This window comes from Paenarthrobacter sp. OM7, from assembly GCF_029873575.1.
Lineage (GTDB): Bacteria > Actinomycetota > Actinomycetes > Actinomycetales > Micrococcaceae > Arthrobacter.
In genome coordinates, this window is record NZ_CP123579.1 from 850,185 (window position 1) to 1,080,870 (window position 230,686).

The window sequence follows — 230,686 nt, forward strand, 5'->3', positions numbered from 1 at the left end:
CCGGGGCGCTGATGATGTCCTTGCCGCAGCCGTCCTGGCCCGTGAAGCTGGATTGATTGACCTTTTCGGGGCCAAGCCTCACGCCAAGATTGGGTTTGCCCCGCTGCTGGAAACCGTGGAAGAACTGCGCGCTTCTGCCGAGATCGTGGACCAGTTGCTGTCCGATCCGTCATACCGGGAACTTGTCCGTCTCCGCGGCGATGTCCAGGAGGTCATGCTGGGCTACTCCGATTCCAACAAGGAATCCGGTGTGATGACCAGCCAATGGGAAATCCACAAGACCCAGCGCAAACTGCGCGATGTTGCGGCCAAACATGGTGTGCGAGTCCGTTTGTTCCATGGCCGCGGTGGTTCCGTGGGCCGCGGCGGCGGACCAACATACGACGCCATCATGGCGCAGCCCAACGGCGTCCTGGAAGGTGAGATCAAGTTCACCGAGCAAGGTGAGGTCATTTCGGACAAGTACTCCCTGCCCGAACTGGCACGCGAAAATCTTGAGTTGTCCCTTGCAGCGGTGATGCAGGGCTCGGCCCTGCACCGGACTCCGCGTACTTCGGAGGACGAGCGCGAGCGCTACGCGAACGTCATGGAAACCATCTCCGACGCAGCATTCGACCGCTACCGCGCACTGATCGACGATCCCGAGTTGCCGGCCTACTTCCTTGCCTCCACCCCGGTAGAGCAGTTGGGTTCGCTGAACATCGGATCACGCCCGTCCAAGCGTCCGGATTCCGGCGCGGGCCTTGGAGGTCTCAGGGCCATCCCATGGGTCTTCGGTTGGACCCAGTCCCGGCAGATCGTTCCCGGTTGGTTCGGTGTGGGTTCAGGCCTGAAGGCGGCCCGCGAGGCAGGCAACACCGACCAGCTCCTGGAGATGATGGACCGATGGCACTTCTTCCGCTCCGTCATCTCCAACGTGGAGATGACGCTGGCAAAGACTGACATGGAAATTGCCGGTCACTACGTTTCGTCGCTGGTACCGGAGGAACTTCACCGCCTGTTCCACATGATTCGTGACGAATACGAGCTCACCGTGGCCGAAATTGAGCGGCTTACAGGCGAGATCGAGCTCCTCGATGCCCAGCCCACGCTCAAGCGCTCGCTGGAGATCCGCGACCAGTACCTGGATCCGATCAGCTACCTTCAGGTGGAGCTGCTCCGCCGCGTGCGCGAAGAGTCCGTGTCCGGAACCGAGATCGACGAGCGCCTGCAGCGGGCCATGCTCATCACGGTCAACGGTGTAGCCGCGGGCCTGCGCAACACCGGCTAACAAACGCTCACTCACGTCCCTCGGTGTTTCGAGGATCCCTCTCTCACCTTATGAGAGAGGGATCTGCCCAAGGGTGCGGGATGTGAGAGAGGGATCCGCTCAAGGGCGCGGGATGTGAGAGAGGGATCCGCTCAAGGGCGCGGGATGTGGGAGAGCGTTAGGGTGGTGGGATGCCGTCGTTCCAAACCAAGTTGAAGATCACTGGCCTCAAACCGGGGAATGCGCCTGAGTCAGTGATGGCCGCAGCCGTGGAAGCCTTGGAAACCCGCCACCACGTGGAGTCGAACCAGCTGGATATCGTGGGCGGCGTACCCCAGATCAGCCTGCGCTTCACGGTGGTCGACCGCGATTATTTAGGTGAGAACGACGAAGCCCGGACGTCGGCAGCCATGATGCGTGACGCCGTCGAACGCGTGGCCATCACGGGCAGCCTTTACGTATTGCGCCGCAGCCGCGGACGCTGGTCACCGGTCTAACGACGCTGGTCACCGGTCTAAATCGGGGAAGTTACTCGGGCTGGGGTACGTCGCCGGGCTTATCGGCGTTGTACGGTTCGTCAACGGGTGAGCTGCTGCCGCGGCGACGCGTGACGATCAGTCCCACCATCACGCCGATCACCAGGCCTACGGCCACGCCGATGAGTGAACTGGCCCAAAACGGCAGCTTGGTGGTTGAGCCGGTGAAGTAGCCGAGGCCCACTTGCCAGACCGCCCAGAGGACCGCACCCAGGCCGGCGCAGAGGCTGAAACCGCGGACGGAAACGTTGGCAATGCCCGCCGCCGAGGATGTAGCAAGCCGGCCTCCGGGGATGAAGCGTGCGCCGATGATGGCGCCGTAAGTGGAGGAGCGTCCGGCTTTGGCGATGGCCTCGTGGATTCCGCGGTGTAGCCGACGGCCCCACGACCACCGGTCCAGGACATGGCTGATGCGCCGTTTGAAGAGGATAAAAACCGCCATGTCGCCGAGCCAGGATGCCAAGGCGGCGAGGAACAAGATCAGCCAGAAGTTGGCGTGGCCGTCGGCGGCGAGGGCACCGCCGGTGATCACCACCATTTCCGAGGGGATGGGCGGGAAGATGGCGTCGCCCAGCACAATGGGGACGATCCACAGGTAAATCGCGGATCCCCACGTCTCAGGGGCGGTGATGTCCATGGGCACAAGGTACCGCACTTGCCGCATCCGCCGCTCCGGCGCGAGACTGACGCCATGCGAATCGACATTTTGAAGGGGGACATCACCAGTCGCCCGGTGGACGCGATTGTCAATGCCGCCAACTCGTCTCTGCTCGGTGGAGGGGGAGTGGACGGGGCCATCCACAGGGCCGCCGGCCCGGAACTCCTCGCCGCGTGTCGCGAGGTGAGGCGGACGTCGTTGCCGGACGGGCTGCCGGTGGGCTGTGCCGTCGCGACCCCCGGGTTCCGGCTTCCCGCCCAGTGGGTGGTGCATACGGTGGGTCCCAACCGGCATGCGGGGCAGACGGATCCGGCGCTGCTCGCCTCGTGTTTCCACGAAAGCCTGAAAGTCGCGGCCGGTCTGGGTGCCAGGACGGTCGCCTTTCCCGCGATCAGCGCCGGAATTTACGGATGGGACGCCCGTCAGGTTGCCGGGGTAGCGCTCGACGCCGTGAGGTCGTTTTCGTCGTCATCTTCCGGCGGCGTGGCTGCGGACAACCTGCTTGAGGTGGTGGAGTTCGTGCTGTTTTCAGAGGATACGACGGCGGTCTTCCGGGCGGTGTTTGGTTCCTCACCGGGGCCGGACTCCTGACGTTTGCGGCGCTGAACCACGAAATAGAGAGCCGCGACGAGCGCCAACGACGGCAGGCCGAAGATCAACGTCATATTGAAGGCCGAGGTGCCCAGCGTACTGATGCCGATGGAGAGCATGAGCACTGCGCCAAGAATGGTGCCCGCTGGGTAGAAACGGGTCTTGTAGGAGAGCTCCGTTCCGCTGCGCTTCATACTGCGGCGGAAGAACCAGTGGGTGATGAAAATCATGAACCAGGTGAACATGGCACCGAACATGGAAATGGCCATCATGAAGGTGAAGGCTGTCTCCGGGAACATCGCGTAGACCACCGTGGCAACGGCGATTCCGGCCGTGGACAGGACCAGTGCATTCACGGGGGCGCCGTTGGAGCGCAGCTTTCCGAACATGGCCGGGGCGTCCCCGCTGCGGGAGAGGCTGAAGATCATGCGGGTGGAGATGTAGAGCTGGCTGTTCATGGCGGAGAGCGCGGCAATGATCACCACAAAAGTCAGCAGGCTGTCGGCGAAAGGGATGCCCAGGTTTTGCATGACAGTGACGAAGGGGCTGCCGCCGGCAAGGATCTGGCTGACCGGTGCGATCGCAAGGATGAGCGCCAGGGTGACGATGTAGAACAGGAGCAGCCTTGCGATGGTGGTGCGGAAAGCCTTCTTTACTGCTGTTGCGGGGTCCTTTGCTTCACCTGCCGCGATGGCGATCATTTCGATGCTGAGGTAGCTGAAGATGGACACGATCACGGCGAACCAGGTGCCGGACAGGCCATTGGGGAAGAAGCCGCCTTCGGCGGTGTAGTTGTGGAAACCAGTGCCCTCCGTACGGGCGCCGAACACGATGTAGGCGCCAAGCACAATGAAGGCGATGATCGCGAAGACCTTGATGCTGGAGAACCAATACTCCAGGGTCCCGAATACCTTCACGTTCATGGTGTTCACGCCGATCAGCACTGCGGAGAAGAAGATGACCCATAGCACTGATGGAACGTCCGGGAACCACAGCTTCATGTATTCGCCAACGGCCGTTACTTCAGTTCCCACAGCCAGCACAATGCAGGACCAATACATGTACTTGACCAGGAACCCGGCCAGCGGGCTCACGTAGTGCTCGGCAAAGGCACCGAACGAGCCTGACGTGGGGTGTGCCACCGTCATCTCGGACAAACTGCCCATGAGCAGCAGTGCGATCAGCCCTCCAATGGCGTAGCTGATGATCACGCTGGGACCGGCAAGGCCGATGGCAAACTTGCTCCCCAGGAACAGTCCTGTGCCGATAGCACCGCCCAGCGCGATCATGGTCATCTGGCGGGAGGTGAGCTGCCGTTTAAGCCCACCTTCACGTGCCTGGATCTTGTCGAAACTGCCCATCGCGACCTCCTCGTCGATTCTGCAAATCGCTCCAAGATAGAATCCAGCTCAAGGCAGAACAAGGATTTCGAAGCATCACGAGAATATTGGAGGTGTGTTCGTGTCGGATTCACCCACAACGCGTACATGGGGAGCGGTTCCGAACCGGGTTCGGCTCGACGAAACCGACCGGCTGATCCTCAAAGAACTCATGGCCGACGCCAGGATCCCCAACAACGTGCTCGCCTCGAAGGCGGGCATCGCGCCCTCCACGTGCCTCGGACGGGTCCGGGCACTGCGGGACGCCGGGATCATCCGGGGTTTCCACGCTTCGGTGGACCTGGAAGCGCTGGGGTTCCTGGTCTACGCGCTGATCTCAGTGCGCGTGAATCCGCAGGCAAGGAACAAGATGCTGGCCATCGGCCAACGGTTGAGGGCGCTGCCGAACGTCCAGAGCGTCTTCCTGCTGGCCGGGGACCAGGACTTCCTCATGCATGTGGCCTGCGGGACGCCCAAGGAACTCCGGGACTTCATTGCGGTTCACCTGGCCTCGGATCCGGCTATCGCGAACACTCAAACAAACCTGGTCTTCGACCACCTGACGCCGGGGGACTGACGCAGCCGCCGGGGTCCTGCACCGGGCCGCGCGGAACAAGTGCCGGAAAGACCCGCGCCAGGTGCTCAAGCGTGGGCTTCGCTGAGCTCCAGCTGGCTCCGGTATTCCACGGGTTGTTTGGTGATGGGGTCAACGAACCGGATGCCGCGGGCCAGGAGCTGGAGCGGCTTGCTGTAATCGTCCGGGGCCTTGTCCAGCAGGTCCGGGTAGAAGGCATCGTTGACGATGCCCAGGCCCAACGACGCCATGTGGGCGCGAAGTTGGTGCGTTTTTCCGGTGTGGGGTTCCAAGCGGTACAGCGCGCGTCGGTGAGTACCGGCGTCGAACGTTGTTGTTTGTTCGATCCGCGTTTCGGCGTTCGGTTCGCCGTCGATGACTTCGGCGAGCAGATAGCTGCGGGACTTGGTCATGCGGTTGCGGACCACCGTGGGGAACTCGACGGCGGGATAGCCTGCGGCGGGCGTCGCGGCAGAGACGCACTCGTATTCCTTCTGGACCTGGCGCTTCTCGAAGAGCACCTGGTACTTTCCCCGGGTGTCCGGGTTGGTGGACAGCAGGAGGAGGCCGGCGGTCATGCGGTCAAGGCGGTGCATGGGGATGAGGTCCGGGAGGTTCAGGAGGTTCCGGAGCCGGACCAGAGCGGATTCCTGGATGTAGGTCCCGCCGGGAGTGGTGGGGAGGAAGTGTGGCTTATCCACCACCAGGATGTGTTCGTCCTGATGCAGGATGTTGATATCCACCGGCAGCCGTGTCTCCGGCGGCAAGGTCCGGTAGTACCAAATGAAGGTGTGGTCCTCCAGTTTGGTGTTCCGGTCCAGCGGCACGCCGCCCTCGCCTACGATTTCGCCGGCATCGAAACGGTCCTCAATGCCTTGGGGGTCGATATGTCCCCAACGATGCATCATGTAGTCCATGGCGGTGGTCCACGGCCCCTCGTCCGGGAGGCGGAGGCGGGTCGCATTCACGCCGTCGCGCACGGGGAGGGGGGATTGCATCACCGGACAATTCTACCGGCTGCGTTGTGGGGCCCGCTCTGCGTACTTTGGCCGCGCTGAAGCGTGCAGAGCGGGTCTCACAACCAGCCCACAACCGACGAGAAAAAAGTTCTTGACAATAAAAGTTGTCGGTAAGCATACTTGAAGCATGTTGGACATCGAAGTGATCGAGGACCCCGCCGCGGCGGAAGCGTCGCTGGACCCGATCCGCACCCGCATCCTCCGCGAGCTCGCCGAGCCCGCGTCCGCCACGCAGCTGGCGCTCAAGGTCGGCCTGCCGCGGCAGAAGGTGAACTACCACCTGAAAGCGCTCGAACGGCACGGATTGGTGGAACTGGTGGAGGAGCGTCGAAAGGGCAATGTCACCGAACGTGTGGTGCGTGCGACGGCGGCCTCCTACCTGATCTCGCCCGTCGCCTTGGCATCTGTGGCGCCGGACCCTCGACGTTTTGCGGACCGCTTCTCCGCGTTTTGGCTTCTCTCCCTTGCCTCGCGCACCGTGCAGGAAATGGGCAAGCTCATCTCCGGCGCCGCCGTGGCGAAGAAGAAGCTGGCCAGTTTCGCGATCGACGGCGAGATCACCTTCCGCTCTGCGGCGGAACGCGCAGCGTTCGCCGAAGAGCTCGGCGTGGCGGTGACCCAACTGGTGGATAAGTACCACGACGGCGGTGCTGCCGCGGAGGCGGGCGGGGCACGCAAGCACCGGCTCGTCGTCGTGCTTCACCCCGCGCTGAAGACGCAACACGAGCCCCCAGCAGATCCAATAGCAGAAAAGGACCAAGGCAATGACTGACAACCGGAGATTCGACATCGTGGCGGATACTGAACTGCCCGGCACCCCCGAGCGGGTATGGAATGCTGTCACGGCGGACACGGCCGCTTGGATGTTCCCCACGGATCAGTGGCCCGACGTGAAGACCACCGAGGAGTTTCCCACGCACTTGGTGTCCCGGATGGATGGCCCGGACGGCTGGTTCAACCAGTTGGAGCACGTCTTGGAGCCGCTCGACGGTGGCCGTGCCAAGCTGCATTACGTCCACAGCGGCATCTTCGCCGATAACTGGGACGAGCAGTACGACGGCGCCAGCAAGCATACGGAGTTCTACCTCCACACGTTGGGCCAGTACCTGCAGTACTTCGATGGCAAGCCCGTAGTGTTCACCGACATCCAGGCGCCCGCTTCTTCACAGACCCCCGAAGGGTTTGTGCAGCTGAAGAAGGCCTTGGGTGTGGAGGATGTTGATGCCGGCTCGCGATTCGACCTGAACGTGGACGGCGTGGGGCAGCTGAGCGGCGAAGTGGATTTCTCCAATGAGAACTTCCTGGGACTGCGGACCGGCGACACCCTTTACCGCTTTTTTGGCCGGAATGCTTTCGGCGCTCCCGTTGGCATGACCGTGCACGACTTCAGCGGCTCCGGCGACTCGGAGCTCACGGCGAAGGCCTGGGGCGGATTCCTGCAGAAGGTCTACTCGTAGGCGGACCGGGTTAGGCGGCCCAGGCCCGTGCCACGGATTCCAGGGCCGCCTCGTAGATTCCAGCCCAGTCCGTTGCGGGGTCATTCATTTGAGCCAGCTCGAGGCTGACCAGCCCGTGGACCTGACCCCAAATGGCCATGGCCACCATGGTGGGATCGTCGCTTCGGAGCCTGCCGGCTGACTGGGCAGCCACCACCGCCTCCACCAAGGGGAGCATTGAATCCGAGGCGACGTCCGGCGTCGGGCTGCAGTCAACGTAGCCGGCCAACGCGCCACCGAACATGAGCCGGTACAACGCCGGATGTTCCAAGGCCCACACTCGGTAGGCGCGCCCAAGCTCCAGCAGTCCGCCCTTGGCGGCCTCCTTTTGGGACTGGCCGAAGGACCGAAAACCGTCGTCGACGGCGGCCGTCAGCAGCTGCGCCTTTCCGCCGAACAGCGAGTAGATGGCCGTGGTGGAGGTCTCTGCCGCCGCTGCGACGTCCCGAAGGGTGACGCGGGCAGGACCTTCGCGGTCCACAAGGTCTGCAGTGACCGCCAGGAGACGCTGCTGGACGTGCTGATCATGAACGACGGGTCTTGCCATGCCCTCAAGTCTTTCATAACATTGTTCCATAACAGCGTTATGAAACTGGCAACCAGGACCGCATCCAGGAAGGCTTCACATGGCACAGGAGATTTTCCCCGGCCGCTTCACGGCGGACATCGAGCGCGACACCGTGACCGTTTTCCTCATCGGGATGCGCGCCAACCGGTGGTGGAAGATGGGCCGTGTGGCGAAGGTTGCCTCGGCCATGCCCGCCATGATGCGGCACCTCGCAGAAAACCCCGAGGCTGGACTGCTCGGCAATGAGCAGTGGTTCGGGCGGACCACCATGCTGCTCAGCTACTGGGAAAGCCCCGGGCATCTTCGCGCATTTGCTGCCGACAAGGATTCGCCGCATCTGGGTCCGTGGCGGAAATTCATGAAGGAAATTGCGGGCAGCGGCGACGTCGGTGTGTGGCACGAAACGTACCAGGTTCCGGCGTCGGGCATTGAAGTGGTTTACAACGGGATGCCACTGTTCGGATTAGCCAAGGCAACCTCGCATGTCCCAGTGGGACCCGGCAGCAACACGGCGAAGCAGCGCATGGGCGGGACCCGGAGTACTGCGGCTTAGGCAACCGCGACGACGGCGGGTCGCCCGGCCTTGAGGGTACGGCGCAGGTGGGGGGCGGCGTCGAGCTTGTCCTGGGCGGTGCGGAGCGCACCGACGGCAGACTCCAACTGCGCGGGCGGCAAGGTGTAGGGCACGCGCAGGTAGTGCTCGAACGCTCCGCCCACTCCAAAGCGCGGACCGGCGGCCAAGCGGAGCCCGAAGTCAGGTGCGAGCACCGTCAGCGCCGTGCTGCACGGCGAGGGAAGCCGGCACCAGGCGGTGAGTCCGCCCTGTGGTCGCTCCACCTCCCACGATGGCAAGTGCTCGGCCAGTAAGTCCAACAGCGATTCCCTGTTGCGCCGGAGTTCCTCCAGCCGGGCGTCCAATGGCTCCGAGAAGGACCTGATCAGGCGCGCAGCCGCCAACTGTTCCACCACAGGACCCCCCAAATCCATGACGGTCCTCGTCGCAACAAAACGGGTGATCATCGCTTCATCGGCCCGGATCCATCCGGTCCTGAGGCCTGCCCAATGCGATTTGCTCAGCGACCCAATGGAAACCACCGAGGGGCTGAAGGACGACATCGGAGCCGTACGGACGCCGTCGAGGTTCAAACCCCGCAACGTCTCATCCACCACCAGCACCGTCCCGGACGCAGTTGCAGCGCGCACCAACCGCCGCCGCTGCAGATCCGACATGATGCGTCCTGTTGGATTGTGGAAGTCCGGCACGAGGTAGGCCATGGCGGGCCGCTGCTGGTTCATCGTGGACACCATCGCGTCGATGTCCCAGGCAGGAGATGTACTCGACTCTATGACGGGTAACGCCACCGGCAGCGGTTTGCAGCCGGCGGAGCGGATGGCGTCCAGCGCGTTGGGATAGGTGGGGTGTTCCACCAGGACCCGGTCCTGTTTACCGGCGAGCGTCCGCAGCACGATGTTGAGGGCATGCTGGGCGCCGGAGGTGACCAGGATCTGGCCAGCTGTGGTGGGCACGCCCTCGGCGGTATATTTTTCCGCGATGGCTTCACGCAGGGCGGGTACGCCGACGGAGTCGTACCCAAAGCCCGGCAAGAGTGCCGGCAGCTCGGTCAGTGCCTCCGCGAATGCCCGATGCACCACTTCTCCGGCGGCGGGCAGCGATGCATAGGCGAGGTCCAGCAGCCCCTCCGGAACGGCAAGCCCGGGCGCGCTGACGGGCACCGTGCGGTGCGGGATGCAGGTCCTGCCGCGGCTGCCCTGCCCGGCAGTGAGGAAACCCTGCTCGCGCAGGCTCGCATAGGCGGCGGTGACAGTGGTGCGACTGAGGCCAAGCGTCTGGGCGAGTGCCCGTTCGCTGGGCAGCGCGACGTCCAGTGGGATGCGCCCGTCCATCACCAGCAACCGCACGACGTCGGCCAACTCGCGGTAGGCAGGCAGGGCGCCGGAGTTCCAAGAGCCCAGCAGGCGGACGAGTGCAATGGGATTCAGTGAGCCGGACATAAGACCAGTATTCCAAACTGGCTATGGAATACAAGGCCAGTTCTCTTGGATGATTGACATCATGATGACCCGAAGAATCACACAACTCCTGATCGGCCTCGCGATGTATGGCATCTCCTTGGCCATGTTCATCCGGGCCGGCCTTGGCTTGGACCCCTGGGACGTGTTCCACCAAGGCGTGTCCCAGAAGACCGGTTTCAGCATTGGCGTTGTGGTCATCGCGGTCAGCTTCCTTGTCCTGCTCCTCTGGATTCCGCTGCGGCAAATGCCGGGGATCGGAACCATCGCCAACGCGGTGCTCGTGGGACTTTTTGCCGACCTTGGACTGTGGCTGATCCCCGGGTTCTCCCACCTTGGAGGCCAGATCGCCATGCTTGCCGGAGCCGTGATCCTCAACGGTATTGCTTCCGCCTGCTACATCGGTGCCCGGCTCGGTCCCGGTGCCCGCGATGGCCTCATGACAGGCCTGGTTCGCCGCACCGGATGGTCCGTCAGGCTGGTGCGCACCGGCATCGAAGTGGTGGTCCTTGCCGTGGGTTTCCTGCTGGGAGGCTCAGTAGGAGTGGGAACCGTGGTCTATGCCTTGGCGATTGGCCCGATCGTGCAAGTGCTGCTGCCCAAATTTATGGTTCCGGAACGGGCCAAGGCAACGGACGGCACGGCTTCGAGCCCGGCAACGGAACCCGCAGAAGCCGTGCCGACAGCGCCAGCCGCCTAAGCCCCGCCGCTTGACCGGCGGACTTTAGCGGCACACACCCAGATCCTCGCCGTACCGCAACCAGTCCGGCAGGTCCTGCGTCAGGGCATCGCGGATGGCGGGTGTTCCAGCGCTCCGCCAATCGACGTCGTCGTTAATTTCGATTTCGTACTTCTTCCACTCGAACCAGTTGATCATTTTCAATTGCGGAAACTGTTGGTGGGTTTCGGGGGAGAAGACCTGGCGCCACCAGGCCCGTTTGACGTCCAGCTCTGACGCTCCACCGCGCGCCGGCGTGAAGATCGCAGCCGTCTCCGGTATCCCTACCGGCTTCTGATGGTCCACTCCGTAGACCTGGTAGAAGTCCGGGACGGCACTGTCATCGCCTGCGGTTCCGTTGTAGGTGCCGGTAAGCATGGCCAGGAATTTGCCCGGTTCGGAGATGTCGTTGTTGCCCCAGGGCCGTTGGTTGCCCCAGTGATACAGCGACACGCCCACCCAATCCACGGCGTCGTCCCCGGGGTAATAGGGGGCGTACGTGTCATCGTTCATGGTGAGCGTACCGTCGTGGTCAGTGTCCAGGGTGGCGAAGTCCGGGGTGCCCGGTCTGGCGGCGAACTGGCCTCCCGTAAACGGGTAGCCGCCGCCGTAGTTCGGTGCCCACATCATGGACGTACCCGGCGCCTGGGTATGCACGGCTGCTGCCACCTTTCGGAAAACCTCCACGTAGCGCAGCGGCTGCTGGCCCCAGGAATACCAGGAACCGTTCATCTCATGCGCAAAGCGCACGACGACGGGCGTTCCCTGATCGTTGATGGCCCGTAAGTCGGTGGCCAACGTGGCGATTACTTCGTCGCTCATGGTCGCCAAGCCACCGTGTGGTTCCAGCGTCAGGAGGAGGACGCCGCCTGTGGGACGGACCTGGGTGACGGCGTTGGTGGTGTGGGACCACGTTTCGTCGTCGTATGGGATGTCCGAAAACTGGACCACCACCGCCGGATCATGCCCGAGATTGGCCTGGTGTTCTGCAAGGGTTTCAGAGTTCCAGTCCAGGTTGACGCCCAGCAACACCCCGTCCTTGGGCACGATGGTGGAAGCATCCACGGCCCTGCAGAGGGAGAGCGCCTGCACCACAGGCACCACCTCCTTGGACGCGAAACCCAGCCCAGTGGCGGCGAGGGCCGTCACCACCAAAGGGATGAGCAGGCTGGCCCGCCGGCGCTTGCGATTCGGGTGGCCGCTAAAGGTGGGAGGTGCCGGGGCCACCGTCATCCCCATCCCAGGGTGCGGCGCGGACGCGCGAAGAGCCCACGCCAGCGTGACTGCGGCGCGAGGTGACGTGCCCCCACCAGGTTCGTACCGCCGTCGAGCGCTTCCTGGCGGGTGGCGTAGATACGGGCTACCTGCCCCAGATGGGCTTGGAGCAGTGTTTGGTCGAGGGCGGAGGATGTGCCGAAAAGACGTAGATCGCCGCCGCGGGCGCGGAGCACGTGCAGTACTTCAAGCAGGCCAACGACGCCGGACGCGCCGACAGCTGTCACGTCGGCAACGTTCAGCAGGACCACTATGGGGCCGTCGGCCGCGGCTTCTGCGGAGAGGTGGCGAACATCCAGGACGCTCAAAGCGTCCAAAGGGCCCGCGATGGTCAGATCGATTGATGTCAACAAGGTGGGGATGGAATTCGGGGCATGGGAAAGAACGGACATGGGGCGCTCCTGGCTGGGGGTTGGAACGGCTCTATTCAGGTTTGTTGTCAGGGATGTGTTGGGCGTGAACCTTGAGTGGATTCGAGGACGCGGTTGAGCTCATGCGGGGTGGGAACCGGGCCCGCCAGATCCTCGCCGGGACCGCGGTACCGTGCGGCCCCGATCACCACGCTCAAAAGTGCCAGGTCCAAAGCAACCCAGGCCAACGTGATGAGCGTGGGATACAGCGGAGCTTCCCCGGTGGTTACGCGGGCGAGGCCAATGACCGCGGAAATAGCCAGCAACGCCATGGCCGCTACCTGCAGCCTGACGTGCTGGAAACCGCGTCCCGTGGCCTGTTTGCTCTTGGCTGTGACGGAGAAGGTGAGGTGCCTGCCGAGAAAAACGGCAGCTGCTCCTGAGCAAGTGGCAGCGATCCAGGTGGGAAAGAGCGCGAAAGACCATTGCTGGCCACGCCACAGACCCTTCGCGCCATTGCCCGCTACCTGGAACAGAACCTGGCACGAAATGAAGAAGGGAAGGAACAGGCAGAAGAACACCACAGGGCTGGCCGTCAACGGATAGGTGCCGGCCCACAGGAAAACCACCGGCGCTGCGATATAGCTCAGGGCGGCAAACCCGTTGAGGTAGCTTGTCATGGTGCCCAGATACATCAGGCGCTGGGCCACCGTGAGGCCACGAAGCAACAGCGGGTTGTCGTTGAAGAACACCTGCATGGTTCCGGCTGCCCAGCGATGACGCTGGGAGAGCATGGTGGACACATCCTCAGGCGCCAGGCCGTGGACCAGGACCTCGTGGTGGTAAACGCTGCCCCACCCCATCGCGTGAAGGTGCATGGCGGTGGCCATATCCTCGGTAATGGTGGTGGTGTCCATGGGGTGGATGGCCAGTGCTTGGTCTGTGTGTGCCACATCCACCGACTCCAGGATGGCGTCGAGTTCGGGAACCACATCATCCATGGCATCAGGTACTGACAATGCGGCCGCATGGAAAGCTACGCGAAGCTCGAAGGTGATCTCCGCCAAGACATCGCCCCTGCGGAGCTGGCGCTCCGCACGCGCCATCGCTTCCAGGGCCTGTTCGACCACCGGCATTGCCGCGGGATGGCGCCTGCCGAGTTCACCCAGGAGATCCTGCAGTCTTGAGCGTCCCTTACGCAGGGAACTCCACGTCTGTTCCGTTGCTGTGCGTGTGTATCGGGTCAGGCCCAGGGCCATGAGGGCTTCCCGGCGCAGGACAGCATTCGAGCCGCAGAAGAACGCCGCGTCCCAGCCATCCTTGCCTTGCTGGATGGGTCCGTAGAACAGTTCCGCCTGGCTGCCCAGGGGATCCCGGTCTGTGACGTTCCAAAAGTGCTGCGGGGTCTGGACGAAGGCCACCTCTTCAGCATCGAAATAGCCCAGGACGCGGTCCAGGAAACGGGGTTCCGGGACCTGATCGGCGTCCAGGATGGCCACGAACTCGCCCGTGGTCAAGGACAGGGCGTTGTTGACGTTGCCCGCTTTTGCGAAGCGCTGCCTGCCATCCCATTCGGGTCCGCGGGTGATGTACCCGACGCCTATCTGCCCGGCTGCCTTCGCGAATTCGGTGCGGTTGCCATCGTCCAGGATCCATGTTTGGTGCGGGTACTCCATGTCCCTGGCGGCGATGGCCGTTTTGAGGACCAGGTCGAGTGGTTCGTTGTAGGTGGCGATGAACACGTCTACCGTCCTGCCCGGAAGGGCCGGCGGGGGAGGCGGCCGTCGTCGGGCGTTCCACATGGTGACCGCGTACAGAGCGGATTCGCCCAGACTGTAAGTCTCGGCCACCACGAGTGGCAGCGAAATCCACCATGCGTCCCACGCGACCGTGCCGGACCATCGCCAACTGATGTAGATCAATCCAAAGGAAACCACCAGAACTGCAAGAATCCTTACAAGTATTTGTCTGTAAATGCCCATTTTTAGCCTCCGGTAACTGCTGGGGAAAAGGCCAAGGCGCGCAGCATGCCCGAACACCCTCGAAGTGAAGGTTGGGAGGACACGGCTGACGCGCCTGGAGCATGCATCGTCGATGCTCAGAGGAAGGAATTCGGCTGCGAACGGAATTTCCCTATGCCATCTGGAGTGACATCATTTTCGTCACCCAAATGGTTCCTCATTCCACTTTCCCCCGCTTCTATTTCATCGCTGTTACGAAAAAGAAAAGTAAAGTCGCGGTGATTATTTCCAGGCCGTGACGTTTTGTGTGTCGTCCTGAAAAGGCTTGCGCGCGGGTTGCCGCACCGTCAGAGTGGCAACCATGAAGCGAAGACTCATGCCCCTGACGATGCTCGTCGCCGGCCTGACCCTCGCAGCTGCTGTCATAGCTCCGGAGCCGTCCGCAATGGCCGCCGCGGGCATGCCGGCCCCGGGTGCGCTGGTGTGGAGTGACGAGTTCAACGGCCCTGCCGGAACCGCGCCGGACCCCGGAAAATGGTCCTACGACACTGGAGGATCCGGCTGGGGCAACGGCGAACTTCAGTACTACACATCCAGCCCCAGGAATGCCGCAGCAGACGGCAGGGGAAACATGGCCATCACGGCACGCAAGGAGAATCCTGCCGGCTACCAGTGCCACTACGGCTCATGCCAATACACGTCCGCACGCCTCCTCACCGCCGGAAAATTCAGCCGGACGCAAGGTCGGTTCGAAGCCAGGCTCAAATTACCTCAAGGGCAAGGTATGTGGCCCGCATTCTGGATGCTGGGCAACAACGTCTTCACCGACGGTTGGCCAGCCAGCGGGGAACTGGACGTCATGGAAAATGTCGGCAAGGAACCTGGAACCGTGTGGGGAAGCATCCACGGCCCTGGCTACTCGGGCGCGAACTCGTCCAACGCCAGCTACACCGTAACCAACGGCAAAGCACTGGGCGACGCGTTCCATACATTCACTGTGGACTGGGGGCCCGAATCCATCACGTGGTACATCGACGGCACTCCCTACTCACGGAAAACCAAAGCCACAACTCCGGGCCCTTGGGTCTTCGATCACAACTTCTTCCTCCTGCTGAACCTGGCCGTCGGCGGCTACTGGCCGGGAGCTCCGGACGCAGGCACAGCGTTTCCGCAGTCCCTCCTGGTCGATTACGTCCGGGTCTATGAACTCGCTGCCCCTCCGTCACCACCTGCAAGCGCGGCCGGAACCCGGATCCAGGGCTACGCGGGCAAGTGCATCGACGTCGCCGGGAGGCAAGCCGTGGACGGTGCTCAACTCCAGCTATGGGACTGCGACACAGCAGCCTCGGAGCAGTGGACTTTCGCCGCCGACGGCACCATCCGCTCACTGGGCAAATGCATGGACGTCGCCTGGGGATCCACATCCAACGGCGCACGCATTCAACTCACCGGGTGCAACGGCAACGCGGCGCAGAAGTTCGTCCTGAACAACGCCGGGGACCTGGTTAATCCACAGGCCAATAAGTGTGTTGACGTCGCCGATTGGAGTCCATCCAACGGTGCACGGCTGCAATTATGGGATTGCGCCGGGTCCGCCAACCAGAAGTGGTGGCGGATGGCGTAGGAAAGCGTCCGACGGCGGCGCGCGGCTTTACGGGGTCCGTTCGACTATTGCTGGGGCGGCTGGGGAGCTTCCTGGAGTAGTCGGCCGGAGCCGTGGGTGTGCGTCGTCGTCGCGGCGGATGGTGGGTCGCCCGGCCGGGCAGGTTGTTCCGGGCCCGGCTGGGCGGGCTACGGCTGGGTTGGTTCTTCGGTGGAGTGTTTGCCGTTTCCGCGTTACGGAGCCGGCTGGCACCTCGGGCAGAAGTAGATGTCCCGTTCCTCGGTTCCATCCGGGCCGGCCAACAGGCCACGCCGAACCGTGGCGCCACAGCGCCTGCACGGTTGGCGTTCCCTGCCGTAGACCCAATACCCGGGCCTCAAGGCGCGTGGGCCCAGAGTGGTCCGGCGGCCTGGACCAAGGTTTTCGCCGAGGAGACGCTTGGCGTCGTTCACCGTCTTGGCGAGGTCCGGGACCTCTCCCACAGGGAGGGCGGGGTGGATGCCGGAGAGGTAGCAGGCTTCGCAGCGGTAGATGTTGCCGATGCCTGCCAGTTTCCGCTGGTCCAACAGCGCGAAACCCACGGTGACGTCCGGCTCGGCCCGCAGCCTCCGCAGAGCCTCGTCCTCGTTCCAATCAGGGCCGAGCAGGTCCGGTCCCAGATGTCCAACTATCTTGTCTTCCTCGGCGGTGGGCACCACTTCCAGGATGCCCAGCGAGAACCCCACTGCGTCAGCCGTGGCTGTGCGGAGCACACACCGTGCCGTATGGCCGGGCTTGGTCCATCGACCACCCGGCGGATAGATCATCCAGTTCCCCTCCATTTTCAGGTGGGAGTGGATGGTCAGGGCACGCGGCCTTTTGCTGGCGCCGGGTGCCTCGTCCACGGGGCCGGTGAGGCGCATCAAGAGGTGTTTGCCCCGGGGGACCACCTCGGTCATGGTCCAGCCTGCGAGGTTCAGGGTGGCGAAGCGTGGCACACGGAAGTCGGAGGCCGTGATGGTTTGTCCGGCCAAGGCCTCGTTCAGCCGCGACGCAGCGCGCCAAATGGAATCACCCTCAGGCACGGATCCGGAGTCCCTTCGGAGTGGAGTAGGCGCCGGCTGCTGCCAGGGCAACGGCAATGGGGGTTTCGAGGAGGTCGTGGCCGTTGACCTTCTCCATGAAGAGCTTGTCCACGGCGCCGCGGCGCACCACATCCACCAAAGCCTGGGCCGCAAGTGTCAGCACGGCCTCGTCTTGGTTGAACGTGAGCAGCGTTTTGCCGCCGCGTTCCACGTAAAGGACCAACTCGCCGTCGACCATCACCACCAGCGCTCCGGCCTTCCGACCGGGACGGTGCCCGGACCCGGCGTCGACTGACAAAGCAGGCCACGGAAGGGCCGCGCCGTACGGATTGGCCGGATCCGTTGCGGCCAAGGCCAAAGCCGACGGTTCTGCCTTGGAAATGCGGGCATCCTCTGTGAAGGACCTCAGCCGGTCCACCGTTGCCGGGACTGCGAACTGGGCAGCACCCAAATGCTCGATAAAGTACCCGCGGCGGCACCGGCCTGCCTCCTCCAACCGGGCAAGCACTTTGTACATGAGCCCGAAGCCGCCAATGATGTTCTCCGCCATGACCGAACCTCTGGTGACCACGCCGTACCTGTCCAACAGCAGTTCGGCCGTGCCGCGGGCATGGATGGTGGGATCCAATTCCGGGGCAGGCAGGGCCGACCAGCGGCCCACAGCAGACGGCGGTGCAGCAGCAATTCCGCCTGAAACCGATCCGTAGCGGCCACCAGTAAGCCCGGGCGAGCCCAGCAGACCTGACCCATGGGAGCGGCCCAGCCTGCTGAGGCGGGGAGCCCGCGCCCTTGGCGCCTTGGCCACCTGCCGGTGTGCGGTTTTGCCGCCGGCGATCATGGCGCGCACCGGGGCAAAAGTATCTCCTGTCACCCTGCCGGCCCAGACCAGGTCCCACAGCGCGGAGACCACGGCGTCGTCACTCAACACTGCGTCCATGCCGCCGGCCACGTCCGTGAGTTGCCGGAAGAAGTAGCCGCCGCCCGCACTGAAGTGCTCCAAAAGCCGCTGCTGTGCGTCGCCAGGTTCGAACTCGGGGGACGGGCTGAGGGTCAGCTCAGCGGAATCAGCCACGTGGAGGCTGATCCAGCCGTCATTTCCGGGCAGCGAGCCCGCCCCGGACCAGAGGAGTTCGCCCGCGGCCATCAGTTCGTCCAGCATGGCGGGTTTGTAGTCTGCCACCCGGCTCGCCAGCACCAAAGGCTCCCAGGCTGAGGCGGGGATTGGTACGCCGGACAGCTGGTCCACGGCCGTGATGATGCCGTCCAGTCCGCGCAACGCCTGGCTCCGCGACTTGCCCGGTGGGGTGACGTTTTGCCAAGCCGGCAGGAACCGCCCGTAAGCGGCGGTGTCCACGGGCTCCACTTCGGCGCGGAGGGCAGCAAGGGAACGGCGACGCAGCTTGCGCAGGACTTCGGCATCGCACCACTCGCTGGACGGCGGGGCGTCCAGGGTCATGAGCTCGCGATCCACAGCTTCCGCCGTGGGCTGGGGTTCGGCCACAGCATGCGGACGGAACTCTCCCTCCACCACCCGGCCGTCCCCGGCCAAGCGTTTCAGGGCCGTGTTGACCACCGCTACACCGAGTCCCAACCTTGTGGCTGCTTCCGACGCCGTGAACGGTCCGTGTGTGCGTGCATACCGGGAGACGAGGTCACCCAAAGGATCATTGACCGGCTCAATGAACGCCAAAGGAACACCCATCGGCAAGGGAACGCCGATTGCGTCGCGGAGTCTTGCGGAATCCTCCACCGCAGCGAAGCGTTCGACGCCGCCGATGGTCACCTTAAGCGCACGGTTGGCTTTCTGCAGGGCAGCGAGGTGGGATCCGGCGTCGGTGACGGTGCCCGGTGGCGCGGCCGGCGGAGCTTCCTCCAGGTGTTCGGCGCCGTCCGGATGATCTGTGCCGTCCGGATGATCTGCGCTGATAAGCTGCTCCAGCGTTCCATCCTGCTGCACTGTTCCAGCTGGCTCCACGCCTTGAAGCCGTTCCGCCACTTCTTCAACGCTGAGCGGACCCAACAACCGCAGCAGGTCAGCCACGCCCTCCATCCCACGCACGCGCCTGTCAGGGGCCAGCCGCTGCAGTTCCCTTTCCGTGGAGTCGATAACTGCCGCATCCAGGAGCTCGCGCAGTTCCACACGCCCCAGGAGTTCGTTGAGGAGAGTGGAGTCCAACGCCAGGGCAGCGGCCCGGCGTTCCGCCAAGGGGGAGTCGCCCTCGTACAGGAACTGGGCCACATAGCCGAAGAGCAGCGACTTGGCGAAGGGGGACGGCTGCTGCGTGGTGGTCTCCACGATCCTGAGTTCACGACGCTCCACAGAGGCCGCAATGTCTTTGAGAGCGGGCAGATCGTAAACATCCTGCAAGCATTCGCGCACCGTTTCGAGCACGATAGGGAACGAAGGATACTTCCGGGCGACGTCCAGCAACTGGGCCGAGCGTTGCCGTTGCTGCCACAGCGGCTGGCGCTTGGCCGGGTTTTGGCGGGGCAACAGGAGCGCCCTGGCGGCACACTCGCGGAACCGTGAGGCGAAAAGTGCACTGCCGCCCACTTCTGCAGTGACGATCTGCTCCAGTTCCTCCGGGTCAAACAGGAACAGCTCAGCGCCGGGCGGCTCATCTTCCATCATGGGCACGCGCAGGACGATGCCGTCGTCGGCCGCCATCGCGGAACCGTCCAGTCCGTAACGCTGCTGCAGCCGTTGGCCCACGGCCAGCGCCCATGGCGCATGGACGGGCATGCCAAAGGGGCTGTGGAGGACTACCCGCCAGTCGCCGAGCTCGTCATGGAAGCGTTCGACCACCAAGGTTCGGTCACTGGGGACGATCTCCGTGGCTTCCTTCTGTTCCCTGAGGTACTGAAGCAGGTTGCTTGCCGCGAAGGCGTCCAAACCGCTGGCTTGGCAGCGTTCCATGGCGGGAGCCTCGTCAGCGGCGGAGAGTTCGCGGATGAAAGCGCCGAGCGCCCGGCCGAGGTCAACGGGGCGGCCGAGGGAGTCACCCTTCCAGAAGGGGAGCTTGCCGGGTTGGCCGAAGGCCGGGGAGACCAGGACGCGGTCATGGGTGATGTCCTCGATTTTCCAACTGGTAGCGCCCAGTGCGAAGACGTCGCCCACCCGTGACTCGTACACCATCTCTTCATCGAGTTCACCAACGCGGCGGCCGCCCTTGGCCGCGCGGGCCGAGGCAGTTGGTTCGCTCCCGTCCGCGCTGCCCGGCGAGGCTGAGCCCTCAACTTCTGTGCCGATGATGTACACGCCGAACAGTCCACGGTCCGGGATGGTGCCACCGGAGGTCACTGCAAGACGCTGGGCCCCCGGCCTGCCCTCGATGGTTCCGGCATGCCGGTCCCAGATGATGCGCGGCCGGAGTTCGGCGAATTCGTCCGATGGATAGCGTCCCGCCAACAGGTCCAGTGTGGCCTCGAACGCGGACCGCGGGAGGCTGGCGAACGGTGCTGACCGGCGCACAGTGCTGAACCAGTCTTCGACGTCGATGCTCCCCAAGGCAGTCGCCGCCACCGTCTGCTGGGCCAGGATGTCCAAGGGATTCGTGGGGATGCTCAAGCGTTCAATTTGCCCGCTCAGCATGCGTTCCACGGTGACACTCGTGTGCAGGAGATCCGCCCGGTGTTTCGGGAACAGCACGCCCTCGGAAATCTCGCCCACCTGGTGGCCCGCACGCCCCACACGCTGTAGGCCACTGGCCACAGACGGCGGAGACTCCACCTGGATGACCAAGTCCACAGCACCCATATCGATGCCGAGTTCCAGTGAGGAGGTTGCCACCACACACCGGAGCCTGCCGGACTTGAGGTCGTCCTCGATCATGGCCCGCTGGTCCTTGGAGACCGAGCCGTGGTGGGCCCGGGCCAGGACAGGATCGGCGCCGGTGGTGCTGCCGGCCTGCGCCATCATGTGGGCCGGGGTGGCTGTGGATGCCGGTACTCCGGCGTCCGATGCCGGGGCGGCCCACTCGCTGCCGCCTACAGCCATCAATTGCCGTTCAGCGTAGATTTCGTTGAGCCGGGCCGTCAGACGCTCGGAAAGGCGCCGCGAATTTGCGAAGACAATAGTGGATTGCTTGGACAGGACAAGATCAACAATCTGTTCCTCCACATGGGGCCAGATGGACGCCTGGGGCTGCAACCCGGAGGCCGGCCCGGAATCGAATGCTCCCGCGGCACCTTGGAGGTCCGACATGTCCTCCACAGGCACGGTGACTGTGAGGTTCCAGTTTTTCTTGGATGGTGGAGCTACGATTTCCACTGGAGCCTGGCCCGCCAGAAACTGCGCCACCAATTCACGCGGCTGCACGGTGGCCGAGAGCCCGATCCTCTGCGCCGGCTTGGGAAGCAAGGCATCCAGGCGCTCCAAGGAAACGGCCAGGTGGGCCCCGCGTTTGGTACCCGCAACGGCGTGCACTTCGTCGATGATGATGGTGTCCACTTCACTGAGAGTCTCCCGGGCACGGGAGGTCAGCATGAGGAACAGGGATTCGGGCGTGGTGATCAGGATGTCCGGCGGGTTGGTCAGCAGCGTTCGGCGATCTGCCGCCGTCGTATCTCCTGAACGGACGCCGACTGTCACAAGCGGTGCAGGCAGCCCTAATCGCTTGGCCGTCTGGGTGATGCCTATCAGTGGCGCACGGAGGTTCCGCTCTACGTCCACCCCGAGTGCCTTGAGCGGGGAGATATACAGGACGCGGGTTTTGGTCTTGGGACGTTTGGCGCGGCCCTTGCCGTTGGCGGGGACAGCCTCCAGCCCTGGGAGGGTGTCCGAGGGTGTGGAATGCAACCGATCCAAGGCCCAAAGGAACGCTGCGAGGGTTTTGCCGGAACCAGTGGGTGCCACCACCAGCGCATGCGAGCCTGACGAGATCGCGTTCCACGCGCCGTCCTGCGCTGGCGTGGGCTCGGAAAAAGCGCCGAGGAACCATTCTCTGGTTGCCTGGCTGAAACGGCTGATGGCGCCATCCGACGCCTGCGGCTCCTGCATCCCTCCATCATGCCCCACGGCCCCGACAGAATAAGCCGGGAGCCGTGGAGTCAACGTCAGACTGCTTGGAACGCGGTGATGGTCAGGAGTTTGATGCCGGCATTGCTGCAGGCGTCGTGGGGCTCTGCGACGAACAGCGATGCTGTGTCGTTTGGCGGGTAGATCCGGAAGCCGGCGGCAGGGACCTTGGTGCAGTCGCCGTAGTTGCCGGCCTGCGTGTAGCGGATTTCAGCCCACGCAGACTTGCCCGGGGCCAGTTCGATCTTGGTGACCGGAGTGGTGGTCTCGCGGGTTGCCGGTTCGCCGATCGGTTCGCCGCTGGCATCGGCTGTCAGTGAGACGCCGGCGAAGCCTTCGAGGACACAGGGGGTTGTGCCGGAGTTCGTCAGGATCAGCTTTTCGTAGATGCTGCCTGCTGCTCCGCCGCCGGTTGAATCGGTAGCCGCCGTCAGCGACGCCGCTTTGCACAGGGTGGCGTCTGCTGGCGCGGCGGACGTGGCGGTCGGCGATGGGGAGGGCGTCGTCGTGGCCGTCGCCGATGGTGAGCTGGGTGTCGACGAGGCCGACGGAGTTGAAGAAGTGGGCGGGGCACTGCTGGTTCCCGCCGGGCTGGGGCTTGGCCCGCAAGCCGCCAGGAGCAGCAATGAAGCGGCTGCCGTCGTCGTGACAAGTCCGGTTTTGATGCGCTGAGTCCACATGGGCACCAGCCTTGCCCCGGCCGTGACGCGAGTCAATTGAGCCACGGCACAGTGTGCGGATTGGCGCCCGGATCGTGATCTTCCGGGCGCCAATCCACGACGACTACTTGGCGGAGTCAGCCTTGGCCGCTGCGGGCTTGGCAGCGCGGCTACGGAAGAACGCCGCACCGCCCAGGCCCAAACCCGCGATACCGGCGATCAGGCCGGCCCAGCTGCGTGCTTGCGAGCCGTCATCGGAGGTCACCGCGGCGGCCTGCTCGGTGGAGACGGCGGTTGCCGCGTGGTGGTCACCTTCCGCGGCAGCAGGGGTGATGGTCACCGACGGCGCAGGAGCTTTGAGTTCGTGCTCGTCCTGTCCCTCCTTGGCGATCTCCGACCAGTCAGTCTGGCCCTGCTCGCAGGTCTGCAAGGTGGGGAAGTAGATGGTCTTGCCAGCCGCGTCCGGCAGTTTGACCGACAGGACCAGAGCGTCACGGAGGTGCGGGTCCAGCGGAGCTTTGGCTGTGTACACGATCTGGCTGGTGCGCTTGGTGATGGTGGTGCCATCGTCCAGCTTCTTGGGCTCTGCGAGGGTCTCCGTGACCTTCTCCACGGTCCAGTTCGGGTTGACCGTGGGCTGGGCGTCGTTCAGCTCCTCGGGGAGTGAAATGGCTACCTTGGTGGTGCCGAACGTGTCGCAACCGTGCGGGATGCCGAAGGTAACCAGGGCGTATGAGTTGGCAGCGGTCTTGTTCGGGTCTGCGGAAACGTGGGCTGACGCTCCGGCCAGACCGGCCATCATCAGGGCGGCGGTTCCACCGGCGACGGCGGTAGCGGAAAGGGTGCGACGGAGGGCGGACTTGTTCATGGGAATGCCTTTCAGATGCGCTGGCTGAACCGGCGCAGGGGTACGGGTTTGGGGCCCGTCACCATGCAAAGGCTTTGCGTGTGCGGCGCATTGTCGCGTCGCGTTGGTGCCGGGCGGAACTAGGGAAGTACGACGACGGCGGGCGGGCCGCGTCGGCTGTCTTGCCTGAGGTTCCGCCAGGGGCGGGGGATGAAGACGTCGGGTGCGCCAACCGTGACAGGGGAGGCGCCGGCGTCGGGCCTGAACACCAAGGTGGGAAGGTTGAGCAGGGGACGAAGCCAGGCAGCCAGCTTCCACATCGCGTCCTCGCCCTTGGCCAGGACGACGGCGGAAGCGAGGGTCGCCAGGATGTGACCCACCAGCATCAGTGCGCCGAAAGCCGTCCCGAGCTCGTGGGTGTGGGTCGCCGCGATATCCATCCCGGGGTCCAGGGATTCACCGCCCAGGTGGTGGTTTGCCGCCGGACCCGTGGCTGTGATGGGCCCCAGGGCCGTGAAGGCCTCGTGAAGCACCAATTGTCCCGCGCCTAAGAGGCCCGCCATGGAGACGAGGTTCAGCTTGAAACGGGTAGCCAGTGTTGCCACCAGAGCCGTCAGCACCACGAGCGCCAACAGGACCGGGGCCGTGGGAAGCGTCCCGCCGCCCACAATGTGGGCACCTGCTGCGAGGAGAACCACCACAAGGGAGACGGCGCCCGACCGCAGAGCATGGAAGGGAGCCCGGGTCCGCGATGTGCGCACGTGGTCCTCCCTGATCTCATTTGTTGCTTGATTGTCGGCGTCTTGATTCTATCGGGAGTTCGGCGCCGGCCTGGCCTCGGATGGGTGGCTATGTGGATAGGTGCGCCGAGGGGCGGGATCCCGGCACTTTGGCAGCGACGAAAGAGGTGAGAGCTAACCCCTCGCCCGCCGGACGAAGGTTGCTTGTGGGGGCTGAGGCACTTTCGCTGCGGAAGTGGAACGACGACGGCGGAGTTCCAGTTTGAGGCTTTCCTCGCCGCGTGCCATGGCCCAGTGATGGTTGGCCGAGAATGCGGGTTTGAGAAGCCAGCTCAGCCAACGGAGCAGTGGCTTGGCTGCGCTGACCCGCCAGTCGTAGGTGATGACCACTTCCGGGCCGTCGGTTTCGAACGTCCAGCGGCCTGTTCCGTTGAGGTCGCCTTGTGCTGTGAGGGCGAAGCCGTCGAGGGTCACCGGTTCAGTGACGGTCAGCCGCCAACGCAGGGTGTACGGGAGCCAGCCCTTGGTGTGGAGGTCGAAGCTGGCGCCAACGCCGTCAGGTCCGCCGTCGGCGACGGGAGTGACCGTGAGATAGACGGACGGCCACCATTGCTTGAGCGCCGCGGCATCACCGAGGATGTCCACCACTTCCTCGCGGGATCCCGCCACACGCCACACAGTAACGAACTCGTAGTCACTGCTTTTGCTGGTTCTTTTGGTGGTCCCGGCCATTGTTGCCTCCGAGGTCCGTGCTGGTTCCGAGGGTGTCTGGTGGCATCCGTGATTAATCTACTCTTGGCATCGTCGAAGGGTTAGCTCTCGCCCCTTTGACAGCGTGAAAGGGTTGAGAACCCGCCCCTTGCCGGTCGCGAAAGGGGTGAGATCCCGCCCCTCGGCGGAAGCGAAGACAAAGCTACTCGCCCGAGTTCTCCCGGGATGTGATGCCAAAGGGGGCAGACTTGAGTTCGGTGAAGTTTCCCACGCTGGCCCGGACCGTGCATTGCGGCGTGATTTGCAGGGCAGTGACGGTGAGTCCTGAGCTGTCCACTGCCAACGCCCCGCCACAACCGTCGGCGAACCGCACTCCCTTTTCACCGCCGGTGACTGCGTCGAGCATCTGCGATGGCTTACCCGAGGCCGGGCTGACGTAGAGGGGATTGAGTTCATCGGCGCCGCCTGCCCACACCGGAACCAGCGTGATTTTCAGGGGACTGGGCGTGACAACGCGGGCAGGGGTGCGGACCTCTACGCCCTTGAGGCGTTGCACCGGGTACGCGGTGCCTTTGACGGCAGGGTTTTGCGTGGCAGCCGTGGTTGCAGCCGATGAGCTGCGAAGCCAGGCATCCATTGCCTTCTGGTCCGCGGGCTGCACAGGTACCTTGGCGGTCAGTTGTACAGATCCTCCGGCGGGAATCTCTACCCCGGACAGCTTCCAGCCGCATTCAACATCCAGGCCGGTGATGGAAGCCTGGTTACGGCTCACCGTGCCACCATCCCACGTCACAGCCGGGCATGCTTCGCCGTCGTCAAGTCCGGGGATGACCTCCAGGAACTCACCGGACAAGGGCGCTTTCTGCGCCGAGTAGGACACCGTTAAACGGACCTGGCCGGACGAAGGCTCGTACGCTGCGCTCCGCGAAATGGCGAGGCCTGTCGGAAGGGCAGGGTCCTGAAGTTGCGCTGACAGCTGCTGTCCGGGAGGCGGGGGTGCTGCCTGCTGGGTGGTGGGGGACAGGAGAATAAAACCCACCACCATGGCCACGATCAGGAAGACCGCGCTGGCGGCCAGAAGCAGCGCCTTGCGTGTCCGCCAAAACGGGGTCGAGTCTTTTTCCTCTGCCTTTTCCTCCGCTTGGGGAAGGACCTCGCGGCGCGGCATGGGGCGGGCAATAGTAGCGCTGCCGGCCTGCCCAAGGTCCGGAGCCTCAACATCGACGCCGGCGGGTGGGGCCGCTGCAAAGGCTGCGAGTTCGTCATCGGTAAAGGCGCCGCGGACGACGGTAGCGGGACGTTCGACGTCGTCGAACTCTTCGGGCGCTGTCCCCCGGAGGAGAGCGGGCTTGCCCGCAAGACCGGGCACCAGGCGTCGGAGGGTCGACGCAGCCTCAGCGGCCGTTGGGCGTTGGGTGGGGTCTTTGGACAACAGCCGATCCAGGACGCTCCACAAAGCATCATCCACCGGAATACGGGGCGGTCGCGAAGAGACATGGCGGTACGCAACGGTGAAGTCCGTCCCCGGACCCGCGAACGGCGTGCGGCCGGCAAGGAGTTCGTAGAGCAGGACTCCCGTGGAATAGACATCTCCGGCGGGCCCGGACCGCCCTTGGCTGATGAGTTCGGGAGGCATGTACTGCGGAGTGCCGATCAGGCCTGTCGTCTGGCGGATTTTCTCGCCCACGACGTCGGAAATGCCAAAGTCGGACACACGCACGTCGCCGCTTTCACACTCGGACCACGGGCGGGCCAGGAGCACATTGTCCGGCTTGATGTCGCGGTGCGTCACGCCCCGCGAGTGGGCGAACGCGAGGGCATCGAAGATTTCGGCGGCAACTTTCACTGCTTCTTCGGAGGGCATCGGGCCAGCGTCCTTGACGACGTCGCGCAGCGAGCCGCCCGCGATGTAGTCCATGACGATGGCCAACCGTTCACCCTCAACCACCATGTCCCGTACTGTGACGATGCTGGAATCCTGCAGACCGAGCAGCACGGAGCGCTCGCGGACGAACCGCTCTACCAAGGAAGGGTCATCGGCATGCTCCGGTCGCAGGACTTTGGCCGCCAGGGTGCGGCCGTCGGTGGACGTGACCGTCCAGACTTCGCCCACAGCCCCTGAGCCCACGCGCTCCCCAAAGCGGTAGGACGCGCCCAACGCCTGACCCGTTTGTGCCAATTGCATGTCCGTACTCTCCAAAGCTGTCGATCTGATATCCGGGCCGTTCCGCGGACCCCTGCAAAGTATCTGCTGTTGGTTTAGCTCCCGGGACTCAGGGACTGGATCAGCGACATTTGCCCGCCCACACCGAGGTATCCGCGTCCGGCAGTGAGCGCCACGGGTGCCTTCCGCGGAAGCGTGGCACCCAGCAGCTCGCCGTCGTAATTGACGTCGGGCTGGAGCACCACGCCCAGACGGGATTTTCGGATGGCCTTGGTCCAGTGACTGTACAGCCCACGGAGGTCAGCGGCCCGCCCTGAGGCAATAATGCAGAGCCCAGGCAGCCCGGAGGCTACGATCCCCGCAATGGACTGATCGGTGTCCTCAAAGCGTTCGGCGTCATCGATCAAGAGGAACACCGGGCCGCGCTCGATCCGCAGCGAAGCCAACAACGCAGGTACTTCGTCGGTGCCTACGGCTATCCGGTCCAGATCGGCGTTGGCCAAAGGGGAGCGGCGGTCGCAGATGCCCCAGACCTGGGCCGGGCCCCGGGAGGTGGATACGCCACGGACAGCCTCGGCCAGAGCCAGCAGCACGGTGGATTTACCAGAACGGGCCGGCCCGGCAATCAGGGCGTGCTCGCCCTCATAAATTTCCAGGAAAGCCGGTGAGAGGTCTGTTTCGCGGATTCCCACGGGGATGTGCCACGGCTCGGTCTCGAGTTGTGGCTTCACGCCGAGATCCGCCATAGTGACGTTGGTGGGCAAGCTCCTGATCGCTGTGGTCTTGGCAGGCGCATCTCCCCAGCCTTGGCGGACACGGTCCACAGCGGCTTCCAAGCCGATGCCGGGAGTAGCAACGTGCATCTGCAGGGAGGTCCGCGGATCCACGCAACGTCCGGGGAGGGCGGCCGGGACATGTTTTGCCCGCACCCCGAGCGACGAGTAGTCGTAGGTGTCGGCAAGCCGGAAGAGCCACTTCTGCAGCGTTACTTCATTCATCACGGAAGGAACTGCTTTGGCACGGGTCGTGGTCACGGCGAAGGAGAGCCCCAGGGCCGGCCCGTCGGCATAGGCCCGGTACAGCAGGCCCAGGAGTTGCTGCCCCTCAAAGTCCTGGAATTCATCGCGCAGCGACGCCAGGCCGTCGAGAAGGACCACCGTGCGGCGATGCGTACCTGGTGCTGCCCTGCGACTTTCCAATTCGGTGTTCAGATGCCGCAGGAAACGCGCTTGCTGCTCCTTGGCGCCGGCACCGGTTCCCACATAGGCCACCGTGTGGGGCAGGCGTTTGAGCATCTCCAGGTCGCCGGAACCCATGTCCAGAATCATCAGGTCCAAGTCGGCGGGATCTGTATTCTTCGCAAGGGTCAGCGCGATGGTCGCCAGGGTGGTGCTTGTACCGGAGCCCGCTACACCCATCAGCATCAGGTTGCCCATGGACATGTCCCATCCGGCGGCAGACTGGCGCTGCAAGTCAGGCTCGTCCAACAGGGTCACGAGGACGGTGGACCCCTTTACGCTTCCGACCGATGGACGGTCGGCTGTAGAGGTCTCCTCGGGAGATCCCTCCGCCAGGAATCCTTCCAGCTCCACCCGCTCGCCCAGCGCCTCCGGCCAGACCTGCCGCGGAGGGGCGTATCCGGCTTCGGCATTGGCTTCCACCACGGCGTCGATAAGGAGATCCAGATCGTTTTCGTCCATCGCAGCGGACCGTGGAAGTACGGGCGCGGGGGCGGGGACACCGAACTGCCGGATGTCGCGAACATCGACGGCGGGGCCGCCGTCGAGCTGTGCCTGTCCGGTGACCAGCGCGGTCTGGACGGGCGTGATGTCGTCTTGGCCGAGTTTCACAAAGGCGCGGCCCATCTGGGCCCTGCCGATCGCTGAGGCGGCTGGGACGCCAATAACGTTGTTGGAGTCGTCGCGGCTCTGGACGCGCAGCGCCACCCGAAGGTTGGTGTTCGCGAGGATGTCGTCGCTCACCACCCCAGCCGGACGCTGCGTAGCCAGGATCATGTGCACTCCCAAGGTGCGGCCCACGGCGCCAATGCTGACGAGGGCTGTCAGGACATCCGGGAAATCCTTGGCCAGCATGGCGAACTCATCGACCACCAGCAGGAGGCGCGGCATCGGCTCGGCGGGGTTCGTGGCCAAGTAGGCATTGAGGTTGTCGATTCCCTCGCCTGCCTCTGCGAAAACCCGCTGGCGGCGCTCCATCTCTGCTTCCAGGGCGATCAGGGCCCTGTCAGCCAGTTGTTCGTCCAGGTTGGAGATGGTTCCGATGGTGTGCGGGAGGCGCTCACAGGCCTTGAAGGCTGCCCCTCCCTTGAAGTCCACCAGAATGAAGTTCAATCGGGTGGGATCGTTGCGGGCGGCGAGGCCAGCTACCAGGGAGCGCAGGAATTCGGACTTTCCGGAGCCGGTGGTGCCGCCCACCAGCCCGTGCGGTCCGTCCTTGACGAGGTCCAGGGTCAGGGGTCCGTTTTCGCCGGTACCTATTGGCGTGGAAACGCCGGTGGGGGCCTGCCACATCCGGCGGATCGTGGCCGCGTCGGGGCGTTCGTAGCCCAGAAGCCCGGGCATCCGTACCAAAGAGGGCAAGGAGGCCCCGGGAACGCTGAGTTCGGGATCATCGAAGTGTGCCAAGCGTGTGGCGCAGCGCAGGGCTTCTTCCTGGTCGAGACCTGCCAGGATGACGTCCTCCACGCGGGTCAGGTCCTCCGGCTGGTCCACGGTGGCTGCAGCATCCGTCCCAACCCTGATAATGGTGGTGCAGGACGCCGGCAGTTGTTCCTCGGACGTCGCTATGACGATGCCAGCCACGCGGGGAGGCCGCTGCTGCGGGTTGACGTGGCCACCGGGAACGGAACGCCCCATGCCGAGCAAGGCGCGGGCAGGGGCGTCCCTGCCCTCTGTCAGTACGTCGGAATCCAAGACCACCATGAGCGCTGGGGTGGGCAATTCCTCCACTGAATCCTTCAGCATGCGCAGCATGGCCAGGCTGGTCTCACGATGCGCGGACATCCAGCGATCGCCCGTGCTGCTGCCGGTTTGGCGTGTGTGGGGGAGCCAGGACGCCCATTCCCATTCATCGGCCCGGCCGGCGTCGCAGAAAACGCCGATCGTCAGATCGGCAGGACCAACGTGCACCGCGGCCTGGGCAACCAGTGAACGGGCCAACGCCAGGGCTCCTTCCCGTGAGCCAACAATGCCAACGACGCCGGCGTCGGTCAGGTCCACCAGAACAGGGGCTGCCAGGAGACGGGCTGCGGTGAGGGTTTCCTTGACTTTTTCGTCCGGGCGCGAGCCCGCAGCGCGGTCAACTTCGGGCTTCCACGGGACGTCACCTGTGCCCGCGTGCAGGACCAGGAAGTCGTCGGAGTCAGCACGGCGCTGCCACAGTGACGTCGCCGGAAGTGACGGACGGCGGACCACCGTAGCGGGATCGGGGACCATCTTGTGCCGGCGGGCGGTTTCCACCTCTGCGGCTGTGCGGATCTGTTGCTCAAACTCTTTGAGGGCTCCGTCGAAGCGCTCTGCCTCTTCCTTGAGGCCCCGGGCATGGCGACGCTTTTGCTCGAACCACATGCCCACCGCCATCACCGGACTGAGCATGGCGAACATCGCGAAGCGCATGTCCCTCAGGATCATCACCATCGCAACGGCCATGACCAGCGGTGCCAGCACTGTGATGTAACTGAACTTGTTGGCTGGCGGAACGTCCTTGCGGCTCGGCGGGACCAACGGATCCCCGGCGGGTGCGCGGCCGGGGCGCGGTGGCCTGTTAAAGGGAGCAGTGGCTGCCGGGGTCAGGTTGTGCAGGCTGCCGGGGGCGGGAGCGGGGGTCTCATCCAAGGTGGGGCGGAGGAGAAGGACCGTGCCACCTGCCGTGATGGTGGCCGTTTGTGTGACCAAAACCCCGTCCTCGCCCACAGGCTCCCCGTTGACCAAGGTGCCGTTGGTGGAACCGCCATCCACCACCCGGAGCCCCTCCTCTTCGCGGCGAAGACGGAAGTGATCCCACGAGGCACTTTCGGTGGGGAGACTGAGGTCGGCATGGGGCGACCTGCCGACCAGCATGTCACGCCCCTGCGGAACATCCACCACACCACCCGTACGTTGCCCGCCGGCCAACGTCAGGCTCCAACCACGGACACGGTGCGGCGCGGGCCACGGTGCGCGTGAGATGCGGCTGCCCTCCAACAGAATCAGTTCGGAGAGCGGCGTGGCACCCCGGACCTCTGTCTCATTGACAAACACCGGCTCATCAGGCGAAACCCTGGGTCCGCCGGCAGCTTCCACTAAGTCGGACAGCGTGGTGGCGGGCGCAGCATGGGCAACCTCGCACTCGAAACGACGATCGTCCAGGTCGATCAGCACACGCAACGGGCGCTCCTCCTGTAGTGGAACTGTTCCCCTCAGGCGTGGGGACAGAAAGGGTTGTTAAGGGCTGGCTGGTGCCGGTACCCAGACGAGCCGTGGAGCGTTCTCGTCTGCCGGACGAAGACCGAGGTCCTGAGGTGACGCGAAGACGGGGATCGCTTCGGCAGTCAGTGCTTGGGATTGCGAGAAGTCCAGCGGCGGTCCGGCGAGGCCTTCCCCGGCGCCGAAGGACAGGGTGCGCAGCGACGCTGCGACCTTCGACGGTTCCTTGCTGCCGGCCAGTGCAGCCGCGCGGACCAGGGCCACCACGGCGTCATGGCTTCGGGCGTCCGCGGCCCAGGCATCCGCCGAGAACGGGGTATCGTCTGTCAGGTTCTTGATCTCCGGGTTCCCGTTAGCCAATCTAATGCCGGAGAGGAACGCGGACATGCCCCGCCCTTGGGCGTCCTGCTGAAGTGCGATTGCATCGCCGGTCGCCGGGGCGACGCTGACAAGTTGTCCTGAAGCGGTGCCGTCAAGCTCCGCGAGCGAGGACGCGAACGCGGGGGTGATGGCGCCGTCGGGAAGTACCAGCGGAACGGACACGTCGCGTGACTGGAGGGCTTGGACCAGCCGGGCCAGGCGCTGCGGGGTTGCCGCCGACACCACAACAGCGTCTGCGGGGTTGGCAATCCGTGTGCCTTCAGCATCAGCCGGCGCGTCCTTGGCCGGAGGTCGAAGCTGGTCGCCCGTACGGATGGCTGCTTCCTGGGCCAAGCCGGACACGTCGGAGAAGCCCTCCAGCGTCAGTGTGTCAGCGGGAGTGACGGATGCCGGGACCTGGCCGCCGTCGCTGACCAGCAGCACCCGGCTCTTGCCGGCAAGTGCGGTCCCCAGAGCGGCTTGGACAGAGGCTGACGTTGGTCCAGTGGTCCACGTCGTTTGGGTCGGTTCCGACGCCTCGCTGTAGGGCAAGATGACCGGGAGGCCCCGCTCCTCAGCGGCCTTCGCTGCTGCACGGGCTTGCGGACCTGTGCTGGCAACGAGAACGCCGGACACACCCTGCTCGGCAAGCGCGCCGACTGCGGCACGGGCGCCGTCTTCGGTGCCTTGGTCGTTCTGGGTGGGGAGGGTGACTGTCGCGCCGCCTTGGGCGAAACGCTGTGCCGCCACCACGGCACCCTGTGCTGCGCGGTTGTATTCGGTTCCGGGCTCACCGGACTGGCCGAATGTCATGACGACGCCGATCGAAAAGTCCGCCGGCAGGCCGTCAGCCTTGAGGGCAACAGGAACTGTGGCAGCCACAGGATCGGGCCGGGGAGCTTCCGTGGGGCGGTTCAGTGCCATGGTCAGGACCACAGCAGCAGCAATCACGACGGCGGCTCCCGCAGCGATCAGTAAGAAGAGACGGTTGCGGGGGTTCACGCGTTGCCGCCGATCTTCAGTGTGTACAGCGTCTGTGACGTCGCACCTGCAGGGACCTCGAGTTGGAACGGTGGCAGTTCATCCACTGCAGTGAGCGAGGCCTTGAACTGGGCCTGGCGCAGGAGAAGTCCTGCAACGTCGCGGGAGCGTATGTTGGCGTAGCCTTCAGCATTCTGGGAGGCCAGGGCCAGTTGGAAGTCCGCTGTGTCTGCTTTTGCCGCGCTGGTGGCCATGGAGCCGAGCAGACCCGAGCCGTTGACCGTGCGGTCACCGAGATCCAGCATCACTTTATTGAGGCTGGAGGCGAGAAGGGCGCTGGCACCCTCGACGTCGCGGGTGGAGCCGGACGTGCTGGACGCAATGTTCTCCAGCGAGGACTGAGTGCTCTTGGACAGGGCGGCTGTGAGGTCACCGCTTTGACCGAGGAGTTCGTCGCGCTGTTTGTTGACCGTGCCCTCGGCGTCCTTCACAACGTCGTCTGAGGTGGACTTCAGCCCGGAAATGGACCGGTTGAAGGCTGTGGTCACGGATTCAGAGCTGGCATCGCCGATGTCGGCAACCTGGCGTACTTGTTCGCCGACGGTTTTGTAGACCTCGGCGGCGGTTTCGGCCGAAACGTCGCGGAGTGACTCTTTGATCTTGTCGCCGAGCATGTCCTGCTGCTCTTTCAACTTCGCGAGTGCGGTCGTCACTGTGCCGGAGGAGTCAATCGCGTCAGCCAGTGCAGTATCGAGCGCCTCAAGTCCCTTTTTGGTGCCATTGGCGTTTCCTGTTGCGGCGCCGTCGAGCGTCTTGACGCCCGTCTTGATCGCTTCGAGCTTGGTGTCGGCGTCGTCGAACGTCGCTTCCAAGGCGGTGAACGCCTGGCCAATTGCCTGGTCGGCGGCAGTCGTGTCAGTGGCTGCAAGAACCTCGTCCCAAGCGGCTGACTGACCTTCGAGCCGCACGTCCAGTGGCTCCTTGAAGCCCGGCGGCGGATTCAGCGCGGGTGTGGGGTTGCCGTCCTCATCAGTCGGTTTGCACGGCACTGAGGTCAAATAGGAACGCAGCCGCTCAACATCCTTTGCGGACAGCTTGCCCTTGCCGGGGATGAGGCTGTCATCGGACAGCTTGCACAGCTCGTCCGCCACCTTCTGGTTCTGCTGCAGCATGGAGCCGTTCAGCCAGGTTCCCTGACCGAGTTCGCCCTTGGCATCCTTGGCATTGGTGGCGATGGCGAGCAGTTTCTGCCGGAGGGCGTCAACGCTGGTCTGGGCTGCCGTGGCTGCTTTCCGCGTCGCGGCTGCAGAGTCGGCGGCGGACTTGATGGCCGTATCCAGTGCAGCCAGTGCCTTGCTGTAATCCTCGGACGTTCCAGAGCCGTCAAGCATCGCACCGAGGTCGGTGCGCACTTTTTCAAGTGCGACGGCGGAAGTTGCCTGGTCTTTGATCGCGCCTTCGATGACCTGCGGCTGGAGACCGGAGACGAGCTCGTCGCCCTTTTGCACCAGGCCCAGAAGCGCTCCGGTAACTGTCACAGCCGAACCATAAAGGGAGCAGGTCATGGAACCCTGCTCAGCGCATTCCGCTGGCGTGGGGTTTTCCGGTCCCATGGTGGCTTTGAGGGCGCCGGCAACGGTGTCCCGGCAACTCGCGCTGACCTTAGCGTAGGCGTCCAGCTGTGAGGACATGGTGAGAACGCTGGAGTAAACGGTGGCTGCCGGCGCGGCCTTGGCCACCTCGGCGGTGCAGCCGTCACCGGTGATGGGGGTGACCGGCGGTGTCGCGGAAGTGTCGCCCAGCATGGCGTCCACGGCGGAGACCGTCAGTTTCAACTGCGACATGGTGGTGGACTGGGTGGCAGTTGTTGAAGACTCCAAATCAGAGCCGAGAACCTGCAGCTGCTGCTTCAGGTCAGACATCGTCGCGGCAAGGGCCTGGGAGTTGTCCCGCAGTTCACCGGCCGTCTTTGCGCCGAGAGTCTGCGAGGTTGCCTGCAGGTTCCTGCGGACATCGGTGATGGTGGATCCGGCCTTCGCCAGGACCGTGTTGACATCAGATACGAGCGAAATGGTGCGGCGTTGCAGCTCCATCTCCGAACCGGTTCCGGATGAGAAGGCGCTGGCGAGCACACCGTTGGCACTTAGGTCTGTATTGAGGCCAGGCTGGACTGCGACGTCGAATTCGGGAACCTGGAAGTCCTTCACGTCGGCGGCGAGGCGCAACGTGGTGCTGGCGCCGGAACGCGGGGGAGCCAGGACAGTGGCCCACTGGACAACGGTGGCGCCGTCTTCGGTGCTGCTCAGGACTCCGTTGGTACCGGTAGTGCCGTCGGCTGAGCCGGGTGTTACGTCGTCCGCCCGGATGCCCGGGAGCTTGGTGGACGCTGCGATTGTCAGCGGAGCGCCTACCAGAGCGGTGTCAGAGCGGGCCTGGCCGGCGGCGTCGTACTGGATGGTCTGTGGTCTGACGGTGAGGTTCTCAAGCGTCAGGTTGATCTCTACCGGGCCGGTGTGGCCTTTCAACTCGGCGAGGTCGGAACCCGATTTCTCGCCGGCACGGTACTGGAGGCTCACGCGCACCGGGAGTTCGCCCACTACCTGGGCGGTGTCATAGGTGGTGTTTTCCGCCGAAGAGTCACCCGCAGCGGACACGGAGATGGTGGTGCCTTCGATCTTCTGCACTCCGGCGGCGGGGGACAGGCCTACACGGACGCTCTGCAGGAGTTTGACCGGGTTGGACACCGGCTCTGGCTCGGGAGTCTGGGTGCACGAAGTGGTCGCGATCAGTCCCAGCGCTATCAGGGCGATGCCCAGAGAACGGCCCGAGGGGATACGCCGCCCCGGTTTGTACTGGTTAAAACTAGCCTGCCTGGGCATGGATCGTCCCCCTCTTTCCGTTCACGGTGCCTTGAGTATCATAAGGTTGCGCTCCCGAATGGACTAATCCCACCGTGCGGGGCACCGCCCGCAGTTCACGAACGAATCATGTTTTTCGAACTTTGTTTGTCTGTTTGTTGGATTTATTCGGTGGTGTTGGTAGTTTGTGGGTGTTTGGTTGCCTGGGTTTTTTGGCTTGGGTGTTGCGATTGTTCTTATTGGGAGGAAAGTTCTATGTCGCGTGTGTTGTCTACTGAGCAAGCCAAGGCTGCTATTGGTCAGGTGCAGTCGATTATTACTGGTGGGTTTACGGATCAGATTTCGGCGTTGGATGCGCAGGGTCGTGTGTTGTCGGATCCGAATGTGTGGGATGGGCCGTTGGCTGCTGAGTTCCGTGGTTCGACGTGGCCGGAGACGAAGGCTGCGTTGGATAAGGCCAAGGAAGAGCTGGAGCAGTTGCGCGGTCAGTTGCAGAAGATTTCGCAGGATATTTTCTCTGCTGGTGGCGGGGCCTGATTTTGTAGTGGGTTTGGTGTGAGGGCCGGGTGATCGTGCCGCTTTAGTGCGGTGTGGTTGCCCGGCCGTTCCGCTGTGGTCTGGTGGCGCCGGGTTTGTTGGTTGTGGTGCCGGGTTTTGTGGGTTGTTGGGTTTTGTTCGCGTTCTTGTTCTGTTGGGGGCTGTGGTTGTGACCGAGTTCGTTGAGATGCCGTTGTTGCCGGATTCCGATGCTGGCCATGGTGGCCGGTTTGTGTATGGGGTTGCCGAGTCGGTGAAGGGTGCTTTTGAGTCCGCAGCGTCGCGGGTCCAGGAGCATTCGGGCTCGCGGACGCCGTTGGTGACCTCGGCGGGGGAGGATTTCCGGGGGCATTTTTCGGAGGTGTTCGCGGCGAACGCGGCTACGGCGTCCCGGGACGCGGAGTCCCTGGCCGCGGCGTTACGGACGGTGGCCGGGTATGTGGGGACCATGATTTCCGAGGCGCGGGACGAGGATGACCGGCGCCGGGAGAACAACGAGTGGGTGCGGCGGCATAACAACCGCAACTGGCTCGAAGAGGGCTGGGACAACCTTTGGGGTGAGGAGGCCCGTCCGAATATGGAGCCCGGCAGTGCGCCGTCGTTCCCTTCGGAGTCTCCGGCGTCGGGGCGGCGGGAGACCCCGGGCCCGGGTGGCGGGTACGGGGGCGGGACGTCCTCGGCCCGTCCGGAGTCGTTGCGGAGTTTCGCTGCGGGTTCCCGTGGCCTGGATGACGGGATCGCGTCGGTGCCGGGGTCCTTGGAGTCGGAGTTGTCTTCGTTCGCGGACCGGTGCGGGTGGGGCCGGATCGACGCCGCTGGTGTGGTGACGGCGTTCCGGGAGTATTTGCGGTTGAACGAGGCGGACGCGGCGTGGGCGGTGGTGGTCGCGGACGCGTTCGCTGCCGCCGGCAGCGAGGGCGCGGTCTCGACCCTCTCGGACGCGGCGGTGAACGAGGCACTGGCCGCGGCCGGGGTCTCGGCGAACCGGACGGGCCTGGTCATTGACCCGCCCACCGCGGCCGGGGCGATGCCCTCGTCCGGGTATGCGAATGATCCGGTGAACACGGCCACGGGTAACTTCATTGAACCCGAAACAGATCTTGGGTTCGCCGGGGCCAGCTCGGACCTGGTTCTCACCCGGATGTATAACTCCCTCGGTTCCGGCCTGGACACTGTTGGGGTGTTTGGTCCTGGGTGGGCCTCGGTCCTGGACCAGCACCTGGTCCTGACCGATGAGGGCTGCCGCTGGGTGCTGGCTGACGGCCGGGCGGTGGACTTCCCCCGCGAGGGTGCAGGCTGGGCCCGTGCGGTCGGGGAGAATTACTGGCTCACCCGCGAAGATGCCGGCACACCGTGGTTGGCGGAGCTGTCCTCGGTCCCTACAGGTGTCTCCGAGGTGTTGGTCGTGACCGATAACCAGGGCGGTTGGTGGGCTTACACGATCGCCGGGGTGTGGCTCGGGACCGGGGCGGGGTCCGGCCGGACCATCTCCGCCCACCGCCACACACCGGCTGCGCCGGATGCGGAGAGTTCGGTCGATGGCGGCGTGCCGGGGGTGGTTGACCGGTTGGTGCATGTCCGGGGCCGGTTCGTGGAGATCGACTACGTCGGTGGTGTTGTCGCGGTGGTTCGTTCATCGGATGGGCGGCGGGTTGAGTATGGTTACGACGCCACGGGCCGGTTGGTCACGGTGGGCACGGAGGCCGGCACGAGGGTGTATCGGTGGAACGAGCAGGGTCTGATCGCCTCGGTGGTTTCTGCTGCGGGTGTGGTGGAGGCCGAGAACAGCTATGACGAGGCCGGCCGTGTGGTTTGGCAGGTCACACAGCATGGGCGGCGGACGAGGTTCGCGTATTTACCGGGCCGGGTCACGGTGGTCTCCGATGAGGACGGGTCCCGGTCCAATTCCTGGGTCGCTGATTCCAAGGGCCGGCTGGTGGGGGTGTTGGACGCGGAGGACCGGCGCCAGTCCATGTCCTATGACGGACACGGGAACTTGGTGTCTTTGACTGAGCGTGACGGCGCGGTCACGGTCCACGGTTACGACACCCGCGGCCGGAAGATCCGCACCGTCACCCCCGAAGGCGCGGACCTGACCTACGGGTGGGACGAACACGACCGTCTGAGGACCTTGGTCACCGCATCCGGTGCCGTCGTGGCCTATGAGTACGCCGATGACCTGTCCCGGGACCCGTCCGTGATCGTGGACCCGCTGGGCGGCCGGACCGGGCTTCGGTGGCGGGACGGACTCCTGACCCAGGTCACCGACCCTGCCGGGGTGGTGATCGGTTTTGAGTACGACACGTTCGGAGACCTCATCGGAACGTCCAACGCGGCCGGTGACACTGCGAGGATCGTGCGGGACCGGGCGGGTCGTCCGGTGACGGCGTTGACCCCGTCGGGGGCTGAGACCCGGTTCAGTTACGACGATGCCGGGGTACTGGTGCGTCGGGTGGACCCGGACGGGGCGGTGTGGGCGTTCGAGCACGACACTGCGGGCCGGACCACCGCAATGATCGCCCCCGATGGGGGCCGGACCGTGTTCGAGTACGCCCCCAACGGGGAACTGGCCCGCACCACCGACCCGCTCGGCCGGGTCGTGGAACGGGTGTTTGATGAGCTCGGGAACCTCACCGCCGCGGTGCTGCCGGACGGGGCGAAGTGGGGGTTCACCCACGACAACCTCTCCCGGCTCATCGCAGTCACGGACCCGGGCGGGCATGACTGGGTGCGGGAGTACGACACGGTCGGTGCCCTCACCGCCGTCGTTGATCCGACCGGTGTCCGGACCGGAGCGGTCACGGACCGGTCCAACGGGACGGCGTCCCTGACCGATGCGTTCGCCACGAATACTTACAGTTTTGATGAGTACGGCCGCCCCACGAAAATCGAATCTGTCGACGGGTCCGCGGAGCTGGTGTCTTACGACGGTGCGGGGAACCCGGTTGAATTGGTCGATGGTGAGGGCGGGTTGACGGTCCTGGGCCGCGATGCCGCGGGGAAGATCACCTCGATCACCTCCCCCACAGGGGCGGTGACCCGGTTCGAGTACGACCACTGCGGCCGACCCTTCCGCAGTGTTGACCCGGTCGGGGCGGTCACGGAACTGTCCTACAACCCGGACCAGCGCCTCACCGCGAGGAGACTGCCGACCGGGGAGGTCGAAACCTTCGCCTACGACGCCTGTGGGCGGTTGACCGCGAGGCATACGCCGGGGGAGGGGACGGCCCGGTACGGGTATGACAAGGTCGGGCGGCTGAGCTTCTCCCAGGATTCCTGGTACGGGACCCGCCGCTTTGAATACAACCTTGCCGGGGAGTTAGTGTCCACGACGAACGGGGTGGGGGGCAGGACCGGGTTCGAGTACGACACCCGCGGCCGCCTCACTAAGATCACCGACCCTTTGGGTGGGGTGACCACCCGGACGTATACGGCCACGGACAAGGTCGATAGTGTGACGGACCCGCTCGGCAGGGCCACCACGGCGACGTATGATCCGGCGGGCCGGCAGTTGTCGCAAACGGACCCTGACGGGCGCACGACCACCTGGACCTACGACGCTGCCGGCCGGGAAGCGACCACCGCGGTGGACGGGACACTGCTTGCCGCCATCGAACGCGACCTGGCGGGCCGACGGGTGGTCATCACGGACCACACGGGTGGGGCGGGGTATGCGGTGGAGCACGAACTGTGCTTTGACCGCCGCGGCCTCCTCACCCGAAAGTCCAACGGGAACGGGACGCAGGCGCTGGGGTGGGAGTACGACGGTGACGGGAACCGGATCGGGTTCACCGACCCCACCGGGACCACCACCCGCTACACCCGCGACCCCGCCGGGCGGGTTGTGAAGGTCTCGAACCCGTTGCTCGGGGACGCCACCTTCACCCACGACCCCTCCGGGCGCATCGTTTCGGCGACCGCCGGGAACTACACCCAGGAATGGGTCTACCGGGACGGGGACCTTGCAGAACACATCCGAACCACCACCGATGACCCAGGAACAGCTGATGTGACCCTGATTGGCCGGGAGGACGGCGGCAGGATCACTGGCCTGTCCCGGGGCGGGGTCACCACCCGGTACGGGTACGACACCGCCGGGCAACTGACCTCCGCCACCACCACCACCACAGAAACAGGAACCACCGCGAAGGTGGTGGGGTGGGAGTACGACGCCGGTGGGCGGCTTCTCCGCGAAACCACCCCCACCGGGGCCCGAACGTTTGAGTACGACGCCGCAGGCCAGCTCCTAACTGTGATGGAACCTGACGGTGCGGTCACCGAGTACGTGTATGACGGGTTGGGCCGACGGGTCAGGGTGATCGGGGCGGACGGGTCCTGGACCGAATATGCCTGGGGCCCCATCGGCTACCTCACCGGAACCATCGAGAAGGACCGGGACGGGGCCGAGGTGTCCCGGCACCGGCTCCACGTCGACGCGCTCGGTGAACTTGCCACCGTGGACGGGACATCGTTGTGGTGGGACACCGCCGCGCCCGTGCCGACCCTGGCCGGTGCCAACACCACGCAGGTGTTGTCCTTGCCCGGTGGGGTCACCGGCATCGGAGACGCGTGGACCGCGCCCGGGTGGCGTACCGCCCGCCCCACCGACCAACACGACCCCTGGGCCGTCCTCGGCACCCCCACCACCCCACACCCCACCACAACAACCAACGCAGGTGCAGGAGTAAGCTCCGCTGGTGGGTTGGCTAGTGTGTTGCCTGCCGGTATCGCGCTGACGGCAGGTGGCGGGATCGACGTCGCCGGGCTCGAATGGCTCGGCCGGCGCGCCTATGACCCGGCCACCCGGGGGTTCCTCTCCACCGACCCGCTCGCTCCGGTCCTGGGCGCGGGCTGGGACGGGAACCCCTATTCCTACGCCGGGAACAACCCCCTGAACACCACTGACCCCACTGGCTTGCGGCCCCTGACCGACGCTGACCTGAAAGCCTACGACGGCTCCTCCCGCGGCGCGTTCGCCGCAGCCGGGGACTGGTGGAAAGACAACTGGGAGTACGTCGCTGCCGGGGCCGCGATCGCCGTGGGTGTGGGGCTGATGTTCACCGGTGTTGGAGGACCAGTTGGAATGGCCCTCGTCGGAGCGGCTGCGGGCGCGCTGACATCGGGCGGAGCTTCAGTGATCGTGCAGAAGGCTTCTTCTGGAAAAGTCGACATGGGAAAGGTATGGCAGGATGCCGCCATTGGCGCTGTCGGCGGTGGGTTTGGCGGGGCCGCGGGCGGTCTGCTGGCACGTGCTGCGAACGCGACTCGAGTGGCGACATCCATGGGCTCAACGTCGTCTCTCGTGACGAGGGCAAACACAGTGCTGGGAAGCACGACCGTTCGGAGCACCTTGTCAGCCGGTGTGGGCGGGTCGGGTAGCAACGTCGTGGCTTATGCCCTTGACGATAAAGAAGATCAGACGATCGGAGGGTACCTCGCCACGGCCGGAACCGGATTCTTGACCGGCGCTGGGGGATCCTGGGTTGTCGGCAAGGCGGGAGCCGCATGGGCTGATGACGTGGCTGCGCGCTTGCCCAATTGGACAGGCCCAATCTCCAGAGGCTCTCACAGCGGCGCACCCTACAATTGGGGTTCGGTCGTGACTGAGCAGGTGGTCAATCGGATCGGTGGTGGAATTGTGGGTGCAGTCAACACAGAGCTGCAGCCGGGTACTGCTACCACGGATGACCTCGTAAATGGAGCCGTTCAAGGATTTGCCAACGGTGCAACAGGCCCACTGAGCGGACGTCGTTCAAGTGGTTGGTGAGGAACAGGAAAATGGATGTCGAAGAACAATATCGATGCTTCAGAACAGCAGAACCCCAACCGCAGATCTAAGCGGTTCTGGAAGCTTACGGGAGTCCTTATCCTGGTAGCTGGTTTATTCGTTCTGCTTATTCCCACTTGGGATTCGATTGCAGTTGAAAGCATTCGTTGCAAGGTAGTTTCTGCATCGCCGAATACGAATTCAGGGGGCTCCAGAGGCTCCGCCTCGAGCGCTGGCGTTTTAGTCGAAACGTCGAACTGCGGAACGATTTCCATATCGCAAGGTATAACTTTTGAAAATCAACAGGAAATTTCTTCTTCTTTCGAAATTGGCAAAGATTATGAGTTTGATATTGGCTGGTTCTCTCGTGTTGTCATGAAGGACCTTAGGAGCGGCATTCCGTCGGCTCACGACTATCGATTGGTGCGCTGACCTCGGCCGCGGGGGGAGTTGTTGGCTGTGCGCTGGGCAAGAAAATTTCCGAAGCAACTGAAATTTGAGGAAGTGCTTTGGCTTGCTGCTAGCGCTGGAGCTTAGCTCACGTCTCCGTGGGGGCCCAGCGGCTCGATTTCTCTGTCTAGGGTGATAAGAAAAGAAACCAGAAGCAACAGCCTGCATCCTGACGGGCGCACGACCACGTGGACCTACGACACTGCGGGCCGGGAAGCGACCACCGCGGTGGACGGTGCATTGATCGCCGCCATCGAACGCGACCCAACCCGTCGCCGGGTGGTCATCACGGACCACTGCCGGGCAACTGGTCTCCGCCACCACCACCACCACAGAAACAGGAACCACCGCGAAGGTGGTGGGGTGGGAGTACGACGCCGGTGGGCGGCTTCTCCGCGAAACCACCCCCACCGGGGCCCGAACGTTTGAGTACGACGCCGCAGGCCAGCTCCTAACTGTGATGGAACCTGACGGTGCGGTCACCGAGTACGTGTATGACGGGTTGGGCCGACGGGTCAGGGTGATCGGGGCGGACGGGTCCTGGACCGAATATGCCTGGGGCCCCATCGGCTACCTCACCGGAACCATCGAGAAGGACCGGGACGGGGCCGAGGTGTCCCGGCACCGGCTCCACGTCGACGCGCTCGGTGAACTCACCACCGTGGACGGGGCGACGTTGTGGTGGGACACCGCCGCACCCGTGCCGACCCTGGCCGGGATCAACACCACCCAGGTGTTGTCCTTGCCCGGCGGGGTCACCGGCACAGGCGCGGCGTGGACCGCGCCGGGGTGGCGTACCGCCCGCCCCACCGACCAACACGACCCCTGGGCCGTCCTCGGAACCCCCACCACCCCCACCCCCGGGCAGTCCCACAACAAACGGTGCCGGGCTGGCTGGTGCCGGTGCTGGTGCGGGTTTGGGTGCCGGTGGTGTGTTGCCAGCCGGTATCGCCCTGACCGCTGGTGGCGGGATCGACATCGCCGGACTCGAATGGCTCGGCAAACGCGCCTACGACCCGGCTACCCGGGGCTTCCTTTCCACCGACCCTCTCGCCCCTGTCCTGGGCGCGGGCTGGGACGGGAACCCCTACTCCTACGCCGGGAACAACCCACTCAACACTTCTGACCCCACCGGCCTGCGGCCGCTCACCGACGCCGACCTGAAAGCCTACGACGGCTCCTCCCGCGGCGCCATCGCCGCAGCAGGCGACTGGCTCGGAGACAACTGGGAATACGTCGTCGGAGGGGCCGCTGTGGTCGGCGGGGCCGTGCTGATGTTCGTCCCCGGCGGCCAAGTCGCGGGCATGGGACTGATGAGCTTCGGCGTCGACGTAGTCATCCAAAAAGCAACCACCGGCCAAGTCAACTGGGGCCAAGCAGCCATCTCCGGCGGCCTCGGCATAATCGGCGGCGGAGTCGGGGTTGCCATTACTAAAACTGCTTCGCATATTGTTGGGAAAGTGGTGGCACAGCAGGCTGCGCGAAGCATGGCTTCAAACGCGACTTCGACACTGACCCGTGGGACAGGAAATGCCGCCGTCATCGCGCGGAGATTCGGTGCAGGTGTGATGAAAGACATGGTCGGGAGCGGGGCGTCAGGCAGTGTAGTTGGGGCGATAGATTACCTCCGCGAGCGCGTTCAGAAAGGAGGTCCTTGGACGGCCCAAGGACTGTTAGGGAGCGTTGCCGGAGGCGCCGCCACAAACGTTATCAGCGGGGCCCTTGGCCCTGCAGCGGGCCATGCTGCCACCAAGAGCCTCCAGTATGGTTCGACCCTTGGCATCAATATCGGCGCTGGATTCGCAGGCGAAATGGTGAAGAGTGGTGTGAACGGGGAAGCCTTCGACCCGCTAAAGTCCGGAGTGTCATCTGTGATGGCGGGTACAGGGTCTTCCACTCTGGCATCGCTGCGTGGCAAAATTCCGCAGGGTTACGGGGATCTTATCGGACCAAATACACCTTCCCCGATAAAGTACTTCAACTGGGGCAATGTGTTCACTGAGGCTGCTAATGGAGGGATAGGAACCGGTGCAAACTTTTACACGGATGAGATGTGGCCAAAATAGATGAAGAAGAATGAATCAGGTAATAAAACCCTAAGTGTCCGGGCCATTCCGGAGTGGTATTATTGGACTGGGGTTGTGGTTCCGGGAATTCTTGTGCTGATCCTGTGCGTCAACAGAACGGAAGAGTTCGGAATATCTGTATGGGTTGCTAACTTTATTGTTCTTATCCTCTGTGCCATAGCTGTTGGTTGCGTAACATATTGGAAATCAAATATTGCCGCCGCGCTATCGTTTGGTGCCGCGATCGTCTTAGGAAGTTTAGCCTTCGCTGGGCTTTCCCATGTCATTCCGGTGGCTGCGTTGACTGGGGGCGCATTATGGACGGGGTGCCCTCTGGGATTATTGATTGGACTGACATTGACTGCTGGTGAACGACGATAGGTGGGCGCTCGGACAAGGGGCTGGACGGAGGTTGCAATGGATGATGGTCCTGGTGGACAGGACATGCTTTCGGGAAATAGCTCACTGCTTGGCCCTACGTTTCTGGCCAAGCTACGGCGTCATCGGTGGAGTGCTGGTTTCCGGCATCAACCAGGACGCGGCCTGCCGCTGTGCGGTCACTAGTGATTGCACCTGGTAGGGCTGGGCGCGTTGTGAGGTGTGAGCTGTGCTTTGACCGGAGTAGCTGGGGACGCAAGTCTTAGGCTTGTTGGTATCGACGTTTAATGAGCTGGGAGGGGCCGTGGTGAATGATCCGGTAGATCCCAAATTGAGGAGCGATGTTCCGCAGCGGGAATTAGTAAGTGAAATTGCCTGGAAGTCGAAAAAGACATGCGTCTATATAGACGTAATTTGTATTGTCGGCTTTATTGTTTGCCTTGGTGTTTCGATATTTGTCGTTGTGAATGTTCCCATTGATACCGGGATCATCTATTATGGGAAGCATATACCAATACCTTTTGCTCTTGCTCTACCTGTCGTTGGTCTTTTCCTATTTTGGGCAACGGAACGAGTGTTTAGTGAGAATCGCCCTCGTGAAAAAGCGCGCAAACTGCGCTATATTTCCGGACCAGCAACAATCTTTGTGCTCATTTCCTTTCAGGTGATGTTGGCCATAACAATCCTGCGCGAGGCTGGCAATTTTACATAAACAAGCGCGACAGAACGCGGTAGTCATCGTTGATGGTGGTTGTGAGTGAACGTCACGCCTGACGTGCGCGCCAAGACGCCAACCGACTTCGGTTGGCAAGGCCCGGCAGGCTAGCAGTCAACCGGAAGTCAGCAAATTTCCCATGTCAGTGGTCCAGACAGTCATTTCTAACTCCATGCCTATTGGCCCTCCTTCTCGGTGACTTGGGCGTGGGCCGCTTCTACTTCGGCAAATTTGGCACGGGTATCGCCAAACTGCTGACCCGGCACGCGGCGTATTTAGGTGATAGTAGCTCCGGCGCGTCGGTGAAAGCGGCACGGTTCGTGTCGCCGTCGTAATTCGACCACAGAGCCCGGACCCGGAGCCGGCCGGTATTGCCCTGACCGCTGGTGCCGGGATCGACATCGTCGGACTCAAATGGCTCGGCAAGCGCGCTTACGACCCGGTCACCCGGGGATTCCTCTCCACCGACCCCCTCGCCCCCGTCCTTGGCGCGGGCTGGGACGGCAACCCCTACTCCTACGCCGGAAACAACCCCCTCAACACCACCGACCCCACCGGCCTGCGTCCCCTGACCGATGCTGACCTGAAAGCCTACGACGGCTCCTCCCGGGGCGCCCTCGCAGCGACCGGGGACTGGCTCGGAGACAACTGGGAGTATTTGGCTGGTGGTGCGATGGTGATTGCTGGTGGTGTGTTGATGGCTACCGGTGTTGGTGGGCCGGTTGGTTTGGCCTTGATCGGTGCGGGTGCTGACACGATCATCCAGAAAGCAACCACCGGTTCGGTCAATTGGGGGCAGGTGGCCTTGACGGGTGCCGTTGGCGTGGTTGCAGGGCCGTTGGCTGGGAAGGTCAGCAGCGTTGTGACGGCAGGGCTCGGTCGGGCTGGTACGGCAGTGAGTACGCAGTTGCTTCCTGCGATGGGCCGTGCGGGCTCCGTGGTTGCGTCGGGTGCGGCCAGGGCAGGATCTGCTGTGTCGGCTGTGGGTTCGCGTGTTGGGACTGCGGTCACTGCGGGGGTGTCCCGTGTCAGTGCCGGTGCGGGGAGTTACTTGTCGCAGTTGTCGGCCCAGCAGATGGGCCGGGCGGCACTGACGAATGGGATATCGGGGGGACTAGGCAACACAGGCATGTACCTTGTACAGCGATCACCGAACGAGTGGAAACCCGAGGGCGTCCTCGGAGCTGCAGGTGGCGGTATCGTCAGCGGAGCCATTGGCTCCCAAGCGGGCTATTTAGCCCAACCGCTGACAGGTCGGTTCTCGTCATTCGTTCAATACGGTGTCGGCGCGGGAGGATCACTCGCTGGTGGCTCCGTTGATCATGCGATTCGTGGTGAGGGCTACGGAGCCGCGGAGATGGTCTATGACGGACTGGGCGGGGGGCTGCTTACACGCTTCCCAGGGGCCGCGGAACTGAGTCCCAATCCAGGCTGGATGACTCACAGCATGGCAGCCTACGGCGGAGCGCATGCCGGGGCTATCGTTGAAAGCGTGAAATTTGTGGGCAATGAAGTTGTAAAGCAAGGAACAGGGGCGCCACTGTGGTAGATGATGAGAATGGTGCAAAGGGGAATTCGGAGGCAAAGGATGATTTCACGGATGAAGATCTGCGATTGGGAAGGAAAGCCTGTAGATATATAGACATACTTTGCGTGATTGTCGCATTGCTTTGTGTAGGTATTGCAGTGTTTGTTTTCACTCACGTCCCTTGGGATACGCGAATGCCCTACGACGAAAGGTTTGATCGCTCTGGCAATGGGATTCCAATGCAGATGGCCATGCTCATTGTGTTTCTTGTGCTCTTCCTCTTTTGGCGGTCCGGTAGAAAGCCCGATGCGCACCGGATGCGAAAGGGATCTCGCGTCGGGACCTACATTCTAGGAACAGCCATGATCATGGCATGTCTTGCTGGCCAGTGGGTTATGGGTCAGTCCATCCTTACTGCAGGCGGTTACTTCGGAACTTAGTATTTCTTTCCGTTCTGTGGTGGCGTGAATTTTCCGGTCTTGGGTGGAGACGACATCTCGTTGAGGTCGCTTTCCGGGTTTGGCATGGGGCGCGCTGCTGAGTCTGCCTCTACTGCTACGCCGGGAACAATCCCCTCAACACTCCTGACCCGACCGGGTTGCGGGCCCCTGAACGACGCGGACCTGAAAGCAACGACGGCTCATCCCGTGGCGGCCTCGCCGCAGCAGGATGAGTGCTGAAGTATTGAAGGAGCGAGGGGTTTGAGCACAAATGTCGTTGTTGACGAGTTGTGGAAGTGAACGAAGATGATCTCGAAGCAAAGGGTGTATGCGCCAACTAAACGAGTCGCTCCGGAATGGTATTACTGGACCGGGAGCGTTATACCGGGAATTCTCATGCTGGTTCTGTGCGTCAATAGGACTGAAGAGTACGGAATATCCGTTTGGATTGCTAACGCTATTGTCCTTGTTGCTACTGCCCTTGGCATTGGATGTGTGACGTATTGGAAATCCAACTTCGCCGCCACGTTATCGTTTGGTGCCACCATCATCCTAGGCAGCTTAGCCTTCGCAGTTCTTTCCAATGTTATCCCGGTGATTGGCTTGACGGGCGGTGCGCTGTGGACGGGATGCCCTCTCGGCCCATTGATTGGCTTGACGCTGACTGCCGGTGAACATCGTTAGCTTTTAGCTGGTGACTGTGTTTGTGTTCAGTGCACCAGATGGCTTGAGCTGCCAAAAAGGGAGGTTTCGCGGGAAGGTCTAATTCGTGAGGTTTCCACTTCTGATCAGTGGTTATTCGTTCTGCTCATTCAAGTTATCTTCTACGGAAGAGATTATCGGGCGCAGAACGTTTGCGTTCGGAAGATAGTTGTTTGTTGGTTTCTATAGATATTTCTGGGAAGGACATGAAGACAGATGGATATGAAGACTGTTGATCCTGCAGGCGGAGGCGTTGCGGAGGTTAAAGGTTCGGGTGAGCTGGCTGGTCCTCTATATGGAGCGTCGTTTGGTAAGTCGGTGAAGCGGTTCTTTGCCAAGTATGCGAAGTTCGCTGATCGCGCCTCGCGGAGTGAGTTCTGGTGGAGTCAGCTTTTCGTTTTCCTGGTGATGGTGGTCCCATACCTCGTGATGACTGTCGGGTTCGTGGCCAGTACTCCTGGGCTCAACAGAACCCTAATGTGCAATCCATGGGTTTCGATCCGGCCACCGGTAAAGAAGTGTTCTATGAGGCCGCTCCTGGTATCGTGAATGCCCCGACTGGAAGCCTCATGGTGGTAGGTTTCATTCTCGTCGTTGTTCTGGGGCTGGCCATTGTGGTGCCTCAGCTGTCGTTGCTTTGGCGGCGTTTGCATGATGCAAATCTTGCGGGTCCGCTTGCGTTCGTTGGGCTTGTTCCGATGGTCGGCGGACTGGCTGTTTTGATTTTGGCGCTTATGCCGTCCAAGGAGGAAGGTCGGCGCTTCGACCCCCGCTGACGGGCGACGGCAGTTCGCAGGGTTACACTGGCGATCGCTCGACGGAACCTACTGGATGGTGCTGGATTAAGTGCATCTGGCTGTTCCGCAAATTGCACCGGAACGCATCGGTCTGGCGCCGTTCACGCAGTGATGAGCCCAGTAAGCATGCTGGAACTAGTACTTAATAGCTGCAAGCAATGAATTGACGAAACCCGAGAGGGAGTATGAGGACTCCTGCTACCTGCCAGAGCCTCTGAAACTTCCGCCTGGGAGCCTTGCCTTCAGAAGGTCTATTTCTATTGGACATCGTCTTCCTGTCACACCGATGTCGAACTCGAACACACTGCCTTTCATGAAAGACGACGCAATCTTCTCTTTATTTTGGAAAGTTACTCCTTGGGACACCGAAATGCTTCCGCAATTAGAAGTCTGCACTAAAACACCGGCAGTAGATGCTGACCCCCTCGATCCGCCTGAACTAGTACGCGGCTCAGCCGAAACCACCTCGCATCGGATACTTTCTACGGCAATGGAGTCCCATACCCGAGCCTGCTGCGCTGATCCTTCAGCAGATTCGCCAGGAAGCCCGCCGGCGAGGGTGGGGCACATACATGCACGGCGATCCTAGCCCGTCGGATGGGAAATTAGCGGAGGGTGCTCACATTCAAATCAGGCCCCCACACATGGTCATTACGGTTAACGTCTCGGAAACGCGCGGGACTGGTTCCGAAAGGCAGAAATACTATGTTCGAACAGACCCGAAGACTCCTGCGTGGATGCGCGACAGGCAGAACACTTTTGTTCCCACGGGTCAGCTTGAAGTCAGTTGGGGTGGTTCCATGGGCGCGCCACTTTCCCTGCCGCGGTTCTTTCGTGAAGCAGAAGCTGAATCCACATTCGCCCTAAGGCGTAGGGAAGAAGACCTGCGGCTGGCTCGCTTGGCTGACGATCACATGCCCGAGCTCCGCAGAATAGTCGGACGCTCCATACTTGTGCAGAGGCAGCTTGCTGAATTCGAGAAGCGCTTCGAGGTATGGAAGCAGGTCACTGAAAGACGCGCGTTCCTGTCTCGTCTGCAAGAGGCCAGCGAAGGCTTAACTGGTGACGACTTCCAGGCGCACAGTGCATGGATAGCAGCCTCCAAGGCACACGTGGACACCTTGGAGAGTGAAGTTCTGAGAGCGGCACCTTCGCTAGACGCTACGACAGAAGATGTCTACGCGTACATAGGCTTGCGGGGCTAGTTCTTGCCAGTTGAAAGGTACTCCAGGTCTGATTCCATGTCCTCGTACGGGCTGCGCACAACCACGGCGCCGCGGTCCTCCTCGTTGAGTTCAGCCATCATCTTCTGGAAACCCTCAGGGTCAAACTTCGCCATGCCCATGAGGGTACGCGGAGGGGCGGACAAAGTTTGATGATCACAACTCCCGCCTAGGCCCAGGAGGCCAAATGAGTTCCACCGTTCATCAACAACTGTTCAAGGTGCTGGCGCTGTGCATCGTCATGTCTCCGCTCGCAGCTACTGGTTGCGCAGGGCCCGGTGGAGCTGCGGAGGCCGGCGCTCCCTCTTCGGCAACATCGACCCCTACGCCTACGCCGACTCCCACGGCGTCCGCCGAACAGTTCGCGAGCATCATCACCGAACGTGAAGAGGCCTGGCGTGAGTACGAAGACAACATTGTTGCCTGCGCCTTGGCGTCGATAGGGGACACCGCCATTGATTTCGCCAAGCGGACTACCTGCGGGTACTCCGTGAGCACGGTGGCGTTGACTGCGAAGCAAGCGGCTGTTCAGGTCCGAAGGCTTCCTACCCCGCCTGCTGAGTTGCAAAGCCTGGTCGCCCGGACGCTTACCAGCTTGGATGTCCTGGGCCAAGAATCCTGCACCGATCGCCTGCGAAGACAAACGAAGCGAAGCCTGCGATGCCGCAATTACCCAGGCCAACGGGGAAATCAGGCCGCTCATCACCGTTCTTGACGCTTGGAAGCCGTACACGCGCTAATCGATAGCGGCCCGAAGCGACGGGCAACTCCGAAGGTATTACACCCAGGAGGCCCACCTGGCCAGACCGTCAGCTTTCCGTGCAGCCGATCTTCCAGCGGAATTTCTTTCCGGGTCGGGAACACACCGAGTATTTCCGCCGAGGCTTATCTCATATTTACCGGTAGTGAGTCCCAAGACGAATTTCTCGGGCTAAGACTACAGTTGTTTTGACGAAGTTCTCGCCTCCGTACCGGCATACTTCACGGCATCACCCGGAAAACCGGCCTTTTTGGAACGGAGAACCTGCACCGCGGAATCGGCTCTGATCAGAGAGAAACGTGCTGTAACAGCTCTACTTTGCGGTCGACGAGGTGCTGGGGTTGGCAGGGAGGCCGAAATTTTCGGGATACAGCTCTTTGTAGATTGCGGTTTGGTCCCCGGCAACGCAGACGCTGTCCATCTCCAGACTGGAGCCTTTTACATTTGCGGTGAAGGAGATTCGGTGTCCGTCGTTCCCGGCAGCGTTGAGGTCGATGAGCCCTGGATCCCGTGGTTCGGTTTGCGTAGTGAAACCCTTGGATTCCCAGAACGCCTTGACCAGCTCCACAGACGCTTCCAAATCGAGGGGCTCCATAGTTTGGCTCAGGACGCTGTAGTTCACGCCGTCTTTGCCGTCGCTGGTGCTGCAGCTCATGTTTCGGAGACCTTCGTCCTTCCACTTCTGGGGTCCGATAGCTTTTTGGGTTTCCGTTTTGAAGGCGTGGAGGTCCGCGAGGGCCTGTTTAAGTTCTTCGACCTGGGCTTTGACGGTTGCGGGGTCGCTGGGATTGCTTGAGCCGGTCATGGTGTTCTCCGGGGTAGGGGGCGTGCAGGCACTCAGTGCAATGCTCGCGCAAAACAACGCGACAATTATGCGGCGCGCCTTTAGACGGTTCTTGGGTTCATGGGGCATGCGGTTCACTCTTCCTGAGTTGTTCACCGGCCCGCAAATCCGGCCGGTGGCGATACTGGTCGTGCGCCTGGCAGGATACGGTCTCCGTTGCCGGTTGTTGTCAGGGCCGCCTCGTACAGAGCGGTGGTGTCCTTGTTTAGATACCCGTAGCCGTTGCCGCCATTTTCATGTACCAGTGTGTTGTGTTCTGTGGTGCCGTGATATTGGGTCCCGTCGATCGTGGCCTCTTCTGAGGAGAACACTTTCGCGCCGAAGGATTCCAGGCGCGGATCCTGGCGCAGGAAGCGGCCCATTTGGGCCAGTCCATCGCCTGCGGCGTGGGTGGCGTAGACCTGGCCGGCTGGGACGTGGAGGTCTCCGGTGTTTCGGATCTCTTTTTCTATGCCCGCGGAGCCGAGCATCGTGAAGGAGGCGACGCGCAAATCCGCAGCAGCAAGAGCGTTGGACGTCACGGTGGTGCCGTAGGAATGGGCCAGTACGTTCAGGGTTTCCGGGGTCCTGTTGCCCAAACCCTCTCTGACGGCGTTGAACCCCTGAAGGTCTGCGACGAACCGGTCGGCACCGGCCCGGGCGGCATCGCCGCTGTTCACGGTCGGAACAGTGGGAGGCTCGTAGTTGATCCATGCCACCACCGCAAAGGACTTGCCCGGGTCGTTTCGGCTTTGTCGCTTCTGGAGGTTCGCGGCGTTTGTTGCCCAGTCGTTGAAGCCGCTTTGCGGTGTGATGAGCATGCCGGACACTGCGTAGGTAACGTTGTCGGCCGTATCGGGGTTGCCCGCAGAGACCTGTGCCTTCGGTGGGCCGTGGGTGAGGTCGAAACCGAGCAGGGCAGCTTCGCCTGAGGCTCCCGCGTTGACGAGGGCTTGACCGATACCGTCAAGGGCTTTCTGCTGCGTTTGCAGCTGTATCCAGTGCGGGTTTTGAATGGACCGCCCTGTGCTGGTGAACAAGGACTCCGGCGTCCTGGCGAGTTCGGCGTTGATGCGCTCCTGCTCGGTAAAGAGACGTATCCGGTTGGCTTCATTCCGGGCAGTGGCGGTGACTCCGTTCAGGTTCCCGATAACCCCGGGGAGGGCTTCGATCAGGAGCTTCTGACTAGCACCGGGTTTAATTGTTCTGCCGGCGACGGTCTGGCCAAGACCGGCCCACCACTTGGCTATCACCACGGGGTCAAGCCCCGGTTGGCTGAGGAGCCCCTGAAGCCGGTCCTTGTTCGCAGGGGCGGCGAGCCAGGCTTTCAATTGATCGGCGTTCAGGGCCCCGACGTCATTCAAACCGACTTGCCCGGCTGGCGCGTACTGTATGAGGGCGCTGTTGAGCATGGTGTCAACCATGGAACCGCTGCCGGCTGTTTCGAATGCCGCGGCGATCTGCTCAAGCCAAGCCGCGTCAGCGGCGTTCTGCATCAGAAGCTGCTCGAAACCGGACACAACTGTGACAATGCCCATGTTCACCCAGGAACACGATGCGGTGAATCCGCTCCACGCGCTCCGGACTCTCCCCAGCTCCGCGTCCAGGATGTTCGAGGAGGCGCGGGACTGGGCTACAAATTCCCGCAGCTTTCCAGGATCAGCCGAGCTGGTTGCGCCCCCCGCTCCGCCGGCGAACCGGGCCCGGTCCCTCGCCGAGAACACCGCTGAAATCGTCGGTGCAGCGACCGGCCATTCCATGGGCATCGGATCGCTCGCCACGCTCTGGAAAGTCTGAAAGTGTTGTTCACGGATATCGGCGCGTTGCCGCCAGGCGGTGAGTTTCTTTAGCCGAGACTTCTCCTCCTGCGCTTTGAGCTTTGCTTGCCGGACGTCCTCCGCCAACGCTGCGAGAACCCCGGCAAGCCTGGCGCGGTCATCAGCCCTGATGGCACAAGCCTGGGTGAATAGCTGCGCGTATCCGCCTTTGAAGTCCTCCACAGCATGATCCATGGTCCCGTCCAGGAACTCACCCTCGCCACGCAGAACCTGATCCGCTGAATCAGCAGCACTGATCACAGCGTCGGCAGCGCCATCATTAAAGACAATCCCGACGTCCGCGCCGTCACCAAAGTTAAAACTCATGCCCGTCCCCCATAAAGCGAACAATAAATCCAACGATTAGCATAACCCATGTAGCCGGCCAAAGGACTCCACAGCTGCAGGACTTTAGAATGGATGAATGCCCGATGAAATGAATAAGCGCCGGTTCCTGACGATTGAGCAGGTCGCGGAGGAACTCGCAACCAGTGAGGTGCAGATCCGTTCCATGCTCAAGTCAGGCCAACTCAAGGGGACAAGCGCGTCCTACCGGAAGCCCCTCGCAGCAAACCTGACTGCATCCTCCATGGTGTGCCACATGATAGTTCCATCGACCGGTCGATTAAGCGGCTTCGTGAAGTAACTCGGATCCGGTCCATCATCCTTTACAAGTACGCCGATCTCTTCCGAACCCTCATCCCAGACTCTGCGGATCATCCACTCATTAAGGTTGCGATCTTGGTTGGTGACCTCGTACGTGTACTGGCCGATCTTGAGGCGCAAATACACAATTTCGTCTTCCCTGCTCATGGCATATCCCTTCAACCTAGACTCAGTTTCAGACGCTCTAGATCACGCAGTTTCACAGTCGGGTGTGGGCAGAATGTGGGCAGACGGCTAGCCCGAACACAGCAAAAGGCCCTGCTTCCCTTATAAACAAAGGGAAGCAGGGCCTTTCTCATTGGCGGTGACGGTGGGATTTGAACCCACGTTGGCTTTTACACCAAACAACATTTCGAGTGTTGCACCTTCGGCCGCTCGGACACGTCACCAACTGAAATAGGCTACCCGAGATTGGCCCGGTTCCCCAAAACGAGCCCCTCTGGACCCTGCCCAATAAGCAGGTGGCGCACCCTTCAATCCACGCCAACTTCCGTCCACAGCTCCGCACCGATAGATTCGTAAGCATCATGACGATTTCTCAGGAACACGAACGGAAACAAGAGCACGAAGCCCACGCCTACTGGGTCACTGAGACGGGCGATGGTGAGCTGCGCCCGGAAGACCTGCCAGCAAGGCAAGAAGGAGAAGCCCTCGTCAGGACCCTGTACTCAGGTGTCAGCCGAGGCACGGAGCGTGTGGTCCACGAAGGTCGGGTCCCGGAACGCGTTGCTGACCTGATGCAGGCCCCGCACCAGGAAGGTGACTTCCCAGGCCCGGTGAAGTACGGCTATTTGAGTGTGGGGACGGTAGAGCAAGGACCGGAAGAGTGGGTAGGAAAAACCGTCTTCAGCCTTCATCCCCATCAGGACTTCTACATCGTTCCCACAAGCCAGCTCACGGCCATCCCCGAGGATGTCCCTGCCCGTCGCGCGGTGCTCACGGGCATCGTGGAAGTCGCCATCAATGCCCTCTGGGAAGCCGGACCGAGGCTGGGTGACCGTGTCGCCGTCGTCGGTGGTGGCCTTGTGGGCGGCGTTTTGACGACGCTCCTGCGGAAGTACCCGCTCGGTCGCCTGCAGCTGGTGGATGCGGACCCGGAGAAGCGCAACCTCGCCGAAAAGCTCAGCATCGAATTCGCCGAGCCTGAAGACGCCAAAAACGATAACGACATCGTCTTCCACTGCTCCGCGTCCAACGACGGACTCAAGCTGAGCCTGCAACTGGCCGGCGACGACTCCGACGTCATCGAACTCTCCTGGTTCGCGGACAAGGAAGTCACCCTCCCACTCGGCGAGGACTTCCACGCGCGCAGGCTGAACATCCGCTCCAGCCAGGTCGGCGCCGTTGCCCTTCCAAGAAGGCACCGGCGAACCAACGCCCTGCGCCTGCAGGAAGCGGTGAACCAGCTCAAAGACCCGCTGTTCGACACGTTCCTGAGCAGCGAATGCCAGTTCCAGAACCTGCCCACCACACTCGTTAAATTGTTCGAACGGCCCGGCGGTTTCTGCCACGTGGTCGCCTATCCCACCCCGGAGGATTAGTACATGTTCAGCCTGACCGTCCGACGCCACTTCATGATCGCCCACAGCCTTCCCCGCGAAGCGTTCGGCCCAGCGCAGGGCCTCCACGGGGCTACGTTCGTTGCCGAAGTCAGCTTCCGGCGTCCGGACCTCAACGACGACGCGATCGTTCTGGACATTGGCGCCGCGGGCGGCATCCTGGAGGAAATCCTGGCGGACCTGAACTACAAGAACCTCGACGAGCACCCGGCGTTCAAGGGAAAGCTCTCCACCACCGAGGCACTGGCCAAGCACATCGCCGACGCCATGGCCACCCGGATCCAGGACACAGAAGACGGCCCGGCGCTCAGTGGCATCGACGTCGTCCTCCGCGAAAACCCCGATGCTTGGGCCGGCTACTCGCTGGAGCTCCCGGTCAAGTAAGTGCACATCCGCTTCATGGTCCCGGGGAACGTCCGGCACGGCTCCGGCGGGAACAAGTACAACGCCAAGCTCGCCGAGCATCTGACCGCCTTGGGCGCGGACGTCGAGACTGTAATCGTCGACGGCGATTGGCCGGTTGGGAGCCCGGCGGACCGGCAGCGGTTCGGTGACATGCTCGACGGCGGCGCAACGGTGATTGCCGATGGGCTGGTAGCGAGTGGGTCGCCGGACGAGATCGCAGGCGCCGTGGGTAAAGGAACCAGTGTGTGGATCCTGTCCCATATGGCGTTGGCGGATCACCATGACCTTGAGGCCAAGGCGCTGGCTGCCGCGACGGGGATCATCTGCCCGAGTGCCCACGCCGCTGATGAGCTTGAGACGAAGCACGGGACGCAGGATATAGTCATCGCCACGCCCGGGGCCGACAAAGCAGACCCCGCCAAGGGGTCGCAGCCACGGCACATCGTAGCCGTGGCCGCACTGCTGCCCAACAAGAGCCAAACACTCTTGGTAGAGGCCCTCAGCCAGATAACGGATCTGCCGTGGACGGTCGCCCTCATAGGCTCGGAGGACGCAGACCCGATGTACGCAGCTGAGGTGAGGGCCGCCGTCGAGCATTACGGGCTCCACAACCGCATCAGCGTTACCGGCGAGCTGACCGGCAACGCCTTCGATGAGGAGTGGCACAAAGCTGACCTCAGCGTCCTTCTTTCCCGATCAGAATCCTTCGGCATGGTGGTCACGGAATCGTTGGCCCATGGCGTCCCGGTGATTGTCCGGCAGGGGACCGGGGCAGTCGAAGCGCTCGGTGGCACAGGAGCGGGCGCAGCGCTGGACCTCAGCGACCCCAACAACCTGACAAGGACTCTCAGGAACTGGCTCACCGACCCCGCCCTGCAGCAGCGCTGGCGCAACAACGCCCTCCAAGCCCGCCAGCATCTACAAGGCTGGGACACCACGGCAGCCACTGTCCTCAGCGCGCTGGGGACTAAACCACAAAGTTTGCTGTAGCACTAGTCGAGCAGGCGGAGGGATCGAACGGGGGATCCCACTTCAGGTCGGCCGTCGACTTTGCCAGTGGTGTGGAGGACCCGTGAGGTACACCGTCACTTCCAAGGTCTTGGTCCCGCCGACGATCCAGAGCGGGTTGTCGGCCACAGCGGCGTAGCGCTTGGTGTTGCTGCCCGGTGTGTAGACGCACGATTCCTGCCCCGGACAGTTGACGGTGTACTCCAAGGTTTCCCACGGCGCGTCAAGCCGGGAAAAATCGATACTCACGTCAGTGCGCCGAAGCATCGAATCGCATGCCTGTTGTCCGCATGCCGTCATAGTTCCTGCGACCACCACAGCAGCAAGACAAAAAGCTCCCCACGACTTTTCGAGCATGTGTCAGTCTAAGCTCACCTGTCGGCCGCGCGGGCAAAACGGCCAGCTCAGCCCGATCCGTACGGGCGGGTAATCGCCTCAAGGAAGTGCCCGTCCGGATCGGAAAAGTAGATGCCGCGGCCGCCGTCGTTGTGGTTGATCTGTTGTGCACGAGCACGGGAAGGGTCGGCCCAATAAGGAATGTGTTCGGCAGTGATCCGGAGGAAGATTTGGTCAAACTCCTCTTCGCTGACCAGGAAGGCGTAGTGCTGGGGCGCTATCTCCCCGGACGCCTCCAGGAAGTCCAACGTGACGCCATTGTCCAACAACACCGTGACGAAGGACCACATGGGTTGCGGCTTCGGAAGGCCGAAGATGCGCGCCAGAAAGTCGGCTGAGGCGTGCTTATCCGTTGCGTAGACGATGGTGTGGTTGAAAGAGACTGGCATTTCTACTCCTGCAAAGAAGAGGATCAGGCCGGGTAGTTACTCCCGCCGGGCACGCGATGAGAGGCGAAGAACTCCTTCAGCAGGGCCGCGCATTCTTCCTCCCGCACACCGGCGTAGACCTCCACCCAATGATTGAGACGACGCTCGCGGAGAATATCGAACACGGATCCCACCGCTCCCGCCTTCTCGTCCCACGCGCCAAACACGACGCGCGGAATCCGGGCCAGGACAATAGCCCCGGCGCACATGGCACATGGCTCCAACGTGACCACCAGCGTGCAGTCCTCAAGCCGCCAACCGTCACCGTCCGAGCCCGCCTCCGCCGCGCGCTGGCGCAGCGAAGCAGCCGCTTGGCGGATCGCAACCACCTCCGCGTGGGCCGTCGGGTCCCCGTGCGCTTCCCGTTCGTTGCGTCCGGAACCCAGCACGCCGCCGTCGGGCCCCAACACCACGGCGCCGATCGGTACGTCGTCCGTTTTCAGCGCCAACCGGGCCTCGTCCAGGGCAAGACCCATCCAGGCCATATGGTCTGCGTGATACGGCTCGGTGGCGCTCATGTCTCAATGATAGTTTTGGGGGATGCGCACACTCGTCGTGGACCACCCGCTGGTCGCTCACAAGCTCACCGTTCTGCGGGATAAGAACACCCCTTCACCGGTCTTCCGGCAGCTCACTGAAGAACTCGTCACCCTCCTGGCCTATGAGGCCACCCGCGAGGTCAAGACGCAGCCAGTGGAGATCGAGACCCCTGTCACCAAGACCATCGGCACGGCTTTCACCAAGCCCACGCCGCTGGTGGTTCCCATCCTGCGTGCAGGCCTTGGCATGCTCGAGGGCATGACCAAACTGGTCCCCACCGCTGAGGTTGGCTTCCTGGGCATGGCCCGCGACGAAGAAACCCTGGACATCATCACCTACGCCGAGCGCCTCCCCGAGGACCTCACCGGCCGCCAGATCTTTGTCCTGGACCCCATGCTTGCTACCGGCGGCACCCTGCGCGAAGCCATCAAGTTCCTCTTCAAGCGCGGCGCCTCTGACGTCACGTGCATCTGCCTCCTGGCTGCCCCTGAAGGCCTGGCGAAGCTGGAAGAGGAACTCGCGGACGCCAATGTGAACATTGTCCTCGCATCGATTGACGAGAAGCTCAACGAGAAGTCGTACATCGTGCCCGGTTTGGGTGACGCCGGCGACCGCCTCTACGGCGTGGCCGGCTAAAGGTAGACCCCTACCGGTTTCCGCCGTGCCCCGTTAGCCTGTGGCGCATGGACTGGAAACTTGAACTGGTATTTGTCCCTGTCTCCGACGTCGATCGCGCGAAGGACTTCTACGTCAACAAGGTTGGTTTCAACGCCGATTTCGATGAGCGTCCCATGGACGGCATCCGCTTCGTGCAACTGACACCTCCGGGTTCGGCGTGTTCCATCGCCATCGGTGAAGGTCTCACCGACGCCCCTCCGGGTTCTGCGCCCAACCTGCAAGTGGTGGTGGCGGACATCAACAAGGCCCACGAGCACCTCAAAGCCAACGGCGTGGAGGTCAGCGATGTCGACGTCCAGGACTGGGGTCACTTTGTGTACTTCGCTGACCCTGACGGCAATCAGTGGGCGGTGCAGTACCTTCCGCAGCGGCCGAATGGCTAAGTCATACTTCAGCACTACCCCATGAGCGTGCGGCAGGATGGAACCATGAGCCATCCTGCCGCACCCGTGCTGACCGTCCGCGCCGTCCTCTTCGACATGGACGGCACGCTGGTGGATTCGACGGCGGTGGTCGAGCAGGTCTGGCTTGAATTCGCCGAGCGCTACGGCCTGGACTACAACGAAATCCTCCGCACCTCCCACGGCGTCCAAGCCGGCGATACCGTGCGCCGCTATGCGCCCCCCGGCGCTGATTTCGAAGCTTTGACCGCTGAACTTGGCGAGATGGAACGCTCCCGGACCGATGGCGTGATCGCGCTTCCCGGTGCCGAAGCCCTGCTGGCCGGCCTTCCCGATGATGCCATCGCCTTGGTCACCTCAGCAGACCGCATCCTTGCTGATATCCGCATGCAGGCGGCCGGGCTCACCATGCCGTCCACCGCCGTCACCGCGGAGTCCGTCACCCGGGGCAAGCCGCACCCGGAGGGCTACCTCGAGGCGGCCGCCCTGCTGGGAGTCGACCCGGCCGACGTCGTGGTTTTTGAAGACGCGCCTGCCGGGATCGCTGCTGCGCGCGCCGCCGGGATGCGGACCGTGGTAGTAGGCGACGCCGGTCATCTTGAAGACGGCATGTGGCGCATCCCGGACTACTCGGCCGTGACGGTCACCGCAGTGAAGGACGACGACGGCGGGCACCTCCTCACGCTGACCCTTTAATACCGCCGGGTTAAAGACTGTTCCAAGAGAGATGATCCGGGCGTAGGCTGTGCGCATGTCTGCGATGCCGGAGGCGTACGGTGCTGCACTGGAGCGGGCCATGGTCCACGCCGGTGATTGGCTTGCGTCGGTCCCCACACGTTCAGTCCGCCCGTCCTCCGATGCCGATCAGGTGGCCAAGAGCATCCTGCCGCGTCTGCCTGACGAAGCCACCGATGCCGCTGAGGTAGTTGATGAGCTCGCCGCGCTGGCTGAACCGGGCCTCATGGCGATCCAGTCCGGACGGTTCTTTGGGTGGGTCATGGGCGGAACCCTGCCCGCGGCCATGGCCGCAGACTGGCTTGTTTCGGCGTGGGACCAGAACACCGGGCTTCGATTCGCCACACCGGCGGCAGCCGCCGTTGAGGAATCGGCCGCCGCGTGGCTGCTGGAGCTTCTCCACCTTCCTGCAAGTGCCGACGTTGGATTCACTACTGGTGCCACCACCGCGAACTTCGTGGGACTTGCGGCCGGGCGCCAACACTTGATGGACGAGGCAGGCTGGGACCTGGAGGCTCTTGGGCTGACCGGCGCCCCGCGCATCACCACCTTTGCAGGCCGGGAGCGCCACGCCGCAGTGGATTTGGCGTTGCGGTATCTCGGCTTGGGGGCGTGCGTCCCTGTAGACGCCGACGACGAAGGACGAATTTTCCCCGACGCGCTTGCCGAGGCCATGGATCAGCAGCCCGGACCGTCGCTGGTCTGCCTTCAAGCGGGCAACCTGCATTCCGGCGCCTTTGATCCCATGGAGGAAGCCATAGCCGTGGCCCACGATCGCGGAGCCTGGGTGCACGTGGATGGCGCTTTTGGTTTATGGGCCGCTGTCAGCCCGACGCTGCGGGCCCGCCTGGCCGGAGTGGAAGAAGCAGATTCCTGGGCCACGGATGCCCATAAGACCCTGAATGTTCCTTACGACTGTGGCTTGGCAATCGTCGCGAGGCCGGAAGCCTTGAGGCGTGCTTTCAGTGTTCACACGAGTTACCTCATTGCCACGGATGCCGGTCCGGGAGATCCTTTCGAGAAAGTGCCTGAGATGTCCCGCCGTGCCCGGGGCATCCCTGTGTGGGCGGCGCTGAGGCAACTGGGCCGTAACGGGGTGATCTCCATGGTGGAGCGGCTCGCTGCAAACGCCCGCGCGTTGGCCGAGGGGCTCGCCGCGATCCCGGGCGTCGAGGTGCTCAACGACGTCGTGTTCACGCAGGTATCGGTGAGCTTCGGCAGTGATGACCGCACACACCGTGTCACGCAACGGCTGATGGCCGAGGGCGCGGTGTGGATGTCCGGGTCCTCCTGGCGTGGCCGTGAAATCCTCAGGATTTCGGTGAGTAACTGGACCACGGATGCAGGGGATGTTGCTGCGTCCATCGCGGCGGTGCGCAGCGCGTTGGAAGCCGAACCGGAGTCTGTGTAACGCGAAAACCGCGCCGGTTCCCGCCATCCGCTCCAGTCTGTACTGGTGCGGGCGGCGGCAACCGGCGCGGTAATCAAGCAGTCTGGCTTAGTACCAGTTGTTGGCCAAGTGGAAGCCCAGGGCGGCCGACGGGGATCCGTAGCGTTCCTTGATGTAGTTCAAGCCCCACTTGATTTGGGTCTGGTAGTTGGTCTGCCAATCAGCGCCCGCGGTTGCCATCTTGCTAGCCGGCAGCGACTGGACAATGCCGTAAGCACCGCTGGAAGCGTTGGTGGCGGTCGTCCTCCAGTTGGATTCCTTCTCCCACAGGGTGTTCAGCGCAGTCATTTCGCTGGCGCTCCAGCCGTAGTTGCCAAGGATGCTGGCAGCGTAGGCTTTGGCAGCGGCGGGATCGTCCACGGCCTTGGGGGCGGCAGCAGCAGCTGCAGCTTCGGCAGCGGCGGCGGCAGCAGCGGCGTCGGCGGCCTGCTTGGCTGCAGCATCAGCGGCGGCCTTTTCAGCGGCGGCCTGGTCGGCAGCGGCCTTCTCGGCGGCGGCCTTTTCAGCGGCGGCCTGGTCCGCCGCGGCCTTCTCGGCTGCGGCCTTTTCGGCTGCGGCTTTGTCCACGGCTGCCCTGTCAGCGGCGCCCTTTGCAGCGGCTGCATCCAAGGAAGCGGAGATTTCAGCTGTCTTGTTGTTGCTGACCTGGGCATTCGCCTGGGTCTCTGCAACGCGGCTTACCTCGGGAAGGGTCAGGGCGGCGTTGGCAGCAGTACCGAGCGATGCAACGCCCAGCGCAGCAGCTACAACACCGGCAACAACCGACATGCGGTGGCCGGACTTGCCCTGGCGGGCAGCGTTCTTGAGGACAGCCTGCGACTTGGTCAACGGTGCGTTGTGCTCATCGCGGTGACGCGCGGAAGGGCGCGTCTGATCATTAAATTCAGACATGTGTGTTTACCTCTCAGCGCCTGCGGAGTTAGCTGTCGGGTTCGGATGAGGTCATCCGGCCGCGCATCACGCTGCGGCTTCACCCCAAGGGTCCGGCATAAATGCCTGGTCCCGGAGACTCTGGGTCCCCCGTCTCTGCCTCGGAGTAAGTACGGACTCCGGGAAGTGGCAGAGCTCGGCGCATCCCGGATGTGGGCCAGTTGGGGCGACCCACCCTTTCGACGGTACAGGAGGAATTCGTAGAAGTCACATTTAGGTAACAGAGATCACGACGACGGTGAGTCGCCTTGCTGGGTTCGTAACTTCTGTTCGGTGGCGACGGCAGGGAATCGAAGGGTGAATTCCGTGCGCCCTGGACGGGACGCCACGTGCACGCTGCCGCCGTGAGCTTCCACGATGGATTCAACGATCGACAGACCCAGCCCGGACGTGCCCTCGGACCCCGATCTCGCAGCGTCGGCGCGGGCAAAACGGGAGAAGATCCGGCCCTGGAAATCCTCTGGAATGCCGGGCCCGTTGTCCGTTACGGTCACCACTGGGCTGCCGTCCGCGGAGAGCATCACGCTGGTGACCACCGTGGTGCCGGCATCGGTGTGTTTACGGGCGTTGGAGAGAAGATTGGCCAGGACCTGGTGCAGTTGCGTAACGTCGCCGCGGACCGTGACGGGTTCATCCGGGAGTTGGAGTTGCCAAATCTGGTCCGGTGCCATGATTTTCTCGTCGCTGACAGTTTCAATCACCAACTGGGTGAGGTCCACGTCCGTGATCTTGAGCGCCTGGCCTTCGTCCAGCCTGGCAAGCAGCAGCAGATCCTCCACCAGGGTGGTCATCCGTTCGGACTGGCTCCGGACGCGTGCCAGCGACTTTCGGCCGTCATCGGTGAAGTTCTCGGTCATGCTCAACAGTTCGGTGTAACCGCGGATGGCCGTAAGCGGCGTTCGAAGTTCGTGCGACGCGTCCGCGACGAACTGGCGCACCTTGGTTTCGCTTTCCTGGCGGGCTTCCAAAGCACTGGAGACGTTGTTCAGCATCTGGTTGAGGGCATGGCCAACGCTGCCGACTTCGGTTCCGGGATGGGCGGCCGACGGCGGGACCCGCACCGCAAGTGCCACCTCACCGGCGTCGAGAGGGAGGCGGGAAACTTTGGTGGCTACCTCGGAGAGCTGCTCCAATGGACGCATGGTCCGCCGGATGATTACCGTTCCCGCGAGGCCGATCACAGCCAGTCCGCCGAGCGACACCAGAACCATGGTCCACACCAGCGAGGCCTCGGCGCTTTGCTTGTCCGCGAGAGGCAGTCCCGTCACGATCACGTCGCCGGCAGTTTCGACGGCCACGAGCCGGTAATCCCCATAGGAGAGCGATCGGTCCACAGGCCGGTTGTCCCGGGGCAACGACAGCAGAATCTGTTTGTCGTCCGCCGTGAGTTCGGCCCGCTTGCCGGAGGCCTCAATAACGCCTGGATTGATCACGGTTGTTCCATCGATCCGTGCGTTCAGCGTTCCAGCGGCCTGGCCGCGCGCTTCCAGCGGGTCCGGCCTTCCGGAGGGGGAGGACGGAAAGTTCGACGGCGGCCTGCCGAAGCTGGTCGCGCGGCTTGACGCCTGCTCCAACTGCCGGTCGAGCTGCTTGTTGAACACCATGTCCATGGAGGCGTAGCTGACCACTCCCACGGCAGCGCAAATGGCGACCAGCAAGGCCATGGCGACCAGGACCAGTCGGGTACGCAGGTGCCACGCGGAGGGGCTGAGCCAACTGCGGTGTGACTTTTTGGCCACTCCTGAAAGGGTGCTCAACGCCTAGTCCGCAGGCTTGATGACATAGCCGGCGCCGCGGATGGTGTGGATCATCGGAGGGTGGTTTGCTTCGATCTTCTTGCGCAGGTAGGAAATGTAGAGCTCCACGATGTTGGCTTGTCCACCGAAGTCGTAGTCCCACACACGGTCCAAGATCTGTGCTTTGCTGACCACTCGTTTAGGGTTCTCCATGAGGTAGCGCAAAAGCTCAAACTGGGTGGCGGTAAGCGGAATGTCCTCGCCGGCCCGGGTGACTTCACGGGTGTCCACGTTCAGGGTAAGGTCACCCACCACCAGTTCGGCAGTGTCCATGGCGGCCACGCCGGAACGCTGGACCAGGCGGTGCAGTCGCAGGAGGACTTCCTCCATGCTGAAGGGTTTGGTGACATAGTCGTCGCCGCCGGCAGCCAGCCCGACGATGCGGTCCTGCACGGCGTCCTTGGCTGTGAGGAAAAGCGCGGGAACTTCCGGGGCAAACGCACGGATGCGGTTGAGGACTTCCACACCGTCGAATCCGGGAAGCATGACGTCCAGTACGAGGACATCGGGCCGGAATTCTTTGGAAAGCTTCACGGCCCCAGGGCCGTCGCCGGCAACAGCAACTGACCACCCGGCCATTCGAAGCCCCATGCTCATGAGCTCAGCGAGGCTGGGCTCGTCATCCACCACCAGGGCACGGATAGGGGAGCCGTCCGGGTGGGAGAGTTGGGGAAGGTTGTTGGTCATGGAGTGCGAGGAGGCCATGGGACAACTCTCCGATCTGCTGGTTAGCCCGCGCTTTGCCGGTCCTGTGAGAACGCTGTGAAGTCAACACTAGCGACGTGGAAGTGCGGTGACACGTGTCCGGCCCCGGCCGACGCTCTCTCACGTCCCGTTGGTTTCCGGCCGACGCTCTCTCACGTCCCGTTTGTTTCCGGCCGACGCTCTCTCACGTCCCGTTTGTTTCCGGCCGACGCTCTCTCACGTCCGAGAGTGAGGCGTTTTGCGGGGACACGGGGTCGAAAATGCGGGGATTTTCGTTTCCGCGATTGGACAACAGGTGTTTCAGATCGTGAGATTCCGCGGAGGCAGGGTTCGCGTGGAGGCAGATGCGCCAAATGCCCCCTGAAGCGAAGGAAATTCGGCAGGGCACCAAAAAAGGCAGTCGCGGCAGAATTGAAAGACGTTCATTTAAGGTCAGAACTGAATTGTGATTTGCGACACAAAAGACCTCTGCGTCTCAAAATGTGGACGGTTCGGCGCTTTGTTACTTGCGTGTTGCCATTGTTACGTTGCACACTTCCAATGTGAACAAGAACTCAACAGCACCTGCAGCCGCAGCAACCTGGTCCAGCACACCCGCTGGCCATGATGACCGCTGTTGTCGAATGCAAGCCTAACTTTCCACCCCAAGAAGTTTCAGGCATTCGCCCCCTAGCCCAGCGTTGGGCGCCCCTCCCCAAACTCATTGCGGGGACAACCAGCATTCGAAGCCGCGATGACGGCTATTCACTTTTGAGGTAAGCACTCCATGTCAGTTGCATCTGGATACGTCCACATCTCCGTCCGTAACGCCAACAAGGCCGCGTCGAACGCGGGGCTCCGCCCCGGCTTTGGCAACCGCCCCGGCTACGCCCCCGCCCAGCAGGGCGCAGGCCAGCAGGCTCCCGGTTACGTTCCGCAGGGTTACAACCCCAACTCCTATGGCCAGTTGCGCGCCGTACCTACCGCCGAGCCGGCACCCATGACTGCGCCCACTCCGGTGATTGCCCAGTCCGACAGGCTCCGCCCCGTTGCCAACGACAATGTGGCCCGCGGCTTTGTGCTCTACATGGGCATTGACGAGGAAACAGCAGCGGCAGCCGGCACCTCCATTGCCAAGCTGGCCCAGGAAATCCGGGCCTATGCGCAGTCCCTCGTGACCGGCGCTGAGAGCTACGCTGCCGTCGCAGTCGCCCCAGCCGGGGCACCCGGGTCCGCACTCGACGTCGTGCGTTCCACGTTCGGGGACCCCACCGTCGCCGCACGCCAGCGCACCGAAGCTGCCCGTCCGACGCCCCAGCAGGAATCGCGCCCCTCCGGCGTGCTGATCGACCTCGCCCGCCGCGAAGTGCACCTCGACGGCGAGTCACTGAACCTGACATTCAAGGAATTCGAGCTCCTCAACTACCTCGTCGAGAACGGCACTCGCACCGTGGGTCGCGACGAACTCCTTGAGGGTCTGTGGCGCAACGCCGAAGAGGTGCCCAACGAGCGCACCATCGACGTCCACATCCGCCGCCTCCGCTCCAAGCTCGGCCGCCTCGCCAACACCGTCCGCACGGTCCGCGGCCAGGGCTACCGCTTCTACGAGCACCCCGAAGTTATTGTCTGGGCCGCTCCGGAATACTCGATCTAAGTAGCACCGCAGCCGAAAGGCGGCAACATCCCTCTGCGCCGGCGCTCGTTCCTCCCCACGGCCGCCCTCACCTCGCAAGCCCACGGACCGGCGTGCGTGGGGTCCTGACCCACTTTGATCTGCCAACAGCCCTTGAGCAACCGCACCAGGTTGACCACGGGCTGTTGATCTCCCAAAGAAGGTCAGGAAGGCCCGGGGGAGGGAGTCTGCAGCGGATAGGGTTGGTTCATGAGCGACCACCACATCAAGCGCCTCGTGATCATGCGGCATGCCAAGGCTGATTGGCCCATGGGTGTGCCTGATCATGAGCGTCCCCTCGAAGAGCGTGGGCATCGGGAAGCGCCGCTCGCGGGCAAATGGTTGCTCAAGCAGGGCGTGGTGCCGGATTTCATCCTGTGCTCGTCCGCGCTGAGGACCCGCCAGACCTGCACCTGGGTCTGCGATGAGCTGGGTGACAAAGCGCCGACCCCTAAACTCGAGGACGGCCTGTACGCCGCCTCCGCGAACCGCATGTTGACGGTCATCAATCATGTTCCTGACACGGTGACCACGCTGATGGTCATCTCACACATGCCCGGCGTCCAGGATCTGGCCATGCACTTGGCTTCGCGTGATTCGGACCACGACGCGTACATGGATGCCGCTACCCGATACCCAACGAGTGCGTTGACGGTACTGGAGACGGAGAAGTCCTGGGCTGAGCTGGACGGGCAGGACGCGCGGCTGACGCACTTCAGCGTGCCCCGCGCATAATCTGCTATTGCGAGTTACTTGGGTCTCCGTGGGCTAACTGCGGCATGCACATGCAACGAATCTCGAAAACGGGCAGGCCCGCCGCTTCGTCTCCGTGCCCTGTTGCGATCAGATACTCGCCGTCGAACATGTATACCGGCAATTGCGGTGCCATGTATTCGTTGTAACGGCTGGGGTACACCCATTGCCCGCGGATATCGAACGCCGGCAGTGCGTAGGGATCGCGCCGGTTGTGGGCACTCGGATACAGTCCGTCGTCGATCATGATGTAACTCACCAGGCCATAGGTGTGATGGTGGTTCATGTCCGTTGGAAAGAGGATTGCTTCCACAGTTGGGCCCCTTCAAAAAGTTTTGACGATCGCGCTCCGGACGGCACGGAAGGCTAGGTAAGGTTAGCCTAAGCTAACAGAGAGCCAAGCGTCGAATGTTCCCCTGTGTGACGTTGATCGCACCCGCTTAGCCTTAGGGCAGGGGCAACCCACCCGAAACCTCGCGCAGTATGTGAACGGCCTGGCGAATGGTGGGGCTGGCGGTCATCGTTTTCCTGTACACAACCCCAACTGAACGTTGCTGGACGGGATTCATGACGGGGATGGCAACGACTCCCAGTGGGAGTAGTGGCCTTCCCAGGCGTGGTACCAGCGCCACGGCTACCCCTTGCTCCACCATGGCGATGTGCGTGGAAAAGTCCGGATCGTAAACGCGGATGTCGGGAACCCGCCCCAGCCCGGCGAAGATCTGCAGCAGGGCCTCGTTGCAGATAGCCCCCGCCGGGGTGCTGATCCAGGTCTCGTTCAGCAAGTCTTCACGCTCGACGGCGGTGCGGGACGCGAGAGGGTGGGTGCTGTTAACAAGGACATCGGCTTGGTCAACGCAGAGATCCTCGTGGACCAGGTTCTCCGGGATCACCAGGGGTACGGAGTTCCAGTTGTGGACCACTGCCAGTTCCGCCTCGCCGGATGCCACCCGCTGCACGGCTTCGCGCGGGTCTTCAGCCAGCACCGTGATCTTCACGGCGGGGTGGGTGGCCGCCATGCGCCCGAGCATGGGTCCCACCAACCCCCGGCATGCGGTGGAGAAGGCCACCAATCTCAGCAGGCCCGACGGCTTGGCGGGATCAGCGAGCAGCGTTGCCTGAAGCTCCTCGAGTTCACCCATGATCCGGCGGCCATAGCCGGCCAATGCCAGCCCACGCTCGGTGAGGAGCACGCCGCGGCCATTGCGCTCCAGGACCACAACACCGGTCTGTTTTTCCAGTTTTTTGATCTGCTGTGACACCGCGGAGGGGCTGAACCCCATGACGTCGGATGCTGCCACTACCGAGCCATGCTGTTCCACGGCTACAAGCGCCCTCAGGGCTGAGATATCGATCATGAAGCAAATCTACGCGGTTAGATACAGAATTCAACGCTGGTGCTTCACGCTAAAGCGAGGCAGAGTGTACTTGTGAACCTTCGCCACGCTGCCCTTGCCGTCTTGGTCGCCGTCTTATGGGGTATCAACTTCGTCGCCATTGACCTCGGCCTGCACACGAACGGCAGGGAAGTCCCTCCGCTGCTCTTCGTGGCAATGCGCTTCCTTCTCGTCGTTTTTCCGTTCATCCTGTTCATCCGAAAGCCGGACGTGGGCTGGAAGGCGATAGTCGGCGTCGGACTCTTCATGAGTGCCGGTCAATTCGGCCTCTTGTACCTGGGCATGGCACTCGGGATGCCGGCGGGCTTGGCCTCGCTGGTCCTCCAAGCGCAGGTCCTGTTGACCATCCTGCTGGCATCGAAGTTCCTGGGGGAGAAGCCCAGCCGGCGTCAGATGGCCGGAGTGGTGCTGGGCATCGCAGGCCTGGGCGTGGTGGCACTGGGGCGCAGCGCTGTGGCGCCGGTCCTTCCCCTCATGATCGTTTTGGCCGCGGCGTTGTCCTGGGCTGTTGGCAACGTGGTGGCCCGGCACTCCAAAGCCGCTTCCGGGTTGGGACTGGTGGTGTGGTCCGGCGCAGTGGTCCCTGTTCCGTTGGCGGGGTTGTCGTTGGTAGTCGACGGGCCTGGCACCGTGTGGGCAACGCTCACGGACCTGCAACCGGCGACCATCCTCAGTGCGATTTACACGGCGGTGTTTGCTTCCCTGATCGGGTATGGCATCTGGAACCGGTTGTTGTCGCTGTACCCGAGTTCCGACGTCGTGCCCTTTACGCTGTTGGTCCCGGTGGTGGGGATGACGGCGGCGTGGCTGGTCTTGAATGAAATTCCCACCCTTACCGAAATCATGGGTGGGCTGATCCTGCTGCTGGGCGTGGCCACGGCAGTGCTCGGGAATGGACGAAAAATCCGGCCCGAAGTGACCATTGCGGGGCCCGCTCTGCGGCTATAAATCCCGCGGAGTCATGCAGAGCGTGCCTCGCAACGGCGGAATCAGCGCAGCGTGAAGATCGTCCGGTGCCAGTCCTTCTTGATGACGCCGTCCAGCTCCACCATCACGTGCTTCACCTGGGTGTATTCCTCGAAGGAGTACGCAGACATGTCCTTTCCGAATCCGGACTGCTTGAAACCGCCATGGGGCATCTCGGAAATGATCGGGATGTGGTCGTTGACCCAGACGCAGCCTGCCTTGATCTCGCGGGTGGCGCGCATGGCTCGTTGGAGGTTGTTGGTCCAGGCTGACGCTGCGAGTCCGTAGACGGTGTCGTTGGCGAGATGGATCGCTTCGTCATCGGTGTCGAAGGGAAGAACCACCAGGACCGGGCCGAAGACCTCGTCCTTGACAATCTCCGAGTCAGGCGCCGCATCCACCACCAACGTGGGGCGGTAAAAGGCGCCGTCGGCAAGGCCCTTGCCCGTGGGAGCGTAGCCCCCGGCCACCACTTTGCTGTAGCCCCGGGCCCGCTCCACCATCCCCGCCACGTGGTCCCGTTGCTTGAAGGAGACCAGCGGGCCAAGGTCCGCGTCGGGATCCCCGGGTGCACCAAGAACGATCCCCTCGAAGTGCTCGGCGACCTTTGCCACGAACTCGTCATAAACACTGCGGTGCACAATGGCGCGGGTTGCTGCGGTGCAGTCCTGACCCGTGTTGATGAGGGAGCCGGCCACGGCGCCATGCACTGCGGCGTCCAAGGTGGCGTCGTCGAACACCACAAAAGGTGCTTTTCCGCCCAGTTCAAGGTGCACGCGCTTGGCGTTGACGGCAGCAGCTTCCAAGACCGTGCGGCCAATGGCGGTGGAGCCTGTAAAGGACACCATGTCCACGTCCGGGTGCTGCATGAGGGCGGCCCCTACAGAGGCTCCGTCACCCACCACCACGTTCACCACGCCGTCGGGCAGTCCGGCATCCGTGAGCGCCTGCGCGAACATGAGGGATGTCAGTGGTGTGATCTCGGCAGGCTTGAGGAGAATGGTGTTGCCGGCGGCGATCGCGGGCAGTATCTTCCACGCCGCCATCTGCAGAGGGTAGTTCCACGGCGCAATGGACCCCACCACGCCAATCGCCTCGCGGCGGATGGAGGAGGTGTGCTGGGGCGAGTACTCAGCTGTGGCTTTGCCTTCGAGATGGCGTGAGGCTCCTGCGAAGAAGTCGATGTTGTCGACGGTGCCGGGGACGTCGAATTCGCGGGTCAACCGCAACGGTTTGCCCGTCTGTGAACTTTCCACCCGGGAGAACTCCGCGGCCCGTTCCTCCATAATCCGGGCGAACTTTTGCAAAATCCCGGCTCGTTCTCCTGCGGTAGTCCGGGACCACGCCGGGAAGGCTGAACGGGCTGCAGCCACCGCGGCCTCGAGGTCCGCCACCGAGGCGAGGCTGACGGTTTCCACCACCTCCGAAGTCGCCGGGTTGATGACGTCCAGGGTGTTTCCCGAGGTGCCGGACAGGAGTTTTCCGTTAATGAACTGATGCATGGGGTGCCGTGCTTTCCCTGCCGGGCGTCGGTGTCCGGGCAGTGATGAAGGAACGACGCCGGGTGGCGGCGTGCGTGCGGTGAAGGTGGGTTGGGTGCGTGGCAGGCTGTCAGGCCTGCGGCGCCTGCGCGCTTTCGCGTTCGGCGCTGTCCAGGATGGCTGCGAGACCGGCTTGGAAAGCTTTCAGTGAGTCGAGGGTTTGCAGTGCAGCGTGGTGCTTTTCAAGGAGCGGGTGCCCGGTGATTCGGGTGAAGACCCTGGGGTTGAGCCAGGGATCGTGGCCCTCGGAGTCCGGGAGCCGTTGGATTTCCACCGCAATGCCGGCGCCGAGGGCAAGGGTGTAGCTTTCCAAGGCGGCGTAGTAGTGCACCACGCGGTCCTCTTCGAGCCCGGCGTCGGTGAGGCATTGGAGGACGAACTCGATTGCCGTCAATTCACCGGGGCCGTAAGTGTCCGTGGCGAAGGACTCGCTGCCCAGGGAGGGGTGCTGCATGAAGACCCGGAGGAGTTCATCGAGGTACGTCTCCAGCCGGGTGCGCCAGTCCTGGTCGCGTGCCGAGGCCAGCGTTCGATCCACGGACATCATGAACAACTTGTCCAGCGCTGCCCTGACGATTGCGTCCCGGTTCCGGAAGTGGCGGTAGACGGCGGTGGCGTCTACTTCAAGTTCCTGCCCCAGTCGTCGGACGGTCAGCCGCTCACTGGGTTCCTGGCTGGAAATCCGGAGGACGGCGTCAATGATGGTAGCTGGGTCCAAGCGCGTGCGGCGGTCCGTTGACTGTGCTGGCTGCACCATCTGTTGTCCGCCTTCCATGCGATCCCCGGTTGATTATCAACCTACATGATCCATGGCCACCTCCTTTCGAGGACAAGTCAAAGTCTTTGTCAGCACTGATGTCAACACTGTTGACATTAATGTGACCCGGCTCATAGTCTGTCTCGCAGAGTTGAATTTCCCACGAAAGGACTCGATCGTGCACGCAGAGATTTTGTTGGAGAACGGATGGGTTTACACCGGCAATGACGCCGGACCCGTCCAAGCCAGCGTGGCAATAGGCGAGGGCAGGGTGATCGCCGTCGGCGGTGCTGAAGACCTCGAGGCAACGGCGACGCCGGTCACCCGCCGTGTGGACCTGGAAGGGCAACTGGTGGTTCCCGGATTCCAGGACGCCCACATCCACCCCATCTTCGCAGGGATAGAGCTGCTCCAGTGCGACCTGACGGAGGTGGCCAGCGCAGAAGAAGCTGTAGAAACAGTGGCCCGCTACGCCGCGGACAACCCGGACCAACCGTGGATCGTGGGCGCAGGATGGTCCATGGACCTGTTCCACGGGGGCACCCCTGGCCGGGAGTTGCTTGATGCCGTGGTCCCGGACCGGCCCGTGTACCTCGTCAACAGGGACCACCACGGAGCTTGGGCCAACACTGCGGCGTTCAAAGCCGCCGGGATCACCAAGGACACACCTGATCCGGACGGTGGTCGGCTGGAACGCGAAGAGGACGGCACACCGGCAGGCACCGTCCACGAAGGTGCCATGGACCTCTTCAACGCGGTAAAGCCGGCAGTGCCTTACGAGTTGGCGTACCAAGGGTTGCTCGCATCCCAGAAATTGCTGCTCGCCCAAGGCATCACTGCCTGGCAGGACGCCTGGGTCCCCATCCCGGAGGGCGGACATGCCGATCACCTGGAGGTCTACCAGGACGCAGCGAAGGCAGGGGACCTCAAAGTCAGGGTCACGGCATGCCAGTGGTGGGACAGGACCGCCGGTATGTCCCAGCTGGAAGCAATCGTGGAACGCCGGAACACGGTGGCCGCAGCATTCGACCCCCTGCAGCTCAACGCCAACACGGTCAAAGTCATGGTGGACGGCGTGGCCGAGAACTACACGGCCGCCATGCACCACGTCTACCTGGACCACCACGGCCACCACACGGACAACCGCGGGATCGAGTTCTTCGAGCCAGAGCAGTTGAAGGAGTTTGTCACCGCCATAGATGCCGAGGGTATGCAGGTTCACTTCCATGCCCTTGGCGACCGCGCTGTCACGGATGCCCTGGACGCGCTGGAGGCAGCCCGGAACAGCAACGGCGCCAACGATCACCGGCACCACCTCGCCCACTTGCAGGTGGTCCGCGGCCAGGACATTCCCCGTTTCCCTGAGCTCAATGCGGCCGCCAACGTACAGGCACTGTGGGCCTGCCACGAGGAACAGATGGACACCCTGACGCTCCCGTTCCTTGAACCGGGCGCCGAGGACAGACACTATCCCTTCGGTGAGCTGGCTTCTGCGGGTGCCCGATTGGTGGCGGGCAGCGATTGGCCGGTCTCCACTGCCGACCCCATTGCGGCCATCCATGTGGCAGTGAACCGCACAGCCCCGGGAGAAAACCTCCCCCCGCTCGGCCCGGCATCACAAAAGCTCAGCCTCAAACAGATCGTGGACGCCTACACCCACGGCACTGCTTGGATCAACCACCTGGACGCCGCAACGGGGACTGTGGAACCGGGGAAACTCGCCGACCTCGCGGTCCTGGATGTCAATCTTTTCGAGCTTCCTGTGGAGGAACTGCACCGGGGAGTGGTGACGCAGACGTGGATTGGGGGCGAGTGCGTCTATGACCGGGCGGCAGCCCAAAGCCCGGTCGCGGAAACAGCCCGCGGCCAGCAGCCGGCGGTGATGCAGTGAGGCCGCCAACAGCGGGTGGCACCATGCGCCGCAAACAGCGGACGACGCCGTCGCGCATCACCGCGGTGATGGTGGCCGGCGTCGTGCTCGGCCTGTTCCTGGGCGGCTGCGGCGCGCAGCCCGCCAGCGTGACCGGCTCCGCGGGCGGTGCCAAGTACACCCTGGCCGACTCCACAGAAGCGCCCACCAAGGAGATCGACAACTTCAGCTGGGCCATGTACGCGGAGCCGTTCTCCCTGGACTACGCCTACGCCTTCGACTACCCGGACAATACCGTCCTTTCCAACGTGTGCGAATCGCTCTTCCGATGGAACGCTGACCTCTCGACCTCGCCCGGCCTGGCCACGGGAGTGGAGAATCCTGATCCCCTGACGTGGATTTACACCATCCGCCAAGGGGTGAAGTTCCACGACGGCACCGAGATGACGGCGGATGACGTCGTCGCTTCCCTGAGCCGCCACCTCGACCCGGAGGTGGGCTCGTTCTGGGCGTCGTCCTACCAAAACGTGGAGTCCATCGAGAAGACCGGCGACTACGAAGTCACGGTCACCACCACGCGTCCGGACTACGTGTTCAACTCTTCCCTGGTGGGCGCCCCGGGTGTGGTGGAGTCCGCAGCAACCCTTGAGGAAGCAGGCAAGGACTACGGCAACTCAAAAGCGGGAGTGAACTGCACGGGGCCGTTCCAGTTCGATCAGTGGGAAGCGGGGGAGAGTATCACCCTCAAACGCTTCGACGACTACTGGGATCCGGACCTGAAAGCCAAATCGAAGCAGGTCACGTTCACCATGCTCCCGGACGCCACCTCCCGCATCAACGCCTTCCAAACGGGCGAAATCGACGGCGGCTTCGCGATCCCGTCCAATGCGATCGACATCCTCAAAGCCAACAAGGACGCCGGGTCCCTGTACTTCGGCAATGACACCTCCGTACAGAGCATGGTCTTCACCAACCTGGCCGGGACCTTCCAGGACGTCCGGGTGCGCAAGGCACTCATGATGGCCATCAACCGGGACGCACTGATCAAGGCCGCGGAGCAGGGCTACGCCAAGAACACGGATGCACTGACCACCAGGAGCGTGTGGAAGGACGTCCCGGCTGCCACAGCTGATGAGGCCTTTGATGGGCTCCTCTCCACGCCCTATGACCTGGAAGAGGCAAAGAAGCTGGTGAAGGAAGCCGGGGCCGAAGGCAGCAAGTTCGTCTTTGCCACCGCCTCCCTGAATGCCGCGTTCGACATCACGGCACGGGCCATCGCGTCCGCAGCCAAGGAGATCGGCTTGGAACCGGAAATCCAGACCATGTCCAACGACAAATACACCACCTTGTTCTCGGACCCGGAGGCCCGCAAGAATGTGGACCTGCTGGTGACGTCTTGGTACCTCTCCAGCACCGAGCCCTTGGAAATGTACAGCGTGCTGCGGACCGGCGACTTCAGCAATTACGGCGGCTGGAGCAACGCGGAATTCGATGACCTGGTGAACTCCGCCTACAGCGTGCAGGACCCGGAGGCCCGCGGCAAACTCACCGGCCAGGCCGCAAAGCTGGCCAGCGAGGAAGTGGTCTGGGGACCGCTCTACGAAACCGTCACCTCCATGTGGCTCGGCAAACGCATCACCGGTGCGGACCCGTCCATCAACTACATGTACTACCCGTGGGCAGCCCAGATAGGAGGTCGCTGATATGACCGCTACAGAACAAGTCCAGGCTGCCAACACGCCGGGCGCTCCCAGCCACAAGCGGGACAAACGCAGGGCGATCCGCCCGGCGGTCTACATCGTGAAGAAGCTGCTTGCCCTGGTGCTGACGTTGTTCGTTGCCTCCGTGGCCGTGTTCTTCTCCCGTTTCCTGGTCCCCGGAGACCCTGCCCGCTTCCTGCTCCGGGGACGCAGCCCCAAACCCGAGGCACTGGAAGAGATCACCCGGCAGTTCGGCTTGGATAAGCCGGCCTGGGAACAGTACCTGAACTGGCTCGGCGGCATCCTGCACGGGGACTGGGGCCGCTCACTGACCTACCGCCAGGACGTCTCCGACGTCTTGCTCGGCCGGCTGCCCACCACCCTGCAACTCGTCGCCTTGGCCGCGGTGTTCATTACTGTCCTCGGCTTGTTTGCCGGGATCGTCGCCAGCCTTAACAAGGGTTTCAGCGACCGCTTCATCCTCATCACGCTCACTGCGGCCGGGGCTGTTCCTCCGTTCGTTGCGGCCATTGCCCTGGTAGCGCTCTTCTCCGTGGGGCTGGGCTGGTTCCCCTCCTTTGGAAGCGGCGACGGCGGATGGGACCGGATCTGGCATCTCACCCTCCCGGCGCTCGCGTTGGGCATCACCTACATCGCCATGGTTGCCAGGGTGACGCGGTCCTCCATGAACGAGCAATTGCTCCGCGAACACGTGGAGGTGGCCACCAGCCGTGGACTCACCCGTGGGTCCGTGGTGGCACGCCATGTGCTGCGCAACGCCTTGGGGCCCATCCTGACCGTGAGCGGCGTGCTCGTGGCCGGACTCCTGGTCTCCAGCGCCATCATCGAGCGGACCTTCGGCCTCTCCGGCATCGGGCAACTCCTGGTGCAGTCCATCGACAGGCTCGACTTCGGTGTTGTCCAAGCGATCGTCATGGTGGTGGTTGCAGCGTTCGTCCTGGTCAACACCGTGGTGGATCTCGTCCAACCCCTCATTGATCCGCGGATCGCGGCCGGAACGGAGTCCCGATGACGTTAGCCATCCAGCTGCCACAGGCGGGGCTTCGCCGTTACGGCAGCCTCTTGTCACCCATGGCGTGGGGCGCGCTTGCCGTTGCCGCCGCCGTCGTACTTCTTTCCCTGTTCGCCCCGGTCCTGGCGCCGTACGACCCGGACTATGTAGACCTCAACAACGTTTTGGCCGGTCCCAGCGGGCAGCATCTGCTGGGTACGGATGCCTTGGGCCGCGATCTCCTCAGCCGGCTCATGCATGGTGGTCGGACGTCGCTGCTGGGGCCCACCATCGTGGTGATCGGATCCACTGTCCTCGGATTGCTGCTTGGCTTGGTGGCTGGCTGGTCGGAGGGCTGGCTGGGCAAGGTTTTGGGCCGCCTTTTCGATCTCCTCTTTGCTTTTCCCGCGCTGCTCATGGCCATGCTTGCCATCGCCCTGTTCGGTAAGGGGCTCTTGGCGCCCATCCTGGCCATGACCATTGCGTACGTTCCGTACGTGGCCCGGCTCGCGCAGTCATTGGTGGTGGCCGAACGCAGCAGGCCGTACGTCCAGGCGTACAGGGTGCTCGGTTTCCGGACACCCTGGGTGGTGCTGGGACGGGTTCTCCCCAACCTCATTCCCACTGTTGGCGCTCAATCGACCCTGAATTTCGGCTATGTGCTGGCAGACCTCGCGGCGCTCTCCTTTATTGGGCTTGGGGTCCAACCGCCCACCAGCGACTGGGGCGCCATGATCGAGGAATCCCGCGGCGCCCTGCTGGGCGGCTATCTCCTGCCTGCCTTCTGGCCCGCTGTGGTGGTGGTCCTGGTGGTGGTGGCCGTCAACGTCATCGGCGAGGAAATCTCAGACCGCATCGGAGGAAAACTTTCATGAGCCAGCTCTTGCAGATTGAAAACTTTACGCTTGGGTTTCCGGGCAGGCCGCCGCTGCTGGACAGCGTTTCCCTGCACGTGAACGACGGCGAAGCGGTCGCCTTGGTGGGGGAGTCCGGCTCAGGCAAGTCCCTGACCACCCGTGCCGCGCTGGGGTTGTTTCCCGGTGGTGCACAGTCCTCCGGCGTCGTGTCCGTGAAGGGCCTCGACACCCTGACGGCCAGCAAGCAGCGGCTCATGGAGCTGCGCCGCGGACATGCGTCGATGATCTTCCAGGACCCCCGGGCAGGCATCAACCCGGTCCGGACCGTGGGGGACTTCCTCACTGAAACACTCGTGCGGTTTGACGGCCTGAGCCGCGCCGAGGCCATAGAACGCGCAGTGAAACAACTGGAGCAAGTGGGGCTTCGGCGGGCCAAGGAACTCATGGACCAGCACCCGCACCAACTTTCCGGCGGCATGCTCCAGCGCGTCATGATTGCTGCGGCCCTCCTGAACTCGCCGGACCTGTTGCTGTGCGACGAGCCCACCACCGCCCTGGATGTCACCACCCAGGCCGGGATTGTGCGGCTCCTGCGCGAAGAACAACAGTCCCGCGGGATGGGCATGCTGTTCATCACGCATGATCTCAACCTGGCTGCGGGCCTGTGTGAGCGCGTCTATGTTCTCCGTCGCGGGGAAGTGGTGGAACACGGACCAACCCAGGCTGTTTTCCTGACGCCCCAGCAGGACTACACACGGCAGTTGGTGGAGGCGACTCCTGTCATAGAGGTGGGGTCTGGCTCCGCCTTGGCTGCGCCTCCCGGGCATGAGCCGGCAGGGTCTCCTTTGCTGGAGGTCACCGGGTTGTCCAAGAGCTACCACCTGCCCGGCGGAGAAGTCATCAGCGCCTTGGAAAACGCCCATTTCAGCTTGCCTGAGGGCGGGTCCTTGGGCATCGTGGGCGAGTCCGGTTCCGGGAAGTCCACGCTCGCCAGGCTGGTGCTGGGGCTTGAAACCGCCACAGCAGGCGAACTCACCCTTCGCGGAGTCATCAGGCCACACCGGCCCCTGAAGGCATCCGAAAGGAAAGTGTTGGCCAAGGAAGTACAGATTGTTTTCCAGGATCCGTACCTGTCCTTGGATCCCCGGATCGCTGTTGGCAATGCTGTTGCCGATGTTTTCCGGCTGCACCAAAAGCAGGGACGCAAGGAAGCCAAGGACAGTGCACGCGACCTCCTGGCAAGGGTGGGGATCGGGTCCGAACGGTTCGACGCCAAGCCCCGGGCCCTCTCTGGCGGACAGCGTCAACGTGTCGCCTTGGCCAAGGCCCTTGCCGCACGACCCCGCCTGTTGGTACTGGACGAGGCCACCAGTGCGTTGGACGTCTCCGTCCAGGCCCAGGTGCTCGAACTCGTGGAGGAACTGCGTGACCAGCTTGGACTGACCATCCTGTTCGTCACCCACGACCTGGCCGTGGTGTCACGCCTCTGTTCTGAGCTCATCGTGATGCATCAGGGACGGATCGTGGAGCAGGGGCTCACGGCACGAATCCTTGAGGACCCTGGAGATGAGTACACGCGGAACCTCATCGCCTCCCGTCCCCGGCCCTTGTGGGACGTCCAACCGGTCATTGCCTGACCGGATAAGAACATCACCATTGAAACAGGAGAACCTCCCGTGAAGACCACCGTTTTCGAACGGAATGTCCCGCAGACCGCCGTCGTATCCCACGCGCTGGAAGGTGCCGCCCATCGGCCCTTCTGGATCGACGACCTGAAGGACTCAGCTACTCATTACCCACAGCTCGACGGCGATGCTGCCGCCGACCTCGTGATCATCGGCGGCGGATACACCGGCCTGTGGACAGCACTTCGCGCCAAGGAACGTGACCCTGGCCGGACGGTGATCCTGCTGGAAGCAGAACACGTTGCCTGGGCGGCGTCCGGCCGTAATGGCGGCTTCTGCGAGGCGAGCCTCACCCACGGCCACGAGAACGGCAAGAACCGTTGGCCCGGCGAGTTGGAGATCCTGGACCGTCTGGGCATGGAGAACCTGGACCGCATGCAGGAAGCCGTGGAGAAATACGGCATGGACTGCGACTGGGAGCGGACCGGTGAGCTCAACGTTGCCGTCGAACCCCATCAGGTGGCGTGGCTCCAGGGGGACGACAGCCCCGGCAGTGTCTTCCTGGACCAGGAGGCCATCCGGGCAGAGGTCAATTCCCCTACGTACTTGGCGGGACGTTGGCACAAGGACTCCGTGGCGATGGTCCACCCGTACAAACTCGGCCTTGAACTGGCGAGGGTGGCAGCGGAGTTGGGCGTGGTGATCCACGAAGGAACGCGTGTGCGTGAACTCAAGGACCATGATTCCGGCGTCACCGTGGTCACGGAAAGAGGCAACGTAGAGGCCGGGTACGTGGTCCTTGGCACCAACGTGTTTCCGTCCCTGCTCAAGCGGAACCAGCTCATGACTGTTCCGGTGTACGACTATGCGCTCATGACCGAACCCCTGACGGCAGAACAGCTGGAGTCCATCGGGTGGAGCAAACGCCAGGGAATTGGCGATGTTGCCAACCAGTTCCACTACTACCGCATCACCAAGGACCACAGGATTCTTTTTGGAGGGTACGATGCTCTCTACTTCTGGGGCCGTCGCGTGGACCAGCGGCACGAATACCAGCCGGAGACCTGGGAGAGGATCGCCTCCCACTTCTTCACGACGTTCCCGCAGTTGGAGGGACTGAAGTTCACGCACAAGTGGGCCGGTCCCATCGACTCGAGCACGCAGTTCTGCGCGTTCTTCGGTACAGCGCGGAAAGGGCGCGTTGCGTACGCGGCTGGTTTCACGGGGCTGGGAGTGGGGGCCACAGCCTTCGCGGCGGACGTCCTCCTGGACCTGCTGGCCGGCCTCGACACCGAGCGCACCCGGGTGGAGATGGTTAGGAAACGGCCGCTTCCCTTCCCTCCCGAGCCGCTGGCCTCCCTGGGCATCAACCTGACCCGCTGGTCCATGGACAGGGCCGACCACAACCAAGGGAAAAGGAACCTCATTCTCAAAGCGCTCGACGCCGTCGGGCTGGGTTTCGACTCCTGACCCTCCCAACTAAGTAACAGCACATGTCGTAATGAGTGCCCATTGCCACATGTGCTGTTACCTACTTGGGGACGTTAGCGCTTGGGGGCCGGCTTGCGTTGGGCGGACGCGCTCGACGCCGGTCGCTTGGCAGGCGTCGTTGGCGTCCGGGGTGCGGGACGCTTCACGGCCGGGGTTTTCGTGGCGCCGGAAGTACGCGGTGCTGATTGAACCGGTCGCTTGGCCGGTGTCCCTGCGCGCGTCGCGGGTTTGCGCGGCGCGGGGGTGCGCTTTGCCGCCGTCGAAGGTCTTTCGGCAGAGGCAGCGGCACGCGAACCAAACGACGGCACCACCGCGCCGAGGAACAGCACAGCCAGTGTCCCGACCCCGGCCGCGGCAGCCAGGTAGAAGTAGATGTCGGAGTCCTGGGTGCTCCCGGCACTGCCCAAGGCGTTGGCATCCTGGTTGAAGGCGATACCCCACATCCTCAGGAACGCGATGCCGCAACCAATGAACAGGCTGGTGCCCGCCGCGCCAAGGAGGACCACGAAGTAGCGGCGGCGGTTGAAAACCTGGACGAGGGACGCCAAATAGCAGACCAGCACGGCGCCCAGGAACAGGTACAGCACCAGCTCTTCCAAGACCACCGCGGCCAGTACCAACAGCCCGAGCGACACAAAGGCTGCCACTACCGCAAGCTTTCCACTGTTCCCCATGTGACGCATGAGGTTAATCATCGCCGACCAAGTGGCCACGCCACGCCGTCGTACATTGCAGTTGAATACCGTTGTGAGGCCCGCTCGGACAGCGCTACTTGATGACGTACCCGTGCATGATGGTCATCACGGCGTCGACGCTCTGCTCGCGGGTCCGTTCAGGGTTGTACGTCTGACGGTCCAGTCCCACCACGAAGATCGCTCCGAAGATCGCTGCCTCCAGTGAACCCCGGGCAATGGACTCGTTGACCTTGTACCCGGACGCAACGCTTTCCACGGCCGAACCAATCACGGCCAGGAGCTCAGCCCGGAGTTCTGCGAAAACGGCGCTCCACTCGCCGGGCGTGCGCCAGTTTTCACTGACCCACAGGCGGGCGAAGGAGGGGTAGTCGTCCATGAATTCCATGGCTTGGCCCACCATGTTGTTCATGGATTCCAAGGGGTCGCTGGCCTGTCCGCGAACGTCCTGGAGCCGGACCAGCATGATGTCCACACCGTGCCGAAGCAGCTGGGCAATCAGGTCCGACTTACTGCCGAAGTTGTAATAGACGGTCCCCTTGGAGACACCAGCCGCCGCCGCGATCTCGTCCACTGTGACCCCCGCGGCGCCGCGCTCGCCGATCAATTCCATGGAGGCCTCGAACAGGCGCTGCTTGGTGGCGTTGGTGCGGCCGGGGCGGAGTTTCTTCTCTGCAGGACCGGTGGGGACGGGCTCGGTGGTGCTCATACTGCGATCTCCGGCTTCAGCGTCTTGAGGGTCCACACCTTGTGCTTGCGGACGGCGAGCGTGGACAACGCCATTCCCAGCAAAGTGTATCCAAGCAGGCCCAGGACAGTGGGCCAGATCATGCTGAGCTCACCTCCGTAGATCAAGTGCCGCATGCCGGTCACCACGTAGCCCATGGGCAGGACCTCGTGCACCACGTGCAGCGGCATGGGGGTGGTTTGCCACGGGAACGTTCCTCCCGAGGACACCAGCTGCAGGACCAACAGGATCAGCACCACGAACTTGCCGGGTGTCCCCATCAGCGCCACGATGCCCTGGATGATCGCGCTGAAGGCCATCACTGCGGCCAGCATGAACAGCCACATGCCGATGGGGTGTGCGGGGTTCAATCCCAGGCCAAGGTTCACCACGAGAGTGAGGATGGTGGCCTGCAGCACCGAGACCACGAAGAACGGCAGCCAGCCTCCGACGGCGATTTTCCAGGCGGGGGCGTTCGACGCCAGGGCCCGCTGGGTGATGGGCCGCATGGCTTGGACCAGCATAAACACGCCGATCCACAGTGCCAGGGTCAGGAAGAAGGGTGCCAGTCCGGCTCCGTAAGAGCCTGCCTTCGCCTGCGAGACGTTGTCCACAGCCACGGGATCAGCAATCACCTTGGACACGCTGCTCTTCTGCTCATCGTTCGGGTTGGGGATATCTCCCGCCCCCTTGGAGAGCTCGGTGGCAAGGGTGTGTGAACCATCGGCTGCGGTCACTGCGCCGCTGGCAAGCTGGCCTGCGCCGTCGTCCAGTTGGCGGGCACCGTCGTCGAGCTTGGCCGCGCCGTCCAAAGCGGTCTGCTGTCCGGCGGCCAGTGTGGCTGCGCCGGTGTTCAGCTGTCCGGCACCTGCGGCGGCTTTCGAAATCGCGTCGGTGAGTGTTGGCGTGGCGCCGGCGAGTTTGGCAGCTCCGGCGCTCACGGCAGCAGAGCCGTCCGAGAGTTGCTGGATCTTGGCGGCGTCGCCGGAAATCTTGGCCTTCGCGTCCGTCACGGGGCTCGATGCCGCGGCGGCGTCGAAGTCCGCCAGGACCTTGGCGGCCTGCTCCTGCGTCAGCACACCGGCCGCGACCAGCCGCGCGTTGGACTCGACCACCCGGTTCCGGAGGCCTTTGTCTGCCGCTTCAAGCTGCCCGACGACGTCCTGGACCTTGGCGTTCAGCTCGGCGTTTCCGGCGGCTACTTGGGCGGCGCCGTCGGCGAGTTTCCTGGAGTCCGCAGGCAGCGTCGCCGTCTTGTTCTTCAGCTCCGTGAGGCCTGAGCTCAGCTGGCTGGCCCCGGTGTTGAGCTGGACAGCACCGTCCCGCAGTTTGGTTTGACCGGCCACGAGTTGGTCGGCGCCGGCCACCAGTTCGGTGGTGCCGCCATGGAGGGTTGTGGCGCCGTCGCTCAGCTTCGTCACGCCCGTGGCCAGTTCCGAGGCTCCGTCCGCGGCTTTGACGATGGAGGCATGGATGGTTCCGAAGCCTGTGAGGAGCTGGTTTGCCGTTTCCTCACCCACCTCCTTGGCCACTGTGGAGTGAACCGCCGTGGTGAGCTTGTCCACGATGGTGCTCAAAAGGTAGTTGTTGGCGTCGTTGGTGGTGACGTGCAGCATGGCCTGGTTGGCGGCGTCGAAGCTGCCGGGCGAGACCAGGTTGGCGGAGAAGTCCTTGGGGATGCGCAGCGCGAAGGCGTACTCACCCGTACGGACACCGGCGTCTGCATCCTCGGCGCTGGAGACCGGCTTCCAGTTAAAGACGTGTCCCTCCACCAAGCTGTCGGCCACTTTCCGGCCGGCCTGCAGTTCGGTGCCGTCCGACGACGTTGCTCCCGTGTCCTCCACTACCAGCGCGGCGTCGATCTGGTTCAGGTTGCCGTACGGATCCCAGTTCGCATAGAGGTACACGGCGCCGTACAGCAACGGGACCATCGTCAGGGCGAGGATGGTCAGCTTGGGCAGGAGCCCGCCGGTCATGCGCTTGAGTTCGGAGCGGGCGAGCCGCAGAACAGTCACTTTGCAGTCCTTTGGAGGTTTTCGGATTCGGGGTCGACGGCCACCTGGGGCGCCGCTGGAGTTTCGAGTGTTTCCGGCTCTTCAGCCACCGGCTCGGCAGCATGTTTGGCTTTAGGCTCGACGGCGGCCGCTGGCTTGGTTTCGGAGTGCGGGCCCTCAGCCTCCGGTTCGGGTGGATGCATCACGGAGTTGCCGATCACCGCGGCGGCTCCGGTCCAGTTCTCCGGGAGGGCACCGACGACGGCGACCACGGCAAGCGGCCGCCCGGCGTCGGACGCCAAAGCCTGAAGCCTGGGCAACCACGCTGCGGGATCTGCGCTGTGGCGGTCGGGGGAGTCCACCACGAGGAGGTCCGTGGCCGGATCTGCGAGGGCGAGTGCGGTCAGGAGTTCGAGCCGGCGGGTGGCGGGAATTTGTTCGATCCAGAGTCCCGCGATGTCCTCGAAGCTGTTGACCTTCAGCCACGGCTTGCTCAGCAATGCGCCGCGGTAGCGGCGGGGGATGAGGGAGAGGTCTTCGGTGACGAGGTCACGGACGCTGAGGTGCTGCTCGGGTTCGTTGACGCCGGGGGAGTCTACCAGGGCGCTGGCGAGCCGGATCTTTTTGGTTTTAGTGGTGGTGTCCCAGCTGAGGACGCCGTTGCTGGGCTTCATGCGGCCGCTCAGGGCCAACGCCAAAGCGGTTCGCTGGTCCTGGCCCTCTCCGGCAACGAGCAGAAGTTCGCCGCGGCGGACCTGAAGTGACGTTGCCGGCAGGAGATCGTCCCGGCGGCCGTTGATCTGGAGTTGCTGTACGGACAGCACAATGAAGCCTTTCGCAGAAATGGTGTCTGCTGAAAGTCTAACTAAACTGACTGGTCAGTTCAAATAGAGATTTAGAGTCCGTACTTTTCCAGTAGCCGCAGCCATACTTCGCTGATGGTCGGATATGAAGGAACGGCGTGCCAGAGGCGGTCCAACTTCACCTCGCCCACGATCGCGATGGTGGCTGAGTGCAGGAGTTCTGCAACGCCGGGGCCCACGAAGGTGGCGCCGATGATCACCTGCCGATCCTCATCCACCACGATCTGGGCCCAGCCCTTGTAGTCGGGGGAGTGCAGTTGGGAACCGGACACGTTGATGGGGAGTTCCACGCCAGTGACGTTCCTTCCCTGCAAGAGGGCCTGCTCCAGGCTGGGCCCCACGGAGGCAACCTCGGGGTCGGTGAACACCACGCTCGGCACGGCATGATCGTTGGCAGTATGGGCCCACGGGCTCCACGGTTTCGGTGTGCCCTGGAGCTTGCCGTTGGCCCTTGCCACGATCGCGTCACCGGTAGCACGGGCCTCGTACTTGCCCTGGTGGGTCAAAAGGACCTTGCCCGCGGCATCCCCCGCGGCATACAGCCAGAGTCCGCTGGTGCCATCGCTGGCCGGGCCCTCAACCAGGCCGCTGGCATCGGTCGTGACGCGGAGCGGCTTGCCGTTCCGGGGCTCGACGCCAACATTCTCCAAGCCCAGATTGGCCAGTGCGGGGTGCCTGCCTGAGGCCACCAACAGTTTGTCAGCGGTGACAGTTTTGCCGTCGAACGCGACTGTCACTGTGCCGTCGTCGTTCTTCTGTGTTCTCTCCACATCGGTGTGGACGTGAACGGTGACGCCGTCGGCGCGGAGTCCGGCCATCACCAGGGTGGCCGCCTCTTCCGGATAGCTGCTCAACAAACGACCGCGGGCAATCAGGGTCACGTCCGAGCCGAGCCGGGCGAATGCCTGCGCCATCTCCACGCCCGCTACGCCGCCCCCGAGCACGGTAAAGCGCCTGGGAATTTCCTTCGCTGCCGTGGCTCCGCGGGTGGTCCAGAACGGGACATCTTTCAAGCCCTCAATGTCCGGGATGGTGGGGGTGGAGCCGGTCGCGACCACCACGGCATGGTGTGCCTTGAGCGCGTAACTGTTACCGTCGAGGCCATCCACCTGGACCTCGCGCGGGCCCGTGATGCGGCCGCGGCCACGGATGAGCTCGATGCCCGCGCTGTCCAGCCACTCCACCTGGCTGCCGTCCTGCCAGTTGTTGGTGAACCAATCCCTGTTCTTCAGCGCAGCTTGGGCGTCAACCACTCCAGTAACAGCCTCGCTCGCGCCGGGCACCACCTGGGCAGCGTGGAGCACGTTCCCGGGACGAAGAAGTGCCTTGGAAGGGATGCAGGCCCAATAGGAGCACTCGCCGCCCACCAACTCGCTCTCGATAATCACCGCCGTAAGGCCGCCGCGAACCACCCGGTCCGCCACGTTTTCCCCTACGGCGCCCGCGCCGATCACGATTACATCGAATTCCCGGGAGGTCTCGGCAGTCATGGGAGAAGCCTACAACCGGCACCTGTGCGTTGTGAGGCCCGCTCTGCGCGCCAGCGCCGGATTTTGGGGCGCACAAAGGGCCCCGCAAGTCGGCTCCACTGTCCATATTTCGAGATGCACATCTCATATTGTGGGATTGGTGGCTAGGCTGCTTCGCATGGGAGAAGATTTGAGGCCTTTTGTCGATTGGGACTGGTGCGCGGAGAACGCCGGAAAATTCGTTCTTGCCGATACCCGCTGGTATCTGGACGGATCCTCCGGGAAGGACGCCTATGACAGCGGCCATCTTCCTGGTGCTGTGTTCATGGACCTTGACCAATGGTTGTCCGGGCCGGCGTCTCCTGAAGCCGGGAGGAACCCGTTGCCCGACCCCAACGTGTTTGCCGAAGGCATGCGGCGTGCAGGGATCAACGACTCGGACACGGTGATCGCCTACGACGACGCCGGCGGAGTCATCGCGGCCAGACTCGTGTGGATGCTCCGGTCGACAGGACACAACGCAGCGATACTGAACGGCGGCATGGCCGCTTACCAAGGCGAACTCACCACGCAGGCACCTTCACCACGGATGGGGGACTTTTCGGCCCAGGCCTGGCCAGCGCATCTACTGGCGGATATCTCCGAGGCCTCGTCTGCCACGTACCTGAGAGTGGATGCGAGGAACCGTGACCGCTTCGATGGACTCCGGGATCCCGTGGATCCCCGTCCCGGACACATACCCGGTGCCGTGAATGTTCCGTGCCGCGGGAACCTCGACTCCACGGGACACTTGATCCCGGAACTGCAGGTTCGCGCGAACTTCGAGCTTGCCGGCGTTCTGTCCGCAGAGGGCGTGGTCTCCTACTGCGGCTCTGGAGTAACGGCCTGCCATAACCTGCTGGCCATGGAGCATGTGGGTATGGGCCATGGGAGGCTGTTCGTCGGCGGGTGGTCCCAGTACTCCCGTGCGCAGGAGATGCCAGAGGCGACGCTGTCACCGGGGTTGTGAGGCCTGCTTTGCGGGCCCGGCGCGGATTTTGAGGTGCGGAGCGGGCCTCGCAACGCTGCGAATCACGCGTGCATTGCGCCCTTGAACCAGCCCGTGATGGTGGCCGGGTGCGTGATGGCGGTGCCCACCACCGCGGCGAACGCCCCGGCGTCAAGGGCTTGCCGTGCGTGCGCAGGGGTATGGATGCGCCCCTCTGCGATGAGTGGCTTGCCCAGTTGGGCGGACGCGATCTGCTCCAGGAGCTCCAGGTCCGGGCCGTCAGTCTTGGGGCGCTCGCCGGTGTAGCCGGACAATGTAGTGCCGATCAGGTCAGCACCCGCCTCGACGGCGGCAACAGCGTCGTCGAAGGAACCGCAATCAGCCATGACCAGTGCGTGTGATTCCGCGTGGAGACCAGCCACCGTTTCGCCCAGGGAAAGCCCATCCGGGCGGGCCCTCCGCGTTCCGTCAATCGCCACAACGTGCGCACCGGCATTCGCTACCGCCAAGGCGTGGCGCAGCGTGGGTGTGATGAAGACGCCATCGTGGCCGTCTTTCCACAGGCCAATGACAGGAACCTCGACGGCGGCGCGCGTGAACTGCACGTCGGCCAACCCTTGGACGCGGATCGCCGCAGCGCCTCCGCTGACAGCCGAGGCCGCCACCTGGGCGGTGGTCCGGGGATCGCGCATGGGCTCGCCGGGGTAGGCCTGGCACGAGACGATCAGTTGTGAGCGGAGGGCCTCGAGGCCTTCGGTGGTGAGAATCATGGGATCTCCCTTGACTTAGGGCCTGGTAGGACGAGTTTCGCGGCGCCAACAATCGCCGCCGTGTTGCCAAGTGTTGCCCGGAGGACAGGGATGGCAGCCAAGGGAGCCAGGAGTTCTTCCCGGAGTGCCGTTTCCATGGGCTTCCACCACAGTTCACCGGCATCGGCAAGGCCGCCGGAGATCACCACGGTTTCAGGATCAAGGATGTTGATAAGGCCGCCCACTGCCTGTCCAGCAGCGGCTGCGCCAATGTCGACAGCACGCAAAGCCGCGGCGCGGCTGTCCGCAGAGCCTGCGGCAGCACCGCCGTCGTGGGCTTCAGCAGCGGCCAGCGCAAACACGCCCCGCGCGTCCAATGCCTCCCGTGCAGAACCGCCACAGCGAAGAAACGCCTCAAAAAGAGCGGGCCCGGAAGCCACAGCCTCAACGTGCCCGGAACCACCGCACACGCACGGCAGTGGAACACCGTCGGAGTAGGCATAGGGAGAAGCGAAATGCCCCACATGCCCACCCACAAAACGGTGACCCACTACAGGAACGCCGTTCAGGACAAAACTCCCGCCAACTCCTGTTCCGAACGCCACCATGAGTGAACTCGATGACCCGGCGGCGGCGCCAAGCCAAGCTTCTCCGAGCGCGTGTGCGTGGACGTCGTTGACGGCGCGGACGGCCGGGGCAGGAAGCGAAAGACGCGCGGCAAGCCCCGAAACAAGCGCAGTCCCGGCCCAACCATGAATCGCATCGGTCGCGGAGACCACCACCCCTGAAGACGCGTCTATCACACCGGCGGAGCCGATGCCGACGCCGGAAACCGACATGCCGGCGTCGGCAGCGCGCTCCACCAAGCCCGCGATCAGCGCAGCGGTGGCGTCCAAAATTGCTTCGCCACCGGCCCGGTTCAACGTAGGAATGGTCTCCGACATCAACACGTCGCCGGAAGGCGTGACAACTCCGGCGGCGGTTTTGGTGCCGCCGAGGTCAACGCCGATCACGTGGTTCATGGAAGGGGTCATCGAAGCTTAGACCAGCCCGTTCCGCTCCAGGATTGAACGAATGAGAGCAGTCTCGGAGTCATCCAAGGAAAGCATCGGCGAGCTCATGGTGTTGGATTCGATGACGCCCATCACCTGCAGTGCGGTCTTGAAGGCGCCCAGGCCCGCAGCACCACCGGAAACGCGGCCGTTGGGGGCGTAGACGATCTCGAAGACGTCGGCCAGGCGGTCCTGCTCCCTTGCCGCGAGAGCCCAGTCACCGGCCTGGGCGGCGTCGAACAGGCGGCGGTAGCCGGCCGGATCAACGTTGCCGAGGCCCGGAACAACACCCTGCGCGCCGCCGAGGAGAGCGCCGTCCACCACAACTTCGTGACCCGTGAAGATGTCGAAGTTGGGGATGTCCTTGGCCGCGAGGAGGAGTTGGCGGAAGGAGACGTCGTCGCCGGAAGAGTCTTTGACGCCGGCAATGACGCCGTCGCGGCCGAGCCGGACCAGCAGGTCGGTGGGCAGCTTGAAGTGCGTGCGGACAGGAACGTCGTAGGCGAAGATCGGCTTTTCGATGGCCGCGTGGATGCTGCGGAAGTGCGTTTCGGTCTCCGCGGCGTTGCCGATTGCGTAGTACATGGAGGTGACCACGATCGCGTCAGCGCCGAGGTCAACCACCTTGCGGGCTTCCTCGATGACGCGGGTGGTGGTCTGCTCGTTGGCACCCACGATCAGCGGGACCGCCCCGGCATTGGCGTCGGCGATGGTGGAGACCACCAGCTCACGCTCGTCGTTGGTCAGATAGGGGACTTCGCCGGAGGAGCCCAGGACGAAAAGGCCGGACACACCGCCGTCGATCAGGTGCTTGGTGACGTTCTTCAGCGACGCGGTGTCGATGCTGCCGTCTGCGTGGCGGGGGGTGATGACCGGGGGGATGACGCCCTGGAATTGAGTGGACACAGAATTCTCCGTTGTTTGTAGCTTGTGAAAGGAAAAACTAGATGTGGAGCAGGCTCGGCGCGGCACCCAGCAGCTTCTTGGTGTAGTCGTTGCTCGGGTTGTCGAAGACCTGGCTGGCTGTGCCTTGCTCGACGATTTTGCCGAAGTACATGACGCAGATCCGGTCCGAGACGTAGCGGACGGTCTGGATGTCGTGCGAGATGAACACCATGCCGAGGTTGAGCTGCTTCTTCAGGTCGGACAGCAGGTTCAGGACCTGCGCCCGGACGGAAACGTCCAGGGCCGACGTCGGCTCGTCCGCCACGATGATGTCCGGGTCCAAGGCCAGCGCCCGGGCAATCGCCACGCGCTGGCGTTGACCTCCGGAAACTTGCGACGGCGTCACTTCGGCTGCCGATTGCGGCAAGCCCACCAGCGCCAACAGTTCCTTGACCTTGGCAGCACGGGATGACGCGTTGCCGATGCCATGGATCTGCAGGGGATCCGTCAGGATGTCCAGGATGGTCATGCGCGGGTTCAGTGCCGTTGCCGGGTCCTGGAAGACCACGGAGACCGAACGGCCGAATTCCTTGCGCATGGCCGCGTTCCGCTTGATGGCCGGCTTTCCGTGGAAAAGGACCTTGCCCGACGTCGGCGGTTGAAGTCCCACAAGCACTGACGCGAGTGTGGACTTGCCGCAGCCGGACTCACCAACGATGCCCACGGTTTCGCCGCGGCTGATGGTGAAGTCCACGCCGTCCACCGCTTTGACGATGTTCGGACGGAACAGGCCACCAGTCCGTGCGTGGTGATAGACCTTGACGTCCTTGAGCTCAATGACCGGTTTTGATTCTTGGTGAATTGATTGGCTCATTTCGCGTCCTCCTTCAAATGGCTCGCCCAGTAGTGGTCGGCGTCACCGCCGTTGACGGAGTCAACCGAAGAAACCGTGGTGAGGACCAGCTTCTGGTGGGGATCGGCGTCGGGCCTCAGTGAGCGGGCCGCGAAGCGGTCTCCCGTGGCAAAGTCCCGAGGGGACGGCACCGTGCCCGGAATCTGGTGGAGACGGACGGCGTCGGCCTCAATGGAGAGGACAGCACCCAGCAGGCCACGGGTGTACTCATGCTTGGGATTCTGCAGGAGCTCGGAGGCCTGTGCGGACTCCACCACCTGGCCCGCGTACATCACCGTGATGCGGTGCGCCAGGGAAGCAACCAAGGCGAGGTCGTGGCTGACGAACACCATCGCGAAGCCGAGCTGTTCGCGGAGCTCGTTGAGGAGGTCCACCACCTGTTTCTGGACAGTGACGTCAAGGGCGGTGGTGGGCTCGTCGGCTACAACGATCTTCGGTGAACGCGACAACGCCATGGCGATCAGCACGCGTTGGCGCTGGCCGCCGGAGAGCTCGTGCGGGTAGCTGGCGAGGGTCCGGACGGGATCCAGTTTCACCATCTCCAAGAGCTCGGTGGGAGTCTTGCGGCCGCCGCGCTTGGTGAGCTGTTCCAGCTGGTCCTTGATCTTCATGGACGGGTTCAGCGAGCTCAGCGCGTCCTGGTAGACCATGGCGATCTGCTCGCCGCGAAGGCCTTCGTACGCTTTGGGGTTGCTGTGTTCGGTGGTGGAGTCCAGGAGTTCCTTGCCATCGAAGGTGATGGACCCGGTGACTTGGGCGGTCTTGGGCAGGAGCCCCATCACAGCAAGTGAGGTGATGGACTTGCCACAACCGGATTCGCCTACCAAGCCCATGGTCTCACCTTCGCGGACCGTGAAAGAGACGTTGTCCACGATTGCGATGTCGCCGAAGCGGCTTGGGAAACGGATGGACAGGTTCTTCACTTCGAGGACATTGCGGGCTCCTGGGGAGACCTGCGGGAGCCGGTCGGTGCGCTTCGCCTCGATGGCTGCCAGGAGCTCCAGTTCGCGGTCCAGGAGGAGGTGCGGGTTGGCGGCTGCCAGCCTCACGTCGGTGAGGACGGCCGCAGTCTCGACACCGGAGGTGACGGTGTCGCTGGAAGCCGCACGAACGCCGTCGAGCTCGTGTTGCTCAACCACGGACGGCTGGGCCACCGAGGTTGCTACCTCAGCGTCGACAGCAACGGCGGCTGAAGCACCGTCGTCGTCCTTCACCACCGGCGCGCGCCGAAGCTTCGGGTTCACCATGGCGTCGGTAAGGCCCTCAGCCAGGATGTTCAGGGACAACACGGTCAGCAGGATGGTCAGACCCGCGAAGGTGGTAGCCCACCAACCGCCGGAGAGGACCAGGTTGCGGCCATAGGAAATCACATTTCCCCAGGACGGCGCGGGATCCTGGACGCCGGCCCCCAGGAAGGAAAGCGAGGCTTCCAGGATGATGGCGTCAGCCACCATGACCGTTGCGAACACCAGCACTGGAGCCGCGGTGTTGCGGACGATGTGCTTGACCAGGATGTAGAAACGTCCGGCGCCGATCACGCGTTCAGCACGGACGTAGTCTTCGCCGTACTGTGCCAGCACGTTGGCGCGGACTACGCGGGCAAGCTGCGGTGTGTAGATGATGGCGATGGCAATGATGATGGTGGGGACCGAGTTGCCGAACGCGGCCAGCAACACAGCTGCGAGAGCGATACCCGGGAACGCCATGAGGATGTCCATGAGCCGCATGATGATCTCGTTGACGGATTTGCTGGAGGTCGCGGCGAAGGAACCAAGGAGCGCTCCGGCAAGGATGGCCAACGCAACCGCCCCGAGGCCGATCATCAGCGAGGACTGTGCGCCGAAGAGGAGGCGCGAGAAGATGTCGCGGCCCAGGCGGTCGGTGCCGAAGAAGTGCTCGGCGCCGGGCGGGGTGGCCGGGATGAAGGTCTCCAGTGGATCGTGCGGGGCGATGACCGGCGCGAAAATGGCGGCGAGGACAATCACGATGAGGAAGAGCAGGGCGATACGCGAGCCCCAGGGCAGGGCCTTGAAACGAATGCCCGGGGCACTTAGCCGTTCTGCGAGCTTGCTGCGCATGAGCTATACCGTCCTGATTCGGGGGTTGATGAGCAGGTAGAGAAGGTCCACCACGATGTTCACCAAGACAAAGGTGACCGAGATGGTGAGCACCACGCCCTGGACCAGGTTGACGTCCAGGTTGGTGATGCCGTTGAGGATCAGTTGGCCCATGCCGGGCAGGGCGAAAATCATTTCAATCACGACGGCGCCGCCCAGCAAGTAGCCGACGCGAAGTCCCAGCACGGTCACCGGGGTGACGAGCGCGTTGCGGAGGACGTTCTTGGAGACGACCTCGCGGTAAGGGACCCCGTTGCCGATGGCGGTGCGGACGTAATCGCGGTCCAGTTCTTCCACCATTGAGGTACGGACCACGCGGATCAGCGACGCAGACACCGGGATGCCGAGCGCCAAGGCCGGGAGGGCCATGGAGTTGAGCCAACCGCCGAAGCCGGATTCCGGCGTCGCGATTCCGCCCGAGGGGAACATGGGGTTGGCGCCGAGCGCGAACCACTGGATGAGCAGGATGCCCAGCCAGAAGGACGGCGTGGCGATCGCGGCGATGGAGAAGACGCGGACCAACTGGTCCTGCCACTTGTCGCGATACAGGGCGCCGAGGATGCCGAACGCGAGCGAGAGCACAATCGCGATAAGGACACCTAGGAAGGTCAGCTGCAGCGTCAGGGGAAACGCTGAGCCGATCATGGACGCCACCGACTTTGCCGGTGGGGTGGTGACGCCGAGGTCGAACTGCAGGAGCTTGCCGAGGAATCGGAAGTACTGCAGGACCAGGGGGTCGTTCAGGCCATTGTCCTGGCGGTACTGCTGCTTGGCTTCTTCGCTGGCGCCGTCGCCGAGGGCCGAACTGGCCTGGTCGCCGGGAGCGGCCTGCAGGACGAGGAAGACGAGCAACGTAATGCCCAGGATCATTAATGGCAATGCTGCAAGTCTGCGGCCAAGCAAACGCAATATCGTGACCAATGTGTTCTCCGGTTGGTTGGGTGGTGCTGGTTGTGGGGCCCGCTCCGCGGGGCTATAAGGGAGATTCAGGCCGCAGGGCGGGCCTCACAACAGGGAGGGTGCTTAGGCGGTTCGTCCGACGTCGATAAATGACAAGCCGGTGGTGGGCAGAGGCTGGAAGCCGTTGAGCTTCTTCTCGTCCCAGGCGCTGGGGAGCTGGCGATGGAAGACCGGGTACAACGGAACCTCGTCGGAAACCATGTCCACGATTTCACCCACGATCTTCTTGGCCGCGTCACCGGATGCCTGGGAACCCTTGTTCATGAGTTCCTGCAGCTTGGCGCGTTCCGGGGTGGTCCAGAAGGCGCGCTTGTCCATCCAGGTTGCGCCGGAGTAGAACCAGCTCAGGAGAAGGTCTGCGTCATTGCCGAAGACCGAGGGATCGCCAGGGGCCGCGACTACGGAGAAGTCGCCCTTGCCCACGCGGTCGCTGTACAACGCGCCGGACTGAAGGCTCTTGACGGTGACCTTGACGCCCGGGATCTTGTTCCAGGACTCGAGGATCAGCGGTGCAACATCCTTGACCCAAGCGGTGTCCGTGGTGAGGAGCTCGAATTCGAGGGTGGTGACGCCGGCCTGCTTAAGGAGGTCTTCAGCTTTGGAAGTATCAAAGCTGTAGACGTTCTTGGCCTTGACGTAGTCCGGGTGGCCTTCCTGGAAGTAGGAAGTGGCGGCTTTGGCGTTGCCGAACAGCGCTTTCTTGATGATGGATTCTTTGTCCATGCCGTAGTGCAGGGCCTGGCGGACCAGCTTGTTGTCGAACGGGGCCTTGGCGCAGTTGAACATGAGGAACAGCAAGCCGAAGGATTGGACGGATTCAACTTTGACCTTGGACTTCAGTCCGTCGACGTCAAGGTAAGGAACGTCTTCGATCGCTTGGACACGGCCGGACTGGACCGCCGTGACACGGGCTGCGGCATCGGAGAGCAGCAGCCAGGTCATGCCCTTGGCCAGCGCAGGCTTGGGGCCGTTGTAGTCGGCGAACGCCTCGAAGACGATCTTGTCGTCCTTGACTGCGGAGATGAGTTTGTACGGTCCGGAGCCGACTGGCTTGGCGTCGAACGCCTTAAGGTCGGTAGCGAGTGCCTTGGGAACGATCTTGACCACTGAGATGCGGGGTCCGAAGCCGGGGAAGGCGTACTTAAGGGTGAACTCCACCGTCTTGGCGTCCAGCGGCTTGACGTCCTGGATGAAGGGAATGAACTGGGAGAACAAGGACTTGTTGGCCGGATCCATCACACGGGTGAAGGAGAAAGCGACGTCCTCGGTGGTGACGGGGGAGCCGTCGTGGAATTTCGCGCCCTCGCGAATGGTCACCTGGTAGGTGGTGTCGTTGACCTTTTTGGGGTCCGCTGCGGCAAGGGCGTTGTAAGGCTCGCGGGTGGCCGGGTGCAGTTCGATGAGGCCTTCGAAGATGTGCAGGTTGGCGGCCATCGGCGTGGCTCCGGAGGAGCTGAGGGGATCGAAACCGGTGGACAGCGCGTAGGAGATGCCGGCCTCAATGGTGAGGTCCTTATTGACCGCGGCAGTGTTGGTGGTGGTACCGGTGGTGGTGCTGGCAGCGCCGCCGCACGCAGAGAGTGTTGCCGTGAAGGCGGCTGCTGCACCAACTGCGCCGCTTAGCTTCAGGAAGTTCCGGCGGCTGGCGTCGTTGACCAGCGGCAGGCTGTGGATCGTCTTGCTCATAGGGTGCCTCACCATTCGCGTTTCGTGGGTTATCGGATGTAGGACGTCCGATGCTCGTATGGAAACTGTAAGGGCGGTCACAACGGAACGTCAAGTGAGAACGTGCGCTTGGGTTGCTGCCGCGCGCCTGGCGGCCTGCCGGCTGCGGCCGGTCCTGAGGGGAAATCTCAACGATTTCCCAGTACATAGCTATGACGGAGGTGGGACATCCGATATTGTATGTTGCGAGTCACTCATTCAGGGGTGGGCACTAAGCTCGCCTCAATGTTAACACCGCACCTGCTCTCGGAACCGGCCTTTGCCGGTCTGCGGGGCCGGTGCATCGGCAAGGAGAAAGCCATGACAACTTCCGGTGTGGTTCCGCAGGCGCGGTTCAGTGCACAGGCCCGGCTGCGTGCGTTGCAGTCGGACATTATGGAATTGATTCTTGAGCGCGAGCTCGAGGCAGGCGATCCGTTGCCGACCGAGAGCGAGCTTTCCGGTGCCCTGGGCGTGGGCCGCAACACGCTCCGTGAGTCACTCAAGGTGCTGCAGGCCTTGGGTGTCATCGAAATCCGTCACGGCTTCGGCATGTTCGTGGCGCCGAGTAACTTTGACGCACTGGCTGACGGCCTGACGTTCAGGGGCCGGCTCTCATTGCGGCATCAGGGGCTGGAGGCCTTGCAGCTGGTGGATGTGCGCCAGGCGTTGGAGTCCGGCCTGATCGGCTCGTCCATGGATGTCATGACCAAGGAACAGCTCGCGTCCATCGAAGAAGCCGTGAAGCAGATGGAAGAGCTGGCCGCTGCCGGCGAAAACTTCGTGGCCGCGGACGCCGAATTCCACCGTCGCCTCTTCGAACCCCTCAACAACGAGCTCCTGATCAACCTCATGGGCGTGTTCTGGAAGGTGTACCGGAAGATCCACGTGGAGATCGGTCCAGGGAACGAGGACCTGGCGAAGACTGCTGCGATGCACCGAGACATTTACGGAGCTGTGGCGGCAGGGGACAAGGTCCTGGCGTCCGAGCTGCTCAACCGACACTTCGATGGCATCCGCCGCCGCATCAGCGAGGCAGTCGGGGAGTAAGCGCCCCGTACTTAACGAAAGGGCCGTCGTCGTACTTTTGAAAAGTACGACGACGGCCCTTTGCGTTCGGCGTGCAGGTCACCGCACATGCAAGTCAGTGGGGCTGGCCCGGGCACAACAAAAGACCCGCACCGGCGAACCGGTGCGGGTCTTGATTTGTGCGCCCAAAGGGATTCGAACCCCTGACCTTCTGTTCCGTAGACAGACGCTCTATCCAGCTGAGCTATGGGCGCATTTCGCGTGATTCTCGGCGGTCTGTTTCTCTGACCCCCTCGAACCTCAATAAACTTTACAGAAGTTCATGTGAAGTTCCAAATCGAAAAGCTGTAATCTGCGCAACTAGACCGGTCTACGTGACCTTAGTCACTTAAATCTCCGTCCTGGCTAACCCAACCCCTTATTTCTAGCGGTTTTTACTTTTGGGCTGTGTGGATGTCCGATGTCTGACAACGGATTGGTCTGGTCCGCGGCCCCTATCGTTTAGGACACACCACTGAACCCGAGGAAGGGAACCGCAATGGGCGATCTGGCGCGACTGCCGCTGCTTGAGAAGGCACCTACTACGCATACACGCCTGCTGGCCTGGGTTGAGGAAGTTGCCGAGCTGACTCAGCCGGACCGCATCCACTGGGTTGATGGCAGCGAAGCAGAAAACAAGAAGCTCACCGACGAACTCGTTGAGGCCGGCACGTTGAAGCGGCTGAACCCGGAGACGTTCCCGAACTCTTTCGCAGCATTCTCCGACCCTGCTGACGTTGCCCGTGTAGAAGAGCAGACCTTCATCTGCTCCGAGAACGAGCGCGACGCAGGCTTCACCAACAACTGGATGGCCCCGGCCGAAATGAAGCAGAAGCTGCGCGGATTGTTCGCCGGCTCCATGCGCGGCCGCACCATGTACGTCATTCCGTTCGTCATGGGCCACCTGGATGCCGAGGACCCCAAGTTTGGCGTCGAGATCACCGACTCCGCCTACGTTGTTGCCTCCATGCGCATCATGGCCCGCATCGGCACGGATGTCCTGGACCGCATCACACAGACCGACGCCTTCTTCGTCCCCGCCCTCCACTCGCTGGGTGCACCGCTGGAAGCCGGCCAGGCTGACGTTGCCTGGCCGTGCAACACGGACAAGTGGATTGTGCACTTCCCCGAAGAGCGCTCCATCTGGTCTTTCGGCTCCGGCTACGGCGGAAACGCCCTCCTGGGCAAGAAGTGCTACGCGCTGCGCATCGCTTCGGTGATGGCACGCGACGAAGGCTGGCTGGCCGAGCACATGCTCATCCTTAAGCTGACCTCGCCGGAGCAGAAGACCTACTACGTTTCCGCGGCATTCCCGTCCGCTTGTGGCAAGACCAACCTTGCGTTGCTCGACCCCACCATCAAGGGCTGGAAGGTTGAGACCCTTGGCGACGACATCACGTGGATGCGCTTCGGCAAGGAAGGCGAACTCCGCGCCGTCAACCCCGAAGCCGGCCTTTTCGGCGTTGCACCGGGTACCGGCTGGGGCACCAACCCGAACGCCATGCGCGCCATCGCCAAGGGCAACAGCATCTTCACCAACGTGGCACTGACCGACGACGGTGGCGTCTGGTGGGAAGGTATGACGGAGGAAACTCCGGCGCACCTGACCGACTGGCGCGGCGAGTCCTGGACTCCGGACTCCGACGCCCCGGCAGCGCACCCGAACTCCCGCTTCTGCACGCCGATCGACCAGATCGACATGCTGGCCGAGGAATACTTCAGCCCGGAAGGCGTGGAGCTCTCCGCAATCCTGTTCGGCGGCCGACGCAAGACCACCATCCCGCTGGTCACCGAGGCCCGCGACTGGTCCAACGGCATCTTCATGGGTTCCACGCTGTCCTCCGAGACCACCGCCGCTGCCGCCGGTGCCGTCGGCGTCGTCCGCCGCGACCCCATGGCCATGCTGCCGTTCATTGGCTACGACGCGGGGGACTACCTGAATCACTGGGTGAACCTGTCCGCCAAGGCCAATCCGGAGCGACTGCCAAAGATCTTCCTGGTCAACTGGTTCCGTCGCACGGCCGAAGGCGGCTTCGCCTGGCCTGGCTTCGGAGACAACGCCCGTGTGCTCAAATGGGCCATCGAGCGTCTCGAGGGCAAGGCCGACGCTGTGGAAACGCCGATCGGCTTCGTGCCCACCGGCGAATCCATCGACCTCGAGGGCCTGGACATGACCCCGGCCGAGGTTGAGTCGGCTGTTCGAGTCGATCCTGAGGAATGGGCAACTGAGTTGGCATCCATTGAAGAATGGTTCGCGAACTTCGGCGATTCGCTCCCGGCGGCGCTCCAGTCCGAGCTGGACGGTCTGAAGACCCGTCTGGGCTAGACCTCTTAGGAACAACGGCGTTCTTAAGTGAACGACGACGGCCCGTCACCTTTCGATTGAAAGGTGGCGGGCCGCCGTCGTTCTTGCGGCAGATGTCACCGGCGGTTTTTCCTGCCTTGGTTGGCGGGCCGCACGTCCGGGCCGAAGACTTCGTAGTGTATCCGGGTGGAAGTCGATGTTCGCAGCGTCTGCCGTCATTGCCCACTGAGTGCCCAACCCACCCAAAGTGCCGGGAGGGTGGCCGCTTATGGCTGGGTGGCCGGTACCCTGAACTCCGGCCGCAGCCCGATGGACTGGAACACCGGGTTCATCTGGCGGGCGTGGGGGAGAGAAGCGATAACCACGGTATCCAGTTCGGTGTAGAACGCTTCCCTGGCCCGATTCATCGCGTGGCGCAGGGCGCATTCATTGATGAGCGGGCAGTTCTTGGTGGGGGACTGACACTCCGCTGGATCCTGTCGGCTGTCCAGATGCCTCAGGACTTCCCCAACGGTGGCTCGCCGCCCTGATTCATTGAGCCGGGAACCGCCCAGCCGTCCTCGTTCAACGTCGATATATCCAAGGGCACGCAGGCGGACCATGGCCTTGCTGACATGGTTGTACGGTGTACCCACGGCATCCGCCACTGCCTGGGTGGTCAGGAGCAAACCTTCGGGGGCCGCGGCCAACACCATGATGGCGCGGAGGCTGACATCTGCGAACGCGTTGATTTTCATGGCATCAGCTCCCGGGTAGGGTCCAGCTCACGGGCAGGGTCTAGTCCACCCAGATGGATGGCTCGTGTGTATCGGGTTCCATCGCGCTGAAGGCAAAGCCCTCCGCCGTGGGAGTGTACGGAATGATCGCTGCCAGGACTTCGCCGTTCCGGTGTTCGGCTGCACCATGGATACCGTCGGACCCATGGTCCGGCAGGCTGACGTCGCTCACCACTGCTACGGCCCGGTAATCGTCCCGGCCCTGTCGCAGCAGATCATGGACGTCGGTCAGCATTTGGCCGGCGTCGACGTCACCGTTTTCGTCCGGCTCACCGGGAGCAATCATCACTATCCGCAGTTCGCCGTCGTTGGACAGCGTGATGCCGAAAGGGAAAAATCCGCCGTTCTGCTGGATGTGTTCCTGGGCAGTGCCCAAAGCGGTGCCCAAGGTTTCACGGAGTTCGCGGTCCTGGTCGGTTTCTTCCGGGACGTCTGTGGCAGCGTGCTGATCGTTCATGCCTGAACCTAGGCCCGGACCAGTGCGAGGACGCGGTCGCGGATCTTTTCCATGGTGGGCTGATCCTTCGCTTCGGCGTTCAGGCGGAGGAAGGGTTCGGTGTTGGAGGGGCGCAAGTTGAACCACCAGCTGCCGTCCTTGGCCGTAAAGGTGCTGCCGTCCATGTGGTCGATGTCAATGTCTTCTGTTTCAAAGTCGGCGCGGACGCGTTCAACGGCGGCTGCTTTGTCCTCGATCTCGGAGTTGATTTCTCCGGAAGAGACGTAGGGCTCGTACTGGCGGCCGAGTTCGGACAACGGACCGTCCTGCTCGCCCAAAGCAGCCAGGACGTGCATGGCGGCGAGCATGCCGGTATCGGCGTTCCAGAAGTCCCGGAAGTAGAAGTGAGCGGAGTGCTCCCCGCCGAACACGGCACCTTCTTCGGCCATGACGGCTTTGATGAAGGAGTGTCCCACACGGGTCCGTACCGCACGGCCGCCATCCTTGGCGACGAGCTCCGGGACGGCTTTTGAGGTGAGGAGGTTGTGGATGATCACAGGGGTTTCTTCCCCTGCGGCCTGGGCACGGGCGATTTCGCGCCGGGCCACCATGCCGGTGATTGCAGACGGCGAGACAGACTCGCCCTTCTCGTCGATCACGAAGCAGCGGTCAGCGTCGCCGTCGAATGCCAGACCGATGTCCGCGCCGTGCTTGACGACGGCGGCCTGCAGGTCGCGCAGGTTCTCCGGCTCCAGGGGGTTGGCCGGGTGGTTGGGGAAAGAACCATCCAGTTCAAAGTACAGCGGGACAATCTCGAACGGCAGTGCCGGGAGCAGTTTGTCGCCAAGGACTGCCGGGGTGGTCAGCCCCGCCATGCCATTACCGGCGTCGACCACGATCTTCAGCGGACGGGAGCCGGAAAGGTCCACGAGCTGGCGCAGGTATTCCGAGTAGTCCTTCAGCACATCACGCACGCCGATCTCGCCGCGGGTACCCGCAGCCGGGATGGTCCCGGAGTTCAGGTACTGCTCTGCCAAGGCCTGGATTTCCTTCAGGCCGGACTCCGAGGAGATGGGCTGGGCGCCGGCTTTGGCCATTTTGATGCCGTTGTATTCTGCCGGGTTGTGGCTGGCCGTGAACGTGGCACCGGCAGCGTTCAACGCACCGCAAGCGTAGTAGAGCTCATCGGTGGAGATCAGGTCCAACAGAAGGACGTTCGCTCCGCGCGTTGCTGCGCCGTTGGCGAAGGCCTGGCTGAACTCCGGAGAGGACGGACGCATGTCCCCTCCGACCAGGACGGTCTCGCCTTCGAGGCCCAGGACGTCGATAAAGGCAGCACCCACGGCCTCGACGATTTCCGCCGTGATGGACTCACCAACGATCCCACGGACGTCATACGCCTTAAAGGATGCCGAGAGGTCGAATGTCTTGTTCTGCTCGCTAGTCACGCGCTCAATCCTACTGTGGCAACGCAAACGGGCTGGAATGCGGAACCTGGCTTGTGGATAATCGTTGTCCACATAGCAGGACCTGCAGGTTATGGCTGTCAGGGTCGGCTGGAATACTGGGGTGATGGCCAACCACTCCCAGAACGCTGCCGTTTCCGTGCAATCACCTACCCAGCACCAGGCTTTGGAATGTCTGCGGGAGTTGGTGGGGCACCCGGAAGCCCAGTTCCATGACGGCCAGTACGAGGCCATCGAAGCGTTGGTTGATGCCGGACGCCGGGCCTTGGTGGTTCAGCGTACCGGTTGGGGAAAATCGGCTGTCTACTTCGTTGCCTCGCTGCTGCTGCGCAGGCGGGGTGCGGGCCCCACTCTGATTGTTTCGCCGTTGCTGGCGCTCATGCGGGACCAGGTTGCCGCTGCCGCACGGGCAGGAGTCCGGGCTGTGGCCATCAACTCCGCCAATGCCTTGGAATGGGACACCGTCCTGGCCCAATTGGCCGCTGACGAGGTGGATGTCCTCCTGGTCTCTCCTGAACGGCTGACCAACCCCTCCTTCCGGGAGAACCAGCTCCCGGAACTCATCCGCCGTACCGGCCTTTTGGTCATTGATGAGGCTCACTGTATTTCGGACTGGGGACATGACTTCCGTCCGGATTACCGCCGGATTGCGGACCTCATTGCACAACTGCCAGCGTCCGTTCCCGTCCTGGCCACCACGGCCACCGCCAATTCCAGGGTGGTCCATGACATCGAGGAGCAACTCGGTGATGGTGTACTGACCATACGTGGCGCCCTGGGCCGTGAATCGCTGCGCCTGGGCGTCCTGACACTGCCCGATTCCCGGGACCGCTTGGGCTGGTTGCTGACGCATCTGGCCGATATGCCTGGCAGTGGCATCATTTATACGCTCACGGTCTCGGCGGCTGAGGATACTGCCAGGCTTCTGGCTGAAGCCGGACACAATGTTCTCTCCTATACCGGACGCACAGACCCTGCCGACAGGGAGCGCGCAGAACAACTCCTTAAGGACAACCAGGTAAAGGCTCTCGTGGCCACGTCCGCCTTGGGAATGGGATTCGACAAGCCGGACCTGGGCTTTGTCATCCACCTCGGCGCGCCGTCCTCGCCTGTGGCTTACTACCAACAAGTTGGCCGTGCAGGACGTGGAGCGGCCAACGCAGATGTCCTGTTGCTTCCCGGCTCCGAGGACCGTGAAATCTGGCAGTACTTTGCCACGGCCTCCATGCCGTCGGCCGAGAAAGCGAACGCTGTCCTCACTGTCCTCGGCGAAGCCGGTTCGGCGCTGTCCACGGTGGCTCTGGAAGCCAGGGTGGACCTTCGCCGAACACCGCTGGAACTCCTCCTCAAAGTCCTGGCGGTCGATGGAGCCGTGGAACGCGTCGGTGGGGGCTGGCGCTCCACCGGGGTCCCGTGGAACTACGACGCCGATCGTTACTCACGTATTGCCGAGGCACGCGTGGACGAGCAGGATTCCATGGTGATCTACCAGGACACCGCCGGGTGCCGCATGGAATACATCACCTCGGTGCTGGACGACGAAACCGCGGCCGCGTGTGGGCGCTGTGACAACTGCGCCGGCCGATGGTTTCCCGTGGACGTGGCAGCCTCCGCCGCCGATGCCGCAGGACAGACTCTGCGCCGGGCCGGAATAGCCGTGGAACCACGCCTTCAATGGCCCAGTGGAATGGACCGGCTCGGTGTGGCGGTCAAGGGAAAGATCAAGCCCGATGAGAGTGTGTCCGAGGGACGGATTCTTGCCAGGCTCACCGACCTTGGCTGGGGTGGGGCGCTCCGCGAACTGTTCGCTGCCGGGGCGCCGGACCGGGCGGTGGATCCAGCCATGTTGCAGGCATGTGTCCAGGTCCTGCGCGAATGGTCAGGTGCTGAGGGCGGGACTCCCTGGAGCGGAGTCGGCCGTCCGGCAGCCGTGGTCAGTGTCCCCTCACGGAGCAAGCCGCAGTTGGTCGGGACCTTGGCTCAAGGAATCGCGGGCATAGGGCAAATGCCCTACCTCGGACAACTGCAACCCCAGCACGGAGGGCCCACCGGCGCACGCGGAGGGAACAGTGCGTACCGGCTGGCAGGGGTGTGGGACAGGCTGGTGGTCGGTCCCGATCTCGCCCAGGCTTTGGCGGGCCTCGGTGGCCAACCCGTGCTGTTGGTCGATGACCTCATTGACAGCCGATGGACCATGACGGTCTCGGCCAGGGCGTTGCGCCAAGCCGGAGTGGGCGCGGTGCTGCCGCTCGCGCTGGCCCAAGCTGGGTAGTCCGGCGAGAGCCGGGTAGTCCCGCCCAAGCTGGGTAGCCCATCGGTCCCTCTCCGCTGGAACTACGTCATGTTGTGATCGCTCCCACGCTGCATCTATAGGATCGAGCAAACAGCCTGCTCACCGTGGCAGGCACACGCCAGAACCCGGACCGGAGCCATGAGCGCAAACCCGAGCAACACCGACGTCGATGCCGCCGACCAGACGACGTGGCGGCCGCGCCTGGCGCTGCTGGTGGCTGCGACGTTTTTCATGGAGTTCCTGGACGGGACCATCCTCACCACGGCCATTCCCAGCATCGCCTCCGATTTCCGGGTAGCACCGGCCGACATCAACATCACCATGACGGCGTACCTGGTAACGGTCGCCATGGGCATTCCGTTGAGCAGTTGGCTGGCGGAGCGGTTCGGCGCGCGCAGGATTTTCTGTCTCGCAATATCGGTGTTCACTCTTGCCTCCCTGTTCTGCGCGATCAGCACCGACCTGACCATGCTCACGCTCAGCCGGGTGGCCCAGGGCATGGGCGGAGCAATGATGGTTCCCGTGGGGACCCTGGTGGTGCTGCGGGGCACTCCCAAATCCGAACTTCTCCGGGCCACCGCCTACCTCGTGTGGCCTGGCCTGCTTGCTCCCGTGCTGGCTCCGATGGTTGGCGGCGCCCTGACCACCTTCCTGTCATGGCACTGGATCTTCATCATCAACGTCCCACTGGGGCTGGCTGCCTTCATTGCGGCCCTCAGGCTGGTGCCGCGGACACAATTCGACGGGAAGCGCCGACTGGACTGGTTCGGCCTGTTGCTGACCACGCTGGGTGTAGGCGCGTTGGTGGTGGGCTTGGAGACCCTGGGTGGGCACGCATCAAATGTCCTGGCCGCAGGAGTTGTCTTTGCCGGAGTATTGTCCCTGGCCGGCGCGGTCTGGTGGATGAGCAAAGCGAAAGTTCCCCTGTTCAACCTCAGCGTCTTCGGTACCCGGACCTTCAGGGCAACATCCACCGGGGGCTTCATCTACCGGTTGACCATCAGCTCGGTCCCTTTCCTGCTGCCCCTGATGTTCCAGGACGGGTTTGGCTGGGATCCCCTGAAGGCCGGTGTCATGGTGGCGGCGGTGTTCGTGGGCAACATTGGGATCAAACCGGCCACTACGCCGTTGATCCGGCGTTTCGGATTCAAGCCGGTGCTCGTTTTTGCCTCGTTCGCGTCGGCCGTGACGTTTGCCATGTGCGCTTTCCTTGACGCCCAAACACCCGAACCGCTTATTTTCGCCCTGCTGCTGTTCAGCGGCGCCTTCCGTTCCATTGGTTTCTCCGCCTACGCCTCGGTGCAGTACGCAGATATCGTCCCGGGGCAGTTGCCCTCGGCCAACGCCATATCGGCCACGCTGGTTCAGTTGGCGGCAGCGGCCGGGATCGCCGTGGGCGCTTTGTTCCTGCGCCTGTTCGAGGCCACCGAGGTGTTCGGTCCGGATCAGGTGGCGGCTTATAAGGGGGCCTTCGTGGCCATGGCAGTTTTGATGCTGATCAGCACTGTGGACAGCCTCACCCTCCACCGCCATGCGGGAGCTGAAGTCAGCGGCGGTTCAAAGCGCGGTTAAACGCAAAAGGTCCCGGTTTGAAAACCGGGACCTGTTCGCGGAGACGGGGGGATTTGAACCCCCGGTGGAGTTGTGCCCCACACTTCATTAGCAGTGAAGCCCATTCGGCCGCTCTGGCACGTCTCCCTTTGCTATTGCTAGCCCACCAAGGATACGCAGAACGTGCCGTCGAGCGCAAAACGCGGCCATTCTCCTGCCCATTTCGCTGGTTCGCGGCGGGACGGGCCGTGCGAACGGCCTGGCAGGCAGCGAACCAGCGAATCGGACCTGACGGAGCGGCTAGTTGCTTCCGGCCAGCGAACGCCACAAGAAGTGGTTGCTCCGCGCCTGCAACGCCGCAGCCTGCCTGTTGTCCGAGGCACCGGCATGGCCACCTTCGAGGGCTTCGTGGAACCACACATTCGGGATGCCCATGGCCTGCATGCGTGCAGCCATCTTTCGGGCTTGGACGGGTCCCACCCGGTCATCCGAAGTGGCAGTCCAGATGAACGTCTCGGGGTAATCCACGCCGTCATGAAGGAGGTGGTACGGCGAGAAAGTGCGGATGAACTCCCACTGCGCGGGGACATCGGGGTCCCCGTATTCAGCAATCCACGAGTACCCGGCCGAGAGCTTGGTGTACCGGCGCATGTCCAGGAGCGGCACGCCGCAGGACACGGCACCGAACAGTTCGGGGTACTGGGTCAGCATGTTTCCCACCAGAAGCCCGCCGTTGGAGCCTCCGACGCAGCCCAGACGCGGACGGCTGGTAACGCCGCGGGAGATCAAGTCCCGGGCCACCGCAGCGAAGTCCTCGTAGGCGCGGTGGCGGTTTTCCTGGAGGGCAGCGCGGTGCCATGAGGGCCCGTATTCGCCACCGCCCCGGATGTTGGCCACAACGTACACGCCGCCGCGCGAGTGCGTGCCGGTGCCGTCCTCGGAGGCAACGCCCACTGTTCGCCGCTCAAGCCATGCCCGGCCGATGGATCCGCTGTAGGCCGGGGTCCGCGAGATCTCGAACCCGCCGTAGCCGGAAAGCTGCGTGGGGTTCTGGCCATCAAGTACCAGATCCTTGGACGCCACCTGGAAGTAGGGAACCTTCGTTCCATCGGCAGAGACAGCAAAGTGCTGTTGGACCTCGTACCCGGCTTCGTTGAAGAACGACGGCGACCGCTTCACTTCGGCATGCCGGCTCACCACGCCGCTGGACTGCCCGTCATCGCCGCGTGTCAGCGCTCCCCGGGTGAGAGTGGTGGGAGTGGTGAAGCCGGTGGCCACCAGCCAGAAGTCGTTGCCGGCTGCGCCCAGGTCTTCGTCGTCCACGGCATAGGCATTGACATCGTGCAGCGGCGGGCAGGCATCCAGGAGGGTGGATGCCCATGCACCCGCGGAGTCAACCGTGGAAGGGTCCAGCACCCGGATTTCCGAGGAGACGTCGCGCAGGAGGTTCAGCAGCAGGTAATCCTTGGTCCAGCTCCAGGACTGCAGCGAGGTTTGGGCATCCGGCGTAAACAGGACCAGCAGCGAACGGGACCCCGCCAGGTAGGAGTCGAAATCGGCCGCCAGCAGAGCTCCCGCCGGGTACACGGAGCCCTCAACCTCCCAGTCTTTCTGCGGACGGAACAGCAGCCAGTCGCGGTGGGCGCTGATGTTGACGTCGGTGGGAACGTCGATTGCCACCCACGAGTCCTCGCGCAGCAGCCAGGTGCTCCGGTTGTAGAAGTCGATGTAGTCCACGGCGAAGGTCCGCTCGTAGCCCGGGGTCGAATCGTGGGCCACCATGGCCAGCATGTGGTCCTCGGGAATCTCAAAGAGGCGCTCGGCCTGGGCCAGCGTCTGTCCGCGCCTCAGCTTCACGCCGGTCCTCGCATAGGAAGACGTCGTCGCAGGCAGTCCCTCCGCAGTGCTGGACACCAGCAGGGTGTCGGCATCGAGCCAGCTGACGTTTCCCTTGGCAGTGGGGAGGTCAAAGCCGCCCTCCACGAAGGTGCGGGATTCGACGTCGAACTCGCGGTGGCGGTCCGCGTCGCCTCCGTCGGGGGAGAGTGAGACCATGGCCAGGCGGTAGTCGTCGCCATCGGCCGGCCGGAGGAAACCGGCGCCGTGGAAGACCCACTCCACACCTTCGGCGGCGGCAAGGGCATCGACGTCCAGCAGGACGTCCCACTCGGGCTCGTCGGTGAGGTAGCTTTCCCAGGTGGTGCGGCGCCAGAGGCCTTTGGGGTGTTCCTGGTCCTTCCAGAAGTTGTAGTAGTAGTCGCCCCGCTTGGAGACCATGGCGATGCGGTCTGTTGAGTCGAGGACCTCAAGGATGCCGGCTTCAACAGCTGCATATTCGGCATCCTCGAGCAATTCCTCGGTGCGGGCGTTTTGTTCGCGGACCCACGCCAGCTGTTCCTCGCCGTGGATGTCCTCGAGCCAGACGTTTTCATCCGTGGGCTCAGCCGCCACGTCCGCAGCATGGCGGGGCCCGGAGGTGGTGGCGGTGTCATTCTCGGGAAGTGGCGTCTGATCAGCTTCTGTGGTGGTCATCGCCCCATCCAAGCAACACTGTTCGACCGTAAGCAAGTCACAGGAAGTTAGGCTTGAGCGTGGCTAAATCGCAAACCATCCGTGTTGCCCTTATTGGGGCCGGCCCTCGGGGCACCAGCGTCCTTGAGCGGTTGCTTGCGAATTGGGCTGCCGGTAGCCCTCCGGGAACCACCCTGCACCTTGATGTGGTGGATCCTTTTCCGGCCGGATCGGGCCACGTGTGGCAGCCCGAGCAGTCGCGCTTGTATCTGATGAACACCCAGTCTTTCTATCCGACGCTCATCCCCGAAGACCCGATGCTGGCCCCGCCGCTGGCAGGTGGTTCCTTCGACCAGTGGCGTGAGGCCCGGCGTCGTGATGGTGCGGGACTGAACGATGCTGAGAAGGCCGAGTTGGCCACCCTCGAGTCGAACAATTTCCCCAGCCGCGCGCTGTACGGCAGGTACCTGCGCCAAACCTTGGCGGGATTGCTGGAACGGCTTCCCGACGGCGTCGAGGTCACCTTCCATGAGACCACCGCCGTGGCGGCACGCCCTTTTGTGAACAGCACGGCGAACAGCGCGGGGGACGGGTTCGACGTCGAACTCGCCAATGGCCTCACCCTCACCGTCGGCTCCGTGGTCCTCGCCCTGGGGCACATTGAGTCCCGGCTGAATCCGGAACAGCGCTCATTCAAGCGCGCCGCTGACGAACAGGGCCTGCTGTATTTTCCGCCCGCACCGCCGGCCGACGTGGACTGGCAATCCGTGCCGGATAACGAGCCAGTGCTGGTCCGGGGCATGGGATTGAACTTCTTTGACGTCATGGGCCAGCTGACGGAGGGGCGCGGGGGCAAGTTTGTTGACGCCGGTGCGCCGGGAGCCGGGGTATTGGAGTACAGGGCATCGGGGCGCGAACCGAAAATCATCGCCGCCTCCCGCCGTGGCACGCCGTACCGGGCCAAGGCCGGCCTGGATGCCTACTATCCGGGCAGCATCACCATGCGGTACCTGACCGAAGACGCAGTGGACCGGTTCCGTGCAGCAGGAATCCAACCTGGTTTTGACCATGATCTTTGGCCACTGTTGCACCGCGACGCCTTGTGGGCCTACTACTCAACGCTGGCCCGCTCCCAGCCGACGGCCATCAAGGACCCTGCGCAGTTCCTGGCTGATCTTGAGGATGCGCTCCAACCGCACGCGCACACCACCACGCACTGGGAAAGCAGCGTGGGCGACCTCGTGGAAAAGCATGTTGTGTCTTCCCGCCGGTTGAACCTCCGCGGACTGGCCGCTCCACTGGCAGGACGCACCTTTGCCTCTCGACGTGAGCTGGACGCAGCCATCACGGCCTACCTGGATGATGACGCGCGACGATCGGCCCTCGGGGAGGCGGACCCCGTCAAGATGGCCATCGGTGCGCTCCACACCGGCCGGGCCATCCTCAAATCGGTGGTGGCAGATGGCGGCATCACGGACGAATCGTGGCTCTCAGGGTTGCGCGGCTGGTTCGAGTCCTTCGTCGAAGGGCTGGCCAGCGGAGCCCCTGCACTGCGCTCGGAGCAGCTGGCCGCTTTGGCGCGTGCCGGCGTCGTGAGTTTCGTGGGCCCCGACCCGAAGTTCAGCGTGGACCGGGCAGCCAAGGTGTTCCGGGCGGTTTCGCCGTGGGTGCACGATGCGCCGGCCGAAGCACCTACCTTGATCGAGGCGATGTCGCCGGCCAACAGGGTGGGAATGAACGTCTCCCCGCTGCTGGAGCAGCTGATGGCTGATGGCCTGGTGCGCACCAAGATCATGATGGGCGGCGAAGGCGCTCCTGTGCAGACCACGGGATTGGACGTTGAACCGCATCCATACAGGCCCCTGGCGGCGAATGGATCCGTCACAAGGAACCTGTACGTCTTGGGTCTTCAGCTCTCCGCGGTGCAGTGGGGCACGGCCATCGCTGCGGAAGCCCGGCCCCGGACCGGACCGGCCTACGCCAGCGGACAGCGGACCCTCAGGGATGCCGACGAGATTGCCCGCAGTATTCTGGCCCGCTGAGCCACGCACGGCTACGGATCGGCGTAGCGTTCGGCACTAAGTCTTAGCGTTCAGCACAAAGGCAGGGCCCTCACGAAGGGTAAGTTCGTGAGGGCCCTGCCTTATGGCGTTACGGGTTTGCTAGCCCCGCAGGCACCTCTGGTACTCCAACCAGGCGAACGCGTACCGCAGCCACCCCACAATGTCGTACCACTTGGACGGCTTGGTGGGCGCGGTGCATTGCGGCGGGTTCGGGCCGCTCTCAGCAACCGTCACGAGCGTCTTCACCACGGTTCCGCTTTCGACGGCGGTGAGCACCAACGTGCCAGTGCCGGCCGCTGCCGAGGCGGGAACCTTGAGGTCCACCGTGGCTGCACCTGCTGTTACCGGTACGGATCCGAGCGTCACCGCTGCACCCTTGCTGTCAACAAAGACGGCATTGAGGGTGGCGTTGGCGGGGCTGCCGATCGATGTCAGGTTCAGCTTTGAGACAGCCAGTGCGATGGGTTCGCCGGCCTTGACCCCGGCTGCGGTGGAGTTCACCACAGCGACGGAACGACGGGCAAAGTCCGGCGACACCGGCTTGTGCTCCTGCAGGTATTTGATCCAGGCATCCCGGTCCACCAGTCCGGTGTCCTTGGTGTTGCTGCCTTCCTTGAAGACCCGGAAGTTGTCACCACCGGTGGCCAGGAAGCTGAACGTGCCGATCCTGTACTGCTTCGCGGGATCGATGACGGCGCCGTTCACCCAGATGCCGGTGATGCGGTCTCCTGCGGGACGGGCGGCGTCGTAGGTGTAGTTGATGTTCTTGGACAGGCCAAGCTGCTGGTAGGGGCGGCTGGGCACGGTTCCGTCAGCGTTGGTCTGCCACTGCTGCTCCAGGAGCGTCTTGAACTGGGCACCTGTCAGGGACGTGGTCCACAGGTTGTTCACGAACGGCAGGACCGCGTTGGCCTCTGCGTAGGTGATGGTGCCATCCGGGGCGTAGTAGAGCTCGTTACGCAGGCCGCCGGGGTTCACGACGCCGATCTCCGCCGCACCCAGTTCGGGTGCCTTGAGCGTATCCACCAGGGAGTCTGCCACCAGGTTGCCCAGCGTGGATTCATTCGCGCGGTCGTCCCGCTTGGGGGCGCCTCCGGCAGGATCCGGGGTGAAGGCGGTGGTGATATCGGCGGTCACTGCACCAACGGGCTGGTTGCCGATTTCAGCAGCTTGGGCCAGCGCCTTGTCCACGATGGTCTTCACTGCAGCCACCCTCGGGTACGCAGCAACCAGGCTTTCGACGGTCTCGGTGGTCCGATCCACGATTGCGGCCTTGTACGCCGTCACGGACTTGCTGGCGGTGTCCACAGTCAGCGTCACGCTCCCCACGTTCTCGCCGTAGTTGCCGGTCTGCACGATGGGACGGGTTTTGCCGGTCGGCTGGCCATTGGCGTCCAGTACCGGTGCGTCCCAGGCGTATTCCTTGTGGGTATGTCCGGTGAAGATGGCAGCGACGTCGGGAGTGGTTTCGTTGACCAGCTTGGCGAAGGGGCCGCCCGCGGCGACTTCCTGCTCCAGCGTGGCGCCCTCAGGAGTGCCGGACGCGGCGCCGTCGTGGCTTTCCACGATGATGAGGTCGGCCAGATCGTCGGCCTTGATCTTCGCGGCCACCCGGTTGATGGCCTCCACAGGATCCCCGAATTCGAGGTCCGAGATTCCGGCGGGAGTCACCAGTGAAGGAACTTCCTGGGTGACAGTGCCGATGACGGCCACCCGCATGCCGTTCATATCCAGCACCTTGTACTCCGGCAAGACCGGCGTGGTGGTGCCCTTTTGGTAGACGTTCGCACCGAGGTACGCGAACTTTGCGTTGGTACCTCCTGCGACGACGCGGTCGCGTAGGTCCTGCCAGCCGCCGTCGAACTCGTGGTTGCCCACAGCGGAAGCCTGCAGCTCCAAGGTGTTCAGGACGTCGATGGTGGGCTGGTCCTTCGCCACTGAAGAAGCGAAGAGGGAGGCGCCGATGTTGTCGCCCGCCGAGATGAAGGCCGTAGCCCCGGGGGCAGCTGCCGCGCGGAGCTTCTCCACCGTTCCGGCAAAGAGCACGGTGTTGGTGTCGATGCGGCCGTGGAAGTCGTTGATCCCCAGGAACTGCAGGTCAACGCTTGCGGGTGCCTCCGCGGTCAGGTCCAGGCCCACCACCACAGGATCGTGGTCGCTGGCCCGGAACTCGTCCGCGGCATAGTAGTTGGTCACATTGTTGTTATACCTGCTGTACTCCAGTGCGACGGACTCCACGGAATTGATGTTCCAGATGTCGGTTCCCGTGACGGCCTTGGCTGCGGCAGGTGAAGCCAGGATGTGGTCCAGGGAACCCACCATGCCCCCGAACAGGTATGAGTGCTTGCCGGTGCCCACCTCAAGATCGGCATAGCCGGCGCCCGTGAGGACGTTGATGGGATCTTCCTTGGCATAGGCGTTGAAGTCACCGATCAGGAAGACCTTGTCCGTGCCCTTGGACGCCTGAAGATCCTTCGAGAAAGCGAGCAGCGATTCAGCCTGCTTGGTGCGGGCAATGTTCGAGGCACCCTGGCCCTTGTCGGTATCGTCCGGGGTAGCGGCCGAGCCCTTGGACTTGAAGTGGTTCACGATCGCGATGAACTTCTTGTCATCGGCACCGCCAACCGGTTTGAAGACCTGGGCCAGCGGCTTGCGTGCGCTGGCGAAAGCCACGGTGTCGTTGTGGATGATGGACTCGCCCACGGGCTCCGCCACGGCCTTTTTGTAGATGAACGCGGTGCGGATCATGTCTTCATCGCTCAGCGGGGGAGCGTTGGCGGGCGTCCGCACGTAGTCCCACACGCCAGGTGTTTTGACGTTGAGGGCCTCCACCAGCTTGGACAACGCGTAGTCGCGCTCCTTGCCGAACTGCGCGGAGTTCTCGATTTCCTCGAGGGATACGACGTCGGCGCCGGACTTGGTGATGGCCGCTACGATCTTGGCCTGCTGGCGCTCGAAGTTCTCCGCGTTGGCAGCACCGCGGGCGTTGCAGCCTTCCTTGACCGTGATGGGGTTGCCCTCGCGGTCGGTATAGAAGACGCAGCCGGCCAGCTGGTCACCGGTGGTGGGGAAGTAGTTGAGCACGTTGAAGGAAGCGAGCTTGAGGCTGCCTCCCACATCGGCAGGACCTTCCGGCCGGGTGGCGGTGAAGCTGGCCGGTTGGACCGAACCAGCATTGGCCGCGTTGAGTGCGGTGAGGGGCTGGAACTTCCAGGAGTTGTTGCCGTAGCCAAGGATGACGTCGGTCCGGAACTGTGCGGGCGAACCCACACGAACGGGATCCGAGGTTGTCAGGTACGGCAGTTGCTGGGCCTTGGTGGTGGCGTCCTTGAGGAAGTTGGTGGACGCACCGTCGTCGAGCTTGATGCCCCGCAGCGCGTTGTCCGCCACCACGGCAGCGTACTCCGGCGAGCCGTAAGCGGCCACGGCCGTGGGCTGCACCAAGGGCGAGGTCCCGGCCGCGAGGCCGATTTCGCCGTACTGGTTCAGGGAGTAGTTATCCGTGACCGTGAAGTCGCCCTGGGGGGCTACGAGCATGCCTTCGAGGCTTTCCCTCGCGGCCTCGTTCGCCGGCAAGGCAAACGGCGTGGACTTGACCTCGGGGGCCGCCTCAGCGAGCTTCTTCAACCCTGCAGCTTCAACCGTGAGCTGGGTCTGGTTGGCGAATTCGCTGACGACGCCTGTGAGTTCCAGGTAGTCGCCCTGCTGGACGGTTCCCGTGGTCGTGGGTGAGTAGACGAACAAAGCGTCCGACGCCGTCCTGGCCGCCACGGCAGTATCGCCGCCGGTTCCGGGGGTCTGGACGTAGTAGCCGTTGAACCCGCCGGTGGCGTAGAGGGCGGTGACCTTGCCGCGCGTGGTCACGGTGCTGCCGACCAGGGGGCTCGCCGTACCCGTTCCCTGGATCTCGGCAATGGCCTTGACACCGGGCTCCGGCTCCGGATCCGTGGGAGGGGTTCCACCGCCGTTGGCGGCCGTGGGGGTTATGGTGGCGTTCAGGCTGAAGTCCGTGGCGTTGGAGTCCGTGTCCGCCCCGTTGGTGCGGTTCAGGCTCTTGACGTCCGAGTTGCCGGTGGGCGCAGTGGCCGCGGCGGTTTCGAACGTGTTGGAGGTGCCATAGCCCAGGAGGTCGGCAATGGCGGCGTTGCCGGTCACTGATCCAGCCGGGAGCGGGGACACAGCGGTGGACTGCTTGGCCAGGACCAGTGTTCCTGTGGTTCCGCTGGGGTTCAGCGTCCCGGTGGCTTGGACATCGGCCGTGGGAAGGGCCGGGGCGGTGGAGGCTCCGCTGTTGGTGGCTCCCTGGACCAGGAAGTAGCCCTTGGCAGGGATGGTGCCGGTCAGGGGGGTGATCCCCGTGGGTGCGGCGGTGGCTGTGCCTGAACGGTACTGCAACGACCAGCCTGCCAGGCTGACCGGGGAATCCGAGGAGTTGTAGAGCTCAACGAACTTGTTCTTGAACGCGGCGCCGGCACTGCCACCGCTGAGGTAAGCCTCGTTGATGACTACCGCCGATGAGCCGGCAGGGGCGGACGGATCATCCGCCGCCATGGCCGGAGCGGCCGTCAGCGGGGCGGCGAGCAACCCCACTGACAAGACCGTTCCTGCCAGTACTTTCCACTGTTGTTGGTGCATCCGCTCTAACTTTCATTAGGGGACCCTGTGGGGCCCTTTGGACGACGCCCACAATCTTGTGAAGTGGGCGTTGTTCCGGAAGTTACTCCGGGGTAAACCTATTGCTCGGGCATAGCAGAACACGATGGAATGAATGGGAGGTGGACCGGGGGTGGCCGCTGGGTTCCCTTGGCACTCGTGCGTTACCTGGCGGCACCCTTAAGGGTGCCGGTGGTGGCGGCTCCGGCCTCGCCACCGATCAGGCAGACGATCTCCCGGTCACCGTTTTTCCAGGAGTCGCTGGTGGGGTGGAGGAAGGTCACATCCAGCGCAGATTCCTCGAACGGCAGGCCAACAAACGTTGCGAACTGGGCACCGCAGTATTCTTCAGCCTGGGTGCCCACCTCAGTGTCGCCGGGGAACGCAGACGCGTCCATGTTGGTCAGCGCGTAGGCCTCAAGGTCGTGGCTCTGATCGCACGGAATGATGGTGACATCCATAACTTCCTGGCTGTCCGGATTGGCGATGCAGTCGCCCAACTTCACCTTGAAGGCATCGGCCTTGGACGATTCCGTAGGCTTTCCTGATTCATCCCGCTTGGCGTCGCCGCTGCTGATCAACGAACAGCCCGCCAGCGCAATCGATGCCATGCCCAGCACGGCAGCGGTCCTCAATCGTCGTGAAAAGTGGTGCATGTGGGTCCTCATTCCCCGCGGGACAGCAGGCAAGGGGCCTGCGATCGACAGTGAGGGACCTGACAAGGACCCACGCCGGCTGATCCCCCAACGCCGGCAATGAGTGGATCCGGCCGGCTGCCCTCGGTGGAGGGCGCCGGGCAGACCCGGTGCAGTGAGACCCTAGGCCGTTTGGCCCAGGTCCTGGATGACTTTGAAGACAGCTCCCGTGGGGTCCTGCAGCGTAGCCAAACGACCAAACGGTGTGTCCTCTGCAGGTTGTGTGATGGTGGCGCCCAAGGCTGTTGCTTGCTCCACTGTGGCGTCCGTGTCCTCCACTGCGAAGTACACGCTCCACATGGAGGGGACCTGTTCCGGAAGGAAACCGGAGGCATCCATGATGCCCGCCTTGGCGTCGTCTCCGGCGCCGAGGGTGGTGTACCGGAACTCCGGAGTATCGCTCATGACGTCCGTGTCCCAGCCAAAGACTTCCTGGTAGAAGGTGACCGCTGCCTCGTAATCCTTGGAAAGGAGTTCGTGCCACGCAGGAGCGCCGGCCTCAGCCGCCAGCTCGTAGCCCGTCATTTCCCCGAATTCCCAAGCTCCGATGGACGCGCCTGAGGCATCACCGTACATGGCCATGGTGCCCTGCTCGGGAACTTCCATGGGTTCCAAATACACCTGACCCCCATGGGTGGCTGCTGCCTCGGTGGTTGCCTTGATGTCATCGGTACGAAGGTAAGTGGACCAGACATCCGGCATGGCACCCATGTCAGCCTGCTTCGCCATGATGCCCGCCACCATCCGGCCGTCCTTCAGCGCCGTGATGTAGCCGCCGTACTTTTCCTCATCCCCGGTCTCATACGTCCAGCCGAAAAGCGCGCTGTAGAACGTCTTCGCTTTCTCTGTATCGGACGTCATCAGATCAATCCAGCAGGGTGCGCCGGGAGTGATGTCAGGCTTAGGCATGGGTCAGGCTCCTGTTGTTATTCCGCGGCCAAAGCTACGGCATATGTCAGTGGTGTGGAGACAGAAAGAACACTATGCGGGGGGTCTGACAGTTTCAATGATCTACCGGGTGTCAGTTCTCAGTTGCGCGCTTGGCGGCCCTGCGGAACAACAATCAAACAAACAAAAATGCCCCGGGTCCTGGAACCCGGGGCATCTCATTGGCGGAAGGTAAGGGATTTGAACCCTTGGTACGGGGTTACCGCACACTGGTTTTCAAGACCAGCTCCTTAGGCCGCTCGGACAACCTTCCTCGCCTAGTAGTGTTTCATAGGGAGTTGGCTGTTCCAAAACATCACGTCCTTCAGCCCCTGCCCCGGGGGTTTGAGGACCAGCAAGAAACCGGGAGTTCGTCATGAAAGCCGTCTACATCTCAGAGCCAGGCGGGCCCGAAGTCCTCGAAATCCGCGAGGTCCCCGCACCGGTGCCAGGCGCCGGGGAGGTCTTGATCGACGTCGTGGCTGCCGGACTGAACCGTGCGGACGTCCAGCAGCGGCGCGGCTTCTACCCGCCACCACCAGGCGCATCCGACATTCCCGGGCTTGAAGTCTCCGGACGCATCGCAGCCTTTGGTCCCGGCGTCACCAAGGCGTTCTCCGTAGGGGATAAAGTCGTTGCGCTGCTCTCCGGCGGAGGCTACGCCCAGCAGGTGGCCGTACCTGCGGAGCAGGTTTTGCGGATTCCCGAAGGTGTGGACCTCATTACCGCCGCGGCCCTGCCTGAAGTTGCTGCCACCGTCTATTCCAACCTCATCATGACAGCGCAGATGCAGCCCGGGGAGACAGTACTCATCCATGGCGCCACCGGCGGCATCGGCACCATGGCCATCCAGTTGGCCAAGGCCTGCGGTGCAACGGTAGCGACCACTGCCGGAACCGACGAGAAGGTGGGAACCGCCAAGGCCTTCCTGGCCGCCGACATCGCCATCAACTACACCGAAGAGGACTTCGCTGAAAGCCTCAAGGCGCAAAACGGGGGCAAAGGCGCGGACGTGATCCTCGACGTCGTGGGTGCCAAGTACCTCCAGCAGAACGTCGACGCGCTCGCCGAGTACGGCCGCCTGATCGTCATTGGCCTGCAGGGCGGGACCACCGCCGAGATCAACCTCGGCCAACTCCTCAGCAAACGGGCTGCCGTGATTGGTACGGCGCTTCGGCCGCGGTCCGTGGCCGAAAAAGGCATCATCATGTCCGCGGTCCGCGAGTCCGTATGGCCGATGCTCACCGACGGCAGGATCAGGCCGCTCGTGGCCAAATCCTTCCCACTGGAACATGTCCGGGAAGCCCATCAGTATTTCGACTCGGGCGAGCACGTGGGCAAGGTCCTGCTGCTCCTCTGATCGTTCCGTCCAACCGCTGCGAGGAGCCATATGTCCATCCGGCACAGTCTGCTGGCCCTGCTCCAGGACCAGCCCCGGTACGGCTACGAACTGCGCGTCGAATTCGAGGACCGGACCGGTGCCGCCTGGCCGTTGAACATCGGACAGGTTTACACCACCCTGGACCGCCTTGAGCGCGATGGCCTGGTCAGTAAAGACGGCGACGACGGCGGTGGCCACGTCATCTACAGCATCACCGACGCCGGTGCCGAGGAAGTCGAGGCGTGGTTTGGCGGCGCCGTGGACCGTGGCGCCCCGCCGCGGAACGAGATCGCCATCAAGCTTGCCCTTGCCGTGACGCTGCCCGGTGTGGATACCTCCGCGGTGATCCAATCCCAGCGTGAGGTGTCCGTCAGGGCGTTGCAGGAGCACACGCTGGCGAGGAAGGCAGTGTCCGCCAACCAACGTTCCGTGGACACCGCGGGGCTGCTGGTACTCGATTCCCTGATTTTCCAAGCCGAAGCCGAAGTGCGCTGGTTGGACCTGTGTGAAGCGCGCATGGTGCAGGCGCAGGCCAACGGGGGAGCCACCTAGTCTCCTCCGGTGCGGGAGCATGGTCATCCGCCGCAAGGCTGTGACCGTTCACCGCCGCGTTGTTCCACGTTGGCGCGTTCCCCCTTTACTTGTCTGTGACGGTTGTTACTGTGCTGGAAGGCACCCGGCGATGCGGCCCCCACCGCGAAGATCGCCACCAACGGCAGCACCCATCACTGCAGCAGTTCTCAAGGAGGAGATATGGGCAAGGTTTCTGACAAGGCCGGACTCACGGAAGGATTGGATCCCACGCTGCCTTCCCCGGCCGTGGATGACTCAGTCCGCGAGGCAGAAGAGCGGAGATGGACCCCGGCAAAGATCGGGCTGTGGGTGGCGATTTCGCTGCTGGGAGCGGTGGCATGGTTCATGCTGGCGCTGGTACGCGGCGAAACCGTGAACGCCATCTGGTTCGTTTTCGCTGCGGTATGCACCTATCTGATTGGCTACCGGTTCTATTCCAAGGTTATTGAGCGCTACTTGCTCAAGCCGGATGATCGCCGCGCCACTCCTGCCGAGTACAAGGCTGATGGCAAGGACTATGTCCGCACCGACCGGAATGTGCTGTTCGGCCACCACTTCGCCGCCATTGCCGGCGCGGGGCCGCTGGTGGGACCTGTCATCGCAGCCCAGATGGGCTATCTGCCAGGCACCATCTGGATCATCATCGGTGTCGTTCTTGCCGGTGCCGTGCAGGACTACCTGGTCATGTTCTTCTCCATGCGCCGCGGTGGCCGTTCCCTCGGCCAGATGGCACGTGAAGAACTTGGCGTCATCGGCGGCACGGCGGCCCTCGTGGCCACCCTGCTCATCATGATCATCATTGTGGCCATCCTTGCGCTCGTCGTGGTCAACGCCTTGGGCGAGAGTCCGTGGGGTGTCTTCTCTGTGGGGATGACCATCCCCATCGCACTGTTCATGGGCGTTTACCTGCGCTTCATCCGGCCAGGAAAGGTGATGGAAGTGTCCATCATCGGCTTCGTTTTACTGATGGCGGCCATCATCGGCGGCGGCGCAGTGGCCGGAACCGAATGGGGTGCAGCCTTCTTCCACCTCGACAAGGTCACCATTGCCTGGGGCATCATCATCTACGGCTTCATTGCTGCCATCCTGCCGGTGTGGCTGCTCCTGGCCCCTCGCGACTACCTCTCCACCTTCATGAAGATCGGCGTGATCGTGATGCTGGCTTTGGCCATCATTGTGGTTCGTCCGGAAATCACTGTCCCCGCGTTCAGCGAGTTCGCCAGCCGTGAGAACGGACCCGTTTTCTCCGGGGCGCTGTTCCCCTTCCTCTTTGTCACCATCGCCTGTGGCGCCCTGTCAGGATTCCACGCCCTTATTTCCTCCGGCACCACTCCCAAGCTGATCGAGAAGGAACGCCAGACGCGCTTCATCGGCTATGGCGGCATGCTCATGGAGTCCTTTGTGGCCATCATGGCCCTGGTAGCTGCGATTTCGATCGACCGCGGCATCTACTTCGCGATGAACGCACCCCTTGCCCTCACCGGAGGCACGGTGGAATCCGCAGCGCAGTGGGTGAACAGCCTCGGCCTGGCCAACGTGAACATCACCCCGGACGTGCTGGCCCAGACGGCCAAGGACGTGGGCGAGGAGAGCATCGTCTCCCGGTCCGGCGGTGCACCCACACTGGCCGTAGGCTTGGCGCACATCATGCAGCAGTTCATCGGTGGACCCGGCATGATGGCCTTCTGGTACCACTTCGCCATCATGTTTGAGGCGCTGTTCATCCTGACCGCAGTTGACGCCGGCACGCGTGTTGCCCGGTTCATGCTGCAGGATTCCATTGGCAACTTTGTTCCCAAGTTCAAGGAAGCCTCCTGGCGTCCCGGCGCTTGGCTATGCACCGCCATCATGGTGGGTGCATGGGGTGCAGTGCTCCTGATGGGTGTCACCGACCCCCTGGGCGGGATCAATACGCTCTTCCCGTTGTTCGGCATCGCCAACCAACTCCTTGCGGCCATCGCGCTGGCGGTGTGCCTGGCCATCACTGCCAAGCGTGGCGTCTTCAAGTGGCTGTGGATCGTGGCGGTCCCTCTGGCCTTTGCGGCAGTAGTGACGATTACTGCCAGCTTCCACAAGATCTTCTCGCCGGTTCCGGCAGTGGGCTACTTCGCCAACAACCAGGCCTTCTCCAAGGCCTTGGCGGACGGCAAGACGGAGTTCGGCACGGCAAAGACCGTTGCAGCCATGGAAGCGGTGGTCCGTAACACCATGATCCAGGGCGTCCTTTCGGTCATCTTCGTGACGTTGAGCATCATCGTGATTGTCGCCGCCCTGTTGGCGACCATCAGGGCAATCCGTGCAGGCGGCGGACAAGACCATGAGGACCCGGCCCTGCCATCCAAGGTGTATGCCCCGGCCGGACTGATCCCCACCTCAGCGGAGAAGGCCCTGCTGGCGGAGTGGAATGCCCTGCCTGCGGAGAAGCGCACGCAGAAGGCCGGGCATCACTGATGAATGCGGTGGCCAAAGGGCTTCGCGGGTTCGCCACCTACATGGGTTCGCTCATGGGTGCAGACGCCTACCGCAAGTATCTGGAACACTTCAATGCCAGCGGCCATACCGGTCCTGCCATGACGGAGCGTGAGTTTTGGCGGGACCGGATGGACCGGCAGGACAGCAATCCCCAGGGCCGCTGCTGCTGACGGAGAACCAAGTTTCGCTACGAACGAAGTCGGAATCGAGGAACTGGACGGGGGTTCGCGTGAACCCCATGAGAGTATGAACGAATGAGCGATCTGAACGACATTCAGCCCACGGATGAGGCTTCGGACGACACCCCCGTGGAGGGAACCATGCTGGAAGAGGGCCACAACAGGCCCAACGGACAGCAACCCGGCGGGGGAGAGTCCGGAAAGGATGCCAAGCCCAAGGGCGGCAATCTTCACGAACTTGTTGACGAACCGGCAAAGGTGATGCGGATCGGCACCATGATCCGCCAACTTTTGGAGGAAGTTAAAGCCGCGCCTCTGGACGACGCTGCACGTGGGCGCCTCGCCGAAATCCATGAGCGCTCCATCAAGGAACTCGAGGACGGTCTCGCACCTGAACTCATCGAGGAGCTGGAACGCATCAGCTTGCCTTTTCCCGACGAAAAGGCGCCCTCCGATGCGGAACTTCGCATCGCCCAGGCACAGCTGGTGGGGTGGTTGGAAGGCTTGTTCCACGGTATCCAGGCCGCCATCGCCGCACAGCAGGCCGCCAAGGAACATGCCGCCGCGCAGATGCAACTTCGCCAGCTCCCGCCGGGAACTGTCATCGCGCCGGGCATCGTCATTGGCGAAAATGGCCAGCCGCAGCGTGCCGCAGCGCCGGGGGCTCCCGGTGCTGCTTCACACGGCCGGCCGGAAGACCCCGACCACGGTCCGGGTCAGTACCTCTGAGTTCGCTCGTGGGTTTCTTTGGGGCCGTCCGCCAAGGACGGAAGGACGATCTGGAGCTCGGCAAGGGGTTGTGGCGACGCGCCCACGACCGTTTCCACCGCGGCCTGGACCGGTACCACCAAGTTCTTGAGGGCGTTGATGATGAGCAGCTGTACAACGAGCTTGTGCAGATCGCCAATGAGCTTGCTGAGTTGTCTCCGCGCGTGAGGACCATTTGCGTCGAGGCGCAAAGACGCTCCCCAAGCGACGGCCTGGATGTTCCGGGGGCCCTGGCAGGGGTGCACCGTGCGTTGTCCAAGGCTGGAAATTCCCTGGCCACCACCGCGGAGGCGGCCGCGATGTTGAGGTTGGCCGTTGGCCCGGTTCCTGTGGGCGCACTCTCCGTGAGGCGGCGCTCGGAAGCCGTCTTTGAGCAGGTTGCCGATGCAGAGCGCCAGCTCGGAGCCTGAAGGGCCGGGAGAAAGATGCAAGGCGTGAGCAACTACAAGCGTGCGCCTTTATTCCTCCTGCACAAGAAGTTAAGCGCATAGCTGATCTCCGTAACATTCCGGGCTTTTCACAGGTTCGTGCTGGCAGTATGGCAATCATGACTTCGTCACCAACACTTACTTTCAACGACGGCAACACCATCCCCCAGCTCGGCTACGGGGTGTGGCAAGTTGAAGACGATGTAGCCGAAAAGGTGGTGCGCCAGGCTTTTGAAGCCGGCTTCCGCCACATCGATACCGCCAAGATCTACGGCAATGAGGCAGGCGTCGGCCGGGCCATAGCCTCCTCCGGCCTCTCCGCCGACGAAATCTTCATCACCACCAAGCTGTGGAACGCAGACCAGGGCTACGACTCCACGCTCGCAGCCTTCGAGGAGTCCATGGACCGCCTCGGCCTCGAGACCCTGGATCTCTACCTGATTCACTGGCAGCAGCCCAAGCAGGAAAAATACGTTGACACCTGGAAGGCGCTTATCGAGCTCAAGAAGCGTGGCCGCGTCAAGTCCATCGGTGTCTCCAACTTCACCAAGGAAGGCCTGCAGCACATCATCGATGAAACCGGCGTTGTTCCGGCCATCAACCAGGTGGAACTGCACCCGTTCTTCAACCAGGCTGACCTTCGCGAATTCAACGCTTCCAAGGGCATCCTGACCCAGGCTTGGTCCCCACTGGGCCAGGGTGGCGAGCTCCTTGAAAGCGCCACAGTTGCTGAAATCGCCGCCAAGCACGATGCCACGCCCGCCCAGGTGGTCATCGCCTGGCACCTGGCCATCGGCAATGTGGTCATTCCCAAGTCCGTCACCGAGTCCCGCATCCAAGAAAACTTCGCGGCGCTCAACGTCACGCTGGATGCCACCGACATCGAGGCCATCAACGGCCTCGACCGCGGTGCCGAAGGCCGCATCGGACCGGACCCGGCAGTCTCCGACTTCGCTTAAGTCCCAAGCCTGACCCTGGTGCCCCGTCCCCTCCTTGGGGGCGGGGCACCTGCCGTTAAGGCACGACGCCGGCATTCGCCGTCGTGACGTAACGCACCTCAGTCCGTGGTGGAATTGAGCAACCCCAGCGGACGGAGGACGGAGCTTGCATGGAGGTTTTTGACGCATTGGAGCGGCAGATCGTTGCCGCGCTCCAACTGGATCCGCGGTGCCCCTGGCGGAAGATGGCGGCGGTCCTTGGGGAAGCAGAACGAACTGTCGCGCGCCGGGGTTCACAGCTTGTGGAGTCCGGAGCTGTCGCTGTAGTGGGCATCCGGCCCCGGCCGTCCGTGGTGTTGGTGGAGATGAGATGCATGCCCGGCACTGTGCGGGCCGCGGCCCACGCACTGGGGCAGAGGCCGGATACCACCTTTGTCTACACCACCACGGGTACCGGAGACTGCGTGGCAGAGATCCTCACCGAGCCTGCACGCATGGCCGATGTCCTCTCTGACGAGTTGCCCGCCACCATCGGTCTGCGCGATTCCACCAGCTACCCCGTGTTGCGTTACTTCCGCACCATCCGGGGGTGGCGGCCGGAAATCCTCACCAGTGACAAAGCGGAGGCGCTCCGCTCCAGTCTCACCCCGGACTCCGGCATCCTGGTGCCGCGGCAGGATTTGAGCAGGCAGGACCACGAGCTCGTGGCTGCCCTCTGTGCCGATGGCCGGATGAGTTTTGAAGCGTTGGGCCGCCGGGTGGGTGTTTCTGAAGCAACAGCACGCCGCCGTACTGAGTGGCTGCTTGCCAATAACCAGGTTCACTTGCGCGCCATCGTTGAGCCGGCATCCTTTGGCTTGTATGTCGAGGCACTGCTCTGGATCCGGGCTTCTCCGCAGCACGTTGAACAGGTTGGCAAGAGCCTGGCGGAGCTGCCTACTGTCCGTTATGCGGCGGCGATCGCCGGTAATTACCAGATTATGGCCGATGTCACGGTGGAGGACATGGCAGACCTCTACCGCTTCATCACGGACTCGGAGTGGGCGCAGCATGCTGTCACTGTGGACGTGTCCATCCTGCTGGACGCCCGAAAGCGTGGCGGGCGGGTTATGCGCGCACGGTAGTGATGGCCTCGCCTGCCGTAGAAAAAACAGGAGCGATCGCGGCGTAGCCGGTCTGCTGTTCGAAGGCACGGCCGTAGCGGAGCAACTGCATGTCCGTGTAGTGGTTGCCGGCGAGCTGCAAGCCGATGGGGAGCCCTGCGGAGCTGAAGCCTGCCGGGACGCTGAGCACGGGCAGCCCTGTGGCGGACAACAGGCAGGCTGAGCGCATCCAGTCGAGGTAGGTCTGTGAAGGAACACCCGCGATGTCCTGGGGGTACCGCAGTGCGGCGTCGAAGGGAAGGACCTGGGCGCAGGGGCTGGCAAAGAGGTCGTAGCGCCCAAAAAATGACTGGACGCTGCGTTCCAGGCGAGTGCGGGCTGCGGCTGTCTCGATCAGGTCGCGGGCGGTGAGGTCGAAACCTTTGTGGACGTTCCAGTGCACTTCCGGTTTGATAACGTCACCAGAGCGCCCCAGGATGGGACCCAGTCCTGCGGCGAAGTCCATGGCGCGGGTGTTGCCGAACACAAGGTCGGCTTCGCCGAAATCGGGGGTGGCTTCTTCCACGATCGCGCCGAGGCCTTCGAAGACCGCGAGTTGCCGTTCGAGATGCTCCAGGATTTCAGGGTCCACCGGCACCCCAATGCCAAAGTCCCGTGACCAGCCAATCCGGACCCCGCGCATATCGGCCTCGAGCCCAGCTCGGAAAACCTCCGGATCAAGGCCTTCCGGATGGGGCACTCGAGGGTCCTTGCCGGCCGTCACGGACATGAACAGGGCAATGTCCTCCACGCTGCGTGCCATGGGTCCGGTTCGGCCCAGCCACCCGTAGGCGTTGACGTCGGACGGCATGGGGATCACCGCCGTCGATGGCCTGAAACCCACCACATTGCAAAAGGAGGCCGGGATGCGGAGCGAGCCGCCCATGTCGCTGCCGTCGCCGATGCTCTGGACGCGGGAAGCGACGACGGCGGCCACCCCGCCGCTGCTGCCGCCGGCGCTGAGGGTGGGTGCGTACGGGTTGGTGGTGGTTCCGAAAAGGTCGTTGAACGTGTGGGATCCGGCGCCAAACTCGGGAACGTTCGACTTCCCGGTGCTGACAACCCCGGCCGCCTTCAGCCGGGCAATGATGAGGTCATCGGCGTCGGGCACAAAGTCGCGCAAGGCAAGCGAGCCCTGAGTGGTGCGCATCCCGGCGGTATTGTTCGTGTCTTTGTGGGTCATGGGCACGCCGTGCAGTGGCGGAAGGTCTGCCCCCGAAGCCGTCAGTTGGTCCGCGCGGTGCGCCAGGGCTTGGGCCCCTTCGGCGTCGAGAGTCACCACTGCGTTGATCACGGGGTTCACGTCCGCGATGCGCTCCAGATGGTCGGCAAGGGCTTCGCGCGCAGAGATCTTCTTCTCCCGGATCGCTGCGGAAAGTTCGACGGCGGACAGCTCGCCGATGGTGTCAGGCATGGTGCTCCTTTGCTGGATGTCTACTGCTTGAAGTGTGCCCGGTCACACCTGACCGCGGAAGCCGGAACCCGAAGAAAGCAAGCCGTGACGGATTCAGCCAACATTCCGGCTGATTCCGTCAGCTATTGTGTGTGATCCGGCTCATAGTAAATGGTGTTGGTAACCCCATGGCCGATCTGGTTACTGGGTATGGATTTGCCCCACAACGCCACGGGCCGCACAGCGTCGTCCGGCCGCGGACTGGGGGGCTCACACCCGGAGGTTCCCATGCACCAACCCCTGGCACTGCAACCGTTCACCCCCACCGATTCGACCGACATCATGGCTATCGCCAACAATCCTGTCCTGTGGATCTGCGTGGCCGGTGTCTTCGGCGTGATCATCATCCAGTCCGTCATCTTCATGAAGGCTGCCCAACGCGCAGCGCCATCCGTAGAGATGAGTCCGCAGGACATCAAGACTTCGTTCCGTTCCGGTGCGGTCTCCGCCATCGGACCATCCCTGGCCGTATCACTCGTTGCCATCGCCCTGCTGGGCCTCTTCGGCGCCCCGGCTGTGCTTTCCAGGATTGGTTTGATCGGCTCTGCTGCGTACGACGTCTCTGCGGCCGGCATCGCCGCAGGCTCCATGGGCGCGAAGCTCGGCGACGCCAGCTACACGCAGAGTGTCTTCGCCGTCGCGTTCTTCGCCATGAGTATCGGCGGTGCCATGTGGATGCTCGCCACCCTGATCCTGACACCGCTGCTTCGCAAAGGTGATGCCAAGATCCGCTCCGTGAACCCTGCGGCCATGGCCATCGTCCCAGCGGCTGCCCTGATGGGAGCCTTCTCCTGCCTGGGCTTCACCGAACTCCCCAAGTCCGGCGTTCACGTTGTGTCCTTCCTTATCTCCGCCGCAGTCATGGGGTTGTGTCTGCTGCTGGCCAGGAAGCTCGGCAAGAGCTGGCTGCGCGAGTGGGGGCTCGGCTTCTCCATCGTCATCGGACTGGGCGCTGCCTACCTCGCCGTCGGCGCCTGATCCACACGTCCAGCCCCTGTCTTTGAGCACGAAAGGAACACCCCGTATGTCTTCCACTACTTCCGCTCCCATCACCACCAGCACCTCCGCCATGGCTGAGTTCGGCCGCACCACGTCCCGTTGGGGTCAGATCACCATGATCTTCGGACTGCTGGTCTCGGTAGCTGGTCCACTGTTTCTTGTCTTCGCCAGTGGCCTGGACATAGGCCCCGCACAGCTTTGGATCGCCTTTGCTGCGGTGGCCGCAACCTTCGGCATCATCTGGATCGTTGAGCCACTCACGTACTACCCGATCCTCGGGCCTGCCGCGATGTACCAGGCCTTCATGATCGGCAATATCTCCAACAAGCTCCTGCCGGCCGCTTTGATCGCGCAAACCAATATCGGTGCCAAGCCGGGCAGCAAGCGCGCCGAGCTGGCCGCCGTGGTCGCCATCTGCGGTGCCGCGGCAGTCCACCTGATCTCGCTTGCGATCTTCGTGGGACTCCTGGGGAGCTGGCTGATCAGCGTCATCCCGCCGTCGGTGCTGCTGGTGACCCGCCTGTACGTGCTGCCCGCCGTTCTTGGCGCAGTGCTCGTGCAGGCCATCGTGTCTATGAAGCAGCCCCGCACCACAGTGTTTGCGCTGGTCGTCTCGGCCGTCGTCGTGTTTGTTGTGCTGCCCCTGGCGCCGTCGCTCGCCATGGTGTCAACCGCTATCGCCGTGCTGGGCACCATCCTGCTCGCATGGTTCTTCCGGGGTAGGACCACCATCACCGAAGCGAAGCCGATCCACATCGAATAGCACTCTCCAGCACCCCGTCCCCACAATCACCAGGAAGACAGGCCCATGACCCACACCGCCACAGCCCTCCAGCTCGACGCCCAACAAACCGCCAAGCTTCACTCCCTGTACCGGCACCTCCACGCACATCCGGAACTGTCCATGCAGGAGTTCGCCACTGCTGAATTGATTGAGGAACAGTTGGACGGGCTCGGTTTCGAGCACTTCCGATGCGGCGGGACGGGCGTGGTGGGAATCCTGCGGAACGGTGACGGTCCCGTGGTGGCGTTCCGTGCCGACTCGGATGGCCTTCCGATCGAGGAAGCCACCGGGCTGGACTACGCCAGCACCGATACCGGAACCCTCCCGAACGGCACAGTGGTCCCCGTTATGCACGGCTGCGGTCACGACACGCATGTAGCCAGCCTGCTTGGCGCCGCGGAGGTGCTGGCAGGGAATCCGGAGGCTTGGTCGGGAACGCTGGTGCTGATTTTCCAGCCTGGCGAGGAAACTGCCGCCGGCGCGCTCGCCATGCTCGACGACGGACTGTGGGACAAGGCGCCGCGGCCGGAGGTGGTTTTCGGGCAGCACGTCATGCCCCGGCCTGTCGGCACTGTCGCGATTTCCAGCGGCCCGGTGGCTGCCATGGCAGATTCGCTGCGGGTCACCGTGTACGGCCAGCAGTCGCATGGCTCCCAGCCGCAGGACTCCATCGATCCCATCGTCATGGCCGCCCATATGGTCACGCGACTCCAGGGGATAGTGTCCCGTGAGCTGGATCCGCGGAAGTCCGCCGTCGTCACTGTGGGGACCTTCCACGCGGGACTTAAGGAGAACATCATCCCGGCCTCGGCCGAGTTCACGCTCAACATCCGAACCTTCGACGACGACGTCCGCGGCCAGGTCCTCGCTGCCGTTCGCCGCATCATCGAGGCCGAGGCCGCTGCCTCGGGGGCGCCCGCACCGGACATCGAGGAGATGTACCGCTTCCCGCAGTGCTTCAACGATCCCGACGCCGTCCCTCCCGTCATCGAGGCACTGCGGCTGGCGTTGGGGGCTGAGGCAGTGGACATCACACCGCCGATGATGGGCAGCGAGGACTTCGGGCACCTGGGTACCGCGATCGGAGTGCCGTCGGTGTTCTGGATGTTCGGTGGCACGCCCGCCTCGGGGATTGAAGGTCCAGTGCCCGTCAACCATTCGCCGTTCTTCGCACCCGAGCTGGAAGGTTCTCTGGCCGGGGGAGTATCGGCCGCCGTCGCCGTGCTGATGTCCCGGCTGGGCAGCTGACTCCCGCGACCCACGTTCCGGGTTCCAGACAGTCCAGGATCTGAACGGCCTGGAGCGTCCTAGGAGGGGGCCCATGGGGGAAATTGAAGATCCTTTGGGATTCGACCACGCTGATGACCTCTTCTTCGGTCATGGGCTCTGCAGCGCCTTCCCGAGCGGGGACTTCCCCGGGCGGCAGGACCTGGACGGCACCGGCGCTCTCAAACATTTCGAGAATTTGGGGAAATGTTCGATATTTCCACCATTAAGCTGGGCGGCTCAGTCCCGGACTTAACAAACAAAAACCCCGCTGGTTCAACGAACCAGCGGGGTTTTTCTCTGAGCTTCCTATCAGAATCGAACTGATGACCTTTTCATTACGAGTGAAACGCTCTACCGACTGAGCTAAGGAAGCACCGCGCCAATCACCGGTTTCCCGGGCGATCACGCAAGACATAACTGTAGTAGAGGCACCGCATCCGGGTCAAAACGAGAGCGGTGGCGGCCGTTGCAGGGATGTTCACCCCAGCGTCGGGCCGGGTTCAGGCAGGCGTTTCCCTGCCGCCGGAAGCTGGGGAATCAACTGTGGCGAGGTACACCCGCCACACAGACAAGCCAAAGGAGCCGCTCAATGACCGGGGACGCATTGACCAGGGACGCCAGCCACACATCCAACCGGCTGAGGCTGGCGGTGGTTGACATGGTGGGCACCACCATCACCGATGATGGCCGCACGGAATTGGCCATGTCCCGGGCGCTGGCCGAGCACGGCATCGAACCCGGCAGCAGCAGATTCGAGAGCATGTTGGGCTATGCCCGGGACACCATGGGCTTTTCGAAAATGACCGTGTTCAGCCACCTTTTCGACGACTCAGAGGTGGCTGCCAGTGCCAACAAGGTCTTTGAGAAGGCGTACGACGAAATGATCGACGACGGCGGCGTCCGCGCCATTCCGGGCGCGGAGGACGCCATCCTGTGGATGCGTGAGTCCGGCATGCAGGTGTGCCTGGCCACGGGCTTTGGCCGGCACACGCAGAACATGGTGCTGGAATCTTTGGGATGGATGGGCCTGGCCGACCTCAGCCTGTGTCCTGCCGATGCCGGACGTGGCCGGCCTTACCCGGACATGATCCTGACTGCCGTGCTCGCCCTGGACCTTGACGACGTGCGCGAGGTAGCGGTGGTCGGCGATACGAGCTCGGACATGCTCTCAGGCATCCGCTCGGGCGCGTCCCTCATCGCCGGGGTGCTGACGGGCTCGCACTCCGAAGCGACGCTGCGAGCAGCCGGCGCCACCGTCGTGGTGGATTCCATTAAGCAACTACCGCTCTTGGTGGAAAAACGCGAAGCCAGGCACCTCTAGCACTTCAGGCCGTCCTGCGGCAGCTTGCCATCAACAAAGTACTCGTCGACGGCGGTGCTGACGCAGGAGTTCGAGCGGCCGTAGGCGGTGTGCCCCTCACCTTCCCAAGTGACCAGTGAGGCGTTTTCCAACTGCTTGCGCAGCGACTGGGACCACTCCAGGGGAGTGGCGGGGTCGCCGGTGGTGCCCACCACCACGATGGGAGCGGACCCGTTGTATTCAACAGGTGCAGGCGTGCGGGTGTTCTTGTACGGCCAGTCCTTGCAGTTGACTCCGCCGTAGGCAAAGAAGGAACCGAAGGTGGGGGAATCCTGGATCAGGCGGGCCTCCTCGGCCCGCATACCCGCGGTGTCAGTAACCATGGGGTAGTCCAGGCAGTTGATGGCCTGGAACGCGAAGGCAGAGTTGGAGCTGTAGGTGCCGTTGGCCTCACGGTCGGCCCCAAGATCGGCAAGCCGCATCATCTGGGACACGTCCCCAGAGAAGGCGCTCTCCAGAGCCTGGGTCAGGGCGGGCCAGCTTTGGTCGTTGTACAGCGGCAGGATCAGTCCGTTGACGAAGTCATTGCTGGTCACCAAACGGCCGTCCTTGGCGGTCTGGGGATTCTGGTCCACGGCGTTGATGAGGTCCCTGATCTCCTGGACGCCGTTATCTACGGATCCGCTGAGGGGACACTGGTTCTGGCCCTGGCAGCTGGCTACGTAGGTGCGGATCGCCCGTTCGAAGGCCCGTGCTTGTCCGGCGGTCAGTTCCTCGTTGCTGATGGACGGATCCACGGCGCCGTCCAGGACCAGGCGGCCCACGTTGTCAGGGAAAAGTGCAGCATAAGTGGATCCAAGGAAGGTGCCGTAGGAGAAGCCCAAGTAGTTGAGCTTGGCGTCGTTGACCACGGCGCGAAGGACATCCAGGTCCTTGGCCGCGCTGACGGTATCAATCTGTCCCAGGACATCCCCGGTCTGCTCCAAGCACTGTTCAGCGAAGGCTTTGTTGAAGGCCAGTGCGGCTTCCAGTCCTTCGTCGGTGTTCTTCCGGAACACCTTTTCGCGGGCAGCATCACGTTCGGCGTCGGTCATGCACTTGACGGGAGCTGAGCGTTTCACGCCGCGGGGATCAAAGCCCACCAGATCGAAGTTGTTCTTCAGTTTTTCGGTGAAGTTGGTGTTGCCTGCATCCTTGATGTAATCCACCCCGGAGCCGCCGGGGCCACCGGGGTTGACCAGGATTGATCCCTGCTTGTTGCCGGTGCTGGGCAACTTGATGACGGAGAGCGTGATGTCGCCGGCCCCTGGGTTTGCGTAGTCCTTGGGCACCTGGACTTCGCCGCACTGGAAGCCATTTTCGCAGGAACTCCACTCCACCGGCTGCGAGTAGAACTTCTCCAGGCCCTTGGGGGCCGAGGCCGCTATTGAGGGATCCACGGTGCTGGTGGACGGCTTGGCCGTGGGTGCCGGCAGGAACGGCACAGTGCAGGCGCTCAGCACCAGTGCGGCAGCTACGGCAACACCAGCAGCCACGAAGCCGCGACGGGCCCCACGCTGGGCGGACCGGTCCCTTGAAGGGGCACCGGCGGGCCGGTGGGGTGCGGACGTCATGGGTTCTCCTATTGCTGGATGAGGCTCGTGGCCATGGACTCGACCGCCAACAGGGGAGCCACGTTGGTGGTGGTGATTCGGACACGGGCTTTGTTGATGGCGTCCATCCGGGCCAGGGTGGTTTCCGGGGTTGAACTGCCGGCGTAGTCTTCCAGTTCGCTCTTGAGCTCAACGTTGACCAGTTCCACAGCGTTCCCCAACTGGATGATCAACACGTCCCTGTAGAAGGACAGCAGATCTGTCAGGGTACGGTCCAGGGAGTCGGTGATGGACCGCTTGGCCCGCCTTTTCTGGTCGTCCTCAAGTTGTTTGACCTGGCTGCGCATGGAGGGCGGCAACGTGCCGGACTCTGGGGCGCCGAGGCTTGCCAACAGGGCGATTTTCTCCGCCGCATCACGCTCGTCATTGGAGCTGTTGGCCTCTTCGGTGGCGATTTTCACCAGCTTCTCGGCCATCATCACCGCAGCGGTGACGCCGCGAAGACCAAGGGGAATCTTTACCGTATCCAAGCGGCGTTGCCTGGCATCGGCGTCGCGTGCCAGCCGCCGGGCAATACCGATATGGCTTTGCGCAGCGCGTGCGGCGCGGTCAGCGAGTTGCCGTTCGACGCCGTCGCGCCTTACCAGGAGATCGGCGACGTCGGATGCCGGCGGAAGTCGAAGGCTTACCGGACGGCACCGGGAACGGATGGTGACCAGGACGTCGGCGGGGGAGGGGGCACACAACATCCAGATGGTGCGGGGCGTGGGTTCCTCGATGGCCTTCAACAGCACGTTGGTGGTCCGCTCGGCCATGCGGTCTGCGTCCTCCACCACGATGATCCGCCACCGGCCAGTCGCCGGCCTGTCGCCCGCTTTGGATACCAGTGCACGGGCCTCGTCAATGGTGATGGTGACTTTCTCGGTCCGCACAAATGTCACATCAGAGTGTGTCTCGCCGAGAATCGTGTGACAGGCCGCGCATTCACCGCAACCGCGAAGGGCGACGTCGTCCTGCTCGCAATTCAGCGCTGCCGCGAAGGCCTTGGCTGCATTGGAACGTCCGGATCCCGGCGGACCGGTGAACAGCCACGCATGGGTGAGGCCGGTTTCACCCTGCGCCGCCTGCTTCAATTGCGCTACGACGGGTGCCTGCCCTTGGAGGTCGTCCCAAACACTCACGGACGGTCGCCCGGAACGCGGTCACCCAGCAAAGATTCCACCCGTTCAAGGATCTGAGCGGCGAGGGTGTCAATGTCGGAATTGGCCGGCAGGACCAAGTAGCCCGACGGTGTGGCCTCGGCGAGTTCCAGGAAAGCATGGCGGATGGCGGCGTGGAAGGCATCAGGCTCGGACTCCAGCCTGTCCTCCGCGGCGTCCCCGGCAGTTCGCCGCCGGCGGCCATCGGAGGGGTCGACGTCGAGCAGTACGGTCAGGTCCGGGCGCAAGCCATCAGTGGCCCATTGGTTGAGCGTCAAGACTCCCTCGGCACCCAAACCGCGTCCAGCACCCTGATAGGCCACTGACGAGTCGATGTAGCGGTCAGTGATGACTACCGTTCCCTCAGCCAATGCAGGGCGGATCACCTGGCTCGCATGGGCGGCGCGGGCCGCAGCAAACATGAGCGCTTCCGTACGGGCATCGATGGTTCCGTGCCCATGGTCCAGGACCAGGGAACGCAATTTCTCGCCAATGGGGGTGCCGCCGGGCTCCCGTGTGTGCAGCACGGAAAGTCCCCGCGACTCAAGGGCGTCAGAGAGCCGGGCGGCCTGCGTGGACTTGCCCGCTCCATCCCCGCCTTCGAAGGCGATAAAAAGACCTGGGCTCTGAATACTCACGCGTCTAGCCTACCGAGCTTCACTGACATCAAGACGCGTAACGCCTTTCATCCGCAGCCTTGCCCGCGGCTACGCTGAAACCATGAGCCTTTCCGATCAGCATGCCGCCGATTTGTCTCCGGAAACCGTTGTCGTTGCTGCAGGCCGCCCCGAACGGGCCCACGATGAGCCGGTGAATCCGCCTATCGTCCTGTCCTCCACCTATTTCGGCACAGGTTCATTAAGCGACGGGGACCGCGGCTACGGACGGTATGCCAACCCCACGTGGGACCCGTTCGAGGATGCACTCGCCAAGTTGGAAGGTGCCACCCTCCCGGGCCTGCTGTACGCCTCCGGCCTCGCGGCCGTCAGTTCCGCACTATCGCTGGTACCTGCAGGCGGCGTGGTTGTCATGCCGTCCCACAGCTACGCGGGGTCCTTGGTGATGGCCACGGAGCTGGCAGAGAAGGGTTTCCTGGCGCTGCGCACTGTGGACATCACGGACACGGATGCCGTGAAGGCCCTCATCAGCCCGGAGAACGGCAAGAAAGCCGATCTCCTCTGGCTGGAGAGCCCCACCAACCCCATGCTAGGCATCGCCGATATCCGTGCACTGGCCGATGCCGCGCACGCAGTGGGCGCAATCGTGGTCACGGACAACACTTTCTCGACGCCGTTGGTGCAGCAACCGCTCAGCCTGGGATCCGACGTCGTGCTTCACTCGGTGACCAAGTACCTGGCCGGACATTCGGATGTGGTCCTTGGTGCCCTGGTGACATCCAATCCGGAGCTGCGCGCCACGCTTCTGCACCACCGCATCATCCATGGTGGCATCGCCGGGCCGTTCGAAGCCTGGCTGGCTCTGCGCGGCCTCCGCACCCTCGCCCTGCGGATTGAACGCTCGCAGGCAACGGCTGCAAACCTCGCCGAACGCCTCAGCAGCCACCCGCGGGTTGAAGCGATCCGCTATCCGGGCCTTCCCACCGATCCCGGACACGAGCGCGCCAAGGTGCAGATGAAGGGCTTCGGCTCCATCCTGTGCATCCAGATTGCCGGAGACGAACAGCGCAGCGGTGCTGACGCTGCGGACGAACTGGTCCGGGCGCTGCAGCTCTGGCTGCCCGCAACGTCGCTGGGTGGCGTCGAGTCACTGATTGAGCGCCGGCGCCGGCACACCGCTGAGCCGCTGAGCGTTCCGGAGAACCTGGTCCGGTTGAGCGTTGGAATCGAGAACGCGGAGGACCTCTGGTCCGACCTTGAGCAAGCGCTGAAGTCGCTGGACGGCTAGGCTAAAGGGCGTGGACGGAAAATTCTTGATCGCGATTGTCACCAATGCGGTGTACTTCATCCTTGGCCTGGTAGCCCTTGCCTTGGAAGTGTGGGCCTTCGCTGACTGCCTGCGCCACCGCCCGACGCTCTTCGTGGCCGCTTCCAAGCGGACCAAGACGTTCTGGACTGCGCTCACCGGCATTGCTTTCGCCATCGGGGCACTGACGGTCTTCACCGGCGGAAGCGGCTTGGGCCTCTTCGGCATCGCTGCAGTCACCGCGGCCTGCGTGTACCTTGCCGATGTCCGCCCCGCCCTTCGCGAGGCCGGCAGCGGCGGCAACCGCAACGTTGGCCCTTACGGTCCCTGGTAAGCACTTCCGGAAAGCGCTACTGGGGCGCCACAGCGTCCCACGCCACGGTCACTTCACCGAGGCGCCACCGCGCCGGCCCGTCGTGAAGCGGCCATCCGGCGTCGCGCAGTGAACGGCACATGCCTGTCCACCGCTGCCGGTTTCCGAACGACGCCAGAGGTGCCGCCTCCAGCCACGCCTTGTCCATCGCCTGCAGGAACGCGTGAACCGGTTCGCCGGGAACGTTCCTGTGAATAAGGGCTTTTGGCAGCCGCTCAGCGATTTCGGACGGCAGTTCGAAACTGCCGAAACGTACTGAAAAACTGAGGCTCAACGGGCGCTCGGAATCCAGGGCCACCCATGTCACCCGGCGGCCGATCTCATCACACGTGCCGTCAATGAACAGGCCTCCCGGCGCCAGCCGCGACTGCACCAGCCGCCAAATTCGGGCAACGTCGGCTTCCTCGTATTGGCGCAGCACATTGAAGGCGCGGACCAGCACCGGATTTCCGGGTACGGGAACCTCGAAGCCCCCAACGTGGAAGCTCAGCCCGGGCCGCTCCAGTGCTTTGGCGGTCCTGACGCGTTCCGGTTCAATCTCGATCCCGCAGACGCGGACATCCGGCCGTACGGACTGCAGGCGTTCAAAAAGCTCGACGGCGGTGGTCGGCGAAGCGCCATACCCCAGGTCCACCACCAGGGGCTCGACGGCGGCGCGAAGCCGCCACGCCTGAGGCCCGGCAAGCCAACGGTCCAGGCGGCGCATGCGGTTGGGATTCGTGGTGCCGCGGGTGATGTTGCCGATCGGTTTGCCTGACAGGTTGCCGCCCCGACTGCGGGGAGAACCCACCCGTTCCGCTTTTTGCACCACGGCCCCCACTTTATCTCGCGCGGACGTAATGCCGGGCAGGCAATGGAGCCGCTCGGCTAGGATGAAAACCATGACTTACAAGCTGATTCTGCTGCGCCATGGCCACAGCGACTGGAACGCCAAGAACCTGTTCACCGGCTGGGTGGACGTAGACCTGAACGATCAAGGCCGCGAAGAAGCAGTCCGCGGTGGAGAGCTCCTCGTGGAGAACAACATCCTGCCGGACGTCCTCTACACCTCGCTCTTGAAGCGTGCCATCAACACCGCCAACATGGCACTGGACAAAGCCAACCGAGGCTGGATCCCGGTCAAGCGCGACTGGCGCCTGAACGAACGCCACTACGGCGCGTTGCAGGGCAAGGACAAGGCCCAGACCCTGGCCGAGTTCGGTGAAGAGCAGTTCATGGAATGGCGCCGCAGCTACGACACTCCGCCGCCGCCCCTGTCCGACGACAGCGAATTCTCCCAGGCACACGACGTCCGCTACAAGGATCTTGGTGACGCACTGCCGCGCACCGAGTGCCTCAAGGACGTCCTGGTACGCCTGCTCCCTTACTGGGAATCGGACATCAAGGAAGACCTCAAAGCCGGCAAGACCGTCCTGGTCACCGCGCACGGCAACTCCCTGCGTGCCCTCGTGAAGCACCTGGATGGCATCAGCGACGACGCCATCGCCGGGCTGAACATCCCCACGGGCATCCCGCTGGTCTATGAACTGGATGAGGACTTCCAGCCCATCAACCCCGGCGGAACCTACCTGGATCCCGACGCCGCAGCCCAGGCCATCCTCGCGGTAGCCAACCAGGGCAAAAAGTAGCGCCTGAGCACCACACGACGGCGGCCGGTCACCTGAGGTGACCGGCCGCCGTCGTTGTTTCTGCGGTATAGGAAGGGCTAGAAGCCTTCAGGCTGCCATTCACCCGTCACCAGGTAGGTGACCTTGCGGGCTACGGACACACCGTGATCAGCGAAGCGCTCGAAGTAGCGGCTGGCCAAGGCAACGTCCACGGTGGTGGACGGGCTCTCGCTCCACTCAGGGGCGGCGATGGCCTTGAAGACGCTGAGGTGGAGGTCGTCCACGGCGATGTTGATCTTGAGGATGTCGCGGGCGACCTCAAGGTCGCGGGTTTCAAGGAGCTCGATGACCTTGGAGGTGATCTCGATGTCGTGCTGCGCCATGGCCTTGAAGGTCTGGGTCAGCGGAGCAGGGATCACGGTGGCCGGGTAGCGGAGACGCGCCAGCTGGGCTACGTGTCGGGCCAGGTCACCCATGCGTTCCAGCGACGCACTCATGCGCAGCGAACCCACGATCATGCGGAGGTCGCTGGCCACAGGGCCCTGCAAGGCAAGGATGTCGATGGCACGCTCGTCGAGGCTGTTCTGCAGGAAATCGATCCGTGCATCCGCCGCGATGACGTCCTGGGCAAGATCCACGTCGGCGCCTTCGAAGGACGTTGTGGCCTTCGTGATTGCTTCGTGAACCAGCTTGGAGATCTCGATGAGGTCGTCACCTACCTGGGTGAGCTCCTCCTGAAAAACCTTGCGCACTAAGGCGTCCTTTCTTTGGAAATCCGGTTCCCTGGATGCGGGCCGGACTTCAAAACCATTGGCAGTCCAACCAGTAACTGTGTCAGGAGCCAGTGAACTGTTCGGCACCTTTAGATGAACGTTAGTTGAACCGTCCGCGTTTGGCGCCGGATCAATGCTTGTCCGTCTTTCCACAGCATAAGCTGGAGCCGTGGATCCATTGCTCATAGGTGTCGTCGCCGGCCTCGTTGGCCTGTCGTTGGGCGTCTTTGGCATGCTCGCGTTCAGGATCAGTGAGCGGCAGCGGAGCATTGTGGACCTGGACGTTGCTGAGCCCCGCCTTCCTGACGGAGCTGCGGAAGTGCTAGCCGTCGTCGGGCGCGCGTTTGTTGTGGTGGACGTGATCGACGGCGTGGTGCGTGCGAGTCCCGCTGCGTATGCCTACGGCCTGGTCCGCGGTCACACCGTGGTGCACAAGCAGCTCCTGGACATGACTGCCAAAGTCCGCCGCGACGGCGTGATCCTGGAGGAGCAGTACGAGCTTCCCCGTGGTCCTTTGGGCAAGGGAACCATCGTGGTGCAGGTGCGGGCGGCCATGCTGGGCCAAGAATACATCGTGCTCCTCGCGGACGACCGCACGGAAATCACCCGCACTGAAGAGATCCGCAACGACTTCGTGGCCAACGTGTCCCACGAGCTCAAGACTCCCGTCGGCGCCATCTCCCTCCTGGCTGAAGCTCTGGAAGCCTCGCCGGATGACGAGGAAGCCGTACGCCGCTTCGCCAAGCGCATGCACAAGGAGTCCGGCCGGCTCGCAGCCCTGGTACAGGACATCATTGAACTTTCCCGCCTGCAGGGTGCCAACGTCGCCCAGCAAGGGCATGCGGTGGACATCAACACCGTGATTACCGAGGCAGTGGACCGCTCGCAGCTGCCGGCGGAGAGCAAGAACATCCAGATTGTCGTGGGCGGCCATTCAGACTCACTGGTCTTCGGCGACCGCGACCTGCTGGTGACTGCGCTGCGCAACCTGATAGACAACGCCATCCGCTACTCACCCGAAAACACCCGGGTGGGAGTGGGCATCCGAACCCGGGAAGGCGTCGTCGCCATCTCCGTGACGGACCAGGGCGAGGGTTTGACACCCGAGGACCAGGAACGCGTTTTTGAACGCTTCTACCGCGTTGACGCCGCACGTTCGCGGCATACAGGCGGCACCGGTCTTGGCCTGAGCATCGTCAAGCATGTGGTCTCCAACCACGGTGGCGAGGTGACCGTCTGGTCCCAGCCCGGCCAGGGGTCCACGTTCACTATCCGCCTGCCGGAGATGGAAGGCCAGGAGGACGACGGCGCCCTCCCGGCTCCCGCTGCCACAGCGGAAGCGCCCGGGGAACCTAAGGCGCCTGCTGCCGCCGTCGAACCCCACCGGGCGGTTAACCAAGCCAACACTGCGATTCAACAAACCCCTGTCGCGGGGCAACAGCCCCATATCGCGGGTCAACAAGGGGGCGCCAGCGGCGCCCAAGAGCAAGGAGCCAGCGCTTGAGCCGGATTTTGATTGTGGAGGACGAAGAGTCCTTCAGCGACCCTCTGTCCTATCTCCTGGGCAAAGAGGGCTTTGACGTCGAGGTAGTGGACAACGGCAGCGATGCCTTGGTGGAGTTCGACCGGAACGGTGCGGACCTGGTCCTCCTGGACCTGCAACTGCCAGGAACTCCGGGAACGGAGGTGTGCCGACAGTTGCGCCAGCGTTCCAGCGTGCCCGTCATTATGCTCACGGCCAAAGACTCGGAGATCGACAAGGTGGTTGGCCTGGAACTCGGCGCCGACGACTACGTCACCAAGCCCTACTCCTCCCGTGAGCTGGTGGCCCGTGTCCGTGCGGTCCTGCGCCGTCAGGGCGAGCCGGAGGAGCTCATCACATCCACCGTGCAGGCCGGTCCTGTCCGCATGGACATTGAACGGCACGTGGTCAGCGTCAACGGCGAACAAGTATCACTGCCGTTGAAGGAGTTCGAACTGTTGGAGATGCTGCTCCGCAACTCGGGCAGGGTGCTGACGCGCGGCCAGTTGATTGATCGTGTGTGGGGTTCGGATTATGTTGGCGACACCAAGACGCTGGACGTGCACGTGAAACGCCTCCGCAGCAAGATCGAGCCCGATCCCTCTGCGCCCCGCTACCTGGTGACGGTGCGTGGACTCGGGTACAAGTTCGAGCCGTAAAGATTTCGCTGCAATAGCTGCGGTAATGACAAAAGGAAGGGTCCCGCCTCGGCGGGACCCTTCCTTGTGTTGTATGTCTTGCAGCGCGCTGCCTGCTAGTGGCCGGCTGCTGCGGATTCGGTGGACGTCGACGTCGACGTTGCCGTGGGAGTAGGCGTGGTGGGCAGGTACTTGGTGTACTCAGCCAGCGTGCCGTCGACCACCGGAACGTTGATCGTGGCGGAATCCGACCCGCTGCGGATGGTGACCGGAGTCAGTCCACCCGGGATCACGCCTGCGGTGCTCAGGATGGCGGCGTCCGTGGTGTCGTTCAACAACGTTTCCGAGTTGGCCTTGACCGGGATCTCCGTCTGGGCGCCGTTCGCGCCGCTGATCGTGAGCGTCGCATCAGTGCTGGACTGGTTGAAGACGGCGCCGATCACACGGCCGGGCTCGTTCTCACCGGAGGCAACAATCAGGATGTTGCGCAACTGCAACTGACCGAGATCAGCTTTGATCCCGTCCGATGCCGAGTACTGGTGGGTAGTCTGCTGGGCGTTGACGAATCCGCAGCCGGTGACGGACAGAAGACCGACGCCGATTGCAGCCGCCGCAATTGCCAGCTTGCCGCGCTGGACAGGGTTCATCGCAGTATTGCGCACGACACCTACTCCTCAAGAGTCATTGGAACACTTTTCAGCCATAGCCTATCGGCAAACCCGCCAAAATAAGGATTCGGGAGGCCATTATGGCGCGGGCATCGGAGGAGATCTTGGTCGCACGTTGCTTGCTCGAAGCATCTTTCCCGGATTACGTCAAGACCTTGGAGGAAGTCGTTTAAGGCCTTTTTCCCTGTATTGGCGCGGTAGAACGGCCTGCTGGGTGCCAGTCGTATGCCTTAATCGTGATAGACTAATCTGCGGGAAAGGGGAAAGTCCACATGGTTTTTGAGGTCGGCGAGACAGTAGTTTACCCTCACCACGGTGCAGCAAAAATTGAGGAAATCAAGATGCGCACCATCAAGGGCGAAGAGAAGATGTATCTCAAGCTCAAGGTGGCTCAGGGTGATCTGACCATTGAAGTTCCAGCAGAGAACGTTGACCTTGTTGGGGTCCGGGACGTAGTGGGCAAAGAAGGCTTGGAGCACGTTTTTGACGTTCTCCGCGCCGAGTTCACTGAAGAGCCTACCAACTGGTCACGTCGTTACAAGGCGAACCTGGAGAAGCTTGCTTCAGGCGATGTCATCAAGGTGGCGGAGGTCGTTCGCGATCTTTGGCGTCGTGATCACGATCGCGGCCTTTCCGCAGGCGAGAAGCGGATGCTGGCCAAGGCGCGGCAGATTCTGATTTCAGAACTGGCCCTGGCTGAGAAGACAGACGAAGAGAAGGCTGCAAGCGTTCTTGACGAGGTCTTGGCTTCCTAAGAATTGAGCCCCGGTGGTGCGAAAGCGCCGCCGGGTTTCTTTTTGCCACAAAGTACTCTGGTGACCATGAGTAATCCTTCCATGCGCGCCGTTACGGCCGTGATCGTGGTTGCCGCCGGTTCCGGTGAGCGCCTCGGCTACGGCATGCCCAAAGCCCGGGTTCCGCTGGGCGGCGAAGCCATCCTGATGCATGCCCTCCGTGGGGTGGTCGCAGCGGACGTCGCGCGCCAGATCTGCATTGCAGTGCCCAAGGGCGACACCGAACTCCGCGAGTTGATCGCTGACTTCACCATTGACCTGGTGGATGGTGGCCCGGAAATCTCAGTGGTCGACGGCGGATCATCGCGTGCTGATTCCGTCCGGGCCGCTTTGGCTGCTTTGGAAGACGGCACGGAATTCGTCCTTGTGCACGATGCAGCCCGCGCCTTGGCCCCGGAGCGCGTCTTCGAGCGCGTAGCCGATGCCCTGGCCTCCGGTGCGAAAGCTGTCATTCCGGCCATGCCGGTGGTGGACACCATTAAGACCGTCGCCGAGACCACGGGCACGGACTCGTCCATTGCGCCGGAGGTAGTCACGGGAACGGCGCCGCGCGAACACCTCAGGGCCGTGCAGACGCCGCAAGGCTTCGAACTGGCCACCCTGCGCCGCGCCCACGAGGCGGCTGGACTCTTTGACGACAAACAAGCCGCCACCGTGACGGACGACGCCATGCTGGTGGAGCTGCTGGGTGTTCCGGTCCACTCCGTCCGCGGGGCCAGCCAGTCCCTTAAGATCACCACTCCGCTGGACCTCATCATCGCTGAAGGCCTCCTGGAAGGTCCGCTGGGGATTCGATGGGTGGAGGGCTGATGACGTCGAGCCGGGACATGATCCTGCCCCGTACCGGCATCGGTGTGGACGTGCACGCGTTCGCCCCCGATGATGATCCCCAACCGCTCTGGTTGGGCGGGCTCTTCTGGGAAGGCGAGCAAGGACTCTCGGGGCATTCGGACGGCGATTGTGTGGCCCACGCGGCAGCCGATGCGCTCTTCTCCGCCTGCGGGGTCGGGGACCTCGGCACGCACTTCGGTACGGACCGACCCGAATATGCAGGAGCCTCCGGGGTGACGCTGCTCAGCGAGGCAGCCCGCATCGTCCGTGCAGCAGGGTTCGAGATCGGGAACGTCGCCGTGCAGTTCGTTGCCAACCGACCCAAGTTCGGCCCCCGACGGGAAGAATCCCAGCAGGTTTTGAGCGAGGCCGCCGGCGCTCCCGTCAGCGTTACGGCCACCACCAGCGATGGCCTGGGCTTCACCGGCCGCGGCGAGGGAATCTCGGCTGTTGCCACGGCCCTCGTTTACCCGGTCAGCGCCCACGAGGTGGCGCCGGCGGAGCCGGGTCCCGCGAAAGGTGCGCCGCATGCGTAAGCTGCCTGCCGACGTCGTGCGTTCCGCAGTGGCGCTGTCCGCAGGCCTTGCCGCGGTCCTCCTGCTGGGCGGTTGTGCCGGGACACCGAAGATGGACGTGGCGGCCAGCTGCGAGTTCCTGAACAACGACACCTTCAAGCCCGAGGGCAACCAGCAGCAGCAGTCCAAGCAGATCGCTGCGCACTATCACGGGATCGCGGACAAACTGGCTCCGGAGATCGGCAACCCGATCAAGGACATGGCGGCGATCATGGACGAAGCCGCCGCTTCATCGCTCGGCGCGGCCACCAAGGACCAACAGGAGAAGCTCACCGTCCAGTTCAACAAGATCGGCGAATACTGCAAGTAGGCAGGTCATGCCGTGTCATCGGCTAATCTGGAGCGGTGACCCTGCGCTTCTATGACACCGCCTCCGCCGAAGTCCGCGACTTCGTTCCCCTCGAAGACGGCAAGGCCAGCGTCTACTACTGCGGGGCCACTGTCCAGGGAATGCCGCACGTGGGCCACGTCAGGTCGGCCATTGCCTTCGACCAGCTGACCCGCTGGCTCGAATTCCGTGGCCTCCGCGTCACAGTGGTGCGGAACGTCACCGACATCGACGACAAAATCCTTGCCAAGTCCGCCCAGTCCTTTGGGCCGGACTGGGACGCCGAACCCAGCGCGCGCCAAGCTGAAGAATGGTGGGCGTTGGCCTACCGCTACGAGCAGGAGTTCGAGGACGCCTACGACTCCCTGGGAGTCCAGCGGCCAACCTACGAGCCCCGCGCCACCGGCCACATCCCGGAAATGCACGCGCTCATCCAGCGCCTCATCGACCGCGGCCATGCCTACCCTGCCTTGGACGATTCCGGCGATGTCTACTTCGATGTCCGCTCCTGGAGCAAGTACGGCTCGCTGACGCGGCAGAATATCGATGACATGCAGGGAGCCCCCGACGCCGACCCTCGCGGCAAGCGTGACCCGCGGGACTTCGCCCTGTGGAAGGGTTTCAAGGACGGCGAGCCCGTTACCGCCAAATGGGACTCCCCGTGGGGTGCCGGACGTCCCGGCTGGCACCTCGAATGCTCTGCCATGGTCACCAAATACCTTGGCCCGCGGTTCGACATCCACGGTGGGGGACTGGATCTCCGTTTCCCGCACCACGAGAACGAGATGGCCCAGTCCCAGGCTGCCGGCGATGAATTCGCCAACTTCTGGATGCACAACGGCATGGTCACCTTCGAGGGCGAAAAGATGTCCAAGTCCATCGGCAACACGGTGAGCCCGGCCGAAATGCTGGAGCTCGCATCGCCCCGCGTGGTCCGTTACTACCTGGGCCAGGCGCACTATCGCTCCATCCTGGATTACCGGCCCACCTCGCTGCAGGAGGCAGCTGCCGCCGTCGAGCGTATTGACGGTTTCATTGCCAAAGCGTCGGCCAGGCTCAGCGGCGGCTCCGCCGCTGAGGTGGCACCGCAGGCCAACATGCCGGCGGCCTTTATTGCTGCCATGGACGACGACCTGAATGTTCCGCAGGCGCTGGGTGTGCTCCACGAGACCGTCCGCGCGGGCAACACCGCGTTGGCGTCCGGCGACCTCGATGCCGCCAAGGCTGCCCTCTACAGCGTGCTCTCCATGACCGAAGTTCTTGGCTTGGATGCGGTGAAGCGTCCGGAAGCCGTGCAGGGGCGCGAGCACGCCGCATTGGAAGTGCTGATCGACGCTCAACTCGCAGCCCGGGCCACCGCCAGGGCCAGCAAGGACTGGGCCGCATCCGACGCGATCCGCGACACCCTGGCCGCCGCCGGCGTCGTCGTCGAAGATGGTGCGGACGGGGCCACCTGGAGCCTTAAACGCGACTGAAGAACCCGCGCGGCGGCCGAATTGCATCGGGTCAGTAGACTTGATTCCAGACTTACTCACAAAATCAAGGATGGAATCTCATGGCCAACAATGGTCGCCGGTCGGTCAAGCAGAAGAAGGGCCCCACCACCGGAACCGGTGGCCACGGCCGCAAGGCCCTGGAGGGCAAGGGTCCCACGCCCAAGGCGGAGGAACGCACCTACCACAAGGCATACAAGAACAAGCAGCTGGCTGAACGCTCAGCTGCCAAGCGCGGATCCGGCACCCGTCCCGGTGGCGCGGGTGCACGCTCCGGCCCTAAGGGACGTGCAACCGAAGAGCTGGTCACCGGCCGTAACTCGGTGGTCGAAGCCCTCCGCGCCGGCATCCCGGCCAAGGCACTGCACGTCGCCATCCGCATCGAGATGGACGACCGCGTCAAGGAATCCCTCAAACTCGCAGCTGAGCGTGGCATCCCCTTGCTCGAAACCGGCAAGGTTGAGCTGGACCGCATGACCGAGGATGCTGTCCACCAGGGCCTCGTCCTGCAGATCCCGCCGTACGAGTACGAGGACGCCTATGACCTCGCAGAGACAACCCTGGCCAAGTGGAAGAAGGGGCACATCTCCAACGCCCCCATCTTCGTTGCCCTGGACGGCATCACCGACCCCCGTAACCTCGGTGCAATCATCCGCTCCGTGTCCGCGTTCAGCGGCCACGGCGTGATCGTTCCCGAGCGTCGCTCCGTAGGCGTCACCGCGTCCGCGTGGAAGACCAGCGCCGGTGCCGCTGTCCGCGTACCTGTGGCCCGCGCGTCGAACCTCAACAATGCCCTCAAGCAGTTCAAGAACATGGGCATCTACGTCCTGGGCCTGGACGGCGATGGCGATGTCTCCCTGCCTGACCTCACCGTTGCCACCGAGCCCGTCTGCATCGTGGTCGGCTCTGAAGGCAAGGGCCTCAGCCGGCTCGTCCGCGAAAACTGCGACCAGATCGTCTCCATCCCGATCGACTCCGCCATGGAGTCGCTCAACGCTTCCATGGCCGTAGGCATCTCGCTGTACGAAGTGTCGAGGCAGCGCGCAGCTAAGTAGTCCTTGCTGAGGCGCCGCAAGCGCCATCCTTCGCATGCTCGATCGGTCCCCGCTTGGACACATGCTTCCGGATGGCCCCTGCGGCGCCTTTCGTGTGCCTGGAGTGCCGTAGGCGGCTACAACCCTCTCTCACGTCCCTCGGGCTTGAGTGGCACGTTCTCTCACGTCCCTCGGGCTTGAGTGGCACGTTCTCTCACGTCCCTCGGGCTTGAGTGGCACGTTCTCTCACGTCCCTCGGGCTTGAGTGGCACGTTCTCTCACGTCCCTCGGGCTTGAGTGGCACGTTCTCTCACGTCCCTCGGGCTTGAGTGGCACGCTCTGAACTCTTCGGGGCCTCTTGCTTTCGGTAGTAGTCCCAGTACCCAGCGAGCTTTCCTTCACTCAGAAACCTCGGGACGTGAGAGAGCGTTGGTTTGAAGGGCTCGGGATGTGAGAGAGCGTTGGTTTGAAGGGCTAGGGATGTGGGAGAGGATCGGCCGGAAGGGCTAGGGATGTGAGAGAGCGTTGGTTTGAAGGGCTAGGGATGTGAGAGAGGATCGGTGGGGGAGTCAGAAGTCGCGGCGGTTGGCCAGCACCGGGAGTTTTTGGCGGGCTTCCTGCACCACGGCGGGATCCAGGTCGTAGAAGATCAGGCCGGGTTCGCCGTCGAGGGATTCCAGGACCTGGCCGAACGGGGATACGACGGCGGAGTACCCCACCCCCGTGGGCGCGGCACCTTTGGGCTCAACGCCCTGCGTGGCGGGATCTCCTTGGCCGCACGCGAGCACGAACGTGGTGGTGTCCACGGCGCGGGCGCGGGCAAGAAGTTGCCACTGCTCGGCTTTGCCCGGCCCGGCTCCCCAGGACGCCGAGACGATGTTCACCACCGCGCCACGATCAGCGTTGGCCGTGAACAAGGCAGGGAACCGGATGTCGTAGCAGGTGGCTAAACCAAAGGTGAGGCCGCCGGCGTCGAACGTTACGGGGTCTGTACCTGCCTCAACGGTGTCCGACTCGGCGAAGCCGAACGCGTCAAAGAGATGGATCTTGTCGTAGCTAGCCTCGACGCCAGGCCCGGTGGCCAGCAGCGTGTTCCGCACGCGACGCGCTCCTGAATCCGAAGGAGTGCCGGGGGTGAACATGCCGGCCACGATCACTATCTGCAGTTCGTCGGCGAGGGCGCGCACCCGCCCGGCCCACGGCCCATCCAGGGGTTCAGCGACATCCAGCAGAGAATTCCCGAACGCGCGCATCATGGCCTCGGGAAAGACCACAAGTTCGGCGCCGCCGCCTTTCGCCAGGCGGGCGTACTCCTCCAGGAGCCGCAGATTGTCGGCCAGATCCCGGCCGGTGATGACTTGGGCGAGTGCCACGCGCACGATAGAACCTCCTGTTGTCTCCGTCCCAGTATGCCAAGCGGGTGGGACAACAGCTGGTCCATGCGACTTATTCGCGTCGTCTCCCCGCCGCGCAGGTGGCGTCGGAACAGCGTTCCAGCACGTGAGCGGCCCAAGTAATCCGGCCATCAGCAGGCAAGTAATCAAATCGCGACGTGGAACGTCGTCACATGCGCGGCCGGCGCGGCACATACTTGGCGTGGAACTAAACTTGCAAGCAATGGTTATGCCTATTTTTGACACAGCAGCCGCCGTCGACGCCTCGCGGCCACGGCCCCTCGGACTGAGCACGCCCCAGCCCGGCCTTGACGATGCCGAAATGACGCAGGACCACCAGGTGAACGTGGCAGTTTTCGCGCCCGACCTGAAACAGGTGGAGATCGCCTTCCAGGCTCCCGGAGAGCCGTGGCGCGCCCACATCCTTCCCAACCTTGAGGATGGAGTGCACTTCGGGCTGGTCAGCGGGATGCCTCCGGGCACCCGTTACGGTTTCCGCGAGGCCCCGTCCGAGCGCGGCTTCCCCTTGTCCCTGCCGGCTGTGGACCTGGACGACGACGGCGAACATCGCCTGTTGCTTGACCCCTACGGCCGCGCTGTGGACCAGCGGGGCGAGTTCCTCACCAGTGTGCACGTGGAAACAGGTTTTGACTGGGGCGAGGACCGTCCGCCCCGCATTCCTTTGCGAACCTCCGTCATCTACGAAGCGCATGTCCGTGGACAGACGATGCTGCACCCGGAGATACCGGAACACCTAAGAGGTACCTACGCCGGGATGGCACATCCGGTGATGATCCAGCACCTTACCGAGCTCGGCATCACGGCCGTCCAGCTCCTGCCCATCCACTTCCACCTGGATGAGTCCCACCTCCAGGACCTGGGCATGACCAACTACTGGGGCTACAACACAGCCGCCTTCTTTGCACCGCATTCGGACTATGCCACAGAGGCGGCGCGCAAGGCCGGTCCCCACGCGGTACAGGACGAGCTCAAGGGCATGATCAAGTTGCTGCATGCGGCGGGCATCGAGGTCATCCTGGACGTGGTGTACAACCACACCGCCGAAGCTGGTCCGGATGGACCGCCCCTGAGCTTCCGTGGACTGGCAGAGAAGCGCTACTACCGGCACGATGCCCATGGGCGCTACCTGGACACCACCGGCTGTGGAAACACCTTGGACTTCAGCGATCCCGTGGTGGTGGACCTGGCCCTGGATTCCCTGCGGTATTGGGTGAACGACTTCCATGTGGACGGCTTCCGCTTTGACCTTGCCGTGACCTTGTGCCGGGACGCGGGCAACACCTTCGACCCCCAGCATCCCTTCCTGCAGGCCATCGCGGAGGACCCGGTACTGTCCGAAGTCAAGCTCATTGCCGAGCCGTGGGACGTCGGTTACGGCGGCTGGCAAACAGGCCGTTTCCCCCACGGTTGGTCGGATTGGAACGACCATTTCCGTGACGGCGTCCGCAGCTTCTGGCTGTCCGACCGTGCCGCCATCGAAGCAGGCGGCCAGGGCGGTTCCGTGGCATCGTTGGCTGAACTCATGGCCGGTTCCGCGAACCTCTTCGCATCTTCCGGACGCACGCGGCTTGCATCGGTCAACTTCATCACGGCCCACGACGGCTTCACGTTGAAGGACCTGGTGAGCTACGACCGGAAGCACAACGAGGCCAACGGTGAGCAGAACCGCGACGGCCACGGCGATAACCGCAGCTACAACCACGGTGTTGAGGGCCGGAGCGAGAACGAGGCCATTGTGGCCGCCCGCGCCCTGTCCGTCCGCAACCTGATGGCAACCCTGCTGTTGTCCTTCGGCGTCCCCATGATCACGGCAGGCGACGAAATCGGCCGGACCCAGCAGGGCAACAACAACGCCTACTGCCAGGACAACCCCACGGCATGGCTGGATTGGAGCCGCACCCAGGAAGCCAACGCCATGTTCCGGACTACGCGTGAGCTGGTCCGGCTCCGCCGCTGGTTCCTGCGCCACCAGCCTGAGAGTTTCCCCGGCAACGCGAACAATTCCAGCCTGCAATGGTTCGACGACAAAGGTCAGCGGATGACTCCCGCACGTTGGAACGATCCCAATGTGCGCTCCGTCCAGCTCCTGATGGGGCACGAGGACAGCGAAATCCGTGGCTTGATCGTAGTGAACGGAAGCAACCAGGATGTGAAGATGGTGCTGCCGGAGATCCTGAGTGAAACGGGCATCGGCAAGCGCATGTTTGAGCTCCGCTTCACAACGTCGGTGCTGCATGAACGGCGGAAGGGCGCGTTGGTGGCTTCAGGCGAGCGGGATATCCTGCAAGCCAACACCATCAACATCTACCGCACGTAGGCACTCACCCTTCAGGAGCTCTTCGCATGAACCGCAGCCGCAGCAAACTGGTGGCGTTCGCGGGGTTGGTGATCGCCGTCGTCGTGTTGGTGGTCGCCATGGTGGGCGGTGGCTCGCTCACGGCCACACCCACAGCGCCAAGCACGACGCCGGAACCTGGCTCCGTGTCGACGTCGGCCGCAGCGGTGGCAAACCCCTCAACGCTGCCCGCCATCAATGCCTCCCAGTTGCCCAAGGAAGCCCGTCAAACGCTGGCGCTGATCGCCAAGGGCGGCCCTTATCCCTATAGGGAAGACAACGGAAATTTCGGCAACTTTGAAGGTCGCCTGCCCAAGAAGACCAGCGGCTTCTACAAGGAATACACGGTGACCACGCCAGGAGAATCGGACCGGGGCGCCCGCAGAATCGTCGTGGGCAAGGACTCAGCCAAGTACTACACCCCGGACCATTACAAGTCGTTCAAGTTCATCGTCGAAGGCAAGTAGGAGCCCATGAAGATATATTCCGCAGACACCTGGACCCTGGAAGAACTGCAGGAACAGATTTCCGACGCCGGCCGCAGGACCGTGATGGTCCCCCCGGCAACCACCAAGCAGGCGGTCCTGGAAGTCTTCGCCCAGGTCCTGGACTTCCCTGAGTACTACGGCGTGAACCTGGACGCCCTGAACGACTCCCTGCACGACTACGCCGACGCCCTCTCTGAGGACGACGGCGGCCCCGTCACCATGATCTGGCAGGTCCCGGCCGCCTACCGCACAGACCGATCCTTCGGGGTAGTCTGCGAAGTCCTCCAAGACGCAGAGCGCTACGCCGGCCGCGACCTCGCAGTCATCGCCGTTTTCGAGAATTAGTCGCGCCAAGGTTGCTGGCCACTGCACAAACAGCGGCTTGCGTGCTCTGACGGAGAGCTGGGATGTGGCTCAGCATTGATTCCCGTGCGTTCGTGATGCCCGCCGAGACGCTTAAGTGGTGCGTGCCACCCAATCGTGACGCAAGAATTTAAACATTTCTGTGCTTTCTCCGGTTATTACCATAGTTTGACGTTAAATGTGTCGAGCGATACATTTTGAGGGGCCTTTAGGGTCTACGTCAATGCGTATTGGGGAACGCGCAGGATTAATTGCTGATCTCATTCCGCACCAGCTGAAATGAGGATCACGATATGAAGAAGCTTGCACGGATGGCTGCTGTCATCGCACTATCTACCTCGGTGCTCTTTGCCGCCAGTCAGTCGGCGAATGCCAGTATTTTCTATGCAGACAATAACTACGGCGGTGCTACATACGGAGCCGACAACTCGACCTGGATGGGGTCGTTTGATAACAAGGCAAGTTCGGTAAAGAACTTCGGCTACTACGTCACTTGGTGGCAGGACATCAACTATGGCGGTGCCGGCTTTGGCAGCGCTAACGACTATAGCGCCATGGGTTGGTATGTACCCTTCCTGGGTACGTGGAATGACAACATCAGCAGCTTCCACAGGGGCTAAACCTACACGGCCGTTCGCATAACGAAATGTGAATAGCACCATGCTTTGACCTGCTGATCAAAGAATCGGCAGGTCAAAGTTCCTGTCTGTGAAGAGGCTCGGCTACTACTAAGTCGAGGCGTAAGAAACGAGATTGGATGCGGGATGGTGTCGAGGACAACTCTTAAGCGACGGGCATGCTGGAAAAGGTATTTTGTGGCCTCGCTTGCCATAGGCGTAGCGTTGGCTATTTCGTCGTGTTCGGAGGGTGTGGACAGTTCAATCACGCCGGACTCATCGGGAAAAGTGAATCTGGATTACGAGAACTCTCTGATCGTATTCCCAGTGGACGCGTATAGGATTTCGGCCCGTGATCGCTCTCAGATTCTCCTGGCGAGGGAAGTCATCATGACCACGTGCATGAAGAAATTTGGCTTCATCGATGATCCGAATGCTGCTTATCCGAAGGCAGAGAACCGGAACTTCGGCGTGTGGAACGTTGATCGCGTGAGACAGCACGGCTTTCGGCTTATTGGAGAAGACGCTCAATCGAACAAGAAGCACGACGAGGCAGGTACGTGGGGGGATGCCAGGTACAAGTGTCTTGCCAGTGAAAAGAGCAAGATCGATGAAGTCACTCCACCTGATGACCTGATGAATGGTGGTGCTGCAGCGGAGATCGCTGTGAAAAGTCTCGGTATGGCATCAGAAACTGACGCTTGGAAGAATGCCAAGGGCGACTGGGACAAATGCATCTCAGCGGCTGGCCTGACACCCGGGCGGGACGCCGCCAACGCCAAGTGGTCGAGCCAGCAGTCCTTTGACCTGCAGGCGAGGACAGATCAGCAAAACCCGTCGAAGTCGGACACAGCCGAGGGCGTCCGAATCGCCACGATTGAGGCCGAATGCAACCAGGAAGTCCGACTCACCCAAACGCTCGGTGATATTCAGGCAAGCTACCAGCTGCCGCTTATCAAGCAGAATGAGGCAGTTCTTACCGAGCTCAAGAAGAAGAGCCAGAACTATGTAGATGCCGCTGAGAAGTTACTGAAAGAGACGCAGTGATCGATGAACATTCCCGGCAGAGAGCTGCGGAAGCTGTCGGATTGAGTCGACTCTCGCGACGGTGGCTAATCGTCCTGTTGGCAGTCACCGCAGTTATGTCCGCGGGGGTGGGGTTGCTCGCTGGAATCGTCTTTGATCAATCAGAGATCATCCGGCCAGAGGACTCCATGGCTGAGATTCCTGTCTATGCCATGGTTGAAAACCGTGTCGTCGACGACCGTCTTACCTACTCAGGAGTTGTTAAGGCCGGACCGGCGGTGCCTATCCACATTGACTTAGAGGGTCAGGAACCGATTGTCGTGCGCCAGACGCTTCAGGCGGGGGACACGTTGAAGTGGGGCGACCTTGCAGGTGTGGTTTCAGGCAAGCCCTATTTCGTCCTGCCTGGTCCGCTCCCTTTGTATCGCAATCTTTCCCGAGGAGATGCGGGAGATGACGTTTTGGCGCTGCAACGGGCACTTCTGCAGTTGGGGTACCCTTCCTCCGAATCTGGTCACATGGACAGCGCAACCATGGATGCTGCATCCTCTTTCTTTGCCAGCGAGGGTTTCGCCTTGAGCAGCGGGAGAATGCCTACCGAGCAAAGTCAACAAGTCGAACCGGGAGCTACACCAAAAACCACGGCACCAGTCGACGCTAAAACCCCCGCGCTCTCGATCCCGTACAGGCAACTGATAGCCCTTCCCGTCGCCAGCGCGACCGTTGTCTCCGCGCTGAACATAGGGCAGAAAGTTACGCCCGAAAGTCCTCTCGCCATGTTCCAGGCCGAAGATAACTTCGTGGAGTTTATCGCCGAGGTCCAGCAGGCTGAGTCTCTTAAGGCAGGCCAGGATGTCACTGTCAGGGTCGCGGAAAAGCAAATGACAGGACGGATAACTGGGCTGGGTCCATTCACTGATGCGGGAGATGGCCAACGTGCGGGACATCCCGTGACGGTTGAGCCTACGAGTAAGGCGGATCTGGTCTTATTGACTCCTAACTTGAGTGTCACGGTGGCTGGCCAAGGTAGCGCGGCAGAAGCCCTCGCTGTGCCGTTATCTGGTATCCGACAGGATGCCGAAGGCACCTACGTTCTCAGAAGCTCGGGCGACGGAAGAAACTCAAAGGTCCCCGCAACGCGCGTCGCCATCACGATTCTTCGGTCGGGGGGAGGTTTCGCCGCAGTCTCTGGTGATCTCAGCCAAGGTGACGAGGTCCAAATATCGTGACGATTTCACGATCGGGGCCTCTCACGCGCAGAGCAGAATATACAGGCTCCGATAACGCATTGGCGATCAGCCTGGAGAGAGTATCGCGTACATATCCAGGTGCCGATTCCCCCGCTCTATCTGACGTCTCACTGGCAATTGAGTCCGGTGAGTTCGTGTCCATTGTGGGCCCTTCAGGCTCAGGGAAATCGACGCTTTTGAACGTCTTGGGCTTGTTGGACAGAGCAAGCTCCGGACGTCTCGCCATTCGTGGGCAAGCCGTCGACGCCGCTTCAGAACGAAGCCTCGACACGATGCGATTACGCCTGATTGGGTTCGTTTTCCAGTCCTCAAACGTCATCTGTGACGATAGTGTGATCAGCAATGCTGCTATCGGATTACGGGTCCAAGGCGTGCCGATGGACGAGCGGGCGTCGGCTGCCTTGGACGCGCTGGAGTTCGTAGGTCTGGAGCATAAACGCAAGGTCCAAGCCAAGCTCCTATCAGGCGGCGAACGGCAACGACTTGCAATAGCACGGGCAATTGCGACGCACCCGCGGATCATTCTTGCCGACGAGCCAACAGGCAATCTTGATTCAAACAACAGCAGACGGGTCATTGAGTACCTTCGGAAACTCAACTCCGAAGGTGTCACCGTCATTGTCATCACCCATGATGTGGACGTGGCGAACCAAGCGGATCGCCGAATTGAGATCCGGGACGGTCGAATCACGAGTGACGTCGAAACGAAGTCCCAACCAATGCCGCAACCTAGGGTTCCGGTCGACCTCGAGCCGTTTGGTGCAGCCAGTCAGCAGTCATGGGTCTCTCGCACCGTGTGTTCCCTCATGGATGACTGGGGCGATGCACTGAGCGCGCTCTCGGCCCGTACCCTGCGAACAATGCTTCTCATCCTTGCATTTGCGATTGCCATCGGGGGGATGACGGGTGCCCTGGGTATCAGTTCGACGACGTCGAATGCCATAAACAATCGGCTGGCTATCGCCTCACAGGATCGGCTGTCCATCTCCATCGAAGACGGACCTGGCGTGCTTCGAGACGATTTCGATGGGCTTCGCTCCGGGGTAGATCGCATTGCCCGTCTTCCTCATGTAGTCGGCGCATCCTATGTGTACTCAGCGGTTCCGGCAGACGTACACATAACACGGGTTAGGCCCTCCGACCTGGAACCCGAAACGCCATTGTCACTTCACTCCTCCTCGAAGAACTACTTCAATGACTTCGGAATCGAGCTAATTCCCCACAACATCCGAAGTGCCCTCGATGACCCACTAGCTGGTCCACTCGCAGTAGTCTCGACAAAGGCGGCAATTGCGCTCGACATACCGTACAGCAAGAAATCCGGGCCGGCGGCAGGGGTGAGCATATGGATCGATGACCAACTTGTGCCGATTGTTGGTGTCTTCGAACCTGGCCCAAACTTTCCTGAGTACGCTGACTCCGTATTCGTAAACGCCAGCATCATGCGTGCCGTCTCAAGATCAGACCTAAAAGTTCAAGTTCGAACCGAAAAGGGCTTCTCGGCTGCGATTGCCCGAGTAGCACCGCTTGCATACTCGCCGAGCGACCCGGGGAAGGCAAAAGTAGACGTCACAGCCGATATTCAGTCAATCAGGCAGGATGTCTCAAATGATCTCGGGTCGCTCATCGCTTTGCTATCGCTGGTCCTGATGCTCCTGGCGATCATCACTGCGGCTTCCTCGATGTACCTGACCGTTCAGAACCGATCGGCAGAGATAGCCCTTCGACGAGCGATCGGCTCAAGTCGATGGCTAATTTGCCGATCCTTCATCCTTGAGGGCTTCATCGTTGGAATGACAGCAGGTTCGCTCGGCGGCATCATCGGAACTGTGACCACGCTTTGCGTCTCCTGGATCCAGGCCTGGCCGCCCGTATTGCCCCCGGAGCTATGGCTGGTGGGAGTCCTTCTGGGTGCGACCACCGGTATTGTGAGTGCCATATACCCCGCGTGGGTCGCCAGTCGCCAAGATCCCGCTATTGCAATTCGCGCGTAGCAATCCCACCTGAGTTTCCCCCCGAACCAGCTTCGTGGATGCAAAACAGTACCCTCCCCGAGCGGCCGCCCGCTTTTCCGTCGTTGAGCAACAACGGAAAAGCGGGGCCATACACTTTCAAAGGCTTAGGCGTTCGCGATCAGCCCCAGCTCAGCTTTGGAAGCCAGCGCCGAGTGCTTCGGGAACACCCGGACGGTGTAGCCGAAGGACCCTGAGCGGTTGATGACCAGGGAGCCGTGGAAGAGGTGGCGTCCGCCGCCGAGGTCTTCCAAGGAGTCCAGTTCAGCCACCACGATGTCCTCGAGTTCGTCGGACTCCTCGGCCCGCCCAAAAGCTACCTCGACGGACACGTCGTCCGGGGTGAGGCTGTTGAGGGCCACGTAGGCGTTGACCTGGAGGCTGTCGCCTACCTGGGGTTCCTCGGAGACCCCCACGGAGTCAACGTGCTCCACCATTACCTGGGGCCACGCGTTCCGGACCTTGGTGGTCCAGGCGGCGAGTTCCTTTGCTTCCTTGAAGGATTCGGCCACAGCCCTGCGCCCGGAAACAGCGGCCGGGCAGTAGAGGTTGTTGACGTAGTCGTGGAGCATACGTTCCGCGGAAACGGCGGGGCCGAGGTTTGCCAAGGTGTGCTTGATCATGGACACCCAGTGGGTGGGAACGGTCTCGCGGCTGGACTCGGACGGTCCTGCAGCTCCAGCGCCTTGGGCAACGGTGGTGCCGTAGAAGCGCGGAGCTACCTGGTTTTCGAGGAGCTCGTACAGAGCGGACGCTTCGATGTCGTCACGTTCATCCGCTGAGGCGCCGTTGTTGGCGGTGGGAATCGCCCAACCGTTTTCGCCGTCGTACATTTCGTCCCACCAGCCGTCCAGGACGGACAGGTTGAGTGAGCCGTTGATGGCTGCCTTCATGCCGGAGGTGCCACAGGCTTCCAACGGGCGGAGCGGGTTGTTGAGCCACACGTCGCAGCCCGGGAACAGGGTCCGTGCCATGGCGATGTCGTAGTTGGGCAGGAAGACGATCCTGTGCCGGACTTCGGAATCGTCGGTGAAGCGCACCAGGTCCTGGATCATCTTCTTGCCGGCGTCGTCTGCGGGGTGCGACTTGCCGGCGATGACCAGCTGGATGGGGTGTTTCGGATCGAGCAACAGGGCCTTCAAGCGTGCGGGGTCGCGCAGCATGAGGGTAAGTCGCTTGTAGGTGGGCACGCGACGGGCAAAGCCGATGGTGAGCACGTCCGGGTCCAGCACGGAGTCAGTCCAGCCGAGCTCGGCGTCGGCGGCGCCGCGCTTCTTCCAGGAGGCCCGGAGCCGGCGTCGGACGTCTTCAATGAGTTGGGCGCGGAGCTCCCGGCGGAGTGCCCAGACGTCTTCGTCGCTGACGTTGTAGGCAAGGTCCCACCGGCCCAACGCTTCAGCCTCGGCGCCAAACTGGTTCCGGGCCAGGGTGGAGATGCGGGGGTCCACCCAAGTGGGGACGTGGACGCCGTTGGTGACGGAGGTGATGGGGATCTCGGAGTGGTCGAATCCCGGCCACAGGCCTGCGAACATTTCGCGGGACACCACGCCGTGCAGCTTTGCCACGCCGTTGGCACGCTGCGCCAGGCGCAGGCCCATGACTGCCATGTTGAAAACGGAAGGGTTTCCGCCGTCGAAGTTTTCACGGCCGAGTTCCAGGATGCGGTCCGTGGGCACCGCAGGTGCCAGTCCGGCTTCGAAGAAGTGCTTGATCTGGACGGTCTCGAAGCGGTCGATGCCGGCAGGGACGGGCGTATGCGTCGTGAAGACGGTGGACGCGCGTCCGGCCGCGAGGGCCTCGTCCCAGCTGAGGGGCACGGTGGGATCGGACATGGCTTCCTGGATGCGTTCGATGCCCAGGAACCCTGCGTGGCCTTCGTTGGTGTGGAAGACTTCCGGCGCGGGGGTGCCGGTGAGTTCCTGATAGACGCGGAGGGCCTTGACGCCACCCATGCCCAGGAGGAGTTCCTGCTGAAGCCGGTGGTCGCCCCCGCCGCCGTACAGGCGGTCGGTGATGCCGCGGGCGGCTTCATCGTTGGAGGGAACGTTGGAGTCCAGCAGCAGCAGCGGAACGCGTCCGACGTCGGCACGCCAGACGTGCGCGTGGAGTTCGCGGCCGTTGGGCAACGGAAGGGAAATGTGGACGGGCTTGCCGGGCATGCCGTCCTTGCCGGGGTGGCGAAGAAGCGTGAGCGGCAGGCCGTCGGGGTCCAGCACCGGGTAGGTTTCCTGCTGCCAGGCGTCCCGGGACAGGGACTGCTTGAAGTAGCCGGCCTGGTAGAGGAGCCCGACGCCGATCAGCGGCACGCCGAGGTCCGAGGCGGCTTTAAGATGGTCGCCTGCCAGGATGCCGAGGCCGCCGGAGTACTGCGGAAGGACCTCAGTGATGCCGAATTCGGGGGAGAAGTACGCAATGCAGGCGGGAGCGTCTTCGCCGAGGCCCTGGTACCAGCGCGGTTCGCTGAGGTACCGGTCCAGGTCGGAGGCAGCTGCCTGAACCCGCTCCACCACGTCGCCGTTGTTGGCGAGGTCCTGCAGTTGTTCGCGGCTGATGGACCCCAGAAGGGCTATGGGGTCGTGCTGCGACGCCTCCCAAAGAGCCGGGTTGAGGCTCCCGAAAAGTTCCCGTGTGGGCCGGTGCCAGGACCAGCGCAGATTGGTCGCCAATCGGGCCAGGGGCCGGATGGGCTCGGGGAGGACGGTACGGACTGTAAACCTTCGAATAGCCTTCACGAGCGCCACACTAACGGACGGACATGGCAGTCGGAACTGGATTGGGTTTCTTTTAGGTAAAAGTCATCTTGCGTCGAGTAGATAGGTCGTGTGCTTAGCATTCTGTGATTTTTGTCGCTAACGTCGTGGTTGTGACGAAAACCGCGCGAACCATCACCGCTCTGAAATCCAAGACGACTACGGACATCACCCAGGGACTGCGCTTCGGCCGGTTCCCCATCACTGCCGTGCAGCCGGTGGTTGAAGGTGGCCGTTTCCCGGCGAAGGCCTTGCCGGGCGAGGACCTCGTCGTCGGCGCCACAGTCTTCCGTGAGGGCCATGACCAGCTCGGCGTGTCCGCTGTGCTGCTCGATCCCCGGGGCAAGGAACGTCAGCGTGTCCGCCTGACCCCTGCCGAGGGTGAGCAGTGGAAAGGACTGGACCGCTGGGAGGGCCTGATCACGCCCACCGGCACCGGGGCATGGTCTTTCGTTATTGAGGCGTGGCACGACCGTTACGGCACCTGGCATCACAACGCCGAGGTCAAGGTGGGCGCAGGCATCGACGTTGAGCTGATGCTCGCCGAGGGCGCTGCCCTCCTCGCGGAAGCAGCCGACGACGCCGGACGCAGCGCTGTTGAGAAGCGCACCTTGCGTGCCGCTTCCGTCGTGCTGGCCGATACCACCAAGACTGCCGAGGAGCGCCTTGGCGCCGGTTTCAGCCCTGAGGTGCTGGCCGCCGTCGGACGTGTTCCGATCCGCGAACTGGTGACTGTTTCCGAACGTTTCCCGCTGCAGGTGGAGCGCGACCTCGCGGGTCGTGGTTCCTGGTATGAGTTCTTCCCCCGCTCAGAGGGCGCTGTCCTGGATCACTCCACTGGAGTGTGGACCTCCGGTAATTTCCGTACGGCAGCCAGGAGGCTCGACGCCGTGGCGGAGATGGGCTTCGATGTCATCTACCTGCCGCCCATCCACCCGATCGGTTTCCAGCACCGCAAGGGCCGCAACAACACCTTGACGCCGGGACCACAGGACCCGGGTTCGCCGTGGGCCATCGGTTCCAAGGACGGCGGCCATGACGCCATCCACCCTGAACTGGGCACCTTTGACGACTTCGACGCCTTTGTGGCGCGCGCCAACGAGCTGGGGCTTGAGGTTGCCTTGGACCTTGCCCTGCAGGCAGCCCCGGACCACCCGTGGGTGACGTCCAACCCCGAGTGGTTCACCACGCGGGTGGACGGTTCCATCGCGTATGCGGAAAACCCACCGAAGAAGTACCAGGATATTTATCCCCTGAACTTTGATAATGACCCGACGGGACTGTCCAAGGAAATCCTGCGCATCGTGCAGTTGTGGATCAGCCACGGCGTGAAGATTTTCCGCGTGGACAACCCGCACACCAAGCCTGTGTGGTTCTGGGAATGGCTGATCGGCAAGATCAACAAGAAGAACCCCGAGGTTGTCTTCCTGGCGGAGGCCTTCACACGCCCGCCGATGATGCACGCCTTGGGGCGTGCGGGCTTCCAGCAGTCCTACACCTACTTCACGTGGCGGAACACCAAGACCGAACTGGAAGAGTACTTCCACGAAGTCAGCCATGTGAGCCCGGCGTACTTCCGCCCGAACTTCTTTGTGAATACCCCGGACATCCTCACCGAGTACCTGCAGTATGGCGGTCCGGCGGCCTTCCGCATCCGGGCTGCACTGGCTGCAACGGCCAGCCCGCTCTGGGGTGTCTACGCAGGGTTCGAGCTCTACGAGCACGTGGCCCGTCCGGGTGCCGAGGAGTACATCGACAACGAAAAGTACGAGTTCAAGGCGAGGGACTGGGAGGGCGCCGCCGAATCCGGACGCACGCTGGCGCCCTACATCACCAGGCTCAACACCATCCGCAAGAAGCACGTGGCGCTGGGCGACCTGCAGAACCTGACACTGCACAGCAGCACGGATGATGCCACGATCGTGTACTCCAAGCACAAGACGCTGCCGGATGGCACCAAGGACACCTTGATCATCGTGGTCAACGTGGATCCGCACAGCACCCGCGAAAGCACGGTCTCCCTGGACCTCGCGGCCCTGCAACTGGACCCACGGGACCTTAACGAGGACGGCCGGTTCCGGGTGGATGACCTCATCAGCGGCGAGAGCTGGGAGTGGGGCGAGCACAACTACGTCCGCCTGGATGCGCATGTTGAACCGGCACACATCCTGAGCATCCGGAGGCAGCTTTAGTGAGTTTTTCTCCGCAGAACCCCAGCCAGTACTTCACTCCGAAGAACACCTTCGAGTTGAACGCCCCCGGACTCCAGCATGATCCACACTGGTACCGCAAGGCAGTCTTCTACGAGGTACTGGTGCGGGCCTTTGCGGATGCCAACGGGGATGGCTCCGGCGATTTCCATGGGTTGATCGAGAAACTGGACTACCTCCAATGGCTGGGCGTTGATTGCCTCTGGTTGCCACCGTTCTTCCATTCGCCGCTGCGGGATGGTGGCTACGACATTGCGGACTACACGTCCGTGTTGGATGAGTTCGGCACCATCAGCGATTTCAAGCGGTTGGTTGCCGAGGCACATGCCAGGGGCGTCCGCGTCATTATCGACCTTCCGTTGAACCACACCTCGGACCAGCACCCGTGGTTCCAGGAGTCGCGCAAGGACCCCACGGGTCCCTACGGCGATTTCTACGTCTGGAGCGATACGGATGAGAAATACCAGGACGCCCGGATCATCTTCGTTGACACCGAGGAATCCAACTGGACGTTCGATCCCATCCGCCGGCAGTTCTTCTGGCACCGCTTCTTCAGCCACCAGCCGGATCTGAACTTTGAGAACCCCAAAGTCATCGAGGCCCTCTATGACGTGATCCGGTTCTGGTTGGACCAGGGGATTGACGGGTTCCGTGCGGACGCCATTCCCTACCTGTTTGAGGAAGATGGCACCAACTGCGAGAACCTGCCGGCGACGCACACCTTCCTGCAGGACCTTCGGCGCATGGTGGACGCGAACTATCCCGGCAGGGTGATCATTGCGGAGGCCAACCAGCCGCCGCATGAAGTGGTGGAATACTTCGGCACCGAGGAAGCACCCGAATGCCATATGGCGTTCCACTTCCCCATCATGCCGCGGCTCTACTACGCACTGCGGGACCAGAAGGCCGCACCCATCATCGAGACCCTGCGGGAGACCCCGGACATTCCCAAGGGCGCCCAGTGGGGAACTTTCCTGCGCAACCATGATGAGCTCACCCTGGAGATGGTGCCGGCCGAGGAACGCGCCGCGATGCTGGGCTGGTATGCCCCTGATCCCCGGATGAGGGCAAACATCGGCATCCGCCGCCGGCTCGCGCCGCTGCTGGACAACTCCCGGTCCGAGATTGAGCTCATCAATGCGCTGCTCCTTTCCCTGCCCGGCAGTCCCTTCCTGTATTACGGGGATGAGATCGGGATGGGCGACAACATTTGGCTCGATGACCGTGATGCCGTCCGCACGCCGATGCAGTGGAACCCGGACCGCAACGCAGGTTTCTCCGGAGCAGATCCGGGCAAGCTGTACCTGCCGGTCATCCAGTCGCTGGTTTACAACTACGGCATGGCCAACGTTGAGGCCCAGGCCGCGCACTCCGGTTCGCTGCTGCGCTGGACCCGCCAGATCCTCAGCGTCCGCAAGAACCACCCGGTGTTTGGTCTGGGCGGCTTCCGGCACATTGAAGCCGATCATGAAGTGGTGTTGGCCTATGTACGGGAATTGCCGGCAGGCAACCCCGAGGGCGAGGACGCCGAAACGATTCTGTGCGTCTTCAACCTCTCCCAGCACCCTGTGTCGGCAACGTTGGACATCCCCGAATTCGCGGGCCGCGGCCTGCGCGATATTTTCGGCGGCCAGCCATTCCCGGCCGTCGGCGACAACGGTCATCTGACCGTGATGCTGGGCAGCCACAGCTTCTACTGGCTGCGGGTGCGCTCGGCCTTTTCCAATCCGTCGTCGCCTTTTACCCAGGCGATTCCCGTGGTGACCTCCAAAGGATGAGATGAGCAAGGCAAACTTGAACCCCTCCATTGAAGGACTTCTCCGTCACTGGCTGCCAGGCAAGCGCTGGTTCCCGGTCCAGAGCCCCGACTTTGCGCTGGAGCAGGTGGGCGCTGTCAGCCTCCCTGGCACTCACGGCGACACTGCTTTTGAGGTGGTGCTGCTGGCGGTGACCCACCGGACGGCCGACGGCGGTCCCCGGACTGACGTGGTGCAGGTTCCGTTGAGCTACCGGAGCCAACCACTGGTGGACGCCCCGGCCGCATTGTTGGGGGAGTTTACGGACGACTCGGGCCTGCGCCTGGTGTACGACGCCGTCTACGATTCCGATTTCGTCACCGCCTGGCTGGAGCTGATGCGGAGCGAAGGCAGCGTGGGAGGTGCACGGGGACACCTCACCCGTGGCCGCGTCGCGCTCCCTGAAAACCCCACCTCCGTACGGGTCCTGTCCGGCGAGCAGTCCAACACGTCGGTCATCATCGACGACGGCGATTCGGCGGCGATCGTGAAGATCTTCCGCGTGCTGGCGGCTGGAAAGAATCCCGAAGTAGAGCTTGGCGCCGCCCTGACCGCCGCCGGGACCGCCGAAGTTCCTGCGACGCTCGGCTGGATCACCGGCTCGTGGGAGGGCCCGGCATCGAACGTATCCGCGCCGGCTACCGGCGAACTGACCGTGGCACATGAATTTCTGCTTGGTGGGTTGGACGCCTGGCGGTTGGCCGTCGAAGCAGCCGCAGCCGGTAAGGATTTCACTGCCGAGGCCCGCGGGCTCGGGGCCGCGACCGCCACGGTTCACGCAAGGCTGGCGGAAACGTTCGGTACCCAGGACGGGCAGGAACAGGGGCCCAATATCATCGCGGCTGTAGCACGGCGCGTCCGCCAGTCGTGGGCTGAGGCGGCATCCGCCGTCGGGCCCTATGACGGCAACCTCGACCAGCTGCTGGCCGCACTGGATCCCCGCGATGTGGGGCAACTGCAGCGCGTCCACGGAGACCTCCACCTGGGACAGATCCTGTTGGTTCCTGCAGACGAATCGGTGTCCGGCGACGACCGACGGCCAGGGCGGTGGGCCATCCTCGACTTCGAAGGCGAGCCTCTGCGGACCATTGACGAGCGCAACAGTCCTGATCTTCCCCTGCGTGATGTCACGGGCATGCTGCGCTCCTTCGACTATGCGGCGGGTGCTGCTACGCGCGAAAATTCCCACGCCAACGTGCCTGAAACCTGGGTGGATGACTGCGCTGCAGCGTTCCTTGAGGGCTATAGCGACGTCACCCCCGGAACCATAGACCGCCGCTCGCCGCTCTTTGTGGCATTGTGGCTGGACAAGGCCTTATACGAGGTGGTGTACGAGTTGCGGAACCGGCCCGACTGGCTGTCGATTCCGGTCAACGCATCACGACGAATCCTCGACAACACAAGCCGCGGCAAGCATGCGGCAGCTACAGCGGAAGGTAATGACATGACTGGCTCTGCACGCACCGAACGGCCCCGAGTTCCCTTGCACGTGGACTCCGAGACCTTGGAACGCGTGGCAGCCGGCGCCTATCACGCGCCGCACTCTGTCCTGGGCGCACACTTGGACGACCACGGCCACGTCACCGTCCGTACGGTGAAGCACCTCGCAAAGTCCGTGGCGGTGGTGACCGAAAGCGGCCGGACCGACATGGAGCATGAAGCCCATGGCGTGTGGGCCGCCGTCCTGGAACCGCTGCAGGCCGGCCACGTGCCGGACTACCGTTTGGAAGTGGTGTACGACGTCGAACCCGTCACCATCGATGACCCGTACCACTACCTGCCTACAGTCGGTGAAGTGGACCTGCACTTGATCGGTGAAGGCCGCCATGAGCGCCTTTGGGATGTGCTCGGCGCCCACGTGCAGCATTACCGTTCCGCGCTCAGCGAGGTGGACGGTGTCTCGTTCGCAGTGTGGGCCCCGAACGCCCAGGCAGTTCGCGTCAAGGGCGACTTCAACGGCTGGGATGGCCGTCAGCATGGCATGCGTTCCCTGGGTTCCTCCGGAGTCTGGGAACTCTTCATTCCGGGGGTTGTAGCAGGGGCGTGCTACAAATACGAGATCCTGACCAAGTCCGGCCACTGGATAGAAAAAGCCGACCCGTTGGCGTTCGGTACAGAGGTCCCGCCATTGACGGCGTCGCGCGTTGTGGACACCAGCTACCGCTTCAAGGATGCGGAGTGGATGACAGCCCGCGCCGCGAAAGATCCGCATAACTCGCCCATGAGCGTTTACGAAGTTCACCTGGGCTCTTGGCGATTGGGTCTTGGCTACAAGGAACTTGCCAAGGAACTTGTGGACTATGTGAAATGGCTCGGGTTCTCCCACGTCGAGTTCATGCCAGTGGCCGAGCACCCCTTCGGTGGTTCATGGGGCTACCAGGTGACGTCCTACTTTGCGCCGACTTCCCGCTTTGGCCACCCGGACGAGTTCCGTTTCCTGGTGGATTCACTTCACCAGGCCGGCATCGGCGTCCTCCTCGACTGGGTACCTGCGCACTTCCCCAAGGACTCCTGGGCGTTGGCGCAGTTCGACGGTCAGCCGCTGTACGAGCACTCCGACCCCGCGTTGGGTGAACACCCGGACTGGGGAACCCTGATCTTCGATTTCGGGCGCAGCGAGGTCCGCAACTTCCTGGTGTCCAATGCGCTGTACTGGCTGGAAGAATTCCACATCGATGGCCTCCGGGTGGACGCTGTTGCCTCGATGATCTACCTGGACTACTCCCGCGAAGAAGGGCAGTGGAAGCCCAACAAGTTCGGCGGCCGCGAGAACCTCGAAGCCATCTCCTTCATGCAGGAAGTCAACGCCACCGTCTACAAGTCCCATCCCGGGGCCATCATCATCGCCGAGGAATCCACCGCCTTCCCCGGCGTCACGGCCCCCACCAACCACGGCGGACTGGGCTTCGGGCTTAAATGGAACATGGGCTGGATGCATGACTCGCTCAAGTACATCTCCGAAGACCCCATCAACCGCAAGTGGCATCACGGCACCATTACGTTCTCCCTGGTTTACGCCTTCACCGAGAACTTCCTGCTGCCCATCAGCCACGACGAAGTAGTTCACGGCAAGGGCTCAATGCTCCGGAAGATGCCCGGTGACCGCTGGCAGCAGCTGGCCAACCTCCGCGCCTTCTTCGCCTACCAGTGGGCGCATCCGGGCAAGCAACTCATCTTCATGGGCACCGAGTTCGGCCAGGAAGCCGAATGGTCCGAGCAGTATGGACTGGACTGGTTCCTCGCGGACATTCCGGCGCACCGCGGACTGCAACTCCTGATCAAGGATCTCAACGAGCTCTACACCTCGACGCCCGCCCTTTACCAGCGGGACAACGATGCCGGCGGGTTCCAGTGGATCAACGGCGGGGATGCCGACCACAACGTCTTGTCCTTCATTCGCTGGGACCAGGATGGCAAACCGTTGGTCTGCGCTGTGAACTTCTCCGGCGGTCCGCATAAGGACTACATCCTGGGTGTGCCCGCAGCGGGGGAATGGACCGAAGTCCTGAACACCGACTCGGAAACGTACGGCGGTTCCGGAGTGGTGAATGCAGGTTCCCTGAAAGCCTCGTCACCCGGAACCGATGGCCAGCCCGCCGCGCTGACCGTTACTCTTCCTCCGCTCGGCGCCTCCTGGTTCGCGCCGGCCGGGCAGCCCGGGCGTTCGTAATCACCCCGTAGGGCAGTAGCTCTTCAGGCGGAGAGGGCCCGGATCCAGGATTCCGGGCCCTCTTCCCTTTGTTTCCGGGGATTTTGCCAGGCTAAGCGACCGTGTCGTTGCCGGGTTTTGCCATCGCGGGAAAGTAGGGGTATAGTTAGTACCCGCGCTGCTCCCCAGTGGAGGACGGTGAAGCTGACAAGAAACCGCAAGGAAAATCAAGTCAAGTTCGCCGATTTGACCCGGAGGCAGGCAGCGTGTAAGTTTGAAAAGTTGCTCCGGAGCGATCCAGCGAAGGCTGGTGGTACTGCTCTGGGATTGTGACCTGTTGTTTGAGAACTCAATAGTGTGCCAAGTTTGTTGATACCGATTGTTTTATTGATTGGTTGAAATTATGGCTGGATCATTGCGCACCCCCGTGTGTGGTGGTCTGGTTTTCAGCTGGTTTCGAATTTTGTGCAGCCGTGCCGGCCGTTATTTCCGGTGGGTGTGGTTGTGTCTGTTTGATTTGTTTTTTTCAACGGAGAGTTTGATCCTGGCTCAGGATGAACGCTGGCGGCGTGCTTAACACATGCAAGTCGAACGATGATCCCAGCTTGCTGGGGGATTAGTGGCGAACGGGTGAGTAACACGTGAGTAACCTGCCCTTGACTCTGGGATAAGCCTGGGAAACTGGGTCTAATACCGGATATGACCGTCTGACGCATGTCAGGTGGTGGAAAGCTTTTGTGGTTTTGGATGGACTCGCGGCCTATCAGCTTGTTGGTGGGGTAATGGCCTACCAAGGCGACGACGGGTAGCCGGCCTGAGAGGGTGACCGGCCACACTGGGACTGAGACACGGCCCAGACTCCTACGGGAGGCAGCAGTGGGGAATATTGCACAATGGGCGCAAGCCTGATGCAGCGACGCCGCGTGAGGGATGACGGCCTTCGGGTTGTAAACCTCTTTCAGTAGGGAAGAAGCGAAAGTGACGGTACCTGCAGAAGAAGCGCCGGCTAACTACGTGCCAGCAGCCGCGGTAATACGTAGGGCGCAAGCGTTATCCGGAATTATTGGGCGTAAAGAGCTCGTAGGCGGTTTGTCGCGTCTGCTGTGAAAGACCGGGGCTCAACTCCGGTTCTGCAGTGGGTACGGGCAGACTAGAGTGCAGTAGGGGAGACTGGAATTCCTGGTGTAGCGGTGAAATGCGCAGATATCAGGAGGAACACCGATGGCGAAGGCAGGTCTCTGGGCTGTAACTGACGCTGAGGAGCGAAAGCATGGGGAGCGAACAGGATTAGATACCCTGGTAGTCCATGCCGTAAACGTTGGGCACTAGGTGTGGGGGACATTCCACGTTTTCCGCGCCGTAGCTAACGCATTAAGTGCCCCGCCTGGGGAGTACGGCCGCAAGGCTAAAACTCAAAGGAATTGACGGGGGCCCGCACAAGCGGCGGAGCATGCGGATTAATTCGATGCAACGCGAAGAACCTTACCAAGGCTTGACATGAACCGGTAATACCTGGAAACAGGTGCCCCGCTTGCGGTCGGTTTACAGGTGGTGCATGGTTGTCGTCAGCTCGTGTCGTGAGATGTTGGGTTAAGTCCCGCAACGAGCGCAACCCTCGTTCTATGTTGCCAGCGCGTTATGGCGGGGACTCATAGGAGACTGCCGGGGTCAACTCGGAGGAAGGTGGGGACGACGTCAAATCATCATGCCCCTTATGTCTTGGGCTTCACGCATGCTACAATGGCCGGTACAAAGGGTTGCGATACTGTGAGGTGGAGCTAATCCCAAAAAGCCGGTCTCAGTTCGGATTGGGGTCTGCAACTCGACCCCATGAAGTCGGAGTCGCTAGTAATCGCAGATCAGCAACGCTGCGGTGAATACGTTCCCGGGCCTTGTACACACCGCCCGTCAAGTCACGAAAGTTGGTAACACCCGAAGCCGGTGGCCTAACCCTTGTGGGGGGAGCCGTCGAAGGTGGGACCGGCGATTGGGACTAAGTCGTAACAAGGTAGCCGTACCGGAAGGTGCGGCTGGATCACCTCCTTTCTAAGGAGCTGCTAGCAGCTGTTCCGTGTTCTGTGTATGCAGTTCGTGGTGGTTGTCAGTGTTGCCCATTGCGCAGGCGTCTGTTCTGCGGTGGGTGCTCATGGGTGGAATATCAACGAATCAAACTTGTTTGGCATGGCCTTTACCGGTTGTGTCCTGGTGCCAGTACGGCAGCATGTGTCTCTGCTTTTTGTGGGGGTGGGTGTTGTTGGGAACGCTGCCGGGGTGCATGGTTTGTGGGGGTTGTGTTTGGCGCACTGTTGGGTCCTGAGGCAACAGGACCTTTTTGCAGCAATGCAGAGGGCATCGTTCTGGTGTTTCTTTTGTTCCTGCTTCCGGTTCTGCCGCGTGTCCCTGTGTGGGGTGGTGGTGGTCTGGTTGATGGGGTTGTTGTTTGAGAACTACATAGTGGACGCGAGCATCTGAGACATGCATGGCTGGCCTTTCGGGGTTGGTGTGTGTGTTTCTACAGCAATTTCTTATGAATGAACCTGGCCCTTGTGGTCGTGGTTCTCTCGAGTAAGTTTTTGATCTTTGTGTGGTCAAGTTTTTAAGGGCACACGGTGGATGCCTTGGCATTAGGAGCCGAAGAAGGACGTAGGAATCTGCGATAAGCCTGGGGGAGTTGATAACCGAGCGTTGATCCCAGGATGTCCGAATGGGGAAACCCCGCACAACGCTGCAAGGTGATTGTGTGACCCGCATCTGAACACATAGGGTGCGTGGGGGGAACGCGGGGAAGTGAAACATCTCAGTACCCGCAGGAAGAGAAAACAATAGTGATTCCGTTAGTAGTGGCGAGCGAACGCGGATCAGGCTAAACCGTTCCATGTGTGATAGCCGGCGGGCGTTGCATGGGCGGGGTTGTGGGACTTTCCGTGATGGTTCTGCCGGACCGTTGGGGTGATGTGCAGGCATAGGTGAACGGTCTTGAAAGGCCGGCCAGAGAGGGTGGGAGCCCCGTAACCGTAATGTTGTGTGCAGCCTGGAGAGTATCCCAAGTAGCACGGGGCCCGAGAAATCCCGTGCGAATCTGTCAGGACCACCTGATAAGCCTAAATACTTCCTAATGACCGATAGCGGACCAGTACCGTGAGGGAAAGGTGAAAAGTACCCCGGGAGGGGAGTGAAACAGTACCTGAAACCGTGTGCTTACAATCCGTCGGAGCAACCGCGAGTGATCGCATAGTAGTTGTGACGGCGTGCCTTTTGAAGAATGAGCCTGCGAGTTAGTGTTACGTCGCGAGGTTAACCCGTGTGGGGTAGCCGTAGCGAAAGCGAGTCTGAACAGGGCGAGTGTAGTGGCGTGATCTAGACCCGAAGCGGAGTGATCTACCCATGGCCAGGTTGAAGCGACGGTAAGACGTCGTGGAGGACCGAACCCACTTCAGTTGAAAATGGAGGGGATGAGCTGTGGGTAGGGGTGAAAGGCCAATCAAACTCCGTGATAGCTGGTTCTCCCCGAAATGCATTTAGGTGCAGCGTTGCGTGTTTCTTGCCGGAGGTAGAGCTACTGGATGGCCGATGGGCCCTACAAGGTTACTGACGTCAGCCAAACTCCGAATGCCGGTAAGTGAGAGCGCAGCAGTGAGACTGTGGGGGATAAGCTTCATAGTCGAGAGGGAAACAGCCCAGACCACCAACTAAGGCCCCTAAGCGTGTGCTAAGTGGGAAAGGATGTGGAGTTGCGAAGACAACCAGGAGGTTGGCTTAGAAGCAGCCATCCTTGAAAGAGTGCGTAATAGCTCACTGGTCAAGTGATTCCGCGCCGACAATGTAGCGGGGCTCAAGTACACCGCCGAAGTTGTGGATTTCACACATTGCCCTAGCCTTCGTGGTTCAGGGGTGTGGAGTGGTAGGGGAGCGTCGTGTGGGCAGTGAAGTCGCGGTGGAAACCAGCGGTGGAGCCTACACGAGTGAGAATGCAGGCATGAGTAGCGAAAGACGGGTGAGAAACCCGTCCGCCGAATGATCAAGGGTTCCAGGGTCAAGCTAATCTGCCCTGGGTAAGTCGGGACCTAAGGCGAGGCCGACAGGCGTAGTCGATGGACAACGGGTTGATATTCCCGTACCGGCGAAAAACCGCCCATGCCAAGCGGGGGATACTAACCGCCCGGAGCCTGCCCGCTCACCCTTGTGGTGTTGTGGGTTTTGGCCGAGCGCGGGACCTGATCCCGGGAGGTAAGCGTATTAACAGGTGTGACGCAGGAAGGTAGCCGGGCCGGGCGATGGTTGCCCCGGTCTAAGGATGTAGGGTCAGGGATAGGCAAATCCGTTCCTGTGTGCTTCGAGCACGTTCCTGAGATCTGATGGGACTCCCGTATGGGGGGATCCGGTGATCCTATGCTGCCTAGAAAAGCATCGACGCGAGGTTTTAGCCGCCCGTACCCCAAACCGACACAGGTGATCAGGTAGAGAATACCAAGGCGATCGAGAGAATTATGGTTAAGGAACTCGGCAAAATGCCCCCGTAACTTCGGGAGAAGGGGGGCCTGCCCCGTGATGGAGACTTGCTCTCCGTGAGCGGGTGTGGGCCGCAGAGACCAGGGGGAAGCGACTGTTTACTAAAAACACAGGTCCGTGCGAAGTCGCAAGACGATGTATACGGACTGACTCCTGCCCGGTGCTGGAAGGTTAAGAGGACCGGTTAGCCACCTTGTGTGGCGAAGCTGAGAATTTAAGCCCCAGTAAACGGCGGTGGTAACTATAACCATCCTAAGGTAGCGAAATTCCTTGTCGGGTAAGTTCCGACCTGCACGAATGGAGTAACGACTTCCCCGCTGTCTCAACCATAAACTCGGCGAAATTGCAGTACGAGTAAAGATGCTCGTTACGCGCAGCAGGACGGAAAGACCCCGAGACCTTTACTATAGTTTGGTATTGGTGTTCGGAGTGGCTTGTGTAGGATAGGTGGGAGACGTTGAAACCCGGACGCCAGTTCGGGTGGAGTCATCGTTGAAATACCACTCTGGTCACTTTGGACATCTAACTTCGGCCCGTGATCCGGGTCAGGGACAGTGCCTGATGGGTAGTTTAACTGGGGCGGTTGCCTCCTAAAAAGTAACGGAGGCGCCCAAAGGTTCCCTCAGCCTGGTTGGCAATCAGGTGTCGAGTGTAAGTGCACAAGGGAGCTTGACTGTGAGAGAGACATCTCAAGCAGGGACGAAAGTCGGGACTAGTGATCCGGCGGTACATTGTGGAATGGCCGTCGCTCAACGGATAAAAGGTACCTCGGGGATAACAGGCTGATCTTGCCCAAGAGTCCATATCGACGGCATGGTTTGGCACCTCGATGTCGGCTCGTCGCATCCTGGGGCTGGAGTAGGTCCCAAGGGTTGGGCTGTTCGCCCATTAAAGCGGTACGCGAGCTGGGTTTAGAACGTCGTGAGACAGTTCGGTCCCTATCCGCTGCGCGCGCAGGAAATTTGAGAAGGGCTGTCCTTAGTACGAGAGGACCGGGACGGACGAACCTCTGGTGTGTCAGTTGTACTGCCAAGTGCATCGCTGATTAGCTACGTTCGGATGGGATAACCGCTGAAAGCATCTAAGCGGGAAGCTCGCTTCAAGATGAGATTTCCATACACATTTATGTGTGAGAGGCCCCCAGCCAGACCACTGGGTTGATAGGCCGGATGTGGAAGCGAGGACTAAAGACTCGTGAAGCTGACCGGTACTAATAGGCCAACAACTTACACCACACAACACACTGCACGCGTCCACTATGTGGTTCCCGAACAACAACCCGCACCAAGGGTTGCCGGAACCAACAACTAAATAACAACACCACAGTTGTAACCACAAAGTCTTCCCACCCACCCCCACCAAAAAGGGGGGCCGGGACGGGTAACAGAGTTACGGCGGTCATAGCGTGGGGGAAACGCCCGGTCCCATTCCGAACCCGGAAGCTAAGACCCACAGCGCCGATGGTACTGCACCCGGGAGGGTGTGGGAGAGTAGGACACCGCCGGACAACCATTAAGGCAAGAGCCCCGACCACAGGTCGGGGCTCTTCCCCTTTAACCACCACCTTCAAATTCCTGCGCCGGCGGTAGAGTTGGTGGTCATGGAAAACCTCTTCAGCCACCCAGCCTCTGAACCCGAACCGTCCCAGCAGGCAGGCGACGCACTTCAGCCGCTCATCTTCACTGTTGTGGTGCCCACCAACGTTTCGCATGCTTTCCAGGGATTCACTGATCATCCGCACCTGTGGTGGCCGCTGGAGCAGGAAAGCGTGTTTGGTGCGGGGTCCCATGTTGAGTTTGAAGAGAACCTGATTCTTGAAACGGCCGAGGACGGCCGCACGTCGGTGTGGGGCACTATTGATGACTGGCAGCCCCCGCTGTCCTTCCACGCCAGCTGGTACCCGGCTGGAACGCCGTTGTGGTCCACGGAGATCCGGGTTGTTTTTGGTGCCGTGGATGAGGGCACGGAGGTACGCCTGATCCACGACGGGTGGGAAGGTGCCGAGGATCCCGTAGCGTCCAGGGCATCTTACGCCGAGGGCTGGCCCCGCGTGCTGGCATGCTACGTACGGTTCATGGGTGGAGCCAGTGCCTAGGGTCCGCCGGCTCCAACCCAGTGATTGGCGTTTGCTGCGTGAGGTGCGGCTGGAGATGCTCAAAGACACACCCATGGCTTACGTGGAGAGCCTGGAGTCAGCGCGGCGGCAGACCGATACGCAGTGGCAGGAACGTGCGGCTGCAATGTCCGGGAACTGCAGCCTTACATTGGTTGCCGATGCAGGCCAGGACGGCAGCACCTTCTGCGGATTGATGCGTGTGGTGGTCAAGGACCGCCAAAGCACGGAGAAGCCGCTGCAGGCCATGCTGCTCAGCGTCTACGTGGCACCCGGGCACCGGGGGCTGGGATTGGCCGACGAGCTCCTCAACGAGGCGTGCAAAGCCGCCTCGGAAGAACTCGCCGCCGGGAGCATCCAGCTCGGGGTGCATGAGGACAATTCAAGGGCGCTGGCCTTCTACCGGCGTCACGGTTTCGAGACCACGGGTGCCAGCAGGCCTTATCCGCAGGACACTTCCAAGCTTGAGCTCACCATGGAGCGCCAGCTGTCGTAGCAGTCGGCTCGAGGAGCACGGCAAGGAGCTGCTAGAAGGTACCTGCTTTGGGAACCGCGGTACTGGAGCGCACCACCAGCTTAGTGGGGTGTTCGGTATCGGCAGGTTCCAGGACGAGGCCCTTGGTGATGGCACCCAACAAGGTGCGGACGGCCAGCGCTCCTTGGCCTTTGGCGTCCTGGTCGATGGTGGTCAAGCCCAGGACGTTGCCGAGATCATGTCCGTCGATCCCCATGACCGAGAGGTCATCCGGGATGCGGAGCCCGAAGTCCCGCGCCGCGAGGATGGTGCCGATGGCCATTTCGTCGGAGGCGGCGAAGACGGCGGTTGGCCTGTCCGGGGCACTGGCCAGCAGCTGCCGTGCCGCAGCGTAAGCGCCTTCAATGGTGAAGTCCGCGGACACGATCCATTCGGGCCTGACAGGACAGCCGGCGTCGTTCATTGCTTCTTCGAATCCGCTCCGACGCGTTCCTGGAAGATGGAAGTCCTGGTCGTAGGCTTCGTTGCCGGTGATGTGCGCGATCTTGGTGTGCCCCAGACCGAGCAGGTGGTTGGTGGCCTTTCGCGCGATCGAGGAGTCGTCGATCCTGATGGTTGATGCTCCGGGTAAGGGCCCGCCAATTCCGACGATCGGCCGGTGCATGGCGTGGAGCTGCTGGAGCTCGTCCTCGCTCAGTTCCAGCGATACCGCGATGACCGCGTCCACCCGCTTGCGCAACAGGAAGTCGTTGAAGACGCTGTGCCGGTGCTCGGGATTTTCCCCGATGTTGTACAGGGTGAGGTCGTACCCCGCTTCAAGCAGCGCGGCCGATGCGCCCTCGATCACCGCTGAGAAGAACCAGCGGTGGACCGAGGGCACCACCAAGCCAACGTTGTGCGTGCGCCCGGAGGCCAGGCTGGAGGCGTGGTAGGACAGCACGAAGCCCAGCTCTGATGCGGCGGCGCGGGCACGCTCCCGGCTGGTCGGTGATACATTGCCCTTGCCGCTGAGCGCCCGTGACACGGTGGCAACGGACAGCCCTGCTCGCTCGGCCACGTCCTTGATGCCCGTCATGCCGCTCCTAGGTGAAAAATCAGCTGACTGTCAGCCAGATTGTCTCCCCTGAGCCTAGTTGATCGGCGCCTGATGCAGGGGCGCTGCGCAGGATGGTGCTACCAGCCGGAAGCGGCAGGGGATCGGGGCCTACGTTCATGATCACCAGGGTGTTGCCATTGAGGTACGCCAGCGAAGACCAAGTGCAGTAGTCCTCAACCCAGGCCAGGGAACCCTGCCCGAGCCGGAGCGTGGCGCGTTCGGCGAGCATGGCGCGGTACAGGTTAAGGTGCGACGCCGGATCGGACTCCTGCAGGTCCCTCGCCAGCGTGGGCCAGGACTCGGGCTGCGGCAACCAAGGGTCCATGCCGCTGCCAAACCCGGAGTGGGGTTCGGCCGAACGCCAAGGGAGCGGCACGCGGCAACCGTCGCGGCCGATACGGGCTCCGCCGGTGCGGGCGAAAGTGGGATCCTGGCGCATGCTGCCGGGAATGCTGGAAGAATCGGGCAGGCCCAGTTCTTCGCCCTGGTAGAGGTATGCGCCGCCTGGGAGGCCGAGCATGAACATGGTAGCCGCGGCAGCCCGGCGTCGTCCGAGTTCTTCGTTGGGCTGCGCGTCATCGGGGCCGATGCCGTCTCCGTCGCGGGGACCAGGTCCGTCGTACCCGAAGCGTGAGACGTGCCGGACAACATCATGGTTGGACAGTACCCACGTGCTGGGGGCGCCGACGGCGTCGAGGGACACCAACGAGTCGGTGATGATGTGGCGCAGGCGATGTACGTCCAGGCCGGCGTGCAGGTAAGGGAAGTTGAAGGCCTGGTGCATTTCATCAGGGCGGACCCACTGCGCCAGTCGGGGGAGCGGATCCACATTGGCTTCCGCACAGAGGATTCGGTCCGGGCCGTACTCTTCCAGGATGGAACGCCACCGGCGGTAAATGTCGTGGAGGGCAGGCTGGCCGAACATCGGAGCGTCCTGGCCCGGGAAACCATCGGAGCTGTTGCCGTCGGCGCGGCCGCCCCAGTTGGGCAGGCCGGCTGCCTTGACCAGCGCGTGGGCTACGTCCACCCGGAAGCCGGAGATGCCGCGGTCCAGCCAGAACCGGAGCACGCGTTCGAATTCAGCGTGGACGGCTGGGTTGTCCCAGTTGAAGTCCGGCTGCGAGGAGTCGAAGAGGTGCAGGAACCATTGACCGGGCTGACCGTTCGGCTCGGTGATACGCGTCCATGCCGGACCGCCGAAGTGCGACTGCCAGTTGTTGGGCGGCTCGCTGCCGTCGTGCCCCTGGCCGTCGCGGAAGATGAACATCTCCCGCTCCACGCTGCCTGCACCCGCGGCAAGTGCTGCTTGGAAGGCGACGTGCTGGTCGGAGCAGTGATTGGGGACGAGGTCCGCGATGACGCGCAGGTTGAGCCTGTTGGCTTCGGCGATAAGGGCGTCGAAGTCGGCCAAGGTGCCAAACAGGGGATCGACGTCGCAGTAGTCGCTGACGTCATAACCCGCGTCCCGCTGGGGTGAGCGGTAGAACGGCGACAACCACACGGCGTCGACGCCCAACGCCGCCAATTGCGGGAGTTCTGCGGTGATGCCCGCCAAGTCTCCGACGCCGTCGCCGTTGAGGTCCCGGAACGAGCGCGGATAGATCTGGTAGATCACAGCGGAACGCCACCAACCGTGGGCCGTGGAGGCATCGTGGATCGGGGTCAGCTGCGTAAAAGCTGCAGTGGGCTCGTGGGTCGCAACCGAGAGCAATGAATCAACGGACATGGACACATCGTAGAAGAGAATACCCCAAAGTGTAAACGTTTCCAGTCCTAAGGCTACTGTCTTTGCAATGCGCGTGAGGGCTGGGCTTTTCAAATTCGCATGCCGCCCTGTACTGAGTGGAAGCGCTTGCAGTTGATTTGGTAGTGGCCCGCTGGCTGAGCCGCCGTTCAACCTCGATGGCTGGGGGATCGACGTCGGCAATATGACAGGATGCCTGGGATCTGTAGATCTCAACCATGAGGTTGCCTGGCTTATCGCGGACCGGGTTCGTGAGATCAACCCGAACGCGGCCCTGCTGGCGGAATCCACGTCCGACGCCGCCCCCGATTTCACTGGCGAGCACTGGCAAGGCGCCATGACCTACTCCAACCTCACCCGCCCGCTGTGGTCGTGGCTCGCCAAGGACGCCCCCAACGTCAACTTCTTTGGCTCGCCCCAACCAGGGCCGCACAGGATCGACGCCGAGGACTTCCTCGCGACGCACCAGGACCTCGCCGCGGGATTTAGCTGGAGTGTGCGACAAAACAACATGAACGCACTGAACACGCACGACACGGCACGGGCGGCAACGGTCATGATCGACCCGGCCCGGACGTGGGGCGCCGTGCTCACCTTCTGCCTGCCGGGGGTGCCCGTGGTGTTCGCCGGTGACGAGTTCGGCTTGGAAGGGTTCAAGGGGTTGGCCTTTGTTCGGGAAACGGCAGAGTCTTCAGTACTGGTGTTCGTCACGAGGGAGGCCGCCGACATTGTCCTCGACAACTCGGTTCTCAGCGACGCGCAGCTCGAAGCGTTGCTTGCCTCGCCGCTGCACCGCTCCGGAACAGTGACGTCGGCACCTGCCCAGCCAGCCGGCGTCGAGGGTGTCCATCTACGCGCCGACGGCATCTCTGCCGGGATCTGGGAGCTGCCCGGAACGGTGATCCCCGCCGGGTAGCAGGTGGGTGTGGCAGTGCTCTGCCGTTCGGTGCTGGCTAGACTGTGAGCACCAAAACACTGCGAAGACTGCCGGTTTGGCGTGTCCGCGGTGCGTACGTGGAGGGACCACTGTGTCGGACGAAACGGCTATGGCCGGAACATCAGCGGAAAGCATCACTGGCAGGACGACGGGCCATCGGGAAGCCTCCCAGGTTTCAATTGGGCGGCAGCTGTTCCTGAAGGAGCTCGCAGCCGGACTACGTGCCGGGCAGGTGGCAGAGGATGAAGAAACCCTCACCGTGTACTCCGTCGATCAAGGACCACTGCTGGAGCGGCACCTGCCGCTCGCCGTCGTCTGGGCGGAATCGGTGGAGGACGTTCAGCACATAGTCCGGAGCTGCGCCGCGCACCGGATTCCTATCGTGGCCAGGGGAGCAGGCACCGGTGTGTCCGGCGGAGCCCATGCCACGGAAGGCTGCATCGTCCTGGGCCTTGAACGGATGAACCGTATCCTGGAGCTCAACCCGGACGACGAGACAGCCGTGGTCGAACCCGGCGTCATCAACGCCGATTTGAACGCTGCCGCCGCAGAGCACGGCCTCATGTATGCGCCTGACCCCGCAAGCTACAAAATGTCCACCATCGGTGGCAACGTGGCCACCAATGCCGGGGGACTGCGATGCGCTAAATACGGGGTGACACGGGATTCCGTGCTGGCCCTGGACGTCGTGATGGCTGATGGCTCGTTGATGCATACAGGACACCAGACTTTTAAGGGAGTTGCCGGCTACGACCTCACAGCGCTGCTGGTGGGCTCCGAAGGGACGCTGGGGATTGTGGTGGGCGTGACCGTCCGCCTGAAGTACCTGCCGCGAGAGGTCCACACCATTGCGGCGTTTTACCAGGACTTCCGCAGCGCGGCCGCCGGAGTGCTCGCCGTGGGCAAGGCCCGGGTCCAGCCGGCCATCATGGAACTGCTGGATAACGGAACCCTGGTGCAGTTGGATGAAATGCATGGAGGTGACCTCCAGACCCGTGGCAAGTCGCTGCTCCTGATCCAGACCGATGGCTTCGGCGCGGCTGCGGAAGCGGACGTGGTGCGGCAGGTGCTGGCCGCAGGCGGCGCAACGGTGACCACCGAGGCCAGCGAGGAAGCCGAGATGCTGGTGGAACTACGCCGCAACAGCCGGGGCGCGGAAGTGGATGACGAATTCAGGGTTGGCGAGGACATTGCCGTGCCGCGATCACGGTTGGTGGACTTCGTGGCCGAGCTCGAGGCCATGGCAGCCCGCTTCAGCGTGATGCTTAAGGTGGTGGCGCATGCAGGAGACGGCAATCTGCACCCGACGTTCTGGATGGAACGTGTGGACCCTGTTACGGATGCGGCTGCTTTGGAGCGGCTCAACGCGGCGTTGGATGAATCCATCCGGATAGGCCTCGAAATGGGTGGCACCATCACCGGCGAGCACGGCGTGGGGCAATACAAACTGCGCTGGCTGGGCCTGGAACAACCGGAGCCCGTGCGGGAGTTGCAGCGGCGGATCAAGGAGCTGTTCGATCCGCAGGGAATCCTGAATCCGGGAAAGGCAATTTAGGTCTTCTGGTATTCCAAAAGGTCCATGCGGCCTGCCTGTCACATCCAATCAGCTAAATTACCTGCATTTACTTCCCACCATTCTCCCCCTAGGCTTACTTGGTATACCAAAGTTGCTATGAGGAGAAGATGTGCGCGAGAAGCGGCAGGCCCGGGTTGGAGCAAGTCCGAGGTTGATGACGGGCTTGGTGCTGCTTGCGCTGGTCATGGTGTCCATCAATCTCCGGCCCGCCATCACCACCATCGCCGGTGTGATGGACCAGATTCCGGACGTCTTCGCCCTTGACCCCGCACTGCTGCCGCTCCTGGGAACCTTGCCGGTCCTGGCGTTCGGAATCTCCGGGCCGATGGGACCCTGGCTGGCTCGGCGATTCGGAACCGGTCCAGCGGTGGCCATTGCGCTCACCGCCTTGGCCGCCGCGCTGGTCCTCCGGGCCACAGTCCCGGCGCTCTTGCTGCCGGGCACCTTCGTTGCAGGCATGGCGATCATGACAGCCAGCGTGCTGGTTCCGCAGATCGTCAAAGCCAACCGGGGCACAGGCTGGTGGACAGGGCTCTGCACCATGGGCTTTGGACTGGGGGCCGCGCTGGGGGCGGGACTGGTCCAACCTCTCCAGCAGTCCTTTGGGGGGAGCCTGGCAGGGGCGCTGGCTGTGTGGGCGGTCCCAGCACTCTTCGGAGCTGTCCTCATCCAGCGCACCGGAAGACGCCCGACGGCGGCACTGGCTGCCGCGGGCAAAGCCACCTCAGCGGCGGGGGACGCTTCGACGCCGCGGTGGGATGCGGCGTCGTCCGCTGTTGTCCCCACCGCACCCGCTATGCCTCTGCGGAAGCAGCGCACAGCCTGGGCGGTGACGGCATTCTTCGGGCTCCAGGCGATGCTCTACTTTGCCATCACATCCTGGCTGGCCGTGTACCTGGTGTCCCGAGGGCTCGCGTCCGCGGACGCTGCAGCACTCTTGGCCTGGTTCAGCCTCGCGGGGCTCCCGGCCAGTCTGCTGGCCCCGGTCCTTGCCAGCCGACCGGCCATTCTGCGCTGGATGGCTCCGGGACTTGGCGTGCTGGTGGCCGTGGCACTGCTCGGTGTTCTGGTGGCACCAGCGGAGCTTCAGTTCCTTGCTGTCGGGGTGCTGGGAATCGTCCAGAGCGCAGGATTCGGGCTGGCCATGGCCTTGGTGGTGATTCGTTCGGCCGGACCGCAGTCCGCGGGACGATTGTCCGCCATGAGCCAGGGATTTGGGTTCGCGGCGGCGTCGCTCGGTCCACTCGGAGCGGGGCTTCTGCACTCGATGACCGGCGGGTGGGAAGCGACGTTCTGGGCGCTCGCGGCCGAGGCTGTGGTGCTGGCAGGCGCTGGCTTCTTTGCCATCCGGGGGCCGTTGGTGCGGGTGGATGAGGTTGGGCTGGTTGCGGAGCGTGACATGTCCACAATAGGCGTGGCAGCAACGAACCCCGCCGCGAGATAGGTTGCCAGAGCGCCCTTGCTGACGCCTTCTGCGGCCACCACCACACTGGAGGAACCCATCGCCCGCAGCACGGCCGCTCCCGCGCGGGTGATCTCCACCCCGTAGCCGCGCCCACGATCGTCTAAGGCGCTTAGAAACCTCCGGCTAGATATCCCGATTGCGCTATCCGCAGGCCCAATCGAACGTATCGGATTCCAGATCGAATTGAGCGTTGCCGCCACCGCCGAAGTTGAGCCCCGAGATCTCTTCCAGTTCGAGGTACCAAGGAGTAAGCCCGTCAGGCATCGCTTGGATAGGGAAGGCCGTTCCTCCCAAATGGCTTCTGGCGAATAGAGGTTCTGCCCAGTCCGCAAGACTGCCCGCACCCGTTACAGGATGGACATACCCATCGTTGCCGACCTCATCTCCCCAGAGTTCGACGGGTATCTTGCCAGCATTCGGATCGACTCGCGGTATCAACCAAATGTCGGTGGTTGGTTCGACGTTGTCCCAAGCATTAGTACCTTGCGACTCGTCGACATGCTCACCCTTGGCACGAAGGTCGGGACGAGGTGCCGTAGGGCCGGCAGCCAACTCATCATGCATGAGCCAAAGGATCGCAAATTCTCCATCGATCAGGTCTCTGCGCCTAAGCAGGCCGGGATGGTTCTCGGCTGCTGCAAGGTCGCGCAGGAATGGATCGGTTGATTCAGCGCTCGGCATGGGAAATTCGTCTTCCACTGCGAATTGGCCCTCACCAGCAAAAATTGCAATCCCTGGAAACTGGTCACCGCGCCTTTGGAAGTCTGCGGGTAGCCAGAGAGTCAGCACATGCATCATGGGCAAACCAGTGTTGAGGCTTCGTGGCCAGTGTTCCCAACGAACACCCGGCCCATGACTTCCTGTCCACCCTGAGGGCGGCTGGCTTGGCAGGGCAGCTTCGACAGTTCGTCCTGGTGCTTTGCCAAGGCCAGTGCCACAACCAAAGGCCAGGTTCCAAGCGATCATCTCGGTCATGGCACCACCATATGGGGCTACCGGCCACAAGTTGGTGAGCTAGGAGAAGGCGTCCGGTTGAGGATCCTTTATCGGACGTCCCTGCTCTTGGCCGCCACCTGACGCGCCGGGACTTATTGCGGGGTTAGTGTGGCTGCTGTATGCCGAGGTGATGGAGGATGAGCTGTGGATGCGCATGATCGGGTTCAGTTCGACCTCGATGAGGATGAACGTGAGGTCCTGCGTCGAGGCCTCATGGAATGGGCTGGACCGGCGGACCCCACGGAGGCCATGGCCTTGGCTATGGGCTTTCGTGACGTTGCTGATTTGTTTGCTGAAGGCGAGCGGATTGCCGGGTTCATCCGGGACGGTCAATCCCTGACAAAAGCTGACTGGCGCCGGGCCCTGCTGGCCACCGAGATTGTTTTCGTTAGCAGCACCGTTGGTGTTGGGCTGGACTGGTCCGTGGTCACCGGCTATCAAGACGACGAAACGATAAGGATCCTCAGGGCCATCCAGCGCAAGTTGGGTGGCAGTAGAACGTGGCCCGAGAAGGGGACTTCGACAGCCGAGTCTCCGGAACGCGATGCGGAGTGGACAAGACCGCTCTGCCCTCCGCCGGCCAGTTGGAAGGTGCCGGTATACCCGCAGGTGGAGCCGACTGTGGCTCTGCCTGTACAGGCGGGGCGGGAGGTTGGGCATGTCGCGGGTGTAGGATCCGTGGCAAAACGTCAACAGACAAGGCGGATAGCTGAAGGCTTGGCGCTAGGTGTCCTGGCCTACGGCGTAGAACGACTGCCCAGCGAGAGGCTGGTATTAGAGACGGCGTTGAACAGTGCCTGGGAGTCTTGGCCCAGAGCAGGAGACTTCGGGAACGTATACGGGCCAGAGGCCGGGAGGGACATCTGGGCTGGTATGGAAAAGTCGGGAAGCCGCCGCGGCGTTATCGCGGCGTGGGAGGACCACTCCGTTCCTCACCTATTGCCCGCCTTTGAGGAAATGCCGATCGCCGATTGCCTGAATCGCGTTGCCGACGACAAAGCATCAGCAGATGATTGGATTTACCTTGGGTACCTATTCCTGAAAGCCCTGCACCAAACAACCGTGACCGGGCCTCAAGGGTAGTCGTTTCGGGTAGGCCTTCACGAGGGGGAGCGCAAGAAGCGACACCTCCGGCGCCACCTCAGCGCCCATAGGGCAACATCGACCTGAGTTCTTCTGCACGAATAGCGCTGGCCTGACGCTGGCCTCGGGTGAATCGTCTGGCCTGCAAATCCAGGACCGCCCGGCTCCCCACCGGTCCCACGCCCAGCAGTTGACCCACGCGACGAATTGCTTCGTCCACGGCCGCCAAGCAGTCCGCAGCACCACGGGCTTAAGGACAAGCAGCCGTTTCTGTGGATCGTGAGAGCATCATGGAGTGACCGACAGTACTTCGCTTGAATTGCCGCCCCTCTATGAGTCCCTGACCTGGCTTACCCCGCTGTCCGAGGAACGCGCCGCGCACCTTGTATCGTTCTTGTCCGAGCCGGCGCCGGCTGAAGTTCTGGACATGGGGTGCGGATGGGGTGAACTACTACTTCGGGTTTTGACGGCGGCCCCGCAGGCACGGGGACGCGGAGTGGACAGTGCTGGCTCGTTCATCGACCGAGCCAGGCAACAAGCTGTGACTCGTGGGCTGCTCGGCAGGGCGAGGTTTGATTCGATGCCCGGGCTCGAGGTCCAGGATCGCCCCGCAGACGCTGTCATCTGCATCGGCGCGAGCCAGATCTGGGGGCCGCCGGTAGAGGACGCGCAGCCGCTCGACTATGCCACAGCCCTGCGCGCCCTTCGAGCACTGGTGCTTCCCGGCGGCCGGCTCGTCTACGGCGAGGCAATCTGGTCAGCCACACCTCATCCGGCTGCCACCGCCCCTCTGGCCGGACGCGATGACGAGTACCTCACCCAAGATGCGCTACGCGAGCAGATCCGCGCCGCTGGTTTCGAGGTGGTGGACGAGGACCAGGCAAGCGTTCAGGAGTGGGACGTCTTCGAGGCCGGGTATCGCGACAGGTTCACCCGTTGGCTGGAATCACATGATGCCGATCATCCCGCCGCAGGGCAGGTCCGTCGGCGATATGAGGAACAGCGCGCAGCATATGAAGAGGGCTACCGGGGTGTACTCGGGATGGCGTATTTCTGCCTAAGGGGCTAGGCGTCGGCTGCGACCTGGCCGAACCGGCGCTTCTTCCGATAAGTGGGCACCGGCCGGAGTTCTCAGTCGAGTACTACGACGGAGCCGGCGAGCACTTGCCAGCGCCCGTCAATGATCCGCCATTCCCGGTGCCAGAGCAGCTGGATCTCGATCTGTGATCCGTTGATGTGGAGCACAGCGCGGGCAGTGGTGTCTGTTGTGCCGCTGCCGTCGGATTCGAGGGTGCGCCGGTTGGTTTCCTCGATTCGGGCAAAGTTGGTGGCCCCAGTGCGGTGTGCTTCCAGATCTGCCTTCTTGGTGAGGACGGTGCCCTCAGGGTCGATGAACTTCAGGTCATCGGAAATGAGCCGGTCCAACGCTTCAAGGTCACTGGCTCGCATGGCATCCAGGAGTTCGTCTTCGGCGGCATCCATTGTGCGGCCAGCATTGTCGGGGGTGGTCACATCGAAACACTAGCAGCGCCTTGGGCTGGTGCCGCTGAAGAATGTCTGTCGAGATTGGCCTTTGCGCCCGCGTCATGACCGAGGAGCCGGCACTACCCCCGCCCTCGTCCGGTAAGCCGTGGCCTGTTGAATATCAGGGGCCCGGCGTATCCTCTGCGGTATGACGACTTCACCAGCCGGGACCAATCAACCAGGCACGCCCGCCACGGAAATTCTTGAGACCAACCAGTGCTGGGAGCTCCTCCGCGGAGTCTCAGTGGGACGGCTTGCCGTCTGGGTGGACGACCACCCGGACATCTTCCCGGTGAACTACAAAGTGGACCACGGAACCTTGGTGTTCCGGACGGGTGAAGGTACCAAGCTCCATGCCGCCCTCAGCGACGCCCCGGTGGCCATAGAGGCTGACGGCGTCAACGTCGAAACGGGCGTGGCGTGGAGTGTGGTGGTCAAGGGCCAGGCGGCCGCGGTGAAGCTTACCGAGGACGTCTTGGATACCGTCGGGCTTCTCCTGTTTCCGTGGGAGGCGGGGCAAAAGGACCAGTTCATCCGTATCACCCCCACCACCGTGACGGGCCGCCGTTTCACGGTGACACCCCCGGTCACCTGGTGGACCCCGTTGGATGATGCGCCCACAGGGCGGAGCGAGTAGCGCTAGGGTCGTCGCTGGACCAGTTCCAACTGGTCTGCCACCACCTGGCCGGCATGGATCACCGTGCGGTCCTTGCCCCGGTCCATCACAGTGGAGGCCACCGTTTCGCCGTCCACCAGCAGCAGTTCCGCTGGGTCGCCAACCTCGACGCCGGGACGGTGGGCAGTGTTCTTGAGCCGGGTCGCGTTGGGGTCAAGGATGCTGGCGCCGCCGATGGTGGCGATGGCCAGGCAATGTTCGATCAGCTCGTCCTTGCGGAAACCGTGAGTGAAGGCGAGTTGCCAGGTGCGGTCCAGCATGTCGGTGTTGCCGTAGGGGGACCAGTAATCACGCTGGCCGTCCTCGCCCAAGCCCAATCGGACCCCGGCCTCGGTGAGGAGCGGGATGGGCAGTTGGCCGGCAGCGGACGGAGCAACCGATGCGAGGGAAACATCCAATTCCGCGAACGCATCAATCAGCCTGCGGGTGGTGGCCTCGCTGACGCTGCCCAGCTGGTAGGCGTGGGACATGGTCACCTTGCCCTGCATACCCAGCGCGCGCGTGCGCTCAAGCACCAGCTCCGTGCTGAACACACCCAGCTCGCCCGGTTCGTGGAGGTGGATATCGATGGGAACCTGGTACTTCTCCGCCAGGCCGAAGACGATGTCGAGGTGCTTCGCCGGGTCCCGGTCCAGCGTGCAGGGATCGATGCCACCCATCACGTTGGCCCCGGCTTTCAAGGCCTCTTCCATAAGGTCAACAGTGCCCGCTTCAAGCAACAGTCCAGCCTGCGGGAAAGCGATGATGTCCACCGAAGCCTGACCGGCAAACTTCTCCTTGGCGGCAGCAACGGCGTCGAAACGCTCCAGCCTGCAGTCCACATCCACCTGCGCATAGGAACGCACGCGGGTGGTGCCCCTCGCGATCATCCGCCCCAGAGTGTCATTCACCCGATCCTGCAGCGGGACCTCGGCGTTGCGCCAGTTCTGACGGTCGTTCATCATCATGGTCCACACGCCCGGACCGCCGGTGTGCTCACGGAAAGGCAAGCCGATCCGGGTGGAATCGAGGTGTACGTGGACGTCGGAGAACGACGGGAGCAGAATCCGGCCGCGGCCTTCAACCACGGTTGTGTCGCCCGGGACAACGGTGGCAGGGTCATGCGGCTTCACGGCGGTGATCTTGCCGCCTCCTTCGGCGGCAACGAGGGTTACGTCGCTCAGTGATTGCCCCCAAGGGCGGACGGCGCGGATCAGGGTGTTCAATGGTTGCTCCCTTGGTGGCCGCCCCTGTTCAACATCGACTCGACGAAGACAGTGAAAGCGGATGCTGTGAAATTCTTGTATACCAAAGTACCGTAGGGCTAGCGTCACTCAAAGGATTGGCGTCGGCATGAAAGGAAGTTCGACAGTGGCTGAGGCGATGCCGGGTACCGGAAACGGCCGTGATGATGAGGCCCGCGCGGAAAACGTCTACCAACTGGTGTTGGAAGGCATTGTCACGGGTACCTACGCGCAGGGCATGCGATTACGCGAACGCGAACTTTCCGAGCTCTACAACGTGTCCCGCATACCGGTCCGGGAAGCCATCCAGCGCTTGGAGCAGGACGGTTTTGTCGCAACGTTCCCGCGCCGTGGTGCCGTGGTGCGCCAACTGACACTCACGGATGTCAATGAGCTCTTCGATATCCGGCTGTGCCTTGAAACCTTTGCTGCGCGCATGGCTGCCACCCGCGTTGCCGAGGGAAGCGACGGCGGCCGACTCGAGGAACTCATGGAAGCGTCCAAGACTGCCATCGACGAGGAGCGGACAGACGACGTTGCCGTCATCAGCGCCGAGTTGCACGCCGAAATCGTCCGCCTGTCCGGCAACCGGCTCCTGATCGAATCCGTGAAGCCCCTCTTTGGCCGGATGCGTTGGATCTTCGGGCTGGCCCACAACCGCAGCAACGAACTCCAACGCGACGAGCACACGGAACTGTGCAATGCGATTCTGAAAGGCCGGCCGGACCTGGCCTACTCGCTGGCATACTCGCACATCGAGCTGGGGCGGGAACCAGTCCTGGCCGGCCTCGCCGAAACCCTGGAACCGTAGTAGTTAAAGGGCTTGACGTCGGCACTCACCTGAGTGCCGACGTCGAGTTCGTCTCACCGTGTGTCAGTCGTCGGCGTCCGGGTATTCGTCCTCGTCTTCATCGTCGTATCGGCCGGATTCCTCCACCTCGACCTCAAGGATCTTCAGCAGCTCCGTATCCGGGTTCAGCATGATGGCAGCCTCGTCGCGACGGTGTTGCAGCACAGTGTCCAGGTAGGACTGAACCGTCTCTGCCAAGGGGACGTACCTGTCCTGTTTCTGGCTCATGTACCAGCGATGCTCCAGGACCTCGTGCACCACTTCCGCGGGCTCCAGCTTTCCGGCCAGGTGCCGTGGAATGGAACGGACTATGGGCTCAAAGATCTGGCTGACCCAAATGTGGGCGCTGATTTCCTCGTCCAGGTCCGGGTTGTTGTCCGCCCGGAATTGGTCCATGTCGTTCAAGAGCCGGCGGGCCTGGTTCTCTTGGGCGTCCAACCCGGTCAGGCGCAGCAAGCGACGCTGGTGGTGGCCGGCGTCGACCACTTTGGGCTGGAGCTGGATGGTGGAGCCGTCCGCCGTGGTCTTGATGGCGTATTCCTCCACGTCGAAGCCCAGCTCGTTGAGGCGCCGGATACGGGCAGCCACGCGCCACCTTTCTCCCAGTTCGAAGGACTCCTTCTCGGTCAGCTCTGTCCAGAGCCGGCGGTAGCTGTCCATGATCAGCTCGCTGGTGGCGACTGGGTCCACTTTCTCTTCGATGAGCCCGCCGTCCAGCAGGTCCATCAGTTCACCAGCGATGTTCACGCGGGCGATTTCGAGGTCGTATTCACGTTGGCCCATGGAGAGGTCCGGATAGAGCTCGCCCGTTTCGGCGTCCACCAAATAAGCGGCAAAGGCCCCGGCATCACGGCGGAACAACGTGTTGGACAGCGAAACGTCGCCCCAGTAGAAGCCCACAAGATGCAAGCGGACCAGCAGCAGTGCCTGCGCGTCAATGAGCCGGGTCAGGGTGTCCTTGCGGAGCATCTGCGAGAACAACGCGCGGTACGGCATGGAGAACTTGAGGTGCCGGGTCACCAGCACAGGGTTCAGCGGCCGGCCATCCGCGGTGGTGCGTCCTGTGATCACAGCAACCGGCTCCACGCACGGAACATCCAGCCGGGCCAGCTTCCGCAGCATGTGGTATTCGTGGCGGGCCACGTGCTCGGAGGTTTCCTTGATGGCGATGACCGAACCACCCAAGTGCGCGAAACGCACAATGTGCCGCGAAATACCGCGGGGGAGCGCCGCAAGGTTCTCCGCCGGCCAATCCTCCAAAGCGATGTGCCACGGAAGATCCAGCAGTTCAGGATCGGCCGAAGCCGCCGTGATGTTCAGGGAACCGATGACGCTCGCGGGCGGTGCCGTGTCCTGCGCACTCGCCGCTTCAGTGCGGGGGAGCTTGCCGATCTGCCCGTAGTCGGTAGGTTCGTCGTGCCACTGGGCTCCGTTTTGCTCGCTCATGCCTCAATTGTTCCGTACTCGGGGGTGGAAGACGTTCCGGCTTCCGGGAACGGCCACTTCGAGGTGGCTGACCACTCGACGTCGGGTGCGGCCTGGAAGGCGACGCCTTGGTGGGCGAGCCGCTCGCCCAAGGCGCCCAGACGACGTCGGAAGTCACCTGCGTTGCGGACTTCCTGGCCTGACCACGCGACTTCCGCCAAGGAAACAGCCCGGGGGTAGAGGAGCCACTGCGCTTGCTCGTTGTTCCGTACGGTTTCTGTCCACAGGGGTCCTTCGACGCCGAGGACCTGGTGGTCCTTGAGGCCGCCCTGTGCGGGATCCCAGTTGTAGTACTCGGACCAGGTGAAGGGCCCGCCTTCCACCCATTCGAGCCCAATGGGGCTGTCAGAGGCATATTTTTGGTCCAGGTATGTCGTGGCGGCGGGAGACATGATCACCTTTGCGCCGCTTTCTTCGGCCTGCCGGACCACCGGGGCGAAATCACCGTGCCAATACTGGATGACGGCACCTTCCGGGAGTTCGACGGCGGCGAATTCGTTCCAGCCCACCACCGTCTTGCCGGTTTCGGCACCGATCCGGACGAACTGCTGCACCATGGCCACGTAGTCGTCATGGTGGGTGACCTTCGCTTCGTCGCCGCCGATATGGAGGTACGGGCCTGCCGTGATGGCGGCGAGTTGGCCAAGGACCTCGCGGACAAACTCGTACGTAGCGGGCAGATCTGCCGATAAAGTGGACCAGCCCACCTCGGCGGTGGTGCTCATGGGCTTGGCTTGGCCGTCAGGGTTGAGCTGTGGAATGGCGGCGAGGGCGGCGTTGACGTGGCCGGGGAGGTCGATTTCCGGCACTACCAGCACGTTTTTGGTGGCCGCGTAAGCCTGGATATCCCTGAAGTCCTGCTGGGTGTAGAAGCCGGAGTTGCCGCGGGGAGGCGTGGCGGTGGAGACCTCAACCGCGCCTTCGCCGCCCACCTCGGTCAGCTTGCGGTAGGGCAACCCCAAAGGATTACCGGCAGCCCCGGGATCGTGGATTTCGATGCGCCACGCTTGATCGTCCGTGAGGTGCAGGTGGAGGGCGTTCAGCTTGAACTCGGCCATGACGTCGATCTGTGCCTTGACCTCCTCCACCGTGAAGAAGCTGCGGGCAACGTCCAGCATCAGACCGCGGTACTGGAACCGCGGCGCGTCGGCGATGTCGACGGCGGGAATCACCCATTCGGCGTCGCTTGCGTCCGCCTTCTCAAGGGACGCAGGAAACAGCTGACGGAGCGTCTGCACCCCGTTGAAGAGTCCAACACTGGTGGCGGCTGTGAGCCTGACGCCAGCCTCGGTGACATTGAGCGCGTACGCTTCCGGGCCGCCGTCGAACGCTTCCGAGAACTCAAGGGAGATGTCACCGGGGCGGGTGGCCTCAACGATGGGCAGTTCGAAACCGGTGCCGGCGCGCAGCAACGAGGCCAACTGTTCTGCGAGCTGCGTGGCTGGGGCTGTGGCGCTGATCCGTGCTGTGGGGGCAAGTGTGAAGGCAGGGCTGTCCAGGAGTGCGACGTGGGAGGGGCGGGGGATCAAGGTGTCCGTCGTGTTCATGCCATTCTTTCGCAGGAGTTAGGTTAACGCGAGAGCGGCCCGACCTGGAGGGGTCGGGCCGCATTCATGCGGAGTTATGTGACTGCCGGTGGGACTAGTCGCCCAGGCGGAGGCCGGTCTTGGTGTCGAACAGGTGCACGTGGCCGGACTGCGGACGAACGAAGATGGACTCGCCCTTCATCGGGGGGCGACGACCGTCGACGCGTGCAACGATGTCGTGGCTCTTGCCATCGAGGATGGTGTGGCCGTACACGTAAGCGTCGGCGCCGAGTTCTTCGACGACGTCAACCTCAACCTGGAGGCCTTCGCCGTTGCCGACGGTCTCAAGGTCTTCCGGACGCGAACCAACGGTGACGGTCTGGCCGTGAGCCTCTTCGAGGATGTTGCGCGGCACGGGGTAAACCGTTCCACCGAACTGGACACCGCCGTCGACTACCGGCAGTTCCAGCAGGTTCATGGCAGGGGAGCCGATGAAGCCTGCAACGAAGACGTTCTGCGGGCGGTCGTACAGGTTGCGCGGGGTGTCAACCTGCTGGAGCAGACCGTCCTTCAGCACTGCGACGCGGTCGCCCATGGTCATGGCCTCAACCTGGTCGTGCGTCACGTAAACGGTGGTGACACCGAGGCGGCGGGTCAGGGATGCGATCTGCGTACGGGTCTGGACGCGAAGCTTGGCGTCAAGGTTGGACAGCGGCTCATCCATGAGGAAGACCTGCGGGTTACGGACGATTGCACGACCCATGGCAACACGCTGGCGCTGACCACCGGAGAGAGCCTTCGGCTTGCGGTCCAGGTACTGCTCAAGGTCGAGAAGCTTGGCGGCTTCGCGAACACGCTCGGCGCGCTCTTCCTTGGAGACGCCGGCGATCTTCAGGGCGAAGCCCATGTTGTCGGCAACGGTCATGTGCGGGTACAAGGCGTAGTTCTGGAAGACCATTGCAATGTCGCGGTCCTTCGGCGGAACGTCGGTGACGTCGCGGTCGCCAATCAGGATGCGGCCGGCGTTGACGTCCTCAAGGCCTGCGAGCATGCGCAGCGAGGTGGACTTACCGCAACCGGAGGGTCCAACGAGGACCAGGAATTCGCCATCGGCGATGTCGATGTTGAGCTTATCGACGGCGGGCTTATCTGTGCCCGGGTACAGACGCGTAGCGTTATCAAAAGTAACTGTAGCCACAGTTATCAATCCCTTCACCGGCAGGTACGTGCCGGACGATCCGTTGTGAATGGTTCATTTTCTTCAGTTGAACTCCCCGGCCAATGGCCGGGGAGGATCATGTGACGTCGCACGGTACTGTGCGTCACATCACATCCAAGAGTATGTCAGACTCTTGGACTTACTGCCTAACTGTTACAAACATCACATGTACCCATGGTCACACGCTAAGCCTCGGCGGTGACCTTCCGGCGCTCCCTTAGGAGGGCTTCCAGCAACTCCGCCACGTGTACCGGCGCCTCCACCCTGTACTGGGCCTGAGTGAAGTCCAAGCCAACCTTGATGCCCACATCATCGCCCAGGAGCCGGCCCAACGCGTCCTCATCGGTGACGTCGTCACCTGCGAACAGGATGGCAGTGGCGCCGGTTGCCTGACGCAGGAACTCAACGGCCTCGCCCTTGGAGGCGTGAACCACGGACGTCTCCAGCACACGTTTGCCCGTTTTGAGGTAGACGCCCGGATGCTCCCGGAGCACCCGCATGGCGGCCTCGACGGCGTCTTCCGCGACGTCGTCGTCGGCCATCCTCGTGTGGAGGACGACGCCGGCGGGCTTGTCTTCGAGCAACGTCCCCGGAGCGATGTTCACGATTTCCGCGAGGACCTCACGCACCGAGGCCAATTTGCTGCGCTGCTCATCGTCCAGTTCCAGGCCAAGGGATCCTTCGCCGAGCCACACTTCAGCCCCATGGCTGCCGATCAGCAGCGTGTCTGCCGGAGGTGAAGCGACCAGCCGCAGGCTGTCCAGGGCCCTGCCTGAGATGAGTGCCGTCGTCGTGCGCGGAAGTTCGGCGAGGCTCGCCAATGCGGCAGCCGAGCGGGGCAGGGGGCGGGCATCCTCCGCCCGGTCCACGATGGGGGAGAGCGTGCCATCGAAATCGAGGGCTACCAACAGATGCTCCGTGCCGGAAATGCGCCGGACTGCTTCAAGCAACTCCGGTGACAGGGAAAGACTCTCAGCTGTCATCGCGCACCACCTTCTCTTCCAGTGCGGCCAGGAACTCCGCCGACCAGTGATCGACGTCGTGATCCAGAATTTGCTTGCGCATCAGCTTCATGCGGCGGCGCGCTTCCTTGGCTGGCATGTTGATGGCACGCAGAACGGTGGACTTGAGTCCGTCGATGTCGTGCGGGTTGATCAGGAGCGCCTGTTTGAGTTGGTCGGCAGCGCCGGCGAATTCACTCAGGACCAACGCGCCGTCATCCTCGGAACGGGCCGTGACGTACTCCTTGGCCACCAGGTTCATGCCGTCGCGCAGCGCGGTGACCAGCATGACGTCCGCAGCGAGGTACAGCGCCACCATTTCTTCCACCGGGTAGCTGTGGTGCAGGTAGCGGACCGCAGTGTTCTGGATGGTGTCGTAGGTGCCGTTGATGTGGCCCACGGTGCCTTCGATCTCCTCGCGGAGCAGTCTGTACTGTTCAACCCGTTCCCGGCTGGGGCTGGCCACCTGAATCAGGGTGGCGTCCTCCACCTTGATGTGGCCGTCCGCCAGGAGTTCCTCGAAAGCCTTGAGCCGGTGCCTGATGCCCTTGGTGTAGTCCAGGCGGTCCACGCCCAGGAGGATGGTCTTCGGATTGCCGAGGTCCTTGCGGATCTGCTGTGCGCGCTGGATGATCTCAGGCTTGGACGCGAGCTCGCGGATCTGGGCAACGTCGATGGAGATCGGGAAGGCCTGCGCCCTGGCAATGTGCGTGACCTCGCCGTCGGGACCCTTGACGTGCACCTGCTGCTGCTTGACGCTGGCGCCCAGGAAGCGGCGGGCTGAACGCATGAAGTTGCCGGCGTCGCTGGGCCGCTGGAAGCCCAGGAGGTCCGCGCCAAGCAGGCCGTCAATGATTTCACGGCGCCACGGCAGTTGCGCGAAGATCTCCGGCGGCGGGAAGGGGATGTGGTTGAAGAAACCGATTTTGAGGTCCGGCCGGGTTTCGCGCAGCAGGCGGGGAACCAACTGGAGTTGGTAGTCCTGCACCCACACGGTGGCTCCGTCGGCGGCATGGCGGGTCACGGCGTCGGCGAACTTCCGGTTGACCTTGCGGTAGGAATCCCACCACGTACGGTGGAACTCCGGCGGCGCAATGACGTCGTGATAAAGCGGCCAAATGGTCGCGTTGGAGAAGCCTTCGTAGAACAGCTCGACATCGTCGCTGCTCAACTGGACCGGTATGAGGTCCATACCTTCATGGCTGAACGGGCGCACCGTCTCGTCCGGTGCGCCATGCCAACCCACCCACGCGCCGTCGGACTTCGTCATCATTGGCGCCAGCGCCGTTACGAGACCGCCGGGCGAACGCCGCCAACCGTCGCTGCCATGTCCGTTGTCATCGCTGATGCGGTCAACGGGCAGCCTGTTGGAGACCACCATGAAGTCGAACTTGGTTGCCGTGGGCTTCTTGACGGGAGAAGCCCGAACGCCTTCTTCGGTCTTGAGTTTCTCGCTTGCCAAATCCTGCATTAATGCTCCCTGGGGTTGCTGTGACTCAACTCCCAGCCTACTAGCGGAATCTTCCATGGCACTTGATCGTTCAACAACCGGGCAAGGGGTCTGCGCCAGATCTTCAAGTTTGCTCCCGTAAACTGACCCCGTTGCCCTAGCTATGCCCTTTGACGTCGAATACCCCGAGGAACTGATGAGCCCCGCAAACGAACAACGCCTGTCCAAGGCTGAACGCACCGCCCAGGCACGGGAAAAGGCGCGCGCAATCCGTGAAGAGCAGCTGAAGAAGGACAAGCGCAACAAGCTTTTGGTCGGCTGGGGCATTGTGGTTGCCGTTGTGGTCATCATCGCCTTGGTGGCGTTCGTGGTCATCGGCCAAGCGCAGAACAACGCACCTATCGCCGATCAGGGCCCGACGCCGGCCAACGGCAACGTCCACGGCGGCGTGACGCTGCTCGCCAACAGTGAAGTTGTTAAGTCGGAGCCGGCCACCGTCAACGTTGCCGACGTACCCAGCCCTGCAGCTACCCCGCCTGCCACCGTGACGGTGCCTGGCGGCGAAGCCGAAGCCGGCAAGCCCGTCAAGGTCATTGCCTACATCGACTTCATCTGCCCCGTCTGCAAGCGGTTCGAGACCACTTACGGAGAGTCGCTGACCAATCTCCGCAATGAGGGCAAGATCTCCCTTGAATATCGTCCCCTCGGCTTCCTGGACCGCCAGTCCACTACCAACTACTCCTCCCGCGCGGCCAACGCTGCTGCGTGCGTAGTGAACTCATCCCCGGAAAAGTACGCGGACTTCTTCAACTTGCTCTTCGAGCGCCAGCCGGCTGAAGGCGGAGCGGGCATCTCCGACAACGACCTGAAGAAAATGGCCACCGAGGTTGGTGCGGCCAACATCGACACCTGCGTTGACAGCAAGCAGTTCCGTCCGTGGGTGAAGGTCGCCACGCAGGAAGCTGCGGCAGTAGGCATCACCGGCACTCCCACCGTGTTCATTGACGGCAAGCAGTGGGACGGCAGCACCGATCTGAACGCTGAAATCCAGACGGCCGTTGACGCCAAGGGCTAGTAGCCCCCGCTGAATGCACGACGGCGGCCGGTCACCCTTGTTCCTGGGTGGCCGGCCGCTGTTGTACCGCTTGGTTCCGGCTTGGTCCCGGCGAATTTCGTTGACGGGGATGGTCTGGGCTAACCTTATCTAGCGCTCTTTCGCGCTGTGCTTCGGGTAACCGGAGCGTGCCTCCTTAGCTCAGTTGGCCAGAGCACCGCTCTTGTAAAGCGGGGGTCGTCGGTTCGAATCCGACAGGGGGCTCCACGAACCCCTCCATTCCGGCGATTTTTCCGGGATGGAGGGGTTTTTGTGTCGGGTTTTGGGCGCGACGCACGACTGTTGTTGCAGGAATCAGACTTCAGCAACAACGAGTCCGGGCGGACCCAGGCGCTGAACGGCGTCGAATTCGGCGCTGGCGGCGAACAGCGCTACTCCAAGAGGCGTCTCACATGGATGGATTATTTGGCCTCACCAGGTCCGCGGCAACACTGAAAGCGGCTGGAAGGTGCTACTTTCGGACGCTGATCACCGGTGCAGTCTTCTGACGAAGCTGCATCAGGCCGGCGACAGTCAGCCCGGCAGTAAGCGCCAGGGCCGCTACCCACAGTGTGAGGCCGGTGAGGTCGTGGATGGCCATTTGGGGGAGCCGTCGATCAGGCACGGCGATCACGCCAATGAAGGCGCCGACGAGGCCGAAGTAGCTTCCGGTCATAAACCGCTGATGCGCCCGGATGTTGCCGCGGCGGACGGTCACCAGGCCCATCGTCAGGGTGCAGAACGTCAGCACGGACAGGGCGTGAAGCCAGTTGAATCCGCCGTCGATGGTCCGGATCCCGAACGAGGTGAGGACCACGACATACATGGCCACCGCCCAGATGCGCCCCAGGATTTTGTGCGCTGCGCTGCCTTTGTTGCGGCGGAGCAGGTTGACGGCGCCGAAGATCAGGGCGTAGCCCGCTGCGATGGCGTGCAGAGCGATCAGGAAAGTCCACGGCGAGGGCATACGGCCAGCCTAGCGAATTCGGAAGTGACTATCGGGCTGTGGCAGCGTGGACGATCGTTGATCAAGGGACAATCGGGACGGGCCCTCCGGCCCTACCGCATCGCCGGCGGCCAGCAGTTGAAGTGCTTCCGCGGCCGGCGTCCCCGGGTCCGCAGCGTACATGAGGATCCTGTGCCCGGACTCGTCGGGCGGTGTGAGGACCTCGAAATTCAGCTCCAGGTCACCTACTTCGGGGTGGTGCATATGCTTCAACCCGGACATGCAGTTCTCAACGGGGTGCCGAGCCCATAATTTCGCGAACTCCTCACTCTTCAAGGTGAGCTCACCCACCAAGGAAGCGAGTTCAGGGTCATCTGTGGCCCGGCCGGCGACGAGCCGTAGTGATGACACCGCACGCGTGGCTTCCTCCAGCCAGCGTGGGTAAAGTTCGCGGGTGTGCTGGTCAAGGAACAACAAACGAGTCATGTTTGGCCTTGTTGCAGCCGACTTCGGTGCGTCGTAGTCCAAGTGCCCTGCAACCAATCGATGACCGAGCCGGTTCCAGGCAAGCACCTCGCTGCGGCGTCCCAGCACGATGGCGGGGGTGCTCGACATTGACTGAATCAGGCGGAGCGTCCCGGTCCTGGCCTTGTCCGGCTTCGTCACAGTGCGGCGTTTGGTGGTGCGGGCCCGGGCAAGATTGAACAGGTGGGCTCGCTCGTCAGTGTTGAGATTCAGGGCCCGGGCGATCGCATCAATGATGGCATCAGAAGCATTGTTACTGAGGCCCTGCTCCAGACGGGTGTAGTAGGTATTGCTGACTCCCGCGAGCATGGCCAGTTCCTCCCGCCGGAGGCCTGGTACGCGGCGGATGCCGTAATTGAGCAGGCCAACGTCTTCCGGCTGCAGAGCCGCCCTTCGGACTCGAAGGAACTCCCCAAGTTCACTCACCATAGTCATGACCACCATTCTGCCGGTCCCCACCGGCAGTGTCCTGTCCCTGTCAGGGGTAGGCAGGAGGGGGTGTGGTTCATCCGGGCACATGCGTAGACCGTTGGAGCTGTGAAGAAGCCGCCCACGGGCGGTTACAGCTCCAGCAAAGGATCACCGATATGACGACACAACCGGATGTCACCAAAGGCACCAGCCTTCCATCTGCCACCGTCCACGAACCCCAACCGGACTCGAAAAGGCAGATGACAGGCCGGCAGCGGCTGGCCCTTATTGTCCTGCTCGCAGCGAGTTTCACCCTCGCTGTTGACTTCTCCATCCTCAACGTCGCCCTCCCGGCCATCGGCACCGATGTTGGCTTCAGCCTGGAGAACCTTCAGTGGATAGCGACGTCATTCGCCCTGTGCGCTGCGGGCCTGACATTGCTGTTCGGACGTGTCGCCGATATTGCCGGACGCCGCAAAATGTTCATCATCGGCATGGCCCTGCTTGGCGCGGCGTCGCTGGCCGGCGGATTGGCTGCCGACCCGGCCTTGTTGCTCATTGCACGCGTGGGACAAGGCGTCGCGACGGCCATTGTCGTTCCCGCTGCCCTGTCCCTGTTGCTGGCATCCTTCCCGGAAGGCCCGCTGCGCGATAAGGCACTGGGACTTAACGGATCACTCATGGCCGCAGGCTTTACGACCGGCGCTATCCTCGGCGGACTGCTGACGGACCTGCTGAGCTGGCGGTGGGCGTTCTTCATCAACGTGCCTGTTGCCATCGCAGTACTGGTTATCGCTCCCATCGTCCTCGCCGAGAGCAAGCCCACCACGAAGTTGAAGCTGGACGTTCCGGGTGCTGTCACCGTTACCCTCGGCCTTCTGGCCCTTGTCTTCGGTTTGACGAACGCCGCCGAGCACTCCTGGACCAATCCATTGACTTTGGGCTCCCTCGCGGCAGCCGTCGTGTTCTTTGTTGCCTTTGTTGCGGCCGAACGCCGGGCAAACTCGCCGCTGGTACCGCTGGAGATCTTGAAGCGCTCCACTGTCGCCTGGGGCAACATCGCCGGCATCCTGGCCTTCGTCACTGAAACGTCCCTGGTGTTCTTGCTGACGCTGTACCTGCAGCAGGTTCTCGGCTACACCCCGCTCGGTGCAGGATTGGCCTTCGCGGTCCTCGGTCTCGGCACGGTACTCGGTGGCGTCCTCGGACCCAGGGTGATCGGAAAGATCGGCAACAAGAAAGCCATCGTCTACGGATTTATAGGCCAGGCCATTGCCACAGGCATCCTCGTCCTGCTCAGCGCAGACCCCGCATCCATCGGTCTGCTCCTGGTCGCCACCTTCATCGGTGGTGTAGCAAACCTTGTTGTCATCGTCGGCTTCATGGTCACTGCAACGTCCGGGCTGCCTGATGAAGAACAAGGCCTGGCCACGGGACTGGCAACCATGAGCCAGCAGATCGGCATCACCATGGGCATCCCCATTATGAGTGCCATCTTCACGGCTCAACTCCTCAGCATCGGTAACAACGAGGCCCCCGCCGTCCTCAGCGGTGTCACAACCGCCATCTGGGTCAACGCCGGCCTTTGCCTGCTCACCGCACTGGTTGTGGGCCTGTTCCTGCGCAAACCGGCGATGTCCGCCAACTAAGCCCCAGAGGCAGAAGCCCTACATCTGGCTCACGGGCAGTTCAGCGTCCCTGTCAGGGGTGTGCCCGCCCACGCGTTGGTGGAGTTGGGCACCTTGTAGTAGCCACGGATCTGGTACGTCCAGGTGCCTGAGAGGTTGCTCGTGCTTTGGACCCCTGAGCCGTAGCTCTTTCCTGAGGCCTTGCTGAGGTCGCCCGTGAACCGTACAACGCCGTCGGGGTCCATGACTTTGAGCTCGTGGTAGTTCGCGTGGGCGACGGCGGTGAAACTGCTGACGCTGATTTTGGCTTGGCCAAACCAGAGGAATGAATCGCAGGACTTCGTCACGGTGACCGTGTTGGCTGCCGGTGCCGGGATCTTTGCCGCACCGACGGCCATCGCACCTGATGCGGTGTCGTTGAACTTGGCGTGGGCCGGTGAAATGTGGACGCCCATCAGCAGGAGCATGGCGGCCAGGATGGTGGCCGGTACTTGCCAGATGATGCCTTTGCCATGCATGTGCGTGATGCCGTTCCGATAGTGCGGATGATGTGTTTCCAGTGTGCCGAACGGGCCTCAGGAAACACCTCGGTGAACACTCAAGGTCCGCTCAAGACCGAAAGAATCCCCGGTGCCGGGTCAGCGATGTGTGCGCGGCCCTGATGAGGTCGGACCGTGAAGCGAGACAGCGGTCTGTGGTCAGCCTCAGCGCGGGCAGCGCATGGGCGGCGTCGTCGAAGTGGTTTTCCCGGATCATTGATTCGATGGCCCGGCATTGGTGCTCCGTTTCCATGGCTCCCACCATGGAAGAGCTGATCTTGAGGCTAAGAACAGCGGTGGTGGTCTCCGTTGCGTCATGCTCGTCCACAGCGTGGACTATGCGTTCGACGCGCTGCGGAAGCATCGCGAGGTATTTGGCGAGGAAACGCAGTGCCGGTTCAGGGCTTCCCAGTTCCTCGGCGAGGGATTGGAGCCTGCCCAGGTCCAGTTCACCGCCTGGATTACCCGATGGCTTCATCGCGGCCTCCGGCCGTTTCCCCGGGTGTGGTCTTGGCGGGGTCTTTGGTCCAGATGGAGGCGAGCATTCCGATGGCCAGGATGGTGGGTGCGCCGTACATCAGGGTGTTCATGACGATGGGTTCGCGGAGGGCACGGATGGCGTTGCCGACTCCCGGGATGGTGGCGACATGCTTGTCCACGGTTTTGCCTTGAAGGGTGGCGATCCAAGGGTCGATGCCGTTGTTGGCGTCGCCCTTGGTTTGGACTGCCACGCCGCCGTCGGCGGTGGTGGTGATCTCGGTGATCCGGTGGGTTTCCACCCGCTGGTCTTCGACCGGTATGTGGTAGGTGATGATGTCGCCGACCTTGACGTCGGTGATGGGGGTGGGGACGGTGACGACGACGTCGCCCGGGTTGATCAGCGGGGCCATGGATCCGGTGAGCATGGTGGAGGTCTGGTAACCCAGGACGCGCGGGCCGATCGCGAGGAACAGGAACACCAACGCAGCGAGGACCAGCATGCCCACGCCGATACCCCTCACCACTTTGCCGGCAATCCGGCGGAAGGTGCCGGTAGTGCTTGCAATGGAGGCGGCCGCTGCGGGCTGCTTCACAGCGGCGGTCTCAATGACGGAAGGAACGACGGCGGCGGGTCGGGTCCCGTTCTCTGCTGCGGCAGAACGCCGGCCACGAACTGCGGGAGTGGTGATGGTGCTCAGTGCGCTCATGCCTGGCGTTCCTTTCGTGGTGTTCGACGTGCTTTCAGTCTGTCCTCCCTCGCTCAAGAGAGCGTGCGGGTAGGCCTCAAGACTTGATCAGGAAATGGCCAGGAACCGGCCGGAAGGGCATACCGGCCGGCCCCTGGGGTCTATCGGACTGACCGTTGAGGGTCAGCGGGGGTGCTACTTGGTGGTTTCGGTGCGTTGGGTGCCGGTGAAGGAGAAGGCGATGGTGGAGGTGGCGCCTTGGAAGTCGTTGTTCGCGGTGGTGGGGAATGCGGTGGTGACTTTGAGGTTGTCGGTCTTGGCCGAGGTCACGGAGGTGAGGTTGGTGAGGGCCTTGTTGGCGGTGATGACCGGGGCGGAGGCCAGGACGGTGGTCTTGGTTCCGGTGCAGTTGTAGGGGGCTGCGGTGCCGGTCCAGGCCACGGAGCAGTTTTCGATGGTCAGCTGCAGGCCGTTGGTGGCGTCCGTGGTGAGCAGGGACCCGGTGGCCCCGGCGGAGGTGGTGAGGGTGACGTTGTTCAGGTCCGAGTTGCCGGTGTTGGCCAGGGTGACGAGCTTTTCGACCTTGTCTCCGGGGAGCAGTCCTGCGATGGGGACGTTGAGGGTGTTGGCCGGGCCGGGGGCGCCCAGGGCGATGGTGACCGTGCCTACGGTGACAGCCTGCGACGCGGAGGTCGACGAGGTGAACGCACCGTAGGTTCCCATGCCGGCGACGGCGGCTGCGGTGCCGACCAGTGCGACGGAGGCGAGGATTTTGCCGGAGGTGGTCTTGAGGCTGATGGCCATCTGAGTATGGTCCTTTCGGGAGGCCACCGCGGGTCCGGCCGGCCGTTTCTTCCAGCCTCTCTGGCTGACAAGAACTACTGTGCCGGGGCTGGATCAAGAACAAATCCTGCAAACCCGCAACACTTCCTCAGGAAAACCTCAAGACTCACCCATGGCCCAAACCCGGGTCCCGGACTGTCCTCCCGGACCGCCTGGAAGAGTTGTTGTCAGACTGACGATAACTCTGCTACAGTCATTCTTGTCAGGTTGATAATAACGGATGGAAGAACGACGATGACGACACTGCTCGATTGGATGAATTCCGCAGCAATTCCCAACCTCTTCGGCAGTCCCGTGAGTTGGATCGAAGTCATCGGCTTCGTCACCGGTGCTGCATGTGTTTATGGCGTAGCCCGGCAAAAGCTTTGGAACTGGCCTGTCGGTATCCTGAACAATCTTGCGTTCATCGTGTTGTTTCTCGGAGCCGGCCTTTACGGGGAGACCGTTCTGCAAGTGATCTTCGCGGCTGTTGCCGTTTATGGCTGGTACAACTGGGTGCGGGGCAGTGCCGACACCGACAACAAGAACGACTTGCGGATCCGCGACGCCGCTGTCAAGGAGATCCTCCTTGGCGTCGGTGCCACCTTGGCCGGCACTGCTGCTGTGGCGCTGGTCCTCACGCACGGAACCGACTCCCAGGTTCCTTGGCCGGACGCTTTCGTACTGACCGCCTCACTTGTAGCAACATACGGGCAGGCCAAGAAAATCTTCCAACACTGGTATGTATGGATTCTCATCGATGTGGTCTCCATCCCGCTCTACTTCAGCCGCGGTCTGGCACTGACAGCCATCCTTTACGTCGGGTTCCTGGCCCTCTGCACCTACGGACTTATCGACTGGAAACGTGCCCGCAGCACTGAAACGCCGGTGATCCCCGAAACCATCAAGACAGGAGCATGACATGTACAAGCAGGCCATGGTCATCGGTAAGTTCTACCCGCCACACGCAGGCCACGCCCACCTGATCACCACTGCCGCAGCGCAGGCCGAAAAGGTCGCTGTCCTGGTACTGGGCACCCGCTTTGAGTCCATCAGCGTTGAAGACCGTGCCACGTGGCTTGCCGAAGAGTTTGATGGCGTCGGCGGCGTGGAGGTCATCGGTATGCGCAACGACTGCCCTGAGGATTACTACTCGGACGAAATCTGGAAGGCCCAGACCGAGCTGATGCGTCTGGCGCTGAAGTCCCACGGCGTAACCTCCATTGATGCCGTGTTCAGCTCGGAAGAATACGGCATCCAATTGGCCGGGGCCTTTGACGCTGAACACGTCCTGGTGGACCTGGCCCGGAACACCTACCCGATCAGTGGCACTCTATGCCGTGATGACCTTGGGGCGGCCTGGTCCTGCATCATCACACCCGCCCGCCAGGATATGGCAACGCGCATCATTGTGGTTGGCGCCGAGTCCACGGGCACCACCACACTGGCCAAGGCGCTGACCGAGCATTACCGGCCGCGCTTCCCCCGGCTCATGGAAGTCCCAGAATTTGGCCGCGAATACACCTACACGAAGTTCGACGAACTGCGCGCCCGGACCCCGGACGCGGAACTTCAGAACATGGTGTGGACAGCGCAGGACTTCGGCCTGATTGGCGCGCGACAGACCGATATGGAAAATGCGGCAGCTGACGCCTGTCCCTTGGTGATTGCAGACACCGACGCACTGGCGACCACGCTCTGGGAGCGGTTCTACCTGGGGGAAGGAAGTTTCGGTTCGTACCACGCTGCCGACGTTCTGCCTCGGCGTGATGTGTACCTGGTCACCGATCACGAGGGTGTGGAGTTCGAAGACGATGGGTGGCGTGAAGGCGAACACCGGCGTGCAGAAATGACTGAGTGGTTTAAAGAGACCCTAACTGAGGAAGGGCACTCCTGGATATTGGTCACGGGCGACCACGAACGGCGCATGAAAACCGCCGTCGAGATTATTGACCTGATCCTTGCCCAACGGAGCAGCCTTACTTCTCCGCCCTGGGCGACCAGGACCGTTCTGGAAGGAGTAGGGGCATGACACCCGAAACGGATTCCGCCGGGAAATTTCTGGAAAGCTACAACCCCCGGGACTATCCCTCCGTAGCCCTGACGGTGGACCTGGTGGTCTTTGCCGTCGCCCGAGGGGTGCTGAAAGTCGCTTTGGTCCGGCGGGGAGAGCACCCTTTCAAGGATGTGCTTGCCCTACCAGGAGGCTTTGTCGGCGCGGAGGAATCAGCCGGAAAAGCAGCAGAGCGTGAGCTCGCTGAAGAGACAGGTCTGGACCTCGGAAGACTGCCGGTCCATATCGAGCAGTTGGCTACCTACACGAGTCCGGATCGGGATCCCCGGATGCGCGTTGTCTCGGTGGCCCATCTGGCGCTCTTGGCTTCCAGCGGGACCTCGCTGCCAATGATCGCCGCCGGGTCCGATGCTGCCTCTGCTTGCTGGTATGCCGTCCATGACATTCTCAGAAGCGACGGGCTGGCCTTTGATCACGCCGTTATCCTGGGCGACGGCTTGGCGCGGCTGGCAGGGAAAATGGAATACACCACCGTCGCTGCCCGACTTCTGCCGGAGGAGTTCACGCTGACTCAGCTTCGCACCGTCTATGACGCCGTGTGGGAAACAACGCTGGCCGCTGGTAACTTCACCCGCAAGATGATGCCTCAGTTGACTGACACCGGCCGGAAGACCCGCGGTTCAACCGGCGGTGCCCCGGCCGCGCTGTTCACCGCCACGGACCGGCACATCCATCCGCCGCTCAAACGCTTCCCCACGGCTCCCGTCCAACCACGCCGATCGTGAGCTGATTTGCACGCCAACGGGGTCGGGTGACTGACTGGGAACGCCTACTTGGCGCTTTCCTTGCCTCGTCTTACCCTGCGGACAACGAGCCACGCAATGAAGGCGGCAAGCCCCGCGTAGACGGCGTAGTTGAGGAATCGTGAGTACTGGTCCACCAAGTGGTATTGCTTGCCGAGCAACGCGCCCAAGCCGATGAGCAGCGCGTTCCAAACTCCGGTGCCCGCGATGGTGAAGATACTGAAGGTCATCAGGTTCATGCGTTCGGCGCCGGCCGGCAGGGAGATGAGGCTGCGCACCCCGGGCAAAAGCCTGCCGAAGAAGATCGCGGACTTACCGTGGCGTTCGAACCAATCGGCGGCTTTCTCGAAATCTTCCCGATCAACCAGTGGAAGTTTCGACAGCAAGTGGATGGAGCGCTTAAGCCCTACTTTGTACCCCAACCAGTACAACAGCAGCGCTCCCACATAGGCGCCGAGAGTGCTGGTAAGGAACACCAGGAGCAGGTTGATGCTGCCCTGCTGGGTGAGGAAACCTGCCAGGGGGAGGATGACCTCGCTGGGAATCGGCGGGAATACCGTCTCCAGAAGGGTCAGCAGGCCCACACCCCATTCGCCGAGGGCCTCGATTACTTGAGCGGCGACGCCGACGATCCCGGTCAGCTCGTCGGTGGAACCACCCGTTTCCAGAGAGCCGATCAAAGCGATGTCCTTCCCAAGAGCTGACAGGTTCACAAGGGAAGCCCAGTGATGGGGGACCACTGGGCTTCCACCCTCAACGCTATTCCCATGAGCGCCTGTGGGCAATGAGCAGTTCTTTGTACAGGATTGCTAAGCCGGTGAATGCACTGCTACGGACGCCCGCTCAACCGGCGGACAGGCGATCTTCACAGCGGATTCAAGGGGAGCAGCATCCAGGCCCAGGAGCATGCGTACGCCGGCTGCGCCCAGCTCGTAATGAGGCAGTGACACTGTGGAGAGCGGCGGGCGCAGGTGGGCAGCGATGACTTCCTGGTTGTCGAAACCCACCACGGCAATGTCCTCCGGGATGGACAGCCCGTTTTCCCGCAGCCCATCGTAAAGTCCCATGGCCATACGGTCGTTGTAGCAGTACACGGCACTCACCCCAAGCGTGAGCAGGCTTTCCGTGGCCCCGTAGCCGCCTTCCTGATCAGGGTAGGCCTCCAGCACCAACGCCGGCTCAAAGGGAATTCCGGCGGCATCGAGCGCGTCTTTGTATCCCTGGAGCCGGCCATCCCTGGCCGGTGCAGGGGTGGTGGCGTTGATGAACGCGATGCGACGGTGGCCACCGCGGAGCAGGATCTCGGTTGCCGATTGTCCGCCTTGGGTCTCGTCGGGGACCACGGCGCGGGCTGCTCCGGCTTCTGGTGAAAAACAGTTGACCAGGACGAAGTCCGATTCCCGCAGGGTTTCGGGGATGTCCGTGGGGCGGTGGAACCAGGTGGAGTACAGGATGCCGCGTACTTTGTATTCCAGCATCATGGCGATCGCGTCTTTTTCGAGCTCCTGGTTGCCTTCGGTATTCGCGATCAGCAGGGCATAACCATGTTTCCAGGCTTCGTCTTGAGCGCCGTGAATGATTTGGCCAGCGAATGGTGTGGTGGCTACGCCGTCGGCAACCAGTCCGATGAACTTGGACGTGCCACTCACCAACGTTTTGGCCATGGCGTTGGGACGGTATCCCAATTGGGTGATCGCTTCGGTGACGCGTTGGCGGGTTTCGTCGGCGATCCGCGCGTTCTTCTTCTTGTTGATCACCAGCGAGACCGTGGCAGTGGACACTCCGGCCAGTTCAGCCACTTCGCGGAGGGTCACCGGATGGGCGCGGCCTGTTCTGGCAGGAACGGCGGGGGTGGCCGCGTTGCCTGACTCTCTCTCCTGCGAAATCATCTGTCCTCCATCAGGAGTATAACCGTCGGCCTTAGCGGTCATCCCTTGTTCGCTCCGCTCTCAAGGCCTTGGATCATGGCCTTGTTGAGGACCAGGAAGACCAGCAGCAGCGGTGTGATGGTCACGCAGACGGCGGCGAAGGTGGCCGTCCAGTCCACCTTGCCCATTGCGCCGATGTAGTTCTGCAAGCCCAGGGGGATGGTCTTGAGGTCCTCGGAGAGAACAAAGGTGTTGGCGAAGATGAAGTCGTTCCAGATGAAGATGCTGTTGACCAGCACCACGGTGACCACGGTGTTGAGGGAGAGCGGCAGCGTGATCAGCCCGAAGATCCGGTACGGTCCGGCCCCGTCCAGGGATGCTGCCTCGTAGGTTTCGCGCGGAATGTACTCGAAGAAGGACGAGAAAAGGTAGATGGACATCGGCAGGGCGAAGCCGGCCAGTGGGATGATCATCGACTGGTAAGTGTCCAGCAGGTTCACGGCGGAGTAGTCGATGAACAGCGGGACCAGCGCGATTTGGACGGGAACAATGATGCCGATGAGGAACAAGCCCCGGACGAACTTGCTGAGGCGGAAGCCAAGGACCTGGATGGCGTAAGCGGCCATCATGCCGAACAGGACAATCAGAATGTTGGCGCCCATGGTGACGATGAAACTGTTCAGGATGTTCCGTCCCAGGTCGCCGGTTTCAAAGGCGCGGGCATAGTTTTCCCACGTCAACGAGCTGGGAAGCCCGAACGGATCACCGCTGGCAAAGTCGTTTTCGGTCCGCAGGCTGGTCACGAACAGCCAGGCGAGCGGGTACACCTGGACGATCACGATGAGCAGGATCAGGACCCTCGAGAGTGTCCGGTACAAGCTGGGCTTCCGACGCCGGCGCTGGGGGACGGGGGAAGGAACCCTGGCGCGGGTCGGCTGAGCCGGGGCTGTCTGGGTGATCATGAATCTGCCTTCCGCTTGAGCATGAACAAGATGAGGCCGACGGCGACAAGGCACTCGATCACGATGAAGACGGCGATTGTACTTGCGTAGCCAAAATCCGTGCTGGTGAAGGCTGTCTTGTACATGTAGGTGGTGAGGAGCTCGGAGGATTGTCCCGGGCCGCCGTTGGTCATGAGGTACGGGATATCAAAACCGCGCAGGCCGTAGGTCGTGGCCATGATGGTGGTGGTAATCCACACGGGCCGGATGTAAGGGAATCGGATCTTGGTGAAGAGCGTCCACTTCGATGCGCCGTCCAGGACCGCGGCTTCTTCGAGTTCCTTGGGTACGGCGATCAAGGCCGCGTAAATGATGAGCATGTACAGCCCGGTGAACCGCCACCCTTCAGGGGCGGAGACCGCGGCCAGCACTGTGGTGACGTCGGACAACCAGGCACGCTCCAAGGAACCCAGTCCTATCCAGTGCAGCAGCTGGTTCAGCAGGCCGACAGGGTCAATGGAGTAGATACGGACAAAAAGGAACGCAATGGCGACCGTGGAGATCACGGCGGGCAGCAAGTACAGGGTCTTGATCAGTTCACGCCCCCTGCGCAGGGACGTGAGCAGGCTGGCGACAACCAGGGCACCGCCCAGCTGCAGGACCAGGCAGATGGCCAGGTAGACCAGGGCGTTGAAGAAGGAACGCCAGAAGATGTCATCAGCCGTGAGCATTCGGACGTAGTTGGCCAGCCCGACGAACTCCATGTCACTGATGCCATTCCAGGAGAAGAAGCTTAGGAACAGGGACTGAAGGATGGGGAAGAGGACTGCTCCGCAGTAGAGCAGCAGTGGTGGGAGCAGGAAAACCAGGACTGAGGTCCTTGACCTGTTGGGAAGCATGGTGGGCCTTTCGGGCGGGGGCCTTACCGGCCCCCGCCGTTTCGGTTTACTTGAAGAACTTGGGCGCGTTCTGCTTGATGGCGTCGTCCATGGTCTTGGTGAATTGTTCGGGCGTGATGTTGCCCTGGACCAGGAGGACCAGCTCTTGCTGCAGACGGCTGTTGGTGGTGGGGTCCAGTTGGGTGTCCCACGGCATGGCCTGCTTTTCCCCGAGGGCGTTGGCCGTTTCGAGGGCCTTTTTGTACAGCGGGGTAGCGTTCGCGGGGACGGTGGTTTCCACGGTGGTGGTGGGGGAGAGCGCCCCGGTGGCAGCGTATTCAGCCGGGTACTTCTCCAGGGCGAACTTCAGGAAATCGCTGACCAGGGGATCGTACGTCTTCGAGTTCACGGCCATGCCGATGCCGGACGGGGAAACGAACTCGTTGGCCGCTGTCACGGAACCCGGTGTCGTGGGAAGGGTAAAGAAGTCGACGTCATCCCGGACGTCAGGGTTGAGTTTGTCCGTGGCGAGGCTGGGCAGTTCCCACGTGCCGATGTTGTACATCGCGGCTTGGCCGGAGGTGAACTGGTTCTGGGCATCGGAGTAGCCCTGCGCAGAGAATCCTTCCTGGAAGCACTTGGCCTTGCCGAGTTCGGCCATCCATTGAACAGTCTTCTGGCCCGCGGGATCGCTGAACGCAGCTTCGCCCTTCTTGAGTTTCTGGACGAAGTCGGGCCCGGCAGCCCGGAACGGCTGGTAGGCGACATAGCGTTCCAGCGGCCACTGGTCCTGCCCGTCGATGGCGATCGGCGTGATTCCTGCGTTGCGCAAAGCCGTGCACATCGCTGGGATGTCGTCCAAGGACTGAGGGACAGCCACGCCCGCTTTTTGGAGCAGGGCCTTGTTGTACCAGATGAATTCCAGCTCGAACTGGAACGGGATCATGTAGAGGGATCCGTCATCGAAGCGCTGGTAGTCCAAGGCTCCGGGCCGGTAGTCGTCGTAGAGGTCCAGCGACTTCAGCAGTTTGTCGGCCTCAACCATTTTGCCCTGCTTGGCCAGCTGCTGCGCGAATGGGGTGGCGTCCGTGTCAAACAGTTCGGGGAGCTTGTTGGCCGCAGCCAGGGTTTCGAGCTTCTGGATGTAGGAGGGCCGGTCCGGGGTGGTGATGAGGTTCAGTGCAAACCCCGGGTGGTCCTTGGCGTAGTCGTCGGCGAGCTTCTTCATGATGTTGATGACGGCGCCATCGGCAGGCCTGGAGAGGAGCCACGAGATTTCGCGGGGCTTGATCTCCCCGGTGGGGCTGACGTTGGAGGGGTCTGTAGCAGCTCCTCCGCCGCCACAGGCTGTCAAGGCCAACGCGGTGACGGCTGCGACGGCAGCAGCACGGAGTAGTTTCTTCATTGCGGCAATCTCCCTTGATTGGAACAGAGGTTGGGGTGGGATATTCAGTTGTCGATGCGCTGTCGTATCTCAAGTTCGGTGACGGTGACGGTTCCTTCGCCGGCAAAGACGCCGATCCTGCCGGTTGTGAGGTCGTACATCCTGGCGCTGAGCGCCACTTGACGGTCGACGACGGCCACGCAAATGTCGCCGTCGACGATGACCTCAAGCGTGTGCACGCCGGGGGTGAGGTCACAGGGCCGCTCAAGTTCGACGTCGAACGGCACGTCACCGGAGACATGCCACTGGGCATCTCCGGTGATGGCGCGCGGCCAGCGGTCGAAGACGAGCCGGCCACGCTTGGGTTCCAGACGGAGGACGTAGGAACGGTCGCCGTCGGCGCTTGAGCGGAGCAGCAACCCGCACTCGGTGGTGTTCGGAGCTATGTCCAGGACCACCTTTGCGTAAAATTGCTGCGGCAACTCCTCATCGGACAGCAAAGCCGTGTACCCGTCCGGCACATCGACCCGGGCAGGCAACGCACTGGCCAAGGACACCGGGACGTCATCCCAGAAGCTCTCTACCAGCTCGTCCGCGAAGGAGAATGCCAAGGTTCCGTCCGGGTTTTGGCGGGCTTCCAGCACCGACATGGTGCCGGCCCACTGCCATGGCCCATGATCGGTGTTGCCTTCCTTGGTGGCGATCCAGCCAAAGAAGAACCGGCGACCGTCGCGTTCTGCGGACTTTGAGGCGTAAAAGGCGCGGCCGTCGATGCTGTCCAGGTGCGGCACAGTCCACGGGCCGTCGGGGCTCTTGGCCATGCGGTAGCGGGTGGTGAACGATTCCGAGAACTCGGAGTACACCATGTACCACCAGTCACCCCAAACGAACACATCCGGGCATTCGTGGGTGATGTACCGGCGCGGGTCCCAGAACGGATCGGTGTACTGCCAGGCCATCAGGTCAGTGGACACACACTGGGCTATGACGCCGCGGCGGCGTTCCGGACCGGTGGAGTGCCGGGCTGCCAGCAGCATCCTCCACTGCTTCTTGTCGTCATCCCACAACACGAAGGGATCGCGCCAGTCTCCGGACTCATAGCCGTCCGGAGCGCCGAAAGTCAGTTCCGGATGTTTTTGCCAGGTCCGCATGCCATCGGTACTGGTGGCGTGCATGACCAACTGGAGGGGCGCGCCGTCGCCCCCGAGGTTCCGGGGGTTTTGTCCGGTGTAGAAGAGGTGGTGGACACCGGACCCGTCCGCCACGACGCTGCCGGTGTAGGCGTTGAAGTCCATGTCGCTTTCGCTGCCATGGTGCAGGGAGACGCCATGGTTCTCAAACTGGGTGAGGTCCTTGGTGGTGACGAGGTTCCATGATGTTCCGGGTTTTGGGTCTGAGCGGTCTTCGTGAAGGTAGAAGAGCCAGAACTCCCCGTCCTTCTCGTAGGGGATAAGGTCCCCAACCCATCCGTCGGCGGGTTGGAAGAAGACTGGGCGTTTCATCTGCGCTGATGTCCATTCTGCTAAAGCGTTTGATCACTCGTAAGCTAGCGTGAAAACTCCGGTCGATCAAGCGTTTTAGCAATTTTTGTTTTCCACCAAAATTGTGGTGCTAAAACGCTTGACCGTCGAAGCGGCCGCCACTAATGTCCTGCGTAGCCGATGACTCACCGGGCCGCTCGATGCTGAGCCGTCCGAACCCGGCCATGAGTACCAATCCAGCTCTCCATCTCACGCGCAGTACCAGGCTGCCCGGGACTTTCCCGACGGCCCCGCACGTTCATCACCATGACGTTTGGCAGGCCGTCGCGCCCGCCAAGCACTGAGAGGAAACACATCAATGACGTATGACATCTCTCGCCGCACTGCCCTGCAAGGTGCAGGAGTTGGTGCCCTGGCACTGTTCATGAGCAGCGCCGTCCCCGTGGCAGCCCACGCCCAGACATCCCTCCGGGCGATTTACCACATGACGCCGCCCACGGGCTGGCTGTGTGATCCGCAACGTCCCGTTCATACCAACGGCGCCTACCAGCTCTACTACCTTCACTCAGGCCAGAACAACGGACCGGGCGGATGGGACCATGCGACCACCTCCGACGGAGTGTCGTACACCCACCATGGAGTGGTGATGCCACTGCAGCCGGACTTCCCCGTCTGGTCGGGATCGGCCGTAGTGGACACCGCCAACACCGCCGGCTTCGGTGCCGGCGCAGTTGTCGCGCTCGCCACCCAGCCCACGGACGGCATCCGCAAATTCCAGGAACAGTACCTTTACTGGTCTACGGATGGCGGCTTCACCTTTACCGCATTGCCTGACGCGGTCATTGTGAACACTGATGGACGGACGGCCACCACCCCCGCCGAGGTGGAGAACGCAGAATGGTTCCGCGACCCCAAGATCCATTGGGACGCGACGCGCAACGAATGGGTCTGTGTCATCGGGAGGGCCCGCTACGCTGCCTTCTACACCTCTCCCAACCTGCGTGATTGGCAATGGAAGTCCAACTTCGACTTCCCCAACCACGCCCTTGGCGGCATCGAATGCCCGGATCTGTTCGAGATGACAGCCGGAGACGGCACCCGGCATTGGGTGTTCGGCGCGAGCATGGACGCCTACAGCATTGGATTGCCCATGACTTTTGCCTACTGGACAGGTTCATGGAACGGCACCGCGTTCATCGCGGACAACCTCACACCGCAGTGGCTTGACTGGGGATGGGACTGGTACGCCGCCGTAACCTGGCCGGCCGTGGAAGCACCTGAAACGAAGCGACTTGCCACCGCATGGATGAACAATTGGAAATACGCAGCCCGCGACGTACCCACAGACGCATCCGATGGTTACAACGGACAAAATTCCATCACGCGCGAGCTCAGGCTTGAGCGCCAACCGGGTGGCTGGTACACCTTGCTCAGCACGCCCGTTCCGGCGCTTTCGAACTATGCCACGTCCAGCACCACACTGCCGGACCGCACGGTCAACGGCAGTTTCATACTGCCGTGGAGCGGGCGCGCGTATGAGCTGGAGCTCGATATCTCTTGGGACACCGCCGCGAACGTTGGAGTGTCGGTGGGCCGCTCGTCGAATGGCAGCCGTCATACGAACATCGGGAAATACGGCGACGAACTGTACGTCGATCGCGCACCATCGGACCAAAGCGGCTATGCGCTGGCACCGTACACCCGCGCCGCGGCGCCAATTGACGCCAATGCCAGATCCGTCCACCTGCGTATCTTTGTCGACACCCAAAGTGTTGAGGTTTTTGTGAATTCCGGGCACTCGGTGATTTCGCAGCAGGTGCATTTCGCGGTCGGGGACACGGGGATCTCCCTTTATGCTGACGGCGGTCCGGCAAACTTCACCGGAATCACCATCCGCGAGTTCGGGACCCCCATCTAAGGCTGCGCTCCAAGGTTGGAAAGAACGACGGCGACACTAAAGCGGGCGGCAGCGTCGCCGTCGTTCTTCCGGTCCGGTGGGTGGTCTCAGCCTTGACAACCCGCAGGCACCCACGACACTGATGTCATGTATAGGAATTGCCGGGTCTCGGCCCAGTTTTCGATGGCCCTGGACGGCTTCATCGCCCGCGTGGATGACACCGTGGGGCCCTTGTTCGATTGGTACGAGGCCGGGGACGTTGAGACCTGGATGCGGGGACATCCCGTTCCGTTCCACCTGAGTGAAGCCGATGCTGCGTACTGGAACTCACTTCCGCGTGAGGGGGCGTTCATCTCAGGCCGAAGGCTGTTCGACATCACCAAGGGGTGGGGAGGCCATCCGCCCAATGAATCGCCCACCGTGGTGTTGACGCACCGCGAACCCCCAGTGAATTGGCCGCCCACCAGACGGGACGGCCAGCCCGTGCCCTTCGAGTTTGCCGGGGACCTGGAAACGGCGCTGGAGCGGGCCGCCGTTCACGCCGCCGGCGGAGAAATCGGAGTTGCCGGGGCAGACGTCGTGCAGCAGTGCCTAAGGCGCGGCGTGGTGGATGAGCTCCGTGTGGACCTGGTGCCGGTGCTGCTCGGAAGCGGTATCCCGTGGTTTGGAGCACTGGATGGCGACCTCCTGTTTAATGAGCCCGTAATTGTGCCGGGCACCCGGGTGACCCACCTGGTCTACCGGGTCCGCCGATAGGGGCGAAGGCAACAGGGCGTTATCCACAGCGGGTCAAGCAGCGGACGACGTCCGGTCCCCGCCTCCGCTAGGCTGGACACCTCGGCTGATGCAAGTGGCCGCAGGAACCTCTATGCGGAGCCACCCTACGAAATGTCTGTTGACCTTGCCCTGAGCGCCCTCGCGGCGTCCTCTTTTTCCCTTCCTGAACTGCGTGATGGCCAACTCGCAGGTATGAGCGCCCTTGCTGAGGGCCGTGATGTCATGGCTGTCATGCCCACCGGGTACGGCAAATCCGCAACCTATCAGGTGGCGGCACAGTACCTTTACCAGCAGACGGGACGGCCCGCCGTCGTGGTGTCGCCTCTCATTGCCCTGCAGGAAGACCAGCTTGACGGGCTCACGGAGGACCTGGGCCACCATGCCGCCGTCGCCATCAACTCTTCCCGCAGCGATTCCGAAGTGGAGGCCGCCTGGCAGGCGGCCGAATCCGGCAAGGCCACCTTCTTGTTTCTCGCTCCGGAGCAACTGGCCAAGCAGGCGACCGTAGAACGGATCGCCGCGCTGGACATCACCATGTTCGTGGTGGACGAGGCCCATTGTGTGTCCTCCTGGGGCCATGACTTCCGCCCTGATTACCTCGACTTGGGCACCGTCCGCGAACAGTTGGGCAACCCACCTGTGGTGGCGCTGACTGCCACCGCCTCCCCGCCGGTGCGCGACGAAATCGTGGAACGGCTGGGAATGAAGGCCCCCTTGGTCCTGATCCGCGGCTTCGACCGGCCAAACATCAGCCTCACAGTGGTCCGGCACCAGGAAGACAAAGCCAAGCGGGAAGCCGTGCTGGACCACGTTGCCTCCCTGGCCTCGGCGAAAGGGATGGGATTGCTGTACGTTGCCACCCGCAAGGACAGCGAAAAGTATGCAGCCAAACTGACAGATGCCGGGCTCCGTGCGGAGGCGTATCACGCGGGCAGATCGGATACTGACCGGGAGACCATCCACGAGTCGTTCATGGATGACCAAGTGGATGTAGTAGTGGCCACGACGGCGTTCGGCATGGGCATCGACAAGCCCAATGTGCGGTTTGTGGTGCATGCCGACATTCCGGCGTCATTGGACTCGTACTACCAGGAGGTTGGCCGGGCCGGCCGGGATGGCGCGCCCGCCGAGGCGATCCTGCATTACCGGGCGGAGGACCTGGGGCTGCGTAAGTTCTTCAGCACCCATTCCTCGGACCCCGATGCACTCACGGCGGTGCTGAAAGTTATCAAGAATGCCGGCGCTCCTGCCCCGAAGACCGCATTGGTGGAACTCACGGGCTTCCCCGCCCGGCGGATCACCGCACTGGTGAACCAGTTGGAAGAAGTGGATGCCGTCAGCACGGGGAAGCGTGGAACGCGGCTTGAATCGAAAGCCAGGCTGTCCACCCTGGTGGGCCGCGCCGTCGAACGTGCTGAGGCCCGGCAACGAGTGGAACAGTCGCGGCTCACCATGATGCGCGCCTACGCGGAGACGGACAGTTGCCGCCGCCAGTTCCTGTTGGGCTACTTCGGTGAGGACCTGCCGGAGCCTTGCGGCAACTGTGACTCGTGCGCTGACGGGCACGACGACGGCAGGCTGGACCGGGCGCCCGTCTCCGACGCGGAGGAGACGTTTCCTTTGCAATCCACGGTGGTGCATAAGGAATGGGGACAGGGCTTGGTGATGCGCCACGAGGATGACGTCATCACTGTCCTGTTCGAGCAGGAGGGCTATAAAACCCTGTCCCGTTCCGCCGTCGTCGAGCATGAATTGTTGAAGCCTGCCTAGTGCCTGCGGCAGCCGCCGGCCGGCTGCCGCAGGGCTGAAGCTCAGGTGTTCAGCTCCAGCATCAGGGCCGGCAGTTCGTCGGCCAGCTCGCGTGCCAGGAAACCCAACGGGCCGAGCTTGCTGGCCAAACGGTCAGCCGCCGCTGCGTGAAGGTGGGTTCCCCAACAGGCGGCCTGCGCATCGCTGGTTCCCCGCGCCCGCAAACCGGCTACGGCGCCAGCGAGAACGTCACCGCTGCCGGACGTCCCCAGTCCGCCGTACCCGGTGGTGATCTTCCATAACTTCCCACCTGCGCCCGAGGGCCCGGCAATAATGCCTTGGCAGCTCACCACTGCATCAAACCGGTCTGCCACAGCGGCAACATCGCGTTCGAGGTCTTCCACGTCCCGGCCCAGCAATATGCCGGTCTCCGTCGGATTGGGCGTCAGGATCAGCCTTCCCCGCCACGGTTCGAGCTCCTCCTCGATCCTGCCCAGCACTCCCAGGGCAAAAGCATCAAGAACGACGGCGGGACCTCCCGCGGTGCCGCCGCCGTCGTCGGACTGTTCCTGCTCCAGTAACGCCCGCAGCAGTGCCTCAGCGAGGTCGAGGTCGTCCAGGCCGGGCCCAATGAGGAGGGCGTCCGCCTTCTCCAGGTCGCCGGCGATGCGGTCCAAGCCTTCTCCGGTCACTGACCCGTTGGGGTTTTCGGGCAGGCCAACAGATCCGCATTCAGGCAAGGCCACGCCAATCTGCACCGCAGCGGACTCGGCGACTGCCAGGGTGATTTTCCCGGCCCCGGCACGGAGCGCCGCAGTGCCGGCCAGCAGCGCCGCGCCGGGCGTAGTCCGGGCCCCTCCGATCACCAGCACTGCTCCCCGCGAGTACTTGTCCTCGCCCGGTGCCGGCAACGGCCAGTCACGCAGCAGCGAGGGCGTCACCAGGATGGCGGCACTGGATTCACTGCGGGTGGACACTGGCGTCTCCTGCATGTTCTGTCACTGCCACTCCCTGCTCGGCCAGATGGTCAGCCACATTGAAGCTCTCCAGTTCCCACGGGCCTGAGCCGGTGGGACGTACGTAACGGGTGATCGACGCATTCAGCACCGACGTGGTCGCGGCCAGGTCCAGGATTTCGTCCTCGGACATCCCTTCCAGGATGTAACGGACCAGCAGGATGACGGCATCGTGGCAGACCAGCATCACCCGGTGCCCTGTTCCCAGGGTGTTGAGCTCATCCAGGATCGAACGCAGGCGGAGTGCGACGTCAGCCCACGACTCCCCGCCGGGCGGGCGGTAGTACAGCTTGCCCAGCCAAAGCCGCCGCTCGGCTTCGTCGGGGTACCTCGTCTCGACGCCCAAGCGCGTCAGCCGGTCCAAAATACCCAGTTCCCGGTCCCTGAGGCGTTCATCGGTGAGTACCTTGACAGGCCAGCCGGCGGTCTCCACAGCGATTTCCGCTGTCTGTCTGGCACGGGCATAGGGGGAGGAAACCACAGCATCGGGCCGGAGCTCTTCGGCCATCCGGGCGAGCGCCGTTCCCAGTGCTTTCGCCTGCTCCCGGCCCGTGCCGGATAAGTTCACGTCGGGATCCCTGGCAGGAACCTGGATAACCTCCGCTCCAGCCAAGCGTGCCTCCGTCGCGGCCACGTTTCCTTCGCTTTCACCGTGCCGGATCAGCAGCAACTCCACGGCACCGGCCTCCTGGACTGCGTCCGTCAGTCCGTCCTCGTTCACAAAGATCACTCCTCCGCGTGTGTTGCCGAATGCAGAACACTACCCAGTGCGTACCCACGGGTCCAGAGAATAAACGCACGACGGCGTCCGGGAACCTCTGTCGCCCGGACCTTCAGTGAAGTAAGTTGCTCGCATGGAGGACTCATATCAAGTCATCGTTGTGGGTGCCGGATTCGCGGGCGTAGCGGCAGCCAAGGAACTCGGGCGCAAGGGCGTCAAGGTCTTGCTGATCGACTCGAACAACTACCACCAATTCCAGCCACTCCTTTATCAGGTAGCTACATCCCAGATCGGGGTCTCGGCAATTGCGCGGCCACTCCGGTCCGTGTTCCGACGCTTCAAGTCGGTTAAGGTCCTCACGGCGAAGGTCGAGTCCGTGGATGCAGCACAGCGGTCCGTCACCACGGAAGACGGACAGACCCTGCGCACGAAGATCCTCGTTATTGCAGTCGGCGCCGTTCCGAACTTTTTTAATACCCCTGGCGCAGAGGAGTTGGCGTTCCCGCTGTATTCCGTCACGGACGCCACCAGGCTTGGCACTGGCCTTACCCGGCTGCTGGACCAAGCCGACAGAAACCCCGACGGTTCCGTCGACGTAGTGGTGGTGGGAGGCGGGCCCACCGGCGTGGAGACCGCCGGAGCGATGGCGGAAAACGTCAAATATGTGGTGAGCAAGTATTTCTCGCCGGAGCTCGCAGCACGATGCCGGGTGCATTTGGTGGACATGGTTCCCAGTGTCCTGAACATGTTCTCCAAGAAATCCCAGAGCTATGCCACTGATCATTTGAAGAAGGTGGGCGTTCACCTTCATATGGGAGTGGGCGTCACCGAGGTCCGGCCGGACGGAGTGACCCTGGCAGACGGCAGCTCCGTGCCGGGACAGATCGTGGTGTGGGCCGGAGGCCTGAAAGCGGGCGATCTCATTGCCGGGTCCGGGCTGACGCAGGGAAGGGGAGGCCGCGTTGACGTCCATCCGGACCTGACTGCTCCGGACGCGAAGGGCGTATACGTCATTGGGGATTGTGCCAACATCACCGACTCCACCGGTGCGAAGCTTCCGCAACTGGGGTCCGTGGCTCAACAGGCAGGAAAGTGGGCCGCCAAGAACATCCTTGCGGACCTCGGCGGGGGCATCCGGACGCCCTTCCACTATGTGGATAAGGGTTATATGGCGATGGTGGGTCGTGGCGCCGCAGTGGCAGAGTTGGGTCGCAAGCGAATCCAGCTGCAGGGGATTTTCGCCTTCTTATCCTGGCTGTTGGTGCATCTGGCGCTGCTGTCCGGGCTCCAGCAAAAGATCCGTGCCTTGTTCTCCTGGCTCAACGGCTACCTCCTTCACAGCCCTGCGCAGGTAGTAGTCAGCGGGCCGATTGAGAAGGAACCAACGGAACAGGATCCACCGGGCCCGGAGGTTTCCCAGGGGTCCTGACGAGGAACCGGCAGCTGTTTTGCGGGGTCCCTGGTTGAACAGCCGCGCTTCTTCTTCAGGCGGCAAGCAAGTTCTTGGCTGCAGCAATCAGCTCAGCGTTGCCTTCAGCGCGCTCTCCATGGGGGAGTAGGAGCGTATCTTCGAGACCGATTCTGGTGTCCAATCCCCACCGGGCTGCCAGCTTCAGCGCAGCCCAGGTGGACCGTTCCTCGCCGTGGAGCAGGGTCGGCACCTGGACCGCTGGTTCCCGCAACAGTTCCAAGAGACATTTGGCCTCGCCTTCCACAGCCTCGGCCGGGATGTCCTGTAGCTCGATCAACACCCTCAGGCATTCAGCCCGGAATGGCGAGCAGGCCCATCGGCGGGCAGCGTCCGCATGCCAGATTCCCGCCTCGATGCCAATACCGCGGGCGTGAAGGGCGCCGGCCACTTCTTCGGCACCGTCCTCGTGCCAATTTACGGATGCGAAATCCGGTGCCTCACGCCATGACTCCACCATCTTCACGCGCGACGATGCGTCGGGGGAAGTCCAGGCACCCGTTGTCACGCCCACAGGTACGTCAGGACAGGCATGACGCACTGCGCGCAGCCATTGGGTGACGTAGTGCGGTTCCATGGTGTCCGCGCCCTGAGGATTCTTAGGATGGACATGCAGGCTGTGGGCGCCTGCAGCCACGGCCGCCGCCGCTTCCTGGGCAATCATGGCGGGATCTGCCGCCAGCCGTTGGTGGAGCGAGACGTTCCGAGCCCCGTTGAGGCAAGCCTGTAGCATCACACGCCCATGGTACGAGGTTGTCTCCGTGGGGCGGGATCTTATTGAGCGGCCAAACTGGGAAGATAGCAGAAGGAATCCCGAATCAAGGAGCAACATCATGACCCTCAAAGAACGCCTGAAAGCCGACGTGGTTGACCACATGAAGGCGGGCAACAAGGTTGCGCTGACCACAGTGCGCAACGTGCTGGGTGAGATTACTACCCGTGAGAAGTCCGGGAAGACGCCGGTCGAGTTGGACGACGCCCAGGTGACATCACTGCTCCAAAAGGAAGCCGCCAAGCGCCGGGACACTGCCCGCATCTACACGGAGGCCGGCGAATCCGAGCGCGCAGCCGCCGAAGTGGCGGAGGCTGAAATTATCGAGGCTTACCTGCCAAAGGCCCTGACCAGGGAAGAAGTGGAAGCAATCGTCGACGACGCCGTCCAGGCGCTGAAGGCTGATGGCCAAGAGCTTTCCATGCGTTCCATCGGAGCCGTGATGAAGCCCGTCACCGCCAAGGTTGCAGGACGTTTTGACGGCAAGACTGTCAGCGAGATCGTGCGCGGACGCTTGGCGTAGCGAGGTCAGTTGACCCCCAGCAGCCACCGCAAAGTGTCAGCGTTTCGCACGGCGTTACCACCGCCGTCGTTGTTGAAGTAGACGTACACGTCCTTGCCGGAACCGTCCCACTCCCGAATCCGTTCCGCCCACCAGCGGAGATCGTCATCGGAGTATGAGCCGCCGTAGAGGTGCTCATGGTCCGGGCCGTGCAGTCGAACGTAAACAAACGGCGCGGTGGCGCGCAGGATGCAGGGCAGATTGGCGCCACTCATGATGCAGTATGCGGCCCCGTGGCGCTCCAGCAGTGAATAGACGTCGGGGTGGTCCCAGCTGTCGTGGCGGAACTCGACGGCAACTCGGATCCAGTGGGGCAGGGCGGCCAGGAAGTAGTCCAGCCGGGCGTCGTCGCGGGCAAAACCGGGTGGGAGCTGGACCAACAGGACGGCCCGTTTGTCGCCGAGCTCGTGCCAGCAGCGAATGATCCGTTCCACCCACACCTCCGGGCTGTACAGCTTCTTGGCGTGTGTGAGTCCCCGTGGCGCTTTGACGGACATGGCAAAGCCCGGAGGCAGGCGGTTTCGCCAACTCGCAAACGAGGTGTCCCGGGGCCAGCGATAAAAGCTCGCGTTGAGCTCCACCGTGGTGAACCTGGCCATGTACTGGGCCAGGCGCTTTGATGCCGGAAGCCCCGGCGGATAGAGCACATTTTCCCAGTGGTCGTAGCTCCAGCCCGAGGTGCCGATGTGGATGCCCATGGTGTGAATGTACCCGCGCTGGACCTCCCCAACCCGGGTGTTACAGCTTGCCGCTCCGGGCCATCAGGGCCTGGAGATCTTCGGCCACCTTGGCTACTTCGCGCTGCCGGGCGCTGGGCGTTGGATTGGAACCGGGTTTGCTGCTGCGCGTTGCCGGGTGTGCAGGCCGTCGGGACGTGCGGGCGGGGAGGTGAAGCTGCGGATCGCGCGAGGGCGCGTCGACAGTGACGGCTCCCTGCAGGGGATCGTGGAAGAGTGGGAGGTTCATACTTCCCGATCCTGACAGAAGCGACCCGGGGCCGGTATGGACAGGTGCATACGCCGTCACGGCACGGCTGTGCAAATGTCCATCCGGGCCGGGGCAGGCACCTAGCCCCAGAGAGCCTTCTTCAGCAGGGTCCTCAATTGGGCATTCTCGTCCTCGCTGAGTCCCGCAAGCTGGGTCTCTTCGCACACTTCAAGGGCAGCCCTCGCCTTGTTGTGGATCCGCCGGCCCTCGGCTGTGGAGACGATGATCTTCGCCCGGCGGTCCTGTTTGCCCTGAGCCCTCTTGACCAGGCCGCGGTGTTCCAGGTCGTCCACAAGGCTGACCACCTGGCTGGGGTCCAGGCTGAGGAAATCGGCGAGCTCCCGCTGCGTAGGTTCCAGCCCGCTGCACGCAAGAGTCAGCACTGAGAAGGACCGTTCCCTGAGTCCGTAATCTGCCAGGGCCTTGTTGTTCAGCAGTGAACCCGTGGCATGCAGTTTGGCCAGCAACAGGCCCACATCGCTGCCGATTTTTGCTGCGGCCAAGCGCGGGGTTTCCACTTCGGTGCTTTGCGGGCCCATGACAACTCCAATAGTAATGAAAAACAATCGTTGACTTTTTCAATGATCCGTATTCTCATTGATCATGACAAGGATCTCACGACGCAATGGGATCGGCCTCACCGGCTCCGGCCGGTTACTGCATGCGAAGGAGCACGCCATGAGCTTGAACGGCAAGGTTGCAATCGTTACTGGAAGTGGACAGGGTCTTGGACTCGCTTATGCGAGGGAGCTCGCCCGCCAGGGTGCCGCCGTCGTTATTAATGACGTGAACGCTGAAACCGCTGCGGAGGCTGTCGCGCACATTGAGGCCGACGGTGGCCGGGCCGCCGCCGTGGTGGTTCCGGTGGGCAGCACTGATGCTGCGAAGGCGTTGGTGGCGGGTGCTGTTGAAGCATTTGGCCGGCTGGACATCCTGGTCACCAACGCCGGGATCCTGCGGGACAAGAGCCTGTTGAAGATGACGGATGAGGATTTCGATCTGGTCATCAACGTCCACCTGCGCGGAACCTTCACCTGCGTCCGCGAGGCGTTCGCCTACTTCAAGGAAAACAACATTCCCGGGCGGATCATCACCATCGGTTCGCCGACCGGCCAGCGCGGTAACTTCGGCCAGACCAACTACGCCGCTGCCAAGGCCGGGATCGTGGGCATGGTCCGGACCTGGGCGCTTGAGATGAAGAAGGCGGGCGTGACCGTCAACTCCGTCATTCCGGTGGCGGCGACGGCGATGACCAAGACGGTCCCGTATTTCCAGAAGGCCGTTGAAGCAGACGAGCGTGGCGAGGCCATGCCGGCGTTCTTCCGCCACGACCTCGGTTTCGGAACGGCCGACGACGTCGCCGGGCTGATTGCCTTCCTCGCCTCTGACGCGGCCGCGGGGATTACCGGCCAGGCAATCGGTGCCGGTGGTGACCGGCTCCAGGTCTGGACCCACCCGACGGCGGCCACCACCGAGTACCGCGACGGTGGCTGGAGCTACGAGGCCCTGCAGGAGAATGCAGCTTCGCTGTTTGGTTCGGATGCGCTGCAGAGCTACGGCGAGGAATTCCTGCCGCTGCCTGAGGAACTCCGGCCCGAGCCGGCGGCCGTACCGGCGCAGGCCCGCTGATCATGGCCGACCGCTACGAACTGGGCATCGACGTTGCGAAGCTCGACGCGATCGATATGCACGTCCACCTGGAAGTGGACAGCTGCGGTCATGGCTCGCTCCCGGAAGCGCTGACGGAGGCCTCGGCGAAGTATTTCAAGTCCGAGGACAGGACGCCGTCCCTGGACCGGATCGCTGAGGTATACCGCGAACTGAACATGGCCGCCGTCGTCTTCACTGTCGACGCACGGACGCAGCTCAAGCATGAGCCCAACAGCATCCCGGAGCTGATCGAGGGCGCTGCCCGGAACAACGATGTGCTGATTCCCTTCGGCAGCGTTGATCCTCGGACGGGGGAGGACGCAATCGCCGGGGCGAAGCACCAGGCTGTTGAACTTGGTGCCCGGGGTTTCAAGTTCCACCCCTCGCTGCAGGGCTTCGACCCGTCCAATGAGGCCTTCTATCCGCTCTGGGAAACCCTTCAGGAACTTGGGCTGCCGTGTATTTTCCACACGGGCCAGAACGGCATGGGTGCAGGGCTGCCCGGTGGGTATGGGATCAAGCTCGCGTACTCCAACCCGTTGCTGCTGGATGCTGTTGCCGCTGACTTTCCGGGCCTGCAGGTCATCATGGCCCACCCCTCGGTGCCGTGGCAGGACGAGGCGAACTCGATCGCGACGCACAAGTCCAACGTGTTCATTGACCTGTCCGGATGGTCGCCGAAGTATTTCCCGGAGTCGCTGGTGAAAGCCTCGAATTCGGTGCTGCAGGACAAGGTCCTGTTCGGCACGGACTACCCGTTGATCACCCCGCAAAAGTGGCTGGGTGCGTTCGCTGACCTGCCACTGAAGGATGAAGTCCGTCCAAAGATCCTCAAGGACAATGCTGTCCGGCTGCTGGGACTCGGTGGCTGACATGACCACGAGTACAGCAACGAATGCGGAACAGCGGCTCTATTCCGTGGCGGACTGGTACGACGCCGAAGCACTCCTCACCACTGAAGAGCGTCAGGTTTTGGGTCGGCTGCGCGGCTTCCTGGAGGCGGAAGCGAAGCCACTGCTGGCTGAGTACTGGGAACGGGGTGAGTTCCCGGAGCAGTTGGCTCAGCCGCTGATCGATCTTGACGTGATGGAACCTTCCGATCTCACCGTGGAGGGGCCGGCAAGAGGGATCTACCACGGCTTCCGGATCTTCGAACTGGCCCGCACGGACGCTTCGTTGGCAACCTGGTACACCGCCCAGGCGGGGCTGTTCAGGACAGCGATCCGTGTTGGTGCTTCCGAGGAGCAGCAGCGCGAGTGGATGCCCAAGGTCATCGACTTCTCCCTCAAAGGTGTCTTCTCGCTGACCGAACCAGGGCACGGCTCGGACATCGCCGGAGGGCTTTCCACTACCGCACGTTTCGAAGAAGGTCCCGACGGCGGAAGCTGGGTTCTGGACGGCGCAAAGCGGTGGATCGGGGGCGCCTCGACGGCCGATGTGTTGTGTGTGTTCGCCAGGGACGTTGCCGATGGACAGGTCAAAGCGTTCCTCGTGGACCGGACCGCCACCGGCGTCAGCTTGGAAAAGATCCATGGCAAAACCTCGCTCCGGATGATGCAGAACGCCCACATCACCCTGAACAAGGTCCGCGTACCCGAGGCCATGCGCCTCCACAAGGTGAATTCGTTCAAGGACGTTGCCTCGATGCTTCGGGCGATGCGCTCGGACGTAGCCTGGATCGCCACCGGCATTCAAGCAGGCGCGTTCGAAGCAGCGCTGGCCTACGTCAAGGAACGCCAGCAGTTCGGCCGGTCGCTGGGGTCCTTCCAGCTGGTCCAGGAGAAGCTGGCCCGGATGCTCGGCAACATCACCGCTTCGCTTTCACTGGTGGTGCGGCTGACTGAGCAGCAGGGATGGGGCATCTACCGGGACCAGGACTCGGCCTTGGCCAAGATGCAGACGTCCTTGATGATGCGCGAAACCGTCGCCTTTGCCCGTGAAGTGGTGGGCGGCAACGGCATCACCCTCGCGGCCGACGTCGCGCGTTTCCATGCCGATGCCGAAGCCGTCTACTCCTACGAAGGCACCCACGAGATCAACGCCCTCATCGTGGGACGCGCCCTCACCGGCGCCAGCGCCTTTACCAACTGATCCTTCTCAAACCTCAACACCAACTGCCAGGAGGCAAAGATGCCCAATCTCGTCGTCGATTTCGACACCCTGCTCACCATGTCCGGCAAGGACCTCGGCACCACCGATTACCGCGAGATTACCCAGCAGCAGATCAACCTGTTCGCTGACGCCACGGACGATCAGCAGTGGATCCACACCGACCCCGAGCGCGCCAAGAGCGGTCCGTTCGGGGCTCCGATCGCGCACGGCTTCCTCACCCTGTCCCTGATCATCCCTTTCTGGGGCGAACTGTTCGACGTAGACGGGGTCACCACCAAGGTCAACTACGGCCTGGACAAAGTCCGCTTCACCTCCCCGGTCAAGGTCGGCTCCAAAGTCCGTATGAACGGCAGCATCGCCGAAGTTACCGAAGTCAAGGGCGGCGCCCAGATCAAGGTCAACGCCACCATTGAAATCGAAGGCCAGGAACGCCCCGCTGTCGTGGCCGAATTCCTGGCCCGTTTCTACAAATAAAGATCCAATTCCCTTCCCTCCTCTCCCAAGGAACAGCCATGTCAGGACACACTGCGCTCGCACAGCCGAGCACGGCCGCCAAGCGCAAAGAGGCGCGCACGGTCATCATGTCCAGCTATCTGGGCAGCACCATCGAGTTCTACGACTTCCTGCTCTACGCAACAGCGGCAGCGGTCGCTTTCCCCAAAGTCTTCTTCGCAGGCACCGATGAATGGGTTGGCGTAGTTGCTGCCTATGCCACGTTCGCGGCAGGCTATGTTGCCCGTCCCTTGGGCGGCATCATCTTCGGCCACTTCGGCGACCGCATAGGGCGCAAGGGCATGCTGATCGTGTCCATGGCGATGATGGGCATTGCCTCCACGTTGATTGGCCTGATTCCGGGAGCCAGCGTCATTGGCCCGTGGGGAGCTGTGATCCTGGTGGTCTTGCGCGTCTGCCAGGGGATCGCTGTCGGCGGTGAATGGGGTGGGGCCGCACTGATGGCCCTGGAACACTCCGATCCCAAGAGGCGAGGCTTCGCGGCGTCGTTCGTGAACGCTGGCGCACCCACCGGGGCTGTCCTGGGCACCGTGGTCATGGGCATCTTCTCCGCCCTCCCGCAGGACGCATTCCTGGCATGGGGCTGGCGGGTGCCGTTCCTGTTGTCCTTCGTGCTGCTGATCGTGGGCATGTTCGTGAGGTTGCGGGTTTCCGAAAGCCCCATCTTTGCCGAAGCCGTGGCCAAGGAAAGTGCCCAGGGGACCAAGCGCAAGATCCCGCTCCTGGAAGTTCTGAAACGCCCCAAGGCGCTCATCATGATCATGTTTGCCGGTGCCGCCGGCTTCGGACTGCAGGTAGTACTGCCCACCTTCTCCGTGACCTACGCCGTATCCAAGGGCGCACCACAGCAAGGCGTGCTCTATGCCTTCGCAGGTGCCTCGGCCATTTCCATCCTGTTCGTCCTCTTGGGCGGCAGGCTCTCGGACCGTTTCGGCCGCCGCCCGGTCATGGTGACTGGCTTGGCCTTGTTCATCCTTTACCTGTTCCCCATGTTCGGGATGCTCAGCTCCGGCAACATCGCTTTGGTCTTCCTGGCCTTCACGGTGGCGCTGGTTCTGCACTCGTCCCTCTACGGACCCCTCGCCGCGTTTGTTTCCGAACAGTTCGGCACCACCAACCGCTACACGGGGGCAGCCGTCGGCTACCAATTGGCACGCCTGATCGGCGCGGGCTTCACACCGGGCATTGTGGCCGGCCTCTATAAGGACTCCGGCCAAAGCATCGTCCCCGTGGTGGTGTTCCTGTCCATCATGTCGCTGGTATCGATTGTCTTCATCCTGCTGACGCGGGAGTCTAAGAACAACGACCTTTCAACGGTCAGTTAGGAGTAGCACACCATGGACAACAACGGAGTTGGATCCTGGCTGCACCGCCGCCGCAATAAGTCCGGAACCGCAACGGCCCTCATTTCCGGTGATCAAGCGCTGAGCTACGACGCGCTCGCCGACCGCACCGACCGTTTGGCCCACGCCCTCAAAACCAGGGGAGTAACCAAAGGGGACCGCGTGGCCTACCTCGGTGAGAACCACGCGTCCTTTGTGGAGACGTTCTTCGCCTGCGGTCTGCTGGGCGCGATCTTCGTTCCGTTGAACACCCGCTTGGCGGCTCCGGAGCTGCAGTTTCAACTGCAGGATTCCGGCGCGCGGCTCCTGATCAACGCCGAGGCCCTGGACGTCGTGGCCTCCGCGTCCGTGACCGACACAGTGGTAACCCACCGTCTTGTAGTGGCGTCCGACGGCGGCACTGATGGTTCCGCCCATAAGCTGCCGTCCGGCGTCGAGCACTATGGCGAGGTGCTTGACGCTGCAACCGCGGAGCCGCTTGATGAGACCGTGACGCTGGACGACGCCGCCATGATCCTCTACACGTCCGGCACCACCGGCAAGCCCAAAGGCGCGCTGCTGACGCATGGCAACATCACGTGGAACTGCATCAACACGGTGGTGGACATGGACCTGAACCGCAACGATGTAGCGCTCATGATCTCGCCGCTGTTCCACGTAGCGTCCCTGGATATGGGTCTGCTTCCCATGCTCCTCAAAGGAGCCACCGTGGTGCTTGAAGCGAAGTTCGACGCCGGGCGGGTCCTGGAGTTGGTGGGCCGGCACAAGATCACCACGCTCAACGGCGTTCCCACCACCTTCCAGATGCTCTGTGATCACCCCGGATGGTCGACGGCGGACCTCAGCTCCCTGGATAAGCTCACGTGCGGTGGTTCCGCGGTACCGGGCAGGGTCCTGGAAGCATATGAGGCCCGCGGTATTGGATTCACCAGTTGTTATGGCATGACCGAGACCGCGCCTGGCGCAACGATGCTGCCGGTATCGCGGTCCAAGGAGAAGGCCGGATCTGCCGGGCTGCCGCACTTCTTCACGGACGTGCGGATCGCCGGTCCGATGGGCGGCGTTGCTCCCGTGGGCGAGGTAGGGGAAATCCAGATCTCCGGGCCCAACGTCATCAAGGAGTATTGGAACCGCCCGGAAGCCACCGCAGACAGCTACGCGGATTCCTCGTGGTTCCGCTCCGGCGACATGGGCCATCAGGACGCGGAGGGATTCCTGTTCGTGTCCGACCGGATCAAAGACATGATCATCTCCGGCGGGGAGAACATCTACCCGGCCGAGGTTGAGGCGGCCATCGCGGAGTTGGCCGCGGTAGGGAGCGTGGCGGTGATCGGCGTTGCCGACGACACCTGGGGTGAAGTGCCCCGCGCCATCGTCACCCTGCGGGACGGAAGTTCCCTGACCGAGGAGCAACTGCGCTCGCATCTCGACGGCCGGCTGGCGCGATACAAGATCCCCAAGTCAGTGGTGTTCGTTGAGGAAATGCCGCGCACGGCCAGCGGCAAGATCCGCAAGACGGACCTGCGGAAGCACTACGCCCTGTGACGCCGCCGGTCGGGCCCGGTGGAAATCGACGTAATTCGTGTCGGGTAATGAGGGGTCTGAGAGCAGCCAACGGCCGACATAATCCGTTATCAGGCTAAATCCGGGTTAATTTCATCCATCGAACTGCCTAATTGGCCTCGGGGGCATTACGATAGGCACGACTCATCACCTGAGTACGAACGCATCGTAACGACTCACACCTAACCCCGGGGGATATACCAATGAGCACTTACCCGCAACAACCGCAGCAGACCCAGCCCTACACCGCACAGGCTGGCGAACCGCCGCTGTGGGCACCGTACTACGGCGCTCCGATCGGTGCAGCCGTCAAGCGTTTCTTCAAGAAGTACACCGCGTTCAGCGGCCGCGCCAGCCGCAGCGAATACTGGTGGGTGGCACTGGTTCTGGGTGTCGTGGGCTTCGTCCTGCAGATCCTGACCCTGGTTCTTGGCAGCGCCGGCGCCACCGTTTCTGCAAACGGAACCACCACTCCTGGCCCGGGCTCTGTTGTCGGCCTGATTCTGGCCGTCGTTTTTTACCTGGCAATCCTCATCCCGTCCATCGCCCTGCTGGTTCGCCGCCTCCACGATGGCAACTTCAGCGGGTGGCTCGTCCTGATCGGCCTGATTCCCGGCTTGGGCGGACTTGCGCTGCTGGTGTTCTCGCTTCTGCCGTCCAACCCGGCCGGCCAGCGTTTTGACCAGCCGACTGCATAGTCAGCCAAGCACTAAGTAAAACGCTCCAACGAAAAAGGGCGGCGCCTCGTGTGCCGCCCTTTTTTGTGCCCTCTTTGACCCCCTTCACCATTCCGCCCCGGCGGACATGACATGCTGGGACTGACGCGGACCGAGCCCCAATGACGAGGAGTGCCATGCCCAACCGTCCACGCAGGAGAACCATCAGGCGTTGCGCCGTGGTGGGCGGTGGAATCATCGGTGTTGCGGTGGCCAGGGAGCTCGCCACCACGCTCGACGGCGTCCAGGTCACCATTTACGAAAAGGAAAACCGGCTCGCGGCACACCAGACCGGCCACAACTCGGGTGTGGTCCATGCGGGCCTCTACTACGAGCCGGGAGGGCTGAAAGCAAGGCTGTGCCGCAGGGGAGTGGAGTTGCTGCGGGAATTTTGCGCCGCGAAGAACCTTCCCTATGAGGCCTGCGGCAAGTTGGTGATCGCCCAGACACCGGAGGAGTCCACGCGTTTGGACGCCATCTTCGCCCGGGCCACAGCCAACGGTGTCCCCGGAGTGAGGATGCTGGGCGGCGGGCAGATACACGAGGTGGAGCCGAACGCCGTCGGACTTTCTGCCTTGCACTCGCCGGAAACGGCGATCGTCGACTATACGGCCATTACCGAGGCGCTCGCCGAGGACGTTCGAGCCATGGGCGGGACCATCCGGCTGGGGCAGGAAGTACTCGGGCTGGAGCAGCAGGCCAGTGGGGTAGTGGTGACCACCCGGGATGGTGGCGAACATTTTGACCTGGTGGTGGCGTGCGCGGGGCTCCAGTCGGACCGTCTGGCTGAGGCGACTGGCGAGCCGGCCAACCCGAAAATCGTCCCGTTCTTCGGCCAGTACTTCCTGGTGGGCCCCGAAGCCCGCCACCAGGTGAAGGGCTTGATCTATCCCGTGCCGGACCCCAAACACCCGTTCCTCGGCGTGCACCTCACCAAGCGGATTGACGGCGAAATGATGCTTGGCCCTAATGCCTTCATCTCCTTCGGGCGGGAGTCCTATGCCTGGAACCAGGTGAAGATGAGTGATGTTGCCAGCTATGCGCTCTTTCCGGGCTTCTGGAATTTTGCCCGGCAGAATGTGCCGTCGGCGGTCCGAGAATTCCAGACCGTAGTGAGCCGGAAGAAATTCATCCGGGAAGCGATGCGCTTTGTTCCGTCCTTGGAAGGCGCCAGCATCCTGCCCGGCACCCGTGGTGTGCGTGCACAGGCCATGAACAGTGATGGCTCGCTGGTGGACGATTTTGTGATTGCGCGACGCCGGGACACGGTTTTGGTGCGTAACGCACCATCGCCGGGGGCGACGTCGTCGATGGCCATCGCGGAGTACATCGTGGAGCAGGCGCTGCAGGGTGGCTAATTTTGCGTAGCCGACAAGATGATGAGCAGCACCACAGCGTTGTTGACAGCATGCAGAAGTACGGGCGCCCAGAGATTTTGGTGGAATTTTTTCAGAAGCGCCAGGGCCATGCCGAGCATAAAGAGATATACGAAGGTCAACAGGACCAGGTGGACAGCGGCAAAGATTGCCGCTGAAATTGCCGCGGCTGCCAACGGCCTGCAACGTTGCATCAACCCGCTCAGAAAAGCTCCCCGAAAGAGGACTTCTTCCCAGAGAGGGGTCAACACGGCAGCGATGAGCACGGTCAGGCCAATCAGCGGTGCCGGAAGTTCGGCAACCCGGCCCAGCGCACCGTTGGAGGAACTGGACGCAGCGCCGTCCACTCCAAAGAGGCTGAGAAGAGCCAGGAAAAGACCCTGGGCGCAGGCGGAAGCCACGATGGCTGTGGGAATCTGCCAGAGCAAGTGCAGCATGCGTGAGTCAAAGCGTCGGAATCCGAGCATGCTCGGAGTGAGTTGGTTTCTTCGAACCAAATGTACGTATGTTGCCAGCATTGCGGCTGCTGTTGCCCCTCCGAGGATGACTGGAACAGCGGTTTCTGCAGTGAAATGAACCAGGCCGGACAATCCCGCTGCAACCATTCCCAAAAAGACTGCGGCAACGTACACGGCAATCCACATCAGGGCCCACAAAGCCTGTTTCAGTGATATTGCCGGAGGCGGCGAGGAGGTTGCTCCAGCTTGGTTACAAGAGTTAGTTGGCAACAGCATCCCCCGAGTGTTCATCATGCGAGCCTAGCCGAGTAGTTAACAAGCTTGTGACCAGACGGAAACTGACCCCAAACGCAGGCTGGATACGGTTGCCGCATGATCGCTTCATTGGCTTCGCTGGCAACCCGTCTCGGCACCACCTTGGGGGCATGGATCGAGGCCGCCTACGTCCTGGATTGCGCTGAAGTGGAGGCCAGGGACGAGCACCGTCTGGCGTGGCTGCCCGCGCTGAGCGGCGTGACGGTGGCCAGCGCCCAGGCCATCCAATCGCACACTGTGAGGGTGCAGCCAGAGCCATAGAGAACGCTGCGAAAGCTGCCATATGTTGCGTTGGGCACACTATTCGTTAAACGCGGGGAGTATGCCCTAAACTGCTTCACTGAGGTGCCGGAATAGGCACTATGCAGCAACGAAAGCGAACCCTCAATGGCTACTGATTACGACGCCCCGCGCAAGACCGAAGAAGACTCTCCGGCTGAATCTCTTGAGGCTCTTCAGGCATCCCGTGGCAACGCTGCACAGACTGCAGTCATCGACGTCGAAGAAAACGACACTGCCGAAGGTATCGACCTTCCCGGTGCTGATCTTTCCGGTGAAGAGCTGACCGTCATTGTTGTCCCGGAGCAGTCGGATGAATTCACCTGTGGTTCATGTTTCCTGGTCCGTCACCGGTCCCAGATTGCGCTCGAAAAGAACGGCCTCAAGTTCTGCAAGGACTGCGAAGGCTAGATAACGCCGGGGTCTCGTTATCTTCGATCACGAACATGGGTGCGAAGGCCCTTAAAAACTGCCCGCACCGGCCGTGGATTTGGTATTTGATGTCCCTCCCGTGACCACCTTGTTGCCCCTTTAACGGTTATGCGCCGAAGCGGCAACAACCAGTCCAAAGTGGCTTGCGTCCTCCTAATGTTGAAGTATCAACTTCGCCTGAAGGGGGCACAAAAAATGAGGAAAATTGGAGCGGGTCTGGCAGCCGTCCTGGCCGCAGCCGGACTCGGTCTGGCGGCGCCGGGGCCTGCCTCGGCGGCATCATACTGCGGACTTGCCTGGGGTTCGTTGGCCAAAGCCGACCCCGACATGAGTTCCGCCTACGTCACCAATGTCCGCACGGGCCAACAGCCGTGTTTCGACCGTCTGGTGATCGACATGACCGGAAAGGTGGCCGGCTATTCCGTCCGCTATGTCCCGGTAATCACCCAGGACGCCACCGGCTACCCGATCCCCGTGCTTGGTGACGCAGACCTGCAAGTGGTGGTGACTGCGCCGTCCTATAACCAGTACAGCCAGCCCACCTACCTGCCCGCAGCCAAAGCGGAGCTCTCCAAC

Annotated in this window: 194 protein-coding genes, 6 tRNA genes, 3 rRNA genes, 1 pseudogene and 1 riboswitch (2 of these 205 only partly in view); of the genes and pseudogenes, 109 read left to right on the forward strand and 95 right to left on the reverse strand. The window is 62.8% G+C overall.

The features are described from left to right. Window positions 1-1,270, forward strand: the end of a protein-coding gene (ppc, locus tag QEH68_RS04040; protein ID WP_207596258.1) for a phosphoenolpyruvate carboxylase. It extends 1,529 nt beyond the left edge of the window; 1,270 of the gene's 2,799 nt are visible here — the last part of the coding sequence; its start codon lies beyond the left edge, outside the window; the stop codon is at window positions 1,268-1,270. A gap of 170 nt (window positions 1,271-1,440) precedes the next feature. After that, window positions 1,441-1,746: a hypothetical protein gene (locus QEH68_RS04045; protein ID WP_280626675.1), complete on the forward strand. Its 306-nt coding sequence runs from the start codon at window positions 1,441-1,443 to the stop codon at window positions 1,744-1,746. 31 nt (window positions 1,747-1,777) lie between these two features. On the opposite strand, the gene QEH68_RS04050 is transcribed toward QEH68_RS04045, so the two are convergent. Next, entirely contained in the window at window positions 1,778-2,422 is a 645-nt protein-coding gene (locus QEH68_RS04050; protein ID WP_207596259.1) for a DedA family protein, read from the reverse strand. Window positions 2,423-2,476: 54 nt separating this feature from the next. Here QEH68_RS04050 and QEH68_RS04055 point away from each other — a divergent pair, with 54 nt between their 5' ends. Further along, on the forward strand, window positions 2,477-3,034 hold the full coding sequence (locus QEH68_RS04055) for an O-acetyl-ADP-ribose deacetylase (RefSeq protein ID WP_207596260.1): 558 nt from the start codon (window positions 2,477-2,479) through the stop codon (window positions 3,032-3,034). A gap of 134 nt (window positions 3,035-3,168) precedes the next feature. Here QEH68_RS04055 and QEH68_RS04060 read toward each other — a convergent pair. Next, window positions 3,169-4,395 (reverse strand): annotated as a pseudogene (locus tag QEH68_RS04060) (amino acid permease); the annotation flags it as partial. Window positions 4,396-4,495: 100 nt separating this feature from the next. Between QEH68_RS04060 and QEH68_RS04065 the strand changes: the two are divergent. Continuing rightward, entirely contained in the window at window positions 4,496-4,990 is a 495-nt protein-coding gene (locus QEH68_RS04065) for an Lrp/AsnC family transcriptional regulator (RefSeq protein WP_280626678.1), read from the forward strand. 65 nt (window positions 4,991-5,055) lie between these two features. Here the strand turns inward: QEH68_RS04065 and QEH68_RS04070 are convergent, their stop codons facing one another. Beyond that, the gene (locus QEH68_RS04070; RefSeq protein ID WP_280627968.1) at window positions 5,056-5,985 is read right to left on the reverse strand and encodes a pseudouridine synthase; all 930 of its coding nucleotides are present in this window, start codon (window positions 5,983-5,985) and stop codon (window positions 5,056-5,058) included. 148 nt (window positions 5,986-6,133) lie between these two features. Here QEH68_RS04070 and QEH68_RS04075 point away from each other — a divergent pair, with 148 nt between their 5' ends. Together QEH68_RS04075 and QEH68_RS04080 are read left to right on the forward strand one after the other, a co-directional pair. Continuing rightward, on the forward strand, window positions 6,134-6,778 hold the full coding sequence (locus QEH68_RS04075; protein WP_207596261.1) for a helix-turn-helix domain-containing protein: 645 nt from the start codon (window positions 6,134-6,136) through the stop codon (window positions 6,776-6,778). Beyond that, on the forward strand, window positions 6,771-7,463 hold the full coding sequence (locus tag QEH68_RS04080; protein WP_280626681.1) for an SRPBCC domain-containing protein: 693 nt from the start codon (window positions 6,771-6,773) through the stop codon (window positions 7,461-7,463). The genes QEH68_RS04075 and QEH68_RS04080 overlap by 8 nt, the downstream gene beginning before the upstream one ends. A gap of 10 nt (window positions 7,464-7,473) precedes the next feature. Here QEH68_RS04080 and QEH68_RS04085 read toward each other — a convergent pair whose 3' ends face one another. Next, window positions 7,474-8,049 carry a TetR-like C-terminal domain-containing protein gene (locus QEH68_RS04085; protein ID WP_207596263.1) on the reverse strand — a complete coding sequence of 192 codons (576 nt, stop codon included), beginning with the start codon at window positions 8,047-8,049 and terminating at the stop codon, window positions 7,474-7,476. Window positions 8,050-8,128: 79 nt separating this feature from the next. Between QEH68_RS04085 and QEH68_RS04090 the strand changes: the two genes are divergently transcribed. Further along, complete coding sequence (locus tag QEH68_RS04090; protein WP_280626683.1) at window positions 8,129-8,623, forward strand: DUF4188 domain-containing protein; 495 nt, start codon at window positions 8,129-8,131, stop codon at window positions 8,621-8,623. On the opposite strand, the gene QEH68_RS04095 is transcribed toward QEH68_RS04090, so the two are convergent. Continuing rightward, window positions 8,620-10,083 (reverse strand): PLP-dependent aminotransferase family protein, encoded by a 1,464-nt coding sequence (locus QEH68_RS04095; protein ID WP_280626684.1) that lies wholly within the window; start codon window positions 10,081-10,083, stop codon window positions 8,620-8,622. The two genes, QEH68_RS04090 and QEH68_RS04095, sit on opposite strands and share 4 nt — an antisense overlap. A 61-nt stretch (window positions 10,084-10,144) precedes the next feature. Between QEH68_RS04095 and QEH68_RS04100 the strand changes: the two genes are divergently transcribed. Further along, the gene (locus QEH68_RS04100; protein ID WP_280626686.1) at window positions 10,145-10,801 is read left to right on the forward strand and encodes a hypothetical protein; all 657 of its coding nucleotides are present in this window, start codon (window positions 10,145-10,147) and stop codon (window positions 10,799-10,801) included. A 24-nt stretch (window positions 10,802-10,825) separates the two neighbouring features. Here the strand turns inward: QEH68_RS04100 and QEH68_RS04105 are convergent, their stop codons facing one another. From QEH68_RS04105 to QEH68_RS04115, 3 genes are read right to left on the reverse strand one after another with little or no spacing between them, the layout of a single operon-like run. Continuing rightward, the gene (locus tag QEH68_RS04105; RefSeq protein WP_232481540.1) at window positions 10,826-12,052 is read right to left on the reverse strand and encodes a glycosyl hydrolase; all 1,227 of its coding nucleotides are present in this window, start codon (window positions 12,050-12,052) and stop codon (window positions 10,826-10,828) included. After that, window positions 12,049-12,486, reverse strand: a complete 438-nt coding sequence (locus QEH68_RS04110; protein ID WP_207596267.1) for an STAS domain-containing protein — start codon at window positions 12,484-12,486, stop codon at window positions 12,049-12,051. The genes QEH68_RS04105 and QEH68_RS04110 overlap by 4 nt, the downstream gene beginning before the upstream one ends. A 47-nt stretch (window positions 12,487-12,533) precedes the next feature. Beyond that, complete coding sequence (locus tag QEH68_RS04115; protein ID WP_280626689.1) at window positions 12,534-14,426, reverse strand: glycosyltransferase; 1,893 nt, start codon at window positions 14,424-14,426, stop codon at window positions 12,534-12,536. A gap of 340 nt (window positions 14,427-14,766) precedes the next feature. Here QEH68_RS04115 and QEH68_RS04120 point away from each other — a divergent pair, with 340 nt between their 5' ends. Beyond that, a complete protein-coding gene (locus QEH68_RS04120; RefSeq protein WP_280626691.1) occupies window positions 14,767-16,029 on the forward strand; it encodes a glycoside hydrolase family 16 protein in 1,263 nt (420 codons plus the stop codon). A 212-nt stretch (window positions 16,030-16,241) separates the two neighbouring features. Here the strand turns inward: QEH68_RS04120 and QEH68_RS04125 are convergent, their stop codons facing one another. From QEH68_RS04125 to QEH68_RS04170, 10 genes are all read right to left on the reverse strand, one after another. Next, window positions 16,242-17,072 (reverse strand): Fpg/Nei family DNA glycosylase, encoded by an 831-nt coding sequence (locus QEH68_RS04125; protein ID WP_207596270.1) that lies wholly within the window; start codon window positions 17,070-17,072, stop codon window positions 16,242-16,244. Then, entirely contained in the window at window positions 17,065-22,071 is a 5,007-nt protein-coding gene (locus QEH68_RS04130) for a DEAD/DEAH box helicase (RefSeq protein WP_280626692.1), read from the reverse strand. The genes QEH68_RS04125 and QEH68_RS04130 overlap by 8 nt, the downstream gene beginning before the upstream one ends. Before the next feature lie 56 nt (window positions 22,072-22,127). Further along, window positions 22,128-22,769, reverse strand: coding sequence for a DUF4232 domain-containing protein (locus tag QEH68_RS04135; RefSeq protein WP_207597470.1), 642 nt, complete (start codon window positions 22,767-22,769; stop codon window positions 22,128-22,130). A 103-nt stretch (window positions 22,770-22,872) separates the two neighbouring features. Next, entirely contained in the window at window positions 22,873-23,616 is a 744-nt protein-coding gene (locus tag QEH68_RS04140; protein ID WP_280626694.1) for a YcnI family protein, read from the reverse strand. Between the two features lie 119 nt (window positions 23,617-23,735). After that, complete coding sequence (locus QEH68_RS04145) at window positions 23,736-24,356, reverse strand: hypothetical protein (RefSeq protein ID WP_280626696.1); 621 nt, start codon at window positions 24,354-24,356, stop codon at window positions 23,736-23,738. A 153-nt stretch (window positions 24,357-24,509) separates the two neighbouring features. Next, a complete protein-coding gene (locus QEH68_RS04150; RefSeq protein ID WP_280626698.1) occupies window positions 24,510-25,067 on the reverse strand; it encodes an SRPBCC family protein in 558 nt (185 codons plus the stop codon). 181 nt (window positions 25,068-25,248) lie between these two features. Beyond that, a complete protein-coding gene (locus QEH68_RS04155; RefSeq protein WP_280626700.1) occupies window positions 25,249-27,231 on the reverse strand; it encodes a serine/threonine-protein kinase in 1,983 nt (660 codons plus the stop codon). A gap of 74 nt (window positions 27,232-27,305) precedes the next feature. After that, window positions 27,306-31,589 carry an FtsK/SpoIIIE domain-containing protein gene (locus QEH68_RS04160; protein ID WP_242703610.1) on the reverse strand — a complete coding sequence of 1,428 codons (4,284 nt, stop codon included), beginning with the start codon at window positions 31,587-31,589 and terminating at the stop codon, window positions 27,306-27,308. Window positions 31,590-31,652: 63 nt separating this feature from the next. Then, window positions 31,653-32,996, reverse strand: a complete 1,344-nt coding sequence (locus tag QEH68_RS04165; protein ID WP_280626702.1) for a hypothetical protein — start codon at window positions 32,994-32,996, stop codon at window positions 31,653-31,655. After that, on the reverse strand, window positions 32,993-35,854 hold the full coding sequence (locus QEH68_RS04170; protein ID WP_280626704.1) for a hypothetical protein: 2,862 nt from the start codon (window positions 35,852-35,854) through the stop codon (window positions 32,993-32,995). The genes QEH68_RS04165 and QEH68_RS04170 overlap by 4 nt, the downstream gene beginning before the upstream one ends. 108 nt (window positions 35,855-35,962) lie before the next feature. Between QEH68_RS04170 and QEH68_RS04175 the strand changes: the two genes are divergently transcribed. From QEH68_RS04175 to QEH68_RS04185, 3 genes are all read left to right on the forward strand, one after another. After that, window positions 35,963-36,370 (forward strand): hypothetical protein, encoded by a 408-nt coding sequence (locus tag QEH68_RS04175; protein WP_280626706.1) that lies wholly within the window; start codon window positions 35,963-35,965, stop codon window positions 36,368-36,370. 169 nt (window positions 36,371-36,539) lie between these two features. After that, entirely contained in the window at window positions 36,540-42,137 is a 5,598-nt protein-coding gene (locus QEH68_RS04180; RefSeq protein WP_280626708.1) for a DUF6531 domain-containing protein, read from the forward strand. A 15-nt stretch (window positions 42,138-42,152) separates the two neighbouring features. Beyond that, window positions 42,153-42,569, forward strand: a complete 417-nt coding sequence (locus tag QEH68_RS04185) for a hypothetical protein (protein WP_207596280.1) — start codon at window positions 42,153-42,155, stop codon at window positions 42,567-42,569. Window positions 42,570-43,157: 588 nt separating this feature from the next. Here QEH68_RS04185 and QEH68_RS04190 read toward each other — a convergent pair. After that, complete coding sequence (locus tag QEH68_RS04190; RefSeq protein WP_280626710.1) at window positions 43,158-43,397, reverse strand: hypothetical protein; 240 nt, start codon at window positions 43,395-43,397, stop codon at window positions 43,158-43,160. Window positions 43,398-43,519: 122 nt separating this feature from the next. Here QEH68_RS04190 and QEH68_RS04195 point away from each other — a divergent pair, with 122 nt between their 5' ends. From QEH68_RS04195 to QEH68_RS04220, 6 genes are all read left to right on the forward strand, one after another. Then, the gene (locus tag QEH68_RS04195; RefSeq protein WP_280626712.1) at window positions 43,520-44,653 is read left to right on the forward strand and encodes an RHS repeat-associated core domain-containing protein; all 1,134 of its coding nucleotides are present in this window, start codon (window positions 43,520-43,522) and stop codon (window positions 44,651-44,653) included. Continuing rightward, complete coding sequence (locus QEH68_RS04200) at window positions 44,654-45,034, forward strand: hypothetical protein (RefSeq protein ID WP_280626714.1); 381 nt, start codon at window positions 44,654-44,656, stop codon at window positions 45,032-45,034. A gap of 301 nt (window positions 45,035-45,335) precedes the next feature. Then, the gene (locus QEH68_RS04205) at window positions 45,336-45,743 is read left to right on the forward strand and encodes a hypothetical protein (RefSeq protein ID WP_280626716.1); all 408 of its coding nucleotides are present in this window, start codon (window positions 45,336-45,338) and stop codon (window positions 45,741-45,743) included. A 203-nt stretch (window positions 45,744-45,946) separates the two neighbouring features. Further along, window positions 45,947-46,081, forward strand: coding sequence for a TM2 domain-containing protein (locus QEH68_RS04210; protein ID WP_232481627.1), 135 nt, complete (start codon window positions 45,947-45,949; stop codon window positions 46,079-46,081). A 338-nt stretch (window positions 46,082-46,419) separates the two neighbouring features. Beyond that, window positions 46,420-47,295 (forward strand): hypothetical protein, encoded by an 876-nt coding sequence (locus QEH68_RS04215; RefSeq protein ID WP_280626717.1) that lies wholly within the window; start codon window positions 46,420-46,422, stop codon window positions 47,293-47,295. Between the two features lie 1,609 nt (window positions 47,296-48,904). Next, window positions 48,905-49,192, forward strand: a complete 288-nt coding sequence (locus tag QEH68_RS04220; RefSeq protein WP_280626719.1) for a DUF805 domain-containing protein — start codon at window positions 48,905-48,907, stop codon at window positions 49,190-49,192. 1,222 nt (window positions 49,193-50,414) lie between these two features. Here the strand turns inward: QEH68_RS04220 and QEH68_RS04225 are convergent. Continuing rightward, window positions 50,415-50,552, reverse strand: coding sequence for a hypothetical protein (locus tag QEH68_RS04225; RefSeq protein WP_280626721.1), 138 nt, complete (start codon window positions 50,550-50,552; stop codon window positions 50,415-50,417). A 71-nt stretch (window positions 50,553-50,623) separates the two neighbouring features. On the opposite strand from QEH68_RS04225, the gene QEH68_RS04230 reads away from it, so the two are divergent. After that, entirely contained in the window at window positions 50,624-51,151 is a 528-nt protein-coding gene (locus QEH68_RS04230; protein WP_280626723.1) for a hypothetical protein, read from the forward strand. 358 nt (window positions 51,152-51,509) lie between these two features. On the opposite strand, the gene QEH68_RS04235 is transcribed toward QEH68_RS04230, so the two are convergent. From QEH68_RS04235 to QEH68_RS04250, 4 genes are all read right to left on the reverse strand, one after another. After that, window positions 51,510-52,109, reverse strand: coding sequence for a hypothetical protein (locus tag QEH68_RS04235; protein WP_207596282.1), 600 nt, complete (start codon window positions 52,107-52,109; stop codon window positions 51,510-51,512). Window positions 52,110-52,132: 23 nt separating this feature from the next. Beyond that, the gene (locus tag QEH68_RS04240) at window positions 52,133-54,163 is read right to left on the reverse strand and encodes an alpha/beta hydrolase (protein ID WP_280626725.1); all 2,031 of its coding nucleotides are present in this window, start codon (window positions 54,161-54,163) and stop codon (window positions 52,133-52,135) included. Between the two features lie 222 nt (window positions 54,164-54,385). Further along, window positions 54,386-54,649, reverse strand: coding sequence for a hypothetical protein (locus tag QEH68_RS04245; protein ID WP_207596284.1), 264 nt, complete (start codon window positions 54,647-54,649; stop codon window positions 54,386-54,388). A 152-nt stretch (window positions 54,650-54,801) separates the two neighbouring features. Beyond that, window positions 54,802-54,891: transfer RNA gene (locus QEH68_RS04250), tRNA-Ser, on the reverse strand. Between the two features lie 138 nt (window positions 54,892-55,029). Here QEH68_RS04250 and QEH68_RS04255 point away from each other — a divergent pair. The 3 genes from QEH68_RS04255 (at window position 55,030) to QEH68_RS04265 (ending at window position 57,456) form a co-directional block, all read left to right on the forward strand. Then, on the forward strand, window positions 55,030-56,043 hold the full coding sequence (locus QEH68_RS04255) for a zinc-binding alcohol dehydrogenase (RefSeq protein WP_280626727.1): 1,014 nt from the start codon (window positions 55,030-55,032) through the stop codon (window positions 56,041-56,043). 3 nt (window positions 56,044-56,046) lie between these two features. Then, on the forward strand, window positions 56,047-56,445 hold the full coding sequence (locus QEH68_RS04260) for a 6-carboxytetrahydropterin synthase (protein ID WP_280626729.1): 399 nt from the start codon (window positions 56,047-56,049) through the stop codon (window positions 56,443-56,445). Window positions 56,446-56,616: 171 nt separating this feature from the next. Next, entirely contained in the window at window positions 56,617-57,456 is an 840-nt protein-coding gene (locus QEH68_RS04265) for a glycosyltransferase family 4 protein (RefSeq protein ID WP_280627969.1), read from the forward strand. Window positions 57,457-57,498: 42 nt separating this feature from the next. Here the strand turns inward: QEH68_RS04265 and QEH68_RS04270 are convergent, their stop codons facing one another. The 3 genes from QEH68_RS04270 to QEH68_RS04280 all read right to left on the reverse strand — a co-directional run bounded on the left by QEH68_RS04270 (window position 57,499) and on the right by QEH68_RS04280 (window position 58,816). Further along, the gene (locus QEH68_RS04270; RefSeq protein WP_280626731.1) at window positions 57,499-57,723 is read right to left on the reverse strand and encodes a hypothetical protein; all 225 of its coding nucleotides are present in this window, start codon (window positions 57,721-57,723) and stop codon (window positions 57,499-57,501) included. A 155-nt stretch (window positions 57,724-57,878) separates the two neighbouring features. Further along, complete coding sequence (locus QEH68_RS04275; RefSeq protein ID WP_207596287.1) at window positions 57,879-58,259, reverse strand: VOC family protein; 381 nt, start codon at window positions 58,257-58,259, stop codon at window positions 57,879-57,881. Between the two features lie 23 nt (window positions 58,260-58,282). Beyond that, window positions 58,283-58,816 (reverse strand): nucleoside deaminase, encoded by a 534-nt coding sequence (locus QEH68_RS04280; protein WP_280626734.1) that lies wholly within the window; start codon window positions 58,814-58,816, stop codon window positions 58,283-58,285. A gap of 22 nt (window positions 58,817-58,838) precedes the next feature. Here QEH68_RS04280 and upp point away from each other — a divergent pair, with 22 nt between their 5' ends. The 4 genes from upp to QEH68_RS04300 are packed head-to-tail and all read left to right on the forward strand — an operon-like array spanning window position 58,839 to window position 62,063. Beyond that, window positions 58,839-59,474: a uracil phosphoribosyltransferase gene (gene upp / locus QEH68_RS04285; RefSeq protein WP_089593727.1), complete on the forward strand. Its 636-nt coding sequence runs from the start codon at window positions 58,839-58,841 to the stop codon at window positions 59,472-59,474. A 47-nt stretch (window positions 59,475-59,521) separates the two neighbouring features. Beyond that, on the forward strand, window positions 59,522-59,899 hold the full coding sequence (locus tag QEH68_RS04290; RefSeq protein ID WP_089593728.1) for a glyoxalase superfamily protein: 378 nt from the start codon (window positions 59,522-59,524) through the stop codon (window positions 59,897-59,899). A gap of 45 nt (window positions 59,900-59,944) precedes the next feature. Then, window positions 59,945-60,613, forward strand: coding sequence for an HAD-IA family hydrolase (locus QEH68_RS04295; protein WP_280626737.1), 669 nt, complete (start codon window positions 59,945-59,947; stop codon window positions 60,611-60,613). 55 nt (window positions 60,614-60,668) lie between these two features. Continuing rightward, entirely contained in the window at window positions 60,669-62,063 is a 1,395-nt protein-coding gene (locus QEH68_RS04300) for an aminotransferase class V-fold PLP-dependent enzyme (protein ID WP_280626742.1), read from the forward strand. Between the two features lie 87 nt (window positions 62,064-62,150). Here QEH68_RS04300 and QEH68_RS04305 read toward each other — a convergent pair whose 3' ends face one another. The 3 genes from QEH68_RS04305 to QEH68_RS04315 form a co-directional block, all read right to left on the reverse strand. Next, window positions 62,151-62,993, reverse strand: a complete 843-nt coding sequence (locus tag QEH68_RS04305) for a hypothetical protein (protein WP_280626743.1) — start codon at window positions 62,991-62,993, stop codon at window positions 62,151-62,153. A gap of 5 nt (window positions 62,994-62,998) precedes the next feature. Continuing rightward, a riboswitch (cyclic di-AMP (ydaO/yuaA leader) is annotated at window positions 62,999-63,184 on the reverse strand. Window positions 63,185-63,259: 75 nt separating this feature from the next. Continuing rightward, window positions 63,260-64,789 (reverse strand): HAMP domain-containing sensor histidine kinase, encoded by a 1,530-nt coding sequence (locus QEH68_RS04310; RefSeq protein WP_280626744.1) that lies wholly within the window; start codon window positions 64,787-64,789, stop codon window positions 63,260-63,262. 3 nt (window positions 64,790-64,792) lie between these two features. Continuing rightward, window positions 64,793-65,533, reverse strand: a complete 741-nt coding sequence (locus QEH68_RS04315; protein WP_207596293.1) for a response regulator transcription factor — start codon at window positions 65,531-65,533, stop codon at window positions 64,793-64,795. Between the two features lie 766 nt (window positions 65,534-66,299). On the opposite strand from QEH68_RS04315, the gene QEH68_RS04320 reads away from it, so the two are divergent. After that, complete coding sequence (locus QEH68_RS04320) at window positions 66,300-67,166, forward strand: winged helix-turn-helix domain-containing protein (RefSeq protein WP_207596294.1); 867 nt, start codon at window positions 66,300-66,302, stop codon at window positions 67,164-67,166. A gap of 228 nt (window positions 67,167-67,394) precedes the next feature. Continuing rightward, entirely contained in the window at window positions 67,395-67,919 is a 525-nt protein-coding gene (locus tag QEH68_RS04325; protein WP_207596295.1) for a histidine phosphatase family protein, read from the forward strand. A gap of 4 nt (window positions 67,920-67,923) precedes the next feature. Here the strand turns inward: QEH68_RS04325 and QEH68_RS04330 are convergent, their stop codons facing one another. Both QEH68_RS04330 and QEH68_RS04335 read right to left on the reverse strand, forming a co-directional pair. Beyond that, window positions 67,924-68,250: a hypothetical protein gene (locus tag QEH68_RS04330; protein ID WP_242703527.1), complete on the reverse strand. Its 327-nt coding sequence runs from the start codon at window positions 68,248-68,250 to the stop codon at window positions 67,924-67,926. A 133-nt stretch (window positions 68,251-68,383) separates the two neighbouring features. Continuing rightward, a complete protein-coding gene (locus tag QEH68_RS04335) occupies window positions 68,384-69,295 on the reverse strand; it encodes a LysR substrate-binding domain-containing protein (protein ID WP_280626748.1) in 912 nt (303 codons plus the stop codon). 72 nt (window positions 69,296-69,367) lie between these two features. Here QEH68_RS04335 and QEH68_RS04340 point away from each other — a divergent pair, with 72 nt between their 5' ends. Beyond that, a complete protein-coding gene (locus QEH68_RS04340; protein ID WP_280626750.1) occupies window positions 69,368-70,282 on the forward strand; it encodes an EamA family transporter in 915 nt (304 codons plus the stop codon). 41 nt (window positions 70,283-70,323) lie between these two features. On the opposite strand, the gene QEH68_RS04345 is transcribed toward QEH68_RS04340, so the two are convergent. Then, the gene (locus QEH68_RS04345) at window positions 70,324-71,802 is read right to left on the reverse strand and encodes a gamma-aminobutyraldehyde dehydrogenase (protein WP_280626752.1); all 1,479 of its coding nucleotides are present in this window, start codon (window positions 71,800-71,802) and stop codon (window positions 70,324-70,326) included. 109 nt (window positions 71,803-71,911) lie between these two features. After that, window positions 71,912-72,598, reverse strand: a complete 687-nt coding sequence (locus QEH68_RS04350) for a TetR/AcrR family transcriptional regulator (RefSeq protein ID WP_242703528.1) — start codon at window positions 72,596-72,598, stop codon at window positions 71,912-71,914. 178 nt (window positions 72,599-72,776) lie between these two features. Here QEH68_RS04350 and QEH68_RS04355 point away from each other — a divergent pair, with 178 nt between their 5' ends. From QEH68_RS04355 to QEH68_RS04380, 6 genes are read left to right on the forward strand one after another with little or no spacing between them, the layout of a single operon-like run. Further along, window positions 72,777-74,489 carry an amidohydrolase gene (locus tag QEH68_RS04355; RefSeq protein ID WP_280626756.1) on the forward strand — a complete coding sequence of 571 codons (1,713 nt, stop codon included), beginning with the start codon at window positions 72,777-72,779 and terminating at the stop codon, window positions 74,487-74,489. A gap of 23 nt (window positions 74,490-74,512) precedes the next feature. Next, a complete protein-coding gene (locus QEH68_RS04360; RefSeq protein ID WP_280626758.1) occupies window positions 74,513-76,171 on the forward strand; it encodes an ABC transporter substrate-binding protein in 1,659 nt (552 codons plus the stop codon). Between the two features lies 1 nt (window position 76,172). Continuing rightward, window positions 76,173-77,201 carry an ABC transporter permease gene (locus tag QEH68_RS04365; RefSeq protein WP_280626760.1) on the forward strand — a complete coding sequence of 343 codons (1,029 nt, stop codon included), beginning with the start codon at window positions 76,173-76,175 and terminating at the stop codon, window positions 77,199-77,201. After that, complete coding sequence (locus QEH68_RS04370; protein WP_280626762.1) at window positions 77,198-78,055, forward strand: ABC transporter permease; 858 nt, start codon at window positions 77,198-77,200, stop codon at window positions 78,053-78,055. The genes QEH68_RS04365 and QEH68_RS04370 overlap by 4 nt, the downstream gene beginning before the upstream one ends. Next, window positions 78,052-79,674 carry an ABC transporter ATP-binding protein gene (locus QEH68_RS04375; protein WP_280626764.1) on the forward strand — a complete coding sequence of 541 codons (1,623 nt, stop codon included), beginning with the start codon at window positions 78,052-78,054 and terminating at the stop codon, window positions 79,672-79,674. Before QEH68_RS04370 ends, QEH68_RS04375 begins: the two co-directional genes overlap by 4 nt. A gap of 39 nt (window positions 79,675-79,713) precedes the next feature. Further along, window positions 79,714-81,132 (forward strand): FAD-binding oxidoreductase, encoded by a 1,419-nt coding sequence (locus QEH68_RS04380; protein WP_280626766.1) that lies wholly within the window; start codon window positions 79,714-79,716, stop codon window positions 81,130-81,132. 74 nt (window positions 81,133-81,206) lie between these two features. On the opposite strand, the gene QEH68_RS04385 is transcribed toward QEH68_RS04380, so the two are convergent. The 5 genes from QEH68_RS04385 to QEH68_RS04405 form a co-directional block, all read right to left on the reverse strand. Next, entirely contained in the window at window positions 81,207-81,827 is a 621-nt protein-coding gene (locus QEH68_RS04385) for a hypothetical protein (RefSeq protein ID WP_242703529.1), read from the reverse strand. Between the two features lie 94 nt (window positions 81,828-81,921). Continuing rightward, window positions 81,922-82,554: a TetR/AcrR family transcriptional regulator gene (locus QEH68_RS04390; RefSeq protein WP_207596309.1), complete on the reverse strand. Its 633-nt coding sequence runs from the start codon at window positions 82,552-82,554 to the stop codon at window positions 81,922-81,924. Continuing rightward, window positions 82,551-84,587 (reverse strand): YhgE/Pip domain-containing protein, encoded by a 2,037-nt coding sequence (locus QEH68_RS04395; protein ID WP_280626770.1) that lies wholly within the window; start codon window positions 84,585-84,587, stop codon window positions 82,551-82,553. Before QEH68_RS04395 ends, QEH68_RS04390 begins: the two co-directional genes overlap by 4 nt. Then, window positions 84,584-85,390 (reverse strand): ABC transporter ATP-binding protein, encoded by an 807-nt coding sequence (locus tag QEH68_RS04400; protein ID WP_280626771.1) that lies wholly within the window; start codon window positions 85,388-85,390, stop codon window positions 84,584-84,586. The genes QEH68_RS04395 and QEH68_RS04400 overlap by 4 nt, the downstream gene beginning before the upstream one ends. 71 nt (window positions 85,391-85,461) lie before the next feature. Continuing rightward, window positions 85,462-86,919, reverse strand: coding sequence for an NAD(P)/FAD-dependent oxidoreductase (locus QEH68_RS04405; protein ID WP_280626773.1), 1,458 nt, complete (start codon window positions 86,917-86,919; stop codon window positions 85,462-85,464). A 157-nt stretch (window positions 86,920-87,076) separates the two neighbouring features. On the opposite strand from QEH68_RS04405, the gene QEH68_RS04410 reads away from it, so the two are divergent. After that, window positions 87,077-87,907 carry a sulfurtransferase gene (locus QEH68_RS04410; protein ID WP_280626775.1) on the forward strand — a complete coding sequence of 277 codons (831 nt, stop codon included), beginning with the start codon at window positions 87,077-87,079 and terminating at the stop codon, window positions 87,905-87,907. A 62-nt stretch (window positions 87,908-87,969) separates the two neighbouring features. On the opposite strand, the gene QEH68_RS04415 is transcribed toward QEH68_RS04410, so the two are convergent. From QEH68_RS04415 to QEH68_RS04445, 7 genes are all read right to left on the reverse strand, one after another. Then, on the reverse strand, window positions 87,970-88,656 hold the full coding sequence (locus QEH68_RS04415; protein ID WP_207596318.1) for an N-acetylmannosamine-6-phosphate 2-epimerase: 687 nt from the start codon (window positions 88,654-88,656) through the stop codon (window positions 87,970-87,972). Continuing rightward, on the reverse strand, window positions 88,653-89,657 hold the full coding sequence (locus QEH68_RS04420) for an ROK family protein (RefSeq protein ID WP_280626778.1): 1,005 nt from the start codon (window positions 89,655-89,657) through the stop codon (window positions 88,653-88,655). Before QEH68_RS04420 ends, QEH68_RS04415 begins: the two co-directional genes overlap by 4 nt. Window positions 89,658-89,675: 18 nt before the next feature. Further along, window positions 89,676-90,593 (reverse strand): dihydrodipicolinate synthase family protein, encoded by a 918-nt coding sequence (locus QEH68_RS04425; protein WP_207596319.1) that lies wholly within the window; start codon window positions 90,591-90,593, stop codon window positions 89,676-89,678. Between the two features lie 37 nt (window positions 90,594-90,630). After that, entirely contained in the window at window positions 90,631-91,446 is an 816-nt protein-coding gene (locus QEH68_RS04430; protein ID WP_280626782.1) for an ATP-binding cassette domain-containing protein, read from the reverse strand. Then, window positions 91,443-93,563 (reverse strand): dipeptide/oligopeptide/nickel ABC transporter permease/ATP-binding protein, encoded by a 2,121-nt coding sequence (locus tag QEH68_RS04435; RefSeq protein ID WP_280626784.1) that lies wholly within the window; start codon window positions 93,561-93,563, stop codon window positions 91,443-91,445. Before QEH68_RS04435 ends, QEH68_RS04430 begins: the two co-directional genes overlap by 4 nt. A gap of 3 nt (window positions 93,564-93,566) precedes the next feature. Beyond that, a complete protein-coding gene (locus QEH68_RS04440; RefSeq protein WP_141285599.1) occupies window positions 93,567-94,472 on the reverse strand; it encodes an ABC transporter permease in 906 nt (301 codons plus the stop codon). Window positions 94,473-94,625: 153 nt separating this feature from the next. Beyond that, window positions 94,626-96,263, reverse strand: coding sequence for an ABC transporter substrate-binding protein (locus tag QEH68_RS04445; RefSeq protein ID WP_280626786.1), 1,638 nt, complete (start codon window positions 96,261-96,263; stop codon window positions 94,626-94,628). A 324-nt stretch (window positions 96,264-96,587) separates the two neighbouring features. Between QEH68_RS04445 and QEH68_RS04450 the strand changes: the two genes are divergently transcribed. Continuing rightward, a complete protein-coding gene (locus QEH68_RS04450; RefSeq protein ID WP_089593757.1) occupies window positions 96,588-97,316 on the forward strand; it encodes a FadR/GntR family transcriptional regulator in 729 nt (242 codons plus the stop codon). A gap of 159 nt (window positions 97,317-97,475) precedes the next feature. Here QEH68_RS04450 and QEH68_RS04455 read toward each other — a convergent pair. Further along, window positions 97,476-97,549: transfer RNA gene (locus tag QEH68_RS04455), tRNA-Arg, on the reverse strand. A 284-nt stretch (window positions 97,550-97,833) separates the two neighbouring features. On the opposite strand from QEH68_RS04455, the gene QEH68_RS04460 reads away from it, so the two are divergent. Beyond that, window positions 97,834-99,660, forward strand: coding sequence for a phosphoenolpyruvate carboxykinase (GTP) (locus QEH68_RS04460; protein ID WP_280626790.1), 1,827 nt, complete (start codon window positions 97,834-97,836; stop codon window positions 99,658-99,660). Between the two features lie 245 nt (window positions 99,661-99,905). Here the strand turns inward: QEH68_RS04460 and QEH68_RS04465 are convergent, their stop codons facing one another. The 3 genes from QEH68_RS04465 to QEH68_RS04475 are packed head-to-tail and all read right to left on the reverse strand — an operon-like array spanning window position 99,906 to window position 102,299. Continuing rightward, window positions 99,906-100,376 (reverse strand): Rrf2 family transcriptional regulator, encoded by a 471-nt coding sequence (locus QEH68_RS04465; protein WP_280626797.1) that lies wholly within the window; start codon window positions 100,374-100,376, stop codon window positions 99,906-99,908. A 40-nt stretch (window positions 100,377-100,416) separates the two neighbouring features. Then, complete coding sequence (locus QEH68_RS04470) at window positions 100,417-100,872, reverse strand: hypothetical protein (protein ID WP_207596330.1); 456 nt, start codon at window positions 100,870-100,872, stop codon at window positions 100,417-100,419. An 8-nt stretch (window positions 100,873-100,880) separates the two neighbouring features. Continuing rightward, a complete protein-coding gene (locus QEH68_RS04475; protein WP_207596331.1) occupies window positions 100,881-102,299 on the reverse strand; it encodes a phosphomannomutase/phosphoglucomutase in 1,419 nt (472 codons plus the stop codon). A 124-nt stretch (window positions 102,300-102,423) separates the two neighbouring features. Here QEH68_RS04475 and QEH68_RS04480 point away from each other — a divergent pair, with 124 nt between their 5' ends. Next, window positions 102,424-104,589, forward strand: coding sequence for a RecQ family ATP-dependent DNA helicase (locus QEH68_RS04480; protein WP_280626803.1), 2,166 nt, complete (start codon window positions 102,424-102,426; stop codon window positions 104,587-104,589). 159 nt (window positions 104,590-104,748) lie between these two features. After that, on the forward strand, window positions 104,749-106,182 hold the full coding sequence (locus tag QEH68_RS04485; protein ID WP_280626805.1) for an MFS transporter: 1,434 nt from the start codon (window positions 104,749-104,751) through the stop codon (window positions 106,180-106,182). Between the two features lie 38 nt (window positions 106,183-106,220). Here QEH68_RS04485 and QEH68_RS04490 read toward each other — a convergent pair. Together QEH68_RS04490 and QEH68_RS04495 are read right to left on the reverse strand one after the other, a co-directional pair. Beyond that, window positions 106,221-106,308 (reverse strand) — tRNA-Ser (locus tag QEH68_RS04490). A 153-nt stretch (window positions 106,309-106,461) separates the two neighbouring features. Beyond that, window positions 106,462-108,693, reverse strand: a complete 2,232-nt coding sequence (locus QEH68_RS04495; RefSeq protein WP_280626806.1) for a prolyl oligopeptidase family serine peptidase — start codon at window positions 108,691-108,693, stop codon at window positions 106,462-106,464. Between the two features lie 59 nt (window positions 108,694-108,752). Here QEH68_RS04495 and QEH68_RS04500 point away from each other — a divergent pair, with 59 nt between their 5' ends. Then, on the forward strand, window positions 108,753-110,714 hold the full coding sequence (locus QEH68_RS04500; RefSeq protein WP_280626807.1) for an FAD/NAD(P)-binding protein: 1,962 nt from the start codon (window positions 108,753-108,755) through the stop codon (window positions 110,712-110,714). Window positions 110,715-110,834: 120 nt separating this feature from the next. Here QEH68_RS04500 and QEH68_RS04505 read toward each other — a convergent pair whose 3' ends face one another. The 4 genes from QEH68_RS04505 to QEH68_RS04520 all read right to left on the reverse strand — a co-directional run bounded on the left by QEH68_RS04505 (window position 110,835) and on the right by QEH68_RS04520 (window position 117,284). Beyond that, window positions 110,835-115,370, reverse strand: a complete 4,536-nt coding sequence (locus QEH68_RS04505; RefSeq protein ID WP_280626809.1) for an ExeM/NucH family extracellular endonuclease — start codon at window positions 115,368-115,370, stop codon at window positions 110,835-110,837. 182 nt (window positions 115,371-115,552) lie between these two features. Beyond that, window positions 115,553-116,044 carry a septum formation family protein gene (locus QEH68_RS04510; protein WP_207596342.1) on the reverse strand — a complete coding sequence of 164 codons (492 nt, stop codon included), beginning with the start codon at window positions 116,042-116,044 and terminating at the stop codon, window positions 115,553-115,555. Window positions 116,045-116,206: 162 nt separating this feature from the next. Further along, complete coding sequence (locus tag QEH68_RS04515; protein WP_280626813.1) at window positions 116,207-116,992, reverse strand: VOC family protein; 786 nt, start codon at window positions 116,990-116,992, stop codon at window positions 116,207-116,209. A 201-nt stretch (window positions 116,993-117,193) separates the two neighbouring features. Beyond that, a tRNA-Ser gene (locus QEH68_RS04520) sits at window positions 117,194-117,284 on the reverse strand. 102 nt (window positions 117,285-117,386) lie between these two features. Between QEH68_RS04520 and QEH68_RS04525 the strand changes: the two genes are divergently transcribed. From QEH68_RS04525 to QEH68_RS04560, 8 genes are all read left to right on the forward strand, one after another. After that, window positions 117,387-118,370 (forward strand): NAD(P)H-quinone oxidoreductase, encoded by a 984-nt coding sequence (locus tag QEH68_RS04525; RefSeq protein WP_280626815.1) that lies wholly within the window; start codon window positions 117,387-117,389, stop codon window positions 118,368-118,370. Between the two features lie 30 nt (window positions 118,371-118,400). Then, window positions 118,401-118,943 carry a PadR family transcriptional regulator gene (locus tag QEH68_RS04530; protein ID WP_207596346.1) on the forward strand — a complete coding sequence of 181 codons (543 nt, stop codon included), beginning with the start codon at window positions 118,401-118,403 and terminating at the stop codon, window positions 118,941-118,943. 201 nt (window positions 118,944-119,144) lie between these two features. Next, the gene (locus QEH68_RS04535; RefSeq protein WP_207596347.1) at window positions 119,145-121,415 is read left to right on the forward strand and encodes a carbon starvation CstA family protein; all 2,271 of its coding nucleotides are present in this window, start codon (window positions 119,145-119,147) and stop codon (window positions 121,413-121,415) included. Continuing rightward, window positions 121,415-121,606 carry a YbdD/YjiX family protein gene (locus QEH68_RS04540; protein WP_207596348.1) on the forward strand — a complete coding sequence of 64 codons (192 nt, stop codon included), beginning with the start codon at window positions 121,415-121,417 and terminating at the stop codon, window positions 121,604-121,606. Before QEH68_RS04535 ends, QEH68_RS04540 begins: the two co-directional genes overlap by 1 nt. A gap of 84 nt (window positions 121,607-121,690) precedes the next feature. Continuing rightward, on the forward strand, window positions 121,691-122,344 hold the full coding sequence (locus tag QEH68_RS04545; protein WP_207596349.1) for a bacterial proteasome activator family protein: 654 nt from the start codon (window positions 121,691-121,693) through the stop codon (window positions 122,342-122,344). An 8-nt stretch (window positions 122,345-122,352) separates the two neighbouring features. Further along, window positions 122,353-122,793: a hypothetical protein gene (locus QEH68_RS04550; RefSeq protein ID WP_280626821.1), complete on the forward strand. Its 441-nt coding sequence runs from the start codon at window positions 122,353-122,355 to the stop codon at window positions 122,791-122,793. A 137-nt stretch (window positions 122,794-122,930) separates the two neighbouring features. After that, the gene (locus QEH68_RS04555; protein ID WP_280626823.1) at window positions 122,931-123,770 is read left to right on the forward strand and encodes an aldo/keto reductase; all 840 of its coding nucleotides are present in this window, start codon (window positions 122,931-122,933) and stop codon (window positions 123,768-123,770) included. A gap of 149 nt (window positions 123,771-123,919) precedes the next feature. Then, window positions 123,920-124,873, forward strand: a complete 954-nt coding sequence (locus QEH68_RS04560) for an AsnC family transcriptional regulator (RefSeq protein WP_207596352.1) — start codon at window positions 123,920-123,922, stop codon at window positions 124,871-124,873. Here QEH68_RS04560 and QEH68_RS04565 read toward each other — a convergent pair. Continuing rightward, complete coding sequence (locus tag QEH68_RS04565) at window positions 124,857-126,305, reverse strand: amidase family protein (RefSeq protein WP_280626826.1); 1,449 nt, start codon at window positions 126,303-126,305, stop codon at window positions 124,857-124,859. The genes QEH68_RS04560 and QEH68_RS04565 overlap by 17 nt on opposite strands. A gap of 267 nt (window positions 126,306-126,572) precedes the next feature. Here QEH68_RS04565 and QEH68_RS04570 point away from each other — a divergent pair, with 267 nt between their 5' ends. Genes QEH68_RS04570 through QEH68_RS04580 form a run of 3 tightly spaced genes read left to right on the forward strand, consistent with a single transcriptional unit; the run spans window position 126,573 to window position 129,375 of the window. Further along, window positions 126,573-127,322: a DUF5058 family protein gene (locus QEH68_RS04570; RefSeq protein ID WP_280627970.1), complete on the forward strand. Its 750-nt coding sequence runs from the start codon at window positions 126,573-126,575 to the stop codon at window positions 127,320-127,322. A gap of 46 nt (window positions 127,323-127,368) precedes the next feature. After that, window positions 127,369-128,106, forward strand: coding sequence for a hypothetical protein (locus tag QEH68_RS04575; protein ID WP_207596355.1), 738 nt, complete (start codon window positions 127,369-127,371; stop codon window positions 128,104-128,106). A 45-nt stretch (window positions 128,107-128,151) separates the two neighbouring features. Continuing rightward, window positions 128,152-129,375, forward strand: coding sequence for an amidohydrolase (locus QEH68_RS04580; protein ID WP_280626828.1), 1,224 nt, complete (start codon window positions 128,152-128,154; stop codon window positions 129,373-129,375). Between the two features lie 321 nt (window positions 129,376-129,696). Here QEH68_RS04580 and QEH68_RS04585 read toward each other — a convergent pair. Further along, window positions 129,697-129,769: transfer RNA gene (locus QEH68_RS04585), tRNA-Thr, on the reverse strand. A gap of 216 nt (window positions 129,770-129,985) precedes the next feature. Between QEH68_RS04585 and QEH68_RS04590 the strand changes: the two genes are divergently transcribed. Further along, window positions 129,986-130,717, forward strand: a complete 732-nt coding sequence (locus QEH68_RS04590) for an HAD family hydrolase (protein WP_280626830.1) — start codon at window positions 129,986-129,988, stop codon at window positions 130,715-130,717. Here QEH68_RS04590 and QEH68_RS04595 read toward each other — a convergent pair. From QEH68_RS04595 to tmk, 3 genes are read right to left on the reverse strand one after another with little or no spacing between them, the layout of a single operon-like run. Beyond that, on the reverse strand, window positions 130,714-132,309 hold the full coding sequence (locus QEH68_RS04595; RefSeq protein ID WP_207596361.1) for an alpha/beta hydrolase: 1,596 nt from the start codon (window positions 132,307-132,309) through the stop codon (window positions 130,714-130,716). The genes QEH68_RS04590 and QEH68_RS04595 overlap by 4 nt on opposite strands. Before the next feature lie 8 nt (window positions 132,310-132,317). Further along, on the reverse strand, window positions 132,318-133,469 hold the full coding sequence (locus tag QEH68_RS04600; RefSeq protein ID WP_280626833.1) for a DNA polymerase III subunit delta': 1,152 nt from the start codon (window positions 133,467-133,469) through the stop codon (window positions 132,318-132,320). Next, a complete protein-coding gene (gene tmk, locus QEH68_RS04605; protein WP_280626835.1) occupies window positions 133,466-134,125 on the reverse strand; it encodes a dTMP kinase in 660 nt (219 codons plus the stop codon). Before tmk ends, QEH68_RS04600 begins: the two co-directional genes overlap by 4 nt. A gap of 82 nt (window positions 134,126-134,207) precedes the next feature. On the opposite strand from tmk, the gene QEH68_RS04610 reads away from it, so the two are divergent. Next, window positions 134,208-135,392, forward strand: coding sequence for an aminotransferase class I/II-fold pyridoxal phosphate-dependent enzyme (locus QEH68_RS04610; RefSeq protein WP_280626837.1), 1,185 nt, complete (start codon window positions 134,208-134,210; stop codon window positions 135,390-135,392). Between the two features lie 10 nt (window positions 135,393-135,402). Beyond that, entirely contained in the window at window positions 135,403-135,744 is a 342-nt protein-coding gene (locus QEH68_RS04615; RefSeq protein ID WP_089593784.1) for a DUF2516 family protein, read from the forward strand. Window positions 135,745-135,760: 16 nt separating this feature from the next. On the opposite strand, the gene QEH68_RS04620 is transcribed toward QEH68_RS04615, so the two are convergent. Beyond that, window positions 135,761-136,594, reverse strand: a complete 834-nt coding sequence (locus tag QEH68_RS04620) for a class I SAM-dependent methyltransferase (RefSeq protein ID WP_280626841.1) — start codon at window positions 136,592-136,594, stop codon at window positions 135,761-135,763. 70 nt (window positions 136,595-136,664) lie between these two features. Between QEH68_RS04620 and QEH68_RS04625 the strand changes: the two genes are divergently transcribed. After that, window positions 136,665-137,411, forward strand: a complete 747-nt coding sequence (locus QEH68_RS04625) for a phosphoglyceromutase (protein WP_207596368.1) — start codon at window positions 136,665-136,667, stop codon at window positions 137,409-137,411. 77 nt (window positions 137,412-137,488) lie between these two features. Here the strand turns inward: QEH68_RS04625 and phoU are convergent, their stop codons facing one another. Next, window positions 137,489-138,142 (reverse strand): phosphate signaling complex protein PhoU, encoded by a 654-nt coding sequence (gene phoU, locus QEH68_RS04630; RefSeq protein ID WP_207596369.1) that lies wholly within the window; start codon window positions 138,140-138,142, stop codon window positions 137,489-137,491. Between the two features lie 199 nt (window positions 138,143-138,341). On the opposite strand from phoU, the gene QEH68_RS04635 reads away from it, so the two are divergent. Both QEH68_RS04635 and QEH68_RS04640 read left to right on the forward strand, forming a co-directional pair. After that, window positions 138,342-139,667, forward strand: a complete 1,326-nt coding sequence (locus tag QEH68_RS04635) for an ATP-binding protein (RefSeq protein WP_280627971.1) — start codon at window positions 138,342-138,344, stop codon at window positions 139,665-139,667. After that, window positions 139,664-140,344, forward strand: a complete 681-nt coding sequence (locus tag QEH68_RS04640) for a response regulator transcription factor (protein WP_020608526.1) — start codon at window positions 139,664-139,666, stop codon at window positions 140,342-140,344. Before QEH68_RS04635 ends, QEH68_RS04640 begins: the two co-directional genes overlap by 4 nt. 95 nt (window positions 140,345-140,439) lie before the next feature. Here the strand turns inward: QEH68_RS04640 and QEH68_RS04645 are convergent, their stop codons facing one another. After that, entirely contained in the window at window positions 140,440-140,970 is a 531-nt protein-coding gene (locus QEH68_RS04645; RefSeq protein ID WP_280627972.1) for a hypothetical protein, read from the reverse strand. A gap of 293 nt (window positions 140,971-141,263) precedes the next feature. Between QEH68_RS04645 and QEH68_RS04650 the strand changes: the two genes are divergently transcribed. From QEH68_RS04650 to rlmB, 6 genes are all read left to right on the forward strand, one after another. After that, on the forward strand, window positions 141,264-141,746 hold the full coding sequence (locus QEH68_RS04650; protein WP_011690592.1) for a CarD family transcriptional regulator: 483 nt from the start codon (window positions 141,264-141,266) through the stop codon (window positions 141,744-141,746). Between the two features lie 66 nt (window positions 141,747-141,812). Further along, window positions 141,813-142,595 (forward strand): 2-C-methyl-D-erythritol 4-phosphate cytidylyltransferase, encoded by a 783-nt coding sequence (ispD, locus tag QEH68_RS04655; RefSeq protein WP_280626913.1) that lies wholly within the window; start codon window positions 141,813-141,815, stop codon window positions 142,593-142,595. Then, window positions 142,595-143,152: a 2-C-methyl-D-erythritol 2,4-cyclodiphosphate synthase gene (ispF, locus tag QEH68_RS04660; protein WP_280626916.1), complete on the forward strand. Its 558-nt coding sequence runs from the start codon at window positions 142,595-142,597 to the stop codon at window positions 143,150-143,152. The genes ispD and ispF overlap by 1 nt, the downstream gene beginning before the upstream one ends. Continuing rightward, window positions 143,145-143,501, forward strand: coding sequence for a hypothetical protein (locus tag QEH68_RS04665; RefSeq protein WP_280626918.1), 357 nt, complete (start codon window positions 143,145-143,147; stop codon window positions 143,499-143,501). Before ispF ends, QEH68_RS04665 begins: the two co-directional genes overlap by 8 nt. 35 nt (window positions 143,502-143,536) lie before the next feature. Further along, the gene (gene cysS / locus QEH68_RS04670; protein WP_207596374.1) at window positions 143,537-144,994 is read left to right on the forward strand and encodes a cysteine--tRNA ligase; all 1,458 of its coding nucleotides are present in this window, start codon (window positions 143,537-143,539) and stop codon (window positions 144,992-144,994) included. An 80-nt stretch (window positions 144,995-145,074) separates the two neighbouring features. Beyond that, on the forward strand, window positions 145,075-146,067 hold the full coding sequence (rlmB, locus tag QEH68_RS04675; RefSeq protein ID WP_142936564.1) for a 23S rRNA (guanosine(2251)-2'-O)-methyltransferase RlmB: 993 nt from the start codon (window positions 145,075-145,077) through the stop codon (window positions 146,065-146,067). A 548-nt stretch (window positions 146,068-146,615) separates the two neighbouring features. Here rlmB and QEH68_RS04680 read toward each other — a convergent pair. Beyond that, window positions 146,616-147,425 carry a carbon-nitrogen hydrolase family protein gene (locus QEH68_RS04680; protein ID WP_280626921.1) on the reverse strand — a complete coding sequence of 270 codons (810 nt, stop codon included), beginning with the start codon at window positions 147,423-147,425 and terminating at the stop codon, window positions 146,616-146,618. A 238-nt stretch (window positions 147,426-147,663) separates the two neighbouring features. On the opposite strand from QEH68_RS04680, the gene glgX reads away from it, so the two are divergent. The 7 genes from glgX (at window position 147,664) to QEH68_RS04715 (ending at window position 155,534) form a co-directional block, all read left to right on the forward strand. Beyond that, window positions 147,664-149,778 (forward strand): glycogen debranching protein GlgX, encoded by a 2,115-nt coding sequence (gene glgX, locus QEH68_RS04685; protein WP_280626923.1) that lies wholly within the window; start codon window positions 147,664-147,666, stop codon window positions 149,776-149,778. A gap of 26 nt (window positions 149,779-149,804) precedes the next feature. Continuing rightward, entirely contained in the window at window positions 149,805-150,263 is a 459-nt protein-coding gene (locus QEH68_RS04690) for a ribonuclease domain-containing protein (protein ID WP_207596379.1), read from the forward strand. Between the two features lie 6 nt (window positions 150,264-150,269). After that, window positions 150,270-150,629 carry a barstar family protein gene (locus tag QEH68_RS04695; RefSeq protein ID WP_207596380.1) on the forward strand — a complete coding sequence of 120 codons (360 nt, stop codon included), beginning with the start codon at window positions 150,270-150,272 and terminating at the stop codon, window positions 150,627-150,629. A gap of 311 nt (window positions 150,630-150,940) precedes the next feature. Then, window positions 150,941-151,267 (forward strand): hypothetical protein, encoded by a 327-nt coding sequence (locus QEH68_RS04700; protein WP_207596381.1) that lies wholly within the window; start codon window positions 150,941-150,943, stop codon window positions 151,265-151,267. 195 nt (window positions 151,268-151,462) lie between these two features. Continuing rightward, window positions 151,463-152,311: a hypothetical protein gene (locus tag QEH68_RS04705; RefSeq protein ID WP_207596382.1), complete on the forward strand. Its 849-nt coding sequence runs from the start codon at window positions 151,463-151,465 to the stop codon at window positions 152,309-152,311. 167 nt (window positions 152,312-152,478) lie between these two features. Beyond that, window positions 152,479-153,519 (forward strand): hypothetical protein, encoded by a 1,041-nt coding sequence (locus QEH68_RS04710; protein WP_280626931.1) that lies wholly within the window; start codon window positions 152,479-152,481, stop codon window positions 153,517-153,519. Window positions 153,520-153,683: 164 nt separating this feature from the next. Continuing rightward, window positions 153,684-155,534, forward strand: coding sequence for an ATP-binding cassette domain-containing protein (locus QEH68_RS04715; RefSeq protein WP_280627973.1), 1,851 nt, complete (start codon window positions 153,684-153,686; stop codon window positions 155,532-155,534). Between the two features lie 125 nt (window positions 155,535-155,659). Here QEH68_RS04715 and glgP read toward each other — a convergent pair whose 3' ends face one another. After that, window positions 155,660-158,284 (reverse strand): alpha-glucan family phosphorylase, encoded by a 2,625-nt coding sequence (gene glgP / locus QEH68_RS04720; protein ID WP_280626932.1) that lies wholly within the window; start codon window positions 158,282-158,284, stop codon window positions 155,660-155,662. Window positions 158,285-158,409: 125 nt separating this feature from the next. On the opposite strand from glgP, the gene QEH68_RS04725 reads away from it, so the two are divergent. From QEH68_RS04725 to QEH68_RS04760, 8 genes are all read left to right on the forward strand, one after another. Continuing rightward, window positions 158,410-160,494: an alpha-1,4-glucan--maltose-1-phosphate maltosyltransferase gene (locus QEH68_RS04725; protein WP_278251956.1), complete on the forward strand. Its 2,085-nt coding sequence runs from the start codon at window positions 158,410-158,412 to the stop codon at window positions 160,492-160,494. Then, on the forward strand, window positions 160,494-162,290 hold the full coding sequence (gene treS / locus QEH68_RS04730) for a maltose alpha-D-glucosyltransferase (RefSeq protein ID WP_207596393.1): 1,797 nt from the start codon (window positions 160,494-160,496) through the stop codon (window positions 162,288-162,290). The genes QEH68_RS04725 and treS overlap by 1 nt, the downstream gene beginning before the upstream one ends. Before the next feature lies 1 nt (window position 162,291). Then, window positions 162,292-165,978 carry a 1,4-alpha-glucan branching enzyme gene (locus tag QEH68_RS04735; protein ID WP_280626934.1) on the forward strand — a complete coding sequence of 1,229 codons (3,687 nt, stop codon included), beginning with the start codon at window positions 162,292-162,294 and terminating at the stop codon, window positions 165,976-165,978. Window positions 165,979-166,483: 505 nt separating this feature from the next. Beyond that, a 16S ribosomal RNA gene (locus QEH68_RS04740) occupies window positions 166,484-168,003 on the forward strand. A gap of 540 nt (window positions 168,004-168,543) precedes the next feature. Continuing rightward, window positions 168,544-171,701, forward strand: a 23S ribosomal RNA gene (locus QEH68_RS04745). A gap of 155 nt (window positions 171,702-171,856) precedes the next feature. Continuing rightward, window positions 171,857-171,973 (forward strand): 5S ribosomal RNA (gene rrf, locus QEH68_RS04750). Together the 16S, 23S and 5S rRNA genes form the textbook arrangement of a ribosomal RNA operon. Window positions 171,974-172,066: 93 nt before the next feature. Continuing rightward, complete coding sequence (locus QEH68_RS04755) at window positions 172,067-172,561, forward strand: hypothetical protein (RefSeq protein ID WP_280626936.1); 495 nt, start codon at window positions 172,067-172,069, stop codon at window positions 172,559-172,561. Beyond that, a complete protein-coding gene (locus tag QEH68_RS04760) occupies window positions 172,545-173,075 on the forward strand; it encodes an N-acetyltransferase (protein WP_280626937.1) in 531 nt (176 codons plus the stop codon). Before QEH68_RS04755 ends, QEH68_RS04760 begins: the two co-directional genes overlap by 17 nt. 31 nt (window positions 173,076-173,106) lie before the next feature. On the opposite strand, the gene QEH68_RS04765 is transcribed toward QEH68_RS04760, so the two are convergent. Together QEH68_RS04765 and QEH68_RS04770 are read right to left on the reverse strand one after the other, a co-directional pair. Next, window positions 173,107-174,129, reverse strand: a complete 1,023-nt coding sequence (locus QEH68_RS04765) for a LacI family DNA-binding transcriptional regulator (protein WP_280626943.1) — start codon at window positions 174,127-174,129, stop codon at window positions 173,107-173,109. 19 nt (window positions 174,130-174,148) lie between these two features. After that, window positions 174,149-175,876 carry a glycoside hydrolase family 13 protein gene (locus QEH68_RS04770; RefSeq protein WP_280626945.1) on the reverse strand — a complete coding sequence of 576 codons (1,728 nt, stop codon included), beginning with the start codon at window positions 175,874-175,876 and terminating at the stop codon, window positions 174,149-174,151. A 202-nt stretch (window positions 175,877-176,078) separates the two neighbouring features. Between QEH68_RS04770 and QEH68_RS04775 the strand changes: the two genes are divergently transcribed. From QEH68_RS04775 to QEH68_RS04785, 3 genes are all read left to right on the forward strand, one after another. After that, the gene (locus QEH68_RS04775) at window positions 176,079-176,810 is read left to right on the forward strand and encodes an alpha-amylase family glycosyl hydrolase (RefSeq protein WP_280626946.1); all 732 of its coding nucleotides are present in this window, start codon (window positions 176,079-176,081) and stop codon (window positions 176,808-176,810) included. Between the two features lie 130 nt (window positions 176,811-176,940). Then, window positions 176,941-178,386, forward strand: a complete 1,446-nt coding sequence (locus QEH68_RS04780; RefSeq protein ID WP_280626948.1) for an FAD-linked oxidase C-terminal domain-containing protein — start codon at window positions 176,941-176,943, stop codon at window positions 178,384-178,386. A gap of 130 nt (window positions 178,387-178,516) precedes the next feature. Next, complete coding sequence (locus QEH68_RS04785) at window positions 178,517-179,851, forward strand: MFS transporter (RefSeq protein WP_280626950.1); 1,335 nt, start codon at window positions 178,517-178,519, stop codon at window positions 179,849-179,851. A gap of 162 nt (window positions 179,852-180,013) precedes the next feature. Here the strand turns inward: QEH68_RS04785 and QEH68_RS04790 are convergent, their stop codons facing one another. Then, window positions 180,014-180,847 (reverse strand): hypothetical protein, encoded by an 834-nt coding sequence (locus QEH68_RS04790; protein ID WP_280626951.1) that lies wholly within the window; start codon window positions 180,845-180,847, stop codon window positions 180,014-180,016. Between the two features lie 282 nt (window positions 180,848-181,129). Here QEH68_RS04790 and QEH68_RS04795 point away from each other — a divergent pair, with 282 nt between their 5' ends. Beyond that, window positions 181,130-181,951 carry a hypothetical protein gene (locus QEH68_RS04795; RefSeq protein WP_280626953.1) on the forward strand — a complete coding sequence of 274 codons (822 nt, stop codon included), beginning with the start codon at window positions 181,130-181,132 and terminating at the stop codon, window positions 181,949-181,951. A 295-nt stretch (window positions 181,952-182,246) separates the two neighbouring features. Beyond that, the gene (locus tag QEH68_RS04800; protein ID WP_280626955.1) at window positions 182,247-183,020 is read left to right on the forward strand and encodes a class I SAM-dependent methyltransferase; all 774 of its coding nucleotides are present in this window, start codon (window positions 182,247-182,249) and stop codon (window positions 183,018-183,020) included. Between the two features lie 62 nt (window positions 183,021-183,082). Here QEH68_RS04800 and QEH68_RS04805 read toward each other — a convergent pair whose 3' ends face one another. Beyond that, the gene (locus tag QEH68_RS04805; RefSeq protein ID WP_280626957.1) at window positions 183,083-183,463 is read right to left on the reverse strand and encodes a nuclear transport factor 2 family protein; all 381 of its coding nucleotides are present in this window, start codon (window positions 183,461-183,463) and stop codon (window positions 183,083-183,085) included. 160 nt (window positions 183,464-183,623) lie between these two features. Here QEH68_RS04805 and QEH68_RS04810 point away from each other — a divergent pair, with 160 nt between their 5' ends. Then, a complete protein-coding gene (locus QEH68_RS04810) occupies window positions 183,624-184,112 on the forward strand; it encodes a pyridoxamine 5'-phosphate oxidase family protein (RefSeq protein WP_280626958.1) in 489 nt (162 codons plus the stop codon). 2 nt (window positions 184,113-184,114) lie between these two features. On the opposite strand, the gene QEH68_RS04815 is transcribed toward QEH68_RS04810, so the two are convergent. Then, the gene (locus QEH68_RS04815) at window positions 184,115-185,356 is read right to left on the reverse strand and encodes an amidohydrolase family protein (RefSeq protein ID WP_280626960.1); all 1,242 of its coding nucleotides are present in this window, start codon (window positions 185,354-185,356) and stop codon (window positions 184,115-184,117) included. 127 nt (window positions 185,357-185,483) lie between these two features. On the opposite strand from QEH68_RS04815, the gene QEH68_RS04820 reads away from it, so the two are divergent. After that, the gene (locus QEH68_RS04820; RefSeq protein WP_280626961.1) at window positions 185,484-186,185 is read left to right on the forward strand and encodes a GntR family transcriptional regulator; all 702 of its coding nucleotides are present in this window, start codon (window positions 185,484-185,486) and stop codon (window positions 186,183-186,185) included. Window positions 186,186-186,248: 63 nt separating this feature from the next. Here the strand turns inward: QEH68_RS04820 and QEH68_RS04825 are convergent, their stop codons facing one another. From QEH68_RS04825 to QEH68_RS04845, 5 genes are all read right to left on the reverse strand, one after another. Next, complete coding sequence (locus QEH68_RS04825) at window positions 186,249-187,670, reverse strand: DUF4032 domain-containing protein (RefSeq protein WP_089593812.1); 1,422 nt, start codon at window positions 187,668-187,670, stop codon at window positions 186,249-186,251. Continuing rightward, window positions 187,667-189,256, reverse strand: coding sequence for a beta-N-acetylhexosaminidase (locus QEH68_RS04830; RefSeq protein WP_280626962.1), 1,590 nt, complete (start codon window positions 189,254-189,256; stop codon window positions 187,667-187,669). Before QEH68_RS04830 ends, QEH68_RS04825 begins: the two co-directional genes overlap by 4 nt. A 94-nt stretch (window positions 189,257-189,350) precedes the next feature. Then, window positions 189,351-190,433, reverse strand: a complete 1,083-nt coding sequence (gene ugpC / locus QEH68_RS04835) for a sn-glycerol-3-phosphate ABC transporter ATP-binding protein UgpC (RefSeq protein ID WP_207596410.1) — start codon at window positions 190,431-190,433, stop codon at window positions 189,351-189,353. Window positions 190,434-190,639: 206 nt separating this feature from the next. Then, window positions 190,640-191,437, reverse strand: a complete 798-nt coding sequence (gene otsB / locus QEH68_RS04840) for a trehalose-phosphatase (protein ID WP_207596418.1) — start codon at window positions 191,435-191,437, stop codon at window positions 190,640-190,642. After that, window positions 191,427-192,926 (reverse strand): trehalose-6-phosphate synthase, encoded by a 1,500-nt coding sequence (locus tag QEH68_RS04845; protein ID WP_280626965.1) that lies wholly within the window; start codon window positions 192,924-192,926, stop codon window positions 191,427-191,429. Before QEH68_RS04845 ends, otsB begins: the two co-directional genes overlap by 11 nt. 175 nt (window positions 192,927-193,101) lie before the next feature. Here QEH68_RS04845 and QEH68_RS04850 point away from each other — a divergent pair, with 175 nt between their 5' ends. The 3 genes from QEH68_RS04850 to QEH68_RS04860 all read left to right on the forward strand — a co-directional run bounded on the left by QEH68_RS04850 (window position 193,102) and on the right by QEH68_RS04860 (window position 194,454). Beyond that, window positions 193,102-193,980 carry a thioredoxin domain-containing protein gene (locus tag QEH68_RS04850; protein ID WP_207596422.1) on the forward strand — a complete coding sequence of 293 codons (879 nt, stop codon included), beginning with the start codon at window positions 193,102-193,104 and terminating at the stop codon, window positions 193,978-193,980. 169 nt (window positions 193,981-194,149) lie between these two features. Further along, a tRNA-Thr gene (locus tag QEH68_RS04855) sits at window positions 194,150-194,226 on the forward strand. A gap of 45 nt (window positions 194,227-194,271) precedes the next feature. Continuing rightward, the gene (locus QEH68_RS04860) at window positions 194,272-194,454 is read left to right on the forward strand and encodes a hypothetical protein (RefSeq protein WP_280626968.1); all 183 of its coding nucleotides are present in this window, start codon (window positions 194,272-194,274) and stop codon (window positions 194,452-194,454) included. Window positions 194,455-194,470: 16 nt separating this feature from the next. Here the strand turns inward: QEH68_RS04860 and QEH68_RS04865 are convergent, their stop codons facing one another. After that, entirely contained in the window at window positions 194,471-194,965 is a 495-nt protein-coding gene (locus QEH68_RS04865) for a DUF2306 domain-containing protein (protein ID WP_207596425.1), read from the reverse strand. Window positions 194,966-194,974: 9 nt separating this feature from the next. Next, window positions 194,975-195,904: a helix-turn-helix transcriptional regulator gene (locus QEH68_RS04870; RefSeq protein WP_280626971.1), complete on the reverse strand. Its 930-nt coding sequence runs from the start codon at window positions 195,902-195,904 to the stop codon at window positions 194,975-194,977. 236 nt (window positions 195,905-196,140) lie between these two features. On the opposite strand from QEH68_RS04870, the gene QEH68_RS04875 reads away from it, so the two are divergent. After that, entirely contained in the window at window positions 196,141-197,529 is a 1,389-nt protein-coding gene (locus QEH68_RS04875; RefSeq protein ID WP_280627974.1) for an MFS transporter, read from the forward strand. Between the two features lie 29 nt (window positions 197,530-197,558). On the opposite strand, the gene QEH68_RS04880 is transcribed toward QEH68_RS04875, so the two are convergent. The 4 genes from QEH68_RS04880 to QEH68_RS04895 all read right to left on the reverse strand — a co-directional run bounded on the left by QEH68_RS04880 (window position 197,559) and on the right by QEH68_RS04895 (window position 200,017). Then, window positions 197,559-198,026, reverse strand: coding sequence for a hypothetical protein (locus QEH68_RS04880; protein ID WP_280626972.1), 468 nt, complete (start codon window positions 198,024-198,026; stop codon window positions 197,559-197,561). A gap of 91 nt (window positions 198,027-198,117) precedes the next feature. Next, window positions 198,118-198,525 carry an Hpt domain-containing protein gene (locus QEH68_RS04885; RefSeq protein ID WP_280626974.1) on the reverse strand — a complete coding sequence of 136 codons (408 nt, stop codon included), beginning with the start codon at window positions 198,523-198,525 and terminating at the stop codon, window positions 198,118-198,120. After that, window positions 198,509-199,234 (reverse strand): signal peptidase I, encoded by a 726-nt coding sequence (locus QEH68_RS04890; RefSeq protein WP_280626976.1) that lies wholly within the window; start codon window positions 199,232-199,234, stop codon window positions 198,509-198,511. The genes QEH68_RS04885 and QEH68_RS04890 overlap by 17 nt, the downstream gene beginning before the upstream one ends. 174 nt (window positions 199,235-199,408) lie before the next feature. Then, window positions 199,409-200,017 carry a TasA family protein gene (locus tag QEH68_RS04895; RefSeq protein WP_280626978.1) on the reverse strand — a complete coding sequence of 203 codons (609 nt, stop codon included), beginning with the start codon at window positions 200,015-200,017 and terminating at the stop codon, window positions 199,409-199,411. Between the two features lie 294 nt (window positions 200,018-200,311). On the opposite strand from QEH68_RS04895, the gene pnuC reads away from it, so the two are divergent. From pnuC to QEH68_RS04910, 3 genes are read left to right on the forward strand one after another with little or no spacing between them, the layout of a single operon-like run. Then, on the forward strand, window positions 200,312-200,956 hold the full coding sequence (gene pnuC, locus QEH68_RS04900; protein ID WP_280626982.1) for a nicotinamide riboside transporter PnuC: 645 nt from the start codon (window positions 200,312-200,314) through the stop codon (window positions 200,954-200,956). 1 nt (window position 200,957) lies between these two features. Next, window positions 200,958-202,067 carry an AAA family ATPase gene (locus QEH68_RS04905; RefSeq protein ID WP_280626984.1) on the forward strand — a complete coding sequence of 370 codons (1,110 nt, stop codon included), beginning with the start codon at window positions 200,958-200,960 and terminating at the stop codon, window positions 202,065-202,067. Then, on the forward strand, window positions 202,064-202,834 hold the full coding sequence (locus QEH68_RS04910; protein WP_280626986.1) for an NUDIX domain-containing protein: 771 nt from the start codon (window positions 202,064-202,066) through the stop codon (window positions 202,832-202,834). The genes QEH68_RS04905 and QEH68_RS04910 overlap by 4 nt, the downstream gene beginning before the upstream one ends. Window positions 202,835-202,878: 44 nt before the next feature. On the opposite strand, the gene QEH68_RS04915 is transcribed toward QEH68_RS04910, so the two are convergent. From QEH68_RS04915 to QEH68_RS04940, 6 genes are all read right to left on the reverse strand, one after another. Further along, window positions 202,879-203,559 (reverse strand): DedA family protein, encoded by a 681-nt coding sequence (locus QEH68_RS04915; RefSeq protein WP_280627975.1) that lies wholly within the window; start codon window positions 203,557-203,559, stop codon window positions 202,879-202,881. A gap of 102 nt (window positions 203,560-203,661) precedes the next feature. Then, a complete protein-coding gene (locus QEH68_RS04920) occupies window positions 203,662-204,741 on the reverse strand; it encodes a LacI family DNA-binding transcriptional regulator (RefSeq protein WP_280626988.1) in 1,080 nt (359 codons plus the stop codon). Between the two features lie 38 nt (window positions 204,742-204,779). Further along, window positions 204,780-205,682 (reverse strand): carbohydrate ABC transporter permease, encoded by a 903-nt coding sequence (locus tag QEH68_RS04925; RefSeq protein WP_207596440.1) that lies wholly within the window; start codon window positions 205,680-205,682, stop codon window positions 204,780-204,782. Next, on the reverse strand, window positions 205,679-206,560 hold the full coding sequence (locus QEH68_RS04930; RefSeq protein ID WP_280626989.1) for a sugar ABC transporter permease: 882 nt from the start codon (window positions 206,558-206,560) through the stop codon (window positions 205,679-205,681). The genes QEH68_RS04925 and QEH68_RS04930 overlap by 4 nt, the downstream gene beginning before the upstream one ends. A 46-nt stretch (window positions 206,561-206,606) precedes the next feature. Beyond that, window positions 206,607-207,944, reverse strand: a complete 1,338-nt coding sequence (locus tag QEH68_RS04935) for an extracellular solute-binding protein (RefSeq protein ID WP_280626991.1) — start codon at window positions 207,942-207,944, stop codon at window positions 206,607-206,609. A gap of 44 nt (window positions 207,945-207,988) precedes the next feature. Next, window positions 207,989-209,425: a GH32 C-terminal domain-containing protein gene (locus QEH68_RS04940; protein WP_280626993.1), complete on the reverse strand. Its 1,437-nt coding sequence runs from the start codon at window positions 209,423-209,425 to the stop codon at window positions 207,989-207,991. Between the two features lie 337 nt (window positions 209,426-209,762). On the opposite strand from QEH68_RS04940, the gene QEH68_RS04945 reads away from it, so the two are divergent. The 3 genes from QEH68_RS04945 to QEH68_RS04955 all read left to right on the forward strand — a co-directional run bounded on the left by QEH68_RS04945 (window position 209,763) and on the right by QEH68_RS04955 (window position 213,848). Beyond that, entirely contained in the window at window positions 209,763-211,322 is a 1,560-nt protein-coding gene (locus QEH68_RS04945; protein WP_280626995.1) for a glycoside hydrolase family 32 protein, read from the forward strand. A 126-nt stretch (window positions 211,323-211,448) separates the two neighbouring features. Further along, on the forward strand, window positions 211,449-212,057 hold the full coding sequence (locus tag QEH68_RS04950; RefSeq protein ID WP_280626997.1) for a dihydrofolate reductase family protein: 609 nt from the start codon (window positions 211,449-211,451) through the stop codon (window positions 212,055-212,057). A gap of 132 nt (window positions 212,058-212,189) precedes the next feature. Then, window positions 212,190-213,848 (forward strand): RecQ family ATP-dependent DNA helicase, encoded by a 1,659-nt coding sequence (locus tag QEH68_RS04955; protein WP_280626999.1) that lies wholly within the window; start codon window positions 212,190-212,192, stop codon window positions 213,846-213,848. 41 nt (window positions 213,849-213,889) lie between these two features. Here the strand turns inward: QEH68_RS04955 and QEH68_RS04960 are convergent, their stop codons facing one another. Both QEH68_RS04960 and QEH68_RS04965 read right to left on the reverse strand, forming a co-directional pair. Then, on the reverse strand, window positions 213,890-214,804 hold the full coding sequence (locus QEH68_RS04960; RefSeq protein WP_280627001.1) for an NAD(P)H-hydrate dehydratase: 915 nt from the start codon (window positions 214,802-214,804) through the stop codon (window positions 213,890-213,892). Further along, on the reverse strand, window positions 214,788-215,573 hold the full coding sequence (locus QEH68_RS04965) for a histidine phosphatase family protein (protein WP_280627002.1): 786 nt from the start codon (window positions 215,571-215,573) through the stop codon (window positions 214,788-214,790). The genes QEH68_RS04960 and QEH68_RS04965 overlap by 17 nt, the downstream gene beginning before the upstream one ends. A gap of 124 nt (window positions 215,574-215,697) precedes the next feature. Between QEH68_RS04965 and QEH68_RS04970 the strand changes: the two genes are divergently transcribed. Further along, window positions 215,698-216,993: an NAD(P)/FAD-dependent oxidoreductase gene (locus tag QEH68_RS04970; RefSeq protein ID WP_280627004.1), complete on the forward strand. Its 1,296-nt coding sequence runs from the start codon at window positions 215,698-215,700 to the stop codon at window positions 216,991-216,993. Between the two features lie 55 nt (window positions 216,994-217,048). Here the strand turns inward: QEH68_RS04970 and QEH68_RS04975 are convergent, their stop codons facing one another. Next, window positions 217,049-217,765, reverse strand: a complete 717-nt coding sequence (locus QEH68_RS04975; protein WP_280627976.1) for a 3-keto-5-aminohexanoate cleavage protein — start codon at window positions 217,763-217,765, stop codon at window positions 217,049-217,051. A gap of 100 nt (window positions 217,766-217,865) precedes the next feature. On the opposite strand from QEH68_RS04975, the gene QEH68_RS04980 reads away from it, so the two are divergent. Further along, window positions 217,866-218,327, forward strand: a complete 462-nt coding sequence (locus QEH68_RS04980) for a GatB/YqeY domain-containing protein (protein WP_207596464.1) — start codon at window positions 217,866-217,868, stop codon at window positions 218,325-218,327. 5 nt (window positions 218,328-218,332) lie between these two features. On the opposite strand, the gene QEH68_RS04985 is transcribed toward QEH68_RS04980, so the two are convergent. The 3 genes from QEH68_RS04985 to QEH68_RS04995 form a co-directional block, all read right to left on the reverse strand. After that, complete coding sequence (locus tag QEH68_RS04985) at window positions 218,333-219,064, reverse strand: DUF72 domain-containing protein (protein ID WP_207596466.1); 732 nt, start codon at window positions 219,062-219,064, stop codon at window positions 218,333-218,335. 40 nt (window positions 219,065-219,104) lie between these two features. Then, window positions 219,105-219,332, reverse strand: a complete 228-nt coding sequence (locus QEH68_RS04990) for a hypothetical protein (RefSeq protein ID WP_280627007.1) — start codon at window positions 219,330-219,332, stop codon at window positions 219,105-219,107. Window positions 219,333-219,433: 101 nt separating this feature from the next. Further along, complete coding sequence (locus tag QEH68_RS04995) at window positions 219,434-219,892, reverse strand: MarR family winged helix-turn-helix transcriptional regulator (RefSeq protein WP_207596470.1); 459 nt, start codon at window positions 219,890-219,892, stop codon at window positions 219,434-219,436. Between the two features lie 139 nt (window positions 219,893-220,031). Here QEH68_RS04995 and QEH68_RS05000 point away from each other — a divergent pair, with 139 nt between their 5' ends. The 8 genes from QEH68_RS05000 (at window position 220,032) to lhgO (ending at window position 228,608) form a co-directional block, all read left to right on the forward strand. Further along, window positions 220,032-220,982: an SDR family NAD(P)-dependent oxidoreductase gene (locus QEH68_RS05000; RefSeq protein WP_280627010.1), complete on the forward strand. Its 951-nt coding sequence runs from the start codon at window positions 220,032-220,034 to the stop codon at window positions 220,980-220,982. Between the two features lie 2 nt (window positions 220,983-220,984). Further along, window positions 220,985-221,875, forward strand: a complete 891-nt coding sequence (locus QEH68_RS05005) for an amidohydrolase family protein (RefSeq protein WP_280627011.1) — start codon at window positions 220,985-220,987, stop codon at window positions 221,873-221,875. A gap of 1 nt (window position 221,876) precedes the next feature. Then, the gene (locus QEH68_RS05010; RefSeq protein WP_280627013.1) at window positions 221,877-223,094 is read left to right on the forward strand and encodes an acyl-CoA dehydrogenase family protein; all 1,218 of its coding nucleotides are present in this window, start codon (window positions 221,877-221,879) and stop codon (window positions 223,092-223,094) included. 39 nt (window positions 223,095-223,133) lie between these two features. Continuing rightward, window positions 223,134-223,589: a MaoC family dehydratase gene (locus QEH68_RS05015; protein ID WP_207596477.1), complete on the forward strand. Its 456-nt coding sequence runs from the start codon at window positions 223,134-223,136 to the stop codon at window positions 223,587-223,589. Between the two features lie 38 nt (window positions 223,590-223,627). After that, window positions 223,628-224,953 carry an MFS transporter gene (locus QEH68_RS05020; protein ID WP_280627014.1) on the forward strand — a complete coding sequence of 442 codons (1,326 nt, stop codon included), beginning with the start codon at window positions 223,628-223,630 and terminating at the stop codon, window positions 224,951-224,953. A 12-nt stretch (window positions 224,954-224,965) separates the two neighbouring features. Beyond that, entirely contained in the window at window positions 224,966-226,516 is a 1,551-nt protein-coding gene (locus QEH68_RS05025) for a long-chain fatty acid--CoA ligase (RefSeq protein WP_280627016.1), read from the forward strand. Between the two features lie 221 nt (window positions 226,517-226,737). Further along, a complete protein-coding gene (locus QEH68_RS05030) occupies window positions 226,738-227,232 on the forward strand; it encodes a DUF805 domain-containing protein (RefSeq protein ID WP_207596483.1) in 495 nt (164 codons plus the stop codon). A gap of 155 nt (window positions 227,233-227,387) precedes the next feature. Next, window positions 227,388-228,608: an L-2-hydroxyglutarate oxidase gene (gene lhgO / locus QEH68_RS05035; RefSeq protein WP_280627018.1), complete on the forward strand. Its 1,221-nt coding sequence runs from the start codon at window positions 227,388-227,390 to the stop codon at window positions 228,606-228,608. Here lhgO and QEH68_RS05040 read toward each other — a convergent pair. Next, window positions 228,605-229,093 carry a CPBP family intramembrane metalloprotease gene (locus QEH68_RS05040; RefSeq protein WP_280627019.1) on the reverse strand — a complete coding sequence of 163 codons (489 nt, stop codon included), beginning with the start codon at window positions 229,091-229,093 and terminating at the stop codon, window positions 228,605-228,607. The two genes, lhgO and QEH68_RS05040, sit on opposite strands and share 4 nt — an antisense overlap. 363 nt (window positions 229,094-229,456) lie before the next feature. Between QEH68_RS05040 and QEH68_RS05045 the strand changes: the two genes are divergently transcribed. From QEH68_RS05045 to QEH68_RS05055, 3 genes are all read left to right on the forward strand, one after another. Next, window positions 229,457-229,660 carry a hypothetical protein gene (locus QEH68_RS05045; protein ID WP_280627021.1) on the forward strand — a complete coding sequence of 68 codons (204 nt, stop codon included), beginning with the start codon at window positions 229,457-229,459 and terminating at the stop codon, window positions 229,658-229,660. Between the two features lie 126 nt (window positions 229,661-229,786). Continuing rightward, window positions 229,787-230,089, forward strand: a complete 303-nt coding sequence (locus tag QEH68_RS05050) for a DUF4193 domain-containing protein (protein ID WP_207596486.1) — start codon at window positions 229,787-229,789, stop codon at window positions 230,087-230,089. Between the two features lie 216 nt (window positions 230,090-230,305). Then, window positions 230,306-230,686: the 5' portion of a hypothetical protein gene (locus QEH68_RS05055; RefSeq protein WP_280627023.1), read on the forward strand. It continues 165 nt past the right edge of the window; the window shows 381 of its 546 coding nt (coding positions 1-381); the start codon lies at window positions 230,306-230,308; its stop codon lies beyond the right edge, outside the window.

Bases quoted from the DNA above. Each gene is read 5' to 3' on its own strand.
- QEH68_RS04045 (WP_280626675.1), top strand. From the start codon at position 1,441: ATGCCGTCGTTCCAAACCAAGTTGAAGATCACTGGCCTCAAACCGGGG.
- QEH68_RS04050 (WP_207596259.1), bottom strand. From the start codon at position 2,422: ATGGACATCACCGCCCCTGAGACGTGGGGATCCGCGATTTACCTGTGG.
- QEH68_RS04055 (WP_207596260.1), top strand. From the start codon at position 2,477: ATGCGAATCGACATTTTGAAGGGGGACATCACCAGTCGCCCGGTGGAC.
- QEH68_RS04070 (WP_280627968.1), bottom strand. From the start codon at position 5,985: ATGCAATCCCCCCTCCCCGTGCGCGACGGCGTGAATGCGACCCGCCTC.
- QEH68_RS04075 (WP_207596261.1), top strand. From the start codon at position 6,134: ATGTTGGACATCGAAGTGATCGAGGACCCCGCCGCGGCGGAAGCGTCG.
- QEH68_RS04080 (WP_280626681.1), top strand. From the start codon at position 6,771: ATGACTGACAACCGGAGATTCGACATCGTGGCGGATACTGAACTGCCC.
- QEH68_RS04085 (WP_207596263.1), bottom strand. From the start codon at position 8,049: ATGGCAAGACCCGTCGTTCATGATCAGCACGTCCAGCAGCGTCTCCTG.
- QEH68_RS04090 (WP_280626683.1), top strand. From the start codon at position 8,129: ATGGCACAGGAGATTTTCCCCGGCCGCTTCACGGCGGACATCGAGCGC.
- QEH68_RS04095 (WP_280626684.1), bottom strand. From the start codon at position 10,083: ATGTCCGGCTCACTGAATCCCATTGCACTCGTCCGCCTGCTGGGCTCT.
- QEH68_RS04100 (WP_280626686.1), top strand. From the start codon at position 10,145: ATGATGACCCGAAGAATCACACAACTCCTGATCGGCCTCGCGATGTAT.
- QEH68_RS04105 (WP_232481540.1), bottom strand. From the start codon at position 12,052: ATGACGGTGGCCCCGGCACCTCCCACCTTTAGCGGCCACCCGAATCGC.
- QEH68_RS04110 (WP_207596267.1), bottom strand. From the start codon at position 12,486: ATGTCCGTTCTTTCCCATGCCCCGAATTCCATCCCCACCTTGTTGACA.
- QEH68_RS04115 (WP_280626689.1), bottom strand. From the start codon at position 14,426: ATGGGCATTTACAGACAAATACTTGTAAGGATTCTTGCAGTTCTGGTG.
- QEH68_RS04120 (WP_280626691.1), top strand. From the start codon at position 14,767: ATGAAGCGAAGACTCATGCCCCTGACGATGCTCGTCGCCGGCCTGACC.
- QEH68_RS04130 (WP_280626692.1), bottom strand. From the start codon at position 22,071: ATGCAGGAGCCGCAGGCGTCGGATGGCGCCATCAGCCGTTTCAGCCAG.
- QEH68_RS04135 (WP_207597470.1), bottom strand. From the start codon at position 22,769: ATGTGGACTCAGCGCATCAAAACCGGACTTGTCACGACGACGGCAGCC.
- QEH68_RS04140 (WP_280626694.1), bottom strand. From the start codon at position 23,616: ATGAACAAGTCCGCCCTCCGTCGCACCCTTTCCGCTACCGCCGTCGCC.
- QEH68_RS04150 (WP_280626698.1), bottom strand. From the start codon at position 25,067: ATGGCCGGGACCACCAAAAGAACCAGCAAAAGCAGTGACTACGAGTTC.
- QEH68_RS04155 (WP_280626700.1), bottom strand. From the start codon at position 27,231: ATGCAATTGGCACAAACGGGTCAGGCGTTGGGCGCGTCCTACCGCTTT.
- QEH68_RS04170 (WP_280626704.1), bottom strand. From the start codon at position 35,854: ATGCCCAGGCAGGCTAGTTTTAACCAGTACAAACCGGGGCGGCGTATC.
- QEH68_RS04175 (WP_280626706.1), top strand. From the start codon at position 35,963: ATGTTTTTCGAACTTTGTTTGTCTGTTTGTTGGATTTATTCGGTGGTG.
- QEH68_RS04185 (WP_207596280.1), top strand. From the start codon at position 42,153: ATGTCGAAGAACAATATCGATGCTTCAGAACAGCAGAACCCCAACCGC.
- QEH68_RS04200 (WP_280626714.1), top strand. From the start codon at position 44,654: ATGAAGAAGAATGAATCAGGTAATAAAACCCTAAGTGTCCGGGCCATT.
- QEH68_RS04215 (WP_280626717.1), top strand. From the start codon at position 46,420: ATGGTGATTGCTGGTGGTGTGTTGATGGCTACCGGTGTTGGTGGGCCG.
- QEH68_RS04220 (WP_280626719.1), top strand. From the start codon at position 48,905: ATGGGTTTCGATCCGGCCACCGGTAAAGAAGTGTTCTATGAGGCCGCT.
- QEH68_RS04225 (WP_280626721.1), bottom strand. From the start codon at position 50,552: ATGGCGAAGTTTGACCCTGAGGGTTTCCAGAAGATGATGGCTGAACTC.
- QEH68_RS04230 (WP_280626723.1), top strand. From the start codon at position 50,624: ATGAGTTCCACCGTTCATCAACAACTGTTCAAGGTGCTGGCGCTGTGC.
- QEH68_RS04235 (WP_207596282.1), bottom strand. From the start codon at position 52,109: ATGCCCCATGAACCCAAGAACCGTCTAAAGGCGCGCCGCATAATTGTC.
- QEH68_RS04240 (WP_280626725.1), bottom strand. From the start codon at position 54,163: ATGAGTTTTAACTTTGGTGACGGCGCGGACGTCGGGATTGTCTTTAAT.
- QEH68_RS04245 (WP_207596284.1), bottom strand. From the start codon at position 54,649: ATGAGCAGGGAAGACGAAATTGTGTATTTGCGCCTCAAGATCGGCCAG.
- QEH68_RS04255 (WP_280626727.1), top strand. From the start codon at position 55,030: ATGACGATTTCTCAGGAACACGAACGGAAACAAGAGCACGAAGCCCAC.
- QEH68_RS04260 (WP_280626729.1), top strand. From the start codon at position 56,047: ATGTTCAGCCTGACCGTCCGACGCCACTTCATGATCGCCCACAGCCTT.
- QEH68_RS04265 (WP_280627969.1), top strand. From the start codon at position 56,617: ATGCTCGACGGCGGCGCAACGGTGATTGCCGATGGGCTGGTAGCGAGT.
- QEH68_RS04275 (WP_207596287.1), bottom strand. From the start codon at position 58,259: ATGCCAGTCTCTTTCAACCACACCATCGTCTACGCAACGGATAAGCAC.
- QEH68_RS04280 (WP_280626734.1), bottom strand. From the start codon at position 58,816: ATGAGCGCCACCGAGCCGTATCACGCAGACCATATGGCCTGGATGGGT.
- upp (WP_089593727.1), top strand. From the start codon at position 58,839: ATGCGCACACTCGTCGTGGACCACCCGCTGGTCGCTCACAAGCTCACC.
- QEH68_RS04290 (WP_089593728.1), top strand. From the start codon at position 59,522: ATGGACTGGAAACTTGAACTGGTATTTGTCCCTGTCTCCGACGTCGAT.
- QEH68_RS04295 (WP_280626737.1), top strand. From the start codon at position 59,945: ATGAGCCATCCTGCCGCACCCGTGCTGACCGTCCGCGCCGTCCTCTTC.
- QEH68_RS04300 (WP_280626742.1), top strand. From the start codon at position 60,669: ATGTCTGCGATGCCGGAGGCGTACGGTGCTGCACTGGAGCGGGCCATG.
- QEH68_RS04305 (WP_280626743.1), bottom strand. From the start codon at position 62,993: ATGTCTGAATTTAATGATCAGACGCGCCCTTCCGCGCGTCACCGCGAT.
- QEH68_RS04315 (WP_207596293.1), bottom strand. From the start codon at position 65,533: ATGGCCTCCTCGCACTCCATGACCAACAACCTTCCCCAACTCTCCCAC.
- QEH68_RS04320 (WP_207596294.1), top strand. From the start codon at position 66,300: ATGTCAGTTGCATCTGGATACGTCCACATCTCCGTCCGTAACGCCAAC.
- QEH68_RS04325 (WP_207596295.1), top strand. From the start codon at position 67,395: ATGAGCGACCACCACATCAAGCGCCTCGTGATCATGCGGCATGCCAAG.
- QEH68_RS04335 (WP_280626748.1), bottom strand. From the start codon at position 69,295: ATGATCGATATCTCAGCCCTGAGGGCGCTTGTAGCCGTGGAACAGCAT.
- QEH68_RS04345 (WP_280626752.1), bottom strand. From the start codon at position 71,802: ATGCATCAGTTCATTAACGGAAAACTCCTGTCCGGCACCTCGGGAAAC.
- QEH68_RS04350 (WP_242703528.1), bottom strand. From the start codon at position 72,598: ATGGTGCAGCCAGCACAGTCAACGGACCGCCGCACGCGCTTGGACCCA.
- QEH68_RS04360 (WP_280626758.1), top strand. From the start codon at position 74,513: ATGCGCCGCAAACAGCGGACGACGCCGTCGCGCATCACCGCGGTGATG.
- QEH68_RS04365 (WP_280626760.1), top strand. From the start codon at position 76,173: ATGACCGCTACAGAACAAGTCCAGGCTGCCAACACGCCGGGCGCTCCC.
- QEH68_RS04370 (WP_280626762.1), top strand. From the start codon at position 77,198: ATGACGTTAGCCATCCAGCTGCCACAGGCGGGGCTTCGCCGTTACGGC.
- QEH68_RS04375 (WP_280626764.1), top strand. From the start codon at position 78,052: ATGAGCCAGCTCTTGCAGATTGAAAACTTTACGCTTGGGTTTCCGGGC.
- QEH68_RS04385 (WP_242703529.1), bottom strand. From the start codon at position 81,827: ATGGGGAACAGTGGAAAGCTTGCGGTAGTGGCAGCCTTTGTGTCGCTC.
- QEH68_RS04390 (WP_207596309.1), bottom strand. From the start codon at position 82,554: ATGAGCACCACCGAGCCCGTCCCCACCGGTCCTGCAGAGAAGAAACTC.
- QEH68_RS04405 (WP_280626773.1), bottom strand. From the start codon at position 86,919: ATGACTGCCGAGACCTCCCGGGAATTCGATGTAATCGTGATCGGCGCG.
- QEH68_RS04410 (WP_280626775.1), top strand. From the start codon at position 87,077: ATGGGAGAAGATTTGAGGCCTTTTGTCGATTGGGACTGGTGCGCGGAG.
- QEH68_RS04415 (WP_207596318.1), bottom strand. From the start codon at position 88,656: ATGATTCTCACCACCGAAGGCCTCGAGGCCCTCCGCTCACAACTGATC.
- QEH68_RS04420 (WP_280626778.1), bottom strand. From the start codon at position 89,657: ATGAACCACGTGATCGGCGTTGACCTCGGCGGCACCAAAACCGCCGCC.
- QEH68_RS04430 (WP_280626782.1), bottom strand. From the start codon at position 91,446: ATGAGCCAATCAATTCACCAAGAATCAAAACCGGTCATTGAGCTCAAG.
- QEH68_RS04435 (WP_280626784.1), bottom strand. From the start codon at position 93,563: ATGCGCAGCAAGCTCGCAGAACGGCTAAGTGCCCCGGGCATTCGTTTC.
- QEH68_RS04440 (WP_141285599.1), bottom strand. From the start codon at position 94,472: ATGATCCTGGGCATTACGTTGCTCGTCTTCCTCGTCCTGCAGGCCGCT.
- QEH68_RS04445 (WP_280626786.1), bottom strand. From the start codon at position 96,263: ATGGTGAGGCACCCTATGAGCAAGACGATCCACAGCCTGCCGCTGGTC.
- QEH68_RS04450 (WP_089593757.1), top strand. From the start codon at position 96,588: ATGACAACTTCCGGTGTGGTTCCGCAGGCGCGGTTCAGTGCACAGGCC.
- QEH68_RS04460 (WP_280626790.1), top strand. From the start codon at position 97,834: ATGGGCGATCTGGCGCGACTGCCGCTGCTTGAGAAGGCACCTACTACG.
- QEH68_RS04465 (WP_280626797.1), bottom strand. From the start codon at position 100,376: ATGAAAATCAACGCGTTCGCAGATGTCAGCCTCCGCGCCATCATGGTG.
- QEH68_RS04470 (WP_207596330.1), bottom strand. From the start codon at position 100,872: ATGAACGATCAGCACGCTGCCACAGACGTCCCGGAAGAAACCGACCAG.
- QEH68_RS04480 (WP_280626803.1), top strand. From the start codon at position 102,424: ATGGCCAACCACTCCCAGAACGCTGCCGTTTCCGTGCAATCACCTACC.
- QEH68_RS04485 (WP_280626805.1), top strand. From the start codon at position 104,749: ATGAGCGCAAACCCGAGCAACACCGACGTCGATGCCGCCGACCAGACG.
- QEH68_RS04495 (WP_280626806.1), bottom strand. From the start codon at position 108,693: ATGACCACCACAGAAGCTGATCAGACGCCACTTCCCGAGAATGACACC.
- QEH68_RS04505 (WP_280626809.1), bottom strand. From the start codon at position 115,370: ATGCACCAACAACAGTGGAAAGTACTGGCAGGAACGGTCTTGTCAGTG.
- QEH68_RS04510 (WP_207596342.1), bottom strand. From the start codon at position 116,044: ATGCACCACTTTTCACGACGATTGAGGACCGCTGCCGTGCTGGGCATG.
- QEH68_RS04515 (WP_280626813.1), bottom strand. From the start codon at position 116,992: ATGCCTAAGCCTGACATCACTCCCGGCGCACCCTGCTGGATTGATCTG.
- QEH68_RS04525 (WP_280626815.1), top strand. From the start codon at position 117,387: ATGAAAGCCGTCTACATCTCAGAGCCAGGCGGGCCCGAAGTCCTCGAA.
- QEH68_RS04530 (WP_207596346.1), top strand. From the start codon at position 118,401: ATGTCCATCCGGCACAGTCTGCTGGCCCTGCTCCAGGACCAGCCCCGG.
- QEH68_RS04535 (WP_207596347.1), top strand. From the start codon at position 119,145: ATGGGCAAGGTTTCTGACAAGGCCGGACTCACGGAAGGATTGGATCCC.
- QEH68_RS04540 (WP_207596348.1), top strand. From the start codon at position 121,415: ATGAATGCGGTGGCCAAAGGGCTTCGCGGGTTCGCCACCTACATGGGT.
- QEH68_RS04545 (WP_207596349.1), top strand. From the start codon at position 121,691: ATGAGCGATCTGAACGACATTCAGCCCACGGATGAGGCTTCGGACGAC.
- QEH68_RS04555 (WP_280626823.1), top strand. From the start codon at position 122,931: ATGACTTCGTCACCAACACTTACTTTCAACGACGGCAACACCATCCCC.
- QEH68_RS04560 (WP_207596352.1), top strand. From the start codon at position 123,920: ATGGAGGTTTTTGACGCATTGGAGCGGCAGATCGTTGCCGCGCTCCAA.
- QEH68_RS04565 (WP_280626826.1), bottom strand. From the start codon at position 126,305: ATGCCTGACACCATCGGCGAGCTGTCCGCCGTCGAACTTTCCGCAGCG.
- QEH68_RS04570 (WP_280627970.1), top strand. From the start codon at position 126,573: ATGCACCAACCCCTGGCACTGCAACCGTTCACCCCCACCGATTCGACC.
- QEH68_RS04575 (WP_207596355.1), top strand. From the start codon at position 127,369: ATGTCTTCCACTACTTCCGCTCCCATCACCACCAGCACCTCCGCCATG.
- QEH68_RS04580 (WP_280626828.1), top strand. From the start codon at position 128,152: ATGACCCACACCGCCACAGCCCTCCAGCTCGACGCCCAACAAACCGCC.
- QEH68_RS04590 (WP_280626830.1), top strand. From the start codon at position 129,986: ATGACCGGGGACGCATTGACCAGGGACGCCAGCCACACATCCAACCGG.
- QEH68_RS04595 (WP_207596361.1), bottom strand. From the start codon at position 132,309: ATGACGTCCGCACCCCACCGGCCCGCCGGTGCCCCTTCAAGGGACCGG.
- QEH68_RS04610 (WP_280626837.1), top strand. From the start codon at position 134,208: ATGAGCCTTTCCGATCAGCATGCCGCCGATTTGTCTCCGGAAACCGTT.
- QEH68_RS04625 (WP_207596368.1), top strand. From the start codon at position 136,665: ATGACTTACAAGCTGATTCTGCTGCGCCATGGCCACAGCGACTGGAAC.
- QEH68_RS04645 (WP_280627972.1), bottom strand. From the start codon at position 140,970: ATGAACCCTGTCCAGCGCGGCAAGCTGGCAATTGCGGCGGCTGCAATC.
- QEH68_RS04650 (WP_011690592.1), top strand. From the start codon at position 141,264: ATGGTTTTTGAGGTCGGCGAGACAGTAGTTTACCCTCACCACGGTGCA.
- ispD (WP_280626913.1), top strand. From the start codon at position 141,813: ATGAGTAATCCTTCCATGCGCGCCGTTACGGCCGTGATCGTGGTTGCC.
- ispF (WP_280626916.1), top strand. From the start codon at position 142,595: ATGACGTCGAGCCGGGACATGATCCTGCCCCGTACCGGCATCGGTGTG.
- QEH68_RS04665 (WP_280626918.1), top strand. From the start codon at position 143,145: ATGCGTAAGCTGCCTGCCGACGTCGTGCGTTCCGCAGTGGCGCTGTCC.
- rlmB (WP_142936564.1), top strand. From the start codon at position 145,075: ATGGCCAACAATGGTCGCCGGTCGGTCAAGCAGAAGAAGGGCCCCACC.
- glgX (WP_280626923.1), top strand. From the start codon at position 147,664: ATGGTTATGCCTATTTTTGACACAGCAGCCGCCGTCGACGCCTCGCGG.
- QEH68_RS04690 (WP_207596379.1), top strand. From the start codon at position 149,805: ATGAACCGCAGCCGCAGCAAACTGGTGGCGTTCGCGGGGTTGGTGATC.
- QEH68_RS04695 (WP_207596380.1), top strand. From the start codon at position 150,270: ATGAAGATATATTCCGCAGACACCTGGACCCTGGAAGAACTGCAGGAA.
- QEH68_RS04700 (WP_207596381.1), top strand. From the start codon at position 150,941: ATGAAGAAGCTTGCACGGATGGCTGCTGTCATCGCACTATCTACCTCG.
- QEH68_RS04710 (WP_280626931.1), top strand. From the start codon at position 152,479: ATGGCTGAGATTCCTGTCTATGCCATGGTTGAAAACCGTGTCGTCGAC.
- QEH68_RS04735 (WP_280626934.1), top strand. From the start codon at position 162,292: ATGAGCAAGGCAAACTTGAACCCCTCCATTGAAGGACTTCTCCGTCAC.
- QEH68_RS04755 (WP_280626936.1), top strand. From the start codon at position 172,067: ATGGAAAACCTCTTCAGCCACCCAGCCTCTGAACCCGAACCGTCCCAG.
- QEH68_RS04765 (WP_280626943.1), bottom strand. From the start codon at position 174,129: ATGACGGGCATCAAGGACGTGGCCGAGCGAGCAGGGCTGTCCGTTGCC.
- QEH68_RS04770 (WP_280626945.1), bottom strand. From the start codon at position 175,876: ATGTCCGTTGATTCATTGCTCTCGGTTGCGACCCACGAGCCCACTGCA.
- QEH68_RS04775 (WP_280626946.1), top strand. From the start codon at position 176,079: ATGACAGGATGCCTGGGATCTGTAGATCTCAACCATGAGGTTGCCTGG.
- QEH68_RS04780 (WP_280626948.1), top strand. From the start codon at position 176,941: ATGGCCGGAACATCAGCGGAAAGCATCACTGGCAGGACGACGGGCCAT.
- QEH68_RS04790 (WP_280626951.1), bottom strand. From the start codon at position 180,847: ATGACCGAGATGATCGCTTGGAACCTGGCCTTTGGTTGTGGCACTGGC.
- QEH68_RS04795 (WP_280626953.1), top strand. From the start codon at position 181,130: ATGGGCTTTCGTGACGTTGCTGATTTGTTTGCTGAAGGCGAGCGGATT.
- QEH68_RS04810 (WP_280626958.1), top strand. From the start codon at position 183,624: ATGACGACTTCACCAGCCGGGACCAATCAACCAGGCACGCCCGCCACG.
- QEH68_RS04820 (WP_280626961.1), top strand. From the start codon at position 185,484: ATGAAAGGAAGTTCGACAGTGGCTGAGGCGATGCCGGGTACCGGAAAC.
- QEH68_RS04825 (WP_089593812.1), bottom strand. From the start codon at position 187,670: ATGAGCGAGCAAAACGGAGCCCAGTGGCACGACGAACCTACCGACTAC.
- QEH68_RS04830 (WP_280626962.1), bottom strand. From the start codon at position 189,256: ATGAACACGACGGACACCTTGATCCCCCGCCCCTCCCACGTCGCACTC.
- otsB (WP_207596418.1), bottom strand. From the start codon at position 191,437: ATGACAGCTGAGAGTCTTTCCCTGTCACCGGAGTTGCTTGAAGCAGTC.
- QEH68_RS04845 (WP_280626965.1), bottom strand. From the start codon at position 192,926: ATGCAGGATTTGGCAAGCGAGAAACTCAAGACCGAAGAAGGCGTTCGG.
- QEH68_RS04850 (WP_207596422.1), top strand. From the start codon at position 193,102: ATGAGCCCCGCAAACGAACAACGCCTGTCCAAGGCTGAACGCACCGCC.
- QEH68_RS04865 (WP_207596425.1), bottom strand. From the start codon at position 194,965: ATGCCCTCGCCGTGGACTTTCCTGATCGCTCTGCACGCCATCGCAGCG.
- QEH68_RS04870 (WP_280626971.1), bottom strand. From the start codon at position 195,904: ATGACTATGGTGAGTGAACTTGGGGAGTTCCTTCGAGTCCGAAGGGCG.
- QEH68_RS04875 (WP_280627974.1), top strand. From the start codon at position 196,141: ATGACAGGCCGGCAGCGGCTGGCCCTTATTGTCCTGCTCGCAGCGAGT.
- QEH68_RS04880 (WP_280626972.1), bottom strand. From the start codon at position 198,026: ATGCATGGCAAAGGCATCATCTGGCAAGTACCGGCCACCATCCTGGCC.
- QEH68_RS04885 (WP_280626974.1), bottom strand. From the start codon at position 198,525: ATGAAGCCATCGGGTAATCCAGGCGGTGAACTGGACCTGGGCAGGCTC.
- QEH68_RS04890 (WP_280626976.1), bottom strand. From the start codon at position 199,234: ATGAGCGCACTGAGCACCATCACCACTCCCGCAGTTCGTGGCCGGCGT.
- QEH68_RS04895 (WP_280626978.1), bottom strand. From the start codon at position 200,017: ATGGCCATCAGCCTCAAGACCACCTCCGGCAAAATCCTCGCCTCCGTC.
- pnuC (WP_280626982.1), top strand. From the start codon at position 200,312: ATGAATTCCGCAGCAATTCCCAACCTCTTCGGCAGTCCCGTGAGTTGG.
- QEH68_RS04905 (WP_280626984.1), top strand. From the start codon at position 200,958: ATGTACAAGCAGGCCATGGTCATCGGTAAGTTCTACCCGCCACACGCA.
- QEH68_RS04910 (WP_280626986.1), top strand. From the start codon at position 202,064: ATGACACCCGAAACGGATTCCGCCGGGAAATTTCTGGAAAGCTACAAC.
- QEH68_RS04920 (WP_280626988.1), bottom strand. From the start codon at position 204,741: ATGATTTCGCAGGAGAGAGAGTCAGGCAACGCGGCCACCCCCGCCGTT.
- QEH68_RS04925 (WP_207596440.1), bottom strand. From the start codon at position 205,682: ATGATCACCCAGACAGCCCCGGCTCAGCCGACCCGCGCCAGGGTTCCT.
- QEH68_RS04930 (WP_280626989.1), bottom strand. From the start codon at position 206,560: ATGCTTCCCAACAGGTCAAGGACCTCAGTCCTGGTTTTCCTGCTCCCA.
- QEH68_RS04935 (WP_280626991.1), bottom strand. From the start codon at position 207,944: ATGAAGAAACTACTCCGTGCTGCTGCCGTCGCAGCCGTCACCGCGTTG.
- QEH68_RS04940 (WP_280626993.1), bottom strand. From the start codon at position 209,425: ATGAAACGCCCAGTCTTCTTCCAACCCGCCGACGGATGGGTTGGGGAC.
- QEH68_RS04945 (WP_280626995.1), top strand. From the start codon at position 209,763: ATGACGTATGACATCTCTCGCCGCACTGCCCTGCAAGGTGCAGGAGTT.
- QEH68_RS04950 (WP_280626997.1), top strand. From the start codon at position 211,449: ATGTATAGGAATTGCCGGGTCTCGGCCCAGTTTTCGATGGCCCTGGAC.
- QEH68_RS04955 (WP_280626999.1), top strand. From the start codon at position 212,190: ATGTCTGTTGACCTTGCCCTGAGCGCCCTCGCGGCGTCCTCTTTTTCC.
- QEH68_RS04970 (WP_280627004.1), top strand. From the start codon at position 215,698: ATGGAGGACTCATATCAAGTCATCGTTGTGGGTGCCGGATTCGCGGGC.
- QEH68_RS04975 (WP_280627976.1), bottom strand. From the start codon at position 217,765: ATGCTACAGGCTTGCCTCAACGGGGCTCGGAACGTCTCGCTCCACCAA.
- QEH68_RS04980 (WP_207596464.1), top strand. From the start codon at position 217,866: ATGACCCTCAAAGAACGCCTGAAAGCCGACGTGGTTGACCACATGAAG.
- QEH68_RS04985 (WP_207596466.1), bottom strand. From the start codon at position 219,064: ATGGGCATCCACATCGGCACCTCGGGCTGGAGCTACGACCACTGGGAA.
- QEH68_RS04990 (WP_280627007.1), bottom strand. From the start codon at position 219,332: ATGAACCTCCCACTCTTCCACGATCCCCTGCAGGGAGCCGTCACTGTC.
- QEH68_RS04995 (WP_207596470.1), bottom strand. From the start codon at position 219,892: ATGGGCCCGCAAAGCACCGAAGTGGAAACCCCGCGCTTGGCCGCAGCA.
- QEH68_RS05000 (WP_280627010.1), top strand. From the start codon at position 220,032: ATGAGCTTGAACGGCAAGGTTGCAATCGTTACTGGAAGTGGACAGGGT.
- QEH68_RS05005 (WP_280627011.1), top strand. From the start codon at position 220,985: ATGGCCGACCGCTACGAACTGGGCATCGACGTTGCGAAGCTCGACGCG.
- QEH68_RS05010 (WP_280627013.1), top strand. From the start codon at position 221,877: ATGACCACGAGTACAGCAACGAATGCGGAACAGCGGCTCTATTCCGTG.
- QEH68_RS05015 (WP_207596477.1), top strand. From the start codon at position 223,134: ATGCCCAATCTCGTCGTCGATTTCGACACCCTGCTCACCATGTCCGGC.
- QEH68_RS05020 (WP_280627014.1), top strand. From the start codon at position 223,628: ATGTCAGGACACACTGCGCTCGCACAGCCGAGCACGGCCGCCAAGCGC.
- QEH68_RS05025 (WP_280627016.1), top strand. From the start codon at position 224,966: ATGGACAACAACGGAGTTGGATCCTGGCTGCACCGCCGCCGCAATAAG.
- QEH68_RS05030 (WP_207596483.1), top strand. From the start codon at position 226,738: ATGAGCACTTACCCGCAACAACCGCAGCAGACCCAGCCCTACACCGCA.
- lhgO (WP_280627018.1), top strand. From the start codon at position 227,388: ATGCCCAACCGTCCACGCAGGAGAACCATCAGGCGTTGCGCCGTGGTG.
- QEH68_RS05040 (WP_280627019.1), bottom strand. From the start codon at position 229,093: ATGCTCGGATTCCGACGCTTTGACTCACGCATGCTGCACTTGCTCTGG.
- QEH68_RS05045 (WP_280627021.1), top strand. From the start codon at position 229,457: ATGATCGCTTCATTGGCTTCGCTGGCAACCCGTCTCGGCACCACCTTG.
- QEH68_RS05050 (WP_207596486.1), top strand. From the start codon at position 229,787: ATGGCTACTGATTACGACGCCCCGCGCAAGACCGAAGAAGACTCTCCG.